At 73.2% G+C, this 165,346-nt stretch carries 160 protein-coding genes, 2 tRNA genes, 1 pseudogene and 2 riboswitches (1 of these 165 only partly in view); of the genes and pseudogenes, 83 read left to right on the top strand and 80 right to left on the bottom strand.

Translation table 11 applies throughout. The annotated features are described in order from the left end of the window. Positions 1-218 precede the first annotated feature (218 nt). The 16 genes from CCO04_RS11325 to recF all read right to left on the bottom strand — a co-directional run bounded on the left by CCO04_RS11325 (position 219) and on the right by recF (position 18,856). A tRNA-Ala gene (locus CCO04_RS11325) sits at positions 219-294 on the bottom strand. Between the two features lie 31 nt (positions 295-325). Continuing rightward, complete coding sequence (locus tag CCO04_RS29750; RefSeq protein WP_235319082.1) at positions 326-451, bottom strand: DLW-39 family protein; 126 nt, start codon at positions 449-451, stop codon at positions 326-328. 81 nt (positions 452-532) lie between these two features. Next, a tRNA-Ile gene (locus CCO04_RS11315) sits at positions 533-606 on the bottom strand. A gap of 95 nt (positions 607-701) precedes the next feature. Then, positions 702-1,223: a DUF3566 domain-containing protein gene (locus CCO04_RS11310; protein WP_215814241.1), complete on the bottom strand. Its 522-nt coding sequence runs from the start codon at positions 1,221-1,223 to the stop codon at positions 702-704. After that, on the bottom strand, positions 1,223-3,835 hold the full coding sequence (gene gyrA / locus CCO04_RS11305) for a DNA gyrase subunit A (RefSeq protein WP_252373147.1): 2,613 nt from the start codon (positions 3,833-3,835) through the stop codon (positions 1,223-1,225). Before gyrA ends, CCO04_RS11310 begins: the two co-directional genes overlap by 1 nt. Before the next feature lie 126 nt (positions 3,836-3,961). Continuing rightward, a complete protein-coding gene (gene gyrB / locus CCO04_RS11300) occupies positions 3,962-6,046 on the bottom strand; it encodes a DNA topoisomerase (ATP-hydrolyzing) subunit B (RefSeq protein WP_308281180.1) in 2,085 nt (694 codons plus the stop codon). A gap of 256 nt (positions 6,047-6,302) precedes the next feature. Beyond that, entirely contained in the window at positions 6,303-7,451 is a 1,149-nt protein-coding gene (locus CCO04_RS11295; protein ID WP_215814239.1) for a Dyp-type peroxidase, read from the bottom strand. Beyond that, the gene (locus CCO04_RS11290) at positions 7,448-8,041 is read right to left on the bottom strand and encodes a class F sortase (RefSeq protein ID WP_215814238.1); all 594 of its coding nucleotides are present in this window, start codon (positions 8,039-8,041) and stop codon (positions 7,448-7,450) included. Before CCO04_RS11290 ends, CCO04_RS11295 begins: the two co-directional genes overlap by 4 nt. Next, entirely contained in the window at positions 8,038-9,378 is a 1,341-nt protein-coding gene (locus CCO04_RS11285; RefSeq protein WP_215814237.1) for a right-handed parallel beta-helix repeat-containing protein, read from the bottom strand. Before CCO04_RS11285 ends, CCO04_RS11290 begins: the two co-directional genes overlap by 4 nt. Further along, entirely contained in the window at positions 9,375-10,121 is a 747-nt protein-coding gene (locus CCO04_RS11280) for a hypothetical protein (protein WP_215814236.1), read from the bottom strand. Before CCO04_RS11280 ends, CCO04_RS11285 begins: the two co-directional genes overlap by 4 nt. A gap of 3 nt (positions 10,122-10,124) precedes the next feature. Next, positions 10,125-13,331 (bottom strand): SdrD B-like domain-containing protein, encoded by a 3,207-nt coding sequence (locus CCO04_RS29745; protein WP_215814235.1) that lies wholly within the window; start codon positions 13,329-13,331, stop codon positions 10,125-10,127. Between the two features lie 47 nt (positions 13,332-13,378). Next, on the bottom strand, positions 13,379-13,837 hold the full coding sequence (locus CCO04_RS11270; protein ID WP_215814234.1) for a hypothetical protein: 459 nt from the start codon (positions 13,835-13,837) through the stop codon (positions 13,379-13,381). Between the two features lie 147 nt (positions 13,838-13,984). Next, positions 13,985-14,671, bottom strand: coding sequence for a hypothetical protein (locus CCO04_RS11265; protein ID WP_215814233.1), 687 nt, complete (start codon positions 14,669-14,671; stop codon positions 13,985-13,987). Next, the gene (locus CCO04_RS11260) at positions 14,668-17,019 is read right to left on the bottom strand and encodes an ATP-binding protein (RefSeq protein WP_215814232.1); all 2,352 of its coding nucleotides are present in this window, start codon (positions 17,017-17,019) and stop codon (positions 14,668-14,670) included. Before CCO04_RS11260 ends, CCO04_RS11265 begins: the two co-directional genes overlap by 4 nt. A 120-nt stretch (positions 17,020-17,139) precedes the next feature. After that, positions 17,140-17,742 carry a DciA family protein gene (locus tag CCO04_RS29740; RefSeq protein ID WP_308281179.1) on the bottom strand — a complete coding sequence of 201 codons (603 nt, stop codon included), beginning with the start codon at positions 17,740-17,742 and terminating at the stop codon, positions 17,140-17,142. Next, positions 17,735-18,856 (bottom strand): DNA replication/repair protein RecF, encoded by a 1,122-nt coding sequence (gene recF, locus CCO04_RS11250; RefSeq protein ID WP_215814231.1) that lies wholly within the window; start codon positions 18,854-18,856, stop codon positions 17,735-17,737. Before recF ends, CCO04_RS29740 begins: the two co-directional genes overlap by 8 nt. Before the next feature lie 87 nt (positions 18,857-18,943). Here recF and CCO04_RS11245 point away from each other — a divergent pair, with 87 nt between their 5' ends. Together CCO04_RS11245 and CCO04_RS11240 are read left to right on the top strand one after the other, a co-directional pair. Further along, positions 18,944-19,375: an NINE protein gene (locus tag CCO04_RS11245; RefSeq protein WP_215814230.1), complete on the top strand. Its 432-nt coding sequence runs from the start codon at positions 18,944-18,946 to the stop codon at positions 19,373-19,375. 11 nt (positions 19,376-19,386) lie between these two features. Further along, positions 19,387-19,800, top strand: a complete 414-nt coding sequence (locus CCO04_RS11240) for a DUF2752 domain-containing protein (RefSeq protein WP_215814229.1) — start codon at positions 19,387-19,389, stop codon at positions 19,798-19,800. Between the two features lie 4 nt (positions 19,801-19,804). On the opposite strand, the gene gnd is transcribed toward CCO04_RS11240, so the two are convergent. The 3 genes from gnd to dnaA all read right to left on the bottom strand — a co-directional run bounded on the left by gnd (position 19,805) and on the right by dnaA (position 23,806). After that, on the bottom strand, positions 19,805-20,686 hold the full coding sequence (gnd, locus tag CCO04_RS11235) for a phosphogluconate dehydrogenase (NAD(+)-dependent, decarboxylating) (RefSeq protein WP_215814228.1): 882 nt from the start codon (positions 20,684-20,686) through the stop codon (positions 19,805-19,807). A gap of 51 nt (positions 20,687-20,737) precedes the next feature. Then, positions 20,738-21,880, bottom strand: coding sequence for a DNA polymerase III subunit beta (gene dnaN, locus CCO04_RS11230; RefSeq protein ID WP_215814227.1), 1,143 nt, complete (start codon positions 21,878-21,880; stop codon positions 20,738-20,740). Between the two features lie 366 nt (positions 21,881-22,246). Further along, the gene (dnaA, locus tag CCO04_RS11225) at positions 22,247-23,806 is read right to left on the bottom strand and encodes a chromosomal replication initiator protein DnaA (RefSeq protein WP_374197005.1); all 1,560 of its coding nucleotides are present in this window, start codon (positions 23,804-23,806) and stop codon (positions 22,247-22,249) included. Positions 23,807-24,390: 584 nt separating this feature from the next. Here dnaA and rpmH point away from each other — a divergent pair. From rpmH to CCO04_RS11185, 8 genes are all read left to right on the top strand, one after another. Further along, a complete protein-coding gene (gene rpmH / locus CCO04_RS11220; protein WP_075018668.1) occupies positions 24,391-24,528 on the top strand; it encodes a 50S ribosomal protein L34 in 138 nt (45 codons plus the stop codon). A 44-nt stretch (positions 24,529-24,572) separates the two neighbouring features. Further along, positions 24,573-24,959 (top strand): ribonuclease P protein component, encoded by a 387-nt coding sequence (gene rnpA, locus CCO04_RS11215; protein WP_215814226.1) that lies wholly within the window; start codon positions 24,573-24,575, stop codon positions 24,957-24,959. Next, positions 24,956-25,282: a membrane protein insertion efficiency factor YidD gene (yidD, locus tag CCO04_RS11210; protein WP_215814225.1), complete on the top strand. Its 327-nt coding sequence runs from the start codon at positions 24,956-24,958 to the stop codon at positions 25,280-25,282. The genes rnpA and yidD overlap by 4 nt, the downstream gene beginning before the upstream one ends. A 4-nt stretch (positions 25,283-25,286) precedes the next feature. Beyond that, the gene (yidC, locus tag CCO04_RS11205; RefSeq protein ID WP_215814224.1) at positions 25,287-26,369 is read left to right on the top strand and encodes a membrane protein insertase YidC; all 1,083 of its coding nucleotides are present in this window, start codon (positions 25,287-25,289) and stop codon (positions 26,367-26,369) included. 74 nt (positions 26,370-26,443) lie between these two features. Further along, positions 26,444-26,947: a R3H domain-containing nucleic acid-binding protein gene (locus tag CCO04_RS11200; RefSeq protein ID WP_257754412.1), complete on the top strand. Its 504-nt coding sequence runs from the start codon at positions 26,444-26,446 to the stop codon at positions 26,945-26,947. Between the two features lie 100 nt (positions 26,948-27,047). Beyond that, a complete protein-coding gene (gene rsmG / locus CCO04_RS11195) occupies positions 27,048-27,776 on the top strand; it encodes a 16S rRNA (guanine(527)-N(7))-methyltransferase RsmG (protein WP_308281178.1) in 729 nt (242 codons plus the stop codon). Between the two features lie 161 nt (positions 27,777-27,937). Continuing rightward, positions 27,938-28,894: a ParA family protein gene (locus tag CCO04_RS11190; protein WP_308220342.1), complete on the top strand. Its 957-nt coding sequence runs from the start codon at positions 27,938-27,940 to the stop codon at positions 28,892-28,894. After that, on the top strand, positions 28,891-29,931 hold the full coding sequence (locus CCO04_RS11185) for a ParB/RepB/Spo0J family partition protein (protein ID WP_215814222.1): 1,041 nt from the start codon (positions 28,891-28,893) through the stop codon (positions 29,929-29,931). Before CCO04_RS11190 ends, CCO04_RS11185 begins: the two co-directional genes overlap by 4 nt. A gap of 163 nt (positions 29,932-30,094) precedes the next feature. On the opposite strand, the gene CCO04_RS11180 is transcribed toward CCO04_RS11185, so the two are convergent. Beyond that, positions 30,095-30,871 (bottom strand): 1-acyl-sn-glycerol-3-phosphate acyltransferase, encoded by a 777-nt coding sequence (locus CCO04_RS11180; protein ID WP_215814221.1) that lies wholly within the window; start codon positions 30,869-30,871, stop codon positions 30,095-30,097. A 40-nt stretch (positions 30,872-30,911) separates the two neighbouring features. Further along, complete coding sequence (locus tag CCO04_RS11175; RefSeq protein WP_215814220.1) at positions 30,912-32,126, bottom strand: pyridoxal phosphate-dependent aminotransferase; 1,215 nt, start codon at positions 32,124-32,126, stop codon at positions 30,912-30,914. A gap of 64 nt (positions 32,127-32,190) precedes the next feature. Between CCO04_RS11175 and CCO04_RS11170 the strand changes: the two genes are divergently transcribed. After that, on the top strand, positions 32,191-32,850 hold the full coding sequence (locus CCO04_RS11170; RefSeq protein WP_215814219.1) for a GNAT family N-acetyltransferase: 660 nt from the start codon (positions 32,191-32,193) through the stop codon (positions 32,848-32,850). Between the two features lie 30 nt (positions 32,851-32,880). Here the strand turns inward: CCO04_RS11170 and trxA are convergent, their stop codons facing one another. The 7 genes from trxA to CCO04_RS11135 form a co-directional block, all read right to left on the bottom strand. Then, entirely contained in the window at positions 32,881-33,213 is a 333-nt protein-coding gene (gene trxA / locus CCO04_RS11165) for a thioredoxin (RefSeq protein WP_151580386.1), read from the bottom strand. A 48-nt stretch (positions 33,214-33,261) separates the two neighbouring features. Beyond that, on the bottom strand, positions 33,262-34,251 hold the full coding sequence (trxB, locus tag CCO04_RS11160; protein ID WP_215814218.1) for a thioredoxin-disulfide reductase: 990 nt from the start codon (positions 34,249-34,251) through the stop codon (positions 33,262-33,264). A 78-nt stretch (positions 34,252-34,329) separates the two neighbouring features. Next, entirely contained in the window at positions 34,330-35,163 is an 834-nt protein-coding gene (locus CCO04_RS11155) for a hypothetical protein (protein WP_215814217.1), read from the bottom strand. Positions 35,164-35,205: 42 nt separating this feature from the next. After that, a complete protein-coding gene (sigM, locus tag CCO04_RS11150; RefSeq protein WP_308281177.1) occupies positions 35,206-35,889 on the bottom strand; it encodes an RNA polymerase sigma factor SigM in 684 nt (227 codons plus the stop codon). Further along, positions 35,879-37,795 carry a protein kinase family protein gene (locus CCO04_RS11145; RefSeq protein WP_215814216.1) on the bottom strand — a complete coding sequence of 639 codons (1,917 nt, stop codon included), beginning with the start codon at positions 37,793-37,795 and terminating at the stop codon, positions 35,879-35,881. The genes sigM and CCO04_RS11145 overlap by 11 nt, the downstream gene beginning before the upstream one ends. Before the next feature lie 45 nt (positions 37,796-37,840). Next, the gene (gene murJ, locus CCO04_RS11140) at positions 37,841-39,532 is read right to left on the bottom strand and encodes a murein biosynthesis integral membrane protein MurJ (RefSeq protein ID WP_215814215.1); all 1,692 of its coding nucleotides are present in this window, start codon (positions 39,530-39,532) and stop codon (positions 37,841-37,843) included. Beyond that, positions 39,529-41,772 carry a DUF6049 family protein gene (locus CCO04_RS11135; RefSeq protein ID WP_215814214.1) on the bottom strand — a complete coding sequence of 748 codons (2,244 nt, stop codon included), beginning with the start codon at positions 41,770-41,772 and terminating at the stop codon, positions 39,529-39,531. The genes murJ and CCO04_RS11135 overlap by 4 nt, the downstream gene beginning before the upstream one ends. Before the next feature lie 298 nt (positions 41,773-42,070). Here CCO04_RS11135 and CCO04_RS11130 point away from each other — a divergent pair, with 298 nt between their 5' ends. The 3 genes from CCO04_RS11130 to CCO04_RS11120 are packed head-to-tail and all read left to right on the top strand — an operon-like array spanning position 42,071 to position 45,153. Further along, the gene (locus CCO04_RS11130) at positions 42,071-43,513 is read left to right on the top strand and encodes a CCA tRNA nucleotidyltransferase (protein WP_252373133.1); all 1,443 of its coding nucleotides are present in this window, start codon (positions 42,071-42,073) and stop codon (positions 43,511-43,513) included. 54 nt (positions 43,514-43,567) lie between these two features. Continuing rightward, a complete protein-coding gene (locus CCO04_RS11125; protein ID WP_215814212.1) occupies positions 43,568-44,050 on the top strand; it encodes an SRPBCC family protein in 483 nt (160 codons plus the stop codon). A 35-nt stretch (positions 44,051-44,085) separates the two neighbouring features. Next, entirely contained in the window at positions 44,086-45,153 is a 1,068-nt protein-coding gene (locus CCO04_RS11120) for an endonuclease/exonuclease/phosphatase family protein (protein WP_215814211.1), read from the top strand. Positions 45,154-45,185: 32 nt separating this feature from the next. On the opposite strand, the gene CCO04_RS11115 is transcribed toward CCO04_RS11120, so the two are convergent. Both CCO04_RS11115 and CCO04_RS11110 read right to left on the bottom strand, forming a co-directional pair. Beyond that, complete coding sequence (locus CCO04_RS11115) at positions 45,186-46,394, bottom strand: acetamidase/formamidase family protein (protein WP_215814210.1); 1,209 nt, start codon at positions 46,392-46,394, stop codon at positions 45,186-45,188. A gap of 61 nt (positions 46,395-46,455) precedes the next feature. After that, positions 46,456-46,869 (bottom strand): MarR family winged helix-turn-helix transcriptional regulator, encoded by a 414-nt coding sequence (locus tag CCO04_RS11110; RefSeq protein WP_215814209.1) that lies wholly within the window; start codon positions 46,867-46,869, stop codon positions 46,456-46,458. A gap of 105 nt (positions 46,870-46,974) precedes the next feature. On the opposite strand from CCO04_RS11110, the gene CCO04_RS11105 reads away from it, so the two are divergent. Then, a complete protein-coding gene (locus CCO04_RS11105) occupies positions 46,975-48,036 on the top strand; it encodes a substrate-binding domain-containing protein (protein WP_215814208.1) in 1,062 nt (353 codons plus the stop codon). Positions 48,037-48,093: 57 nt separating this feature from the next. On the opposite strand, the gene CCO04_RS11100 is transcribed toward CCO04_RS11105, so the two are convergent. Together CCO04_RS11100 and CCO04_RS11095 are read right to left on the bottom strand one after the other, a co-directional pair. Further along, on the bottom strand, positions 48,094-49,179 hold the full coding sequence (locus tag CCO04_RS11100) for an inositol-3-phosphate synthase (RefSeq protein ID WP_215814207.1): 1,086 nt from the start codon (positions 49,177-49,179) through the stop codon (positions 48,094-48,096). 63 nt (positions 49,180-49,242) lie between these two features. Next, on the bottom strand, positions 49,243-49,830 hold the full coding sequence (locus CCO04_RS11095; RefSeq protein WP_215814206.1) for a PadR family transcriptional regulator: 588 nt from the start codon (positions 49,828-49,830) through the stop codon (positions 49,243-49,245). A 116-nt stretch (positions 49,831-49,946) separates the two neighbouring features. Here CCO04_RS11095 and CCO04_RS11090 point away from each other — a divergent pair, with 116 nt between their 5' ends. From CCO04_RS11090 to CCO04_RS11070, 5 genes are read left to right on the top strand one after another with little or no spacing between them, the layout of a single operon-like run. Next, a complete protein-coding gene (locus tag CCO04_RS11090; protein ID WP_215814205.1) occupies positions 49,947-50,831 on the top strand; it encodes a hypothetical protein in 885 nt (294 codons plus the stop codon). Beyond that, a complete protein-coding gene (locus CCO04_RS11085; protein WP_215814204.1) occupies positions 50,828-51,316 on the top strand; it encodes a SigE family RNA polymerase sigma factor in 489 nt (162 codons plus the stop codon). The genes CCO04_RS11090 and CCO04_RS11085 overlap by 4 nt, the downstream gene beginning before the upstream one ends. A 24-nt stretch (positions 51,317-51,340) precedes the next feature. After that, the gene (locus tag CCO04_RS11080; RefSeq protein WP_308281176.1) at positions 51,341-53,650 is read left to right on the top strand and encodes a transglycosylase domain-containing protein; all 2,310 of its coding nucleotides are present in this window, start codon (positions 51,341-51,343) and stop codon (positions 53,648-53,650) included. A 3-nt stretch (positions 53,651-53,653) separates the two neighbouring features. Beyond that, complete coding sequence (locus tag CCO04_RS11075) at positions 53,654-55,078, top strand: glycosyltransferase family 87 protein (protein ID WP_215814203.1); 1,425 nt, start codon at positions 53,654-53,656, stop codon at positions 55,076-55,078. Continuing rightward, positions 55,075-55,545, top strand: a complete 471-nt coding sequence (locus tag CCO04_RS11070) for a hypothetical protein (protein ID WP_215814202.1) — start codon at positions 55,075-55,077, stop codon at positions 55,543-55,545. Before CCO04_RS11075 ends, CCO04_RS11070 begins: the two co-directional genes overlap by 4 nt. A 13-nt stretch (positions 55,546-55,558) precedes the next feature. Here CCO04_RS11070 and CCO04_RS11065 read toward each other — a convergent pair whose 3' ends face one another. From CCO04_RS11065 to CCO04_RS11050, 4 genes are read right to left on the bottom strand one after another with little or no spacing between them, the layout of a single operon-like run. Next, the gene (locus CCO04_RS11065) at positions 55,559-56,635 is read right to left on the bottom strand and encodes an alanine racemase (RefSeq protein ID WP_215814201.1); all 1,077 of its coding nucleotides are present in this window, start codon (positions 56,633-56,635) and stop codon (positions 55,559-55,561) included. A 2-nt stretch (positions 56,636-56,637) separates the two neighbouring features. After that, entirely contained in the window at positions 56,638-57,768 is a 1,131-nt protein-coding gene (locus CCO04_RS11060; RefSeq protein WP_215814200.1) for a peptidoglycan bridge formation glycyltransferase FemA/FemB family protein, read from the bottom strand. Positions 57,769-57,791: 23 nt separating this feature from the next. Beyond that, the gene (locus CCO04_RS11055) at positions 57,792-58,316 is read right to left on the bottom strand and encodes a hypothetical protein (RefSeq protein ID WP_215814199.1); all 525 of its coding nucleotides are present in this window, start codon (positions 58,314-58,316) and stop codon (positions 57,792-57,794) included. A gap of 39 nt (positions 58,317-58,355) precedes the next feature. Further along, positions 58,356-59,153, bottom strand: coding sequence for a deoxyribonuclease IV (locus CCO04_RS11050; RefSeq protein WP_215814198.1), 798 nt, complete (start codon positions 59,151-59,153; stop codon positions 58,356-58,358). A gap of 87 nt (positions 59,154-59,240) precedes the next feature. On the opposite strand from CCO04_RS11050, the gene CCO04_RS11045 reads away from it, so the two are divergent. Beyond that, complete coding sequence (locus CCO04_RS11045) at positions 59,241-61,244, top strand: FHA domain-containing protein (protein WP_215814197.1); 2,004 nt, start codon at positions 59,241-59,243, stop codon at positions 61,242-61,244. A 12-nt stretch (positions 61,245-61,256) separates the two neighbouring features. Here the strand turns inward: CCO04_RS11045 and CCO04_RS11040 are convergent, their stop codons facing one another. Next, on the bottom strand, positions 61,257-61,886 hold the full coding sequence (locus CCO04_RS11040; protein ID WP_215814196.1) for a TetR/AcrR family transcriptional regulator: 630 nt from the start codon (positions 61,884-61,886) through the stop codon (positions 61,257-61,259). A gap of 84 nt (positions 61,887-61,970) precedes the next feature. On the opposite strand from CCO04_RS11040, the gene CCO04_RS11035 reads away from it, so the two are divergent. The 6 genes from CCO04_RS11035 to CCO04_RS11010 all read left to right on the top strand — a co-directional run bounded on the left by CCO04_RS11035 (position 61,971) and on the right by CCO04_RS11010 (position 64,995). Then, a complete protein-coding gene (locus CCO04_RS11035; protein WP_215814195.1) occupies positions 61,971-62,354 on the top strand; it encodes a hypothetical protein in 384 nt (127 codons plus the stop codon). 122 nt (positions 62,355-62,476) lie between these two features. Next, positions 62,477-62,764 (top strand): 30S ribosomal protein S6, encoded by a 288-nt coding sequence (rpsF, locus tag CCO04_RS11030; protein ID WP_056897082.1) that lies wholly within the window; start codon positions 62,477-62,479, stop codon positions 62,762-62,764. Positions 62,765-62,892: 128 nt separating this feature from the next. Then, positions 62,893-63,459 carry a single-stranded DNA-binding protein gene (locus CCO04_RS11025; RefSeq protein ID WP_215814194.1) on the top strand — a complete coding sequence of 189 codons (567 nt, stop codon included), beginning with the start codon at positions 62,893-62,895 and terminating at the stop codon, positions 63,457-63,459. A 68-nt stretch (positions 63,460-63,527) separates the two neighbouring features. Then, positions 63,528-63,764 (top strand): 30S ribosomal protein S18, encoded by a 237-nt coding sequence (gene rpsR / locus CCO04_RS11020; protein WP_036543922.1) that lies wholly within the window; start codon positions 63,528-63,530, stop codon positions 63,762-63,764. A gap of 30 nt (positions 63,765-63,794) precedes the next feature. Then, positions 63,795-64,241 carry a 50S ribosomal protein L9 gene (gene rplI, locus CCO04_RS11015; protein WP_215814193.1) on the top strand — a complete coding sequence of 149 codons (447 nt, stop codon included), beginning with the start codon at positions 63,795-63,797 and terminating at the stop codon, positions 64,239-64,241. A 94-nt stretch (positions 64,242-64,335) separates the two neighbouring features. After that, positions 64,336-64,995, top strand: coding sequence for a hypothetical protein (locus tag CCO04_RS11010; protein ID WP_215814192.1), 660 nt, complete (start codon positions 64,336-64,338; stop codon positions 64,993-64,995). Here the strand turns inward: CCO04_RS11010 and CCO04_RS11005 are convergent. Both CCO04_RS11005 and CCO04_RS11000 read right to left on the bottom strand, forming a co-directional pair. Next, positions 64,992-65,561: a hypothetical protein gene (locus tag CCO04_RS11005; RefSeq protein ID WP_215814191.1), complete on the bottom strand. Its 570-nt coding sequence runs from the start codon at positions 65,559-65,561 to the stop codon at positions 64,992-64,994. The genes CCO04_RS11010 and CCO04_RS11005 overlap by 4 nt on opposite strands. Next, on the bottom strand, positions 65,558-66,925 hold the full coding sequence (locus CCO04_RS11000) for an MATE family efflux transporter (RefSeq protein ID WP_215814190.1): 1,368 nt from the start codon (positions 66,923-66,925) through the stop codon (positions 65,558-65,560). The genes CCO04_RS11005 and CCO04_RS11000 overlap by 4 nt, the downstream gene beginning before the upstream one ends. Positions 66,926-67,497: 572 nt before the next feature. On the opposite strand from CCO04_RS11000, the gene dnaB reads away from it, so the two are divergent. Further along, positions 67,498-68,787 (top strand): replicative DNA helicase, encoded by a 1,290-nt coding sequence (dnaB, locus tag CCO04_RS10995; protein WP_252373128.1) that lies wholly within the window; start codon positions 67,498-67,500, stop codon positions 68,785-68,787. 67 nt (positions 68,788-68,854) lie between these two features. On the opposite strand, the gene CCO04_RS10990 is transcribed toward dnaB, so the two are convergent. Continuing rightward, entirely contained in the window at positions 68,855-69,502 is a 648-nt protein-coding gene (locus CCO04_RS10990; protein ID WP_215814189.1) for a TetR/AcrR family transcriptional regulator, read from the bottom strand. A gap of 94 nt (positions 69,503-69,596) precedes the next feature. Here CCO04_RS10990 and CCO04_RS10985 point away from each other — a divergent pair, with 94 nt between their 5' ends. From CCO04_RS10985 to CCO04_RS10960, 6 genes are read left to right on the top strand one after another with little or no spacing between them, the layout of a single operon-like run. Further along, the gene (locus CCO04_RS10985) at positions 69,597-70,460 is read left to right on the top strand and encodes an alpha/beta fold hydrolase (RefSeq protein WP_308281175.1); all 864 of its coding nucleotides are present in this window, start codon (positions 69,597-69,599) and stop codon (positions 70,458-70,460) included. Beyond that, positions 70,457-71,494: a VOC family protein gene (locus CCO04_RS10980; protein WP_215814188.1), complete on the top strand. Its 1,038-nt coding sequence runs from the start codon at positions 70,457-70,459 to the stop codon at positions 71,492-71,494. Before CCO04_RS10985 ends, CCO04_RS10980 begins: the two co-directional genes overlap by 4 nt. Beyond that, the gene (locus tag CCO04_RS10975) at positions 71,491-73,152 is read left to right on the top strand and encodes a bifunctional 3-(3-hydroxy-phenyl)propionate/3-hydroxycinnamic acid hydroxylase (protein WP_215814187.1); all 1,662 of its coding nucleotides are present in this window, start codon (positions 71,491-71,493) and stop codon (positions 73,150-73,152) included. Before CCO04_RS10980 ends, CCO04_RS10975 begins: the two co-directional genes overlap by 4 nt. 13 nt (positions 73,153-73,165) lie before the next feature. Continuing rightward, a complete protein-coding gene (locus CCO04_RS10970; protein ID WP_215814186.1) occupies positions 73,166-74,152 on the top strand; it encodes an amidohydrolase family protein in 987 nt (328 codons plus the stop codon). Continuing rightward, on the top strand, positions 74,149-75,261 hold the full coding sequence (locus CCO04_RS10965) for an amidohydrolase family protein (protein ID WP_215814185.1): 1,113 nt from the start codon (positions 74,149-74,151) through the stop codon (positions 75,259-75,261). Before CCO04_RS10970 ends, CCO04_RS10965 begins: the two co-directional genes overlap by 4 nt. Then, positions 75,258-75,983 carry a 1-acyl-sn-glycerol-3-phosphate acyltransferase gene (locus CCO04_RS10960; protein ID WP_215814184.1) on the top strand — a complete coding sequence of 242 codons (726 nt, stop codon included), beginning with the start codon at positions 75,258-75,260 and terminating at the stop codon, positions 75,981-75,983. The genes CCO04_RS10965 and CCO04_RS10960 overlap by 4 nt, the downstream gene beginning before the upstream one ends. On the opposite strand, the gene CCO04_RS10955 is transcribed toward CCO04_RS10960, so the two are convergent. Next, a complete protein-coding gene (locus CCO04_RS10955; protein ID WP_215814183.1) occupies positions 75,976-76,947 on the bottom strand; it encodes a YafY family protein in 972 nt (323 codons plus the stop codon). The genes CCO04_RS10960 and CCO04_RS10955 overlap by 8 nt on opposite strands. Before the next feature lie 114 nt (positions 76,948-77,061). On the opposite strand from CCO04_RS10955, the gene CCO04_RS10950 reads away from it, so the two are divergent. After that, positions 77,062-78,024, top strand: coding sequence for an alpha/beta fold hydrolase (locus CCO04_RS10950; protein ID WP_215814182.1), 963 nt, complete (start codon positions 77,062-77,064; stop codon positions 78,022-78,024). On the opposite strand, the gene CCO04_RS10945 is transcribed toward CCO04_RS10950, so the two are convergent. Together CCO04_RS10945 and CCO04_RS10940 are read right to left on the bottom strand one after the other, a co-directional pair. After that, positions 78,017-78,823, bottom strand: coding sequence for an ABC transporter permease subunit (locus CCO04_RS10945; protein ID WP_215814181.1), 807 nt, complete (start codon positions 78,821-78,823; stop codon positions 78,017-78,019). The two genes, CCO04_RS10950 and CCO04_RS10945, sit on opposite strands and share 8 nt — an antisense overlap. Next, positions 78,820-79,737, bottom strand: coding sequence for an ABC transporter ATP-binding protein (locus CCO04_RS10940; RefSeq protein WP_215814180.1), 918 nt, complete (start codon positions 79,735-79,737; stop codon positions 78,820-78,822). Before CCO04_RS10940 ends, CCO04_RS10945 begins: the two co-directional genes overlap by 4 nt. A gap of 109 nt (positions 79,738-79,846) precedes the next feature. On the opposite strand from CCO04_RS10940, the gene CCO04_RS10935 reads away from it, so the two are divergent. Both CCO04_RS10935 and CCO04_RS10930 read left to right on the top strand, forming a co-directional pair. After that, a complete protein-coding gene (locus tag CCO04_RS10935; RefSeq protein ID WP_215814179.1) occupies positions 79,847-80,989 on the top strand; it encodes a sensor histidine kinase in 1,143 nt (380 codons plus the stop codon). Continuing rightward, positions 80,986-81,648: a response regulator transcription factor gene (locus tag CCO04_RS10930; RefSeq protein WP_215814178.1), complete on the top strand. Its 663-nt coding sequence runs from the start codon at positions 80,986-80,988 to the stop codon at positions 81,646-81,648. Before CCO04_RS10935 ends, CCO04_RS10930 begins: the two co-directional genes overlap by 4 nt. A 22-nt stretch (positions 81,649-81,670) precedes the next feature. Here CCO04_RS10930 and CCO04_RS10925 read toward each other — a convergent pair whose 3' ends face one another. Together CCO04_RS10925 and CCO04_RS10920 are read right to left on the bottom strand one after the other, a co-directional pair. Beyond that, positions 81,671-84,379, bottom strand: a complete 2,709-nt coding sequence (locus tag CCO04_RS10925; RefSeq protein ID WP_215814177.1) for an integrin alpha — start codon at positions 84,377-84,379, stop codon at positions 81,671-81,673. A gap of 34 nt (positions 84,380-84,413) precedes the next feature. After that, a complete protein-coding gene (locus CCO04_RS10920) occupies positions 84,414-86,669 on the bottom strand; it encodes a hypothetical protein (protein ID WP_215814176.1) in 2,256 nt (751 codons plus the stop codon). A 116-nt stretch (positions 86,670-86,785) separates the two neighbouring features. On the opposite strand from CCO04_RS10920, the gene CCO04_RS10915 reads away from it, so the two are divergent. The 3 genes from CCO04_RS10915 (at position 86,786) to CCO04_RS10905 (ending at position 94,402) form a co-directional block, all read left to right on the top strand. Next, entirely contained in the window at positions 86,786-87,628 is an 843-nt protein-coding gene (locus tag CCO04_RS10915) for an alpha/beta fold hydrolase (RefSeq protein WP_215814175.1), read from the top strand. A 25-nt stretch (positions 87,629-87,653) separates the two neighbouring features. Continuing rightward, the gene (locus CCO04_RS10910; protein ID WP_215814174.1) at positions 87,654-90,545 is read left to right on the top strand and encodes an AAA family ATPase; all 2,892 of its coding nucleotides are present in this window, start codon (positions 87,654-87,656) and stop codon (positions 90,543-90,545) included. Between the two features lie 131 nt (positions 90,546-90,676). Continuing rightward, positions 90,677-94,402 (top strand): hypothetical protein, encoded by a 3,726-nt coding sequence (locus tag CCO04_RS10905; protein ID WP_215814173.1) that lies wholly within the window; start codon positions 90,677-90,679, stop codon positions 94,400-94,402. A 17-nt stretch (positions 94,403-94,419) separates the two neighbouring features. Here CCO04_RS10905 and CCO04_RS10900 read toward each other — a convergent pair whose 3' ends face one another. Then, positions 94,420-95,736, bottom strand: coding sequence for an MFS transporter (locus tag CCO04_RS10900; RefSeq protein ID WP_215814172.1), 1,317 nt, complete (start codon positions 95,734-95,736; stop codon positions 94,420-94,422). A gap of 125 nt (positions 95,737-95,861) precedes the next feature. Between CCO04_RS10900 and CCO04_RS10895 the strand changes: the two genes are divergently transcribed. From CCO04_RS10895 to CCO04_RS10875, 5 genes are all read left to right on the top strand, one after another. Further along, entirely contained in the window at positions 95,862-97,319 is a 1,458-nt protein-coding gene (locus CCO04_RS10895; RefSeq protein WP_215814171.1) for a PucR family transcriptional regulator, read from the top strand. A 104-nt stretch (positions 97,320-97,423) separates the two neighbouring features. Beyond that, the gene (gene gabT, locus CCO04_RS10890) at positions 97,424-98,758 is read left to right on the top strand and encodes a 4-aminobutyrate--2-oxoglutarate transaminase (RefSeq protein ID WP_215814170.1); all 1,335 of its coding nucleotides are present in this window, start codon (positions 97,424-97,426) and stop codon (positions 98,756-98,758) included. Beyond that, positions 98,755-100,239, top strand: a complete 1,485-nt coding sequence (locus CCO04_RS10885) for an aldehyde dehydrogenase family protein (RefSeq protein WP_215814169.1) — start codon at positions 98,755-98,757, stop codon at positions 100,237-100,239. Before gabT ends, CCO04_RS10885 begins: the two co-directional genes overlap by 4 nt. Then, a complete protein-coding gene (locus CCO04_RS10880; protein ID WP_215814168.1) occupies positions 100,236-101,378 on the top strand; it encodes a CaiB/BaiF CoA-transferase family protein in 1,143 nt (380 codons plus the stop codon). Before CCO04_RS10885 ends, CCO04_RS10880 begins: the two co-directional genes overlap by 4 nt. After that, on the top strand, positions 101,375-102,574 hold the full coding sequence (locus tag CCO04_RS10875; RefSeq protein WP_215814167.1) for an acyl-CoA dehydrogenase family protein: 1,200 nt from the start codon (positions 101,375-101,377) through the stop codon (positions 102,572-102,574). The genes CCO04_RS10880 and CCO04_RS10875 overlap by 4 nt, the downstream gene beginning before the upstream one ends. 13 nt (positions 102,575-102,587) lie before the next feature. On the opposite strand, the gene CCO04_RS10870 is transcribed toward CCO04_RS10875, so the two are convergent. Then, positions 102,588-103,307 (bottom strand): MIP/aquaporin family protein, encoded by a 720-nt coding sequence (locus CCO04_RS10870; protein ID WP_215814166.1) that lies wholly within the window; start codon positions 103,305-103,307, stop codon positions 102,588-102,590. A gap of 37 nt (positions 103,308-103,344) precedes the next feature. Between CCO04_RS10870 and CCO04_RS10865 the strand changes: the two genes are divergently transcribed. Continuing rightward, positions 103,345-104,040: a metalloregulator ArsR/SmtB family transcription factor gene (locus CCO04_RS10865; protein ID WP_215814165.1), complete on the top strand. Its 696-nt coding sequence runs from the start codon at positions 103,345-103,347 to the stop codon at positions 104,038-104,040. Continuing rightward, positions 104,037-104,501 carry an arsenate reductase ArsC gene (locus CCO04_RS10860; protein WP_215814164.1) on the top strand — a complete coding sequence of 155 codons (465 nt, stop codon included), beginning with the start codon at positions 104,037-104,039 and terminating at the stop codon, positions 104,499-104,501. Before CCO04_RS10865 ends, CCO04_RS10860 begins: the two co-directional genes overlap by 4 nt. A gap of 197 nt (positions 104,502-104,698) precedes the next feature. On the opposite strand, the pseudogene CCO04_RS28485 reads toward CCO04_RS10860, so the two are convergent. After that, positions 104,699-105,526 (bottom strand): annotated as a pseudogene (locus CCO04_RS28485) (MFS transporter); the annotation flags it as partial. A gap of 37 nt (positions 105,527-105,563) precedes the next feature. Next, positions 105,564-106,883, bottom strand: coding sequence for an NAD(P)-binding domain-containing protein (locus CCO04_RS10855; protein WP_215814163.1), 1,320 nt, complete (start codon positions 106,881-106,883; stop codon positions 105,564-105,566). Positions 106,884-106,984: 101 nt separating this feature from the next. Here CCO04_RS10855 and CCO04_RS10850 point away from each other — a divergent pair, with 101 nt between their 5' ends. Together CCO04_RS10850 and CCO04_RS10845 are read left to right on the top strand one after the other, a co-directional pair. Further along, on the top strand, positions 106,985-107,350 hold the full coding sequence (locus tag CCO04_RS10850; protein WP_215814162.1) for a metalloregulator ArsR/SmtB family transcription factor: 366 nt from the start codon (positions 106,985-106,987) through the stop codon (positions 107,348-107,350). Next, complete coding sequence (locus CCO04_RS10845) at positions 107,347-108,141, top strand: GNAT family N-acetyltransferase (protein ID WP_215814161.1); 795 nt, start codon at positions 107,347-107,349, stop codon at positions 108,139-108,141. The genes CCO04_RS10850 and CCO04_RS10845 overlap by 4 nt, the downstream gene beginning before the upstream one ends. 104 nt (positions 108,142-108,245) lie before the next feature. Here CCO04_RS10845 and CCO04_RS10840 read toward each other — a convergent pair whose 3' ends face one another. The 9 genes from CCO04_RS10840 to CCO04_RS10800 all read right to left on the bottom strand — a co-directional run bounded on the left by CCO04_RS10840 (position 108,246) and on the right by CCO04_RS10800 (position 115,335). Further along, a complete protein-coding gene (locus tag CCO04_RS10840) occupies positions 108,246-108,386 on the bottom strand; it encodes a hypothetical protein (RefSeq protein ID WP_215814160.1) in 141 nt (46 codons plus the stop codon). Positions 108,387-108,481: 95 nt separating this feature from the next. Then, positions 108,482-109,492, bottom strand: coding sequence for a triacylglycerol lipase (locus CCO04_RS10835; protein WP_215814159.1), 1,011 nt, complete (start codon positions 109,490-109,492; stop codon positions 108,482-108,484). Between the two features lie 135 nt (positions 109,493-109,627). Beyond that, positions 109,628-110,953 (bottom strand): DUF2252 domain-containing protein, encoded by a 1,326-nt coding sequence (locus tag CCO04_RS10830; protein ID WP_215814158.1) that lies wholly within the window; start codon positions 110,951-110,953, stop codon positions 109,628-109,630. 14 nt (positions 110,954-110,967) lie between these two features. Next, positions 110,968-111,468, bottom strand: a complete 501-nt coding sequence (locus CCO04_RS10825; protein WP_215814157.1) for a hypothetical protein — start codon at positions 111,466-111,468, stop codon at positions 110,968-110,970. A gap of 23 nt (positions 111,469-111,491) precedes the next feature. Further along, positions 111,492-111,857 (bottom strand): MmcQ/YjbR family DNA-binding protein, encoded by a 366-nt coding sequence (locus CCO04_RS10820; RefSeq protein ID WP_215814156.1) that lies wholly within the window; start codon positions 111,855-111,857, stop codon positions 111,492-111,494. A gap of 40 nt (positions 111,858-111,897) precedes the next feature. Next, entirely contained in the window at positions 111,898-112,563 is a 666-nt protein-coding gene (locus tag CCO04_RS10815; RefSeq protein ID WP_215814155.1) for a nitroreductase family protein, read from the bottom strand. Continuing rightward, on the bottom strand, positions 112,560-113,345 hold the full coding sequence (locus CCO04_RS10810; RefSeq protein WP_215814154.1) for an ABC transporter ATP-binding protein: 786 nt from the start codon (positions 113,343-113,345) through the stop codon (positions 112,560-112,562). The genes CCO04_RS10815 and CCO04_RS10810 overlap by 4 nt, the downstream gene beginning before the upstream one ends. Next, positions 113,342-114,334: an iron ABC transporter permease gene (locus CCO04_RS10805; RefSeq protein ID WP_215814153.1), complete on the bottom strand. Its 993-nt coding sequence runs from the start codon at positions 114,332-114,334 to the stop codon at positions 113,342-113,344. The genes CCO04_RS10810 and CCO04_RS10805 overlap by 4 nt, the downstream gene beginning before the upstream one ends. Beyond that, positions 114,331-115,335 (bottom strand): iron ABC transporter permease, encoded by a 1,005-nt coding sequence (locus tag CCO04_RS10800; RefSeq protein WP_215814152.1) that lies wholly within the window; start codon positions 115,333-115,335, stop codon positions 114,331-114,333. Before CCO04_RS10800 ends, CCO04_RS10805 begins: the two co-directional genes overlap by 4 nt. A 31-nt stretch (positions 115,336-115,366) precedes the next feature. Here CCO04_RS10800 and CCO04_RS10795 point away from each other — a divergent pair, with 31 nt between their 5' ends. The 6 genes from CCO04_RS10795 to CCO04_RS10775 all read left to right on the top strand — a co-directional run bounded on the left by CCO04_RS10795 (position 115,367) and on the right by CCO04_RS10775 (position 120,919). Then, on the top strand, positions 115,367-116,299 hold the full coding sequence (locus CCO04_RS10795) for an ABC transporter substrate-binding protein (protein ID WP_215814151.1): 933 nt from the start codon (positions 115,367-115,369) through the stop codon (positions 116,297-116,299). Between the two features lie 83 nt (positions 116,300-116,382). Further along, positions 116,383-116,502 carry a streptamidine family RiPP gene (gene amiA / locus CCO04_RS28480; RefSeq protein ID WP_240532646.1) on the top strand — a complete coding sequence of 40 codons (120 nt, stop codon included), beginning with the start codon at positions 116,383-116,385 and terminating at the stop codon, positions 116,500-116,502. Between the two features lie 79 nt (positions 116,503-116,581). Next, the gene (locus CCO04_RS10790) at positions 116,582-117,289 is read left to right on the top strand and encodes a hypothetical protein (RefSeq protein ID WP_215814150.1); all 708 of its coding nucleotides are present in this window, start codon (positions 116,582-116,584) and stop codon (positions 117,287-117,289) included. After that, complete coding sequence (locus CCO04_RS10785) at positions 117,286-118,314, top strand: CocE/NonD family hydrolase (RefSeq protein ID WP_215814149.1); 1,029 nt, start codon at positions 117,286-117,288, stop codon at positions 118,312-118,314. The genes CCO04_RS10790 and CCO04_RS10785 overlap by 4 nt, the downstream gene beginning before the upstream one ends. Next, positions 118,311-119,654 (top strand): YcaO-like family protein, encoded by a 1,344-nt coding sequence (locus CCO04_RS10780; RefSeq protein ID WP_215814148.1) that lies wholly within the window; start codon positions 118,311-118,313, stop codon positions 119,652-119,654. The genes CCO04_RS10785 and CCO04_RS10780 overlap by 4 nt, the downstream gene beginning before the upstream one ends. Further along, positions 119,651-120,919: an MFS transporter gene (locus CCO04_RS10775; RefSeq protein ID WP_215814147.1), complete on the top strand. Its 1,269-nt coding sequence runs from the start codon at positions 119,651-119,653 to the stop codon at positions 120,917-120,919. Before CCO04_RS10780 ends, CCO04_RS10775 begins: the two co-directional genes overlap by 4 nt. Here CCO04_RS10775 and CCO04_RS10770 read toward each other — a convergent pair. After that, positions 120,910-122,088: a serine hydrolase gene (locus tag CCO04_RS10770; RefSeq protein WP_215814146.1), complete on the bottom strand. Its 1,179-nt coding sequence runs from the start codon at positions 122,086-122,088 to the stop codon at positions 120,910-120,912. The genes CCO04_RS10775 and CCO04_RS10770 overlap by 10 nt on opposite strands. A 165-nt stretch (positions 122,089-122,253) precedes the next feature. Here CCO04_RS10770 and CCO04_RS10765 point away from each other — a divergent pair, with 165 nt between their 5' ends. Together CCO04_RS10765 and CCO04_RS10760 are read left to right on the top strand one after the other, a co-directional pair. After that, complete coding sequence (locus tag CCO04_RS10765; protein ID WP_215814145.1) at positions 122,254-123,060, top strand: D-alanyl-D-alanine carboxypeptidase family protein; 807 nt, start codon at positions 122,254-122,256, stop codon at positions 123,058-123,060. A 30-nt stretch (positions 123,061-123,090) separates the two neighbouring features. Next, positions 123,091-124,254, top strand: a complete 1,164-nt coding sequence (locus CCO04_RS10760) for a DUF4185 domain-containing protein (RefSeq protein ID WP_215814144.1) — start codon at positions 123,091-123,093, stop codon at positions 124,252-124,254. Here CCO04_RS10760 and CCO04_RS10755 read toward each other — a convergent pair. Next, positions 124,240-125,463 (bottom strand): low temperature requirement protein A, encoded by a 1,224-nt coding sequence (locus tag CCO04_RS10755; RefSeq protein WP_215814143.1) that lies wholly within the window; start codon positions 125,461-125,463, stop codon positions 124,240-124,242. The genes CCO04_RS10760 and CCO04_RS10755 overlap by 15 nt on opposite strands. Before the next feature lie 89 nt (positions 125,464-125,552). Between CCO04_RS10755 and CCO04_RS10750 the strand changes: the two genes are divergently transcribed. The 5 genes from CCO04_RS10750 to CCO04_RS10730 are packed head-to-tail and all read left to right on the top strand — an operon-like array spanning position 125,553 to position 129,612. Next, positions 125,553-126,356, top strand: a complete 804-nt coding sequence (locus CCO04_RS10750) for an ABC transporter ATP-binding protein (protein WP_215814142.1) — start codon at positions 125,553-125,555, stop codon at positions 126,354-126,356. After that, a complete protein-coding gene (locus CCO04_RS10745) occupies positions 126,353-127,141 on the top strand; it encodes an ABC transporter permease (RefSeq protein ID WP_215814141.1) in 789 nt (262 codons plus the stop codon). Before CCO04_RS10750 ends, CCO04_RS10745 begins: the two co-directional genes overlap by 4 nt. A gap of 5 nt (positions 127,142-127,146) precedes the next feature. Further along, positions 127,147-127,914 carry a MerR family transcriptional regulator gene (locus CCO04_RS10740; protein ID WP_215814140.1) on the top strand — a complete coding sequence of 256 codons (768 nt, stop codon included), beginning with the start codon at positions 127,147-127,149 and terminating at the stop codon, positions 127,912-127,914. A 43-nt stretch (positions 127,915-127,957) separates the two neighbouring features. Next, the gene (locus CCO04_RS10735; RefSeq protein ID WP_215814139.1) at positions 127,958-128,206 is read left to right on the top strand and encodes a hypothetical protein; all 249 of its coding nucleotides are present in this window, start codon (positions 127,958-127,960) and stop codon (positions 128,204-128,206) included. Further along, on the top strand, positions 128,203-129,612 hold the full coding sequence (locus CCO04_RS10730) for a 3-hydroxyisobutyryl-CoA hydrolase (protein WP_215814138.1): 1,410 nt from the start codon (positions 128,203-128,205) through the stop codon (positions 129,610-129,612). The genes CCO04_RS10735 and CCO04_RS10730 overlap by 4 nt, the downstream gene beginning before the upstream one ends. On the opposite strand, the gene CCO04_RS10725 is transcribed toward CCO04_RS10730, so the two are convergent. Together CCO04_RS10725 and CCO04_RS29735 are read right to left on the bottom strand one after the other, a co-directional pair. After that, positions 129,609-130,247 carry a hypothetical protein gene (locus CCO04_RS10725; RefSeq protein ID WP_215814137.1) on the bottom strand — a complete coding sequence of 213 codons (639 nt, stop codon included), beginning with the start codon at positions 130,245-130,247 and terminating at the stop codon, positions 129,609-129,611. The genes CCO04_RS10730 and CCO04_RS10725 overlap by 4 nt on opposite strands. 30 nt (positions 130,248-130,277) lie before the next feature. Next, positions 130,278-131,051, bottom strand: a complete 774-nt coding sequence (locus CCO04_RS29735) for an IclR family transcriptional regulator (RefSeq protein WP_215814136.1) — start codon at positions 131,049-131,051, stop codon at positions 130,278-130,280. Positions 131,052-131,182: 131 nt separating this feature from the next. Between CCO04_RS29735 and CCO04_RS10715 the strand changes: the two genes are divergently transcribed. Together CCO04_RS10715 and CCO04_RS10710 are read left to right on the top strand one after the other, a co-directional pair. After that, complete coding sequence (locus CCO04_RS10715) at positions 131,183-131,947, top strand: CoA transferase subunit A (RefSeq protein ID WP_215814135.1); 765 nt, start codon at positions 131,183-131,185, stop codon at positions 131,945-131,947. A 1-nt stretch (position 131,948) separates the two neighbouring features. Then, a complete protein-coding gene (locus CCO04_RS10710) occupies positions 131,949-132,578 on the top strand; it encodes a 3-oxoacid CoA-transferase subunit B (RefSeq protein ID WP_215814134.1) in 630 nt (209 codons plus the stop codon). Here CCO04_RS10710 and CCO04_RS10705 read toward each other — a convergent pair. From CCO04_RS10705 to CCO04_RS10690, 4 genes are read right to left on the bottom strand one after another with little or no spacing between them, the layout of a single operon-like run. Continuing rightward, positions 132,529-133,209, bottom strand: a complete 681-nt coding sequence (locus CCO04_RS10705; RefSeq protein ID WP_215814133.1) for a ferredoxin — start codon at positions 133,207-133,209, stop codon at positions 132,529-132,531. The genes CCO04_RS10710 and CCO04_RS10705 overlap by 50 nt on opposite strands. After that, the gene (locus CCO04_RS10700; protein WP_215814132.1) at positions 133,202-133,978 is read right to left on the bottom strand and encodes an ABC transporter ATP-binding protein; all 777 of its coding nucleotides are present in this window, start codon (positions 133,976-133,978) and stop codon (positions 133,202-133,204) included. Before CCO04_RS10700 ends, CCO04_RS10705 begins: the two co-directional genes overlap by 8 nt. Then, on the bottom strand, positions 133,975-135,045 hold the full coding sequence (locus tag CCO04_RS10695) for an iron chelate uptake ABC transporter family permease subunit (RefSeq protein WP_215814131.1): 1,071 nt from the start codon (positions 135,043-135,045) through the stop codon (positions 133,975-133,977). The genes CCO04_RS10700 and CCO04_RS10695 overlap by 4 nt, the downstream gene beginning before the upstream one ends. Further along, positions 135,045-136,049 (bottom strand): ABC transporter substrate-binding protein, encoded by a 1,005-nt coding sequence (locus CCO04_RS10690; protein WP_215814130.1) that lies wholly within the window; start codon positions 136,047-136,049, stop codon positions 135,045-135,047. Before CCO04_RS10690 ends, CCO04_RS10695 begins: the two co-directional genes overlap by 1 nt. Positions 136,050-136,103: 54 nt before the next feature. Continuing rightward, positions 136,104-136,313, bottom strand: a riboswitch (cobalamin riboswitch). 99 nt (positions 136,314-136,412) lie between these two features. Further along, positions 136,413-136,631, top strand: a riboswitch (cobalamin riboswitch). A gap of 116 nt (positions 136,632-136,747) precedes the next feature. Here CCO04_RS10690 and CCO04_RS10685 point away from each other — a divergent pair. Both CCO04_RS10685 and CCO04_RS10680 read left to right on the top strand, forming a co-directional pair. Beyond that, positions 136,748-139,114: a ribonucleoside-diphosphate reductase subunit alpha gene (locus tag CCO04_RS10685; protein WP_215814129.1), complete on the top strand. Its 2,367-nt coding sequence runs from the start codon at positions 136,748-136,750 to the stop codon at positions 139,112-139,114. Further along, positions 139,111-140,142 carry a ribonucleotide-diphosphate reductase subunit beta gene (locus tag CCO04_RS10680; RefSeq protein ID WP_215814128.1) on the top strand — a complete coding sequence of 344 codons (1,032 nt, stop codon included), beginning with the start codon at positions 139,111-139,113 and terminating at the stop codon, positions 140,140-140,142. Before CCO04_RS10685 ends, CCO04_RS10680 begins: the two co-directional genes overlap by 4 nt. Here CCO04_RS10680 and CCO04_RS10675 read toward each other — a convergent pair. Then, positions 140,097-140,501 carry a hypothetical protein gene (locus CCO04_RS10675; protein ID WP_215814127.1) on the bottom strand — a complete coding sequence of 135 codons (405 nt, stop codon included), beginning with the start codon at positions 140,499-140,501 and terminating at the stop codon, positions 140,097-140,099. The two genes, CCO04_RS10680 and CCO04_RS10675, sit on opposite strands and share 46 nt — an antisense overlap. A gap of 48 nt (positions 140,502-140,549) precedes the next feature. Beyond that, positions 140,550-140,927, bottom strand: coding sequence for a glyoxalase/bleomycin resistance/extradiol dioxygenase family protein (locus CCO04_RS10670; protein WP_215814126.1), 378 nt, complete (start codon positions 140,925-140,927; stop codon positions 140,550-140,552). A 104-nt stretch (positions 140,928-141,031) separates the two neighbouring features. Between CCO04_RS10670 and CCO04_RS10665 the strand changes: the two genes are divergently transcribed. After that, positions 141,032-141,763 carry a TetR/AcrR family transcriptional regulator C-terminal domain-containing protein gene (locus CCO04_RS10665; protein ID WP_215814125.1) on the top strand — a complete coding sequence of 244 codons (732 nt, stop codon included), beginning with the start codon at positions 141,032-141,034 and terminating at the stop codon, positions 141,761-141,763. On the opposite strand, the gene CCO04_RS10660 is transcribed toward CCO04_RS10665, so the two are convergent. From CCO04_RS10660 to CCO04_RS10640, 5 genes are read right to left on the bottom strand one after another with little or no spacing between them, the layout of a single operon-like run. Further along, positions 141,754-143,208 carry a HAMP domain-containing sensor histidine kinase gene (locus tag CCO04_RS10660; RefSeq protein WP_215814124.1) on the bottom strand — a complete coding sequence of 485 codons (1,455 nt, stop codon included), beginning with the start codon at positions 143,206-143,208 and terminating at the stop codon, positions 141,754-141,756. The two genes, CCO04_RS10665 and CCO04_RS10660, sit on opposite strands and share 10 nt — an antisense overlap. After that, on the bottom strand, positions 143,205-143,891 hold the full coding sequence (locus CCO04_RS10655) for a response regulator transcription factor (RefSeq protein ID WP_215814249.1): 687 nt from the start codon (positions 143,889-143,891) through the stop codon (positions 143,205-143,207). Before CCO04_RS10655 ends, CCO04_RS10660 begins: the two co-directional genes overlap by 4 nt. After that, entirely contained in the window at positions 143,891-144,502 is a 612-nt protein-coding gene (locus tag CCO04_RS10650; protein ID WP_215814123.1) for a DedA family protein, read from the bottom strand. Before CCO04_RS10650 ends, CCO04_RS10655 begins: the two co-directional genes overlap by 1 nt. Positions 144,503-144,544: 42 nt before the next feature. Beyond that, complete coding sequence (locus CCO04_RS10645; RefSeq protein WP_215814122.1) at positions 144,545-144,868, bottom strand: branched-chain amino acid transporter permease; 324 nt, start codon at positions 144,866-144,868, stop codon at positions 144,545-144,547. After that, positions 144,861-145,544, bottom strand: a complete 684-nt coding sequence (locus tag CCO04_RS10640) for an AzlC family ABC transporter permease (protein WP_215814121.1) — start codon at positions 145,542-145,544, stop codon at positions 144,861-144,863. Before CCO04_RS10640 ends, CCO04_RS10645 begins: the two co-directional genes overlap by 8 nt. 80 nt (positions 145,545-145,624) lie before the next feature. On the opposite strand from CCO04_RS10640, the gene CCO04_RS10635 reads away from it, so the two are divergent. Next, the gene (locus CCO04_RS10635) at positions 145,625-146,065 is read left to right on the top strand and encodes an Lrp/AsnC family transcriptional regulator (RefSeq protein ID WP_215814120.1); all 441 of its coding nucleotides are present in this window, start codon (positions 145,625-145,627) and stop codon (positions 146,063-146,065) included. 7 nt (positions 146,066-146,072) lie between these two features. Here the strand turns inward: CCO04_RS10635 and CCO04_RS10630 are convergent, their stop codons facing one another. Next, entirely contained in the window at positions 146,073-146,450 is a 378-nt protein-coding gene (locus tag CCO04_RS10630) for a DoxX family protein (RefSeq protein ID WP_215814119.1), read from the bottom strand. An 84-nt stretch (positions 146,451-146,534) separates the two neighbouring features. Here CCO04_RS10630 and CCO04_RS28475 point away from each other — a divergent pair, with 84 nt between their 5' ends. Both CCO04_RS28475 and CCO04_RS10620 read left to right on the top strand, forming a co-directional pair. Further along, positions 146,535-146,999: a MarR family winged helix-turn-helix transcriptional regulator gene (locus CCO04_RS28475; RefSeq protein WP_215814118.1), complete on the top strand. Its 465-nt coding sequence runs from the start codon at positions 146,535-146,537 to the stop codon at positions 146,997-146,999. A 26-nt stretch (positions 147,000-147,025) separates the two neighbouring features. Then, complete coding sequence (locus CCO04_RS10620; protein WP_215814117.1) at positions 147,026-147,517, top strand: GNAT family N-acetyltransferase; 492 nt, start codon at positions 147,026-147,028, stop codon at positions 147,515-147,517. A 15-nt stretch (positions 147,518-147,532) separates the two neighbouring features. Here CCO04_RS10620 and CCO04_RS10615 read toward each other — a convergent pair whose 3' ends face one another. Then, positions 147,533-148,204, bottom strand: a complete 672-nt coding sequence (locus tag CCO04_RS10615; protein ID WP_215814116.1) for a hypothetical protein — start codon at positions 148,202-148,204, stop codon at positions 147,533-147,535. Between the two features lie 143 nt (positions 148,205-148,347). Here CCO04_RS10615 and CCO04_RS10610 point away from each other — a divergent pair, with 143 nt between their 5' ends. The 12 genes from CCO04_RS10610 to CCO04_RS10555 all read left to right on the top strand — a co-directional run bounded on the left by CCO04_RS10610 (position 148,348) and on the right by CCO04_RS10555 (position 160,916). Continuing rightward, a complete protein-coding gene (locus tag CCO04_RS10610; protein WP_215814115.1) occupies positions 148,348-149,823 on the top strand; it encodes a polysaccharide deacetylase family protein in 1,476 nt (491 codons plus the stop codon). Between the two features lie 18 nt (positions 149,824-149,841). Continuing rightward, entirely contained in the window at positions 149,842-150,990 is a 1,149-nt protein-coding gene (locus CCO04_RS10605; protein WP_308281174.1) for a DUF418 domain-containing protein, read from the top strand. An 80-nt stretch (positions 150,991-151,070) separates the two neighbouring features. Further along, a complete protein-coding gene (locus CCO04_RS10600; RefSeq protein WP_215814114.1) occupies positions 151,071-151,769 on the top strand; it encodes a response regulator transcription factor in 699 nt (232 codons plus the stop codon). Further along, positions 151,766-154,333 carry a DUF4153 domain-containing protein gene (locus tag CCO04_RS10595; protein WP_215814113.1) on the top strand — a complete coding sequence of 856 codons (2,568 nt, stop codon included), beginning with the start codon at positions 151,766-151,768 and terminating at the stop codon, positions 154,331-154,333. The genes CCO04_RS10600 and CCO04_RS10595 overlap by 4 nt, the downstream gene beginning before the upstream one ends. A gap of 77 nt (positions 154,334-154,410) precedes the next feature. Beyond that, the gene (locus tag CCO04_RS10590; RefSeq protein ID WP_215814112.1) at positions 154,411-155,034 is read left to right on the top strand and encodes a M15 family metallopeptidase; all 624 of its coding nucleotides are present in this window, start codon (positions 154,411-154,413) and stop codon (positions 155,032-155,034) included. Continuing rightward, a complete protein-coding gene (alr, locus tag CCO04_RS10585; protein WP_215814111.1) occupies positions 155,031-156,191 on the top strand; it encodes an alanine racemase in 1,161 nt (386 codons plus the stop codon). Before CCO04_RS10590 ends, alr begins: the two co-directional genes overlap by 4 nt. After that, positions 156,188-157,132, top strand: a complete 945-nt coding sequence (locus CCO04_RS10580) for a D-alanine--D-alanine ligase family protein (RefSeq protein ID WP_215814110.1) — start codon at positions 156,188-156,190, stop codon at positions 157,130-157,132. Before alr ends, CCO04_RS10580 begins: the two co-directional genes overlap by 4 nt. After that, positions 157,129-158,088, top strand: a complete 960-nt coding sequence (locus tag CCO04_RS10575) for an acyltransferase (RefSeq protein ID WP_215814109.1) — start codon at positions 157,129-157,131, stop codon at positions 158,086-158,088. The genes CCO04_RS10580 and CCO04_RS10575 overlap by 4 nt, the downstream gene beginning before the upstream one ends. Beyond that, complete coding sequence (locus tag CCO04_RS10570) at positions 158,085-159,344, top strand: histidine kinase (RefSeq protein ID WP_215814108.1); 1,260 nt, start codon at positions 158,085-158,087, stop codon at positions 159,342-159,344. Before CCO04_RS10575 ends, CCO04_RS10570 begins: the two co-directional genes overlap by 4 nt. Positions 159,345-159,368: 24 nt before the next feature. Further along, complete coding sequence (locus CCO04_RS10565) at positions 159,369-160,034, top strand: response regulator transcription factor (RefSeq protein ID WP_215814107.1); 666 nt, start codon at positions 159,369-159,371, stop codon at positions 160,032-160,034. Between the two features lie 4 nt (positions 160,035-160,038). Next, positions 160,039-160,692, top strand: coding sequence for a GrpB family protein (locus CCO04_RS10560; RefSeq protein ID WP_215814106.1), 654 nt, complete (start codon positions 160,039-160,041; stop codon positions 160,690-160,692). Continuing rightward, entirely contained in the window at positions 160,689-160,916 is a 228-nt protein-coding gene (locus CCO04_RS10555) for a DUF4287 domain-containing protein (protein WP_215814105.1), read from the top strand. Before CCO04_RS10560 ends, CCO04_RS10555 begins: the two co-directional genes overlap by 4 nt. An 8-nt stretch (positions 160,917-160,924) precedes the next feature. Here the strand turns inward: CCO04_RS10555 and CCO04_RS10550 are convergent, their stop codons facing one another. Genes CCO04_RS10550 through CCO04_RS10540 form a run of 3 tightly spaced genes read right to left on the bottom strand, consistent with a single transcriptional unit; the run spans position 160,925 to position 162,527 of the window. Next, the gene (locus CCO04_RS10550) at positions 160,925-161,434 is read right to left on the bottom strand and encodes a hypothetical protein (protein ID WP_215814104.1); all 510 of its coding nucleotides are present in this window, start codon (positions 161,432-161,434) and stop codon (positions 160,925-160,927) included. 30 nt (positions 161,435-161,464) lie between these two features. Next, positions 161,465-161,920, bottom strand: coding sequence for a DUF5990 family protein (locus CCO04_RS10545; RefSeq protein WP_215814103.1), 456 nt, complete (start codon positions 161,918-161,920; stop codon positions 161,465-161,467). Between the two features lie 31 nt (positions 161,921-161,951). Next, positions 161,952-162,527: a TetR/AcrR family transcriptional regulator gene (locus CCO04_RS10540; protein ID WP_215814102.1), complete on the bottom strand. Its 576-nt coding sequence runs from the start codon at positions 162,525-162,527 to the stop codon at positions 161,952-161,954. A 114-nt stretch (positions 162,528-162,641) separates the two neighbouring features. Between CCO04_RS10540 and CCO04_RS10535 the strand changes: the two genes are divergently transcribed. After that, complete coding sequence (locus CCO04_RS10535) at positions 162,642-164,318, top strand: 3-ketosteroid-delta-1-dehydrogenase (protein ID WP_215814101.1); 1,677 nt, start codon at positions 162,642-162,644, stop codon at positions 164,316-164,318. A 55-nt stretch (positions 164,319-164,373) separates the two neighbouring features. Here the strand turns inward: CCO04_RS10535 and CCO04_RS10530 are convergent, their stop codons facing one another. Both CCO04_RS10530 and CCO04_RS10525 read right to left on the bottom strand, forming a co-directional pair. Then, positions 164,374-164,745, bottom strand: a complete 372-nt coding sequence (locus tag CCO04_RS10530) for a nuclear transport factor 2 family protein (RefSeq protein WP_215814100.1) — start codon at positions 164,743-164,745, stop codon at positions 164,374-164,376. Beyond that, positions 164,742-165,346, bottom strand: the 3' portion of a protein-coding gene (locus tag CCO04_RS10525) for an FAD-binding protein (RefSeq protein WP_215814099.1). Its footprint extends 949 nt past the window's final position; 605 of the gene's 1,554 nt are visible here — the last part of the coding sequence; its start codon lies beyond the right edge, outside the window; its stop codon occupies positions 164,742-164,744. Before CCO04_RS10525 ends, CCO04_RS10530 begins: the two co-directional genes overlap by 4 nt.

The raw sequence follows: 165,346 nt of genomic DNA, 5'->3' as shown, positions 1-165,346 counted from the left end.
CCATCACCCCAGGTCAGCGACCTGCGACCCGAGAAGTCACGAGGGTGTGTCCGAAGTCAGGCGGCGGCGTCGAGACAGCGGTTTGGCGACGGATCGATGGATCCTCTCGACTGCCTCGCTGAATACCTTTCCCCCTACAGTCCCCCTCGCGCCCGATTTGGAATCAAAACAGAGCACTATAGAAATGAAAGAAACCGCAGGATGACCTGCGGTTTCTCTGGTGGAGCCTACGAGACTCGAACTCGCAACCCCCTGCTTGCAAAGCAGGTGCGCTACCAATTGCGCCAAGGCCCCCACCCCAGCCGTACGACGGCCGGGCGGTGTGTCAGTTCTTCGGAAGCGTGTCGGTGGCCTCGGCCCACAGGGCCTGCTCGGCCTTGCTCTCCTGGAGCTTCTTGCCGGCGATGACGACGCCTGCGGCGGCCAGGACGGCGAGGAGGATCTTCTTCACTGTGCACTCTCCCTTCGACGGGATGGTCCCGTCATTCGAAAGAAGCCCCGGTCCGCGGGATGCGCGGCCGGGGCTTTTCCGTGGGCCTAAGAGGACTTGAACCTCTGACCCCCACATTATCAGTGTGGTGCTCTAACCGTCTGAGCTATAGGCCCGGGTGGCTAGCCGCTCTGGGTGGAAGCCCCTCGGCAGCAAGCCGAGGACAGACACTACCGGAGGCGGTGAGCCGGGGACAAAACGGGGCGGGTGGTCAGTTGCCGTCCTCGGCGAGGGTGATCTCGACGCCGCCGAGGAGGGCGGCCGACATGTTGTAGAGGAAGGCCGTGAGGGTGGCGGCGGCGGTGATGAGGACGACGTCGATGGCGGCCACGAGCATGGTGAAGCCGAGGACGCGGCTGGTGCCGAGGTAGTCCTCGATGCGGAAGGACTGGACGTCCTTGCCGCCGATGCCCTCCTGGATCGTGGAGTTGATCGAGTCCCAGACGCCGGCGGCGCCGAGGACCTGCCAGACCATCGCGACGGCGACCACGGTGACGACCGCGAAGGCGATGGAGAGCAGGAAGGACGTCTTCATCACCGACCAGGGGTCGACCCGGGTGAGGCGGAGCCGGGCCCGGCGGGGCGCCCGGCCGCGGGCGGCGGCCGGGGCGTCGGTGGCGCCGGGGACCGGGGGCGGGCCGCTGGGGGCCGGGTGGGTCGGGGACGGTGCGCCCGCCGGGCGGCCGCCATCGGCCGTCGGTCGGATCACGGTGTCCTCGACGCGCTCGGTCATCAGCTCTCACTCTCTCCGGACTCGTCCACGGACGTCCCGGTCTCGCCCGTGCCCGGGTCGTCCGATTCAACGATTGTGGCATCCGAACCCTGAACCGGCGATTCCGTCGCCTCGGCACCCGGCTCGGCACCCGGCTCGGTGGCGCCCTCGGCGCCCTCCTCCTCGTCGGCGTCCTTGGCCTCGACGGAGCGGGCCACGACGGCGACGGCGTCGCCCTTCTTGGGGCTGACGAACTTCACGCCCTGGGTGGAGCGGCCGGTCGGGCGGAAGTCGTCGTTGATGGGGCTGCGGACGACCTGGCCGGACTGGGTGATGGAGAGGATCTCGTCGCCGTCGACGACGATGAAGGCGCCGACCAGGACGCCGCGGTCCTCGTTGGCCAGGGCCATCGCCTTGATGCCGATGCCGCCGCGCGACTGGAGGCGGTACTCGGAGATGCGGGTGCGCTTGGCGAAGCCGCCGTCGGTGATGGTGAAGACGTACTGGACGTCGGCGTCGGACTCCTCGTGCGCGACGTCGGCCGCGCGGATGACCGACATCGAGAGCAGGGCGTCGCCGTCGCGGAACTTCATGCCGGTGACGCCGGACGTCGCCCGGCCCATCGGGCGCAGCTGGCTGTCGTCGGCGGGGAAGCGGATCGCCTGGCCCTTGCGGGAGACGAGCAGGATGTGGTCGTCGCCGTCGACCAGCTCGGCGCCGATCAGCTCGTCGTCGTCCTCGCGGAAGTTGATCGCGATGACGCCGGCCTGGCGCGGGCTGTTGTAGTCGCCCAGGCGGGTCTTCTTGATCAGGCCGCTGCGCGTGGCGAGCACCAGGTACGGCGCCTGCTCGTAGTCGCGGATGGCGAGCACCTGGGCGATCGACTCGTCCGGCTGGAACGACAGCAGGCCGGCGACGTGGCCGCCCTTGGCGTCGCGCGAGGCCTCGGGCAGGTTGTAGACCTTGGTCCGGTAGACCCGGCCGGCCGTGGTGAAGAACAGCAGCCAGTGGTGCGAGGTGGTCGAGATGAAGTGGTCGACCACGTCGTCGCCGCGCAGCGAGGCGCCGCGGACGCCCTTGCCGCCGCGCTTCTGGGTGCGGTACTGGTCGGCGCGGGTGCGCTTGGCGTAGCCGCCGCGGGTGATCGAGACGACCTGGTCCTCGTCGGGGATCAGGTCCTCCATCGACATGTCGCCGGCCGCCGCGATGATCTGGGTACGACGGTCGTCGCCGTACTTCGCGACGATCTCGCCGAGCTCGTCGATCACGATCTGCCGCTGGCGGCTGACGTTGGCGAGGATGTCCTTGAGGTCGGCGATGACGATCTCGAGCTCGGCCAACCGGTCGATGATCTTCTGCCGCTCGAGGGCGGCCAGGCGCCGCAGCTGCATGTCGAGGATCGCGTTGGCCTGGACCTCGTCGATGTCGAGCAGCTCGATCAGGCCGCGGCGGGCGTCCTCGACCTCGGGCGAGCGCCGGATGAGGGCGATGACGTCGTCGAGCATGTCGAGCGCCTTGACCAGACCGCGCCAGATGTGGGCGTCGGCCTCGGCCTTGCGCAGCCGGAACTCGGTACGACGCCGGATGACGTCGATCTGGTGCTCGACCCAGTTGCTGATGAACTGGTCGATGGTCAGGGTCCGCGGGACGCCGTCGACGAGCGCCAGCATGTTGGCGCTGAAGTTGGTCTGCAGCTCGGTGTGCTTGAGCAGGTTGTTGAGGACGACGCGCGCCACGGCGTCGCGCTTGAGCACGACGACGATGCGCTGGCCCACGCGCGAGGACGTCTCGTTGCGGACGTCGCTGATCCCCTGGACCTTGCCGGCGTCGGCGAGCTCGGCGATCTTCACGAGCAGGTTGTCGGGGTTGACCATGTAGGGCAGGTCCGTGATCACCAGGACCGTGCGGCCCGACTTCTCCTCGTCGACCTCGATGACCGCGCGCTGGGTGATCGAGCCGCGACCGGTGCGGTAGGCCTGCTCGATGCCCTCGCGGCCCACGATCATGGCGCCGTTGGGGAAGTCGGGGCCCTTGATCCGCTCGAGCAGCGCCTCCTGGAGCTCGACCCGGGTGGCGTCGGGGTGCTCGAGGGCCCAGGTGGCGCCCTCGGCGACCTCGCGCAGGTTGTGCGGCGGGATGTTGGTCGCCATGCCGACCGCGATGCCGGCCGAGCCGTTGACGAGCAGGTTGGGGAACCGGGCCGGAAGGATGGTCGGCTCTTCGGTCTTGCCGTCGTAGTTCGGGGTCATGTCGACGGTGTCCTCGTCGATGTCCCGGACCATCTCCATGGCCAGCGGCGCCATTCGGCACTCGGTGTACCGCATCGCAGCGGCCGGGTCGTTGCCCGGAGAGCCGAAGTTGCCCTGGCCGTTGACCAGCGGGTTGCGCATCACCCACGGCTGCGCGAGGCGCACCAGGGTGTCGTAGATCGCCGAGTCGCCGTGGGGGTGGTAGTTACCCATCACGTCGCCGACGACGCGGGCGCACTTGTTGAAGCCGCGGTCGGGGCGGTAGCCGCCGTCGTACATGGCGTAGAGGACCCGGCGGTGGACCGGCTTGAGCCCGTCGCGTACGTCGGGAAGCGCGCGGCCGACGATGACGGCCATCGCGTAGTCGATGTAGGAGCGCTTCATCGACTCCTGCAGGTCGATGGGCTCGATCCGCCCGCCGCCGGCGCCGTCGCCGAGGTTGCTCTGCGTCTCAGTCACGATTGCTCTCTCTGGTGTCGTCTATCGATATCTAGGAAAGGTGTTAGAGACCTAGATATCGAGGAAGCGAACGTCCTTGGCGTTGCGCTGGATGAACGAGCGCCGCTGCTCGACGTCCTCGCCCATGAGGATCGAGAAGATCTCGTCGGCCTGGGCCGCGTCCTCGAGGTTGACCTGCAGCAGGACGCGCTGGTCGGGGTCGAGCGTGGTCTCCCACAGCTCGTCGGCGTTCATCTCGCCCAGACCCTTGTAGCGCTGGATCGGTGCTTCCTTGGGCAGCTTCTTGCCCTGCTCGAGGCCGTCGCGCATGACCGCGTCGCGCTCGGCGTCGGAGTAGACGTACTCGTGCTCGGCCGGCTTGTTCCACTTGATCCGGTAGAGCGGCGGCTGGGCGAGGTAGACGTGGCCGGCCTCGATCAGCGGACGCATGAAGCGGAACAGCAGCGTCAGCAGGAGCGTGTTGATGTGGTGGCCGTCGACATCGGCGTCGGCCATCAGCACGATCTTGTGGTAGCGCAGCTTGTCGAGGTCGAACTCCTCGTGCACGCCCGTGCCGAGCGCGGAGATGATCGCCTGGACCTCCTGGTTGGCCAGGACCTTGTCGATGCGCGCCTTCTCGACGTTGAGGATCTTTCCGCGGATCGGGAGGATCGCCTGGATCCGGTTCTCCCGGCCCATGACGGCCGAGCCGCCGGCCGAGTCACCCTCGACGATGAAGACCTCGCACTCCTCGGGGTTGCGCGAGCTGCAGTCGCGCAGCTTGCCCGGGAGACCGCCGCCGCCGAGCAGGCCCTTGCGGTTGCGGGCCAGGTCGCGCGCCTTGCGCGCGGCGATGCGCGCGGTGGCCGCGGCCTGGGCCTTGCGGATGATCTCCTTGCCCTCGTTGGGGTTCTGCTCCAACCAGGCGCCGAGCTCGTCGTTGACGGCCGACTGCACGAAGCCCTTGGCCTCGGTGTTGCCGAGCTTGGCCTTGGTCTGGCCCTCGAACTGCGGCTCGGAGATCTTGAGGCTGATGATCGCGGTGAGACCCTCGCGGATGTCGTCACCGGTCAGCCGGTCCTCCTTCTTCTTGATCAGGCCCCACTCCTCGCCCCACCGGTTGACCAGCGAGGTGAGCGCGGCGCGGAAGCCCTCTTCGTGGGTGCCGCCCTCGGGGGTGTTGATCGTGTTGGCGAAGGTGTGCACCGACTCGTTGTACGACGACGCCTGCCACTGCATGGCGATCTCGAGGCTCATCGGGTTGGCCGCGTCGTCCGCGGTCTGGTCCTCGAAGGCGATGATCGAGCTGATCGGGGTCTTGCTGCGGTTGAGGAAGTCGACGTAGTCGGCCAGGCCGCGCTCGTACTGGAAGACCTGCTCGAGCGCCTTGTGCCCGTCGACGTCGACCGCGTGGACGGCAGACGCCGCCGCCGCGACGCCGGCCGACTCGTCGACGGTGCCGTCCTCGACCGCGTCGGCGAGGTCCTCGGCCTTGGGCCGGGCGTCGCGCAGCTCGATCCGCAGGCCCTTGTTGAGGAAGGCCATCTCGCGGAACCGGGTCGAGATCGTCTCGAGGGTGTAGTCGGTGGTCTCGAAGATGTCGTCCGAGGCGAACCAGGTGACCGTCGTACCGGTGCGCTCGCCCTCCTCGAGGGGGCGCACCTGGCGCAGGTCGAAGTCGGGCACGCCGAGGGAGAAGTCCTGCTCCCAGAGGTAGCCGCGGTTCTTGATCTCCAGCCGCAGTCGGGTCGAGAGCGCGTTGACCACCGACGAGCCGACGCCGTGCAGACCGCCGGAGACCTTGTAGCCGCCGCCGCCGAACTTGCCGCCCGCGTGGAGCACGGTCAGCGCCAGCGTCGCGGCGGGCAGCTCCTGCCCGGGCGCGGTGTCGGTCGGGATGCCACGGCCGTTGTCGGCCACGCTCACCGAGCCGTCGGGGTTGAGGGTCACCTTGATCGTGTCGCAGTAGCCGGCGAGCGCCTCGTCCACCGCGTTGTCGACGATCTCCCAGATCAGGTGGTGCAGGCCCCGCTCACCGGTCGAGCCGATGTACATGCCGGGTCGCTTGCGGACCGCCTCGAGACCCTCGAGGACCTGGATGGCGGACGCGTCGTACTCCGGGGACTCCGGCTCGAGGGACTGGTCGTCAGTGGACACGCGGGACCTCTTCACTTCGATCGTTCGTGAGCGCCTGCCGGGAGCATGGCGAAGGCCGAGTCAGACGTCCCGAAACGCGTTCCCGGCCCAGTTGCCCATTCTAGCCTTCTGAGGGCCTGCAGACACGTCTTGCGGGCGCGCAAACAGGGGTCGGTCTGCGAAAAAGGGCCCTGGACGGCCCATAAACGGGGTTCGGAGGCCCGAGCAGGGGTGTCGACAGGTCCCCGTACGTCGAAGCGGCTCCCGGCGCGCCCTGTCAGCCGGCCGTGCCGAAGAGCCCCGCGCCCAGCGGGCGGTCCTCCGCGTGACCGGGCAGCACCAGGAAGGTCCCGGTCGCGGTCGTGGTCGCGAAGTCGAGCATCCGGTCGCTCTCCTCGAGGCGCTGCATCGTCGCGGTGAACGCCCGAAGGGTGCTCTGGAAGCTCACGAACAGCAGCCCGGGGTCCGGGTCGTCGATGGAGTACGAGCGCCGCAGCATCAACGGCACCCCGGCGTCGCGGGCGTGGGCCCGGCGCACGTGCGCGTCGGCCGGGACCAGGTACTGCCCGTCGGGCGTCTTGGCGCCCAGGTCGATGTCGGCACCGCCGGAGAGCGCGAGCGACGAGCCCCGGCGCCGGCCCACCGCGGCCTCTTGGCCGTCGACGCCGAGGCGCCGCCACCCGGCGACGTCGATCCGGAACCGGCGCAGCACGGCGATGGTGCCGCCGGCCACCGGTACGGGCCCGGCCAGCCACACGCCCTCGGCGAGCTCGTCGGCCGAGCGCGGCGCGACGATGCCGTCCTGGAAGCCCTGGACGTTGCGGGTCGCCTGGTGGTCCCCCGGCGTCGCGGCGTAGGCACCCCGCCAGCCGCGCTGGGCCCACCGCAGCCGCGCGGAGCCGCGCAGCTGCTCCTCCAGGGTCGCCACGGCGAGCGCCACGACGAGCGGATCGGAGGCGCAGACCTGGAGCCACAGGTCGCCGCCGCGCTCGCGCTCCCCCATCTCCTCGCGCCGGTACGACGGCAGGTCGGTCGCGCCGGGCAGGTCGGCCCCGGCCCGGCGGACCAGCGCCGGCCCGACGCCCACGGTGACGGTCAGGTCACCGGGGTCCACCCCGTCGGTGGCCTCGGTGGTGAGCGTGCGGATCGTGGTCCCCAGCGCCGCGAGCAGCGGCCCGGGCGGGACGTCGAGGTCGAGGACCAGCGAGGTCAGGTGGGTCTGCGGGAGCACGGGGCGGTCGATGCCCGCCTGGGCGGTGCCGTCGGCCGCGACCGGGCCACCGGCCTCCCCCGCGGCGCCGGCGCCCCCCGGCACCGGCGCCGCGGAAGGACCCGGCGTCCGGTCCGCACCGCAGCCCGCGACACCCATCGCGGTCACGGCGGATCCGAACGCGAGCAGGCCCCGCCGGCTCGTGCGGGCGGTCATCGGGGCACCACGGCGAGCGGCACGGCGTACCAGACCGTCCGCCGGGTCCACTTGCCCGGCCCGAGCCGGCGACCCGAGCACACCACGATCACGGCCTGTTCCGACCCCCAGTCGCGGAACGCCTTGGCGCGGGGCACCCGGGCCGCCGGGTAGCTGCGCCGCGCGTGCACCCGGTAGCAGACGGTCCGTCCGTCGGCAGCGCGCAGCGAGAAGGTGTGCCCGGCACGCAGCGTGCGGAGCAGGGAGTTGCCCAGCGCCGAGCCGTCGGGCCAGGTGTGGGCGTCGAGGATGACCGAGCCGACCCCGGCGCCGGGGCGGACCTGGCGGTCCCAGCCGACCATCTTCTTGCCGGCCTTGGTGACCGGCGGGGTCCCGATCGCACCGCTCGCCGTACGGCGCACGCGGACGACCCGGAACTCTCGGCCGAGCACGTCGAAGCGGGCGCCCACGGGACGGATCCCGGACGACGCGGTCGTCGCGCAGGTGGTGGTGCGGGCGGCCGGGTCGGCCGCAGCCGCAGCGGGAGCGGCGGACGCCGGTCCGGGCAGCAGCGCGGCCACCGTGGCCAGCGCGAGCACGAGATACCTCATCGGACCATCACCCACGCGCTCAGCAGCGATCGGCCGGGCACCTTCACGGACGCGAGGTCGGGCATCGTGGGGCCTTCCGGTAGCGGCTGCGGGGCGGTCGTGACGTCGGTGAGCCCGGGCAGGGCGGTCGGCAGCGGCACCTCGAGGAAGCTCATCCCCGGCGGTGCGGCGGCGAGGCGCGCGACCTGCTCCGGCGCGACCGCGCGCCCGGCGGTCTGCGCGGTGCAGCCGGCGCCCGCGATGGGCAGCCCGGCGGGCAGGGTCGACGTCCCGGGCTCGGGGCAGTTGCCCGTGCCGAGCACCCGCGCGGAGGAGATGTCGGCGAAGTCGATCGCGTTGCCGGCGTACGCGTTGCCGGTCAGGGTGTTGCGCAGGGCCGGCAGGTCGCTGGAGCTCGCGATGCTGATCCCGGCCCGGCGGTGCCCCTCGACGCGGTTGCGGACGAAGCGGTTGTCGGTGCCGCCACTGATCCCGATGCCGATGCCGAAGCCGCCGTCGGCCTGGGCCGGGCTGGTCGCCTCGTTGTTGTCCACGACCAGGTTGCCGGCGATGACGTCGCCGGTCTGGGGGATGAACGCCTCCTGGTAGTCCGACAGGAAGGTCATCCCGACCCGGTTCGAGCTGAACCGGTTGCCGACGACCATGAGCGGGGTCGACGCGTTGGCGTTCTCGAAGCCGACCGCGTTGCGCTCGGCCACGTTGCCGGTGACGAGGATGTCGCAGGCGTGGCACTGCCCGACGTAGAAGCCGCTGTCGGCGGAGCCGCTGGCGTAGTTGTCGCGGATGACGCCGTGCTGGGCGTTGAAGGCGTAGATGCCGTAGAGCCCGTTGTTCGCCGCGGTCACGTGGTCGACCTGGAAGCGCTGCAGCGGCGGGAACTTCTCGGGGTCGAAGTTCTCGTAGCCCGAGCCGTCGGTGTTGGCGCGCGGCCCGTCGCCGTCGTGCAGGCCGGTGACGAGGACCCCGTAGAAGGTGGTGCGCTGGACCGTGAGGTTCTGGATCCGGACCCCGTCGGCGATCCCGACGACGCCGTGCGGCCGGATCCCGTCGCCGTCGATGATCACACCCGCGCGGTCGGTGCCGCGCACGGTGACGTCCTCGGTCGCGACCACCACGCTCTCGTGGTAGGTCCCCGGCGAGACGAGCACCATCCCGCCGGGAGCCACGCGGTCGACGGCCTCCTGGATCGTCGGGGCGTCCTGGGGGACCTCGACGAGCGGGGAGCCTGCGGGCGAAGGAGCGCCGGGATGAGGGGGGGCGTCGTCCTTCGCGCCGCAGGCGGTCAGCAGGGCCGGCACCAGGGCCAGCGCGGCGACGAGTCCGCGAATGCGGCTCACGAGGTCCTCCTGAGGAAGCGCAGCACCTTGCCGGGGATCGCGGCCGGCTCGCCGTCGCCGACCGTGAAGGTCGCGGGGTCGCCGCCGCCGATCTGGGCCTCGAAGCGGACGAGGTGGCCGGTCCGGTCGACCCAGTACGTCGTCCGCGAGGACGCCGCCGCACCCGGGCTGCCGTCCGCGGCCGCTCGGCCCGGACCGCTCATCACGTACACCGTGTCGTCTCCCTTGCCCTCGACCCGGAGCAGCCGGGCCCCGCTCTGCTGGAGGAGCACCGGGTTCTCCGGCCGGTCCGCGCCCAACTGGAGCGCGAGCGCCAGCGCCACGTCGGTCGGCTGGCTCGCGTCCATCGGGCGCTGCGTCCAGGCGGTCGCCGCCGGGACGGCGCCGTCGGCCGTGCCGCTCGCCGTACCGACCTGGTCGGTGCTCCAGGCGATGACACCCGAGGTCAGCGACTCGCTGCTCCCGGGCTCGCTCGTCGTGTAGTCGCCGTAGGCGGCACCGGCACGGAAGTCCACGACCACGCTCGCGCGCAGCGTGACGGCGCCGTGCGCCTCGATCGTCAGCGGGACGCGTCCCGCCGAGAAGTTGTTGAACCGGAGCACCGCCAAGGCCTGGGCCTGCTCGGTGGTGAGCCGCTTCGGCGGCTCCGCGTCCGGTGAGTTCTGCTGCTGCCCGCACCCGGTCAGGCAGGCAGCAGCGGCTACGGCCGAGAGGATCAGCCGTAGCCGCCGCTGGTTGCTCACTACTTACCGGATCCCGGGCAGCACCCGAGCACCCGTCGCCGGAACACCGGCGAGCTGGCTCGTGGTCGCGTAGAAGCGGTTCTTCGAGGTGAGGCGGGTGCCCTTCGGGTCGGAACCGGTGAGCGTGACCTTGTCACCGTGGAGACGCGCTCCCGGCTTCATGGTCAGCTTCGCGGTGCACTTGAAGGTGACGCCCGGCTTCCAGGTCTTCGGGTTCGCCCCGAAGCTGGCGGCCCAGCGGACCACACCCTTGCGGTTGGCCTTGACCGTCTTGCCGTCGGGGAAGGTGCACCGGAAGTCGGTGACCTTCGCGCCGCTCAGCGTGCGGTCGCTGACCTGGACCCGGCGGATCGGCGAGGTGCCGAGGTTGGTCGCCGGCATCACGATCTTCCGCGTCTGGCCGGGGCGGAACCGCAGGGCGGTGCCCTTGGTGTCGGCCTCGGCGCCCGTCGCCTTGTCCTTCTTGGTGATGACGATCTTCGACGTGTACCCGGTCTTGGCGTAGTACTTGTCGGCGTCCGTCACCGGGGCGACGCCCGCGACCGGCTGGTTGGTGAGCGGGTTGAACTGCTCACCGACGACCTTGATCCGGTCGGCGTGCACCTCACCGGCCTCCAGGTCGATCGTGCCCGTGCAGGGGAACGAGTCACCCGGCAGGAACATCCCGGCCCAGGTCGTACCGGTGGCGGGGCCACCGAGCGCCGAGAAGTCGCAGGTGAGGCCCTTCATCGCGGGCTTCGAGAGCGTCTCGTCGGTGACCTTCACGTTGCCCAGGGCCGCGTTGCCGTCGTTGGTGACGATCATCGCGACCGGCTGCGCACCGGTCATGCCGTTCGGGCCGGCCTGGTAGACCGTCGGCGACGCCTCGTTGTTGGCGTGCGACAGCGGTCCACCGACGGGGCCCTCGAGGCGGCCGTCGTACTTGACGATGTGGATGCTCGGCTTCGGGGTGAACCCGAAGTCGAGGTCGTGGTTGTTCTCGCCCGGCTTGCCGGTCTTGAGCGAGATCGCCGGGTACCCGTCGCCACCCGCGGTCGCCTTGTTGCCCTCAGGACCAGTCGCGGTCTTGGAGAGCGCCCAGTCGGCACGGTCGAGCGGACCGCCCGGCTGGTAGTCGGCGGGGTTGTCCATCTTGACCACGTAGTCGGTCTCGTAGTCGAGGCCCTCGGTGGTGAGCGAGTCGAAGTAGTACTCGCCGCGGTCGTTGGTCGTCGTGGTGGCGACCAGGTTGCCCTGCTTGTCGTACAGGTTCACCGTGGCACCGACCACCGGGTTCTCCCCGGCGCTCTGCTTGCCGTCGGCCGCGTCGTTGTACCAGACCCGGTTGCCGATCTGGATCGGCGCGAGGTCGCACAGGACGTCCATGTCGGCCAGGCCCTGGCCCTTGCCGAACTTGAGGCCGAGACCGCTGGCCTCGCCGATCGTCTGACCCGCGGTGTTGTTGCCCGTGCCGCGGTTCTTGGCGACGATCGCCTGGGTGTGGAACGCGCCGCCGCCGTCCATCTCGTCGATGATCAGGCCGGGCTCGGCGCGGCTCATCGTCATGCCGGCGAAGACGCCGTTCGGGTGGACGACCTGGGTGTCGTAGAAGCGGTTGACCGGGCTGCCGGCCGCGACCGGAGCGATCCCGCAGCCGCCGTTGCTGTCGAGGACGTAGGTCCCCGAGCCGCCCAGGCACGCCTTGTTGAGGTCGCCGCCGACCTGGTAGTACGGGTAGACCGTGCCACCGGCGTCGGTGCGGGCCTCGAGGTTCACGCCGACCTGGTCACCGGTGCGGTCGCGGAAGGCGAGGTTGAGGTCGCCGTTCGCCTCGACCACGATCTTGCCGAGCCACGGCGTCGGGACGCTGACCTGGCCGTTGTTGCCGCACCACATGTCGTCGTTCCAGCCGAACCAGCCGGCGTCGCCCATGCAGGCGTAGCCGTCGCCGGCACGCTTGTAGGAGATCGACTGGTCGAGGACCGTGGCGATGCTCGCGTAGGTGGTCTCGTTGAAGGTCTGGACGACCGCACGCATCGTGGTCGCGCGGGCGGTGCCCTCGCTCTCACCGCTGCAGACGCCGCCGGCGTACAGCACGCCGTCGGCCTCGCCGAGACCGCCCGGACGCCAGTCACCGGCGTTGGCGCAGCCCGGGTCCGGGATGGCGAAGGAGGTCAGCGGCGTCGCGGCACCCGAGGTGTCGGTGACGTCGTAGACGTAGACCTTCTTGTCGTTGAGGTTGGCGACGAAGAGCTTGGTGTAGTCGTCGCTCATGACGATCGCGCCGAGGGACTCCTTGCCGACCACCGTGCGGAAGTCGAAGTCCTCGTTGCCGCCGTTGGCGACACCCGTCGAGTCGTGCAGCGTGGTGCCCGCGTTGGGGACCGTCGCGAAGGCGCGGGTCAGACCCGTGGCCGGGTCGGTCACGTAGAGACCGCCGGGGCCGAGCGGACCGTAGTCCACGTTGCGCTTGGCGAAGGCCGCGGAGAAGACGTTCTTGCGGATCCGGTCGTACGCGATGCCGTAGACCGCACCGGTGCCGATGTCGCTGCCCGTGGTCTTCGACTGCGCGAGCTCCTGGTAGGCGCTCGTGTTGTAGTTGGTGAGGAAGACCGTGTCCTTCGACTCGGTGCTGGCGTCAGCGCCCGCACCGTCGTGGACGAACATGCCCGGCTGGCAGGCGTTGGCGACCTGCGGGTTCGACTGGCAGTAGTCCCGCGCGCGCCAGAAGCCGGTGGTCACGGTCTTGTCCGAGCCCGACGACAGGTCGACGAACTCCTGGTTCGACGAGAGCCGCGTGGCCGAGGGCGTGTCGGCCGGGTCGGCGGACGACGCGAAGGCCGGCGTGTAGTAGGTCGCGTCGGGGTTGGCGACGTTGACGCGGTACTTGCCGCCCGTCAGCCGGGGGTCACCCGCCGGCAGCGTCGCGACACCAGTCGCGTCCGTCGTCAGCGACACGGTGTGCCCGAAGGCATCGGTCACCGTGACCGCCACTCCCGGCAGGGCCAGGTCGATGACCGGGTCCCAGGCGCCGTTCGCCCCCATGTCGCGGATCACCCGCACGGTCAGTCCGCCATCGCCACTCGCTGCTTGCGCCGCCGGCGGCGTCGGCACGCCGACACCGAAGGCGAGCGTTCCGGCGCCGAGCGCCAGCGCCGCGATGCGAGCGGTACGACGGCCGGGCCGACGCCCGATCCGATCAGCACCTGTGTGCACCTTGAACTCCTTCACGTCCCCACTCAGAAAAACTCGGTCGGGCGCGATTCAAGGGGAAGGACTCAGGTCCGGTGGTCCGAAAAGCCCTTCCCGGCGCCAGATGACCCCCCTTCCGGGGTCCCCTCCCGGGACCGCACGACACCCGTCCGCAGGGGGCGGGCCTCGGCACCCAGTCCGAGCTGGTCCAGCCCGATGCGGCGCCCGCGGCTCAGCTCCGACCAGATGGCCGCGATGAGCTCGTCGTCCGGTCCGACGAGGACCCGGAGGCCGGCGAGCACACCGTCCTGCTGCTGGGCGAGCGGCGCGTCAGCGACCAGGAGCACCGGGTGCTCGGACGGCGCCGCCTCGGCCAGCCAGGCCGCCAGCTCGCCGGCGGTGCTCCCCGACCACACCAGGTCGAGACCGGGCTGCTCACCGATCAGCTCCTCGCTGCGCCTGCGGTGGCGGGGGTCCCGGTCGGCCAGCGCGACGCGCCACCGGTACCGCCGCGCACGGGGGCCGAACTCCCGATCTCTCGTCATCTCTGTTCCGCGGTCGAGGGGCGCTCGATCGCGCCCGCTGGCTGCTGCACCGGCACACAGCCAGGTCGCGCCGAAATGCTAGGGACGACGGGCGGTTCCGGGACCGGAGCGGCGGATTTGACCTCCGTTCAGGGGGCCGCCGGGAGGTCAGGAACGCGACGGCGGATCGAGGTAGCCGTCCTGCTGGGCGACCGTGTTGAGCTCGAGCTTGGTGCCCACCGGGCGCCCGGCGGTGGCGTACTTGGCCTTCACCCGGCTGAGGTACTTCTTGGCGGTGTCCTTCTTGACGCCGAGGGCGGCGGCGACCGCCTCGAGCGTGAGCCCGGAGGCGTAGAGGACGAGCGCCCGCTCTTCCTGGTCGCTGAGCTGGGGGCGTTCGGCGTCCCCGGCGATCACGCTGGCGAGCTCGGGGGTCAGCCACTGACCGCGGCCGAGCACCGTCCAGATCGCGGCGACGATGTCCTCCTCGGAGTCGCGCTTGCCCGCGATGCCGCCGATGCCGGCGCGCAGGATCTTGCGGACCAGCTCGGGCGAGGCCATCGCCGACAGCACGAGCACCTTGAGCCCGGAGCGGGTGAGCTCGCGGACGACGGCCGGGTCGGCGCTCGCCCCGCGCTCGACCATCAGGTCGAGGATCAGCAGCTGCGGGCGCCGGGGCTCGGGCACGGTGTCGAGCCAGGCGGTGAAGTCGCGGAGGGTCTCCCCGCTCCACACCACGCGCAGGCCCGGCTGGGCGGCCACCAGCTCCTCGGTGCGCTTGCGCTGGAGCATGTGGTCCTCGACCAGCGCCACGCGCCACTCGTAGCGCCGGGCGCCCTGGGAAGGAACGTTCACGAGTCCTCATCTCCGATCCTCACGGTTTCCGGCGCTGCCACCGGGACCACCACCTCGACCAGGTCCTGCGGGCCGAAGCTCTGCACCGACATCTCCACGCCGTCCGGCAGCCGCCAGGCCCGCGCCACCGTCGCCAGGTACGGCGCCGGGCCGACCAGCGTGAAGCGCAGGCTCCGGGGAGCCGGGAACAGCGTCGTCGTCATCTGCTCACCCGCAGGTACGGCGCCCACCGCGGTCAGCAGCAGCTCGCCCAGCGCCGGCGCCACCTCGGCACCCGCATCCACCGGGCCCGAACGGACCGCGAGCGCGGCCTTGCCGGTGCGCGCCTCGGCGAGCGCCCGGGCGAACCAGTCGCCCATCCACACCAGCTCGGGGTTGAGCTGGGTGAGCTGGCGCAGGTAGGCCTCCTCCTCGACGCAGACCTGCCGCAGCGGCTCCGCCGTGGGATCGACCTCCCCGTCGGCCACCCGGCGCAGGATCGCCACGGACTCGGCGAGCCCCGCGGCCGCCCAGCGCCGGCGGGATCGGCTCGCGGCCTCCCGGGTCTCGACCTCGGTCCGCAGCCGGGCCGCGGCCTGCTGGTCGGCGACCACCTGACGGCCGATGGTGATGACCATCCGCTGGAAGGCGGCCCAGGCCGCGACGAGGCCCACGCACGCCGCACCGGCGACGAGGACGGAGACCGCGCCCCGGCCGCTCGACGGCGCCACCAGCGCAGCGACCGTCGCGATCGTCAGCAGCAGCATGCCGACCGGCCACCAGGCCATCCGGCGCCAGTACCGGTCGCCGAGCACGAGCAGGAGCGGCCCGCTGGGGCAGATCGCCTGCCACAGTACGATCTCCGAGCGCCCGAAGTCGACCGCCGCCGCGGACAGCACGAACGCCGCCGACGAGCCGACGCCGAGCAGCAGGGGCAGCAGCACCCGGCGTGGCCGGGTGTCCCCCCGCAACCACCAGGCCAGGGCCCAGACGGCCGCGACGACGGCGACCATCGGGTACTCCTCGGTCGCCTGCCCGCGGTGGTTGGTGAAGGCCAGGTAGACGCCGACCACGACGAGGGCGAGGGCGAAGAGCCCCGACGCCCGTCGCTGGAGCCCGTCGACCACCGCGCCCATCATCGCGTCGGTGGCGGCGCTCCGGTCGGCCTCGGCCGGAGCGGCCGGACTGCCGGCCATGGTCCAGGTGAGCGTGACCCGGGTGCCGAAGCCGGGGGTGGAGACCAGCTCGACGTCGACCCCGGTGTCGCTCAGCCGGCCCAGCACCGACTCGGCGAGACCGCGCCCGGACGGCGCGACGCCGTCGAAGCCGACGCCGTCGTCGCTGACCGTGACGACCAGCCCGCTCGGCCGGACCTGGACGTCGACGCGCACCTCGGCCGCACGGGAGTGCTTCTCGGCGTTGCGCACCAGCTCACCGGTGGCCCGGGCCAGCGCGTCGAGCACCGCCGGGGGCACGAGCGCCTCGCGCCGGGCGAGCTCCTCGTCGGAGACGCCGGTGTGGACGATCCGGATGCCGCTCGCGTACAGCCCGTGCCGGATGCCGTGCCCGGCCAGGGGCAGCTCGGCGTCGTCGGTGATCGCCTCGAGCGTGGCGACGTCGCGGGCGCACCGGGCGCGGACCGCGTCCAGGTCGGTGGTCGCGCCACCGCCGTTGGCCAGCGCGCCGAGGGTGTTGATGACCGTGTCGTGCAGCAGCCGGGCGTCCTCGGCGGCGCGGCTGCTGGCCGCTCGGCGTACCTCGACGGTGTGGCGCTCCGCGTCGGCGAGCTCGTGCTCGGCGTCAGCACGACGGACGAAGTCGAGCAGGAAGGTGACCCCGAACCGGCTCGCCACCATGATCGCCAGGGCCGTCCCCGCGACGGACGCCGGCAGGCCGCTGCCCGAGTCCGGCACGGTGAGCACCATGAGCACCGGGACCACCAGGGCCGCGCCGACCGGCCAGGCGATCGCGGTGCGCCCCCGCATGAGGAAGGCGGGGAGGATCGCGGCGAGGTTCGCCATCCAGCAGGCGGCCAGGAGCAGCGGGCTGTCGGGCGAGGTGACCGTCGTCCAGTCGACCAGGAAGGCGGCGTACGCCAGCAGCATCACGTTCCACACCGGGAGCCGGCCGGACGCGACGAGGAGCGCGCAGCCGGCCAGGGCCAGGTGCGCCGCGAGCAGCGCGACGCGCAGCGCCGGCGCGACCGGCTCGATCACGACCGTCAGCACCATGACCGCCTGCCACAGCGCCATGCCGCGCAGGAAGGTCCGGCTGATCGACGCCGTGACCGTCCGCATCGTCCAGCCGGCCTGGCCCTCGTCGCCGAAGGGGTCGTCCAGAAGCCGCCGGCGGACGCTTGCCCACCCCACCACCGTTTGCTCTCCCCGCTTCCCACCCTGGTCGCCGATCGCAACCGGAGACGGGAGGAACGCTAGTGGACGCGGCCACCGTCGAGCACCGAACCCCGACCCACGACCCCCGTTCGGGGGTCAGCCGTAGGTGTCGCGCGGACCGCGGCTGCCGGGCGCCTTGCGGCGTCCGTGCTTCCAGCTCGGTGCGTGCGGGCCGAGCACCTCGACCACGGTCACCGTGCCGTGGCCGAGCTCCTCGTTGAGCCGCTTGACCACCGTCGCGGCGAGCAGCTTGAGCTGGGTGGCCCAGGCGGTCGAGTCGGTGCGGACCACGAGCGTCCCGTCGACCAGCGACTCCGGCGTCGAGTGGGCGCCGATCTCGGCACCCACGATCTCGGCCCAGCGGGCGAAGACGCCGCGTACCTGGAGGTCGAGCGCCCAGCCCCGGCCGTCGATGAGCCGGCCGAGCTCGGAGCCGAGACCCTGGGGGTCGCGACCGTCGGGATAGGCACTGCTCAGCTGGGCCTCGCCGCGCACCCGACGTCCGCGCGGCGTCCAGGTGGACTTGCTGCCGGAGGACGACCCGGAGCCTCGGCGCGGACGCCGGCCCGCGGGCGTGGTGCTCGCCCCGGCCGTGCCGAGCATCTGGGCGCGGGCCAGGTCGAGGCCGTCGGCCCGGTGCTCCTCGGGGACCTCGGCACCCTCGGGCCCCTCGGTCTGCTCCTCGTCGGGCTCAGGCACGGGTCACCTCCCCCGCGGCGACGTGGAAGGTGGTGCCGGCCAGCTGCTCAGGCACGTCCGCGGCGACCGCGGCCGTCACCAGCACCTGCTCCGCACCGGCGACGAGACCGGCGAGCTGGACCCGCCGCTCGGCGTCGAGCTCGGCGAAGACGTCGTCCAGGACCAGGATCGGGTCGTCGCCGTCGGCCCGCAGCAGGTCGTACGACGCCAGCCGCAGCGCCAGCGCGAAGGACCACGACTCCCCGTGGCTGGCGTAGCCGCGCACCGGCAGCCGCTGCTCATCGCCGGGCCCCAGGGTGAGCAGCACGTCGTCGCGGTGCGGCCCGACGAGCGTGAGCCCGCGGCCGATCTCGTCGGACTGGCGGCGCTCCAGCTCGGCCCGGAAGGCCTCGGGCGTCGCCTCGGGCACGCTCGCCTGGTACTCGACCCGGGCGTCATCGCGCGAGGCACCACGGGCCACCGCCTCGTACGCCTTGCCGACGTACGGCGCCAGGTCGGTCGTCAGCGCCTGGCGCGCCGCGAGCAGCTCGCTGCCGGTCGCGACCAGGTGGTCGTCCCACACCGCCAGGGTGGCGAGCGCCGCGTCGCGCGCGGAGCCGCGCGCGGCGTAGAGCGTCTTGAGCAGGGTGTTGCGCTGCTTGAGCACCCGGTCGTAGTCGGAGAGGACCCCGGCGTAGCGCGGGGTGCGCAGCACCAGCAGGTCGTCGAGGAAGCGCCGGCGCTGACCCGGGTCGCCCTTGACCAGCGCGAGGTCCTCGGGACTGAAGACCACCGTGCGCACGATGCCGGCCAGGTCGCGCGCCCGGGAGAGCGGCGAGCGGTTGATCCGGGCCCGGTTGGCACGCCCCGGGTTGAGCTCGACCTCGAGGATCGCCGTACGCCCGTCGCGCACCACCGCGGCGCGCACGATCGCCTGGTCGGCGCCCGCCCGGATCAGCGGAGCGTCGGTGGCGACCCGGTGCGAGGAGAGCCGCGAGAGGTAGTCGACCGCCTCGACCAGGTTGGTCTTGCCCTGGCCGTTGCTGCCGACGAAAGCGGTGACGCCGGGCTCCAGCGCGACGTCGATGTCGGCGTACGAACGGAAGTCGTGCAGCGTCAGGTGCGCCACGTGCACCGGTCCACCTCCTCCCGTGATCCGATTCTCCCCGATTCTCACCGCGATCGGGTTTGGACCGGGCTGGATCACCCTAGGCTGACCGGCATGACGCAACCACCCACCCCTCCCCCGCCGTACGGCGGGCCCGGCGCCCCGGGCGGCTACGGCGCCCCGGCCGGGCCGTTCTTCATCAACTACCTCGGCCAGGAGCAGGGCCCGATCGACTTCGGTCAGCTCGCCCAGATGGCCGTCAGCGGCCAGCTCAAGGCCGACACCGCCGTTCGCACCGCGGAGAGCCAGCAGTACGTCCTCGCCAAGGACGTGCCCGGCCTGTTCTCCGACAAGGAGTGGGTGATGACGCTGATCTTCACCTGGCTCCTCGGCAGCCTCGGCATCGACCGCTTCTACCTCGGCTACACCGGTCTGGGCATCGCCAAGCTGCTCACCTGCGGTGGCCTCGGCATCTGGTCGCTCATCGACGCGATCCTGGTCACCCTGCGCAAGATCCCCGACGCCCAGGGCCGTCCGCTCCGCTGACCTGGTGTGCCATGACCACCACGCAGCAACCGACGACCTCCCGGCGGATCGCGAGCACCGAGGTGCTCGCGGCCGCCGGGATCGTCGCGCTCGGGGCGAGCTTCGTGTTCTCGCCCGAGCACGTCGAGGACGGGCCGGTCATCTGCCCGTTCCGCAACCTCACCGGGCTCCCGTGCCCGGGCTGCGGTCTGACCCGGTCCTGGGTCTACCTCGCCCACGGGTGGTGGCGCGAGGGTCTCGCGGCCAACCCGTTCGGCATCGTCCTGGCGCTGGTGGTGCTCGGCCTGGCCCTCGCCGTGGTCCGCGCGCGGGTACGCCGTACCGCGGCGCCGTCGCTCGACCGGCTGGTGCGCACGCCCCTCGCGGTGGTCGTCCTGACCGCGTGGCTCGGCTTCGCCGTGGTCCGCGCGGTGCTCTCGGTCTAGACCGCTACTCCTTGCGCACGGCGTGCCCGCCGAACCCGTTGCGCATCGCGGCGATCGCCTTCATCGCCGGGCTGTCCTCCTGGCGCGAGACGAAGCGTGCGAAGAGGCTGGCCGAGATCGCCGGCATCGGTACGGCGTTCTCGATCGAGGCCTCGACGGTCCACCGGCCCTCGCCGGAGTCCTCGGCGTAGCCCTGGAGGGCGTCGAGGTGCTCGTCGGCGCGGATCTGGTCGACGAGCAGGTCGAGCAGCCACGAGCGGACGACGGTCCCGGTGCGCCAGGAGGCGAAGATCTCGGGGACGTTGTCGACGATGTCGACCTTCTCGAGCAGCTCCCAGCCCTCGGCGTAGGCCTGCATCATGGCGTACTCGATGCCGTTGTGGACCATCTTGGCGAAGTGCCCGGCGCCGGGCGTCGGGCCGCAGTGGACCAGGCCGTCGTCGGTGTCGGCGGGCTTGAGCGCCTCGAAGGCGGGCATCACCTTGGCCGCGTCCTCGGGGGCGCCGCCGTACATGAGGGCGTAGCCGTTCTCGAGGCCCCACACACCGCCGGAGACACCGCAGTCGACGAAGCCGATGCCGTTCTCGGCGAGCGAGGCGGCGTTGACCGCGTCGTCGGTGTACTTGGAGTTGCCGCCGTCGACGACCAGGTCGCCCGCGCCCAGCAGGTCCTTGAGCTCGGCGATCGTGGAGCGGGTCGGGTCACCGGCCGGCACCATCACCCAGACCACCTTGGGTGCGGGCAGCGCCTCGACCATGGCGGCCAGGCTGGGGACGTCGGCCAGGTCCGGGTTGCGGTCGTAGCCGACCACCGTGTGGCCGGCGTTGCGCAACCGGGTGCGCATGTTGCCACCCATCTTTCCGAGTCCTACGAGTCCGATGTGCATGGCGCATCTCCCTCTGGTCGCGGGGTGGGTGGCGGTGGTGCGTGGCCCGGGTCAGCTCAGCAGGCGCCGCGGCATGAGCAGGTAGCGGAAGCTCCCGCCCTGGTCGGCGGCCTCGTCGCCGGTGCCGCTGATGACGACCGGCTTGGAGGCCTGGGTGAAGGCCAGCTCGACGACGGCCTCGTCGATCGCGCCGAGCCCGTCGAGCAGGAAGTTCGGGTTGAAGCCGGTGACCAGGTCGTCGCCCTCGATCTCGGCGGCCACCGACTCCGAGGCCTGGGCGTCGTCGCCCGAGCCCGCGTCGAGGATGAGCGCACCGTCGCGGAAGCTCAGCTGGACCGCGGTGTTGCGGTCGGCGACGAGCGAGACGCGCTTGACCGACTCGATGAGCTCCTGGCGGTCGATCTTGGCGATCGTGAGCTTCTCGGACGGGAACAGGCTGCGGACCTTGGGGAACTCGCCGTCGAGGAGCCGGGTCGTGGTCCGGCGTACGCCGCCGGGGCCGGTGCCCTCGAAGCCGATGATGCCGTCGCCGGCACCGGAGGCCGACAGCGCGATGGTCACCTCGGGGCCGGCGGTGAGCGACTTGGCGGTGTCGCCGAGCACCTTGGCCGGGACCAGCGCGGCGACGGTGGCGTCGGGGGTGCCCGGGTTCCAGGTGAGCTCACGCTGGGAGAGCCGGAAGCGGTCGGTGGCGAGCAGCGCGATGGTGTCGCCCTCGATCTCGAGGCGGACACCGGTGAGCACCGGCAGCATGTCGTCGCGACCGGCGGCGGTGACCGCCTGGGCCACGGCGTGCGCGAAGGCGTCGCTGGGCACGGTGCCGGTGGCGGCCGGCATCTCGGGGATCGTCGGGTAGTCCTCGACCGGCATCGTCTGCAGCGAGAACCGCGAGGAGCCGCAGGTCAGCGAGACCCGGGCGCCGTCGAGCGTCAGCTCGACGGGCTTGTTGGGCAGGCTGCGGCAGATGTCGGCGAGCAGCCGGCCGCTGACCAGCGCCTTGCCCTCGTCGTTGACCTCGGCGGTCAGCGTGGCCCGAGCGGAGGTCTCGTAGTCGAACGTCGAGAGCACCAGGCCGTCGCGACCGGCCTCGATGAGCAGGCCGGCGAGCACGGGCGCGCTCGGTCGGACGGGCAGGCTGCGCGCTGCCCAGGCGACGGCGTCAGCGAGCACATCGCGTTCGACACGGAACTTCACGTCGTCCTACCTCTTCACGAGTTGGGTGGGAGTTGCATCCTGCCACGTCGCCGGTGAGGGATGCACCGGGAGGGATCGATCCACAGGAAGGGGGCTCGGAGGAGTTCCGGCGATCGAGGGCAGCATGTCGTCAGGGAGTGGTCATAGCGGCGGTGGAAACTGTGGAGAACCGGCGTTTGCCCAGGTGAGCGGCGGTTTTGCCGGTGGATGACGGCTGTGGACGAAAACCGAATGACAAGGCCCGGGTGTGGACGACGGGGGCGCTGTGGAGCGCGCGCCTGGCGGCTCCACGGAATCCTCCCCGTGTAGTTCTCACAATTCCGCCGGTTTTCTCCACAGGTTCTTGTCGTTCGCCGCGGCCGTGCGTCAGCTCTGGCGGGCCTGCATCTTGACCCGGTTGGTGAGCTCGCTGACCTGGTTGAAGACCGCGCGGCGCTCGCCGAGGAGCTGGTTGATCTTGCGCTCGGCGTACATCACGGTCGTGTGGTCGCGGTTGCCGAACTGGGCGCCGATCTTGGGCAGCGAGAGCCCGGTGAGCTCGCGGCACAGGTACATGGCGATCTGCCGGGCCATCACCAGGTGCCGGCCGCGGCTGGGTCCGGTGAGCTCGTCGATCGAGAGCCCGAAGTAGGCCGCGGTCTGGGCGATGATGAGCGACGCGGTGATCTCGGGCTCGCCGCCCTCGGGGATCAGGTCCTTGAGCACGATCTCGGCGAGCGTCATGTCGACGTCCTGCCGGTTGAGGTTGGCGAAGGCGGTGACCCGGATCAGGGCGCCCTCGAGCTCGCGGATGTTGGTCTGGATCTTCGAGGCGATGAACTCGAGGACGTCGGAGGGCGCGGTGAGCCGGTCCATCGCGGCCTTCTTGCGCAGGATCGCGATGCGGGTCTCGAGGTCGGGCGGCTGGACGTCGGTGATCAGGCCCCACTCGAACCGGTTGCGCAGCCGGTCCTCGAGCGCCTCGAGCCGCTTGGGCGGGCGGTCGGAGGTCAGCACGATCTGCTTGTTCGCGTTGTGGAGCGTGTTGAAGGTGTGGAAGAACTCTTCCTGGGTCTGCGTCTTGCCCTCGAGGAACTGGATGTCGTCGATGAGCAGCACGTCGATGTCGCGGTACTTGCGCTTGAACCGGTCCTGGCGGTCGTCGCGGATCGCGTTGATGAACTCGTTGGTGAACTCCTCGCTGGAGACGTAGCGCACCTTGGAGCCGGCATAGATGGTCCGGACGTAGTGGCCGATCGCGTGGAGCAGGTGGGTCTTGCCGAGGCCGGACTCGCCGTAGACCAAGAGCGGGTTGTAGCTGCGCCCCGGCGCCTCGCTCACCGCGACCGCGGCCGCGTGCGGGAAGCGGTTGGAGGAGCCGATGACGAAGGTCTCGAACGTGTACTTGGGGTTGAGCCGCGACTCACCGCCCGTCGCTGCGGCCGAGGGACCGGAGCCGCTGGCGGCGCCGAGGTCGGGCATCGACGGGCCGGGGCCGGTCGGGAGCGGGGTGTCCGGCGTACCGGAGGTCGACATGTCGACAGGTGGACTTGTCGACAAATCGACATGTCGATCCACGCTGGGGGCTTCGACGGGCGCGTCGTAGCTGGGGCTCTCGTACGCCGGCCCGTCGTCGTACGACGCGGACTCGGCGCCGAGCTCGTGGCGCAGCGAGCTGTCCACGGTCACCGCGAGCTGGACCTCGTGACCGAAGCGCTCGGTGAGGGCGTCCTCGAGCTCGCCGCGCAGCCGGCCCTCGAGGCGCTTGCGGGTGAAGTCGTCGGGCACGGCCACGATCGCGGTCGTGCCGTGGAGGGTGACCGGTCGGCTGGCCTGGAGCCAGGCGCGCTGGTGGGTCTGCAGGTCGCCGACGACCGCGGACCACTCGTGGACCAGGCGCGCGGTGGCCGGGTCGACGGGAGGGGTGTCCGGGGCGGGGGTGTCGATCTCGTCCTGGGGCTGATCCGGGTTGCCGGTCACGCCTGTCCCTCTCGTTCGTGGTGGGTGCTGCAGCGCCGTCGGCGGGCGGTGGCCCGACCTGGCTCCACAAGTTTGTCCACAGGTTGTGAACATTTGCATCATCGGGCTCTCGATGCGGTCGGGAGACCGTTCGATCGCCGACCGCAACCAGTGTTTCCGCAGGTCAGCGGCAGGATCCCGAGATGTGGTGGGAGCCTGCCCCGCGGTGGCCGAGGGGGCGAGCCGACACCGGCGGGGAAACCCGGATCGGTCGAACCTAACCGCCGCGGGGCCTGTGGATCAACCTGTCATCCACAGGTTGTGGTCCGGGGTGGAGATGGATCACAGAACCCGCTGCCGAGGGGCCGCCGGTTTGACCCCTGATCCGGCCTCCGCGTACCGTTGATCGGTCAGCCGGTGTCGACCGGTGCCGCATGTCCACGACCTTCTCGCTCCCCGCGGGGTCGTCGTGGCTGCGCGGTGCCGGCCGACGTGCTGAGCGGACTCCCGACCGGAGTGCGCTGGAGGCTGCCGGCAAGACCCTTCCCGTACATGCATTGAGAGGCCGATTCGTGAGCAAGCGGACGTACCAGCCCAACAACCGTCGCCGTCACAAGGTGCACGGTTTCCGACTGCGGATGCGCACCCGCGCCGGTCGCGCCATCCTGGCGAACCGTCGCCGGAAGGGCCGCTCGAGCCTGTCCGTCTGACGGACGGACCAGCGTGTCCGCCCAGCGGTTCCCGTGGGGCTGACGTGCTCGCTGCAGGCCACCGGCTGACCGACCCGGATCTCTTCCGGGCGGCCGGCCGTCGCGGCCGTCGTGCGGGATCGCGCACCCTCGTCGCCCACCTGCTGCTCCTCGAGGAGCAGCAGGTTTCCGGCATGTCCGGGGGCACGCAGGATCCGGCCGTCCAGGTCGGCTTCGTCGTCAGCAAGGCGGTCGGCGGTGCCGTGGTCCGCAACCGGGTCAAGCGCCGGCTGCGGCACGCGATGCGCGAGCGCGTCGCGGCCCTGCCGCTGCGGTCGGTGCTCGTCGTCCGGGCGCAACCGCCGGCGGCCGAGGCGTCGTACCCGGAACTGCTGGCCGATCTCGACCGTTGTCTGGACCGCGTGAGCGCGGAGCAGCGGGAGGCTCGATGAAGTGGCTCTTGATCGGTCTGGTGCGCGGCTACCAGCTGGTGGTCAGCCCGTTCCTCGGACCGTCGTGCCGCTACTACCCCTCCTGCTCGGCGTACGCCGTCGAGGCGCTGCGCGTGCACGGCGCGATCAAGGGCACCTGGCTCGCGATCCGGCGGCTGCTGCGCTGCCACCCGTGGGCACCCGGCGGCGTCGACCACGTCCCGCCGCGCCGCTCCGCGGGCTCCTCCCCCGAGCTCGAGACCGAGCCCGACGCGCGCGCTGAGCGCGCCTCCGACTTCCGCCCGGCGACCGTCGCCGGCGGCCACTCCCAGCAAGGAGCCTGATTCCGTGGGATTCATCGGCGACATCGGCCACTTCATCATGGTGCCGCTGTACTACATCATCTCGGCAGTGCTCATCGGCTGGCACGAGCTGCTCAGCCTGGTGCTCGACCCCAAGGGCGGTCTGTCCTGGGCCCTGTCGATCATCGGCCTGACGCTGGTGATCCGGGCGGCGCTCATCCCGCTGTTCGTGAAGCAGATCAAGTCCAGCCGCAACATGCAGCTGCTGCAGCCCAAGGTGAAGGAGCTGCAGAAGAAGTACGGCCACGACCGGCAGAAGCTGGCCGAGGAGACGATGAAGCTCTACCGCGAGGCGGGCACCAACCCGTTCGCGTCGTGTCTGCCGATCCTGCTGCAGATGCCCATCTTCTTCGCGCTCTTCCGGCTCCTCGACCAGGCCGCCAAGACCGGCAAGCCGCACGGCTTCCTCGACGCCGAGCGAGCGCGTGAGTTCGGCCAGTCCGACATCTTCGGCAAGATCCCGCTGGCCGACTCGTTCTGGGGCTCGCGCACCTGGGGCGACGACCCCAACAGCCTGGTCATGATCGTCGCGCTGATCCTGGTGCTGGCGATGACCGCGACCACGTTCACCACGCAGCGTCAGCTGATGGCCAAGAACATGCCCGCCGAGGCGATGAGCGGCCCCTACGCCCAGCAGCAGAAGATGCTGCTCTACATCCTCCCGGTGGCCTTCGGTCTCGGTGGTGTGGCGTTCCCGGTCGGTGTCCTCCTCTACTGGACCACCTCGAACCTGTGGACCATGTGCCAGCAGTTCTACGTCATCCGCAACAACCCGGCCCCCGGTACGCCGGCCTTCCAGGCCAAGGTCGACCGGGACAAGGCCAAGGCGGCCCGGCACGGCCACGCGACGACCGAGACCGCGGTCGAGGAGCGTCCCGAGGTCGAGGTGCGTCCCTCGACGCGCCAGCAGCCCAAGCGGCAGAGCCGCTCCCAGCGCAAGGGCGGTCCGCGGACCCCGGCGTCGGGTGCGGGCGCCGGCGGCACCCCGAACAACCCCGACGGTCAGGCGAGCAGCTCGCCGACCGAGGGGACCGACGAGACCACGAACGAGCAGGGAGACAGCAAGTGAGCGCCGAGACCGAGACCGAGACCGAGGTCGTGACCGAGGTCCTGGAGGCCCCTGAGGCCCCCGAGGACGCCGCTGTGGAGGCCGACGAGGCCGACGAGGCGGGGGAGGGTGACCACGTCTCCCGGCTGGAGCAGGAAGGCGATATCGCCGCCGACTACCTCGAGGAGCTCCTCGACATCGCCGACCTGGACGGCGACCTGGACATCGACGTCGAGGCGGACCGCGCGGCGGTCTCCATCGTCGGCGCCGAGCTGAGCCAGCTGGTCGGTCAGGACGGCAAGGTGCTCGAGGCGCTGCAGGAGCTCACCCGGCTCGCGGTCTACCGCGAGACCGGCGAGCGTTCCCGGCTCATGCTCGACATCTCCGGCTACCGCGCGGACAAGCGCTCGCGGCTGACCCAGCTGGGCAGCGAGACCGCGGCCGCCGTCGCCGCCTCGGGCGAGCCGGTGTCGCTCGACCCGATGTCGCCCTTCGAGCGCAAGATCGTGCACGACGCCGTGGCGGCCGCCGGTCTCCGCTCGGAGTCCGCCGGCGTCGAGCCGCGTCGGTATGTCGTCGTGCTGCCCGCGGACGCCTGAGCGTCCCGGTCCGTACGAGTCGACGTTTCACGTGAAACACGACGACACTGCACCCCCGGTGTCCCCCGGTCCTGAGGATGAGGACCGTGCGGGCCCGGGGGTGCTGCCTGCTCCCCCGGCGGTCCTGGCGGAGGTCTTCCCCGCCGACCGCCTCACGCTCGTGCAGGCGTACGCCGAGCTGCTCGCGACCGACGGGGTCGTGCGCGGTCTGATCGGCCCCCGCGAGACGCCCCGGCTCTGGGAGCGCCACCTGATCAACTGCGGCCTGCTGGCCGCCGCCCTGCCCGCCGACGCGACGGTTGCCGACGTCGGGTCCGGAGCGGGCCTGCCCGGCCTGGTTCTCGCGATCGCGCGCCCCGACGTGCGCGTGACGCTGATCGAGCCCCTGCTGCGCCGGACCACCTTCTTGGACGAGGTCGTGGACCGCCTCGACCTGACCAACGTGACCGTGATCCGCGGTCGCGCCGATGCCGTGCACGGCACGGCCACCTTCGACGTCGTCACCGCACGCGCGGTCGCCGCTCTCGACAAGCTCGCCACCTGGTGCCTGCCGCTGGTCGCCCCGGAGGGGGCGCTGCTGGCGATGAAGGGCACGAGTGCCGAGGACGAGGTGGCCGCCGCGCAGCCGGTACTGGACCGCCTGGGCTGTGCGCCGGCGGTCATCGAAGAACTGGGTGCGGAGCTCGCCGCCGATGGCGCAGTGGAGCCGATTCGCATCGTCCGTCTGTCGTGGGCCGATCCGGCCCGCGTATCGTTGCCGCTTCGTGGTCAGCGCGATCCTCGGGGTTCGCGGCGTGGTTCCACGAAGAAGAAGAGGAGGAAGTCGTGAGCGACTCATTGGGTCCCGGTCCTGGGTTTTCCACCGGTCCAGAGGGCAGTGCTGAGCGTGAGTCTCCACAGACCGGCGGTGGTTATCCACAGGTCGGGTCGGCGACGGTGACGGCGTCCGAGAGCGACGTTTCACGTGAAACGGACGCCACCCCTCCCCTGGTGGCCGCTGCTTCGGCGGCGCCCCTGACGGCCGCTCAGCTCGCCGAGCGCGCGGCCAACGAGGACAACGACCTGACCCCGCTCGCGCGGGCCGCCCAGGCGACGGTGATGGTCCGGGCGGGGATTCCCCAGGAGCAGCTCAGCCGTCCCGGCGAGACCCGGGTGTTCGTCGTCGCGAACCAGAAGGGTGGCGTCGGCAAGACCACCTCGACGGTCAACCTCGCGGCCGCGCTCACCCAGCTCGGCCAGCGCGTCCTGGTCATCGACCTGGACCCGCAGGGCAATGCCTCCACCGCGCTCAACATCGAGCACCGCCAGGGCACGCCGTCGTCGTACGAGCTGCTGGTCGACGGCGTCGCGATTGCCGATCTGGTCCAGCCCTGCCCCGACGCCACCGGCCTCTGGGTGGTCCCGGCGACCATCGACCTGGCCGGCGCCGAGATCGAGCTGGTCAGCGTCGTCGCCCGCGAGCAGCGGCTGAAGAAGGCGCTCGACGCCCACCCCCGCATCGGTACGGCGGACGCGGTCGGCGAGGAGCGCTTCGACTACGTCTTCATCGACTGCCCGCCCTCGCTCGGCCTGCTCACCCTCAACGCCCTCGTCGCGGGCGCGGAGATGCTGATCCCGATCCAGGCGGAGTACTACGCGCTCGAGGGTCTCGGTCAGCTGCTCTCCACCGTCGACATGGTGCGGGCCCACCTGAACCCCGACCTGGCGGTGTCCACCATCGTGCTCACCATGTACGACGCCCGCACCCGGCTCGCGTCCGGCGTGGCCAGCGAGGTGCGCGAGCACTTCGGAGACCAGGTCCTCAAGACCGCCATCCCGCGCTCGGTGCGGGTCTCCGAGGCGCCGTCGTACGGTCAGACCGTGATGACCTACGACCCGGGCTCCCCCGGCGCCCTCAGCTACCTCGAAGCGGCCCGCGAGATCGTCGTCCGCGGGAGCCTCTCGTGAACGCCGGGGCTCCCCGTCGCGGTCTCGGCCGGGGTCTGGGCTCGCTGATCCCGACCGGTCCCCCGGCCCCCGCTCCGGCCGGGACGAATGGCGCCGGTGTCAACTCCGACGCCCAGCATGCGGACCTTTCCGCAGGAGCGCCTCCCAGCCCTCCGGCGGACCAGGGGCCCACCGGCACCGCGAACGGCGCTCAGATCGAAGATTCGGGTCTGCGGGCCGTCGACGGGGCCTACTTCGCCGAGCTGCCTGTCGACGAGATCCGGCCCAATGCGGTGAACCCGCGGACCGTCTTCGACGAGGAGGCGATGGCCGAGCTGGTCCACTCGATCAAGGAGATCGGGCTCCTCCAGCCGGTCGTGGTCCGCAAGACGGGCCCGGCGTCGTACGAGCTGGTGATGGGTGAGCGCCGGTGGCGCGCGACCCAGGAGGCCGGCCTCGCCACGATCCCCGCGATCGTCCGCGAGACCGACGACACCGACATGCTGCGCGACGCGCTGCTCGAGAACCTGCACCGCAGCAACCTCAACCCGCTCGAGGAGGCGGCCGCCTACCAGCAGCTGCTCGAGGACTTCGCCTGCACCCACGACGTGCTGGCCCAGCGGATCGGTCGCTCGCGGCCCCAGATCAGCAACACCCTGCGGCTGCTCAAGCTCTCCCCCGCGGTCCAGCGCCGGGTCGCCGCGGGCGTCCTGTCCGCCGGCCACGCGCGGGCCCTCCTGGGGGTCGGGGACGCCGAGCAGCAGGACCGGCTCGCGCAGCGCGTCGTCGCCGAGGGCATCTCGGTGCGCGGCCTCGAGGAGATCGTCGCGGTCGGCGAGGGCGGCGGTGAGGCGCCCGTGCGGACCAAGCGGGCCCGGCCCAAGGCCCCCGGCCTGGGCGAGCTCTCCGAGCGGCTGGGCGACCGGCTGGAGACCCGGGTCAAGATCGACCTCGGCAAGGCCAAGGGCCGGATCTCCATCGAGTTCGCCAACACCGGCGACCTCCAGCGCATCGTCGACCTGATCGACCCGCGCAACCGGGCCGACCGCCCGATCTGAGCGAGGCCCGTCCTCCCCGGAGAGACAGCAGCGCCCCGGTACGCACGGCGTACCGGGGCGCTTCGCTCTTGTCGACAAAGCGACTTGTCTCCTTGTCGCTAGAGCGACAGATCGACCGTGCGTGGTTTCCCGTGAAACAACGCGGGTGAGACGTGCGGGCGGATCAGCCCTGCTTCTTCTCGGCCGCCTTGGCGGCACGCTTGGCGGCGCGGGCGCGTAGCTCCTCGCGGTCGAGCCGGTCGGCCTCCTCGGGCGTGGGGGCGCCACCGCCGAAGCGGGCGGGGGTCCACCAGGAGCCGGGCTGCTTCTCGTCCTCGGGGTACTCCGCGATGACCTGGTCGAGCATCTCCTGCATCGCGGTGCGCAGGGTCGCCGTGTCGGCGGCGATGTCGCCGGTGGGGGTGATCGGCTCGCCGACCTTGACCACGATCGTCTTGGGCGAGCGCGAGAAGTCGCGGGGGTGGTCCTTGGTCATCAGCCGGTGCGCGCCCCAGACGATGACCGGGAGGAGCGGTACGCCGGCGTCGGTCGCGATCCGGGCAGCCCCCGACTTGAGCTCCTTGATCTCGAAGGAGCGCGAGATGGTCGCCTCGGGGTAGATGCCCACGACCTCGCCGGCCTCGAGGTAGGCCAGGGCGTCCTTCATCGACTGCACGCCGGAGCCGCGGTCGACGCGGATGTGGTGGAACGAGCGCAGCAGGTGGCCGACACCCGGCGCGTCCATCATCTCCTTCTTGATCATGAACCGGACCAGGCGCTTGCGCGGCTCGGCGCCGGCACCGGCGTAGATGAAGTCGACGTAGCCGGTGTGGTTGATCGCGAGCAGCGCGCCGCCCTTGCGCGGCACCGACTCCGAGCCGGTCACCACGACCCGCTGGCGCATCAGCTTGAAGAGCACCTTGGCGGTGACGATGACGGGCGGGTAGGTGATGTCGAGCATCGATGGGCCTCTCGGACGGGAAGTCGGTGGGCCCAGTGTGTCAGCGCCGCGTAGCGAGGAAGTCGGCGATCCGGCCGATGGCCTCTTCGAGGACGTCGACGTCGGGCAGCGTCACGAGACGGAAGTGATCGGTGTGGAACCAGTTGAACCCTGTGCCGTGGGTGACCAGGATCTTCTTGGCGCGCAGCAGCTCGATGACGAAGCTCTCGTCGTCGTCGATGGGGTACATCTCGGGGTCCAGCCGCGGGAAGCAGTAGAGCGCACCGCGCGGCCGCACCGAGGAGACGCCGGGGATCTCGTTGAGGAGCCGGTCGGCGAGCATCGCCTGCTCGTAGAAGCGCCCGCCGGGCACGATGAGCTCGTTGATCGACTGGTAGCCGCCGAGCGCCGTCTGGATGGCGTGCTGCGCCGGGACGTTGGCGCACATGCGCATGTTGGAGAGCGTGGTCAGGCCCTCGAGGAAGTCCTCGGCGAGCTCCTGGGGCCCCGAGACCATCACCCAGCCGGCCCGGTAGCCGCAGACCCGGTAGGCCTTGGACAGGCCGCTGAAGGTGAGGCAGAGGACGTCGTTGCCGGCCGCGGCCGCCGCGTGGTGGTGCACCGCGTCGTCGAAGAGGATCTTCTCGTAGATCTCGTCGGAGAAGACGACGAGGTCGTGGCGCCGGGCGATGTCGACCAGCGCGGCCACCATCTCCTTGCTGTAGACGGCACCCGTGGGGTTGTTGGGGTTGATGATGACGATGCCGTGGGTGTTCTCGGTGATCTTGGACTCGATGTCCTCGAGGTCCGGCATCCAGCCGTTCTCCTCGTCGCACCGGTAGTGCACGGGCGTCCCGCCGGACAGCGAGACGGCGCCGGTCCACAGCGGGTAGTCGGGCGCGGGCACCAGGATCTCGTTGCCGTCGTCGAGGAAGGCCTGGAGCACCATCGAGATCATCTCGGAGACGCCGTTGCCGATGAAGACGTCCTCGACGGCGACGTCCTTGAGCCCGCGCGATTGGTAGTACTGCGCCACGGCGGTGCGCGCGGAGTAGATGCCGCGCGAGTCGGAGTAGCCCTGCGCGTCGGGCAGGTTGTGCACCATGTCGGCGACGATCGCCTCGGGTGCCTCGAAGCCGAAGGGTGCGGGATTGCCGATGTTGAGCTTGAGGATCTTGTGACCCTCTGCCTCCAGGCGCTGGGCCTCGACGAGGATCGGTCCCCGGACGTCGTAGCGGACGTTGCGGAGCTTCTTGCTCTGGCGGATCTTGCGCACGAAGTCCATCCTCTCAGGTCGGCGCCACCTGTTTTGTCCCGTCTTCGCGGACGTAGCATCAGGTGTGGCTCGGACCACGGTCCCCCTGACGCTCGATCTCCTCGACGCGCTCGACGCGCCGTGCCGCACTTGCCTGTTCTGGGAGCGCGATCCGGTGCACCGCGAGCAGCTCGACCGCGAGGCCCGGGCCGGCGAGAAGGAGGCGTGGGTCTCCGAGGTGCTGCGCGAGTGGGGCTCGTGCGGCCGCGTGGTGCTGGTGGAGGGCCGGCCGGTCGGCTACCTGACGTACGCCCCGGCCGCCTTCGTGCCGGGGGTCGCGGCGTTCCCGACCGCGCCGGTGTCGAGCGACGCCGTGCTGCTGACCACGGCCTGGATCCACCCCGAGCACACCGGCGGCGGGCTGGGCCGGCTGCTGGTGCAGGGCATGGCGCGCGACCTGGTCGGGCGCGAGGGCCTGCGCGCGGTCGAGGCGTTCGCCCGGACCGGCCGCTCCCGCACCGGTACGACGACCGAGTGCGTCGTCCCCGCCGCCTTCCTGGCCCGCGTGGGCTTCAAGACCCACCGCGCGCACCCGGTCACCCCGCGGATGCGGATGGAGCTGCGCTCGCTCGTCACCTGGCGCGGGGAGGTGGAGGCCGCGTGGGAGCGCCTCGTCGGCGTCGTACGACGGCCGCAGCGCAAGCCCACGCCGGCCTCCCGGGAAGCACGCAACCCCCGGCCCTGACGGACCGGGGGTTGCGCAGAAGAGCGAGGCTCAGGCGTTGATGAACTCGTCGAGCTCCTTGAGGATCGCGGCCTTGGGGCGGGCGCCGACGATGGTCTTGACGACCTCGCCGCCCTGGTAGACGTTGATCGTCGGGATGCCGGTGACGCGGTAGGACGCCGGGGTGACCGGGTTCTCGTCGACGTTGAGCTTGTAGAAGCTGATCTTGTCGCCGTGGGCGCCGGCGATCTCGTCGAGGATCGGGGCGACCTGGCGGCACGGGCCGCACCACTCGGCCCAGAAGTCCACGAGGACGGGCTTGTCGGACTTGAGGACCTGCGCGTCGAACTCGGCGTCGGTCACGGCGGAGATGTTGTCGGCCACTGGGGGCACCCCTTCGGATCTGGTGAACGTGAAGTCTGGTGGTAGAACCTACGCGTCGGCCGGGACATTCCCCGCCGTCGCGGCGACGTGGGCGACCTCGGCGAGGTAGCGCTCCGCGTCGAGGGCGGCCGAGCAGCCGGTGCCGGCGGCCGTGATGGCCTGGCGGTAGGTGTGGTCGACGAGGTCGCCGGCCGCGAAGACGCCGGGGATGTTGGTCGCCGTCGAGCCCGGCTGGACCAGCACGTAGCCGTTGTCGTCGAGGTCGACCTGGCCCACGAGCAGCTCGGAGCGCGGGATGTGGCCGATGGCCACGAAGAGTCCGGTGGCGGGCAGCTCGGACTTCTCGCCGGTGACGGTGTCGCGCAGCGTCAGCGAGGCGAGGGAGTCCTCGCCGTTGATGGTGTCGACGACCGAGTTCCACACGATCTCGAGCTTGGGGTCGGCGAAGGCGCGCTCCTGCATGATCTTGGAGGCGCGCAGCTCGTCGCGGCGCACGATCAGCGAGACCTTGGAGCCGAAGCGGGTCAGGAAGGTGGCCTCCTCGACGGCGGAGTCGCCGCCGCCGACCACGGCGATGTGCTGCTCGCGGAAGAAGAAGCCGTCGCAGGTCGCGCAGTAGGAGACACCGCGGCCCGAGAGGCGCTCCTCGTTGGGCAGGTCGAGCTTGCGGTAGCCCGAGCCGGTCGCCAGGATCACGGCGCGGGCGGTGTAGGTGTCGGTGGCGGTCTTGACGACCTTGATCTCACCGGTCAGGTCGACCTCGACGATGTCGTCAGCGATCAGCTCGGCGCCGAAGCGCTCGGCCTGGGCCCGCATCTCGTCCATCAGGGCCGGGCCCTGGATGCCGTCGCGGAAGCCGGGGAAGTTCTCGACCTCGGTGGTGTTCATCAGCGCACCGCCGGCGGTCACCGAGCCCTCGAAGACGAGGGGGTTCAGCTGCGCCCGCGCGGCGTAGATCGCGGCGGTGTAGCCGGAGGGGCCGGACCCGACGACGATGACGTTGCGGGTCTCGGAGGTGGTCACAGCGGACTCGGACATGGGACTCCCAGGCAGAGGAAAGACGGCTCTTGAGCAAACCCGATGGTAGGCGCCGGCATTCCCGCGCTCCAGCGGGGCTCAGTCCGTGGTGGCCAGCGTCGTGGAGCGCAGGACGTCGCCGGTGCCGCAGGAGAGCACGTCGGCCTCCTGGGTCGAGCCCATCGGCTCGCGGAAGGCGACCACCGCGGGCTTGTCGTCGTACAGGACGCCGACGAGGTAGCCCTGCCCGTAGGACGCCTCGGCGCAGCGGAAGTCCGCGGGCGCGGTGAGCGTGGCGCCGGTGTAGTCGGCGGTCGCGGCGTGGGGCAGCGTGGTCCGCTGGAGGGCCATCAGGTCCTCCTGGAGCCGGTCGATCCGGACCATGCGCAGCGGCTCGTCGGTCGCGACCCGGCGCGGGGCGGGAGTGGCGCTCTTCTCGAGGTCGCCGTCGGCATCCTCCTGCTGGGAGGTCAGGTCGCCGGCGCCGGGCGAGGGGCTCGCCGCCTTCGCTCCGCTGTCGGCGGCGTAGGCGTGGGGAGCGTCGTCGGACCGGGCGGGGTCGCGCTCGGAGAGCTGGTCGGCGGTCGCGGCCGAGTCGCCGCCGGCGCCGTCGTCGTTGGCGATGCCGACCCCCACCGCGACGACCGCGACGGCCGCGGCGGCGCCGAGCACGATCCGGGCCCGGGTACGGCGCCGGCGCGCGGCCGGGTCGAGCGGGACGACCGCGGGCGCCTCGGGGTGGTTCTCGGGTACTCCCCCGGGCGGCAGCGCGCTCCCGGTGCGCTCGGCGGAGAGCCCGGCGATCACCGTGTCGAGCCGGTCGACGACCTCGTGCGGCATCGGCGCGGGGCCACCGGCCTCGGCCAGCGCACGCCGGACCGCGGCCTCCTGAGCGGGGCTCAGCGGCGGGTCGTGCTCGGGGGTGTCGTTCATGGGGACTTCGTTCCTGGTGGGTACCGGTGGGGCCGGTGCGGGTCAGTCGACGGCGGCGGTGCCGGCGGGTGGTCCGCGTGGGGTCATCGGTCCGACGTCCGGCGTGCCGGGAGGGTTCCCGGGGGCCCGGGTGGGCGTGGTCACGTCGTCCTCGCCGAGGATCCCCGCGAGCAGGACGGCGAGCCGGGCCCGGCCCCGCGAGCAGCGGCTCTTGACCGTGCCCTCGGCGCACTCGAGGATCTGGGCCACCTCGGCGACCGAGTAGCCCTCCATGTCGACCAGGACGACGGCCGCGCGCTGGCCGGCCGGCAGCGTGGCGAGCGCGTCGAGCACCTGGCGGCGGCGCTCGGCGGCCAGACCCTGCTGGGCCGGGTCGAGCTCGGTACCGACGGTCGCGCGCGGTGCCCGGTCGGGCTCGTCGAGGTCGTCGGGCAGCGGGTCGGCGCGGCGTACCTTCTCGGCCCGGAGGCGGTCGAGGCAGGCGTTGACCACGATCCGGTGCAGCCAGGTGGTGACGGCGGCCTCGCCGCGGAAGGAGTCCGCCCGGCGGAAGGCGGCGACGACGCCCTCCTGGAGTCCGTCGGCGGCCACCTCGGGGTGACCGCAGGTACGCAGGGCGACCGCCCAGAGCCGGTCGCGGTGCCGGGCGAAGAGCAGGCCGAAGGCATCGGGATCGCCCGTGACGTGGGCGGAGAGGAGGTCGGCGTCCGACAGCTCACTCGCCACGGACCACCACCTCAGCTATCTCTGCCCGGAAGCCCCCGTCGACCGCGGGCAACGCCGTCCACCAGAGCACAAGGTAGCGGCCCCGGGTCGGGCTGGTCGCCGGGGTCAGGGTGAGCCGGCCCGATCCTGTGGTGGTCGCCACGGGCTCGCCGGTGGGCGCCTGGACCGGCGCCTGGTCGTAGGCGTAGAGCGAGACGGTGGCCTCACCCGGTGCGGCGCGGACCTCGACGGAGCGCAGGTCGCGGACCTTGCCGAGGTCGAGCAGCAGCCCGACGCCGGACTTGAGGGCCGGCAGCTTCGGGCCCAGCTGGTCGACGTAGGTGGCCGTGCGCCAGGTGGTCGCGGGGTCGCCGTCGATGGTGTTGCCGACGGTGTCGGGGTTCTCCTCGCCGCCGTCGGTGCCGAGCGGGTCGAAGTCGCGGACCTTGATCCCGGACAGGACGGCGCCCGGCGAGGTCGTGGCGCTCGTCGTCTCGCGCGGGGTGCTCTCGGCGTCGGGGTCGCCGCCGAGCGCGGTACGGCCGCGGCCGAGGTTGAACGCGATCGCGACGGCCACCAGGAGCAGCACGGCCAGGCCGACCGCCATCGCGAGCCGGAGCCAGGTCCGGCCGGGGACCCGGGCGTCCTCGGCGGTGTCGTCGTCGTTGCCGGTGCCGCCGGCCCCACCGCCGCCACCGGTCTCCCACGGCCAGTAGTCGGTGGCGCCGGGGGGCACGGGGGCCTCGGAGGGGACGGGCGCGATCCGCGGCCGGCGTACGCCGCCGGGCGGGTCGGGGGCGAACAGGGGACGCTCCGGCGGCTCCTCGAACGGGGGCGGCGGGGGCGGGGGCGTGCTGCGGGTGCGCAGCCAGGAGACGTCGTCGTCGTCGAAGACGGGCATGCCGGCCTCGGTCGGCAGCTCGGTGACCAGCGGGATGGGCGGGCCGTCGTCCACGTCGGCGATGGGGGGCTCGACCGGGCCGCGCTCCGGGGCGGGCTCGGGCTCCGGCTCGTCGTCGGCGGGGACGACGGGGAGGTCGTCGCGCGAGGAGTCGTGGGGCAGCGGGTCGGCGACCGCGGGCAGCCAGACCGGCCGCAGCTCGTTGATCGCGGGCACGGCGCGGGCCAGGGCCTCGGGCATCCCGGTGGGGTCGCCGACGAAGGCGAGCAGCTCGGCCGCGATCGCCTCGGCCGAGCTCACGTCGGGGTGCTCGGCGCCGAGCAGCCGGCGGCCGTGGATGCTGCGGCAGTCGAACTCGCGCCAGAGCAGGTCGAGCGGCTTGGGTACGCCGGCCACCACCTGGCGCGGGCTGAGGAAGACGCCGCTCTCGCGGGGCGCGGCCGGCACGATCGAGCCGGAGGGTCCCGGCCAGGTGCCGGTCAGCGCGCAGTAGAGCAGCCCACCGAGGTCCTCGAGGTCGCTGCGGACGTCGCCGGGCGAGAGCCCGTGGAGCGCGGCGTCGACGCACATGCCGATGATCCGCACCGAGCCGTAGCGGTCGATGAGGACGTTCTCGGGGTTGAGCCGGCCGTGGGTGACCCCGGCGGCGTGGGCCTTGGCCAGCGCCCCGGCGACGTCGGCGACGAGCCAGGCCGCGCGGCGCGGGTCGAGCGGGCCGGCGTGGGTGACCAGGATGTCGAGGGAGATGCCGGTCCCCCACTCGTTGACCACGAAGCAGCGGCCCTGCTCCTCCTCGGCGTCGAGGACGCGGAGGATGCGCGCGTCGAGGACCCGTGCGGAGATCCGGGCCGCCTCGACGAGGCCGCCGGCGCGGTCGTCGTCCTCGGCGATGACGTGGAGCGCGACGAACCGCTCGAGGACGTTGTCGTGGGCACGCCAGAAGCGCCCGCCGCCGCTCTCACTCAGCAGGTCGATCAACCGGTAGCGGCCGGCGAGGACATCCCCCGACCGCGTCGACGTCGCCACTCGATCCCCCTCGTGATCGCTCCTCGTGAGAGGACACTAGTCACCCTAGCCCCGCCGCAGCCGCCCCAGGACCGTGCCGGCCACGGACGTCACCTCGTCGAGGTGCAGCAGCCGGGCGGCGGCCAGGAGCGTGCCGCCGCCGCCGATGCTGACCACGGCCACCTCGAGGGCCGCGAACGCCCAGTGCGGATCGTTCCCGACGAGCTCGACGACGGTGTCGGTGATGACGATGTCGAAGAAGCGGGCGACGAACCAGACCAGCACGGCGACGCCGAGCAGCCGGCCGACGTACCCGAGCCAGGACCGGACGTGGGACGGCGCTCCGCCGCGGCGCAGGCGCCGGACGAGCACGACCGTGGAGACCGCGGCACCGACGGTGTAGGCGCCGCCGTAGGCGAGGACGAGCACGGGCGCGGTGTCCCACGGGTCGACCCGGGCGACGAAGAGCAGCGCGAGCGTGATGTTGGTCGCCGCGACGGCGCACTGCACGAAGAAGACGAGCCGGTTGAGCTCGAGGGCGTAGAACCCGCGCAGCACGAGGTAGTGGACCGTGAAGGCGACGACGGCGAAGCCGAAGAGCACCATCGGCGCCTCGAAGCGGTAGTACGTCGACGCGCTCGCGCCGTGGCCCCACACGACCTGGGCCAGGGGCAGCGCGATCGAGGGCAGCAGCGCCGCGAACGGGACGACGACCGCCAGCGCCGTGCGCAGCGTGCTGCCCAGCGTGGTGGCGAGCCGCCCCATGTCGCCGACGGCGGCCGCGGCCGAGAGCCGCGGCAGGATCGCGGTCGCCAGCGAGACCGTGATCACCGAGTGCGGGACCATCACGAGCAGCATCACGTTGGAGTAGACGGTGATACCGGTGCCGTCCTCGGCGCCCGCGCTGCCGCCCGAGGCCAGCCGGACGACCACGACGTAGGCGAGCTGGTTGGCGACGACGAAGAGCACCGTCCACACGCCCAGGTGCAGCGTGTGGCCCAGGCCGACGCCACGGAAGTCGAAGCGCGGCCGGTAGCGCACCCCCGCGGCCCGCAGGTAGGGGACCAGGATGAGGAGCTGGGCGGCGATGCCGACGGTCGAGCCGATGCCGAGCAGCAGCTCCTGGTCGGTGCTGAACGCGCCGCGCTGCTGGGCCGCCGTGGCGGGGCCGTAGATCCACAGGTAGGCGCCGATGACCGCCACCGAGATGACGTTGTTGGCGATCGGCGCCCACATCATCGGGCCGAACCGGTTGCGGGCGTTGAGCACCTGGCCGACCAGGACGAACATGCCGTAGAAGAAGACCTGCGGCAGGCAGTAGCGCGCGAAGTCGATCGCCGACTGGCGCTGCGCGGCCAGCTCGGGCTCGTTGTAGTCGCTGTTGAGCATCAACCGCATCACCAGCGGCGCGGCGATGACGAGGACCACCGTGATCACGGCGAGGAACAGCCCGGCGAGGGTGATCACCCGGTTGACGTACGCCGCTCCCCCGTCGGGGTCGTTCTTCATCGAGCGCACCAGCTGGGGCACGAGCACGGCGTTGAAGACGCCGCCGGCCAGCAGGATGTAGAGCATGTTGGGCACGGTGTTGGCCACCGTGAAGATGTCCGCGTGCAGGCCGACCCCGAGGGCGGCGGCGAGCAGGGTGAGCCGGACGAAGCCGCTCAGGCGCGAGACGACCGTGCCGGCCGCCATCACGGCGGTGTTGGCGAGGATCTTGCGCTGCTCGCCGGCGTCGGCGGTGCTCTCGCCGCTCATCCGGCGGGCTCGGGTTCGGGCTCGGACTCCGAGGTGGGCTCGGCGTCCGGCTCGCCGCGGCGGCGGAAGCGGCGGACCAGGCGGATGCCGATGGCGAGGAACAGGATGCCCGCGCCGGTGCCCATGATCACCCAGATGACCACGCCGACCTGGCCGGAGCGGATCGGGAGCTCGTCCTCGGTGCCGATCGGGTTGCCGTCGGCATCGGTGAGCCGGAGCCGGACGTTGTGGACGCCCGGGCCCTTCATGTCCGCGCTGATCGGGATGGAGGCGCGGCTGTTGGCCGGCAGCACGATCGGGTTGGCCGCCTTGATGGTGGCCTTGCGGTCGGTGCTCGCCTCGATCCGCACGGTGACCGGCTGGTCGAGGGTGTTGCGCACGGCGATGTTGAAGCTGCCGGAGGTGCTCGACAGGGTGACCCCCTGCGGGGCGTCGAGGCTGACCCCGCCGAGCCGCTCGTCGACCCACGCGCGGGAGCGGGCCAGGCGCGGTCCGGCGTCGGCGTCGTCGCGCACGTCGTACGACGTCCCGGCGAGCGCCTCGCCGACCAGGGTGTCGCCGATCGAGAAGTCCTTGCCGAGGATGCTCTGGAGCGTCCGCGCGGAGCGGATCAGCGCGCCGGCCTCGGCGAACACCGTCGGGGGGACCTCGGCCTCGCGCTGGCCGTCGGGGTAGGAGAGGTCGTCGGGGTCGACCTGCCGGTCGCGCGCCGTACCGGCGTCGATGCCGCCGGAGGTGACCAGGCTGGGGAGGTCGACCAGGCGCAGCCACGAGATGCCCTCGAGGCCGGTCCAGAAGGCGCGGGCGCCGGCGGCGTCGATGGTGTCGGGGATGACGACGGTCAGCGGCTCGGGGCGCTCGTCCCCGCGCGCGGCGAGGATCCGGACGACGGCCTCGCTGAGCAGGCGCTGGCGCAGCGCGACGGGCGCCTGGGCCGGGTCCGGGCCGGGACCGCCGCGGGCGACGCCCGAGCTGGTCACCACGACCGGCCGGTTGCCGACCAGGCCGCCCACGGGCGCCTGGGGGGAGAAGGTCTCCTCGGGGAACATCTGGTCGCCGAGCAGCAGCACCGCGCCGTCGTCGACCCGGCGGATCGCGGTGGCGTCGAGGTAGCCGTTGGGCGAGCCCACCACGGGGGTCCCCTCGACCTCCCAGGCGGCGAGCGTGGTCGAGCTGTGCTCGCGGGCGGTCGCGTAGAGGTCGGGCAGGGTGGTCGCCGCGCCGGAGAGGTCCGGGTCGCCGTAGGGCAGCAGGGCGACGCTGCCGCCGCTGAGCGCCGCCCGGGCCTGGCGCAGCCAGCTCTCGGCCGCGCCGACCACGGGGCTGTCGGGGTCGAGCGTCGCGCTGCCCACGTCGGCCGCGTCGTCGCCGCCCTCCCCGGCGTCGCCGGAGGGGGACTCGCCGGACGAGGGGTCCTCGCTGCTCGACGGCTCGTCGTCGGGCTTGACCGGGGCGATCTCGCGGGTCGGGTTGCCCTGGGCGAGCTGGGTGACGGCGTCGGGCAGGGCCGGGTCGAGCAGCCAGGTGACGGGAGCGCTGCCGCGGGCGCCCCCGAAGCTCAGCGGCCCGCCGAGCGTCCCGGCCGTGGACAGCGCCTGCTCCCAGGCGACGGTGCGCCCGAGCTCGCCGTCGGCGGCGTGCGCGATCCGGGCGCGCAGGGGGACGACGACCGCGGCGTCGACGCTCGCGTCGGTCGAGGCCGGCAGGTAGGGCAGGAAGGTGCGGGCCCGGCCGTCGGCGTTCTGGTCGTCGCCGGCCGAGGGGCTCGCCCCGAGGGCGTGGACGCCGAACCAGTAGACCCCGGCCTGGGGCGAGGGCACCGCCTCGCGCAGCGCGGCCTGCGGGATCGTGAAGGAGTAGGACACCGTCTCGCCCGGTCCCAGGTCCTGCGGGACGTCGTAGCGGGCGGTGCTGCTCTGGGTGTAGCGCTCGCCGACGAACGTCTCGGGGTCGGTCTTGGTGGCCGCGGACAGCTCGGCCTCGGTCGTCATCGGCGGCGCGCAGGTCGAGCAGACGCCGAACATCGGGTAGAGCCGGACGTGGGTCCAGGTCTCCAGGTCGACGTTGGTCACCGTGCCGCGCACCGTGATCGGGCCCTTGGCGGGCAGCACCCCCGGGGTCAGGTCGTCGATGGTGACCTCGAGCGGGGCGTCGTACGCCTTGTTGCCGGGGGTGGCCGACGCGCTCGGGGCGGGGGCCGCGGTGAGGCCTGCCGTGGCGAGCAGGAGCAGGGTCGCCACACCTCGGAGCAGGCGTGAGGAAGGGCGGACCACGAACCCGAGGGTAGTGGGGGCACCTGTGGGCCTCCGCCAAGGGCGTGTCTCCCCGGTCCGCGTCTGCTGCGCGGCGTCGGCGACTCGATCTGGCCGCGTTGTCGGGCACTCGACGGGCCTCCGGCCCGCCTTCGGCCCTCCGCCTTGCCAGATCGGCCGCCAACGCCGCTCGCGACGGCGCGGACCGGGGAGGCACGCCCTAGACTCTCCGCCCGTGACCGACGCCCCGACTGACCCCCCGCTGCTCGCCGCCTCGGGGGCGCCCCTGCGGCTGGTCGACGTGCAGGCCGCGGTCGGCGCCGAGCTCGACCGGATCGCGCCCGTCATCGACGAGCTGGGCGCGCGGTTCGCCGCGGCGGGCCACGAGCTGGCCCTGGTCGGCGGACCTGTGCGCGACGCGATGCTCGGCCGCCGCTCCAACGATCTCGACTTCACCACGTCGGCGCTTCCCGAGGAGACCGACAAGATCCTCCGGTCCTGGGGCGACGCCTGGTGGGACATGGGCCGCGACTTCGGCACCATCGGCTGCCGCAAGGACGACTGGATCGTCGAGGTGACGACGTACCGGTCCGAGGCCTACGACCCCGACAGCCGCAAGCCCCAGGTCCAGTACGGCGACACGCTGGCCGGCGACCTCGGCCGGCGCGACTTCACGGTCAACGCGATGGCCGTGCGCCTGCCCGGGCGCGAGATCGAGGACCCCTTCGGTGGCGTGATGGACCTGGCGCACCGGGTGCTGCGCACGCCGGGCACCCCCGAGCAGTCCTTCTCCGACGACCCGCTGCGGATGATGCGGGCCGCGCGGTTCGCCGCCCAGCTCGGTTTCACGGTCGACCCCGACGTCGTCCGGGCGATGACCGAGATGGCCGAGCGGATCGAGATCATCTCGGCCGAGCGGGTCCGCGACGAGCTGGTCAAACTCATCTGCGCCCCCCAGCCGCGGCTCGGCCTGGCCCTCCTCGTCGAGACCGGGCTCGCCGAGCGGGTGCTGCCCGAGCTGCCCGCGCTCAAGCTCGAGCGCGACGAGCACCACCGCCACAAGGACGTCTACGAGCACACCCTCACCGTCCTCGAGCAGGCCATCGACCTCGAGCCGCGCCTGGCCGAGCGGTCCGGGCTGCCCGAGGGCCCCGACTTCGTCTCGCGCTTCGCCGCGCTCATGCACGACGTCGGCAAGCCGCGCACCCGCCGCTTCCAGGACGACGGCGCGGTCACCTTCCACCACCACGACGTGGTCGGCGCCAAGCTCACCCGCAAGCGGATGAAGGCGCTGCGCTTCTCCAACGACCAGATCCAGGCCGTCGGCGACCTGGTCGAGCTGCACCTGCGCTTCCACGGCTACGGCTCGGGCGAGTGGACCGACTCCGCGGTGCGCCGCTACGTCCGCGACGCCGGCGACCAGCTCGAGCGCCTGCACGTGCTCACCCGCGCCGACTGCACGACCCGCAACCAGCGCAAGGCCGACCGGCTCCGTCGTACCTATGACGACCTGGAGGCCCGGATCGACCGGCTGGCCGCCGAGGAGGAGCTCGCCGCGCTGCGCCCCGACCTCGACGGCAACCAGATCATGGAGATCCTCGGCATCGGCCCGGGCCGCGAGGTGGGCCAGGCCTACCAGTTCCTGCTCGACCTGCGTCTCGACCACGGGCCGATGGCGCCCGAGGACGCCGCGACCGCCCTCCGGGAGTGGTGGGCCGCCCGCTCCTGACGTGTGGCGCGGCTCACATACCGCCGGTCTGCTACTTGCGGGTAGCGTCCGGACATGGCCGACACGTACGAGAAGCTGATCGAGGACTCGATCGAGATCGCCGCTCCCACCGACAAGGTGTGGACCCTGGTCACCGACATCCCCGCGATGTCCAAGTGGAGCCCGCAGGTCGTGAAGTCGTCCGTCAAGGGCGGCGTCGTCAAGCTCGGCGCGACCTTCAGCAACCTCAACAAGCAGGGCATCAAGCGCTGGCCGACCGGTGGCAAGGTGGTCCGCTTCCAGCCGCCGACCGCGAGCACGCCCGGCGACTTCGCGTTCCGGATCAAGGAGAACCGCACCGTGTGGTCCTTCGAGCTCGAGCCCACCGCCGACGGCGGCACCCGGCTCACCGAGCGCCGCGAGACCCCTGACGGCGTCTCCGGTCTCTCGATGGTGCTCACCAAGATCGTGCTCGGCGGCCAGGAGGGCTTCACCGACGAGCTGCGCCGCGGCATCCGCCAGACGCTCGAGCGGATCAAGGTCGAGGCGGAGGCCTGAGCCGGCGGTGACCGCCGGCCCGGTTGAATAGCCCCGTGAACGACGAGGGGCCGCCGGAGCCGGACGACGACGCGCCCGAGGCGGAGCCCGCTCCCAAGCCGGACCCGCCCAAGGCCGTCACCGCCCCCGGCGCGAGCCCGGCGGTGCAGGTGGCGACCGTGGCGGCGGCGATCGTGGTGCTGCTCGTGGTCGGCATCGTGTTCGTCGTCCAGGGCGCCAAGGACCCGGCGAAGCCGCCGGCCGCAGGTGGGAGCGACCAGACCACGGTCCCCGCTCCCCCGACGTCGGGCTACGAGCCGACCCGGGGCGAGCCGCTGCCGCCGCTGCCGAGCATCCCCGCCTCGCTGTGCCCGTCGGCGCCGCTGAAGCGGCCGCTGACGGTGCTGTCGTTCAACATCCACCACGGCGCGACGCCCGACGAGCGGCTCGACCTGGGCGCGATCGGCCGGGAGATCACCTCCTGGAAGCCGGACGTCGTCCTGCTCCAGGAGGTCGACGACGGCCGTTCGCGCACCGGCGGCATCCGCCAGGCCGAGGCGCTCGGCAAGGCCACCGGGCTCAACTGGGTCTACGGCGGCAACCAGGGCGGGGGCGGCTCGAGCGCGATCGGCAACGCGATCCTGTCCCGGTTCCCGGTGACGACCTGGCGCAACACCCACCTGCCGGTCGCCGGGGGCCGCGAGCTGCGCGGCCTGCTGCACGCCGCGATCAACGTCGACGGGACGATGATCAGCGTCTACTCCACGCACTTCGACCACGGTGCCGGCACCGCCCGGATGGCCCAGGCCCGGGCCAGTGCCCAGATCATGGCGGCCGACCCGAACCCCAAGATCTTCGGCGGCGACCTCAACGCCGGCCCCGGTACGGCGCCCCTGCAGGTGCTGCGCGCGGCCGGCCTCGGCGACGTCTGGGCGGTCGGCGAGGGCGCGGGCAACACGGTCCCGGCGCGCAGCCCGCGCAACCGGATCGACTACGTCCTGCACGACGGCTGGTTCACGCCGCTGCAGTCGGCGGTGCTGCGCTCGGCGATCTCCGACCACCGCGCGGTGTGGACCCGGGTCGAGTTCCGCAAGGAGCTCGGCTGCTTCAAGATCGGCGAGTAGCCCGACCCGGGTCCGTGTCCGCCCGCCGTCGGCTACTTCGGCTGCGGGAGGATGTCCTGGTCGAAGATGTCGAGCGGGATCTTCAGCACCACCGCGGCGTTCGGGATGTCCACGACCCCGCCCACGTGCATCTCGCACGGCGCGACCGAGATGATCGTGTACGCCTGCTCGGGGCTGTAGCCGAACTTCCCGAGGTACTCGATCGCCTGCTCCACCACCTGGGTGACCGCCATCGTGGTGTCGAGGTAGCGCTGCTCCTTGCCGCCGGCGGAGAGGCCGGTGAAGGACAGGTAGCGGGTGCCGAACTGCGGGTCGACCGGTGAGGGCCGGAACATCGGCGTCCGTACGCCGTAGCGCGCCATGCCGTCCTTGATCACGCCGAAGCGGTACCAGCCGACGCCGTCCATCTCGATGGCGTTCCAGGTGATCTCGCCGTCGCCCTCGGCGAAGTGGAAGTCACCGCTGGAGAACAGCGCCCCGTCGACGAAGACCGGGAAGTAGACCCGGGAGCCGCGGGAGAGGTTCTTGATGTCCATGTTGCCGCCGTTCTCGCGCGGCGGGATGGTGCGTGCGGCGGTCTCGGCGACCCGGGCCCACTCGTCTCCCTCCAGGTCGCGCAGCACGGCGGTGTCGCGGGCATCGGCGCGCGGCGCGGCGAGGCCGTCGGCGATGAACGGGTCCTCGCGCTCGTTCCAGGTGCGCAGCAGGTCGTGCGACGGGGCGACGCCGATGATCCCGGGGTGGCTGATCGCGGGGATCTCGACGCCGGGGATCTGCCGGCTGGTGGCGAACAGACCGTGCAGGTCCCAGACCGTCTTGTAGCCGTCGGGGAAGTCCGCCGCGAGCGGGCCGCCCATGCCGGGCAGGATGTTGGAGTAGCCGATGCCCGAGAGCGGCTGGACGTCGAGGATGTCGACGACCAGCAGGTCGCCGGCCTTGACCCCGTCGACCTTGACCGGGCCGGTCAGCGGGTGGGTCCGGGTCAGGTCGAAGGAGTGGATGTCCTGGTCGTCGTCGACGTCGCGGAGCTGGTAGTCGTCGTAGCCGCCGCTCTCGAGGATGAGCTCGTCGCCGAGGCCGACCTCGATGAGCGGCGGGATGTCGGGGTGCCAGCGGTTGTGGCCCAGGTGCTTCTGCTCGGCCAACGGCACGCCCACCTCGCAGCGGAAGCGCGGGACGCCGAGGTCGCGGTCGGGGAAGCGGGAGACGCCGGACCGGGTGAAGTCGGTGCTGTCGGACATGGTGGGAAGACTCCGTTCGTCGGGGGTGACGCGGAGCACATTACTTCCATTTGGAATTAATTCAAGAGGTGCGAGTCAGCAGTCCCCGCAGCGCCTCGCGCTCCCAGTCGGCGAAGGCGTCGAGCTCGGCGGCGAGGGCCGCGTCGACGGCGGCCCGGTGCTCGTCGTACGTCGTGCGGCCGCGGTCGGTGAGTCCGACCAGGACCCGCCGGCGGTCGGCGCCGTCGAGCGTGCGGTGCACGAGCGCGTGGTCGACCAGCCGGTCGACGCTCCGCGTCAATGTCGCTGCCGGCAGGCTGACGAGCTGGGCGACATCGCTCATCGTGCGCCCGTCGGGCTGGGTGTGGAGCGCGGTCAGCACCAGCCAGTGGGGTGCGCCGAGCGGGGTTCCGGCGAGCGCCGCGCCGATCGCCCGCTCCAGCCGCGAGGCGCGGCCGATGAGCAGGGTGGCGAGCTCTCCGAGTCCGGCTGCCATCAGTGCGATCCCTCTCCCTTGACCCGTGCGGTGCGACGCTCCATACTGCCAAACTATTCCATTCGGTGCTATTGGAGCGGGCAGACCGGACGAGGGGGTGGCGCCGTGGAACCGTTCCGCGTCGGGCTGGCCATCCCGCTGCAGGGGCCGGGCGGCATCTTCGGGCCCTCGTGCGAGAAGGTCGCCGACCTCGCGATCGCCCAGCTCAACGAGGGCTCCGGCATCCTCGGGCGCCCGGTCGACGTCGAGGTGCTCGACGCCGGCGCGCCCCTGGAGCAGTTCTGCGACACCACCGCCGGGCTAGCCGCGGCGGGCCGAATCCACGCCGTCGTCGGCTGGCACATCTCCTCGGTGCGCCAGCACATGGCGCCGGTGCTCGCCGGGCTCGGCGTCCCCTACGTCTACACCTCGCTGCACGAGGGTGCCGGCGGCGAGGCGGTGCTGTGCCCCGGCGAGACGCCGTCCTTCCAGGTCGCGCCCGGGCTGCGCTGGCTGCGCGAGCAGCGCGGCATCCGGCGCTGGGCGATCGTCGGCTCCGACTACGTCTGGCCGCGCCGTACGGTGCGGGTGATCCGCGACTACGCCCGGGCCACCGGGCTCGACATCGTGCAGGAGGAGTTCGTCCGCTACGGCTGCCGCGACTTCCGCGGCGTGCTGCACGACGTGCGGCGCAGCAGCGCCGAGGGCGTGATCATGCTGCTCGTCGGCCGTGACGCCGTCCTCTTCAACCGCCAGTTCGCCGCCGGCGGCCTGCAGGACCGCCTGGTCCGGTTCAGCCCGCTGATGGAGGAGAACATGCTGCTCGCCTCCGGGGCGGGCGCCACCCGCGACCTCTACGTCGCCGCGGCGTACTTCAACAGCCTGGTCACCGCCTCGGCGATGGACTTCACCGGCTCCTACGCCGACCGCTTCGGGCCCGGCGCCCCGGCGCTCAACAACGCCGCCGAGTCCTGCTACGAGGGCATCCTGGCGCTCGCCGCGGCGGCCGCGGCCGTGGGCAGCGCCGACCCGGCCCGGATGCTGGCCGCGATCGCCGAGCGCGGCGTCACCTACGACGGGCCACGCGGCACGGTGCGCCTGGGCGCCGGCTCCTCGGCCCAGCAGGTGCACATCGCCCGCGCCGAGGACTACGAGTTCGACGTCCTCGCCTCGCTGGCGCCGGCCTGAGGAAAACGCCACGACCCCGCGCCCGGAAGGGCACGGGGTCGTGGGACGAGCAGGAGCTCAGACGCCCTTGATGAAGGCCTCGAGCTGCAGGCGACCCTCGGTGTCCTCGATCTGCACCGGCGGGCTCTTCATGAGGTACGCCGACGCGGGGATGATCGGGCCGCCGACGCCACGGTCCTTGGCGATCTTGGCGGCGCGGACGGCGTCGATGATGATGCCGGCCGAGTTCGGGGAGTCCCAGACCTCGAGCTTGTACTCCAGGTTGAGCGGGACGTCACCGAAGGCGCGACCCTCGAGGCGCACGTAGGCCCACTTGCGGTCGTCGAGCCACGCGACGTAGTCGGACGGACCGATGTGCACGTTGCGGTCGTCGGCACCCACGTTGGCCAGCGGGCCGTTGAGGTTGGACGTGACGGCCTGGGTCTTGGAGATCTTCTTGGACTCCAGGCGCTCGCGCTCGAGCATGTTCTTGAAGTCCATGTTGCCGCCGACGTTGAGCTGGTAGGTGCGGTCCAGCGTCACGCCGCGGTCCTCGAACAGCTTGGCCATCACGCGGTGCGTGATGGTCGCGCCGACCTGGGACTTGATGTCGTCGCCGACGATCGGGACGCCGGCGTCCTCGAACTTCTTGGCCCAGACCGGGTCGGAGGCGATGAAGACGGGGAGGGCGTTGACGAAGGCCACGCCGGCGTCGATCGCGCACTGGGCGTAGAACTTGTCGGCCTCCTCGGAGCCCACCGGGAGGTAGGAGACGAGCACGTCGACCTCGGCGTCCTTGAGCGCCTGGACGACGTCGACCGCCTCGGCGGCCGACTCCTCGATCGTCATCCGGTAGTACTTGCCGAGACCGTCGAGCGTCGGGCCGCGCTGGACCTCGACACCCAGGGTCGGGACGTCGGTGATCTGGATCGTGTTGTTCTCCGAGGCGTTGATGGCCTCGGACAGGTCCTTGCCGACCTTCTTGTCGTCGACGTCGAACGCGGCGACGAACTGGACGTCACCCACGTGGTAGTCGCCGAACTGGACGTGCATGAGCCCCGGGACGGTGCTCGAGGCATCGGCGTCCCGGTAGTACTGCACGCCCTGGATGAGGGACGTGGCGCAGTTGCCCACGCCCGCGATTGCTACTCGAACCGAACCCATTGGGGGTGTTCCTTCCTTGGTACTCATGACTGCTGACTGCTCAGGTGGGTGTTCAGGTGTCCGTCAGGCGGAGGGCGCCGAGGTCGGCGCCTCGGGCGCGGCGCTGCTGTTGCCCTGCACGCCCCGCTCCGCGTTGATGAGGTCCGAGAGCCACCGGACCTCGCGCTCGACCGACTCGACACCGTGCCGCTGCAGCTCGGTGGCGTACCGGTCGACCTCCTTCTGGGTCATCGAGAGCTCGCGCTGCACCCGGTCCAGCCGCTCCTGGAGGCGCGAGCGACGTCCTTCGAGGACGCGCAGGCGGATCTCCATGTCGGTGGAGGAGAAGAACCGGAACCGGATGTCGAAGTTGTCGTCCTCCCACGCGGCAGGACCCACCTCCGACATCAGGCGCGAGAACTCGGCGGTGCCCAGCTCGGTCACCTCGTAGACGATCCGCTGCCGGCGGGTCTGCGGACCCGACGGGACGACTTCCTCGATGAGGTTGCCGCGGAGCATCTTCTTCAGCGCCGGGTAGAGCGAGCCGTACGACAGCAGGCGGCCCCATCCGAGCATCAGGTTGAGCCGCTTGCGCAGCTCGTAGCCGTGCATGGGTCCCTCGTGCAGCAGTCCGAGGACTGCGAGCTCGATGGTGTCCCCGCGCCGTGCCATGCGACCTATCGTAGCGATATATCCGCGAAACGTGAACATTCGATGGATCGGGGGTGTCGATCGGATCGTCAGGTCGGCGCCGGCAACCGATCGCCGACTCGTTACGTAGAGGAGTCATGAGCACGGACCTGACCGACCAGATCGCCACCGACCTCGCGACCGGGTACGCCGACGAGCCGGCTCCGCGTCCCGCGGCCGGCTACCTCGCGCTCGGCCGGCGCCGGCAGCGGCGCCGCCGGGTGGGCGTGGGGCTCGCCGCGGCGGGTGCGGTCGGCGCGATCGCGCTGGTCGGGGGGCTGCTCACGGGCGGGTCCGGGCCGGGCGCCGAGCCGGACCGGGTGCCGGTGGTGGACGCGCCGACGCCCACGCCGACCCCGCCGACCGTGGCGCCGGTGCCGGACGCGGCGCCGTCCCAGCCGATCAACGAGGTCCTCTCCCCCGGCCAGCACGTCGGGTACGACGGCCGCGGCACCGTCGTGCTCCGGCCCGGCTGGCGGGTGGTGCGCCAGGTCGCCAACCCCCTGCGGCGGGTCGCGCCGGCGGCGTCGCTGGGGGTGGTCGTCACCAACGGCCGCGCCACCTACTGGTACCTGCTCGACCACACCCCCGAGGGCGGTGGGGCGTCCTGGGACCCCGCGGGGACGTCGTACACGCGGTTCGAGCAGTGGCTCGACGACCAGGTCGACCTGCAGACCGGGTCGGAGCCGGCGGCGTTCGTCACGTTCGCAGGCGCCGGGTCCGTGCTCGAGCCCGGCCGGGGCGTGCGCATCCTGCGGCAGTGGGCCGACCCGGACCTCCCGGGCTTCGCGGCGCCGGGCGAGACCACCGCGGTGGCGAAGGTCGAGGTCGACGGGGTGACCTACTTCGTGCTCGCCCGGCGCGCACCCGGCGGCCCGACCGACGACCTCCCGGTCGACGCGGGCCTGCTCGACGCACCCACGCTGGCGGCCTTCCTGTCCTACGCCCGCGACCGCTACGCCTCGGGGCAGGGGCTGCGGTGAGCCGCGACACCGAGTTCACCGCGTTCGTCGAGGAGCACCAGGTCCGGCTGCGCCGGATCGCCTACGCCGTGTGCGGCGACTGGAACCGGGCCGAGGACGTGCTCCAGACGGCGCTGGCCAAGCTCTACGTGAGCTGGCCCCGGCTGCACCGGGCGGGCAACGAGGTCGCCTACGTGCGCCGGATCATCGTCAACGCCGACGTCGACGACCGGCGGCGCCCCTGGCGCCGGGAGCGGCCGGGGCTCGACGGGCACGACCCCGCCGCCCGCACCGGGATGGCACCCGAGGAGCGCACGGACCTGCTCGCCGCGGTCCGTGCGCTGCCGCCGCTCCAGCGCCGGGTGGTGGTGCTGCGGCACTGGCTCGGGCTGTCCGTCGCCGAGACCGCCGCGGAGCTCCGGATCGCCGAGGGAACGGTCAAGAGCCAGTCGTCGCGGGCGCTCGCGACGCTGCGTGAGCAGATCACCGGAAATCGGGTCGGCTGACACCCGCGCCGTACTCTGTCGTGCGTGGTGAAGGGAAAACGCAAGTCCGCCGGTGCCTCCGGGCCGTCGTCGCGGTCGGCCAAGGGACGCAAGGGACGCAAGGACCGCGCGCCGCGCACCTGGAAGCAGCGGCTCAAGAGGTTCACGCTGTGGACCCTGGTCACCGGTCTCGTGCTCGCGCTGCTCGGCGTGGGCGCGTTCGTCGTCGCCTACAAGTCGATCGACATCCCGCGGCCGAACGAGGAGTTCCTGACCCAGACCACCCAGGTCTACTACGCCGACGGCAAGTCCCAGCTGGGCCAGTTCGCGGTGCAGAAGCGTGACTCGATCGGCTACGACGAGATGCCGCAGTCGGTCAAGGACGCCGTGGTCGCCTCGGAGAACCAGACCTTCTGGACCGACAACGGGCTCGACCCCAAGGGCATCCTGCGCGCGGCGTTCAGCAACGCCCAGGGCAACTCGACCCAGGGTGCCTCCACCATCACGCAGCAGTACGTGAAGATCCTCTACCTGACCCAGGAGCGCACCTGGAAGCGCAAGGTCAAGGAAGCGATCCTCTCGCTCAAGATCAAGAACCAGCTGAGCAAGAAGGAGATCCTCGAGGGCTACCTCAACACGATCTACTTCGGCCGCGGCGCCTACGGCGTCCAGGCGGCGGCGCAGGCCTACTTCGACCGCGACGCCAAGGACCTCAACCTGCGTCAGTCGGTCGTGCTGGCCGCCGTGCTCAACAACCCGACGCTCTACGACCCGGCCAACGGCGAGAACGCCACGGCGCGCCTGGCGGCGCGCTTCGACCGGATCGTCAAGAACATGGCCGAGATGGACACCATCACCGCGGCCGAGTCCGACAAGGCGCTCGCGGCGGGGCTCCCGAAGTTCCCCAAGATCCGCCAGACCACCCAGTACGGCGGCCAGCGCGGCCACGTGCTCACCATGGTCCGCAAGGAGCTGCTCCGCCTCGGGCTCAGCGAGCAGGAGATCAACGGCGGCGGACTCCAGGTGACCACCACCTTCACCCGCAAGGCGATGAACGCCGCGGCCGAGGGCGTCGCCGAGCAGCGGCCCGAGGGCTTCGGTCCCAAGCAGCTGCACGTCGCGGTCGCCTCGGTGCAGCCGGGCACCGGCGCGGTGCGGGGCATCTACGCGGGTCAGGACTACCTGCAGTCCCAGCTCAACTGGGCCGTGGCCGGCGGCCAGGCCGGCTCGACGTTCAAGCCGTTCGCGCTCGCGGCCGGGCTCAAGGCCGGCTTCGAGCTCAAGGACACCTTCGACGGCAACTCGCCCTACAGCCTTCCCGGCGGCGGACGCCCGTTCGAGAACCAGGGCAACCGGTCGTACGGCCGGGTCAACCTGATCAAGGCGACCCAGGACTCGATCAACACCGCCTACATCGACCTCACGCTGGGCATCCCGGACGGGCCGAAGAAGATCATCGAGACCGCCAACGACATGGGCATCCCGCCGGAGAAGCCGGCGGCCAAGCCCTACGGCTTCCCGACCTCCAGCGCCGGCCTCCAGCCCAACACCGGCGTCTCGCTCGGCTCCCAGACGGTGAGCCCGATCAACATGGCCAACGGCTACGCGACCATCGCCAACCGCGGCATGGCTGCCGACCCGTACATCATCGAGAAGGTCGTCGACGCCAAGGGCGTGGTCCGCTACGACCACAAGGTGACCGAGCACCGCGCCCTCGACGAGGGCATCTCCGACGACGTGGGCTACGCCCTCCAGCAGGTCGTCAAGGCCGGCTCCGGCACGTCGACCCTCGGCCTGGGTCGCCCGGCGGGTGGCAAGACCGGCACCGCGACCAACGGCAACGGTGAGGTCTCCTCGGCCTGGTTCGTCGGCTACACCCCGCAGCTCTCGACCGCGGTCATGTACGTGCGCGGCAAGGGCAACGAGCAGCTCAAGGACTGGCTGCCGTCCTACTTCGGTGGTGCCTACCCGGCGGCCACCTGGACCGCGGTGATGGAGAAGGCGCTCGAGGGCGAGGACGTCGAGTCCCTGCCGCCGGCCGCCTACGTGACCGGCGAGGCGCCGAGCACCGGGCACGCCCCGGCTCCGCCGCCGCCGACCAAGCCGACGCGCAAGCCGAAGCCGGACAAGCCGACCCAGAAGCCGACCGACACCCCGACCACGCCGACGGTGCCGACGACTCCCCCGTCGAGCGAGCCGCCGACCGAGGTGCCGACCGAGACGCCGACGGACCCGACCACCAACCCCGGCGGCATCCTCAAGCCCCGGCCGAGCACCCCCGCGGGCAACCAGCGGGCGACTCGGCAGGGACGTCGCGCGGGGCGCCGGCGCCGTCGTACGGCTGCTGCCGGCTGAGCCATGACCCACGTCCACCCCACCCGGGACGACCGCGTCGTCACCGCGCTCAGCGAGGTCGTCGGCGGCCCGATGGGCGAGCGGGCGCGCCCGCACCGGTGGTGGACGCCGACGCGGGTGCTGCTCCTGCTCACCGCCGTGGTGTTCGCGCTCGGCATGGTGCAGAAGGCGCCGTGCTCGATCGCGGAGGGCAAGGACCAGAAGTGGGTCTACTCCCACATGTGCTACACCGACCTGCGCCCGCTCTACGTCTCGCGCGGGCTGGCCGAGGTGGCCTGGCCCTACTCCGGTGACGCGGAGACCCGGGCGCGCTACCCCCAGGTGATGGAGTACCCCGTCGGGATCTCCTACTGGGCGTGGGGCACCGCCTGGGTGACCCACTGGCTCAACGGATCGCCCGACCTCGACGAGCGCGACAGCACCCCGGTCAGCGACCTGTACGGCGACCCGAAGGTCGACGACGAGGAGACCATCTTCCTGCTGGTCAACGCCGTCGGCTTCGGCGCGCTGGCGCTGCTCTCGGTGTGGCTCATCGCGGGGGTCCATCCGCGCCGGCCCTGGGACGCCGCCGCGTTCGCGCTCTCCCCCGCGCTGCTGCTGACCGGCCTCATCAACTGGGACCTGATCCCGGTGGCGCTCGTCGCCGCCGCACTGTGGGCGTGGTCGCGCGACCGGCCCGTGCTGACCGGCGTCCTGATCGGGCTCGGGACGGCCGCCAAGCTCTACCCACTCTTCCTCCTGGGCGCGCTCCTCGTGGTCTGTCTGCGCCGGCGCGAGGTCGGCCGGTTCGTGACCGCCACGGTGTGGGCGGTCGCCGCGTGGGCGGTGGCCAACGCGCCGGCGTACCTGACCGGGGCCGAGCAGTGGAAGGTCTTCTGGAAGTTCAACTCCGACCGGACCGCCGACCTCGGCTCGCTGTGGCTGCTCATCGACCAGGCCGCCGACGCGGGCTTCTCCTCGCACACCATCAACGTCTGGTCGTGGGGCCTGTTCGGCGCCTGGTGCGTGGGGGTGTTCGCGATCGGGATGACCGCCGGGCGCCGCGCCCTCCCCGGTCGTGAGGACGTCGTGCCGCGGGTGGCCCAGCTGGGCTACCTGATCGTGGTGGGCTTCCTGCTGGTCAACAAGGTCTACTCGCCGCAGTACGTCCTCTGGCTGCTGCCCCTGGCGGTCCTGGCCCGCCCGCGCTGGCGCGACCAGATCATCTGGCAGGCCAGCGAGGTCGTCTACTTCTGCATGGTCTGGTGGTACCTCGGCGACTACCTCCAGCCCGCCGGCGGCGGTGACGCCGGGTTCTACTGGGTCGGCATCGCGGTGCGCGTGCTGGGCGAGCTCTACCTCGCCGCCGTCATCGTGCGCGACATGTACCGGCCGCGGCACGACCCGGTCGGCGTCGTCGAGCCGCGCCGCGTGCTCGTCACGTCATGAGGCCGACCGTGGCCGTACGCCGCCGGGCGCTCCTCGCGACGCTGGCCGCCGCGGTCGTCGGCCTGTCCGGGTGCGGCGCGCTCCAGGCCGAGCTGGACCAGAAGCGCGGCAAGCCGATCAGCTTCGGGGACGTCGAGAACGCCGTACCGGCCGCGGTGCCGCGCGTGGTCCGGGTCGAGGATTCCTCGCGCTGGACCAACGGCTTCGGCAACGCGGCCGGCTTCACCCTCGTCACCGACTCGGCCGACCCGTTCACCGCCGAGGAGCTCGACGACGTCGTACGCACCATCTGGACCGAGGTGCTCTGGGACATCAGCTCGCTCCAGCTCATCGCCGTCACCGACGACCCCGCGGCTCCGGCCGGCGTCGACCTGCGGGCGGCGGCCGCCGGACTCGCGCCGCTCGGCACCACCCAGGCCGGCCAGAACGGCGTGACGCTCACCGGGCTGGACGCGCGCTACGGCTGACCGCCGGGATCCGTCAGCCGGCGATGTCGACCCGGTCGAACGCCGTCGCGGTGTAGCGGACCCGGACGTCGACGTCCTCGCCCACCTCGGGCACCCGGGCGCCGTGCGGGAGGAAGAGCATCGAGGCCTGCATGTGCGGCGGCTCGGCGAAGAGGCGCTGCTTGCCGTCGATCGAGTACGGCGAGCGCACGAACCCGACCGCGTCCATGCCCCCGCGGGCGAGGGTCGCCGCGCGCGCCTTGATCGACTGCTCGCCGGTGGGCGCCTCGAGGCCGATGCCGTGGGCCGTGCCGCCGCTGACGACGAGCACGTGGCCCGACTTGGGGGCGGTGCGGCCGCGGTAGCCGAAGGCGTCGCCGCGCTCGACGGGGTGGACGTCGAGGACCGTCGCGGTGACCCGGAGCGCGGCGCGCTCGCCGAGCCAGAGGCCGGTGCCGATCCGCGGGCGGAAGGTGAAGTCGCCGTACTGGGCGCGCAGGGTGGTGAGCTCGGCGTCGGTGAGGTGGCTGACCCAGACCGACGGGGCGTGGTGCGAGGGGATCTCGGCGCCGACGTAGTCGTTGACCAGCCGGGTGACCTCGCCGACGTGGCCGCCCTGGCCGAGCGGCAGGTGCAGGGCCAGGCCCTCGATCCGGGCGCCGGGGTGCTTGCGGAGCAGGTCGCCGGCCTCCCACAGCTCGCGCGCGGCCATGCCGTGGCGGCGCATCGAGGTCATCCGCTCGAGCACGATGCGGGCGGTGGGGTCGAGGTGGAGCAGGTCGCGCAGGTCGGCGACCCGGCTGACGGTGTGCACCAGGCGCCGGGCGAGGGCCGGCTCGGGCAGCGGCACCCACGGCCGCCACGGGGTGAGCACGAGCAGGTCGCCGTCCCAGCGCTGGGCGACCTCGGGCAGCTCGTCGTACGTGCCGACGGCGAGGGTGCGGACGTCGTGGCCGCGCTCGGCCAGCCACTGCGTCTTGCGGGCCAGGCGGCCGAGCGTGAACCCGTAGCCGTTGCCCTTGGCGACCGGGACCAGGCCGGGGTGGGCCGCGGCGACGGACTCGAGGTGGGCCCGCCAGCGCGGGCCCTCGACGGTGAGCGTGAGGGTCATGGTCAGCTCCTGCGCTTCAGGTAGAGCTGGAATGCCTGGTACAACGGCCGGTTGATCGGGAGGTCCCACTCGCCGGCGTACTCGACCGCCTCTCCGCCGGTACCCACCTTGAACTGGATCAGCCCGACGTGGGAGTCCTCGGCGTCGAGGGTCTCGGTGATGCCGCGCAGGTCGTAGACGGCCGCGCCCGCGGCGATCGCGTCGCGGATCATCGCCCACTGGACGGCGTTGGAGCCGCGGACCTCGCGCTTCTCGGTGGAGGAGGCGCCGTAGGAGTACCAGGCGTGCTCGCCGACCCGGATCGCGATCGTGGACGCGACCAGGTCGCCGTCGTGGCGGGCCAGCCAGAGCGTGAACCGCTCGGGGGCGTCGGCGCTGAGGGCGTCGTACATGGTCTCGAAGTAGCGCAGCGGCCGCGGTGTGAAGTGGTCGCGCTGCGCGGTGTGGACGTAGAGCTCGTGGAACGCCGGCAGGTCCTCGCGGTTGCCGCGGACGACCTCGACACCCTCCTTGGCGGCCTTCTTGATGTTGCGGCGCCAGAGCTGGTTCATGCCCTTGAGGACCTCGTCCTCGGTGCGCTGGGTGCCGTCGGCGTGCCGCAGCGGGATCTGGAAGACGAACTGCGGCTGCCCGGCCGCGAAGCCGCCCTCGACCCCCTGGTGCCGCCAGCCGAGCTCGTGGAGCTGGGCCACGACGCGCGCGCCGCCGGGCGTGCGCTCCGCCGGCGGGATCTGGCCGAGCAGGCGGACGCCGGGGTCGGCGATGCCGTCCTTGACCTGCGCCGTCGTCCAGCGCCGGGTGACCACCGGAGGCCCGATCCGTACGGCGAACGCGCCCTGCTTCCTCAGGTGGCGCACCATCGGGTCGAGCCAGTCGGCCAGCGCGTCGCCGCTCCAGTCGATGACCGGTCCCTCGGGCAGGTAGGCCAGCGAGCGCTTGAGCTTGGGCAGCTGGCGGTAGAGCACCAGCGCGGCACCCACCTGCTGTCCCGCGTCGTCGAACCAGCCGAGCGACTCGCTGCGCCACTCGCTCTTGACCTTCGCCCAGCCGGGCGTCTGCAGGAAGCTCGCGGAGGGCAGCGAGGCGAGGTGGTCGCGGTGCTCGGTCGGGGTGATCGGGCGCACGCTGGGCATGGGGGCAGGCTATCGACCCCGCACTACCCCCGGTCCGGACCCTCCGCGCGGACGCGCTGGACGTGCTCCAGGGAGTCGGCCAGGTCGGTGAGCCACTCGCCGGCGTGCTGCTCGACCAGCCGGACGCACCAGGCGAGCGCCTCGCTGCGGCTGCGGGCGACGCCGCCCGCGATCAGCGTGTCGAGGACCGCGCGCTCGGGCTGGCGCAGCCGGGTCATGACGGGGGCGGCGACGTGGGTGAACAGGGCTCGGGTGGAGCCGCACTCGACGCCCCACGAGACCTTCTTGTCGTACGTGCGCTCGGCCTCGCGGGCGATGGCGACCCGCGCGTCGCGGGTGCGCTCGCGGAACTCCTGGATCCGGCCCTGGACGGCGCCCTCGCGCTCGGCGTCGGAGGCGGACGCGTCGAGCCGGGGCTCAGGGATCCGGCCGATCACGGTGATCTCCTCGCGATCGACCGCGACCTCGACGAGGGACTCGAAGAGGTCGTCGGGCAGGCGACCCGCGAACCAGCCGCGGATCTGGTCGTGCTGGTCGGTTGTAATCATGTAATCGAGATTACGCCCGATCGGCACGAAGGCAAGGGCTCAGAGGCGCTCGCGCAGCCAGGCGAAGTCGGCGACGTGCTCGTCGGCCCCGCCAGGCGTCTCGCACACGACCGGGGCACCGGCGTCGCGGATCACCTGGGCCAGCAGGTCGGGGTCGATCCGGCCGGCGCCGAAGTTGGCGTGCCGGTCGGCGCCGGAGTCGAACTCGTCGCGGCTGTCGTTGGCGTGGACCAGGTCGATCCGGCCGGTGATCGCGCGGACGTCGTCGACGATCGTCTCGAGCACGTTGCCGCCGGCGTGGGCGTGGCAGGTGTCGAGGCAGAAGCCGACCATGTCGGCGCCCTCGGCCGCGGCGATGGCGTCCCAGGTGCCCTTGATCCGGTCGAGGTAGCGGGTCATCGCGTTGGTGCCGCCCGCGGTGTTCTCGATGAGCAGCGGGATCTTGAGGTCGGTCGCCTCGATGGCCTTGCGCCAGTTGTCGAAGCCCTTGGCCGGGTCGTCCTCGTCGGTGACGTGGCCGCCGTGGACGATCAGCCCCTTGGCGCCGAGCTCGGCGGCGGCGTCCATGTGCTGCTGGAGCAGCTTGCGGCTGGGGATGCGCTGGCGGTTGTTGGTCGTCGCCACGTTGATCAGGTAGGGCGCGTGCACGTAGAGGTCGACGCCGGCCGCCTCGGCCGCGCCGCGCAGGGCCTCCGCGCCGCCCTCGTAGGACAGGACGGGGCCCTTGTAGGACTGCGGGTTGCCGAGGAAGAACTGCACGAGCGGGGCGTTGCGGGCGGCCGCCTCGGCGATCGGGTCGGTCTGGTCGACGTGGGCACCGATACGCAGCTCGCTCATGGCGTCATCGTAAAGAGCGGCACCGACGGTGCCCCTCTTGGGTAAAACGCACGGCGACCGCCCCTGACGGCGACTAGCGTCCCGGTGGTGACCACCCTCAACGTCTCCGGCGGCGGCCAGCACTGGTCGTTCGAGGAGCCGCGTGTCGTCGTGATCGGCCGCGAGCTCAGCTCCGACATCGTCCTGTCCACGCCGACCGCCTCGCGCCGGCACGCCGAGCTGCGCTCCGACGGCACGGGCTGGGTGCTGGTCGACACCGGGTCGAGCAGTGGCACCTGGCTCAACGGTGCCCGGGTCAGCGAGGTCCGGATCACCACGCGCACCGCCGTCCGGTTCGGCTCCGCGGACGGCGAGGAGCTGGTCCTCGCCCCGGCCGGCGCCGACCCGCGGCCGACCCCGACCATCGACGTCGCCGGCATCCCGGGTGGCCTCGCCCAGACCGTGCTGCCCGGCACCGGCCCGGTCGGTCCGGGCTACGTCAGCGGCCCCGGTGTGCTCGTGCGTGCGGGCGGCGAGGCGAAGAGGTTCCCGCCCGGCAGCGTGGTCCGGATCGGTCGCGACCCGGGCAACGAGGTGGTCGTCGACGACCCGTCGGTCTCGCGCCTGCACGGCGTGGTCGAGGGCCGCCCCGACGGCTGGTGGTACGTCGACCGCTCGTCGGCCGGCACCTTCCTCGAGGAGGACCGGGTCACCCAGCGCAAGCTCGAGGACCCGACCACGCTCATGCTCGGACACCCCACCGCGGGCGCCGAGATCGAGGTGGTCCCGATCGTCGCGGCCGGTGCCGCGCAGAAGTCGATCGCCAAGAAGAAGCGCAAGCGCACCGCCGCCCTGGTCGGCGGGATCGTCGCCGCGCTCGTCCTGGTCGGCGGCGGCGTGACCGCGGCCGTCCTCCTCGGGGGCGGGGACGACGAGCCGGCCGCCAAGGACGACCCGCCGCAGGCCGCCGGGCTCACCACCGCCGAGCTCGACCGGGCCAAGCTGGCCAGCGTCCTCATCATCGCCGTCGACGCGACCGGCCAGCCGCTCTACACCGGCTCCGGCACGATCATCAGCGAGGACGGCCTGATCCTCACCAACGCCCACGTCGGCAAGCCCAGCTCACCCGGCCAGGTCCCGCCCGGCGAGGACCCCGCAGGCCTGCTCGTCGCGCTGACCTCGGCCGAGGACGACAAGCCCGCGGCGCCGTCGTTCTCGGCGGAGCCGGTCGTCTCCGACGGCGTCCTCGACCTCGCCGTCCTCAAGATCACCGCGGACGCCGAGGGCGACAAGGTCGACGACAAGGACCTCGCCGCGCTCCCCGACCCGCTCCCCCTCGGTGACAGCGACGACCTGCGCACCGGCGACGAGCTGACCGCCCTCGGCTTCCCGGCCGTCGCTCACGTCGCCTCCGACGACGGCCTCGACCGCGCGCTGACCGTGACCCGCGGCGTCGTGTCGACCTTCCTCAAGGAGACCGCCGTGCCCGGCGACCGGGCCTGGATCGACAGCGACATCCGGATCGGCTCCGGCAACTCCGGCGGCGCCTCGATCAACACCGACGGCGAGCTGGTCGGCGTCAACAGCGCCGTGGTCACCGAGTCCACCGTCGGCGACAGCGGCGAGGGCGGCGCCTTCACCGGCGGCTCGGCCCGGATCCGGCCGGTCAACCTGACCATGGACATCATCGAGCTCGCGAAGAAGGGCGGCGACCCGGAGTACGTCTCGCCGTACCTGAAGGACGTGCCGGAGCCCCCGGCCGACCCGATGGGCCAGGCCTCGGCCGCCCCCGCCGGCTGGTCGGTCGACGGCAACAGCGACTGCTCCACCCCCAGCACCCTCGAGGACCCGCAGGTGCTCGAGGGCGTGACCCTGCCGGCCACGCTCTACGCGCACTTCGCGGTGACCGGGCTGCCGGACGGCACGCCGTTCACCATCGAGCTGCACAACCCCGAGGGCGAGCTGCTCGGCTCGCTCGACGGCGCGTGGAGCCTGGGCGACGGCGAGGTCTGCGCCGCCGTCTCGCTCGACCTGCCCGAGGGTCTGGTCGGTGCCGTCGCCGTGCTCGTGATCGACGAGTCCTCGATCCAGAACCCGGTGCTCTTCCAGTAGCGGGAGCCTGCCTCAGCGAGCGGTCCGGCGCAGCCTGCGCCGGACCGCTGCGCGTTCGAGGGGGCTGAGGTCCTCGACCAGGGAGAGGACGGCGGCGAGCTGCTCCAGCGCCCCGAAGGCCTGCTCGGTGCCCGGGGCGTCGACGCCGTCGTACAGGCCCAGGCCGACGAAGGACGCACTGATCGCCCGCGCCAGCCCCGGTACGTCGACCACGTCGGCCAGCACCGTCGCCTCGGTCAGCCGGCGCAGCACCGCCTCGACCTCGACCACCCACAGGTCCAGACCCTCCCGGGTCGGCCCCGCGAGCGCCGGGTGCGACGACGTCCCCGCGAGCAGCTGCCCCAGCAGCGCCACATTGCCCGCCTCCCGCTCGGCCCGGTGGATCGCCCGCGCCGCCGTCACCAGATCACCGAACCCGCTGATCCCCCGCAGCGTCTCCCGGTGCGCCGCCACCCGCTGCGCGGCACCGTGCGCGCACGCCGCCGCGAGCAGCTCGTCGACCGACCCGAAGTGGTAGAAGACCAGCGCCTGGTTGACCCCCGCCTCCGTCGCGATCGTGCGGGCCGAGGCCTTCGCGATCCCCTGGTCGGTGACCACGCGCAGGGTCGCGTCGAGCAGCTTGTCGCGGGTGGGGGCGCTCATGGGGTGATCCTGCCTGGTCTTGAGCGTTCGCTCAATCCGTGGCAGGTTTGAGCGAACGCTCAAGACCGCCGGAAGGGGAACGCCGTGCCGAACACACCGGGTGCCGGGGGTTACCTGCTTGCCTGGGTGGCGAGCGTGCTCGCCTTCTCGGCCGCCCTCGGCACGCTCGCGGGCGGGCTCGGGATGACGCTCCTCGTCGCGGTGTACGCGTCGGTCTGCTCGGTTCCCTTCGCTGTCGTGGGCATCCTGCTGGTCCACTTCGGCTGCCGTGGGGTTCGGTCCCAGGCGGCGCACGTCGCTGCTGCCGGGCTGGCCGGGGCGGTCTCCGCGATCGTGCTGGTCGGCCCGTACCCAGAGGCGCTCGGCCTCGCGCTGGTCCTTGGGTCGGCGACCGCGTTCGGGCGCCTGGTCGTGGTGCCGCTGGTGTGGCGGCGCCGCGATTCGGCCGCCTCCGCCGCGCGCTGTTAACCTCTCCTGTCCGGTGCCGCACGGCGCCGTACTTCCGGACGGGCCGAACCGTCCGGAGAAGCAGAGCCCTCCTGCCACGGAAAGTCCGCGGCCGCCTGAGTCCAGAGGAGGTGGAGACCGCTTTGCGCAACTACGAAGTCGTGGTCATCCTCGACCCGAGCCTCGACGAGCGGACGGTTCAGCCGTCGCTCGACAAGTACCTGAACGTCGTCCGCAATGACGGCGGCACCGTCGACAACGTCGACGTGTGGGGCAAGCGTCGCCTGGCGTACGAGATCAAGAAGAACGCCGAAGGCATCTACGCGATCATCAAGCTGACCGCCGCTCCGGCGACCGTCGACGAGCTCGACCGTCAGCTGACCCTCAACGAGTCCGTGCTGCGGACGAAGGTCCTGCGACCCACCGTCTGAGGTACCCGAAGGATCCGTGCCTGTGGATTGCCGCTTCCCGAAGTCGGTGGTCCAGGACACGATGGGGGCCGTCGTCCGGGGCTGACCCGGGCTAGGCCGTTCGTTCCCACCCTCACCAGGAGATCACCATGGCAGGCGAGACCGTCATCACCGTCGTCGGGAACCTCGTCGACGACCCGGAGCTGCGCTTCACCCCGTCGGGTGCGGCCGTGGCGAACTTCCGGATCGCGTCGACGCCGCGCACCTTCGACCGGCAGACCAACGAGTGGAAGGACGGCGACGCGCTGTTCCTCTCCTGCGCGGTCTGGCGGCAGTACGCCGAGAACGTCGCCGAGTCCCTCACCAAGGGGATGCGCGTGATCGTGACCGGCCGGCTGAAGTCGCGGCAGTACGAGACCCGCGAGGGCGAGAAGCGCACCGCCATGGAGATCGACGTCGAAGAGGTCGGCCCCGCGCTGCGGTACGCCACGGCCAAGGTCAACCGCGCGGCGCGCGGTGGGGCCGGCGGCGGTGGTGGCTACGGCGGCGGCGCTCCCCAGGGTGGTGGCGGTGCTCCCGCGGCCGACCCGTGGGGCGCTCCGGCCGGCGGTGGCGGCGGCAACCAGGGTGGCGGATCCAACTACGGGGGCGGCGCTCCGGCCAACGACCCGTGGGCCGCGCCGGGCGTCTCGTCCAACGACGAGCCCCCGTTCTGAGCAACAACACACCAACCATTCCGGCCGTCGTTGACTGACGCGGCCGGGCTCTGAGGAGGAGCACCACAATGGCGAAGGCAGTCGTCCGCAAGCCGAAGAAGAAGGTTTGCCAGTTCTGCAAGGAGAAGGCCACCGGTGTCGACTACAAGGACACCGCCCTTCTGAAGAAGTTCATCTCCGACCGCGGCAAGATCCGCGCCCGTCGGGTGACCGGCAACTGCGTCCAGCACCAGCGTGACATCGCCATCGCGGTGAAGAACGCCCGCGAGGTCGCGCTGCTGCCCTACACCTCCAGCGGCCGCTGATCCGGTTCGGTAGAGAAGGAGACTGAACTCATGAAGATCATCCTGACCCAGGAGGTCGAGAACCTCGGCGCCGCTGGTGACGTGGTGGAGGTCAAGGACGGCTACGGCCGCAACTACCTCATCCCCCGTGGCTTCGCGATCCGCTGGACGCGCGGCGCCCAGGCGCAGGCCGACTCGATCAAGGCCGCCCGCTCCGCGCGCGCGGTCCGCGACGAGGCCCACGCGGCCGAGATCAAGGCCAAGCTCGAGGGCAGCCCGGTCGACGTCAAGGTGAAGGCGGGCCAGGGCGGCCGTCTGTTCGGCGCGGTCACCGCTGCCGACATCGCGGCGGCGCTCGGCGAGGCGGCCGGCGAGGCGATCGACAAGCGGACCATCGTCCTCGGCAACCCGATCAAGGCGCTGGGCAACCACGCCGTGTCGGTCAAGCTGCACGACGAGGTCTCGGCGGCGGTCGCGCTCAACGTGATCCCTGCCTGATTCCAGGCTTCACCCGCGTGGCCGGTCCCTTCGGGGCCGGCCACGCGGCTATTTTCAGGGTGCTCCACCTTCCCCGACCCAGGAGTTCACCCCCATGCATGTACGACGGACGCTGCCCGCCGCCCTCCTGCTGCTCGCGCCGGTGCTCGCCGCCTGCGGTGACGGCGACGAGGCCCCCGACGCCGACGCGACGTCGTCCCCGACCACGCCGACGAGCGACGCGCCGACCACCCCCAGCGCGACCACCCCGAGCGCGACGCCCACGACGGTGACCTCCGCTCCCTCCTCGGCCCCGCCGGCCGCGACCCTGCCGGCGGCCTGCGACCTCGCGACCTCCGAGTCGGTGGCCAAGAACTTCGGCGTCACCGTCGGCCCGGCCGAGGCCGGTACCGACACCACGCGCGAGGGCGGCCGGGCCTGGAAGAGCAACGACTGCTCCTTCGAGGCCAAGGACCTGGTCGAGATCACGGTCAAGGTGACCGGCCCGGGCGACTTCACCAAGGGCGCCTTCGGCTGCCCCCAGCCCGCCGAGACCGGCGCGATCGTCGACCCGGCCGATGACATCGCCGGGGCCACCGACGGCTGGTGGAAGGTCAGCGACGCGCCGCCGCTCGAGGCGACGCTGCGCGCGTGCACGGCCGGCGTCCTGCTGGACGTGGAGCTGGACTACGAGGACGGCGTCGACTACCAGGGCGACCCGCGCAACGACTCGATCGCGTTCGCCGAGCGGATCCTGGCCGACCTGCAGGGCTAGGCCTCGGCCGGGTTCGGGTCGGGGTCCGGCTCGACCGGCGCCCCGGCCCAGGTACGGCCGGCGAAGACGAAGCAGAGCACGACCAGCGCGATCTGGGTGACCTGCGCGGCCACCTCGCCGGCCGGTCCGACGTCCGTCCACCCGGCGCCGAACGCCAGCGGCGGTGCGGCCAGCACGAACAGCAGCGCCAGCGTGGCCATGCTGAACGAGCTCGCCCCGCCGGTGCTGCGCGCCCGCAGCGCGGCCTGGCTGAGCTGGTGGCACAGCAGCGCGAAGAAGGCGAACCGCGGCACGTCCGCGGCCCAGCCCAGCGACGGGTCGGTCTCGACCCAGCGGGCGGCGGCGGGGACGACGAGCGCGATGGAGACGCCCAGCGCCAGGATGCCGAGGAAGCGCAGCACCGGGAGCCGTCGTACGTCGAGCGCGGCGGCCATCCCGTGCAGCCCGATCAGCACCAGCATCCAGCCGAGCGGGTCGGGCAGGGGGTCGAAGACGCCGGGCTGGGGGTCGGTCGGCCCGAGCGCGAGCAGCACGAGGCCGAGCGCGACCGCCTGGAGCGGCTTCACGCGGCGGCTCCGGTGACCAGCCAGCGGTCGCCGGCGGCGCGGTGCACGAGGGTGATCATCCGCCCGCCCATGAAGAGCACGGCGAACACGACCCACAGCCAGGGCAGGCCCCCGCCCAGCGCACTCGTCAGCAGCACGAGCGGAGCGTATCCGGCCAGGACGAGCACGCCGGCGTACGCCAGGTAGCGGCCGTCGCCGGCGCCGATGAGGACGCCGTCGAGGACGAACACGATCCCGGCCACGGGCTGCGCTGCCGCGGCGACCAGGAGGACCGGGACGAGCGCGTCGCGCACGCCCTGGTCGGGAGTGAACAGCGCGCCCAGCCAGGGGCTCGCCACAGCGAGCAGGACGCCGGTGACGATGCCGCCGACCACGCCCCACCACAGCATCCGCCGGGTGACCGCCCGGGTGGCGGCGACGTCCCCGGCGCCGAGGTGACGCCCGGTGATCGCCTGGGCGGCGATGGCGATCGCGTCGAGGACGTAGGCGAGGAAGCCCCACAGCGTCATCGCGAGCTGGTGGGTCGCGATCGGGATCGCGCTGCTGGACGTGTCGGTCGCGGTGAGCACGACCGCGTAGGTGGTGACGAGCAGGGACGCGCGCAGGGTCAGCGTGCGGATGATGAGCGGTACGCCGGCCCGCGCCGCCGCCCGCACCCCCGGCAGGTGCGGGCGCAGGGTCGCCCCCTCGCGGCGCGCGGCCCGCACCACGACCAGGGTGAGCGCGAGCGCCATGCCGCTCTGGGCGAGCACCGAGCCGAGCGCGGAGCCGGCGATGCCCATCCGCGGGACCGGGCCGGCGCCGAAGACGAGCAGCACGTTGAGGACCAGGTTGGCCAGGTTGCCGGCGACGGCCACGACGAGCGGCGTGCGGGTGTCCTGGAGGCCGCGCAGCACCCCGGTGCCGGCCAGGATGAGCAGCAGCGGGGTCAGGCCCACCGCGGCGACCCGCAGGTACGTCGTGGCGGGGTCGGCGACGTCGGGGGAGGCGCCGAACAGGGCGACCAGCGGATCGGCGAGCAGCACCGTGGCCAGCGTGACCGGGACGCCGATCGCCGCGGCCAGCCAGAGGCCGTCGAGACCTTGGGCCAGGGCCGCCGTACGGTGGCCGGCGCCGAGCTGGCGGGCGACCCCGGCGGTGGTGCCGTAGGCGAGGAAGATGCAGAGCCCGACGACCGTCATCACGATCGTCCCCGCGATGCCGAGCCCGGCCAGCTCTGGGGTGCCGAGGTGGCCGACGACCGCCGCGTCGCCGAGCAGGAAGAGCGGTTCGGCGACCAGTGCGAGGAAGGCGGGGACCGCCAACCGGGCGATCTCGCGGTCGAGCGCGCGCCGTGCGGACGGCGTCCGGGTGGGGGTGCTCACGGGTGTCCCGCGGGCGCCGGTGGATAACTAGGGCCAACTTGTGGAAACCGGGCTGCTGAGGTAGGCGCCGGTCGGGGCCGGAGGGCGGACCCCCTGCAACGCCGAGATGGCTGAAAGGTGAACGGGATCACACCGCTGTTTTTCGCCGTCCACAGGTGTGCAACAGCGTTTTCGCAGGTCAGACGCTGTTTCAACAGCCGCACACCCCGCCTCTCCACAAGTTCCTCCCCAGCCCGTGCACACCGTTTCCGCGTGTCGTCCACGGTCGGCCGCGAGTTATCCCCAACCCTTGTGCATAGCCCGCTTTCGCCGGGCCGTCCGCGGGCCGTAGGTTGCCGGTTCGGAGCCATCGGCGCACGGCGGCGGGACCGGCACTCGCCATTGTGTCGGACCCCCTGGGCAAGGTGGGCACCGACCGAACCACGCCGGCCGACCACGAGGGGGACCAGACCGTGAGCCTCACGGACGACGCGCCGTCCTGGACCGCGGAGCCACCCCAGGACTGGGGCGACGGCCCGGCGTCGTACGCCCCGGGTGAGGCGCCCTCGGGCGGGCGCACCCCGCCGCAGGACCTGGCCGCCGAGCAGTCCGTGCTGGGCGCGATGCTGATCTCCAAGGACGCGATCGCCGACGTCGTCGAGGTCATCCGCGGCACCGACTACTACCGCCCCGCGCACGAGTCGATCCACGAGGCGATCCTCGACCTCTACAGCCGCGGTGAGCCGGCCGACATGGTGACCGTCGCGGGCGAGCTCCAGCGGCGCGGCGAGCTGCAGAAGATCGGCGGGGCGCCGTACCTGCACACGCTGGCGGCCAACGTCCCCATCGCCGCCAACGCCGGCTTCTACGCCGAGATCGTCTACGAGAAGGCGATCCTGCGGCGCCTCGTCAACGCGGGCACCAAGATCGTCCAGATCAGCTACGCCGGCGAGGGCGAGGTCGAGGGCATCGTCAACGAGGCCCAGTCCGAGATCTACAAGGTCACCGACCGCAACAAGTCCGAGGACTACGCCCCGCTGTCCGACATCATGGACGGCGTCCTCGACGAGATCGAGGCGATGGAGAACCGTGAGTCCGGCATCTACGGCGTACCGACCGGGTTCGCGGACTTCGACGAGCTCACCAACGGCTTCCACGCCGGCCAGATGATCGTCGTCGCGGCCCGTCCCGCCATGGGCAAGTCCACCCTCGCGCTCGACTTCTGCCGCGCGGCCGCCATCCACAACAACCTGACCGCCTGCTTCTTCAGCCTGGAGATGACGCGCGGCGAGATCGTGATGCGCCTGCTCTCCGCCGAGGCCCGCATCCCGCTCAACCACATCCGCAACGGCAAGATGTCCCCCGAGGAGTGGGACCGTCTCGCCCGCCACGTCGCCAAGGTCTCGGCCGCGCCGATGTTCATCGACGACTCGCCCAACATGACGATGACCGAGATCCGCGCCAAGGCCCGCCGGCTCAAGCAGAAGCACGACCTCAAGCTCATGGTCATCGACTACCTTCAGCTGATGAGCTCGGGCAAGAAGGTCGAGTCCCGCCAGCTCGAGGTCTCCGAGTTCTCCCGCCAGATCAAGCTGATCGCCAAGGAGCTCGAGATCCCCGTCATCGCGCTCTCCCAGCTCAACCGTGGCCCCGAGCAGCGCGCCGACAAGCGCCCCGCCGTCAGCGACCTGCGCGAGTCCGGCTCCATCGAGCAGGACGCCGACATGGTCGTCCTGCTCCACCGCGACGACGTCTACGAGAAGGAGTCGACCCGCCCCGGCGAGGCCGACCTGATCGTCGCCAAGCACCGTAACGGCGCCACCCGCGACATCGTCGTGGCCTTCCAGGGTCACTACAGCCGGTTCGTCGACATGGCGCACTGACCCCGCCGCGGGCTCGGGCGGTGCGGCCGGACGCGGTCTCCTCAGCGGGGAGCCCGCGGTGCCGCGGCTACAGCTCGGGCTGGGCCGGGAGCGGCCGTGAGCAGAGCTCGTCGGCCTCGGCCTTGGCCATGCCGAACCCGCGCAGGACCCGTGCGGTCATCAGGTCCGAGACCTCGCCCGCGTCGAGGTCGGGGTCGGCGTCGAGCAGCTGCAGGAGGCCGAGCAGTGCTCCGCCGGCGGCCATCAGGCCCAGGCGCGGCGACTCGATGTCGAAGCGACCGGCGGCGACCGCGACCTCGATGTCGTGGAGGGCGCGGGGGGCCAGGCCCTGGTCCTGGACGAGGACGCGGGTGCCCTCGTTGAGCATCACCCGCACCAGCTCGGGGATCTGGCGCTGGAGGCGCCCCGTCATGCGGAAGCTGACGGCGAAGACCTCGGCGGGGTCGTCGTACCCGGCCACGGCCTGGTCGCGGAAGGCGACGTAGACGTCCATCACGGACTGCACGGCGGCCTCGAACAGCGCTTCCTTGCTGTCGAAGTGGTTGTAGAAGCTCCCGAAGCCGACGTCGGCGGCGTCGGTGATCTGCTGGATGCTCACCGCCGTCCGGCCCTCGGCGAGGAAGGCGCAGCCGGCCTGCACGAGTGCCGCGCGGGTGCGCTCCTTGCGGCGGTCGAGTCGGGTCGGGCCGCGCTCCGCGGTGGCCTCGGTGTTCACGTCGTCACCCTATCTGATGACTTCATCAGAAGTGCTTGACAGATCATATTCGCAGAACTGATGATTTCATCATCACTACTCCGAGGAGGTCCGCGTGAGCACCGTGAGGACGCGAGAAGAGCGGATGGTTCCGGTCGGCCGGCGCAGCCTGTTCGTGACCGAGGCGGGTGCGGGGCGCCCGGTCGTGCTGCTGCACGGCGGCGGCCCCGGCGCCACCGGTACGTCGAACTACGCGCGCAACATCAACGCGTTGGCCGAGCACTTCCGGGTGATCGTGCCGGACCTGCCGGGCTACGGGCGCTCGTCGAAGGATCTCGACCAGTCGGACCCGTTCGGCGACCTCGCCCTCGCGGTGCGCGGCCTGCTCGACGCCCTCGACATCGACCGCGCCCACCTCGTCGGCAACTCGTACGGCGGCGCGGCCGCCCTCCGCCTGGCGCTGGACCGCCCCGACCGGGTGGACCGGATGATCCTGATGGGTCCCGGCGGGATCGGGACCACGCGCGCCCTGCCCACGAAGGGGCTCAACCACCTGCTGAGCTACTACGGCGGCGACGGGCCCTCGCGGGACAAGGTGGCCACCTTCATCCGGGACTACCTCGTGCACGACGCGGGTGCGGTGCCCGACGAGCTGATCGACCTGCGCTACGAGGCCAGCATCCAGCCCGACGTCGTGGCGTCTCCTCCGCTGCGGCGCCCGTCCGGTCCGGGCGCGCCCCGGACGCTGTGGCGGATGGACCTGACCCGCGACCGGCGGCTGAGCCGGTGCGAGGTGCCGACGCTGGTGGTCTGGGGGCAGGACGACAAGGTCAACCGTCCCTCCGGCGGCCCGGTCCTGGCGCGCACGATGCGCCGGTGCGACCTGCTGTCCCTGGCGCGCACCGGGCACTGGGCCCAGTGGGAGCGCGCCGAGCTCTTCAACACCACCGCGGTCGCCTTCCTGGAGGGGGAGCGATGACGAGCGTGCTGGAGCGCCCGTTCACGGGCACCCTCGCCGCCAGTGTCTTCGGCGCGGTCCACCTCGGCTACCTCGTGGTGGAGTCCCAGCGGCTGACCGCGTGGCACCGCTTCGGTGCCGACGCGATCGGCCTGCACGTCGACGAGCTCGACGCCGACACTCTCCGCTTCCGGCTCGACCACCACCGGTGCCGCTTCCTCGTCCGCCGTGGCCCGGCCGAGGACCTGATGGCCATCGGCTGGCAGGTCGACGACCACGCGACCTTCGAGCGCATCCTCGCCCGGTTGGTCGAGCGCGGCGTCCCGATCGCCGAAGGTACGGCGGACGAGGCCCGCCGTCGCGGCGTCGAGCAGGTGTGGCGCTTCCCCGGCCCGAAGGGCATCGTGCAGGAGATCTTCACCCGCCCGCTGACGACGGATGCCCCGCTGCGGATGATCAGCTCGGGCTTCGTCACGGGCGAGGCGGGGATGGGCCACGTGGCGATCACCTCGCGCGACCCGCTCGGCATCCACCGCTACTACGACGCCCTCCTCGACTCCCGGCTCACGGACTACATCGACGAGAACGTCGGCGGCCTCACCCTCAAGATCCGCTTCCTGCGCGTCAACGAGCGGCACCACTCGATCGCGGTCGCCAACGTCCGCGGCCTGCCCGTGGACCCGATCCGCACCCGTGCCCAGCACGTCAACATCCAGGCCGCGACGCTGGAGGACATGCTCAGCGCCTACCAGCGCGTGCGCGACCTGGGGTTCCGGATGGCGTGGTCGGTCGGGCAGCACACCAACGACAAGGAGCTGTCCTTCTACTGCGTGACGCCCTCCGGCTTCGAGCTGGAGGTCGGCTGGAACCCGGTCGTCCTGACGCCCGAGCTCGAGCGGGCCTGGCAGGTCGCGACGTACGAGGGCATCAGCACCTGGGGCCACCAGCCGGTCCACGCCGGCCTGCTCGACCGGCTCGGGCAGCTGCGCCAAGCGGCGCTCAACGCCCGCCGTCCCGAGATCACCGTCCCGCAGCTGTCCGGAGCGTCCGCATGAGCACGAACCAGTACGACGTCGTCGTGGTCGGCCTCGGCCCGACCGGCCTGACCCTGGCCACCCTGCTCGGTCGCCGGGGCCTCAGCGTCCTGGTCCTCGAGCGCGAGCCCGAGTTCTACGGCATGGCGCGGGCGGTCTACACCGACGACGAGGCGCTCCGGGTCTTCCAGACCGCCGGTGTCGCCGACGAGATCCACGCCGACATGAACGTCGACAGCGCGGTGCAGTGGGTCCGCGCCGACGGGTCCCTGCTCGTGCAGTTCCGCGAGTCGCAGCGCCCGCTGTCCTGGCCGGTCACCAACTTCCTGTACCAGCCCTACCTGGAGAACCGGCTCGAGGAGCTGCTCGCCCGCTACCCGCACGTCGAGGTCCGCCGCGGCCGCGAGGTCGTGTCGTTCGCCCAGGACGACGACGGCGTGACCGTCGTGCACGCCGGCTCGACCGGCTCCGGCTACGGCCGGCGCGAAGCGGTCGTCGACGAGGCCACCGCGTCGGTCCGGGCCTCCTTCCTGGTCGGTGCCGACGGCGGCCGCAGCGTCGTGCGCACCTCGCTCGGCATCGACATGACCGGCAAGAGCTATCCCGAGCGGTGGCTGGTGATCGACCTCGAGGCCAAGGACGGCGTGGACGCCTTCCGGCACCTGCCGTACTTCGACTTCGTCTGCGACCCCGACCTGCCGACGGTCAGCTGCCCCCAGCCCGGTGGTCACCACCGCTTCGAGTTCGCGCTCAAGGACGAGGACGACAAGGACGAGTTCGAGTCCGACGCGACCGTCCGCCGCCTGATGACCCGGTACGTCGACCCCGACGAGGTCGTCGTGATCCGCCAGCTCGTCTACACCTTCAATGCCGTCGTCGCCGACCGGTGGCGTGAGGGCCGGGTGCTGCTCGCCGGCGACGCCGCGCACATGACCCCCCAGTTCATCGGTCAGGGCATGAACGCCGGCGTCCGCGACTCCGACAACCTGTCCTGGAAGCTGGAGGCGATCCTGCGCCACGGCGCCGACCCGGCGATCCTCGACTCCTACGAGTCCGAGCGCCGCCCGCACGCCAAGGCGATGATCGATCTCTCGGTGTTCAACAAGTCCCTGGTGTCGGTCAAGAACCCGGCCACGGCGCGAGCCCGCGACGTCGCGCTCTGGACCGCGCTGCGCACGCCCGGTGTCGGCGGCTGGTTGCGCCGCGCCGGGATGAAGCCCAAGCCCCGCTACCGGCGGGGCTCCTACCTCGGCCTGCCCCGCGGCGTGCGTGGCGTCGAGGGCACCCTGTCGCCCCAGCCCCTCGTCCGCCGGTACGACGGCCGGCCGGTCCGGCTCGACGACGCCCTCGGCATCGGCTGGTCCGTGATCGGCGTCGGCGTGGATCCGCGGGAGGTGCTCGGCGCGGACCTCGCCACGTGGGCCCGGGTGGCGCCGTCGTACGCCACGATCTATCCCTTCGGGACCCGGCCGCAGGGCGCCGTGGGCGACGGCCGCCGGCGGGCCGGCCTGGTGGACCTCGAGGACACCTCGGGCGACTTCGTGCGCTGGCTGCGTCGCCACGGCGTGCGCGAGGGGGCGGTCGTGGTGCTGCGCCCGGACAAGTTCGTGTTCGGGACCGCGCAGGGCGACCCGGCGTCCCTCACCCGGGCGCTGGTCGACCAGCTGGGTCTCCTCTGATGGGCCCGCGCTGATGGGCAGGAGCCCGGCCCGGATCGACGTCCACCACCACGTCGTACCGCGGGCCTATGCCGCCTTCCTGAAGGAGAAGGGGATCCGGCCGGGTGGCGTGGACGTGCCGGCGTGGACACCGGAGCGCGCCCTGCGCCTGATGGACCGCAACGGCATCGCGACCAGCATCCTGTCGCTGTCCACGCCGGGCGCGTGGTTCGGGGACGACGACCACGCGCGCCGCCTCGCGCGGGAGGTCAACGAGTACGCCGCCGGCGTCGTGCGGGACCACCCGCGCCGGTTCGGCTTCTTCGCCACCCTGACGGTCCCCGACCTGGCCGGCTCGATCGCCGAGGCCGCGTACGCCCTCGACACCCTGGGTGCCGACGGCATCGTGCTGCTGAGCAACACGGCCGGGTGCTACCCCTACGAGCAGGGCATCGAGCCGCTCCTGGCCTACCTGCACGAGCGTCGCGCGGTCGTGTTCCTGCACCCCGGCGAGCTCCCGGCGGACCCGGCGCCGGGCATCCCGTCGTTCACGGCCGACTTCCTGCTCGACACGGTCCGGGCGGCCACCGGGCTGGTCCTGTCCGGCGCGCTCGAGAAGTACGACGGCATCCGCTGGATCCTCGCGCACGCGGGCGGGTTCCTGCCCTACATCGCCCACCGCGTCCTGCTCACGATGATCCGCGAGGAGCCGAGGGCGGCGCAGGCCAAGGCGATGGTCCTGCGCAAGCGGGAGCGCGAGCGCCGTCTCGACGTGCTGCGCCGCTTCTACTTCGACGTGGCGCTGTCCTCGGCTCCGCACGCCCTGCCCAGCCTGCTCTCCTTCGCCGACCCGACCCACGTCCTCTACGGCAGCGACTACCCGTTCGCTCCGGCCCCTGCGGTGCGCTTCCTGCGCCAGGAGTACGAGGACGTCGCCCTGAAGTCCCACCAGCGCGCCGCCATCGACCGCACCAACGCCCTGGCCCTGTTCCCCCGTCTCGCCGGAAGGACCGCCCCATGACCGCACCGATCAGTCGCCGCAGGATCCTCGGAGCAGCTGCCACGGGCCCCGTCGCCGCTCTCGGTGCCGGGCTGCCCGAGCCTGCGTCCGCCGTACCCCTCGTGCCGCCGCGGCGGACCCGGATCGACGTGCACTGCCACCACCTCCCGGACTTCTACCGGGCCTCCCTGGCCGAGCACGGCATCACCGAGGCCGGGGGGAAGAAGCTGCCCGCCTGGTCCCCGCAGCGGGCCGTGACCTTCATGAACAGCTTCGGCATCGCCGCCCAGGTCGTCTCCATCTCCGAGCCCGGAGTCACCTACCTGCCGACCGCCGCCGAGCGCAACGCGATGGCCCGCCAGATCAACGACTACACCTACGAGACCCTGATCAAGGGCAGCGGCACCCTCGCGAAGAGGTTCGGCGGGTTCGCCGTCCTCCCCCTCGGCGACATCGACGATCCGGCCGACCTGGCCAATGCCCGCGCCGAGGCGACCCGGGCGATCAAGGTGCTCGGCTTCGACGGCGTCGGCCTCTTCAGCCAGTACGACGGCGTCTACCTCGGCGATCCGCGCCTCAAGCCGTTGATGGCCACGCTCAACCAGCTCGGCGCCATGGTCTTCGTGCACCCGGTCACCCCGGTGATGCCGGACCTCGGCCTGCCGGCGTTCCTGTTCGAGTACCCCTTCGACACCACCCGCGCCGCGGTCAACCTGAGCTACCACCGGACCTTCACGACCTACCCGTTCGTGCGCTGGCTGCTCGCCCACGCCGGGGGGACCCTGCCGTTCCTGGCCTACCGGACCTCGCTGCTGCAGTACGTCACGCCGATCATGCAGAACCTCGGCGTGGTTCTGCTCGACGAGCAGAACCTCGACTACGGGCGGCTCTTCTACGACACCGCACTGTCGCCGGCGCCGTCGGCGATGATGGCCGTGAAGGAGGTGGCCCCGGTGTCCCACATCATGTTCGCGACCGACTGGCCGTTCTCCGCGGAGGTCTTCACCATCCCCGGCGATCCCGCACCCCAGCTCCCGCGATCGTTCGACAGCACCGAGCTGCCGAAGGTCCTGCGCACCAATGCGCTCGCCCAGCTCCCGAGGCTGAGATCGCGCCTGGCGGCGCCGTGATCGAGAGCGCGCGGGCGCTGGCCGTCGCGGCCGTACGCCGCTACCACCGCCTGGAGGTGGAGCTGCCCGCCGAGGTCCCGGGCGGTCCGGTCCTGTTCGTCGCCCACCACGGGTTCGGCAGCCTCTTCGACCTCAACGTGCTCGCGACCCTGGCCGCGCTCGACGACCTCGCGCTCGACCGCCCGGTGACGACGCTGGTGCACCAGGTCGCCTGGACGGTCGGCCTCGGGCCGGCGCTCGAGCGGCTGGGGTGCCGTCCCGCCAGCCGTACGGCGGCTCGCGAGGCGCTGGCGGACGGCCGGCACGTGCTGGTCTTCCCGGGTGGGGACGTGGATGCCTTCAAGAGCCGCCGCGACAAGGACCGGATCGTCTTCGGCGGGCGGGTCGGCTTCGCGCGGATGGCGATCGAGCAGGCCGTCCCGGTGGTGCCGGTGGTCACCGCCGGGGCCGGTGACACGCTGCTCGTGCTCAGCGACGGCCAGGCCATCGCGCAGCGACTGCGACTCGACCGGCTCCTGCGGCTCAAGGCCCTGCCGGTCTCGGTGACCTTCCCGTGGGGACTCAACCTCGGGGTCGCCGGCTTCCTGCCCTACCTCCCCGTCCCGGTGACCCTGCGCACCCGGGTGCTGCCCGACCTGACGGCACAGCCGGACGAGGCGGCCGCCGCCTTCGCCGCGCGGATCGAGCAGACCATGCAGGCCGCGCTCGACGAGCTCACCTGACGCCGGTACGACGCGCCAGGTGGCTGCCGAGCCGCTCGACGGCGTGCCTGAGGTCGTCAGGTTCCACCACCTCGACGGGGGTGGTGAAGGCGATCCGGGCGACCGTCATGGCCAGCCGCCCGACGTCCTCGCCCCGGATCCGGACGATCGTGGCTCCCGTCGTGGTCTCGACCACCACGTGGTCCACCCAGCGGAGCACCTCCCGCAGGTCGTCGGGCCCCGCGCCCAGGGCGAGGGTCGCGACCCGGTCGCGGGGGACCGAGCCGGTGGCGCGGGCGACGTACGCCGCCGGGTCGCCGCCGGGGACCTCGCGGGGGGTGAAGCGGACCCCGGTCGCCCTGGGGGAGGTGAGTCGGTCGAGCCGGAAGGTGCGCCAGTCGTCGCGGTCCCGGTCCCACGCGAGCAGGTACCACCGGCGGCCGGCGGTCACGAGCCGGTGCGGCTCGACCTGGCGTCGCGTGGCACTGCCCTCGCCGGCGCGGTAGTCGAAGCGGGCGATCTCGTGGTCGCGGCACGCCGCCGCGAGCAGGCTGAGTGACTCCGGGTCGACCAGGTTCCAGCCGGTGGGCGGCACCGACGTCACTGTGGAGTGGAGAGCCGCCACGCGTCGGCGAAGCCGGTGCGGCAGCAGGTTCTCGATCTTGGTGAAGGCGCGCAGCGCCGTCTCCTCCATGCCGTCGATGGCGGCGACCGCGGCGTAGCGAAGGCCCACCGCGAGGGCGACGGCCTCGTCGTCGTCGACGACCAGCGGCGGCAGGTGCGCTCCGGCTTCGAGGCGATAGCCGCCGTACCTGCCCGAGGTGGCGGCGACGGGGTAGCCGAGCTCCCGGAGCCGGTCGATGTCGCGGCGCACCGTCCGCTCGGTCACGTCGAGGCGCTCGGCGAGCTCCGTGCTGCGCCAGAACCGGTGGGTCTGGAGCAGCGAGAGCAGCGCGAGCGCGCGCCCGGTGGGGTCAGCCGACATGTGCCGAGTCTGCCCGTCATCGCGGACAGCTCCTGTCCGCGATTGCTTCTACGGTCACTCGACCGATCGCCCTAGCGCGCATCGGCACCCGTCCGTCACTGAGAGGAACACCCCATGTCACACCCCGACGCCTTCCCCCGACCGAGCATGGTCGCCGTCAACGGCATCGAGCTCGAGGTCTTCGAGATGGGCCGGGAGAACGCCGGCAAGCCCCTCGTCCTGTGCCACGGCTGGCCGGAGCTGGCCTTCTCGTGGCGCCACCAGATGGGTGCGCTCGCGGCCGCCGGCTACCACGTCATCGCGCCCAACCAGCGTGGCTACGGCGGCTCGTCCCGACCGGCCGAGGTCACCGACTACGACATCGTGCACCTCGCGGGCGACCTCGTCGGTCTCCTGGATCACTTCGGCTACGACGACGCGACGTTCGTCGGTCACGACTGGGGCGCGAACGTCGTGTGGAGCACCGCCGTGCTGCATCCCACCCGGGTGAGCAAGGTGATCGCGCTCAGCGTGCCCTACCTGGAGCGCGGCGACGTCCCGCCGCTCGCGTTCATCGAGGCGGTCGTGGGCAGCGACTCCTACTTCGTCCACTTCAACCGGCAGCCGGGGGTGGCCGACGCCGTGTTCGACGCCCACGCCGCACGGTTCCTGCGCAACCTCTACCGCAAGAACGAGCCCCCGGCCGAGCCGGAGCCGGGCATGGCGTTCATCCACCTCGCCCACGCCGAGACGCCGCGCGGCGAGCCGGTGATGAGCGACGGCGAGCTGGCGGTGTTCGTCGACGCCTTCGAGGCATCGGGCTTCACCTCCAGCGTGAACTGGTATCGCAACGTGGACCGCAACTGGGAGCTGATGGCGGACGTCGACCCGATCGTCCGCCAGGAGGCGCTGATGATCTACGGCGCACGAGACACGGTCATGAGGGCACCGAACCTCGAAGCGTTCGTCCCCCGCGTCGAGGTCGCGGACCTGGACTGCGGCCACTGGATCCAGCAGGAGCTGCCGGACGAGACCACCCGCCTGATCCTCGACTGGCTCCGGAGGCACGAGGTCGTCGAGACGTCGCCGGCTACTTGACCTCGGACCGCCGCACCAGCACCAGCCCCACCACCAGCGGTACGACGATCCACAACGTCGTCGTCGCCCCGAGCTGGGCCCACTCCTGCGCCGACGAGGTCCCGCCCTCGAACAGGACGACCTGCGACTGGTTCCAGTCGAGCCAGGGCTGGAGGTCGGTGAAGCCCTCGCGCACCTGGGCCAGCAGCAGGAGGATGCCGGAGAGCACGAACGACAGCACGAAGTAGCCGACGATCGCGGCCGCGGAGCTGCGCAGCGTCACGCCGAGGGTGAAGCCGATGGCCATCCCCATCAGGTTGCCCAGGACGATCTGGGCGGCGTACGACGGGCTGACGTTCCACACGGTGTCGACGCCGGCGAGGGCGGAGCCGACCACGTTGCCGACGGCACCGATGGTGAGCGCCACGAGCATGGAGACGATCCCGACGAGGGTGGCGGCGAGGGCCTTGGCGCCGATGACGCGGCCGCGGCTGGGGACGAGCGTGAACGTGGTCAGGCCGCTGCGCTGGCTCCACTCGCTGGTGACGGCGAGGATCGCGATCATGGGCAGGATCAGCGTCATCGGGAAGCCGAGGGCGCGGGAGAAGGTCTCGTAGGTGAGCGTGCTGTCGGGGGCGAAGACGATCGCGGCCACGGTCGCGACGACCGACAGGACGCCGATGCTGATGAGCAGCCAGAAGCCGGAGCGGGTGTCGAACATCTTGCGCAGCTCGACGGCGACGATCCGGTGGGTCGGGATCGGCGGGGGTACGGCGCGCCGGGTGGTGGTCACGGTGGGTGAGGTGGTCTGGGTGGTCATGCTGCTGCCCCTCCTTCGGGAACGGTGCTCTCGCGCTGGGAGTCCGCGGTGAGCTCGAGGAACATCTCCTCCAGGCCGGCGCTGTCCGCGGCGCGCAGCTCGGTCAGGGCGATGCCGGCCGCGAGGGCGACCTGGCCGACGCGGTGCGGGTCGGCGGGGGTGTGGAGCGCGCCTCCGGCCGAGGGGGAGGCGTCGATGCCGGCGTCCGCGAGGGCGGCGGCGAGGCGGGCGTCGTCCGCGGACGCGACGACGGTCCCGGCGGTCGACAGGAGCTCTTGCTTGGTGCCCTGCGCGACGATCCGGCCGTTGCCGATGACGACCAGGTCGTCGGCGATGACCTCGATCTCGTGCAGGAGGTGCGAGGAGAGCAGCACGGTGCCGCCCTGGTCGGCGAAGTCGCGCAGCAGGTCGCGCATCCAGCGGATGCCGGCCGGGTCGAGTCCGTTGGCGGGCTCGTCGAGGACCAGGACGGCGGGGTCGCCGAGGAGGGCGGTCGCGATGCCGAGGCGCTGGCGCATGCCGAGGGAGTAGTTGCGGATCCGGCCGTCGCCCTCCCGCTCCGTCAGCGACACCCGGCGCAGCATCGCGGGCACCCGGTCGGCCGGTAGGCCCATCGTGCGGGCCGCGATCGTGAGCACCTCGCGGCCGGTCCGGCCGGCGTGCTGGGCGGAGGCGTCGAGCAGGACGCCGATCTCGCGGCCCGGGTTCGGCAGGTCGGCGTACCGGCCGCCGAGGACCTCCACGTGACCGGAGGTCGCGGGGCTCAGCCCGACCATGATCCGCATGGTGGTGGACTTGCCGGCTCCGTTGGGGCCGAGGAAGCCCGTCACGCGGCCCGGGCGGGCGGTGAACGAGATGTCGTCCACGGCGGTGGCGCCGCGATACCTCTTGGTCAGGTGGTCGACGGTGATCATGACCGGAAGCCTCGCCGTGACCGGCCGGGCGTCACATCGGCATCGAGGCCGGACCTTCCTCGTTCTTTCGGCCGATCCCCGACCCCGCGGCGATCCCTAGGCTGGGCGGATGATCACGACCGCCCTGCGCTCGCTCTGGGACGAGCCTCCCGCCGCGGACCCGCCCCCGCCGGCGCGGCGCGACCGGGTGCTGGTCGGCGTGGTGATGGTGGTGGCGCTGCTCGAGGGGACCTTCGTCGAGGACGTCACCTGGCGCCCGCTCGTGACGATCGTGGCGGTCGCGTTGGCGCCGGTGCTGCTGTGGCGGCGTACCCACCCGTTGGTCTGCGTCGTAGTGGGCCTCGGTACCGGCCTGGCCCTGGGCGTGGCGGCCCAGCTGGCCGGGCTCTCGGGGGTGGGCCTGGCCACGATGGTGTACGTCCTGGTGCTCGTCTATGCCCTGGTCCGTTGGGGATCGGGGCGTCAGATCGCGATCGGGCTGGTCGTGGTCGCAGTGGTGGCGGGGTTCAGCGCGGTGAGCGACTACACCGGTCCGGCCGAGCTCTTCGGCGGACTCGCTGTCCTGGCGGCGGCGGTGGCGGGCGGCGCGGCGTTCCGCTACCGCGCGGAGAGCCGGCGCCGGGCGTTCGACCAGGTCCGCAGCCAGGAGCGGGTCGGTCTCGCCCGCGAGCTGCACGACTCGGTCGCCCACCACGTCTCGGCGATCGCGGTGCAGGCGCAGACCGGCCGGACGCTGGCCCGGAGGCGACCCGAGGCGGCGGTGGAGGCACTTGTCGCCATCGAGGGAGAGGCCTCGCGGACCCTCGCGGAGATGCGGGCGATGGTCCGGGTGCTGCGCGACGGAGCGCCCGCGGACTACGCGCCCCAGCCCGGCGTCGCCGACCTGGTGTCGCTGGCCCGCCGCGAACCGGTCCCGGTCGTCGACGTCGAGCTCGCCGGCGACCTGGCCGGGATCGGGCCCCAGGTCGACGCGGCCGGCTACCGGATCGCGCAGGAGGCGCTGACCAACGCGCTGCGGCACGCCCGCAACGCGTCCCGGGTGCAGATCAGGGTCGTCGAGGGCGCCGGGAGCCTGCGCTTGCGCGTCACCGACGACGGCCAGGCCGATCCGGCGCGGTCGGCCAGCCACGGCTTCGGGCTGCTGGGGATGACCGAGCGCGCACACCTGCTCGGCGGTACGCTGCGCGCCGGCCCGCTGCCCGGGGGTGGGTGGGCGGTCGACGCCGAGCTGCCGATGGAGGTGCCACGATGACGATCCGCGTGCTGGTGGCCGACGACCAGGACCTGGTCCGCACCGGCCTCGCGATGATCCTCGACGACCAGCCCGACATCGAGGTCGTCGGCCAGGCTGCCGACGGCACCACCGCCGTCGCGCTGGCCCAGCGACTCCGGCCCGACGTCTGCCTGGTCGACATCCGGATGCCCGGGCTGGACGGCATCGAGGTGACCGAGGTCCTCGCCGGACGGGACGTCGCGGACCCGATCGCCGTCGTGGTGATCACGACCTTCGACCTGGACGAGTACGTGCACGGCGCGCTCCGGGCCGGCGCCCGGGGCTTCCTCCTCAAGGACGCCGGCCCCGAGCTGCTGGTGCAGGCCGTCCACGCCGCGGCCGCCGGCGACGCGCTGATCGCGCCCAACGTCACCCGGCGGCTGCTGGAGACCGTCGCGGCAGCGGCCCCGGCCCGGCGCCGTACGCCACCGGTGGAGCGGCTGACCCAGCGCGAGGAGGAGGTGCTCCGGCTGGTCGCCGTCGGGCGGACCAACGCCGAGATCGCCGGGGAGCTGTTCATCAGCCTCACGACCGCCAAGACCCATGTCGCGAGCCTGCTGACCAAGCTCGGCGTCCGGAACCGGGTCGAGGTCGCGATGTGGGCCTACGAGACCGGCCGGGTCCCGACCCGCGGCTGAGCGCGCGCCGGGACCCGGTCCGTCAGCGAGCCACCCGCTTCGTGCGGGCCGAGGCCTTGGCCGTGACCGTGACGTAGCCGGTGAGCCGGCCGGTCACCTTGACGACGACGCGCTTGCGGGCCTGGGCGGAGGTCAGCGTGAGCTTGCGTCCGGTCGCGCCCTTGATCTTCACTCCGTCGGCGAACCACTGGTAGGTGAAGCGTGTCCCGGGAGTCCAGCCCTTCGTGGTGGCGGTCAGCTTGCGGCCGACCCGGGCGGTGCCGGTGATGGCCGGGGCCGGGCTGGTCAGGGTGCCGGCCGCGACGGTGAAGGTCGTCGTGGTCGTCACCGGGGCGTGGCCGACCTTGGTGCCGGTCACCTTCAAGGTGAGCGTCCGGTGGTAGGTGGCCGCGGGCAGGCGGTAGCTGGGCGCGGTCGAGAGGCGCGTGGCGCCGTCGTACCAGGCGTAGGTGAGGGACGTGCCGGCCGGCCAGGCGCCCGGGACGGCGCTCACCGTGGTGCCCACCTTCTTGCTGCCCCCGACCGTGGGTGCGGGCCCGGTCAGGCTCGCCGCTGCCACCGCGGTGGTCGGCTCGCTGGTCTCGGCGGCATCGTCGTAGCCGGGCAGGGAGCCGGAGACGCGCACCGCCACCCGGTGACCGATCCAGGCCGCGTCGTCGACGGTGAAGGTGCTCGTCGTGCGTCCGGTCACGGCTGCGCCGTCCACCAGCCACTGGAAGGCCAGGTCGGCGCCCGCGGTCCACGTCCCCGGGTCGGCCGTGAGGGTCTGGCCGAAGGACGGCGTCGTGTCGTCGACGACGGGCACGCTCGTGGCGAGGGTGGCGCCGGCGACCGCGGCGGTGGCGGCGGACTCGACCACGGCGTCGTCGTACCAGGTCTTGGTGCCGGTCACCTCGACACTGATCCGCGCGCCGACGAGGTCGGGGTCGGTCAAGGTCAGGGTGGTGCCGGTGGCGCCGGGGATGGCGGTGCCGTCCTGCTTCCACTGGTAGCCGAGGGCGGCGCCGTCGGTCCAGGTACCCGCGGCCACGCTCAGCGTCTGCCCGTACGTCGGCGTCGGGTCGTCGATGGTCGGGGTCGACGTCGCCAGCTCCGCGCCGCCGAGCAGGAACACCGAGGCGTAGCTGAGCGGGTTGCTGGTCGCACCCTGAGCGCCGACGAGGAGGTCCGGGCGGCCGTTGCCGTCGAAGTCGCCGGCACTGCCGACCGAGCGGCCGAGCTTGGCGTTGGCGGCGTAGCCGTCGACCCGGAAGCCGTCGGCGGTGCCCTGCGGCGTGATCGCGGTGGCGTCGTAGGTGCCGTGGCCCTGGGCCTTGCCGTAGACGACATAGGCGGAGCCGGAGTTCGTCAGCGCGTTGAAGTCGGCGTTGTAGGCACCGATCAGCAGCTCGGGGACCGCGTCGCCGTCGATGTCGGGCACGCCGGCCGTGGCCCAGCCGAAGTTGGTGCCGGCCGGGCCGTTGACCCAGTAGCCGCGCTCGACCGGGGCCGCGGCGTCCGCGCAGGCTCCGTCGCCGGCGGGGGAGGTGCTGCCGGCGCAGGCGTACACGGCGGCGTCCGCGGCGCCGGGCCGGGTGTAGACGGTCCCGGTGGAGGCGGAGCCGAGGACGACGGCGGCGCCGCTGCCGTTGTCCGCGCCGAGGAGGAGGTCGTCCTTGCCGTCGCCGTTGACGTCGCCGAGCTTGGCGATCGAGACGCCGAGGCGGTCGCCGCCGCGGATCGGCCCGCGGATGGTGAAGCCGTGCTCGCCGAGCGCCGAGGCCCGTACGGTCAGCGGCTGCGCCGAGCCGAAGACGACGAAGGCCGCGCCCACGGCGGTCGGGCTCGGGCCCCACGGCGTGGCGGTGTAGGAGCCGGCGGCGAAGTCGTCGATGCCGTCGCCGTTGACGTCCCCCGCGTCCTCGGCGGACAGGATCTGGCCGCCGGTGTCGAAGCCGTCGATGGTGGCGACCACCCGGGTGCCGCCGGTCGGCGTGTCGATGTCCACGTCGGCGACCGAGTCGGAGCCGGAGATCACGTAGACGCGGCCGATGTTGTCGGCGCTCGGACCGTCGTAGAGGTTGTCGGTGACGGCGAAGTCGTTGAACCCGTCGTGGTTGACGTCGCCCAGGCCGGAGACCCAGTAGCCGAAGTTGCGGCTGACGACCGGGTTCGCCGTGTTCTGCGCGGCCGCGACGCTGCTGGTCACCAGGAAGCCCCGGGTGCCGAGGCTGCCGAGGTCGACGGAGGTGAAGTCCTCCGCGCCGAGCACGACCCAGACCTTCTGCACGCGGTTGGAGCCGATCGCGATGTCGTCGAGGCCGTCGCCGTTGATGTCGCCGAGGCAGGAGACGCTCATCCCGGCGAAGGTGTTGTTGGCGCCGGTCGGGCCGTCGATCCGGACGATGCCCGCGTCGGCACCGCTGCCGGCCGGGCCGCCGGCCGGGTCTGCCTTGCCGAGCAGGACGTACGCCGCGCCCACGTTGCTGTTGGGCGACTTGTCCCAGAACCAGTCGCCGGAGACGGTGTCGGCGTACTCGTCGCCGTTGACGTCGCAGGACGTGCGCGAGGACGCGTAGCCGAGGTTGCCCCCGGACTCGGAGGTCCAGCGGGTCTCGGTGACGACCGGTCCGGTCGGCGCGACCTCGGGGTCGGCGGAGGCCGGGCCGGCGCCCAGCGGGCCGAGCGGGCCGAGCGTGGTGACGCCCAGCGCGGCGACGGCGACCAGCGCCGCCTTGGCAGATTGCTTCATCGGTGTGTGCTCTTTCGGGGTTCGGGGGGCTCGGTCAGTTCGGCGCGTGGACGCCGTTGTTCTTGCCCCAGTCCGCGTTCGTGTCGAACTTCTGGGTGGCGAGCCGGACGGTGCCGAGCACACCGCCGGGGTGGACGTACTGCGGGATCGATCCCTCGAACCGCGTGGCCGAGGCCTGGTCGCCGTACGGCGTGGTGAAGACGACGTCGCCCGGCGTACCGGGATCGGTGAGCTGGAGCTGGTTGAGGTAGAAGTCGCGCTTGGCACCGTTGAACGGCGAGTCCGGCGAGACCCAGTCGTGGGCGCCGGCCGTGATCGCCTCGCTCCACGGGAAGGTGGTGGCCGGGGAGGTCGTACGCCACGCGAGGTCGATCGGGCGGGAGATGCCGTTGGCGGTCGCGGTGCTCTTCGCCGGGTCGTAGTAGCGACTGGGGTCGCGCACGCCGAACCACGGGTCGAACGAGGCCAGCTGCGCGCCGTCCGAGGTGGTGATGGTGTTGTGCCCCTCCCACACCTCGTAGAGGGCCCACTCCTGGGCGTTGCTGCCGGTGGCCCAGGCCTCGATGCACGCGGCCGTGGGGATCAGCCGCCGTCCGCCCTGGCCGGGGGGCAGCGTCGAGCCCACGGTCGCGACCGTCTGGGTGGGATCGCAGTTCGGGTTGAGCTCGTTGGAGTTGCCGAACTTGCCGAGGGTGGAGGTGATCATCGCGGTGCCGTCGTTGCACTTGACCGCGAAGAGCAGCTCGTGGGCGTTGTTGGCGGTGGCGTCCGCGGACCAGGAGCCCTGGTGGGCCTTGATCAGGTAGTCGCACTCGACCTTCGTCGTCGTACCCGGCAGGTAGAGCCAGTTCTTGTCCGCGTCGATCATCTTGACGTTGTTGGCGACGAAGACCTTGTGGCCGGCGTTGTCCTCGTGGCGCATCGAGTGGCCCTCGCCGCCGTGCATGATCCAGTGGTCGAGCTGCTCGCTGACGTAGCCGAACGGCAGACCCCGCGGCTCGCTCGGGCGCAGGTCGGCGGGTGCGTACCAGTCGGCGACCCAGCCGTAGATGTCCGACGTCGTCGGGTCCGCGCCGTGCTCGTGGCCGAAGGTGCAGAGCTGGCCGGTGGCCGGGTCGACGACGCGCGCGGGGTGCCAGGTCGGGTAGACCTTGCCGTCCGGGCCGACCGTCTCGTACGACGCGTGCAGCGTCGCCGGGCAGGTGTCGTAGTCGCCACCCTGGGAGTTCGGCACCCAGTTGCGCTGGGCGTAGGCGACCGAGAGCGCCCGCTCGCTCAGCCGCAGGGCGAGCGGCCGGGTGGTGCGGAACGGGTGCGGGGCCGACTCGGAGACGAGCAGCGCGAAGCCGGTGTCCCACGCCGTGGTGAGGTTCATCGCCACCGCGTGCGGCACCTCGAACGTCACCGAGCCGGGACCACGGCTCAGCGTGTAGCCCGCGGTGATCTTGGGCGTCCCGCTGGCCAGGAGGGTGAGCGTGCCGGCGCAACCCGTCGCGCTGGCACAGGTCAGCGGCACGGTCAGGAGGTGGTCCGCGCCGATCTCGGCGCGTTCCAGGTCCGTGCTGACCTGGGCCGACGGCGTGCGGAGCGTCCCGCTCCGGGTGACGGTGACCCGGTGCGGCCGGAGCGTGGTGACCCGGGCGGTCAGGGTCAGGCCGCCCTCGGCGGCCTCGAGCGCGGCGTGCTGGGCCGGCGTCAGCGTCCACGTGTACGACGTCGTCCGCTGCGCCGCGACGTCGACGGCCAGGCGCGTGGTGCCCACCCCGGCCAGCGTGAGGACGGCGCTCCCCGAGCAGGTCGTGCGCGCGACGCACGCGACGGACACGCCCACCCGACGGTTCGCGTCGACCGTCGTCGGCAGCGACACCTGGACCGGAGCCGCCGCCTTGCGGAGCGTGACCCGCTTCGTCACGGTGACGGTGCCCGGCCGGGTGGTCCGCACCGTGGCGGTGAGGCGCGCGCCGGAGGTCCGGGCCGCGAAGGTCCGGTACTGCGCCGGCGTCAGCACCCAGCGCAGCGTCCGGGACTTCTTGGCGGCGACCTTCCAGCGGAGCCGCTCGGACCCGACTCCCGCGAGCGACAGTGCCGTCGTACCGGAGCAGGCGGACCGGGCCGAGCAGCGGACCGTCACCGTGACGGCCCGGCCCTCGTCGACCACCGGTGTCACCGCCACCGTGACCGGAGCCGCGGCCTCGACGGGACCGGCCAGGCCGGTCAGCGCCACGGCGAGGACGACGAGAAGGACAGCCCGAGGGGTGCGGTGCCGCCAGCGGCGCGCGAGGTGCGACATGTGCTCTCTTCTGTTGGCAGGGCGCGGGCCCTGGAGGGAGTACTTAGGCTAGGGTAACCTAACTTTCTTGGTCAATCCGTGGATCCGGGGGACTCCCGGCCGCGATGAGGAGACCCGTGAGCCAGACCCCGCAGGGCGAGTCGACCTGGGCGCCCACCCGCGACGGCCGGACCCTGCACGCGGTGGTCCTCCCGGCCCGGTCGCCGACCGCCGCGGACCGGCGCCCGGTCACGGTGGTGTTCGAGGCGGGCGCGGCGGCCCGCTGGTCGTGGGCCGCGGTGCAGCCGCCGGTCGCGGACTTCGCGACCGCGGTCGCCTACGACCGGTCCGGACTGGGCCGCAGCGCGCCTGACCCGGCCGGCCGGACCTTGAGCCGGATGGCCGACGACCTCAACGACCTGCTCGATCACCTCGAGGACGGAACGGCCGGCCGCCGCTTCGTCCTGGTCGGTCACAGCGCCGGTGGCCCCCTGGTGCGCCTGGCCGCGGCGCGGCGTCCGGCCCGGGTCGGAGGACTCGTGCTGGTGGACCCGACCGACGAGGCGGCGGCGGTCCTGTTCGGTCCGGGCTTCCGGCGCCTGGAGCGCACGGCCCTCACCGTGGGCGGCGCGTTGGCGAGGGTGGGCCTGCTGCGCCTCCTCTACCGCGGGCTGGTGCGATCAGCCCCGGACGACGTGCGGCCCGCGCTGCTGGCCGAGGCCTTCACCGTCCGGGTGATGGCGACCAGCCGGGAGATCCCGGTGACCGTCGTCTCGGGCGCCCGCACGGGGGACGGGATGAGCGCGGCGATCCGGGCCGAGGCCAACGCCGCGCACGCCGTCCGTGCGGCGCGGTCGCCGTACGGGCGGCACGTGCTCGCGGAGCGCTCGGGGCACTACGTCCCGCTCACCGACCCGGAGCTGATCGTGGACGAGGTGCGCAGGCTCGTCCACCGGACGGAGGGGCTCGCACCTGACTAGGCTGCGCCCCGAGAGGTGGTGCGCCATGACAGCCCCGTCGTCGCGACGTCTGGCGGCGTTCGCGGTCGTGCTGCGCGGCTGGCGGGAGTCCGCCGGGTTGACCCAGGCCGAGCTGGCGGAGCGCTCGGGGGTCGGGGTGCGGACGGTCAGCAATCTCGAGCGCGGGATCAACACCTCGCCGTACGCCAGCACGGTGCGGCTGCTGGCCGATGCCCTGGGGCTGACCGAGGACCAGCGCACCGAGCTGCTGCGGGCGGCGCGCCGGGGCGTGGATCCGGCTGACCCGGCTGACCCGGGTGGGGAGGGGGCGCTGCCGACCGGCGGGTACCTCGGGGCCGTTCCGGTGGCGCGGCTGGTGGCCCGGGAGCGGGAGTGGGCGGCGCTCGCCGAGGCGGTGGGTGCGGTCGGTGCGGTGCCCGGGGGGCGGGGGCAGGTGGTGCTGCTGGCCGGCGAGCCCGGGATCGGCAAGACCCGGTTGGCCCAGGAGCTGGCGCTCCACGCCGCTCGGGAGGGCTTCCTGGTGGCGACCGGTCGGTGCTACGAGCCGCAGCGGGAGATGCCGTTCGCGCCGATGCTCGACGTGGCGGCCGCCCTCCAGGCGGGTGCCCGGGCTCCGGAGCGCGATGGTGTGGTCGATCGCTGGCCGCCGCTGGTGACCCTGCTGCCGCACCGGCTGCCGCCGGTCGCGGCGGCGGCGACGGCGCCGGACGCCGCGCAGCGGCTGCACCGGGCGGTGGCCGGCTTCGTGCGCGAGCTCGCCGCCGAGCAGCCGGTCGCGATCCTGGTCGACGACCTGCACTGGGCCGATGTCGCCACGGTGGAGCTGCTGACCCACCTGGCCCGGCACACCCCCGGTGACCGGGTGCTGCTGGTGGGCACCTATCGCGACACCGAGGTCGGCCTCACCCATCCCGTACGACGCCTCGGCCGCGCGCTGCAGCGCGAGGGACTGGTCCGCGTGGTGCCCGTACGCCGGCTCGAGCCCGCGGACACCGCCCGGCTGATCACCGACCGGCTCGACGAGGCGGAGGTCGCCGGCGAGCTCAGCGCCCTGGTCCACCGCCAGACCGACGGCAACCCGTTCTTCGTGGTCGAGACCCTGGCGGCGCTCGCCGAGCGGGGCGACCTGGCCCGCGTGGACGGCGCCTGGGTGGGGCGGGGGATCGACGAGCTCGTGGTGCCGGCGAGCGTGAGCGAGGCGATCGTCGAGCGGGTCCAGCGCCTGACGCCGGCGACGCAGCGGGTGCTCGAGGCGGGCAGCGTGCTCGGCGAGGTGTTCGATCCGGCCGACCTGGCCGAGGAGCCGGGCCTCGAGCAGGCGCTCGACGAGGCGGTCGCGGCGGGGCTGCTCACGGTCGAGGGCGGCCGCTACGCCTTCGACCACAGCCTGACCCGGCAGACCCTCTCGGCCGGGCTGTCCCCGATCGCCCGCCGCCGCCTGCACGGGGAGGTCGGCGCGCGTCTCGCCGACCGGCCCGCCGCCGTACGACGGCGCCGGTCGACGGAGATCGCCCGCCACCTCGAGGCCGGGGGTGAGCCGGGCCGTGCGGTGCCGTTCCTGCTCCTCGCGGGCAACGTGGCGGCGGGGCTGCACTCGCCGGGCGACGCCCTGCGGCACTACGGCCACGCGCTGGAGCTCGCCGCCGAGGTCGGGGACGAGGCGGCGACGGCCGCGGCTCGCGAGGGGCTGGGGCAGGTGCAGCTCACCACGGCCGGGTACGACGAGGCGGTCGACCACCTCAGCCGGGCCGCGGACGAGCACCGCCGGCTCGGCGACCTCGGCGCCCGGCTGCGTGCCGAGGGGCTGCTGGCCCAGGCCCAGTACCGGCGGGGTCAGGGCGAGGCGGGCGCCGTCCGGCTCGCGGAGGTGCTGGCGGGCCTGGAGCAGGAGAGCGGCCCGGACGAGCACGTCCCGGGGCTGTCGGCGCTCACCGTCGGTCTGGCCCGGGTCCGGCTCGCGCTGGGCCAGCGCCGGCCGAGCCTGGAGGCGGGCACCCGGGCGGCCGCGCTGGCCCGGCAGGAGCAGGCGGTCGCGAGCGAGGCGGACGCCGAGGCGCTGCGCGGCACCAGCCTGCTGTTCCTCGACGAGCCCGACGAGGCGGTCGCGGTGCTCACCCGGTCGATGACCCTCGCCCGGAGCGTGGACGCCCCCAACGTCGAGAGCGGCGCGATCCTCGCGCTGCAGTGGACTCTCACCATGCGCGGCGAGCTCGACCGGGCGCGGGCGATGGCCGTGCGGGGACTGGAGGTGACGCGCCGATCGGGTGACACCGATGCCGAGGCGCTGCACCTGGCCAATGCGGGGCTGACCGCGTTCTACCGGGGTGACTGGGACGAGGCGCAGCGCCACCTCGAGACCGCCATGGACCTGGCCCGGGCCCACGCCCGCACCCTCTTCTCGGGGATCCCGCCCGCCTACCTCGGCGTCCTGCGCGCGGCCCAGGGCGATGTCGCCGGCGCCGCGATCTGCTTCGACGACGCGGCGTCGGCGCCCAACCTGCTCACCTTCGAGTTCGAGGCGTACGTCGAGGCGCGGCGCGCGGCCCTGGAGCTGGAGGCCGGCAACCCGCGCACGGCGCTGGCCCGGCTCGAGCCGTGGCTCACCGTCGAGGCCCCGACCCAGATCCACGACGTGATGCTGCTCGGCACCGCGGCCGAGGCCTGTCTCGCGCTCGGCGGTGCCGCCGACCTCGACCGGGCAGAGGTCCTCGTGGCCCGGGCCCAGCGCCGGGCCGCGGCCACCCGCAACGTGATCGACGGGCTCGACGCCGACCGGGTGCAGGCGCGCTGTCTGGCGGTCCGCGGTCACCGCGAGGCGGCGGCGCGGATCCTGGAGGAGACGGCGTCCCGGGCGCGGGCCGTGCCGTGCCCGGCGGCCGAGGCCCGGGTCCACGACGACCTCGCGCGTCTCGGCTGAGCGCTGCACCGACCCACCGACTGCCCACCGACTCGTCCGAGCGCGGTGTCCGGGGCCGCCGGGACTCCTAGCCTCGACGCGCGGACCGACCGGCAGACCGGGCGGCGCACGGATGAGCGAGGAGCTGCATCGTGGGGATCCAGCACAGGTACCAGCCACGTCGGACCGGGCTGTTCGTGCTCGCCGCCGCACTCGTCCTCTCCGCGACCCAGGCGGCCGCCCCGGCCACGGCCCGGGTGACGAGCGAGGCTCCGCCGGACGACGACACGATCCTGATCCAGACCAACCCGCTGGTCGCGAGCACGAGCGTCCCGCCGCTGACGGTCAACGAGAACATCGGCACCGGGTCGATCACGGTCACCAACCCCGGTGGCACCGCGCCGACCACCCAGCAATGCATCCAGGGCAGGACCGACGCGGCCTTCTGCCTCGGCACCTCCGACCAGCTCGTCTACCCCGACGACACCCAGCTCGGTCCGATCACCATCACCGACGCCCCCACCCAGGAGAGCGGCCTGCCCGGCTCGGACCTCGACTGGATCATCGACGACGCGGTGAGCAGCGTGGCGCGCACGCACGGCGTCCGGGCCGACGACCTGGTGCGCAGCTACGCGCGCCCGGAGATCCGCGCGTTCGTGGCGATGCGGATCAACAGCATCCTCGACAAGAAGCTGTATGGCGAGCCGATGTCGCCCCAGGAGGACCGGGCCTACGTCGCGCTGGAGGAGATCTACAAGGCCAAGCTGGTCGCGAAGTCCAAGCGCGCCCTGCGCGAGTACGACCTGTGGTCCGCGAACCCCTGCGGCTACCCCGTGCCGGCCCCGCCGCCGGGCCTGCCGTACGTCGCGAACGACGTCGCGGCGAGCCAGGCCTGCCTGCCCAACCAGCTCGTGCAGGCCTTCAAGCTGATCAACAACACGCCCCCGGTCGAGGTCTTCGACGCGTGGGCGAGCTACCGCAACCCCTCGCCGCTGGTGGCCCACGGCAGCGACCCCGAGGTCGTGCGGATGCTCGGCGACACGATGGACAACTACGTCACGCTCGGCAGCCTGGGCGCCGCCCTGGCCGTCGGCGGCGCGACGGGCACCGCGATCACCGCGCTCAACCTGGCGCTGATCCACATCTGGTACTGCGAGGCGAGCACCAACGGCGTCATCACCTGGACCCTGGCCAGTGGTGGTGTCGCCTCGGTGGTCGCCGCCGTCGTGATCGCGGCGCTCGTCGCGGCCATCGCGATCTGGAAGATCGTCGAGGACGCCAAGCCGGGCATCGAGCTGCGCCGCCGGGTGACCGGTGCCGTCGCCAACGACGACCCGTTCGGGATCGAGGCCAGCCAGGCCGACTACGCCGGTCTGGACTACGCCAGTGACGACGGCCCGCAGGACCCGGCCGACCCGGCGAAGAAGGCGCTGATCCACCAGGAGGACTTCAACCGGCAGCTCGCCTCCAACACCTACGAGTGGATGATGTTCGACGGCGACGGGGAGCTCGTGCCCGACCCGCTGACCGGGTGGAACGAGGCCGGGACGACCACGGAGGGCGACCTCAAGCTCACCGACGACGGCAACGGCACCGTCTACGACCCGCTGGTCGTGCTGGCCCCCGACGGCACCCGCGACCGCACCGGCAAGCAGGTCTCCGGCTACCGGGTCAAGGTCGCCCGCGGCTGGCTCCTCGTCGCGACGCAGTACCTCGGCGAGCCTCCCACGAACGTCTACGAGCCGCGGACGAGCCTGCGGTACCGGACCCCGTCCGGCGGCTCGGCGATGGTCTCGCTGTGGCGCGACCTCAACCCCGGCGGCTCCGCGAAGACCCGGTTCGTGCACACCCGTCCGCTCGCCGCGGGCGAGGAGCCGATCGTCGAGGGCGCGAACTTCGAGCCGACGGTCAGCGACACCTGGACCCTCTCGTCGATCGGCTTCGCGACCCGCACCGTCCGGCTCGACGCGGCTGCTGCCGAGCCGGTGCTCCCGCCGATCTCGGTCGTGCCCAGCGCGCAGGGCTCGATGGTCGCCGGAACCGACGTCCGGCTGAAGGCCAACCTGTCCGACACCGCCGACGGATCGGGCACCTTCGCCTGGACCCTCCAGCGCCTCGACGAGTCGGGCGCGGTCGCGCAGACCATCCCGATGCCGGCCGGCGTACCGGCCAACTCGCCCGGCTTCCCGGTCAAGCTCAGCGCTCCCGGTCGCTACCGCGCGATCGTCGACTATGCCGACACCTCGCCGGTCCAGCACGCCGCCGGCCGGGTCGAGTTCACCGTGCTGCCGCCCGAGCCGGAGATCACCGGCACCAGTGCCAGCGACCCGCCCACGGTGCGCGACGACCGGGTCCTCGACGGCTCGCTGTCGCTCGACCTGCGGATGAAGCAGAACACCCCGACCGACACGTTCGACGTCCAGGTGGAGTGGGCCGACGACGCCCGCGGCAACAAGGTCGTGCGGAACTACACGGTCCAGTGCGTCAACGTCGGCGCGGACACCTGTGACACCGGACCGCTCCCGGTCCCGGCGCCGGGGGCGCCACCGGTCAACCCGCAGTGGAGCGGGTCCCCGACGTACCGGATCCCGGACGACCAGGACTTCCTGCCCCAGGTGACGGTGCGGATCAGCAACGGCTACGGGAACGCGGTCACCCGGGTGTTCCCGATCACCGGCGACCACCGGCCCTCCTACGACGACCTGACGCCGTCCGCGGTGATGCCGGCCGGCACCTTCTCCCGGGTCGACCTCGTCGAGGTGTTCCCCTCACCGCTGCTCACCGAGAGCCAGAAGCTGACGATCCTGCCGTACGTCTCCGCGATCGCCGACCAGCTGCCGGCCGGCGTGCACGCCGACATCGAGAAGCGCGCCGGGCGCTGGTACCTCCAGCTCGCCGGGACGCCGCAGGCGGACGCGATCGGGGCGTACACGTTCTACTTCCCCTTCGAGCAGGAGCCGCTCGGCAAGGCGCTCCGGCCGGCGCCCGCGCTGGCGACCCTGGAGGTCAAGGCCGCCAAGGAGCCGGGCTACCGGGCGGTGCTGCGGGGCACGCCGTCGGAGTTCCTCGACCGCCAGTACCGCAACACCTATCCCGACTACCGGGTGCAGGTCACGCAGGTGCTGGCCGACGAGGGCGCCGCCTACGGCACGTTCACCGGGACCGTGAAGTGCCGGCTGACGGCCGGGCCCCGGGTGATCTTCGACAAGCCCTGTGCCGCGAACGCGCGGTTCCCGTGGCCGGCCGAGCGCTACAGCGACGTGCTGGTGGCGTCGACCTACCTGCAGTCGGCGACCCAGCCGCTGTCGGACGACGGCGCCTACGCGGTCGAGCTGGGCACCCGGTTCGTCGACCCGACGCTCACCCGGATCGACGCCCCGGCGGGCATGATCCGCTACCGCCTGGCCCTGCGCGACCGCGACGCCGTGCAGCCGCCGTACAGCGGGTACCAGGTGCGGTGCTCGGTCGACGGTGCGGCCGCGGTCCCCTGCTTCGGCAACGGGACGCTGACCCTGCCGCTGAAGAAGGGCAACCACGGACTCGAGGTCCGGGTGGTGGCACCCGACCAGGCGGTCGGGACGGCGCGCGCCGTCTGGCGGGCCGAGGCCGCCGCCGGCGGCGTGAAGGTCACCGTGCCGGGCAAGCCCAAGGCGCGCGGCGCCAAGGTGCTGGTGGCGGCGAAGGGCCTCGTCCCGGGCGAGCGGTACGTCCTCCGGATCGGCGGTACGAAGGTCGCGACCGGCAAGGTGGCCACGAACGGGACGGTGCGGGTCACGGTCCGCATCCCGCGCAAGGCCCGCCTCGGCAAGGTCAAGGTCGTGGTCCGGGGGATGACCTCGGCGGCCAGCGGCAAGGCCACGCTCCGGGTGACCCGCTGACCTGACCCGGACCCGGCTCAGACCGGCCGGACGCAGCTGCACTGCGCCGCGGCGAGGGTGCCCGCACCGACCAGGTCGGGCACCGGCACCGGCGCCGGCGCCGGCTCGCCCGGGACCGCGACCGGCACCGACACCGGGACCGCGGCGCCGCGCGGCCACAGCACCAGCGCCGCGACCGCGCCGGCCGCCGCGAGCACCGCGAGGATCGACCAGGCGGGGGTGAGGCCGGCGTTCGTGCCGACCCAGCCCGCGATGGGGTAGGTGACCAGCCAGGCCAGGTGGGACAGCGAGAACTGGGCGGCGAACACCTCGGGGAGGGCGTCGGGCTCGACGGCGCCGCGCAGCACGCGTCCGGTGGGGGTGACGATGAGGGCCATGCCGCCGCCGATCAGGACCCAGACGACGGCGGTGGCGGCCCAGGAGGTGGCGTCGGTCGCGGTCAGGGTCACCGCGCCGACGACCCCGGCCACGAGGACGCCCGCGCCGGCCATCATCACGGCGCGGTCGGCGACCCGGTCGAGGACGCGGGGGAGGGCGAGGGCGACGAGGAGGGTGCCGGTCCCGGAGGCGGCGAGCATCCAGGCGACGGCGGCCTGGCTGCCGCCGAGGACGTCGCGCACGTAGTTGACCGTGCTGACCACGACGATCGCGCCGGCCGCGGCGACGACGAGGTTCAGGGCGAGGATGCCGCGCAGGCGGGGGATGCGGGCGAAGAGGCGGGTGCCGGAGGCGACCCGGTCCCAGGCGTTGGTGTGGGTGCTGGGGCGGGCGTTCGGGATCCGGGTCGAGAGCACGAGCCAGGCGGAGGCCGCGAAGCCGATCGAGGTGCCGACGAAGAGCCAGTTGAACGTCAGGAACGTCAGGGCGACGGCGGCGAGGACCGGGCTGAGCAGGCTCTCCATCGTGTACGCCACCTGGGACGCCGAGAGGGCGCGGGTGTAGTCGGCCTCGTCGGTGACCAGGTCCGGGATGACGGCCTGGAAGGTCGGGGTGAACGCCGCCGACGCCGACTGGAGCACGGCGATCAGCACGTAGATGTGCCACACCTCGCTGATGAACGGCAGCGCGAGCACCACGCCGGCGCGGACCACGTCGAGGGCGACCAGGAACAGGCGCCGGGGCAGCCGGTCGACGTACGCCGCGGCGAGGGGGGCGATGACGACGTACACGACCATCTTGATGGTCAGCGCCGTCCCGAGGACCGCGCCGGCGTCGGGGCCGGCGAGCTCGTAGGCGAGCAGCCCGAGCGCGACGGTGGCCAGCCCGGTGCCGAACAGCGCGATGATCTGGGCGCTGAACAGCCGGCGGTAGTCGCGGATCTGGAACACGCTCACGGCGCTCCCCTTCCTGGTCGAATGGCCCGAGCATATACCCCTAGGGGGTATGTGTCGAGATGAGCGCGACCGACCGGGGCGGATAGCCTGCGGGCACGTCCCGGTCCCCTCGCCGAAGGTCCGCCATGCCCGTCCCCACCGTCGCGTCGCTGTGCGCCACGCTGGGCCACCACCTGGTGCCCGCGGCGGGCTTCGAGGCGCCGGCCACCGAGGTGACGGCGGTCCACATCAGCGAGCTGCTGGAGCCGGGGGCCTACCTGTCGGGGGGCGAGCTGCTGCTGACGACGGGACTGGCGCTGCCCGCGGACGACGCCGGCTGCACCGCGTACGTCGAGCGGGTGCGGGCCGCGGGGGTCTCGGCCCTCGCGCTGGGCCTGGGCCCCGTGCACCGCACGGCGCCCGCGAGCCTGGTCCACGCCTGCCGGGCGCTCGGCGTCCCCCTGCTCGTGGTCCCGGCCGCGACGCCCTTCCTCGTCGTCTCCCGCGCCTACTGGACCGCCCGCTCCCGGACGACGGAGCGCCGCCTCCACGACGTCGTCACCGCGCACCGGTCGCTGGTCGAGGCCGCCACCGCGCCCGACCCGGCGACCGCCGTGCTGGGCCGGTTGGCGCGGTGGCTGGACGGGTGGGCGGTGCTGCTCGATGCCGACGGCGAGGTGGCGCTGGCGCAGCCGGACGTCGCGGCCGACGAGCTGCAGGTCCTCGCCGCGGAGGTCGCGCGGCTGGAGATCGCGGGCGTGCACTCCTCGGCGTCGTTCGTGGTGGGCGAGCGGGTGGTGGTCGTCTTCCCCCTCGCCGTCGGCAGCCAGGTGGTGGGCTTCCTGGCGGCCGGTGGCCGGCGCCAGATGGACGCGGTGCAGCGCCAGGTGGTGCACACCGCGGTGGCGCTGCTCAGCCTCGACGCCGTGCGCCGACGGCAGGTCGCGTCGGCGACGGCGGCGACCCGGCGCTGCGTGGCGCTGCTCCTCGACCTCGGGCTGGTCGACGCGGCCCGCCGTCTCGCGGCGGTGAGCGAGTGCCCGCCGCCCGCGCGTGAGGTCGCGGTGCTCGTGGTCCGCGGGCGCGACACGGAGGTGCTGCTCGAGGTCGTCGAGCGGTGGTGCCCCGGCGGGCTCGGCGTCCTGGAGGACCGGACGTCGGCGTGGTTCTTCCTGCCGGCCGGGCACGGTCCGGTCGCCGACCTGCGCCGCCGGCTCGACGCGGTCGACCCGTCGGCGGTGCTGGTGCTCTCGGACCTGGTCGCGGTCGAGGGCGCCGGGGTGGTGCGGGCGCGGCTGGTCCAGGAGGCTCAGGCGCTCGAGCCCGGCGCGAGCGTCGACCTGCGCCGCGACGCCGCCCGGACGGTGGCCGCGGCGGTCGACCGCTTCGTCGCGGAGGCGGGCGCCGAGCAGGCCGCGGCGCTGGTCGCCTTCCTGCGGCACCGCGGGCACTGGGGTGCCGCCGCAGACGCGCTCGGGCTGCACCGCAACACGCTGCGCTACCGGGTGGACCGCGCGGTCGAGGTGCTGGGCCTCGACCTCGACGACCCCGACGTCGCCGCCGAGACCTGGTTGGCGCTGCGGGACCGCGGCCTGACCCGCTGATCTTCGGCATTCCGACAGAACCGTCGTCGATTTCGTCAGGATCGCCCAAGACGCTGCGCCGCGCGCGCCCTACGGTCGCTCTCGTCCACCACGGAGGGAGCACCATGTCGATGCCGCAGCAGCGCCGGATCCTGGCGACGGCCATCCCCGGCCCCCGCTCGCGCGAGCGCCAGACCCGACGCCAGGCCGAGCTCGCCGACGGCCTCGGTACGACGATGCCGGTCTTCGTCGACCGCGCCGGCGGCGGGATCATCGTCGACGTCGACGACAACCACATCATCGACCTGGCCTCCGGCATCGCGGTGACCAGCGTGGGCGCCGCGCACCCCGAGGTCGCGCACCGGATCGCCGAGCAGGCCGAGCGGTTCACGCACACCTGCTTCCTCGTCACCCAGTACGACGGCTTCGTCGACGTCGCCGCGGCCCTCAACCGGCTCACGCCGGGCGAGCACGCGAAGAAGACCGCGCTGTTCAGCACCGGCGCCGAGGCGGTCGAGAACGCGATCAAGATCGCCCGCGTCGCGACCGGGCGCAGCGCGGTCGTCGTCCTCGGCCACGCCTACCACGGGCGGACCAGCCTGACGATGGCGATGACGGCGAAGAACGTCCCGTACAAGCAGGGTTTCGGGCCGCTCGCGCCGGAGGTCTACCGGGTGCCGTCGCCGTACCCGTACCGCTGGCCGTCGGGTCCCGAGCGCGCCGCGGACGAGGCGTTCGCCGCACTGCGCGAGATCGTCACGACCCAGATCGGCGCCACCAACGTGGCGGCGATCGTGGCCGAGCCGATCCAGGGCGAGGGCGGGTTCATCGTGCCGCCGCCGGGCTACCTCGCAGCGGTCCGGGAGTTCGCGACCGAGCACGGCATCGTGTTCGTCGCCGACGAGATCCAGACCGGGCTCGCCCGGACGGGCGCGATGTTCGCGTGCGAGCACGAGGGCGTCGTCCCGGACCTGATCACCACGGCCAAGGCGCTCGCCGGTGGCATGCCGCTCGCCGCGGTCACCGGCCGCGCCGAGCTGATGGACGCGGTCCCGGCCGGCGGCCTCGGCGGCACGTACGCCGGCAACCCGGTCGCGTGCGCTGCCGCGCTCGCGGCCCTCGACGTGATCGAGTCCGAGGACCTCGTCGCCCGGGCTCGGGCCATCGAGGACCGGGTGCGGCCCCGGCTGGAGCAGCTCGTCGCGCCGGGCAGCGTCGTCGGCGAGGTGCGCGGCCGTGGCGCGATGCTCGCGATCGAGCTCGTGAAGCCGGGCACCACCGAGCCGGCCCCCGAGCTGGCCAAGGCGATCGCCGAGCGCTGCCACCAGGAGGGCGTGCTGACGCTGGTCTGCGGCACGTTCGGCAACGTCATCCGGCTGCTGCCGCCGCTGGTGATCCCGTTCGACCTGCTCGACGAGGCGCTCGACGTGCTGGTCGACGCGGTGCGGAGCCTGGCATGAGCGTCACCTCCTTCGACCCACGCACGGGTGCCGTCGTCGCGACGGTCGCCGACACGAAGGACGCCGAGCTGCGGGCGGTCCTCGCCGCCGCGACGGCCGCGGCGCCGGTGCTGGCGGCGACGAGCCCGGCGCAGCGCCGTACCTGGCTGCACGCGGTGGCGGACGCCCTCGAGTCCCATCGCGACGAGCTCGCCCGGCTGGCCGACCTGGAGACGGCGCTCGGCTCGGAGCGGCTCACCGGCGAGGTGACGCGCGCGGCCGGACAGCTGCGCTTCTACGCCGAGGTCGCCGCCGAGGGCTCGTACGTCGACGTCACCGTCGACGAGCCGACCGCGACCACGCCCGGGCTGGTGCGGGTCAACCGGCCGCTCGGTCCGGTCGCGGTCTTCGGGGCGAGCAACTTCCCGTTCGCGTTCAGCGTGCTCGGCAACGACACGGCGATGGCGCTCGCGGCCGGGTGTCCGGTCGTCGCCAAGGCGCACCCGGCCCACGCCGGTCTCTCGGTGCGCCAGGCCGAGATCGCGCGCGAGGCCCTCGCCGCGGCCGGTGCCCCGCGCGGCACGTTCGCCGTGGTCAGCGGCCACCAGGTGGGTGTCGACCTCGTCCGGGCGCCGGAGATCACCGCGGTCGGCTTCACCGGCTCGCAGGCGGGCGGGATGGCGCTGTGGCGGATCGCCCACGAGCGCGACGTCGTCATCCCCGTGTACGCCGAGATGGGCACGGTCAACCCGGTCGTCGTCACGGCGGCCGGCGCCCGGGACTTCGAGGCCGTCGCGAAGGGTCTCGTCGGCTCGTTCACGCTCGGCAGCGGGCAGTTCTGCACCAAGCCCGGACTCCTCCTCGCCCCGGCCGGCGCGGGCGCGGCGCAGGCAGTCGCGGACGCGCTGCGGTCCGCTGCTCCGGAGCCCGTGATGCTGACCAGCGCGATCGCGGACGGCGTCCGCACCGGCCTCGCCGCGATGGTGGCGGCGGGTGCCGAGGTGATCGCCGAAGTGCCGGCCGCGGGGGCCGGGTGGTCCGCACCGGCTGCCGTCCTCGCCGCCCCGGCGGCCGCGCTGGCACCGGGGAGCCGGCTGCTGGAGGAGACCTTCGGTGCGGTCGTCCTCGTCGTCGAGTACGCCGACACCGCGGACCTCGCCGCCGTCCTCGGCCGGCTCCAGCCGTCGCTCGCCGCGAGCGTGTTCACCGGCGGTGCCGAGGACGACCAGGCCGGGCAGGTCGTCGGCCTGCTCAGCGGCCAGGTCGGCCGGGTCGCCGTCGACGCGTGGCCCACGGGCGTCGCGTTCACCTGGGCGCAGCAGCACGGCGGCCCGTGGCCGGCGACCTCCGCGCCGGCCGTGACCTCGGTCGGAGCCGCGGGACTCGCCCGGTTCGTGCGCCCGGTCGCCTACCAGTCCGCGCCCGACGCCTGGCTCCCGCCGGAGGCGCAGGCCGCCAACCCGTGGGGCCTCCCGCGCCGCGTCGACGGGAAGCGGCCGTGACCGGCCCCCTCGACGGCGTCCTCGTCGCCGACTTCAGCCGGGTGCTCGCCGGCCCCCTCGCCGCGTCCACCCTGGCCGATCTCGGCGCGGAGGTGATCAAGGTCGAGCGACCCGGCGTCGGCGACGACACCCGGCACTGGGGGCCGCCCTGGACCGAGACGTCCAGCTCGTACTTCGCGTGCGCCAACCGCTCCAAGAAGTCGGTCGAGCTCGACCTCGCCGACCCGGCCGACCTCGCCGTCGCCCGGGAGCTCGCCGCGCGCTGCGACGTCCTCATCGAGAACTTCAAGGCGGGGACGCTCGAGCGCCACGGCCTCGGGTACGCCGCGGTCGCGGCCGCCAACCCGGGCGTGGTCTACGCGTCCATCACCGGCTTCGGCAGCGGCGGCGGGGCCGAGCTCGCGGGCTACGACTTCCTGGTCCAGGCCGTCGGCGGGCTGATGAGCGTGACCGGGCCGCCGGGGGAGCCGACCAAGGCGGGCGTCGCGCTGGTCGACGTATTGACGTCGAAGGACGCGGTCACCGGCATCCTCGCCGCCCTGCACGCCCGGACCGCGACCGGACGCGGGCAGCGCGTGGAGGTGAACCTCCTGTCGAGCCTGCTCGGCTCGCTCGCGAACCAGGCGTCGGCGTACCTGACGACGGGGGAGGCGCCGCGCGCGATGGGCAACCAGCACCCCTCGATCGCGCCCTACGAGACGCTGGCCGCGGCCGACGGAGCGCTCGCGGTCTGCTGCGGCAATGACGCCCAATTCGCCCGTCTGGTGGGGGTTCTGGGCATCCCGGGGCTCGCCGAGGACGCCCGCTTCCGGACCAACGCCGACCGGGTCGCCCACCGCGCCGACCTCGTCGCCGCCCTGGAGACTGCGCTCGCCACGGACACCGTCGACGCGTGGGCGGAGCGCCTGGCCGGAGCCGGCCTTCCGGCCGGCAAGGTCGGCACCGTCGCCGACGGCTTCGCGCTCGCCGAGCGGCTCGGCCTGGAGCCGACCGTGGACGTGGGCGCCGGCGTACCTCGCCAGGTGCGCAGCCCGATCACGTTCTCGCAGACGCCCGTGACCACCTACTCCGCTCCGCCTCGGCTGGGGGAGCACAACGACGACATCCGCAGCATGCTGAGCAAGGAGAACTCCCGATGAGCACCTCGACCACCCTGCCTCCCTTCGAGCCCCTCGACCCGGCCGGCATCGACGACCTGCTGAGCGACGACGAGAAGGCCGTGCGTTCGTCGGTCCGCCAGCTCTGCGCCGAGCGGATCGACCCCCACGTCGCCGACTGGTTCGAGCGCGGCACCATCGACGACCTGCGCGGCCTGGCCAAGGAGCTCGGCTCGCTCGGCCTGCTCGGCATGCACCTGGAGGGCTACGGCTGCGCCGGCATGTCGGCCACCGACTACGGCCTGGCCTGCCTCGAGCTGGAGGCCAGCGACTCCGGCATCCGCTCGCTCGTTTCCGTGCAGGGCTCGCTCGCGATGTACGCGATCTGGCGCTGGGGCTCGGAGGAGCACAAGACCGAGTGGCTGCCCCGGATGGCCGCCGGCGACGCGATCGGCTGCTTCGGCCTGACCGAGCCCGACGCTGGCTCCGACCCGGGCAGCATGCGCACTCGGGCCCGCCGGGTTGCCGGAGCCGGCTCCGACTGGGTGCTCGACGGCCGGAAGATGTGGATCACCAACTCCTCGGTCGCCGACGTCGCCGTGGTCTGGGCGCAGACGGACGAGGGGGTGCGCGGGTTCGTCGTACCGACGACGACGCCGGGGTTCTCCGCCCCCGAGATCAAGCACAAGCAGTCGCTGCGCGCATCGGTCACCGGCGAGATCGTGCTCGACGGCGTCCGGCTGCCCGACGCGGCAGCCTTCCCGGAGGTCCGCGGCCTCAAGGGACCGCTGTCGTGCCTCAACGAGGCGCGCTACGGCATCGTCTGGGGCGCGATGGGCGCGGCCCGCTCGTCGCTGGAGGCGGCGCTGTCGTACGCCAACGAGCGGGTCCAGTTCGGCAGGCCGATCTCGGCCTTCCAGCTGACCCAGCAGAAGCTCGTCGACATGAACCTCGAGTACACCAAGGGCGTGCTCCTGGCCCTGCACCTCGGCCGCCGCAAGGACGCCGGCACGCTGCGCCCCGAGCAGGTCAGCCTCGGCAAGCTCAACAACGTCCGCGAGGCGCTGGAGATCTGCCGGACCGCGCGCACGGTGCTCGGCGCCAACGGGATCTCGCTGGAGTACCCGGTGATCCGGCACGCCAACAACCTGGAGTCGGTGCTCACCTACGAGGGCACGGTCGAGATGCACACGCTGGTGGTCGGTCAGGCGATGACCGGGCACGCGGCCTTCCGCTGACGGTCAGCGCGGGTCAGCCCTGGATGGTCGGGTCCTGGGGTCGTGGGTAGAGCGCGAGGGTGAGCGCGACCCCGACCGCGAGGCCGGCGAGCTGCAGGGCGACGAAGGCCGGGACGGAGCCGGGCGCGATGCCGGCGAAGGTGTCGGTGAACATCCGGCCGAGGGTGACGGCGGGGTTGGCGAACGAGGTCGAGCTGGTGAACCAGTAGGCCGCGCCGATGTAGGCGCCGACGGCTGGTGCCGCGAGCGTGGTGCGGCCGGTGCGGACCAGCGCGAAGACGAGCGCGACCAGTCCGGCGGTGGCGACGACCTCGCCGACGAGGTGGCCGCTGCTGACCCGGTCCTGGGTGGCGAGGCCTTGGTCGACCTCGAACATGACGTTGGCGAGCACGGCGCCCGCGATGCCGCCGACGACCTGGGCGACGGTGTACGCGCCGACGTGGGGGAGGGACAGCCCGGTGCGGTCGCGGCGGCCGAGGAACCAGTCGGCCAGGGAGACCACGGGGTTGAGGTGGGCGCCGGAGACCGGGCCGAGCCACACGATGAGCACGCCCAGCCCGAGCGCGGTCGCCAGGGAGTTCTCCAGGAGCTGCAGGCCGATGTCATCCGGCGACAGGTTCTGCGCGGCGATGCCGGAGCCGACGACCACGGTGACCAGGAGGCCGGTGCCGACGAGCTCGGCCAGGAGGCGCCGGGGCAGCGGTGCGGGTGGGGGAGTGCTCACGGCGCCCATCTTGACGATCAGAGATTGCTCAGTCAATCTTGAGGCAATGAACACTGAGCAAGATGCCGAGCTGGCCCGCCGGGTCGAGGTCCACGCCGCGCTCGCCGATCCGACGCGGCTGCGAGTGGTCGACCTGCTGGGCGCGGGTGATGCCGCGTCGTCCGAGCTGAGCGCCCGGCTCGGTACGCCGTCCAACCTGCTGGCCCACCACCTCAAGATCCTCGAGGCGGCGGGCGTGATCCGGCGCCGGCGCTCCGAGGGGGACGGGCGGCGCAGCTACTGGCGGCTGGTGCCCGACGTGGTCGCGCCCGCGGCGGACCCCGGGGCCGTGGCGGTGCCGCACCTGCGGACGCCGGCCCGTCTCGTGTTCGTGTGCACCGCCAACACCGCGCGCTCCCACCTCGCCGCCGCCCTCTGGCGCCAGGCGAGCCGGGTCCCGGCGGACTCCGCGGGCACCCATCCGGCCGAGCGCATCGACCGGCGGGCGGTCGCGGCAGCGCGCCGGCACCACCTCGACCTGCCCGACGTACGGCCGCAGCGGGTCGAGGACCTCGCTCCGGCGCTGACCGAGGACGACCTGGTCGTCACGGTCTGCGACCGCGCGCACGAGGAGCTGGGCGATGCCGCCCAGCTGCACTGGTCGGTACCGGACCCGGTCGCGGCCGGGGGCGCGGCCGCCTTCGACCGGGCCCACGACGAGATCGCCGGCCGGGTGCGGGTTCTGGCGGGGGGCCTGCGATGAGCGCCCCGGTCGTGCTGTTCCTGTGCGTGCACAACGCCGGTCGCTCGCAGATGGCGCTCGGGTTCTTCAACCACCACGCCAAGGGGCGGGCGATCGCGCGCTCCGGTGGGTCCGAGCCGGCCGACCAGGTCAATCCGGCCGCGGTGGCGGCGATGGCCGAGCGCGGTATCGACATCGCCCGTGAGTTCCCCAAGCCGTGGACCGACGAGATCGTGCGCGCTGCCGACGTCGTCGTCACGATGGGCTGCGGTGACGCCTGCCCCTACTTCCCGGGCAAGCGCTACGAGGACTGGAAGCTCGACGACCCCGCAGGCCTGGACGTCGACGGCGTCCGCCCGGTCCGCGACGAGATCGAGCGCCGGGTGCTGGTGCTGCTCGACGAGCTGGGCGTGCCGGCGACCGACGCCAGCAGGGCGGCGACCAGTCCCAGCAGTCCGAGGACGACGAACAGCGCCGAGTGACTGCCGGTCGCTGCCGCGACGGCGGCGCCGAACGCCGGTGCCAGCGCGGCCGCGACGCCGAGGGGTGCGTTGTAGACGCCGTTGAGCGCGGCGTAGCGCTCCGGGCCCCAGTGCTCGCTGACCACGGTCGCGCCGACGAGGGTGAACAGCCCCCGCGCGGCACCGGCGACGATCGCGATCGTGAGCAGCACCGCCACCGGCCCCGGTACGACGCCCAGCGCGAGCACCATCGCCGACAGCACGACGATCGCCAGCACCGCACGGGGGTTCGGGGGCATCCGGCGGACGAGCGCGGGGTAGAGCAGCCGCCCGACGACCTGGCCCGCGCCGCTCAGGCCGACGGCCCACGCGGCGAGCTGGACGCTGGTGCCGCGGCTCTGGAGCAGCGGGACCAGGTGCACCAGCGAGGCGTACATGACCAGTGAGGTCAGGGCTCCCGAGGTGGCGAGCAGCAGGAACGTACGGCTGGTCAGGACGTCGCGGTCGGAGGTCGTGCGGGGGCCCGCCGGGCCGCCGTACGGCGTGGGGTGCCAGGGCAGCCGCAGGGCCAGCGCGTGGGCGGGCGCCGTCGCGCCGAGCATCAGCGCGCCGAGGACGAGGTAGGTCGCGCGCCAGCCGATCCGGTCGTCGAGGAGCGCGGTGAGCGGCGCGAAGACGGTGGAGGAGAAGCCGGCGACCAGCGTGAGCGTCGTGATCGCCTGCACCCGGCGGTTGCCGAACCAGTGGGTCAGCGCGGCGAACGCGGGCGGGTAGAAGGTGCCCGCGCTCGCCGCCCCCGCCAGCAGCCAGCCGGCGCCGGCGCCGAGGATGCTCCCGGCGGTCATGACGAGACGGGGGCCGCGGCGCTGCAGGATCCGCCCGGCCAGGACGCCGGCCAGCGCCCCGAAGAGGCTGCCGGCCGAGAACGCCGCCGTGACCGCCGTCGCCGACCAGCCGGTCTCGTCGGTGATCGCCGGGGCGAGCACCGTGAACGAGTAGTAGAGGACGCCGTAGGCGATGGTCACCGTCGCGCAGAGCGCGACCAGCGCCGCCCGCGCCCGGCGTCCGGTCGGGTCGACGGGCTCAGGCGTCGACAGGGGCTCGGCCGATCTCGAGGGGCGCCGGCGCGCAGCAGCCGCTGCCCGCGCCGGCGGCGCTGTCGGGGTCGTCGAAGACGCCGGCCCCTCCGCACACGCCGGTGTCCGGCAGCTCCAGCTCGACGCGGGCGGCGGCCTCGTGGTCGCCGGCCAGCGCGGCGACGACGCTGCGGACCTGCTCGTAGCCGGTCAGCGCGAGGAAGGTCGGCGCGCGGCCGTAGGACTTCATGCCGACCAGGTAGAGGTCCGGCTCGGGCTGGGCGAGGTCGGCAGCGCCGGTGGCCCGGACCGAGCCGCAGGAGTGGAGGTTCGGGTCGATCTCGGCGGCGATCCGGCGCGGCGCCTCCAGGGTCGGGTCGAGGTCCAGGCGCAGCTCGGAAAGGAACGACAGGTCGGGGCGGAAGCCGGTCAGCACCACGATGTTGTCCGCCACGGCGAGTGCGCGCCCGTCCTCGCCGACGAGGGTCGCGCCCTCGTCGGCGTGGCGGACCTCGGCGGTGCGGAACCCGGTGACGAGCTCGACGACGCCGGCCTCGACGACCTTCTTGGCCCGCTGGCCCAGCGCGCCCCGCTCGGGCAGCTCGTCGGCCGCGCCGCCGCCGAAGGTGCCGGCGCTGACGACGCGGCGGAGGGCCCAGGTGATCCGGGTGCCGGGGTGCTGCTCGGCGATCTGGACGAGCTCGTGGACCGCGTTGAACGCCGAGTCGCCCGCGCCGACGACGACGGTGTGCCGTCCGGCGTACCGCTCGGGGGTCGCGCGGTCGGGGACCTGGTAGGAGATCCGGTCGGCGGCAGCCCGCTCACCGAGCGCCGGTACGCCGTCGGCGCCGGCGGGGCCCGGGCGGCGCCAGGTGCCGGAGGCGTCGATCACCGCCCGCGCCTCGAGCCGCGACTCGTGGCCCGCGGCGTCGACGACGTGGACCGTGAACGGCTGGGCCGCGCGGTCGGCGTCGACCAGGCGGTCGCGGCCCTTGCGCGAGACGGCGACCACCCGGGCGTCGTACCGGACGTGGGGGGCGAGCGCCCGGGCCAGCGGGGCGAGGTAGTCGGCGATCCACCGGGCGCCGGTCGGGTAGCCGGAGGCCGGCGCGGTCCAGCCGGTCGGCTCCAGCAGCCGGACCGCCGCGGCGTCGACCAGCTCGGGCCAGGCCGAGAACAGGCGTACGTGGCCCCACTCGGCGACGGCCGCACCGGGACCGCTGCCCGACTCCAGCACCAACGGCTCCAGGCCGCGCTCGCGCAGGTGGGCCGCGGCGGCCAACCCCTGCGGGCCGGCGCCGATCACCACGACAGGCAGGTCACTCATCACGTGCTCCTCAGCTCGGGGACATCATGCATCGACGGTTGTCGATGCGACAACCCTAGGGACGCATCGACAAATGTCAATGCATCGGGCAGACTCGGTGCGTGCCCACTCCGCTTCCGGTGATCCAGCCCGACGACCTGGCCGCCTGCTGCTCGCCGCTGACCGGCGGTCTGGTCAGTGACGAGACCGCGGCGACCCTGGCCCGGATGTTCAAGGCCCTCGGCGACCCCACCCGGGTCAAGCTGCTCTCGCTCATCGCGGCCTCGCCCGAGGGCGAGGCCTGCATCTGCGACCTGACCGAGCCGGTCGGGCTCAGCCAGCCCACCGTCTCGCACCACATGAAGCTGCTCGTCGACGCCGGCCTCGCGACTCGGGAGCAGCGCGGCAAGTGGGCCTACTACCGCGTCGCGCCCGCCGTGCTCGCCTCGCTGGCGACGGCGCTGGCGCCCGCGGGAGCCGGCGCATGAGCGAGGCCGCCCGCCTCCTCGCCGCGTACGACGACCAGCTGCGCACCGACGCCGAGGCCGCCGGCGCGCTGGCGGTGCGCGTGCTCGGGCCCCTGCGCCTGGTCACGTTCGCCCAGGGCCGGGGCTTCGTGACCTACCGCGACCTGGGCGGCGCCGACGCCGCGGCGATCGACGAGCTCGTCGGGCAGGCGCGGGCGCACTTCGCCGCCGACCCCGCGACCACCGAGGTCGAGTGGAAGACCCGGGCCCACGACCTCGCGCCCGGGTTGACCGAGAGCCTGGCGCGGCACGGCTTCGTCGCCGAGGAGACCGAGTCGATCATGATCGGCGAGGCGGCGAGCCTCGCGGTCGACGTACCGCTGCCGGAGGGGGTGACGATCCGCCAGGTCAGCACCGAGGCGGACGTCCGCGCGATGTGCGCCATGAGCGCACGGGCGTTCGATGACCCGCCCTCCGACGGCGAGGCGATCGCGGTCGACCTGGTGGGCCGGCTCTCCGCCGGCGACGACCTCGAGCTCTGGGTCGCCGAGGCGGACGGCGCCATGGTCTCCGCCGGCCGGCTCGAGCCGGTGCCGGGCACCGAGTTCGCCGGGATCTGGGGCGGCTCGACCCTCCCGGCGTGGCGGCGGCACGGGATCTACCGCGCCCTCACCTCCGCCCGGGCCCGCTCCGCGCTGCGCCGCGGCCGGACGCTGATCCACAGCGACTCGACGGAGTACTCGCGCCCGATCCTGGAGCGCTACGGCTTCGTCCGGGTGTCCACGACGACGCCCTACACCTGGCGGCCCTAGGACGTCCGTCCGGATCTGCGCCCGGTCACCGCTCCGTCCGTTGACAGCCCTGGTCCGTGGTCCCGAAGGTGGTCCGGCCCGGTCCTGGCGACCCAACCGAAACCTCACGCCGTCGTCGTGTCGTCGGGACCGGGCCTCCGGACGCCCGTACGGATCTCGGGCGCCCGGCCACCGGGTGCGTTGACGTCGCGTCCGGTGTCGCCGAGGGTGGACTCGGCCGGCCACTGCGGCGCGATACCTCCCATTTGTCGCGCGCGGGTGGCCGGCCTCGTCCTTCGTCGGCGCGCCTAGGGCGCGTCTGCCAAGTCCGCGCAGTAGGCGCGGACTTGGGAGACACGCCCTAGCCGAACAGCTGGGTGTTGCCGAAGACCGGCGCCTGGGCGTAGCAGAACAGCGGGTAGGTGTCGCTGGGGTCGAGCTTGTTGAGCACGATCTGGGCGACGTTCTTGCTGTAGACGATGCTCAGGTGCTCGGACTGGTCGAGCCCGCACTTGTCCTGGAGCACGATGTTGTCGACCGTGGCGCCCGGCCCGGCGGTGATGAAGCCCGCCCGGTACGGCGTGACGACCTCGTCGTTGCGCGTGACGATGTTGGTGTAGCGCTCGCCCGCGACGGTCTCGCCGTTGTCGTTGAGCTGCTGGTAGAACGGCGCCTGCGGGTTCGGTGACTGGTCGGCTTGCTGCTTCAGCGCCGGCAGTTGCAGGATGTCGAACAGCCCCATCGCCAGGCCGAAGAGCCGGAACATCTTGCCGAGCTCGGTGATGCCGGCCAGCGTGGTCGGGTGGTTGGACGGCGCGAGCGCGATCACCTGGTTCACCTTGGGGGCGCCGCCCAGGACGTTGGTGTAGTACCGCGCCAGGGCGCCGCCCTGGGAGTGGCCGATCAGGTCGACCTGGGTGGCACCGGTGGCGGCGAGCACGCGGTCGACGTACGCGGCGACCTCGCGGGCGTTGTCGATCAGGTCGCCGGTGGCGTTGACGAACGGGATCCCTGTCGTGTTGCCGTAGTTGAGCGCGAAGACGCAGTAGCCCTCGTGCTTGATCATCGGCGAGAGGCCGTTCCAGTTGGCGTAGGGGTTGGCGAGCGTCCCCTGGACGAGGACGACGGGCCGCGGGTGCTTCGCCGACGGCCGGCAGGACCAGTCGTTGGCGCCGAGGGGGTTGCGGTTCGGCTGGAGGATCGAGGTCGCGAACGCGGCCGGGATGGAGTTGTCGTCCCCGAGCTGCCCGTAGCGGAGGGCGCGGGGGAACAGGTGGCCGGCGGCCACGTCGGCCGCGGCCGGAGGGGTCGACGGCGCGATCAGGATGAGGGAGATGAGGCCGCCGAAGGCGGCGAGGGCAAGGCGTCTCATGGGCGTCTCCTGTGGGTTCCGAGAGTGAGAAGCGCGCGCTGCTCTCGCAGGGTCGGACGCGTCTTCGCGGCGCGTCAACCGCCGGGGGTCCGCGGGGCGGAGATCCCGTACGGGCGTCCGGGCGGGGCCCCGCGATCAGCGGCCGAGCGCCCCGTGGTCCGCCTCGGTCCGGTCGGCGTAGCGCTGCCCGAACGCGGCCAGGGCCTGGTCGGCGACCCGGGACTTGCCGAGGTAGGCGCCGATCGTCGCGGCGGCGCCGAGCTGGGAGTGGGCCCGCGCCAAGGTGCTCGCGCAGAGCTCGCCGTACCGGGCCAGGCCGCCGGCGTCGAGCAGGCCGAGGTCGAGCGAGCCCTTCATGTCGCGGAACTGGCGCACGTAGTACGAGCGGCCGTCCGGCGCCGTGAACCAGCCGAGGAAGGGGTCGGACGACGCCTGCATGATCAGCTGCCCGGCGACCACGCGCTCGGCGGGAGTGCTCAGGGGGTTGGCGCCGACGTGGCGCTCCAGCACTGAGGCGGTCGCCTCCTTGAGCTGGAGGAAGAGCGGGTCGCCGGTCGGATCGGTCATCAGCACCAGCAGGCAGCGGGTCCCGACGCTGCCGACGCCGACGACCTTGAGCGCCGCGTCCTGGAAGCGGAAGAGCTGGAGGACGCCCGCGACATCCGGGGGGACCGAGCGCAGGTAGGCCTCGGCGAGCGAGCGCGCGACCTCCTGGTCGAGCTCGGGCAGCCGGGTGACCAGGGGCGGCTGGTCGACGATCCGCGGTACGCCGGACCGGTCGGTGACGGTGAGCTTCTTCAGCGCCCGCTCGGAGGTGTTGCGGCGGGCCTTGGCGATGCCCTGCTCGGCGACGCGGCGCTGCCGCTCGTCCAGGGACGTCCCCCACGCGCGGAGGGTCGCGGCGTCGATGCGCTCGTAGTAGCGCGCCATCGCGGGCTTCTTGGCCAGGGTCCGCACGGCCAGCCGGTAGGCCCGCGCGGTCGCCTCGGCCGCCGCGTCGACGTCCGGGCCGGTGATCTGCTGCTGCCGCCCGGCCAGCACGACGCTGGTGACGAGCCGCTTGACGTCCCACTCCCACGGACCCGGCGTGGTCTCGTCGAAGTCGTTCACGTCGAAGACCAGCGACCGGTCCCGGGCCGCGAAGACGCCGAAGTTCGACAGGTGCGCGTCGCCGCAGGCCTGCACGTGGACCCCGGTGCTCGGGGTGGTGGCGAGGTCCGCGGCCATCACCGCGGCGGCGCCGCGGAAGTAGGCGAACGGCGACTCCGCCATCCGCTCGTGGCGCACCGGCACCAGCGCGGACAGCCGGCCCCGGTCCTGCTCGGCCAGGACGGCGACCGGGTCGCGGTCCGCGGCCGGCTCCAGCTCGGCGAGCCGCTCGCGGCCGACCACGCTCCGCAGCTCGCGCCCCCGCGCCCGCTGCTCAGCAGGCGGCGCCGCGTGGACGGGGCTGGGGGTCATCGGCCGGAGCGCCCTCAGTCCTCGCGGGAGATGTGGTCGAGCAGGTCGTCCATGGTGTCGAACGTGACGGTCTCGGTGCCGTCCTCGATCTGCACCTCGATGTCCTCGAACGCCAGGTCCGCGTCGAGCTGGACCCGGACGATGCCGTCGGGCAGCTGCAGCGGCGCGATGAACGAGAGCAGCACGGCGTCGATGAAGACGACGACCGAGGTGAGGTCGAGGTCCTCCCGCAGCGCCACCGGTACGGCGACCTCGCCGGCCGCCTCCTCGATCTCGGTGACGGTGCGGGTGACGAGCGCGTCCCACTGCTCGGGGGACAGCGCCAGGAAGGCGGCGACCCGGTCGACGAGGGCGGGCACCTCGACGTCGGAGCGGTCCTCGAGCTCGGGGTCGACGTTGATCATCACGTCGGTCCCGGTGGCCGGGAAGGCGGCCAGTCCGTAGACGAAGTCCTCCTCGGCCGCGGGCTCGCGAAGAAGGGGGGCCACGGCGTCGACGAGGTGCTGGATCTCCACGTCGGCGATCCTACGGCGTGACCTCAGGGGGCTCCTGGTCCGTCGGGGTGGGTGAGGTCGTAGGCGCGGGTGAGCTTCTGGGGGACCACCATCCGCCAGGCGTCGACGACGAGCTCGCGCGCCTCGACGGGGTCGAGCGCGGCGAGGGTGGCGTGCACCCAGTGGAAGCGGAGGTCGGACTCGGAGGGCAGCTGGAAGCGGTCGGGGTCGCCGGCGACGAGGGCGTCACGCTCCTCCTTGGGGAAGGCGAAGCCCATCACCTGCTCGTCGAGCGAGAAGGCGACGTAGACGATCTGGCCGACCCGGAACTTCAGCCGGCGCCGGACGTGGACCGGGTACGAGCGCTCGAGCTCGCTGCCCAGCGCGAGCACGTCGTCGATCGTCGCCATGGGTCCATCGTGGGGGTGGCCACCGACATCGCCGAGGTGCTCAGCCGACGGCGACCAGTCCCGCGACCAGGACGTCGTCCGGCAGGTCGAGCAGCCGGGCCCAGGCGCGGTCGTCGTAGCCCATCACGGGACAGGTGGCGAGGCCGAGCGCGGTGCCGACGAGGAGCAGGTTCTGCAGCGCGGCGCCGGCGTCGAGGTGCAGGGTCCGGTAGTGACGGGCGGGGTAGCGGCCGAGGGTGGCGCCCAGGTCGATGCCGAGCGCGATCCAGAGCGGGACCCGGGTCGCGAACGGCGGCTGGTCGAGGCTCGCTGCGAGATAGGGGGTCGGGTCGCCGGTGCGCACGGTGACCAGGCCGGGCAGCGGGAGCCGGAGGTCGGCGCGGTGGACGCCGGGGGCGAGCGGCCCGGTGCCGCGCACCACGAGCGAGGCGACGACGGAGGGCAGGCCGCCGGCGCGGGGCGCGGTGCCGATCCCGTGCCGGAGCAGGCCCGCGAGGTCGGCGAGCGGCGGCTGGACGGCGCCGAACGCGTACCGCGAGCGGCGCGCGTGCAGCACCGCCTGCAGGCTGCCGCCGGGCGTGCGGGGCGCGGGCAGCGCGCGGGTGGTGGGGGCGCACGGGCGGGGCGGGAGCAGGTCCGGGTCCGGCGTCCGGCGTACGGCGGTCGCGTTGAGGGCGTCGTGGACCGCGTGGACGAGCGCCCTCATCGCGCCACGAACAGCGGTCGTCCGCTGACCGGGTCGTCGAGGACGACGGCGTCGACGTCGAAGGCCGCCTGCAGGGTGGCGCTGGTGAGCACCTCGGCCGGCGGGCCGTCGGCGAGGATCCGGCCGTCGCGGAGGGCGACGATGCGGTCGGCGTACCGGGCGGCCTGGTTGAGGTCGTGGAGCACCATCACGACGGTGATGTCGTGGTCGTCGCGGAGGTGCTCGACCAGGCGCATGAGGTCGATCTGGTGGCGTACGTCGAGGTAGGTCGTCGGCTCGTCGAGGAGCAGCACGCCGGTCTCCTGGGCCAGGGTCATCGCGATCCAGGCGCGCTGGCGCTCGCCGCCGGACAGCGTGTCGAGGCGGCGTCCGGCGAGCGCGGAGAGGCCGGTCAGCTCGAGGGCGCGGTGCAGCGGGGCATCGTCCTGGGGGCGGAGCATCGCCCACGGTCCGCGCTGGGGATAGCGGCCCTGCTCGACGAGCTCGCGCACCGTCGCCCCCACCGGTACGACGGCCGTCTGCGGCAGCACCCCGAGCCGCCGCGCGATCTCGCGTGAGGAGTGCCGCCCCATCGGCCGGCCGTCGAGGAGCACCTCGCCACCGTGGCGCGGCAGCACCCGGGCCAGCGTCATCAGCAGCGTCGACTTGCCCGACCCGTTGGGGCCGACGAGGGCGGTGACGGTGCGGGGGGCGACGTCCAGCGTCAGCGCCGGTACGACGGTGCGCCGGCCGTGCCCGGCGGCGAGGTCGCGCGCGGCGAGCACCGGTGGGGTGGGGGTCATCGGCGGTTCTCCTTGCGGACGAGGCTGATCAGGACGGGGGCGCCGAGCAGCGCGGTGACGGCGCCGACGGGGACGCCGGCCACGTCGGTGTCGAGCCCGGGCAGCCGGATCGAGACGGAGAAGGCGGCGAGGTCGGCGAGGCTGAGCAGGACCGCGCCCAGCGTCGCCGCCACCGGGAGGAGCAGCCGGTGGTCGGCGCCGACCACGAGCCGGGCGACGTGGGGCGCGACCAGGCCGACGAAGGCGACGGCTCCGGCGGCGGCGATCGCCGCGGCCGCCGCGGCGACCGCGGCCAGCAGGACCACCGCGAGGAAGGGGGCGGTCCGCAGACCGAGCCCGACCGCGGCCGGCTCGCCGAGCGCCCAGACGTTGAGCCGGGAGGCCAGCAGCCAGGCCAGGGGCAGCAGCACGGCGAGCCACGGCCACAGCTGAGCCCAGTCCTGCGGGGTCCGCGCGTTGAGCGAGCCGACGAGCCAGCGGAGCACGACCGCGATCGGCGCGGAGTCGACGACGAGCACCAGCGAGGTCGCGGCGGAGAGGACGGCGCCCAGCAGCACGCCGGCCACGGCGAGGGAGCGCCGGCCGGCGGCGTACAGCACGGCGCCGGTGGCGAGGGCGCCCGCCATCGCTGCGGGATAGGCCAGGCCGTGCTCGGGCCAGAGGACGAGGGATCCGGTGACCGCGAGGGCCGCTCCGGCGCCGACGCCGGTGGTCGCGGGCTCGGCGAGCGGGTTGCGGACCACGGCCTGGACGAGCACGCCGGACACGGCGAGCAGGGCGCCCGCACCGAGGCCGACGAGCACGCGGGGCAGGCGGTACTGCAGCACGATCACCTCGTGCACCGGCAGTCGTGGGCGTCCGGTGAGCGCCCGGACGATGTCGCCCGGCGGCAGCTCGGAGCGGCCGAGGAACAGGTGCGCGAGGACCAGCACGAGCGCGGCCACCGCGCCGGCGGCCACGACCGTGATCGCGCGTTGGGGCCGGCTCACGGGCGCGCCCGGGGGCGGAGCAGGAGCAGTGCCGGGACGCCGACGAGCGTGGTCGCGATGCCCACCGGCACCTCGACCGGGTAGAGCAGCCGGCGCGCGGCGAGGTCCGCGAGCGCGAGCAGCAGGCCGCCGGTGAGCACCACGAGCGGCAGCACCCGGCGGGTGCTCGTCGTACCGAGGGCGCGGCGGGCGACGTGGGGCGCGAGCAGCGCGACGAACGCGACCGGCCCGCAGGCCGCGGCGACGGTGGCGGCGAGCAGGGCGGCGACGCCGACGGCCAGTACCCGGGTCCGGGTGACCGGTACGCCGAGCCCGGACGCGACCTCGTCGCCGAGGGTGAGCGCCTCGACCCGGCGGCGCAGCAGCCAGGCCACCGCGATCCCGGCGAGGACGAGCGGCACGACCGTGGTCAGGTGCGGCCAGCCGCGGGCCGCGAGGCTGCCGAGCAGGTAGCGGAAGAGCACGACCACGTTGCCCTGGGTGCCGAGGCCGACCACGGCGACCACGAGCCCGCCGCACGCCGCGGACATGGCCGCACCGACCAGGACCACGTGGTCCGGGTCGCGGGTGCGCCCGATCGTGAGCAGCACGACGGCGCCCGCGGCGAGCGCGCCGGCGAGCGCCAGCCAGGGCTGGAGCGCGAGCGGCACGGCGAGGCCGAGCACGACGATCGTGGCGACCACGACGGCCGCGCCGGAGGAGACGCCGAGCAGCTCGGGACCGGCGACCGGGTTGCGCAGGGCGTCCTGGAGCAGCAGCCCGGAGACGCCGAGCCCGGCGCCGGCGACCAGCCCGAGCAGCGCGCGGGGGAGGCGGACGTCGGCGACGGCGACGTGGAGCGGGTGCGCCGGGTCGAGGAGCGCGGCGAGCGCCGTCCCGGGGGCGGCCATCGGCTCCCCGATGCACAGCGCCGCCAGCAGGCAGCAGCCGGTCGCGAGGCCGGCCACGGCGAGGGCGGCGGTGGGGCGCACCCGGCTCGTCGAGTTAAGAATGATTATCATTTCCAACTCATCGTTCACCACAGGAGGATCCATGCGCAAACCCACCCCCCTCGCCGCCCTCGTGCCGGCGGCCCTGCTGACCGCCTCGCTGCTCGCCGCGTGCGGCGGGACGTCCGAGGCCGACGAGCCCGCCGGTGGCGCCGAGCCGATCACGCTCACCGACGACACCGGCGCCGAGATCCGGCTGTCCGGTCCGGCCGAGCGGATCGCCTGCCTGACGATGATCTGCGTCGACGCGCTGACCGAGGTCGGGATCACGCCGGTCGCCTACCGTGAGCCGCTCGCCCTCGACGAGCGCTATGCCGGACCCGATGCCGACATGCGCGAGATCACCGGTGGCTTCGGCGAGGAGAACGTCGAGGACATCGCGCTCGCCACGCCCGACCTCGTCATCGGTCTGGCCGGCGCCCAGGACGGCCTGCGCACGGCGGTCGAGGCGCACGCCCCGCTCTACCTCGTCGACCCGCACTCGTGGCGCGACTCGGTGGAGTTCCTGCGCACCATCGGCCGGATCACCGGCACCGAGCAGGCCGCGACGGACAAGGCCGACGCCTTCGTCGCGCGGGTCGAGGCCGCCGCGCAGGAGCCGAGCGAGCTGACCACCCTGTCGATGTACGGCGAGCCGGGCAGCCTCGGCGTGGACTCGGTCGAGACGCCGGTCGGCTCGCTGCTCGCCGAGGTCAGCGACTACCCGTGGCCGGCCGGCGACGACCCGTTCGCCAGCGTGGCCGTCGAGCAGATCGCCAAGGTCGACCCGGACCTGGTGTTCGCCCAGGCCTTCTCGGCCTCCAAGGACGCCGAGCCGCTCAGCGACCGGCTGGCCTCGGACCCGGTCTGGGCCGGGCTCTCCGCCGTCCGGGCCGATCGGGTCGTCGAGGTCGAGGCGCCGGTGTGGGCCACCGGCCGCGGCACCATCTCGCTCGGCCTGGTGCTCGACACCGTCGAGGAGAATCTCCGCAAATAGTATTGAGAATCATTCTCATTCTCGATACGGTCCGTGGCGCGGCCCCGATCCGTGGGTCGCGCCACCTGACGAAGGAGACACCCATGAACGAGTTCTTCACCCCCGTGAGCCACCGCGCCCAGCTCTCGACGCACAGCGCCGGCCACAGCAACGCGCTGGTCGAGAACCCCTTCGACGAGGTCGAGGGCACCGAGGGCGACTGACCGCCTGCTCGACGTGACCCACCGGTCGGTCCCCGCGCGGCGTCGCTGCGCGGGGACCGACCCCGGACCCGAAGGCCCCATGGACCTCCCGCTCTCCGCCCGCCTGCGCCCCGACGTCGCGCTGTACGCCGTCACCGGCGGCCACGTGCTGCGCACCGGCGACACCCACCACCACGTCCACCTCGACCCGCCCGAGCTGGACGCCCTGGTCGACGCCCTGGTCGCCGGCCGCGAGCCGCACCCGCCCCGCGCGCGAGCCGCACTCGCGTCGCTGGTCGCGGCCGGCCTGGCCGATCCGCGGCCGGGGCGCGTGCGCGTGACGGGGACGGGGGTCCTGGCCGGCGCGCTGCGCGCGGCGCTGGTCCGGATGGGGGCCGACACCTCGCCCGACGCCGCGCCCGACACCTCGCCCGGCGGGACGCCGGTGCTCGCGCTGGACCACGACGACCTTCCCGACGGCGGTGACCTCGGGGCGACCGCCTGCTGGGTGAGCGGGCACCGGGTGCTGCTCGCACCGCCCGCCGTCCCGGCCGGTCAGGTCGCCGCCCGGCACCACGCGGCGACGCTCCACCGCGACACCGACCGGCGGGTCGCGCGCCGGTCCGGTGCCGGCGTCCGCTCGGGGATGCCGGCCCTGGCCGGGGCCGGGCTCGAGCTCGCCGCGGTGCAGGTGGCGGCCGAGCTGCTGCGGGCCGAGCGTCCGGCGTACGAGGTGGTCGTCGTCGACCTCGTCGCGCTGACGACGTCGCGGCACCCGGTGCTGCCGGTACCGCCGGCGCCGCGATGAGGTCGTGGCACGGCGCCGTCGCCGGGCTCGCCACCTGGACCTGGCTGCCGAATGCCTCTCCGCGGGCCGTGCTCGTCGCCCGCACGCCCTACGGCGCGGCGTCCCACGCGGCTGAGGCGCGGGGCTGGACCGGCCACGGCATCGGCCTCGTCGTCCAGGACGTCCGGGGTCGGCACGCCTCACCCGGCGCCTTCCACCCCTACGCCGAGCCCGGCACCGGGGACGGGCCGGCGCTGCTGGACTGGGTCCGCGGCTGGGCGGAGGCGCCCGTCGTCCTGCTGGGCACCTCGTACGGCGCGCACGCCGCGCTGGCCACGCTCGCCGAGACCGCCGCACCGGACGGGGTGGTCCTCGCCGTCCCCGCGCTCGGTCTCGGCGAGACGGCGCGCACCCGGGGCGGCGTCCTCCAGCTGGCCTCCCGGCTGGGGTGGTGGCTCGCCCAGGACGTCCGCCGGCCCTGGGCCGACGTCCTCGCCGCCCGCCGCCAGGACGCCGAGCGGGCGGCGCTCGTCGCGGGTCTCACCTGCCCGCTGTTGGCGATCGGCGGCACCGACGACTACTTCGCGCACGACACCGTCGACCTGTGGTCGGCCTGGGGCGGGCCGGCCCGGCTGGTCCTCGGGCCGTGGGACCACGGGCTCGCCGGAGCGCGCCGGGCGGCGCGCATCCTGGACTGGCTCGACGGCCTGCTCGCCGGGCGGCCCGCGACGGGCGCGCTCACCCTCGACCGGGCCGGCACCACCCGGACCGCAGCGCCCGCACTGGCGAGCGTCCGGCTGGCCGAGGTCGCCGCGGACGAGCAGTGGTGCGCGTCGCTCGTCGTCCGCGCCCCGGACGGCGGCGCGCGCGAGATCGCGCACGGCGCCGCGCGCGGTGACCGGATCACCCTCGGCCCGGTCGTGCTGGCCGACGGCGAGCGTCCCGGCCTGGCGCTGCGGCTGAGCCCCGACGACTTCCCCCGCTACGCCCGGTCGCACCGCCGACCGGGCGCCGTCCCCGACCACCACCTGGAGCTCACCGCATGACCGAACCGGCCACCCTGACCGTCGACAGCCTGGTCGACCCGCACTTCGGCCTGGTGACCGGGCTGCACCCGGTCGAGCGACTGCCCGGCCTGCCGCCGGCGTACGTCGGCATCACCGCCGAGGTCGCCGACTCCCGGGTGCACGGCAACTGGCCCAGCGACCGGGTCTCGCTGGGCACCACCTTCGGCGACCCCGCGGGCGCCCGGATCGCCGCGATCGGCGAGGCGGTCGAGCGCTACTGCGGCAACTACGTGCCCGACGGGCTGCTGCGCGCCTCGGCCCGGGACCTGGCCGCGGCGGGGCACCGGCTGCTCGGGCCGGAGGACCTGCGGTTCTTCGCGGACTGGCAGCACGCCCGGCCCGGCTTCCCCTTCGCGCGGTTCACCGACGACCTGGAGATCGCCTGGGTCGAGGGCCGCGGGGAGGACGGCCCGGTGCTGGTCCCGGCGTCCTGGGCCCACCTCAACTGGCGCACGGGCGCCCGCCGGGGCGAGCCCTTCCTGCACCCGGTCAACTACGCGGGCATCGCCACCGGTCAGGACGTCGCCGACGCGACCCGCCGCGGCCTGCTCGAGCTCGTCGAGCGCGACGCGCTGTCGCTGTGGTGGCACCTCGGGCTGTCCGCGCCGCGGATCGACCCGGCGAGCGTGCCGGGTCTGCGCGAGCACCTGGCGGGCTCCCGGCTGGAGGTGCACCTGGTCGCGCTGCCCGCGTGGTTCGGCGTACCGGTGGTCGCGGCGCTGGTCCACGACCCCCTCACCGGGATCGCGGCCGGCGGCTTCTCGGCCAAGCTCGACCCCGCCGAGACGGCGCTCAAGGCGGTCCTGGAGGCGATCCACAGCTGGGTCTTCACCCAGGGACTCCTCGACGCCGACGGCTGGGTCTTCGCGGCGATCGGGGCCGGCATCCTCTCCGAGGGCCTCTACCTGCCGCACCGGCCCGAGCGCGACTACCTCGCCGTCGCGGGTGGTGCCCAGCAGGCCGCCGTGCGCGACCTCGGCGCCCAGGCCCAGGTCTGGCTCGACCCGGAGGTCCAGCGCACGCTGATGCCCCGCTTCACCGCCCCCGGTACGACGGTCGGGCTCGACGCGCTCCCCACCGGCACCGAGGCCGGACTGCGCGCCGCCCTCGCCGCCGCGGGCCACGAGGTCGTCGTCTGCGACCTCACCACCCCGGACATCGCGCTCACCCCGCTGCGGGTGGTGCGCGTCTGCGCGCGCGGTCTGGTCCCCAACGCGCCGGCGGCCTTCCCCTACTACGGGCTGCCGCGCTGGACCGAGCTCGCCGGCCGGGCGCCGACCCCGGAGTCCCTCGTCCTGCTGCCCCCGCCCAGCCTGTGAGCGCCCTCGCGGACCCGACCTACCGGCGCTTCCTCGCGGCCCGGACGGTCGCGATGGCGGGCAACGCGCTGACCATGGTCGCGCTGCCGGTGCTCGTCTACCGGCTCACCGGCAGCGCGACGCTCACCGCGCTGGTCGCGGCGGCCGAGACCGCGCCGTACCTGGTGGTGGGGCTGCCCGCCGGCGCGCTCGTCGACCGCTGGAACCGGCGCCGGGTGCTCGTCGTGACCGGTGCGGCGAGCGGGCTCGCGCTGCTCACCGTGCCGCTCGCCGACGTCCTGGGCGTGCTGGGCTTCGGGCAGGTGCTGGCGGTGGCGACCCTGGTCTCGACGCTCTTCGTGTTCGCCGACGCCGCGTCGTTCGGGGTGGTGCCGCAGATGGTCGGGCGGGAGCGGGTCGCCTCGGCGACCTCGACCCTCGTCACCGTCGGTACGGCGATCGGCCTGGTCGGTCCGCTCGTCGCGGGCCTGCTCGTCACCACCACCTCGCCGGCCCTCGCGATCGGCATCGACGGGGCGGCGTACCTGGTGGTGGCGGGGGTCGTCGCCCGGCTCCGCTGGCCCGGCAGCGAGGACCGCACCGGGCCCGCCCCGGGACGCCGGCTGCGCGGCGAGGTCGCCGACGGCCTGCGCTTCATCTGGGCCACGCCCGTCGTGCGCTGGCTGACCGTGCTCGGCACCGGCGCGAGCCTGGCCGGCGGCGCGGCGTCCGGCCTGCTCGTCGTGGTCGGCGTCGAGCAGCTCGGTCTCGCCGCGGACTCACCCGCGCTCGGCTGGCTGTTCGCGGCCGGGGCGCTCGGCACGTTCGTCGCCAGCCTCGCGCTGCCCCGGGTGCAGGCCCGCCTGGGCGTCGGCATCATCTCCGTCACCGGGTACGCCGTCGGGCTGGTCGCCCTGCTCGCCCTCGCGGCCACCTCGACGCTGGTCCTCGCCCTGCCGCTGCTCGTGGTGCTCAACTTCGCGATGACCTCGCTCATCGTCAACGGCATCGTCACCCGCCAGGTGGTCACCCCCGACCACCTCCAGTCGCGGGTCAACACGACCGCCCGGCTCATCGCCTGGGGCGGCAGCCCCCTCGGCGCCGCCCTGGCCGGCGTCATCGCCGGCGCGGCCGGCACCCCCTGGGCACTGCGCGCCGCCTCGCTCGGCCTGCTCGCCAGCCTGGTGGTCGCGCTGGTCGTCGGGGTGGTCCGGTTCGCCCGGCTCGACGTGCTGCGCGAGCAGGCGTTCGGCCCGGCGCCCGAGGGCGCGGCCGGTCAGCGGTAGACGTGGTCCGGCGTGAGCAGCGCCGTGATCGGGCTGACCACCGACCCGGCGAGGTTGTGCTTCTCGTCCTCGGCGTCGGTGTTGGTCATCGCGACGAGGGTCAGGTCCGCCTCGGGCAGGTAGACGACGACCGTCTTGTAGCCGGGCAGGCTGCCGTTGTGCCCGATCCAGCCGTTGACGTCGAACAGGCCGAGGCCGTACCCGGCACCGTCGGCGTCCTCCGCGAGCGGCCGGGTCCGCAGCCGCTCGGCCTGGAGGGCGGGCGAGAGCAGCGTGCCCTTCGCCAGGGCGGGTGCCCAGATCCGCAGGTCCTCCATCGTCGAGGTCATCGCGCCGGCGGCCCACGCCCACGACGGGTTCCAGTCGGTCACGTCCTGCAGCGAGCCGTCGGCCGTCTGGTTGGTGGTCCCCCGGGCGTGCGGGTCGGGAATCTCGGTGCCGGTCGGCAGCACGGTGTCGCCCAGGCCGAGCGGGGCGGTGACGAGTTCGGCGATCACTTCGGCGAGCTCCTGGCCGGTGACCTTCTCGATCACCATGCCCAGCAGGACGGTGTTCGTGTTGGAGTAGGCGACCTCGCTCCCCGGCGCGAACCGCGGCGCGGTGCCCTTGATCCGGGCGACGAGCGAGGCGGGCTCCATCCCGGCCGCGGGATCGGCCAGGTAGTCCGGCACGAAGTCCGGCGTGAACGTGTAGTCGTCGAGCCCCGAGGTCATCCCCGCGAGCTGGCGCAACGTGATCCGGTCCCCGGCGGGGACGCCGTCGACGTACCGGTCGACGGGGTCGTCGAGGTCCACCCGGCCCTGGTCGACCAGGACGAGCAGCGCGGTGACCGTGAAGGTCTTGGTGACGCTCCCGATCCGGTGGAAGAGGTCGGTCCGCATCGGGGCGCCGGTGGCGCGGTCGGCGACCCCGGCCGCGGCGACGTACTCGCCGTCCTTGCCCCAGACGCCGACGGCGACACCGGGCAGGTCGCCGCTGCGGACCGCGCGGGCCAGGATCTTGTCGAGGCGGGCGGTCACGCCGGCGGGGAGCGGTTGCCCGGCGGGGGCGCCGGTGCTCGCGCCCGCGCTGGGGCTCGAGGTGGGGCTGGTGTCGGGGTCGTCGGACCCGCACGCGGTGAGGGTCGTGGTGGTCAGCAGGGCGGCGAGGGCGAGTCCGGTGAGGCGCACGTCGTCCAGCCTGTCGACCCGCGCGCCGGCGCGCGCCGGGCGACGGGATGGAGCGGGGGAGACTCGCGGCCCCGGCCGTCCCCTACTTCGGTAGGAGCGGCCGCCTTGGGTGGATCTACTATCTTCTCTAGTACTTCGTCGTCGCGGTGCCAAGGAGATTCACGGGTGGGTTCGGATCCGCGGCACCGCGCCCCCGCGTGCGAGCGGCGCCCCCGCCCCGTCGCGGGCCGGCGCAAGGCCGAGCGGACGTCGACCCGGTCCGGTACGGCGTCCGGTCGCCCCCACCTCGCCGGCGCGATCGTCGCCGGCGTCGCCACGGTGGGCGCGGTGGTCCTCGGCACCTTGTCGACCACCGGTGCCTCCGCGCCGCCGACCGCCGCGATCGACCCGGTCCGCCCGGCCGCGGCCGCCGACGGCGGCACCGGGGCGCGGGAGAGCGAGCGCGCGCGGGAACGGGCCGTCGACGAGCGCCTGCTCTCCGGCACCCTGAGCCGCAGCGCGACCCGCGCCACCAGCGGGACCACCAACCGCGTCCCCGGCTGGCTCGAGGGCTGCCGTCGCACGCCGCAGACGCTGGACAGCCCCAACGGCCAGATCCCGGAGGAGGACCTCTGCGAGCTGCCCGACGGCTTCCTGCTCCGCGGGGACGCCGCGGCCGCGTGGTCGCGCCTCGCCTCGTCGTACGAGCGGCGGTTCGGGAGCGAGGTCTGCATGACCGACGCCTACCGCGACCTCGGCTCGCAGCAGCGCCTCGCCGCGATCAAGCCCGGGCTCGCCGCGCGTCCCGGCACCAGCAACCACGGCTGGGGCGTCGCGGTCGACCTGTGCGGTGGGGTCGAGCGGTTCGACAGCGAGCAGCACCGGTGGTTCAGCGAGAACGCCGGCGGCTTCGGCTGGGTCAACCCGGGCTGGGCACGTGAGCACGGGTCACGGCCGGAGCCGTGGCACTGGGAGTACATCGGGACGCCCTAGGGCATGGCTCCGCGGTGCAGGATGGCTCCCATGGGCAGACGGGCCGTCGCGGCGCTGGTGACCGGCGGGCTGCTGCTCGCCGGGTGCACCGGTCCCGACGCCGATACCGACCCCGACCGGCTCACCCTCACGCCCGCCGCGTCGACCACGGTCCTCGAGCCGTGCGTCCCGACGGGTGGGCTCGACACCATCGACGAGCTCAACCGGTTCGTCACCCGCACCCGGGGCGACGTCGCGTTCGCGGGCGGGGACGTCGGCGCGAGCGTCCGGCTCCAGGACGGCCGCGGCATGTTCGTCTTCGGTGACACCCTGCGCGGGCCGGACTTCGACGGGCAGCAGTTCGTGCACAACTCGATGCTGCTCTTCTCGCCCGGGTGCGGTCAGGTGGTGCTGCCGCGCGACCGGGGCGCCGTCGTACCGGACCGGGCGGACGGGGTGGGGTACTGGCCGATGTCGATCGCCGCGGTCTCCCGCGACGGCTACGACCTGGTCGGCGTCGGCGTGCAGCGGGTCCGCCCCAAGCCGGGCTCCGGCGTGTTCGGCTTCGACATCCTCGGTCCGGCGGTCGCCCTCTTCCGGGTCCCGCCCGGCGAGGCGCCCGACCTCGTCTCGGTCCGCGACGTCGGCCCGGACGCCGTCGACCCGAGCCGTCCGATGTGGGGCGCCGCCGCGGTGGTGGACGACGGGTGGGCCTATCTCTACGCGACCTCGCGCGATCGCGACGCCCTCGCCACCGGCTTCGACCTGCGGGTCGCCCGGAGCCGCCCCGAGTCGGTCGGCGACCCGAGGGCGTGGGAGTACTGGGACGGCACCGCCTGGACGCCGGACGCGGACCGCGCCGCCGTCCTGATCCCGCGCCAGGGTGGGGTCTCGCAGACGCTGAGCGTCTTCCGTGACGGCGACCGCTGGTACGCGATCAGCAAGCGCGACGAGGTGCTCGGCCGCGACCTCGTCGTCTGGGAGGCCCCGGCCCCGACCGGCCCGTTCGTCGCCGCCCCGCCGGTCGCCGAGATCCCGTCGGACGCCGCGACCGGAACCCTGCGCTACCTGCCCCTGGCCCACCCGGACCTGCTGCCCGAGCCGGGCACCGTGGTGGTGAGCTACAGCGAGAACAACACCGACTTCGCCGTCGTGCGCGACGACCCGCGGCGCTACCGGCCGCGCTTCCTGCGGGTGCGGCTACCCGGCGGCTGAGCGCTGCCGCCGCCGTTCGACGAGCAGGTGCGCGCCGACGACGGCGACGAGGTACCAGAGCACGGCCGAGCTGCGCAGGTCCGCGCCGCGCGCCGCGATCACCAGCGGTACGGCGACGCCCGTGACCAGCCAGAAGAACGGCTGGACCACGTGGAGACCGCGCGAGCACAGGCTCGCGACCAGGCCCAGCGTGAACCAGACCGCGACCGCCCCGCACAGCAGCCAGCGCTGCGGCTCGTCGAGCGGCTCACCGCCGTGGCCGACGGCGGCGCCGATGGCCGCTGCCGCGGCGGCGAGGGACGCCGTCGTACCGGCGTGGAGGGCGAGGGCCAGCCGCTGCGGCACGGTGCCCGGCCGCAGGTGCGGGACGCCGGCGTGCCCGTGGACGACGGACAGCCCCCACATCCCGGCGAGCAGCAGGAAGGCGGCCAGCCCGGTGCCGAGCAGGGCGCCGTCCCAGACCGCGCCGGACGCCGCCCGCACGCTCTGGATCACGCCCTCGCCGAGCACGATGATCACGAACAGGCCGAGGCGCTCGGCGAGGTGCTCGGCTTCGAAGCGCACCGGCACGAGCCCGTCGAACCGGCTCATCCGCTCGGGGTCGCGGCGCGACATCGCGTCGATGCGCTGCTGCGCGCCCTCCATCATGTCGTCGCCGGAGACGACGACGAGGAGGAAGAGGTCGATCGCGATCCCCAGCCCCCACAGGACGAACTTCCACGGCTCGTCGACCCACACCGAGACCAGGAACGGGATCGCACCGGTGATCTGCTGGGCGAGCGGCCAGTCGACGACGACCGCACCCCGGCGCCAGGAGCCCGCGCCGATCACCCGGGTGACGACATAGGCGACCGCGAAGGCGTTGGTCATCGTGATCCCGGCGCCCTCGGCACCGTCGGCGCCGTGGTGCAGCACCTCCTCGGCGACCCCGGGCGTCGCCGCGGCCATCACCGCGAGGCCGAACATGCCGGCCAGCAGCCGCACGGTCCGGGTCTGCGCGCCGCTGGCGTTGCCGTAGAGCATGAACGTGGTCCAGCTCAGCCAGAACGTCAGGAAGAGCGCGGCGTACAGCAGCAGTCCGCGTCCGCCCACGTCCTCGTGGACGACGTGCGCGAGGGTCCCGACGCCCGCCACGACGACGAGGTCGAAGAACAGCTCGGCCCAGCTCGCGTGGCGCTCCTCGGTCACCGTCCGGTCCTCGGTGGTCATGCGCGGAGTCAACCACGCCGGAGCGACCCAGGAATCGTCGAGAATCGGGGCTTGACCTTGACGCAGCGTCAACCTTCCACGCTGTTCTCATGAACCTCACGACACCCGCCATCGAGGTCGCCGCCCTCCGCAAGACGTACGGCGACCAGGTCGTCCTCGACGGCCTCGACCTCACCGTGCCGGCGGGCACGGTCTATGCGCTCCTCGGCCCCAACGGGGCCGGCAAGACCACCACGGTCAACATCTGCTCGACCCTGCTGGCGCCCGACGCGGGCACCGTCGCCGTCGCCGGGCACGACGTCCGCACCCAGGCCGACGCGGTCCGCCGCTCGATCGGCCTGACCGGTCAGTTCTCGGCGATCGACGAGCTGCTCACCGGGCGCGAGAACCTGCGGCTGATGGCCGATCTCGCGCACCTGCCCAAGCCGGACGCCCGGGCCCGGGTCGACGAGCAGCTCGCCCGGTTCGGCCTGACCGATGCGGCGGACCGGCGCGCGGCGACGTACTCGGGCGGGATGAAGCGGCGCCTGGACCTGGCGATGACCCTGGTCAGCCGCCCGCAGGTGATCTTCCTCGACGAGCCCACGACCGGCCTCGACCCGCGCAGCCGCCGCGACCTGTGGCAGATCGTGCGCGAGCTCGTCGCCGACGGCGTCACGATCCTGCTCACCACCCAGTACCTCGAGGAGGCCGACCAGCTCGCCCACACCGTGGGCCTCCTGGACGGCGGCCGCCTGGTCGCCGAGGGCACTCCGGCGCAGCTCAAGGAGCAGGCCGGCGGCGAGACCCTCGACGACGTCTTCCTCGCCCTCACCGGGCACCCGGCCCGCACCGACCAGACCGACGACGAGAACGACGACGAGAACGAGAACGAGAAGGAGGCGGTCCGATGACCACCCTCGCCCACACCGTGCGCGACTCGCGCACCATGCTGCGCCGCAACCTCAAGCACATGCTGCGCTACCCGTCGCTGACGATCATGCTCATCGCCCAGCCGGTGCTGTTCCTGCTGCTCTTCGTCTACGTCTTCGGCGGCACCATGGGCGCCGGCCTGCCGGGCGGCGGCGGCCGCGACGCCTACCTGGCGTACGTCGCTCCCGCGATCCTCATCATCACCGTCTCCTCGGTCGCGCTCAGCATCGCGATCTACGCCGCCAAGGACGCCACCGAGGGCATCATCGACCGGTTCCGGACCATGCCGATCGCGAAGTCCTCGGTCCTCACCGGGCTCGTCGGGGCGGCCGTCCTCCAGACCGCGTTCGCGGTCGCCGTGGTGCTCGGCCTCGCCGTGGCCCTGGGCTACCGCCCCGACGCGGGGATCGCCGGCTGGCTCGGCGCGATCGGCATCCTGACCCTGCTGGCGATCGCGCTCACCTGGCTCTGCGTGGCCCTCGGCCTGGCCGCCGGCAGCGTGGAGACGGCGAGCAACACCCCCATGTTCCTGATGCTCCTGCCCTTCCTGTCCAGCGCCTTCGTGCCCACCGACTCGATGTCGACCGGCCTGGCCTGGGTGGCCGAGCACCAGCCGTTCACGCCGATCATCGACACCCTGCGCGCCTTCCTCGCCGGGGGCGACCCGGGCTCGGACGCGGTGTGGGCGATCGGGTGGTGCGTGCTCGTCACGGTGCTGTGCTTCGCGTGGGCACGTCGCCTGTTCAGCCGGGTTCGGGCAGGCTGACCCCTGTGCTGACCATCGGCGAGCTGGCGTCGTACGCCGGCGTGACCATCCGCGCCGTCCGGCACTACCACGCCAAGGGGCTGCTGCCGGAGCCCGAGCGGGACCACTCCGGCTACCGCCGCTACGACGCCCGCGCGGTGGCCGAGCTGATCAAGATCCGCACGCTGGCCGAGGCCGGCGTACCGCTCGCCCGGGTGGCGGAGCTGCTCGACGCGGACGCCGACGAGTTCGCCGCCGCGGTCGCCGACATCGACCGGCGGCTGCGGGCGGAGATCCGGGAGCGGCAGCGGCACCGGGAGCGGATCGCCCAGCTCGCGGCGGGCGACAACCTGGCGCTGCCGCCCGAGGCGGTCGCCTACCTCGACCGGATGCGCGCGCTCGGGTTCTCCGACCTGCTCATCGCCGGTGAGCGCGACGCGTGGATCCTCGTCGCGGCACAGATGCCCGAGCACATGCCGCTGTTCATGGCGCTCAAGGAGGCCCAGCTCGACGACGCCGCGACCGACGAGCTGCTGCGCGACCTCGGCGACGCGATCGGGTGGGCGCCCGACGACCCGCGGCTGCCGGGGCTGGCCGACCGGCTGGTGGGGACGCTGGAGACGGCCGAGGAGGTGGACCAGGCGACCTGGGACGACGTCCCGATCCCCGACAGCCTGGTCGCGCTGCTCGACTCGGTGTTCGTCGACCTGGTCCCGATGGCGCCGCGCCTGATGGCCCTGCTCGAGGAGCGCGGCTGGACCGGCTGGACCAAGCTGGAGCGGATCACCTCCTGACCACCGCTGCCCCTGGCGGCGGGCGGGGCGTAACGTGGCACCCGTGACTCGGGATCTTGCACACGCCTCGCGGACCTACCCGGTACGACAGCTCGTCGCCTACCGCCGGCTGATCGTCAACGGCGAGCGCGTCGACCCCGACCGGGTCGTCGCCGAGTACGCCCGGGCCAACCCGGGTGTCGACCTCGACGCCCGCTCGACGGTCAGCGACTGGCAGGCCGGCACCCTCCCCGGCGGCGGTACCCGCGTCGGCGACACCGCCGAGCGGCTGCAGGGCCTGCCCATCAGGTGAGCCACGACGAAGGAGTCCGGATCGAGCGGCTCGGCCGCGTCGGCCGGATCGTGCTCGACCGCCCCCGGGCGCTCAACGCGCTGACCCTCACCATGGTCGAGCGGATCCACGCCGCGCTCGACGAGTGGCGCCACGACCCGGACCTGCGCGCGGTCACCGTCGAGAGCGCCTCGGAGCGCGCGTTCTGCGCGGGCGGCGACATCCGCCGGGTCCGCGAGAACACGCTGGCCGGGCGGCACGACGAGAGCCTGCGCTTCTTCACCACCGAGTACGCCGTCAACGCGCTCCTCGGCGCCTACCCGGTCCCCGTCGTGGCGCTCGTCGGCGGCCTCTGCCTCGGCGGCGGGATGGGCCTGAGCGTGCACGGACCCTTCCGCGTGGTCGGGCCGGACGCGTCCTTCGCCATGCCGGAGACCAAGATCGGCTTCTTCCCCGACGTCGGCGCCACGCACGTCCTGCCCCGGCTGCCCGGTGCGGTCGGGCGCTACCTCGGGTTGACCGGCGCCCGGGTCGGTGCGGCCGACGCCCTCGCGCTCGGCCTGGCCACCCACGCCTGCTCCGCGGCCGACCTGGCCCGGCTGCCCGGGCTCATCGACGCCCACGACGGCCCGCTCGAGACGCTGCTGCGCTCGCTCGCCCCGGCCGACGCCCTCGACCAGCCGGGGCCGCTCAGCGCCGTCCGGGCGGACATCGACCGGGTGTTCGGCGCGGCCGACCTGGCCGGCGTACGGGATCGGCTCGGCGCGCTCGACAGCGACTGGGCCAAGGAGACCCGGGCGGCCCTCGACGCCGCCTCCCCGGCCAGCCTCGCGCTCACCGACCGGCTGCTCGCCGAGGGTCGCGAGCGCGACCTGCCCGGCTGCCTGGCCGCCGAGCTCGACGCCGCCCGGACGACGATCGCGAGCCCCGACTTCGTCGAGGGCGTCCGCGCGGTGCTGGTCGACAAGGACCACGCGCCCCGCTGGGCGCCCATGCCGACGGTCCGGCCGGCCACGACCGCCGACCTCGACGCGATCTTCGCGATCCGCACGAGCGTCACCGAGAACCACCTCTCCCGCGACCAGCTCACCGAGCTCGGCATCACCGCCGACGCGCTGGGCGCCGCGATCGCCGACGGCCCGGAGTGCCTCTGGGTCGCCGAGGTGGCCGGCGTACCGGCCGGCTTCGCGATGGTCGACACCGACGACGCGTGCGTGTTCGCCTGCTTCGTCGGCCCCGAGCACGAGGGCCTCGGCCTCGGCCGGCTGCTCATGGAGCGTGCCGAGAGCGCCCTGCTCGCCGACCACCCGGTGATCTGGCTGACCACCGACGGCGCCAGCCGCGCGGCCGGCTTCTACCGCCGGCTCGGGTGGACGGCGGTCGCCGACCTGCCCGACGGCGACCTCCGGTTCGAGAAGCGCCGCTAGGCGCCGGCCCGCTCCGCGAGCCGCACCGCCGCGTGCCGGACGACGTCCACCTCGTCGGCGTCGCGGGCCAGCTCGTGCGGGACGTCGCCCCCGAGCAGTCCCGCGGGCTGGGTGAGCCAGGACCACACCTGCCACGGATCCGTCCCCGCCGCCAGCAGCGGCTCCAGGATCGCGCCCAGCTCGGGCCGCAGCTCACCGGCGTCGGTGAGCTGGAAGGCGGGCACCAGCACCCCACCGTCGTGCGGTACGACGAGCAGCGCGTGCCGCTCGGCCGCCTTGTGCACCGCGAACCGGGTCGCGTTCTCCGTCGCGCCGCGGACCGCGGCCAGGCTGGCGTAGGTGTGCGCCGGGCTGGCCAGCAGCGCGGCCCGGACCCGGGCCCGGCGGCGCAGCTGCACCAACGCCAGCGGTACGGCGTGGGCCGGGTCCTCGCCGTCCTGGTGCAGGACCCGGTCGAGGTCGGTGAGCTGCTCCGCGCTCAGCGGCATCCCGGTGCCGGGGTCGCGCCAGCGGACCACGCCGCCGAGGTCGCGCTCGAAGGTCGGCAGCCCGGCGTCCGCCAGGTGGTCGCCCAGGCCGAGGCCCTCGAGCCAGGTCGCGAGCCGCTCACCGGTCGTCGCGGAGTCGTCGTGCATGCGTCCAGCCTGCCACCGTCCCGGACCGGCTCAGCGGTGCCCCCGTCGCGGCGCCAGTCGCCCGGTGAGCGCGTGCGCCTCGCGCAGCAGCAGCTCGCCGAGCTCCTGCTGGCGCGGGGGTGCGAGCCGGGCCTCGATGCCGGTCAGGCTCAGCGCCCAGCGCGCCTCGCCGTGCGCGTCGAAGACCGCCGCGCCCAGGCCCCAGCTGCCGGGCACGATGAGGCCGGGGTTCACGGCGTACCCGGTGGCCCGGGTGTCGGCGATCCGCGCCGCGAGCCGGGCGGGGGCGTGCTCGGCGCCGTACGGCGTCTCCAGGTGGGCGTCGGCCAGGTAGGCCGTCCGCTCCCGCTCGCCCAGGAAGGCCAGCAGCACCAGCCCTGCCGAGGCGACGCCGAGCGGGAACCGGATGCCCTCGTGCAGCACGTGCGAGCGGATGGGGAAGCTGCCGTCCTCGCGCAGCAGGCACACCGTCTCGTCGCCGCGGCGCACCGAGAAGAACGCGCTCTCCCCGGTCTCGCGGGCCAGCCGGCGCACGGTCTCGCGGGCGATCGGGGTGATGTCGTGGCGGCTCGTCGCGGCGGCGCCGAGCAGGAAGCACTCGGGCCCCAGGTGCCAGGCGCCGGTGCTCTCGTCGCGCTCGACCAGGCCCTCCTCGCGCAGCGCGCTGAGCAGTCGGTGCGCGGTCGGGCGGGGCAGCGCGGTCGCGGCGGCCAGCGCGGTGGTGCTGACGCCGTCGGGCTCGCGCCCGGCCAGCGCGCGGAGCAGGTGCGCGACCCGGCCGACGACGCTGGGTCCGGTGTCCACGGCGCCAGGCTAGCCGACCGGCGTTCACTGAGTGGACGCAACTCACGAGTAGCGCTCGGCGTGCGAGAGATCCGCCGCCGAACCGCGCTCGCTCATTGACCGTGGGACGTCCGGCCCGTTGACTGGCGGGCATGGACAAGGTGATCGGTTCGGCGGCCGAGGCGGTCGCTGACATCCCGGACGGATCGACCCTCACGGTCGGCGGCTTCGGGCTCTGCGGCATTCCGTCGGTGCTCATCCAGGCCCTCCTCGACGCGGGCGTCAAGGACCTCGAGGTGGTCTCGAACAACGCCGGCGTCGACGACTGGGGCCTGGGCATGCTGCTCACGGCCGGTCGGCTCCGGCGCGTGGTCGCGTCGTACGTCGGCGAGAACAAGGAGTTCGCGCGCCAGTACCTCTCCGGCGAGCTCGAGGTCGAGCTCACGCCGCAGGGCACGCTCGCCGAGCGGATGCGGGCCGGCGGCTCGGGCATCGCGGCGTTCTACACGCGCACCGGCGTCGGCACCCAGGTCGCCGACGGCGGCCTGCCCTGGAAGTACGACGACCAGGGCAAGGTCATCAAGACGTCCCCCCAGAAGCCCGTGATGACCTTCGACACCCGCGACGGCGAGCAGGAGTTCGTCCTCGAGGAGGCGATCGTCGGCGACTTCGGCCTGATCCGCGCGTGGAAGGGCGACCGGCACGGCAACCTCGTGTTCCGCGACTCCGCCCGCAACTTCAACCCGCTGGCCGCGATGGCCGGCCGGATCACGGTCGCCGAGGTCGAGGAGCTCGTCGAGCCCGGCGACATCGACCCCAACCAGGTGCACCTGCCCGGTGTCTACGTGCACCGCGTCGTCCCGCTCACCCCCGAGCAGGCGGCGGACAAGCGCATCGAGAAGAGGACGGTCCGCTGACATGGCATGGTCACGTGAGGAGATGGCGGCCCGTGCCGCCGCCGAGCTGGTCGACGGCGACTACGTCAACCTCGGCATCGGGCTGCCGACGCTGGTGCCCAACTACGTCCCCGACGACGTCGAGCTCGTGCTCCAGAGCGAGAACGGCATCCTCGGCGTCGGCCCCTACCCGGCCGACGAGGACGTCGACGCGGACCTCATCAACGCCGGCAAGGAGACCGTGACGGTCCGTCCGGGCGCGAGCTTCTTCGACTCCGCGCTGAGCTTCGGCATGATCCGCGGCGGCAAGATCGACGCCGCGATCCTCGGCGCCATGCAGGTCTCGGTCCGCGGCGACATCGCCAACTGGATGATCCCCGGCAAGATGGTCAAGGGCATGGGCGGCGCGATGGACCTGGTCCACGGCGCCAAGAAGGTCGTCGTCCTCATGGAGCACGTCGCCCGCGACGGCTCCTACAAGATCGTCGAGGAGTGCGGCCTGCCCTACACCGGCAAGGGCGTCGTGCAGCGGATCATCACCGACCTGTGCGTCCTCGACATCACGCCCGAGGGGCTGCGGCTCGTCGAGCTCGCCCCCGGGGTCACCGAGGACGAGGTGCGGGAGAAGACCGAGCCGCCGGTTCTCGTCTGAGCCGCACCGGCTCCGCCGGACCAGCAGGACCAGCGGGTCCCGGGCGGTCAACGACGATCGCCCGGGCCTGCTCGGCGGTCACGCCGCCGTACCAGGCGTCGTCGGGGTGGACCACCACGACGGGCGCCTGGTTGCACGGGAACAGGCACCCGGTCTGGGTGACGAGCACGTCGTCGTCGCCCAGGCCCTGACGGCGCAGCTCGTCGTCCACCGCGGCCAGCACGGCTCCCGAGCCGCGCGCCGAGCAGCGCGGTCCCCGGCACACCAGCAGGTGGCGCGCGTGGCCCGGCACCTCCTCCCACGCCGGGGACGTCAACGCCGCCTCGGTGCCGGTGACCGCGCGTTTGTCGATCACGACCTCCACCTCGGGGTGGGTACGCCGCCAGTGCCCGGCCACCCGGCGCAGCCACGACCGGGCGGTCGCCGCGCCGAGCGCGATCCCGACCAGCTCGACCCGGGTGACGCCGTCGGCGTGGAGCCGGTCGAGCTCCTCGGCGAGGCTGGGCGAACCCTGCTGGAGGTAGGCGAGCGACGCACCGGTCGCCGCGGCGACCGCGGCGAGCTCGGGTGCGTGCCGGGCGCCCTCGGCGCCCATCACGACGAGCACGACGGCGGACCCCTGCTCAGGCACGGACCCTCCCGTCGTGCCACACGACGTGCAGCCGGCCGGAGTGGTCGTGGCGCCCGACCGTCGCCTCGACGCCGTAGACGTCGCGGACCAGGTCCGCGGTCAGCACCTCGTCGGGCGAGCCCGCCGCGACCACCCGGCCCGCCCGCAGCACGACGAGCCGGTCGCAGAAGGCGGCGGCCAGGTCGAGGTCGTGCAGCGCGGCGACCGTGGTCCGGCCGAGGGCGCGGACCGTGGCCAGCAGGTCGAGCTGGTGGGCCAGGTCGAGGTGGTTGGTCGGCTCGTCGAGCATGAGGACGTCGGGCTCCTGGCTGAGCGCGCGGGCCAGCTGCACGCGTTGCCGCTCGCCGCCGGACAGGGTGCTCCAGTCCTGGTCGGCGAGGTGGTCGACGCCGCTGCGCCGCATCGCCTCGGCGACCTCGCCGGCGCCCTCGTCGCGCGCCGCGGGCCAGCGGCCGCGGTGCGGGATCCGGCCCAGCTCGACGACCTGGCGCGCGGTGAGCGGCAGCGAGGTCGACGTGTGCTGCTCCAGGACGGCGATCCGTCGCGCGCGCACCCGGGCGGGCAGGCGGTGCACGTCGTCGTCCCCGAGCCGGACCGTGCCGGAGGCCGGCCGGCGCAGCCCGGACATCACGTGCAGCAGCGTGGTCTTGCCCGAGCCGTTGGGGCCGAGCAGGCCGGTGATGGTGCCGGCCGGGCAGTCGAGCGTGATGTCGTGGACGATCGTGCGGCTGCGCACGCCCCAGGTGACGCCCTCGGCGTGGATCCTCATCGCGCCCTCGACTCGCGCCGCAGCAGGTAGGCGAACAGCGGCGCCCCGAGCACCGCGGTCACCACGCCGATCGGGATCTCCTGGCCGTCGACCAGCGAGCGGGCGACGGTGTCGGCCCAGATCATGAGCACCGCGCCGGCCAGTGCGCTCAGCGGCAGCAGCCGCCGGTGCAGCGGCCCGCACACCAGCCGGACGACGTGCGGCACGACGAGCCCGACGAACCCGATCGCCCCGGTGTAGGCGACCAGGCACGCGGTGAGCAGCGCGGTGCCGATCAGCAGCACCCAGCGGGTACGCCGGATCGAGACGCCGAGCGAGGCCGCCGAGGAGTCCCCGAACGCGAAGGCGTCGAGGTCGGCGGCGTACAGCAGGATCGCGACGAGGGCGACGAGCGCGACGGCGACGAGCACCCCGGCGCTGTGCCAGCGCACCCCGGCGAGCGAGCCCATGGTCCAGGCCAGCACCCGCCGGGCGGCGTCGTGGTCGCCGCTCATCATCACCGCGAACGAGGTGTACGCCGCGCAGAGCTGGCCCACCGCGACCCCGGCCAGCACGGTCCGGGCCGGCGGCAGGTCGCCGGTGCGGCCCGTGGCCAGGCCGAGCACCAGCGCCAGGGCGAGCAGGGCGCTGACGAACGCGGCCAGCCCGAGCGCGGCGCTGCCGGCCAGCCCGGCGACGCTGACGCCGAGCACGATCACCGTCACCGCCCCGACGGTCGCGCCGCCGGAGATGCCGAGCAGGTACGGATCCGCCAGGTCGTTGCGGGTCAGCGACTGCAGCACCGCGCCGGCCAGCGCCAGCCCGGCGCCGGTGGCCGCGGCGCCCACCACGCGGGGCATCCGGAGCTGCCAGACGATCCGGTCGTCGATGAGGGTCACGCCGTCGACCGGCAGGCCGATCCGGCGCAGCACCACGTCGACCACGTCGCCGGCGGGCACGTGCACCGAGCCGATCCCCACCGCCACCACGACGGTGGCGACGAGGGCGACGGTGAGCGCGGCGCCCGCGACGAGGCCCGTTCCCGACCGGGTGCGCGCCGGCCGGGACGGCCGGGCCGCCTGCAGCATCAGCCCAGCGGGGGCAGGTCGGCGAGCTGGGCGCCGACGGAGACGGCTCCGTCGGCCAGCCGCACGCCGGGCGTGGACTCCGAGAACGGGATCACGACGTACCGCTTCGCCTTGACCGCGCGCAGGTTCTTGAGCACCGGGTCCTTCTCGAGCATCGCGATCTTGTCGTCGGCCGTGGACCAGCTCGCGTCGGCCAGCACGATCACGTCGGGGTCGGTCTTGACGACCCGCTCCCAGCTCACGTCGGCCCAGCCGCCCTCGACGTCGCCGAAGACGTTGGTCGCGCCCACGGCGTCGAGGATCAGCTGCGGGCCGCCCTCGCCGGCACCGGCGAACGCGGTCTTGTCGCCGGAGTCGAACCAGAAGACGTCCAGGCCCTCGCCCGGCTTGTCCGCGGCGAGGGTGTCGAGCTGGCCCTGCTGCTCCTTCTCCAGCGCGTCGGCGCGCTCGGGGACGCCGAAGACGTCGGCGACGACCTCGATCTCGTCCCACACCGAGTCGAACGAGACATCGGCGCTGGGCTTGTTCTCGCCGCAGCCGAAGAGCGAGAGGAACGAGCCGATGCCGAGCTTGGTCAGCTCGTCCTGGGCGCCGGCGTTGTCGGCGTCGAAGGCGCTGGCGTACGACGCGTAGACGAAGTCCGGCTTCGCGGCGAGCAGGGTCTCGTTGTCGGGGTACTCCTTGGCGAGCACCTTCACCTCGTCGTACGCCGGCTGCCACTTCTGCGGCACCGCGTCGTCGAGGTACGCCGTGCCGGCCATCCGGTCGGACAGGTCGAGCGCGAGCATGACCTCGGTCGCGCCCTGGTTCATGGTCACCGCGCGCTCGGGCGGCGCGGTGATGGTCGAGGTGAAGCCGCAGCTGCTGGCCTCCACCGGGAAGCCGGCGGTGGTGGCAGGGCCCTTGTCCTCGGCCTCGGGAGCGCCGGCGCACCCGGCGAGGAGGAGCGGCACGGCGGCCAGGGCAGGCAGGAAGCGGGTACGACGGGACGACGTCACGGTCACTCTTTTCGGGTCCGAGGCTCTTGCGCGAAGCCTGTGGTGCGGGTGTGTCGCGGACCCTCGAGATCCACGGCCAGCAGGTCTTCGGACTCGGGATCGACCGGACGGAGCGCCTTCCCGGAGTCGGTCAGCCGAGTGTCTGCTGCCCGCCACCAGTGGCGTGTTGCCCCGCCCGTCACCCTCACCGCTGCGCGTCAGTCCCGGACTCTCACCGGGTTCCCTGACTCACGTTGCATCGTGAGCACGACTGGCGATGCGGACGCTAGCACGCGCCGCCCGGGCGCTCTTGGTGGGATATCTCACCTCCGGGGCACCCGACACGCCGACACCAGATCTAGGTCCCACGGATCTGAGCAACCCCTACATATGGTGGTTCTCGTAGCTGGTTCCTCGCCCCACCCAGGGGCGCGGAGGCAAGAGGGAACCCGGTGGAAGTCCGGGACTGCCCCGCAGCGGTGAGTGGGAACGACCGCCGTCACACAAGCACTGGGTCGCGACGTGCGACCTGGGAAGCGACGGCCAGTAGGACTCCTTTCGAGGAGACGCCCGCGAGTCCGAAGACCTGCCAGCGCACCGCACCCGCCGGGTGCGGTGGTCCGAGGCCTCGTGGGAAGGCCGACGGCTGAGCAGGCGCCTGCCGACGACGGGGCGCCTCCCCTGCTGTCGTCCCCTCGCGAGCCAGACTCCGAGGGGAGAAGCCAGTGACCGTCACCGAGTCACCCACCCGCACCACCATGACGGTGCGCAAGCGCAACGGCGAGACCGAGAGCGTCGACGTCACCAAGATCGTCCGCGCCGTCGACCGGGTCAGTGCCGACCTGCCCGACGTCGACCCGATGCGGGTCGCCACGCGCACCATCAGCGGCCTGTACGACGGCGCGACCACCGCCGAGCTCGACCGGCTCTCGATCCAGACCGCGGCCGAGCTGATCGGCGAGGAGCCGGCGTACTCGCGGCTGGCGGCCCGGCTGCTCGCCGGGTACGTCGACAAGGAAGTCCGCAACCAGGGCGTGGCCTCGTTCAGCCAGTCCGTCGCGCTGGGCCACGCCGAGGGCGTGATCGGCGACGAGACCGCCGCCTTCGTCAAGGACAACGCCCGCAAGCTCGACTTCGCGATCGACGAGGACGCCGACCGCCGCTTCGAGTACTTCGGCCTGCGCACGGTCTACGACCGCTACCTGCTGCGGCACCCGACGACCCGGCTGGTGCTGGAGACGCCGCAGTACTTCCTGCTGCGCGTGGCCTGCGGCCTGTCCCGCACCCCGCAGGAGGCGATCGGCTTCTACCGGCTGATGTCGAGCCTGGCCTACCTGCCGAGCAGCCCGACGCTCTTCAACTCCGGCACCCGGCACACCCAGATGTCGTCGTGCTACCTCGTCGACAGCCCGCGCGACGAGCTCGACTCGATCTACGCGCGCTACCTCCAGGTCGCCCAGCTCTCGAAGTTCGCCGGCGGGATCGGCATCGGCTTCTCCCGGGTCCGCTCGCGCGGCGCGCTGATCCGCGGCACCAACGGCCAGTCCAACGGGATCGTGCCGTTCCTGCGCACGCTGGACGCCTCGGTCGCCGCGGTCAACCAGGGCGGGCGCCGCAAGGGCGCGGCATGCGTCTACCTGGAGCCGTGGCACCCCGACGTCGAGGAGTTCCTCGAGCTGCGCGACAACACCGGCGAGGACGCCCGGCGGACCCACAACCTCAACCTGGCGCACTGGATCCCCGACGAGTTCATGCGCCGGGTCGAGGCCGACGAGACGTGGTCGCTCATCGACCCGAACGAGGCGCCGGAGCTGCCGGACCTGTGGGGCACCGCGTTCGACGAGGCCTACCGCCGGATCGAGGCCGAGGGCCGGTACGTGCGCCAGGTCAAGGCCCGCGACCTCTACGCCAAGATGATGCGCACCCTCGCCCAGACCGGCAACGGCTGGATGACCTTCAAGGACGCCGCCAACCGGTTCTGCAACCAGACCACCGACACCCCGGGGCCGCGGCAGCCGGTCGTGCACCTGTCGAACCTGTGCACCGAGATCATCGAGGTCTCCTCCGACGGCGAGACCGCCGTGTGCAACCTCGGCTCGGTCAACCTCGGCCAGCACCTCGCCGACGGCGACCTCGACTGGGACAAGCTCCGCGCGACCGTGCGCACCGCGGTGCCCTTCCTGGACCGGGTCATCGACATCAACTACTACCCGAGCCCCGAGGCGGCGGCGTCCAACCCGCGCTGGCGTCCGGTCGGCTTGGGCCTGATGGGGCTGCAGGACGTCTTCTTCGCGCTCGGCCTGCCCTTCGACTCCCCGGAGGCCCGCGCGCTGTCGACCCGGATCTCCGAGGAGATCTACCTGACCGCGCTCGAGGTCTCCTGCGAGCTCGCCGCCGTGCACGGCGCGCACCCGGCGTACGACGCCACCCGGGCCGCCCGTGGCGACCTGCACCCCGACCTGTGGGGCGCCACCGTCACCCAGCCCGAGCGCTGGGCCGCCCTCAAGGAGCGCGTCGCCGAGCACGGCCTGCGCAACTCGCTGCTCATCGCGATCGCGCCGACGGCGACGATCGCCTCGATCGCCGGCTGCTACGAGTGCATCGAGCCGCAGGTCTCCAACCTGTTCAAGCGCGAGACGCTGTCGGGGGAGTTCCTCCAGGTGAACTCCGCGCTCGTCCGCGAGCTCAAGGCGCGCGGCCTGTGGACCGCCGAGGTCCGCGAGGAGATCAAGCGCGCCGAGGGCTCGATCCAGGGGATCGCGGCGATCCCGGCCGACGTACGGCTGCTCTACCGCACCGCCTGGGAGCTCCCGCAGAAGGCGCTCGTCGAGATGGCCGCCGAGCGGCAGGGCTTCATCGACCAGTCGCAGTCGCTCAACCTCTTCATGGCCGCACCGACGATCGGCAAGCTGTCGTCGATGTACGCCTTCGCCTGGAAGAGCGGGCTGAAGACGACGTACTACCTGCGCTCGCGACCCGCCTCGCGCATCCAGCAGGCGACCGTCGCCGTGCTGCCCACCCCCACGACCGCCGACGAGGAAGCGATCGCCTGCTCCCTCGAGAACCCCGAGAGCTGCGAGGCCTGCCAGTGACCGCCACCGACCACACCGCCACCACCACCCGGATGCTGCTCGACCCGGGGATGAACCTCACCCTGCGGCCGATGCGCTACCCGCACTTCTACGAGCGCTACCGCGACGCCATCAAGAACACCTGGACCGTCGAGGAGGTCGACCTCCACTCCGACCTCAAGGACCTGAGCCGGCTCACCGACGCCGAGCGGCACCTGGTCTCGCGGTTGGTGGCCTTCTTCGCGACCGGCGACACGATCGTGGCGAACAACCTGGTGCTCAACCTCTACCAGCACATCAACTCCCCGGAGGGGCGGCTCTACCTGAGCCGGCAGCTCTTCGAGGAGGCCGTGCACGTGCAGTTCTACCTGACCCTGCTCGACACCTACGTGCCCGACGAGACCGAGCGGCACGAGGCGTTCGCGGCGGTCGACAACATCCCGTCGATCAAGCACAAGGCGGACTTCTGCTTCAAGTGGATCGACAAGGTCTTCGAGCTCGACCAGCTCGAGACCCGTGAGCACCGGCGGGCGTTCTTGCTCAACCTGATCTGCTTCGCGGCGGTGATCGAGGGGCTCTTCTTCTACGGGGCCTTCGCCTACGTGTACTTCCTGCGCTCGCGCGGGCTGCTCAACGGCCTCGCCTCGGGGACCAACTGGGTGTTCCGCGACGAGTCGATGCACATGGCGTTCGCGTTCGACGTCGTCGACACGGTGCGCGAGGAGGAGCCGGAGCTCTTCGACGACGAGATGGCCGCCGAGATCCGGCAGATGCTCATCGAGGGCGTGGACGCCGAGGCGCAGTTCGCGGACGACCTGCTCGGCCAGGGGGTGGCCGGGCTGTCGACCGCCGACATGCGCGCCTACCTGGAGCACGTCGCCGACCGGCGGATGCAGCGGCTGGGCCTGGAGCCGATCTACGGATCGGCCAACCCGCTGGCGTTCATGGAGCTGCAGGACGTGCAGGAGCTGTCGAACTTCTTCGAGCGCCGGGTCTCGGCCTATCAGGTCGGGGTGACCGGGTCCGTGGGGTTCGACGAGGACTTCTGAGGGCCGGAGCCCAGGCCGAGCGTGATCGCGCCGACGACGAGCGCGATCACGCCGAGGAAGAGGATGCCGACCCCGGCGAGCGGGATGTCGGCGCCGTCGGCCGGGAGGCTGTGGAGATACATCTCCGCGCCGGCGACCGCGAGGCCGCCGACCGCGGTGACCACGGCGGGCGCCGTACCGACCCGGCGGCTGAGGTGGCCGGCGACGAGGAGGCCCGTCAGGGCCAGGGCGAGCAGCCCGGTGGCGGCGATCGCGACGCCGTCCCCGCCCCGGGGAAGGGCGAGGACGACGCCGAAGAGGGCGATGATCGCGACGGCGAGGAGCCGGGCGGCGAGGATCAGGGGGGTGGGGGGACGCATGGGTCCACCGTGCCCCCCCTGGTCAACCCTCCGGCACCGTACGGATACTCAGGACACCCACTCCACGAGCTGCCAGACGATCCCGTTGTCGTCGGAGAACTGGCAGAACCGCTCGCCCCACGGCTCGGTCTCTGGCGGGGTGACCACGGTGGCGCCCGCCGCGGAGATCCGCTCGAACTCGGCGTCGAGCCCGTCGACGACGAACGCGAGGAGCGTGCCCTGACCGGCGTCCCCGGCGATCCGGGCAGGCTTGAACGACGCCAGCCCGGTGCGCAGGAAGATCACGTTGAGGCCGGCGCTCGGGTGGCCGAGCGAGATGAAGCCGTCGGCGGACATCTCCTCGGTGAAGCCGAGGTGGGCCGCGAACCGGGCGGAGGCCGCCGGGTCGGGGACGTTGAGGGAGATCGCGCTGCTGGTGATCTTCATGAGGAGTCCTCTCGTTAAACTATGTACGGCGTACATCGTGCGGTGTACGGAGTGAGAACGCCTACGATGGCCGGGAGGTTCCCGAGTTCCGGAGGAAGTTGCTGATGCCGCGCGAGCTGATCGACCTGCTGTGGCGCGACCACCCCGGCGCTCCGCCCGCGGGACGCCGCGGACCCAAGGCCCGGGTGAGCACGTCCGAGGTGGTCGACGCGGCGATCGCCCTCGCCGACGCGGACGCCGAGGGCCTGGCCGCGGTCACCGTGCGCACCCTCGCGGCGGAGCTGGGCCTGTCGACGATGTCGGTCTACACCCACGTCAACAGCCGCGACGACCTGCTGGTGATGATGGCCGACACCGTGCACGCGCGGATGCCGCTGCCCGCCTACGGCCGGACCGGCTGGCGCACCCGCGTGCGCCGGGTGGCCGAGGCCAACCACGCCCTCCTCGTCCGGCACCCCTGGCTGCTCGACGTCACCGACCAGCGCACCGCCCTCGGGCCGGGCACCATCGCGAAGTACGACCACGAGCTCGCCGCCCTGACCCCGCTGGGCCTCGACGACGTGGCCTGCGACGCGGCCCTGACCTTCGTGCTCGACCTGGTCCGCGGCGCCGCCCGGTCGGCCCGGCCCGACCCGCGCGCGGGCGAGCTGGCCGCGCACTGGCCCGCGTGGGGCGCCCGGCTGGCGACGTACGTCGGGGAGGACTTCGCGCTCGCCCAGCGGGTCGGCGCGGCGGCGGGCGCCGCGATGGGCGATGTCGCCGATCCGGCCGCGGCGTGGGAGTTCGCGCTGGAGCGGGCGCTCGACGGGCTGGCCGTGCTGGCCGGTCAGGCCTGAGCGGGGCCTGCGGGCAGCAGCACCGTCACGGTCAGCTCCGGACCGTGGTCGCAGTCGGGAGTGCCGGGCGCGGGGGAGGGATGGTGCCGCCCGTCGTGGCACAGCCGCAGCTCGCCGCCGGCCCGCTCGACCAGGGCGGCCACGAGCGCGAGTCCGAGGCCGGCGCCCGGCCGGGTCCGCGCCTCCGCGGCCCGGGTGAAGCGCTGGGTGGCGGTGGCGAGTAGGTCGGGCGCCATCCCCGGCCCGGCGTCGGCGACCCGGAGCCGGGCCCACCCCGGCGCCGGCCGGTCGACGGTGACCTGGACGGGCGCAGCGCCGTGGTGGAGCGCGTTGTCGAGGAGGTTGCCGAGGATCCGCTCGGCCTCGACGTCGGCCAGCGCGACGGGGACCGTGGTGGCGAGCTGGTCGAGCACGATGTCCCCGGCCCGGCCGGGGTCGGCCAGCCGGCGTTGGCTGACCATCCGGGCCGCGACGGCGGCGAGGTCGCTGTGCTCGGTCTCGCGCGGAGCGCTCGTCGCCGCGGTGCTGCCCAGCGTGAGGAGCTGGTCGGCGAGCCGGGCCAGCCGGGCGACGTCGATCTCGAGCTCGTTCAGGACGTGCTCGTGCTCGTCGGGCGTACGCCGCCGGCGACGGGCGAGCTGGATCCGCCCGGCGAGCAGCGTGATCGGCGTCCGCAGCTCGTGGCTGGCCTCGTTGACGAAGTGCCGCTCCCGGTCGAGCGCCCGCTCCAGCGCGGCCAGCATGTCGTTGAACGTGTGCCCGAGCCGGGTCACCTCGTCGTCGCGCCCCGGCGGTACGTCGAGGCGCAGGTCTGTCGCGCCGGCCGCGATCGCCGCCGCCTGCTGGCGGTAGCGCTCGACGGGCCGCAGCGCCGCCCGGGCCAGCCGGTCACCCACGAACGCCGTGATGAGCAGCGTCCCGATGCCGGCGACGACGAGCTGGAGCAGCAGCTCGCGCAGCGCCTCGTCGCGGTGGTCGCGGCGGACCGCCACCAACAGGTGGTACGACGGCGTGGTCGGCGTCCCGGTGACCTGGACCCGGTAGGGCTCGCGCGCCGCCTCGGGCAGGATGTCGAAGTCGCCGACGTTGAAGGTGCGGGTCTGCGTGCCGGCCTCGGCGAGCTGGCTGCGCGACAGCATCGGGGTGGTGCCCGCGGGTCCACCGCGGTCGAGCAGGAGGCCGTCGCCGTCGACGACCTGCCAGGCGACGCCGGTCGCCGCGGCGGCGTCCCGGTTGGTCACCTCGCCGGTCGCAGCGACCAGCGGCGTGAGCGTGGACGCGGCCTGCTCGAGCTCGGCGTCGAGGTTGCGGTCGAGGGCGTAGTCGACGCGCCAGTAGACGAGCGCGCCCGCGGCGAGCAGCACCACGAAGGTCGCCGCCGAGAAGCCCGCGACCAGCCGGACGCGCAGCGGGAGCCGGGAGAGCCGGGCGCGGACCGGGGTCATCCGGCCGCCGGGGTGGGGTCGAGCCGGTAGCCGACCCCGCGCAGGGTGGTGATCGTCTGGGTGTCGAACGGCCGGTCGATCTTGGCCCGGATCGCGGCCAGGTGGACGTCGATGACATTGCTGCGCAGGTCGGTCTCGCCGTCCCACACCTCGTCGAGGATGGTCAGCCGGGTGACGACCTGACCGGCCCGTGAGGCCATCAGGTAGAGGATGTCGAACTCCCGCGCGGACAGCGTGATCTCCTGGCCGCGCCGGACGACGCGACGCGCGACCGGGTCGACGACGAGGTCGCCGACCTGGACGGGCGCGGCGCCGGTCACGCTGTTGCGGCGGTAGAGCGCACGCAGCCGGGCGAGCAGCTCGTCGAGGTCGAACGGCTTCGGCAGGTAGTCGTCGGCACCCGCGTCGAGCCCCTCGATCCGGTCCCGGACGTCGCCGCGCGCGGTGAGCATGAGGATCGGCGTGGTCAGGCCGAGGCTCCGCAGCTGGCGCGCGACGCTGACCCCGTCGCGGCCGGGGAGCATCCAGTCGAGCAGCGCGACGTCGTACCCGGTGTCGGTGAGGAGCCGGTCGTAGGCCGAGCGCCCGTCGTGCACGACGTCGACCTGCCAGCCGGCCTCGGCCAGCGACTCGGCGAGGAGGTCCGCGAGCCGGGTGTCGTCCTCGGCGACCAGTGCCCGCATCACAGCCCCACGGTAGTGCGCCGCCGCCGCAGGTGGCGGACCACGAGCACGAGGACGACCGCGCCGGTGGCGGCGAGTCCCGCGACGGTGACCAGGTGCTGGGCGTGCTGCCAGCTCGCGCCCGCGAGGTAGCCGGCCGCGACCATGAGGCTGCCCCACAGCAGGGCGCCGAGGACGTTGAAGAGCGCGAAGCGGCGGTACGGCATCCGGCCCATCCCGGCCAGGCCCGGGACCAGCACCCGCAGGGCGACGGTGAACCGGCCGAGCAGGACGGTCCAGCCACCGCGCCGGGCCAGCGCGTGCTCGGCGCGGTCGAGGTGCTCGGCACGGACGAAGCGGCCCAGGGTGCCGTCGAGGATCCGCCGACCCCACCGCCGGCCGACGACATAGCCGACGGCGTCGCCGGCGACCGCGCCCGTGACCCCCGCGGCGAGCACGGCGCCGAGCGCCAGGTGCCCCTGCCCGGCGACCACACCGCCGAGCAGCAGCGCGAGCTCGCCGGGGATCACGAAGCCGAGGAAGACCGACGACTCCAGGGCGGGCAGCAGGAACACGGCCAGCAGCGCCAGCCAGGCCGGCAGGGCCAGCAGGTGCTCCATCAGCGCGGTCATGGTCCGACCGTAGGTCCGGGCGGATGAAGCGCGGGTGAAGGCTCAGAGCAGGGAGCTGACCGCCACGCACACCGTCGTCCCGGCGACGATGCTGAGCAGGAGGTTGTGCCGCCACAGGTGCACCGCGATGGTGACCGCGACGCCGAGCAGCCCGCCGGCGCCGCGGTCGGGGCCGGTCAGGTCGATCCGGCTGACGCCGTAGACGGCGAGCACGGTGACCGCGCCGAGCGGCATCCAGCGACCGAGGTCGGCGAGCAGGGGAGAGTCCTTGACCGCGGCCTTGGCGACGAACGGCAGCGCGCGCAGGGCGACGGTGACCGCGACCGCGGCGGCCAGGGCCCCGGCGACGTACCCGGGCTCAGGCATGCTCGACCGCCCGCGGTGCGCACCAGTGCCGGACGACGAGCACGGCGGTGTAGCCGCTGAGGGCGACCAGGAGCATCGAGCCGGGGGCGATCGCCCAGGCGAGCCCGGCGGCGCCGAGCGCCGTACCGAGGGCGAGGCGGTCGGGGTCGGCCCGGTAGGCGTCGAGGGCGAGGACGACGAAGAGCGCGGTGAGCACGAAGTCCACGCCCTGCAGGCCGTGCAGGAAGGCCGACCCGGCCAGGGCGCCGGCGGCCGCGCCGCTCACCCACGACAGGTGGATGCCGAGCTGGGTGGCCACGGCCCGGCCCGCGGTCAGCTCGCGGCCCCCGCGTGCGGTGAGGATCGCGAACGCCTCGTCGCAGAGGGCGAAGACGCTGTAGGCCCTGGCCGCGCGCCCCTCGATCCGGTCCAGCGGGTAGGAGAGGCCGTAGAACAGGTGCCGGCTGTTGACCAGGAACGTGGTCAGGGCGACCGTGGCGATGGGGGCGGCGACGGCGATCAGGCCGACGAGCACGAACTCCGCGGAGCCCGCGAACACCACCCCCGAGATGACCGGCGCCAGCCACCACGGCAGGCCGTGCTCGGTGACCAGGACGCCGAAGCCGATGCCCAGCGCGAAGAGCCCGGCCCACACGCCGCCGGCGTCGCGGGCCGCCGTCCGGAGGTGCTGGATCATGGCGTCGACGCTAGGCGAATTGCCGCGCACTTTGATTGCGAAGATTGCTCAGCGGGTGCCCGGTGGCGCAAGATAGTTTCGTGGATTCGCTGGATCGCGCCATCATCGATCTTCTCGAGCGCGAGGGGCGCCTGAGCAACCAGGAGCTGGCCGACCGGGTCGGCCTCACCCCGGCCCCCTGCCTGCGCCGGGTCCGCCGGCTCGAGGCCGAGGGGATCATCACCGGCTACACGGCGACCGTCGACCACGTGGCGCTGGGCCGGGGCTTCGAGGTGATCATCCACGCCGAGATCGTGGCCAAGGACCGGGTCACCGTGGAGGCCTTCGAGGAGCGCACCGCGGCGATGGACGAGGTCGTCGAGTTCCGCCGGATGTTCGGCCTGCCCGACTACTTCATCCGGGTGCGCACCCGCGACCTGGAGTCGTACGAGCAGTGGCTCAGCACCCGGCTCATGGGCGACCCCGCGATCAGCCGCGTCGACTCGCGGCTGACCATGAAGTCGATCAAGAGCCGGCGCTGAGCACGGCTCAGAAGGCCTGCGGCCCGATCCGCTCGACGGCGACGAAGACGGCGAGCGCGAGCAGGACGACGTTCATCACGACGCTCTGCATCTCGCCACGGCGCAGGTGGGTGAGCACCGCGCCGACCATGATCACGGCGAGGCCGATCGCGGCGGCGGGGACCAGTCCGGTGGCGATCCCGAGCGCGCCGGGCAGGACCAGGCCGAGCGCGCCGAGGACCTCGGCACCGCCGATGACCTTGAGCATCGCGGGCGAGTAGGCCTCGGCCCAGCCCATCCGCGGGTCGGCGAGGACCTGCTCCTTGGACTTGGCCAGCTTCATCGTGCCGGCCATGAGGAAGAGGGCGGCGAGGAGGCCGGTGACGACCCAGACGACGACGTTCACGAGGTTCTCCTGGTGATGACTTGAATGTTCATGAGAAGCCTAGACCCGATTGGCTTGAACATTCAAGTCGCCTAGACTGCGCCCGTGCCCGACGAGCCGCGCTGGCTGACTCCCGACGAGCTGGAGACCTGGCAGACCCTGCATCTGGTGCTCAGCACCCTGCCCGGCGCGCTCGGTGGACAGCTCCAGGCCGACGCCGACCTCAGCTTCCTGGAGTACTACGTCCTGGCCGGCCTCTCCGACCAGCCCGGGCACACCATGCGGATGAGCCACCTCGCCCTGCTCGCCGGCTCCGAGCTCTCCCGCCTCTCGCACCTCATGAGACGCCTCGAGAAGCGCGGTCTGGTCCGCCGCGAGCCCGACCCCAGCGACGGCCGGTTCACCCACGCGATCCTCACCCCCGCCGGGTACGACGTCCTGGTCGCCGCCGCCCCCGGGCACGTCGCCCACGTCCGCAAGCTCGTCCTCGACGTCCTCGACGACGAGGAGCAGCAGGTGCTGCGCCGCGCCCTGCGCAAGGTCGTCGGCCAGGTCGTCGGCGGCTGCTGATCCGGCCCCGTGCCACGATCGTCGGCATGGAGATCCGGCTGGAACCCGTCACCGAGGCCGACCTGCCCCTGCTCGCGGGCGGCGACTCGCCCTTCGACGACTTCGGACCGCGACCCCGGCGATCGGGCCCACCGCCGGCGGTGCTGCGCGAGCCGGGGGCGTTCGCCGTACGGGATGGGGGCGGGGTGCTGCTCGGCGACGTCACCTGGATCTGGCAGCAGTGGGGCCCCATGCCCGACTCCCGCAACCCCATGATCGGCATCTGGCTGCGCCCCGAGGCCCGCGGCCGCGGCGCCGGCACCGCCGCCCAGGTCGCCCTCGTCGACCTCTTCTTCCGGCACACCTCGGTGCACCGCGTCGAGGCCGCGACCGACGTCGCCAACCACGCCGAGCAGCGCTCGCTGGAGAAGGCCGGCTTCACCCGCGAGGGCACCGCGCGCGGCTCGCAGTGGCGCGACGGCGCCTTCCGCGACCTCTACCTCTACAGCGTGCTGCGGCCGGAGTGGTCGGGCGCCTGAACGGTCCGGTCGTGGTCAGGTGATGGTCAGCGGGAGGGTTGCGGTGTTGGTCCAGTAGCCGCCGACCGCGAACGGGTCGCCCGCGACGATGTCGGCGTTCACGCACGGGAGCGTGGGCGGGGGCGAGCTCGCGACGACGAGCCCGGAGGCGCCGGCGTTGGGGGTGAACCGCTGGGCCCCGGTGCCGGTGGGGTTCGCGTTGAACTTGCCGTTGATGTCGCCGACCAGGGCGAAGACGCAGTCCCCGCAGGTCACCACCTGGTTCACGCCGGTCACCTTGGCCGGCCACAGACCGCCGGAGATCGGCCCGGTGATCGCGAACCCCCAGCTCACCGTGGAGGACACCGAGCACAAGGTGGCCCCGGCCGTGGGGTTGGTGCAGCCGCTGATGCTCACCGAGGTCACGGTCGCGGCGTTGGCTCCCCAGACACGGATCGTGCCGGGGCTGGCCACCGATCCCGACAGGTCCGCCGTCGAGCAAGCGACGGAGGTGCTGCTGATCACGTCGGTGAACGTGACGCCGGTGCCGACGAAGGTCACGCTCGGGCCGCCGTAGGGGGTGTAATTGGTCGCCCAGGCGGACGTGGTCGTGGCGGCGAGCATCGCGACGACAGCGACCAGCGTGGCCACGCCTGTCGCAAGTCCCGCCTTGATGGCTCTCGCGAACGGCTTCCGGGCGAGCGTCATGCCGGCCAGTCTCGGCACGCGCTCCAGCCCGGTCAACGGCGCGCGTGCCTGCTCGGCGAGATTCCGGACGTCCGTCCGGAGAATGTGGCGTCACGCACGTCAGGTCGGGGCAACCACTTCGCCTCGCCGTGCGTCTCACCTGTGTGCGCCTCTCCCCCCACCGTCGCCGGTACGCCGGCCTGCTCGTCCCCTGGTTGCTCGTCTGCGTCGCGGCCCTCGCCGCGTGCAACGCCGATGCGACCAGTCCCGAACCGCGGGGCAAGCACGCCGAGCCCGAGGTGCAGACGCGATCGCTGAGTTCGAACGACCCGCGCTTCCACGCGACCTGGCCGCACGTGCGGGACGCGCAGCGGCTGAGCAAGGCGCTCGACCGCTACGTGAAGGCGACGGTCGACCAGTTCACCCACGAGTACGGCGAGACCGACGGCGGCACGTCCGCGCCCGAGCTCAACATCGCGTGGCGCCTGGTCGCGGACGACGACGAGGTCGTCGGCGTGCGGCTGGAGAGCTACCTGTTCGCCGGGGCCAACGGCGAGACCGCCGGGCGCACCTGGTGGTACGACCGGGCCTCCGGCCGGCTGCGGGCGAACGCCGGGCTGGTCCGCAGTCCTGCGGCGCTCGAGACCGCGGTGCTCGCGGCGATCGACGACCCCGACATCGACCGGTCGCTCGTCTCGTCGAGCCTGGAGCAGGGGGCGCCCGACGTCGACTTCACCGACGACGGACGGCTCCGCGTCCGCTTCGCCCAGTACGACGTCGCGCCCGGCAGTGCCGGGGTGGTCGCGGTCGTGCTCGACGAGGCCGCCACGGCGGCGCTGCTCTCGCCCTTCGGTGAGCGGGCGCGCCAGGCGGCCATCGACCAGCCGCCGCTGGGGGACGACCTGCCGAGCGTCCCGCCGTCCCCCGAGACCACGGCGCCCACGGACCCGACGGACCCGGCCACCCCGCCGGCCACCGACGGCGCCACCGACGGCGCCACCGGTGGCGCGACCGGCGGCACGGACAAGCCCCGCGTCAACTGCCGCAAGGTCAAGTGCGTGGCGCTGACCTTCGACGACGGCCCGGTCACCGACACCAACCGGCTGCTGCGCGTGCTGCGCCGCGCGGACGCCCCGGCGACGTTCTTCGTGCTCGGCCAGCAGGTGCAGACCTATCCCGAGACGCTCGCCCGGGTCGCCCGGCAGGGCCACGAGATCGGCATCCACACCTGGGACCACCGCCAGCTCACGACGCTGCGCCCGCGGGCGATCCGCGGCGAGCTGGTCCGGGCCCAGCTCCTGGTCGAGCAGGTCACCGGGCACAAGCCCACCCTGTTCCGCCCGCCGTACGGCGCCAGCGACGCCCGCGTCCTGCGGATCGCGCGCAGCCTCGGGCTCGCCCAGGTGCTGTGGAGCGTCGACACCCTCGACTGGAAGAACCGTGCGGTCCCGCCGATCGTGGCCAAGGTCCGCGGCGGTGCCCGGCCGGGGCGGATCATCCTGATGCACGACATCCACCGGACCTCGGTCGACGCGGTGCCCAAGGTGATCAAGCTGCTGCGCCGCCAGGGCTACCACCTGGTCACCGTGAGCGAGCTGCTCGGCGCGCCGCAGCCCGGGCGGTCGTACTCCCAGCGCTGAGCAGGGTTGACTGGGCCCGTGACCAGCACGTCCACGGGCCCGATCGCGCTGTCGGCACGGGCGCTCGGGCCGGACCTGGCGCGGGGCTGGATGCTGCTGTTCATCGCGCTGGCCAACACGCACTACTTCCTCGGGGCCGGTGAAGCGGTCCGCGGCGGGTTCCCCGTCGCGGGCTCCGCGCTCGACCACGCGGTCACCTGGGTGATCTCGACCTTCGTGGACGGCCGGGCGTTCCCGATGTTCGGCTTCCTCTTCGGGTACGGCGTCGCGCACATCGTCCGCCGCCAGGGCGACCGACCCCGGCGCGAGGTCCGGCACCTGCTCTGGCGCCGCGCGGGGGTGCTCATCGCCGTCGGCCTCGTCGACGGCCTGTTCTTCTACGTCGGCGACATCCTCGCGATGTACGGCGTGCTGCTCCTCGTGGGCGCCTGGGTCGTGTTCTGGCACGACCGGTGGCTGCTGGTGACCGCGGCGCTGTTCTTCGTCCTCAACGCGCTGCCCTCCGAGGGCTCGTCGTCGGTGAGCACCGACCGGCCCGACTCCTCGATGCTGCCGCCGGACCTCGCCGCGCTGTTCACCGACCGCCCGATCGGCCTCGCGATCGTGGCGCTGCTGGGTCCGCTCGGCTTCGCCTGCCCGGCACTGCTCGGGCTGTGGGCGGGACGTCGCCGGCTGCTCGAGCGGCCCACGGAGACCCGGCGGGCGCTGGTGGCGATCGCCGCGGTCGGCGTACCGGTCGCGGTGCTGGGGGCCCAGCCGGTCGCGCTGGTCCTGGCCGGAGTCAGGGAGGTGCCCGGCGCGGACGTGCTCGACCTGATCGGGCCACTGCACGCCGCGACCGGGGTCCTCGGCGGCCTGGGGTACGCCGCACTCGTCACGCTCGTGGCCCAGCGGCTCGAGAGGCGGGGCCGGTCGCCGGGTCGGGTGGTCGGCGCGCTGGCGGCGGCCGGGCAGCGCTCGATGACCTGCTACCTGCTGCAGTCGGTGGCGTGGGCGCTCGTGTTCACGCCCTTCCTGCTCGACCTCTCCGGGCGGCTCACCGTCGCCACGACGGCGCTGCTGGCGACTGCGGTCTGGGCGGGCTCCGTGGTGCTCGCCGACGGGCTGGCCCGGCGGGGGCGGCGCGGGCCGTTCGAGGTGCTGGTGCGCCGCGTGACCTACCGCTGACGCGGCGCCGTCGGCGATCTGCACAGAACCTCCACACGTCGTCCCCGCATCCCGGCCCGCCACGCTCGTAGCCTCGGAGCATGGAGAGCGCGCGCCGGCGGACGGTCCTCGTCGTCGAGGACGACCCGGTCATCAACCAGGCGCTGGCCGACCGCCTCGACGCCGAGGGGTACGACGTCGTCCGCGCCTGGGACGGGCCGGGTGCCGTCGCCGCGCACACCGAGCACGCGCCCGACGTGGTGCTGCTCGACGTCATGCTCCCCGGGTACGACGGCCACGAGGTGTGCCGGCGGATCCAGGCCGAGCGTCCGGTGCCGGTGCTCATGCTCACCGCCCGCGCCGACGAGGCCGACGTGCTGGTCGGGCTCGGGGTCGGCGCCGACGACTACCTGACCAAGCCCTTCCGGATGCGCGAGGTGGTCGCCCGGGTGTCCGCCCTGCTGCGCCGGGTGGACCGCGCGGCCGAGCTGGCCGGGCGGCGCGCGCTCGAGCTCGGTGACCTGCGGGTCGACGCGCCGGCCCGGCGGGTGTGGCGCGGCGAGGACGAGGTGCGGCTGACGCCCACCGAGTTCGACCTGCTGCTGTGCCTGGCCGCGACCCCGGGCGCGGTGGTGACCCGGGAGAAGCTGCTCGCCGAGGTCTGGGGCTGGGACGGCGCGACCGGGACCCGCACCGTCGACAGCCACGTCAAGGGCCTGCGGGCCAAGGTCGGTGCCGACCTGGTCCGCACCGCGCACGGGGTCGGCTACGCGCTGGAGATCGGCGGCGACCGGTCGTGAGCGCCCAGCCGCTCGTCGGCGTCCGCTCGATCAAGGTCAAGCTCGGCCTCCTCGTCGCGGCCAGCGCCACGCTCGCCGCCGCCGTCGGCGCGATCGGCACCGCGGGCGGCGTACCGGCCTGGCTGAGCATCCCGGTCACCATCGGGCTCGCGCTCGCCCTCACCCAGCTGCTCGCCGTCGGGATGACCTCGCCGCTGCGCCAGATGACCGCGGCCGCGCGGCGGATGGCGACCGGCGACTACGACGTCCGGGTCACCGACACCTCGCGCGACGAGGTCGGCGAGCTGGCCCGCGCCTTCAACACGATGGCCCGCGACCTGGCCGGCGTCGACAAGCAGCGCCGGGACCTCGTCGCCAACGTCAGTCACGAGCTGCGCACGCCGCTGGCCGGGCTGCGCGCCGTCCTCGAGAACGTCATCGACGGCGTCGGTCCGCGCGACCTGGACGCGCTCGGCACCGCGCTCGCCCAGGCGGAGCGGATGAGCGGTCTCGTCGAGGACCTCCTCGACCTCGCCCGGGTGGACGCCGGCCGCGCGCCCCTCGCCGCCCGGCCGGTCCCGCTCGCCGTGCTGCTGGCGGACGCGGTCGCCGAGGCCGAGGCGCTCGGCCGCGGCGTCCAGTACGACGTCCGGGTGACCCCGCCCGACCTGGTGGTCGTCGCCGACCCGGCCCGGCTGCACCAGCTCGTCGCGAACCTGCTCGACAACGCCTCCCGGCACAGCCCGGCCGACGGCACCGTCCTGGTCACCGCGCGACCGCAGGGCGAGCGCTACCTGCTGGAGGTCCGCGACTCCGGGCCCGGCGTCCCCGCGGCCGAGCGGGAGCGCGTGTTCGCGCCGTTCGGCACCCACCCCGAGTCGGCCGCGACCGGCGGCACCGGGCTCGGTCTCGCCATCGCCCGCTGGGTCACCGACCTGCACGGCGGCTCCATCGGCTTCGTCGACCCCGTCCCCGGCACCACCGGTGCCCGGGTGCGCGTCGACCTCCCGCTCGCCCCCACCCCTCGACCCCAGGAGGTCGCGATGCCCGCGCCGACGCCCCCTGTCCCGGCCCCCGCGCCTGCCCCGGCCCCGGCCCCCGCCCCCGTGGCCGGGGTTCCGGTGACCGACGACCTGCTCGGCACGTTCTGGCCCGAGCGCGGCGTACCGGCCCGGGTCGGCCTGCTCCTCGGCGCGCTCGGCGCCGGCCTGCTCGGCGGCCTCGTGCTGCCCGAGCGCGCCCTCGGCATCGGCACCTTCCTGGTGCTGCTCGGCGCGGGGGCTGTCGTCCTCGTCGCCAGCCCGCGGCGGCGCGACCCGTTCACGCTGACCTGCGCGGCGCTGTGCGTGCTGCTCGCCGGCACGGCCGTCGTCCGCGACGCGGAGTGGATCGTCGTGCTGTGCCTCCTGACCGGCGCCGGTGTGTGCGTCGTCGGCGTGACCCGCGGCCGGACCCTCGGCGGCTTCCTCCTGGCCGGCGTGATGTGGCCGGCCGCGGGTCTGCGCGGACTGCCCTGGTTGGGCCGCACCCTCGGCGCCCTGCCCGGCCTCGGCCACGGCGCGGCCCTGGTCCGCACGCTGGTCTGGTCGGCCCTCGGCCTCGTCGTCTTCGGGGCGCTCTTCGCCTCGGCCGACGCCCTCGTCGCCGAGTGGCTGGGCGCGGTCGTCCCCGACCTCAGCGCCGAGAACGTCGTCCTGCGCGGCTTCGTCACCGTCGCCGTCGGCGGCACCGTGCTCGCCGCGGCGTACCTTGCGCTCAACCCGCCGCGACTCGAGCGCGAGCGCACGGGCGCGGGCGCGACACCCGGCGCGCGGCCGGTCGCCCGGCGCTACGAGTGGCTCGCCCCGGTGCTCGTGGTGGTCGCGATGTTCGCGGTCTTCCTCGTCGCCCAGGCCACGGTGGTCTTCGGCGGCCACGCCTACCTGCGCCGGACGACGGGCCTGACCTACGCCGAGTACGTCCACCAGGGCTTCGCCCAGCTCACCGTCGCCACCGTGCTGACCCTGCTCGTCATCGCCGTCGCCGCGCGCAAGGCGCCCCGCGCGACAGCGTCCGACCGGCTCTGGCTGCGCGGCGCGCTCGGCGCGCTGTGCGTCGAGACGCTCGTGGTCGTCGCGTCCGCGCTGTACCGGATGGACGTCTACCAGGAGGCCTACGGGTTCACCCGGCTCCGCCTGCTGGTCGACGTCTTCGAGGCCTGGCTCGGCCTGCTCGTGCTCGCCGTGATGGCCGCGGGTCTCGTGCTCAAGGCGGGCTGGCTGCCCCGCTTCGCCCTGATCAGCGGCACCGTCGCCCTGCTCGGCCTGGCCGCCGCCAACCCCGATGCGTGGATCGCCCGGCACAACGTCGACCGCTACGAGCAGACCGGACGCGTCGACTGGGCCTACCTGGACGGTCTCTCCGACGACGCCGTCCCGGTCCTCTCCGAGCTGCCGGCCGCCGAGCGGGCGTGCGCGCTGTCGGGCTGGAGCCGCTCGGACGACGACTGGCTGGAGTGGAACCTCGGCCGCGCCCGGGCGTCCAGCGCGATGGGCGAGGTGCGCGCCGTGCCGGTCCCGACGGAGGGCTGTCGTCCCACCGACTGACGGGCCCGGCACCTGAGGACCGCCGCCGGCACCTCAGGCTGAGGTGGTGAACCCTCCCCGCTTCCTAGCGTGGAGCCATGACGATCCTCCTGTCCGATCCCCGCGTGCGGGCCGTGCCCGTGGTCGAGAACGGCGAGCCGCTGGTGCGGCTCCCGCACGAGCTGTCCCCGGCCGGTGCACTGGTGCGTGCCGGGCTGGCCGAGCGGCTGGTCGCGGCGGACCGGCGGCTGCCGGCCGGGGTCCGGCTCCGGGTGGTCGAGGGGTTCCGCCCGGTCGCGGAGCAGCGCGCCATCATCGCCCGGTACGACGGCGAGCTGCGCGCCCTGCACCCCGAGATCGACGCGGTCGAGCTCGCCCGGCTGAGCAGCCGGTTCGTGGCGCCGGTCGAGGTCGCGCCGCACGTGGCCGGTGCCGCGGTCGACCTGACGCTGGTCGACGTGCTCGGCGACGAGCTCGACCTCGGTACGGCGATCGACGCGACGCCCGAGCAGAGCGACGGCCGCTGCTGGTTCGCCGCGGCCGGGATCGGCCCGGACGCCCGCGCGCACCGCGCGCTGCTGGCCGACGTGCTGGAGGAGCAGGAGCTGGTCAACTACCCGACCGAGTGGTGGCACTGGAGCTACGGCGACCGCTACTGGGCGCTGACCATCGGAGCCCCGCAGGCGCTCTACGGGCCGCTGTCCGCGGCGGTGGCGGCATGAGCGGCGGACTGGCCGTGCAGACCCGGACGAGCGGGCCGGCCGTGGTGGCGGGTCCGGAGCTGAGCGTCGACCTGACCGCCGTCGCCCGCAACACCGAGCGGCTCGCTGCGAGCACCCACGGCGAGCTGATGGCCGTGGTCAAGGCGGACGGCTTCGGGCACGGTGCTCTCGACGTCGCCCGGACCGCGCTCGCCCACGGTGCCACCCGGCTCGGCGTCACCAGCCTCGCCGAGGCGTGGCCGCTGCGCGAGGCGGGACTGGTCGCGCCGGTGCTGAGCTGGCTCAACCCGGTCGACGCCGACTTCGCCGCCGCCACCGCGCAGGACGTCGAGGTCGCGGTCCCGAGCGCGGCCCACCTGGGTGCGGTCGTCGCGGCGCCGGGCCGGACCCGGATCCACCTGCACGTCGACGCGGGCATGGCCCGCGACGGCGCCGAGCCCGCCGCGTGGCCCGAGCTGTGCCGGATCGCCCGTCGCGCCGAGCTGTGCGGCGCGGTCGAGGTGGTGGGAGTGATGGGCCACCTGGGCTGCGCCGACGACCCGGCCGACGCGTGCAACGCGCTGGGCCGCAACCGCTTCGCGTGGGCCGTCGAGGTCGCCCGTGCCGCCGGCCTGCGCCCGCGGCAGCGCCACCTCGCCGCGACCGCCGCGACGCTCACCGACCCGCGCACGCACCACACGATGAGCCGGGTCGGCGCCGGGCTGGTCGGGATCGACCCGTCCCGGAGCACCGCGCTGGCGCCGGCGATGACGCTGACCGCCCCCCTCGTCCAGGTACGACGCGTGCGCGGCGGGACGAGCGTCGGCTACGGCCACGCGCACCGCACCGGCGGGTCGACGTACCTGGGGCTGGTGCCGCTGGGCTACGCCGACGGCCTGCCCCGGGTCGCGTCCGACCGGGCCGAGGTGCTGGTCCGCGGCGCCCGGCGCCCGGTCGTCGGCCGGATCTCGATGGACCAGGTCGTCGTCGACCTCGGCGCCTGCGGCGCCGACGCGGGCGAGCCGGTCACCGTCTTCGGCCCCGGCACGCACGGCGAGCCGACCGTCGCCGAGTGGGCCGGCTGGGCCGGGACCATCGAGCACGAGATCGTCACCGGGCTGGGCGCGCGGGTCGCGCGCCGGACCGCCGCGGTGCCCCACCTGAGGAGCCTGGCATGAGGACCCGCACCCGGGTCGCCGTCATCGGCGGCGGCCACAACTGCGAGCACGACGTCTCCCTGGCCTCCGCGGCCTCGGTCGTGACGGCTCTCGACCCCGCGCTGTACGACGTCGTCCCGCTCACCATCGGCCGCGACGGCACCTGGCACGACCGGGGCGGGCGACCGATCGGGCTCAGCGGTGCCGCGCAGGTGCTGCGCGGGTGCGACGTGGTCTTCCCCGTCGTGCACGGTCCGCGCGGTGAGGACGGCGCGCTCGCCGCCCTCTGCGAGCTGGCCGGCCTGCCGTACGTCGGCTCCGGGATCCGTCCCGGCGCGCTCGCGATGGACAAGTGGGCGACCAAGCTCGTCGCCCAGGCGGTCGGCCTGGCCACCGCATCCGGCCGCCTGGTCACCGCCGCCACCGCCGCGCACCTGGAGTGGTCGCACCCGGTCGTGGTCAAGCCCGTCGCCGCCGGGTCGAGCCAGGGCGTCACGCTGGTCGACCGGCCCGCGGGGCTGCGGCCCGCGCTCGACGCCGCCTTCGCGCTCGACGACCGGGTCCTGGTCGAGGACGTCGTCACCGGCCGCGAGATCGACGTCGCCGTGCTGCGCCGCGCCGACGGCAGCCTGCTGGTGCCGCCCGCGCTGGAGATCGTCGTCGACGGGCTCTTCGACTACGACGCCAAGTACGGCGGCCACGCCGACTTCCGGATCCCCGCCGCGATCGACGAGGCCGACGCCAAGGCGCTCGAGGACGCCGCCGTGACGGCCTACGAGGCGCTGGGCTGCGCCGGCCTGGCCCGGATCGACTTCTTCCTCACCGACGCCGGACCGGTCCTCAACGAGGTCAACACCGTGCCCGGGATGACCGAGCACTCGCAGGCCCCGCGGATGTTCGCCGCCGCCGGCCTCTCCTACCCGGACCTGCTCGACGAGCTCGTCCGGGCCGCGCACCGGTGAGGATCGACGGGCTCGACCTGCTCCGCGGGATCGCGGTCGGGCTGGTGATCCTGCGCCACGCGCTGCCCGACCTCGCGCCCGGCGCGGGCGTGGTCGGCGTGGTGATGTTCTTCGCGCTGTCGGGCTACCTGATCACCGGCGTGCTGGAGAAGGGCCCGCGGCTGCGGGACTTCTACGCCCGCCGCGCGCTGCGGCTCGTGCCGCCGCTGGTGGTGCTCGTCGCCGGCGTGGTCGTCGTGACGCTCGCGCTCGACCCGCTCGGCGACCGCGGCGAGCTCGGCTGGACCGTGCTCTGGGCGCTGACCTGGACCGGCAACCTGCCGTTCGGCCACGCCAGCGACGCGACCTTCCACCTGTGGACGCTCGCGACCGAGGAGCAGTTCTACCTCGTCTGGCCGGCCACCTTGATGCTGCTCGGCCGCCGCCGCGCCCTCGTCGTGGCCGGACTGCTCACCACGCTGGCCTGCCTGGCGACCACCTGGTGGCTCGCCGAGGACCCCGACCTGGCGTACTCGCTGCCGACCAGCTGGGCGCTGTGCTTCGTGGTCGGCGCCGCCGTCCGGCTGTACGGCGACCGGCTCGCCGTCCCGTCCTGGGCGGCACCCGCCGCCCTCGCCGTGCTGCTCGTGCTGAGTGTGGTTCCCTTGCGGGGACATGTCCTCACGTACCTGGCAGGAGGTCCGGCCATCGCCGTGCTCACCGGTGTGCTGATCCTCGCCTGGCGGCAGTGGACCACGGTGACCGGTCCGCTGCGCGTCCTGGTCGCGCTCGGGACCGTGTCCTACGCGGCGTACCTGTGGAACTACCCGCTCGCGCAGTGGCTGCCCGCGCTCCCCGCGGCGCTGCTGACCCTGGTCGCGGCCGCCCTGTCGTGGCGGTACGTCGAGCAGCCGGTCCAGCGCTGGTCCGCGCGGCGGCGGGCGGTGGGTCCGGCCACGGCGGAGGTGACGGCGTGAAGCAGGTGACGCGCTGGCTGCCGGACGCCGCCGCGGCCCTGGCGACGTTCGTCCTCGGGATGGCGGAGGTCAACCGCTACGCCTACGACGACCCGTGGGTCGCGGTCCTGGTCGTCGCCGGCATCGCGCTCGCCGTCGGCCTCTCCCGCGCCCTGCCCGGCGTGGCGCTGGCCGCCGCCTGGGTGACCGCCGGGGTGCAGGTGCAGTCGGGCACCCACCCGCTGCTGACCCAGGTGCTGCTCGCCACGGTCGCGTTCGGCTGCGCCCGCTGGGGCCGGATCCCGACCGTGTGGCTGAGCGGGCTCTCGATCCCGCTCGCCGCCGTGGTCGCGGTCGTGTGGCTGAGTCCCTACGAGTTCTACGAGGCGCTCCAGATCATCGGCATCGACGGCATCGCCGCCGACGCCTACCGGACCGGCCGCTTCGACTGGCGGCTCATCGGCGCCGTCGTCGGCATCGCCCTGCTCGCCACGCCCTGGCTGCTCGGGCTCGCGCTCCGCTTCGCCGCCCGATCCGAGCTCTCCCGGCGCTCCCAGGTCGCGGCCGAGGCGCAGCGCGACCAGGCCGAGGAGATCGCCCAGCTCCGCGAGGAGCAGGCCCAGCTCGCCCGCGACGTCCACGACGTCGTCGGGCACTCGCTGGCGGTGATCCTGGCCCAGGCCGAGTCGGCGCAGTACCTCGAGGACGCCGACACCCAGGGCCTCAAGATCACGATGTCCAACATCGCCACGTCGGCACGCTCCTCGCTCGACGACGTCCGCCAGGTGCTCTCCTCGACCGCCAGCCAGAACCAGGGCCAGACCCCGCCGGCCACCCGGCACGCCGACCTCGACAGCCTCGTCGACGGGGTCCGGGCCAGCGGGCACGAGGTGGTCACCACCGAGGTCGGGACGCCGCAGCCGCTGCCGCCCGAGCTCGGCGTGGTCGCCTTCCGGGTGCTCCAGGAGATGCTCACCAACGCCATCAAGCACGGTCGCCGAGACCGGCCGGTCCTGGTCGAGCGGCATTGGGAGGGCGACCTGCGCATCGAGGTGCAGAACGCCGTCCCCGAGGACCTCCCGCACCTCGCGGAGACCCAGCCGATCGCCCTCGCCGCCTCCGCGCCCCCGACCCTGCCGGCCCCGACCGGCGGTGGCCAGGGCCTCGACGGCATGCGGCGCCGGCTCGAGGCGGTCGGCGGCCACCTCGACGTACGCCGTCGTACCGACCCGCCGACGTTCACCGCCACGGCCTGGGTGCCGATGCGCTCGCGCTGACCCGTCGCCCGCCATGATGGGGCGGTGAGCGAACCGATCCGCGTCCTGCTCGTCGACGACCAGGAGCTCTTCCGCGAGGGCGTCCGGGTGATCGTCAACGCCCAGGAGGGCATGACGGTCGTCGGCACCGCCGGCGACGGGGTCGAGGCGGTCCGGTTGGTCGACGAGCTGGTGCCCGACGTGGTGCTCATGGACATCCGGATGCCCGAGATGGACGGCGTCGAGGCGACCCGCCAGATCTTCCTGCCCGACCGCGCGGCCCGCCGCGAGCGCCCGGTCCGGGTGGTCGTGCTCACCACGTTCAACCTCGACGACCGCGCCGCCGCCGCGATCCGCTACGGCGCCAGCGGCTTCCTGCTCAAGGGCACCACGCCGGTGATGCTGCGCGACGCGATCCGCACCGTCCACGCCGGCAACGCCGTGCTGGCGCCGGCCGACCTCTCGACGCTGCTCGACAGCCAGTTCCAGGCGACGGTGAACCCGCCGGCGTCGTACCTGTCGCTGACGGACAAGGAGCGCGAGGTCTTCGCGGCCGTCGCCAAGGGCCTGTCGAACCAGGAGATCGCCGGACGGGTCTTCCTCAGCGAGTCGACGGTCAAGACCCACGTCGGCGCGGTGCTGCGCAAGCTGGGGCTGCGCGACCGGGTCCAGATCGTCGTGTTCGCGCACGAGCACGGGCTGGTCGGGTGATCGGGTGCCCAGCCGCCACGACATCGTCACCTTCCACGACCCGCCGGTACCGCCGGGCGCCTCGCCCTGGGTGGCCGGCGCCGGGCCGAGCCCGGACGTGCGCGTCGTCGACCCGGACCCCACCTGGCCCGACCAGTTCGCCCACCTCGCCGATGTCGTACGACGCGCGCTCGGCTGGCGGGCGCTGGTGATCGAGCACGTCGGTTCGACCGCGGTGCCCGGGCTCCCGGCCAAGCCGGTGATCGACGTCGACCTGGTGGTGGCCGACGCGGGGGACGAGTCGTCGTACGTGGGGGCGTTGGAGGAGGCCGGCTTCGAGCTGCGCGTGCGCGAGCCCTGGTGGCACGAGCACCGGCTGCTGCGCCCGCGACCCGACGCGGGTCTGCCGGCCTGCCACCTCCACGTCTTCGGCCCCGACAGCCCCGAGGTGGTCAAGCACCGGCTGTTCCGCGACTGGCTGCGCGGCAACCCCGACGAGTGCGCGCGCTATGCGGACGCCAAGCGGGGCGCCTCGGCGGCGGCGACGGCGGCCGGCGAGCACGGGATGCAGTACAACGCCCGCAAGGAGCGGGTGGTCCGCGAGATCTATGCCCGGATGTTCGCCGCGACCGGCCTCACCGATGAGTTTCCGGACGCCGGCGGGTCGGTAGGGCCATGAGCGAGACCGCCAAGGCAGCCCCCGGCCCCGCGTCGTACTTCCCCTCGATCGAGAAGAAGTACGGCCGCCCCATCGCCGCGTGGCAGGAGACCCTCCGCGCCCACCCCGACTACGCGAGCGCCAAGCACGGCGACCTCGTCGCCTTCCTCAAGGCCGAGCACGGCCTGGGGCACGGGCACGCCAACGCGCTCGTCGTGCACACCCTGCGCGAGGACCGCGGCTAGCGCGAGGTCTAGCGGAGCCGACCGCGCCAGGCGCCGGCCAGCCCGGCCCCGACGAGCAGCGTGCCGACGAGCGGGAACAGGTAGCTCGGCGCGGTGAACCAGAAGTGCGTCGACGGCAGGTCCTGCGCGAACTCGTAGAAGCCCGGCAGATCCGCGACGAACCACACGAACGGGATCCCGCCCCACACCAGCCCCGCGAGCACCGGGCCCAGCCCGGAGATCCGGGCGGTGACGGCGACGGCCAGCAGGATCAGCGCGCCGAGGACCAGCAGCACGAGCTCGCCCGCGGCGTTGGAGTTGTCGAAGGTCCGGGCGCGCTCCTGGAGGTACTTGCCCGAGCCGTAGTCGAACACCATGATCCCGATCGGGGTCAGCACCAGCGCGACCACGGCGCTGATCAGGTGGCGCAGCACCATCGGGCTCCGGCTCCGGCTCCCCGGTCCGGGGTAGCCCGGCGCGGGGAACGACGGCGACGGAGACGGAGACGGCGGGGGCGGGACGGCACCGGGAGCGCTCATGTCGCCGAGCCTGCCCCGCGTCCCGGGTGCTCAACCCCGGGCGAGCGTGAGGGTCAGTGCGGGGGGCTCGAGCCGGGCGCAGCGCGGTCCGCCGCGTTCGTCGGTGAGGTCGACGGTGGCGACGACGTGGTCGTCAGGGCCGAGCCCCGGGTCGGTGCCCGCACCGAGCGCGAGGACGTCGGCCAGCATCAGCTTGGCGCGGCGGAACATCGCGAAGCCCCCGTCGGCTCCGAGGTCGCCCCAGGTGAGGTAGACGAAGCGTTCCCCGCGCCGGCCCTGGACCGCCGGCCCACGGACGTCGGTGGTGCCGTCGGGCAGGTCGACCAGGCGCAGCTCGGTGGTCCAGGTGGCGCGGTCGGCGTCCCCGGGGACCAGCTCGGCGGGTTCGCGCCCGACCTGGAGGCCGACGTGGACGTCGTCGTGGGCGACGGTGTCGCCGGCCCAGGTCCGGCCGGGCAGGTGGTGTCCGCGGATCTCGAGCAGCACGGTGCGGGTCCTCCGGTCTCGGGGCTCGGCCTCAGGCCGGGGGCTCGTCGAGCAGCAGGAGCCGGCGCCCGGCCTGGACGATGCCGGCCCGCAATGCGTCGTCGTCGATGTCGGCGCAGCTCGGGTCCTGGGCCGGCCCGAGCAGGCCGGACAGGAAGATCGCGACCTGGAGCCGGGTGGCCGGCGCGGGGTCGGGTCCGGTGAGGAGCGCGCGCAGCCGGGTGAAGAGCTCGTCGTGGTCGGGGTGGTTGCGGACGTACTCCTCGACGGCGGCGTCCTGGAGCAGCACGGCCCAGCGGCCGCGGTGGGTGACGGCCTGGTCGGCGAGCCCGATGATCGCCGCCTCGGTGATCGCCCGCGAGCCCTCGTGGGCGCCGGCGGTGCGCACGATGGCGTCGATGGCCTCGAGCGCGGGGGCGAGGACGGCGGCGACGACCTGCTCCTTGGTGGGGAAGTGGTGGTAGACGGCGGCCTTGGTGATCCCGGCGGCGTCGGCGATCTGCTGCAGCGACGTGCCGGAGACGCCCTGCGCCGCGAACAGCCGGGTGGCGGCGTCGAGGATGCCGCTGCGGCCGGGGCGGGTGCGTTCGGCGGTGCTGCTGCTCATGACCGCATCATCGCCCATGGACGGTGAGGTCGAGGGCCTGGGCTTTCCCTGTCATGCGGTCTAGAATAACTAGCCGAACGGCTAGTTGGCCGTGTACTGCGAAAGGACCCCGTCATGTCCGACACCACCGTGGACCTCCTCGTCATCGGCTCGGGCACCGGGCTCGCCGCCGCCCTGAGCGCACGCGAGCAGGGGCTCGACGTCCTCGTCGTCGAGAAGACCGAGTACGTCGGCGGCTCGACGGCCCGCTCGGGCGGCGCCTTCTGGATCCCGGCGAACCCGGCGCTGGTCGAGGCCGGCTCGCGCGACACGCTCGAGCGCGGCGAGACCTACCTCGACGCCGTCGTGGGCGACAACGCCCCCAAGGCGCGCTGGCAGGCCTTCTTGAAGCACGGCCCGGACACGATCAAGATGCTGCGCCGCACGACCGCGCTCCAGCTGATGTGGGCCCGGGGCTACTCCGACTACCACCCCGAGCTGCCCGGCGGCGACGCCGCGGGCCGCAGCATCGAGAGCAAGCCCTTCGACGCCTCCGTGCTGGGCGAGGCCCGCCCGCTGCTGCGCCCCGGCGTGGTCGAGGCGCCGGTCCCGATGCCGGTCACCGGCGCGGACTACAAGTGGATGAACCTGGTCGCCCGCAAGCCCGGCAAGGGCCTGCCGCGCATCCTGCGCCGGGCTGCCCAGGGCATCGGCGGCATGGCCCTGGGCCGGGACTACCTGGCCGGCGGCCAGGCGCTCGCGGCCGGGCTGTTCGACGGCGCGCTGCGCGCGGGCATCCCGATCTGGCGCGAGACCACGCTGGTCGAGCTGGTCACCGACGGCGACCGGGTGGTCGGCGCGGTGCTGGAGCGCGACGGCGGCCGGGTCACGGTGACCGCGCGCCGCGGCGTCGTCCTCGCGGCGGGCGGGTTCGACCACGACATGGAGATGAGGCACCGCTACCAGGCGGAGTTCCTCGACGACTGGAGCCTCGGCAACGACGGCAACACCGGCGACGCGATCAAGCTCGCCGCCGAGGTCGGCGCCGACCTGACGCTCATGGACCAGACCTGGTGGTTCCCGGCCGTCGCCCCGCTCCCCGGCGGTACGCCGCAGGTGCTGCTCGCCGAGCGCTCGCTGCCCGGCTCGATCATCGTCGACGGTCAGGGCCGCCGGTTCATCAACGAGTCGACCGACTACATGACCTTCGGCCAGACCGTGCTCGGCCGCGACCGCGCCGGCGACCCGGTCGGCACGATGTGGCTGGTCTTCGACCAGGCCTACCGCAACAGCTACGTCCTCGCCGGCTCGCTGTTCCCACGGATGGCCCTCCCCCAGCAGTGGTACGACGCGGGCATCGCGCACAAGGCCGGCTCGGCCGCCGAGCTGGCCCGGGCGACCGGACTGCCCGAGGACGCGCTCGTCGCCACCCTGCGCCGCTTCGACACCATGGCGGCCGCCGGGATCGACGACGACTTCCACCGGGGCAACAGCGCCTACGACCGCTACTACGGCGACCCGACGGTCACCCCGAACCCGAACCTGCGCCCCCTCGACCGCGGCGACCTCTACGCCGTCCAGGTGGTGCTGAGCGACCTCGGCACCTGCGGCGGCATCCGCGCCGACGAGCTCGGCCGCCCGCTGCGCGCCGACGGCAGCGTGATCGACGGGCTCTACGCGATCGGCAACACCGCGGGCAACGTCTTCGGGCGCAGCTACCCGGGTGCCGGCGCGACCATCGGCCAGGGCCTGGTGTTCGGTCACATCGTGGCCACCCACGCGGCTAGCCACGCGCCCGTCCAGGTCGGCTGAGAAGCCTCCGGGCCCGGCGCCGCCCGAGAGCGGCGCCGGGCCCGGAGCACCACCGTCAGACCGGGGTGACGACCATGTCCTCGGGCGCCCAGAAGGCCCGCATCGACGTGATCTGCCCGTCGGCGTCGAACGTCATCACGTCGATCGGCTCGATGACGTACTGCTGGTCGCCGCCGTCGGTGGTGACCCGGAACGAGAACGCCGCCTGCCCGGCGACCGCGCGGACGGCGAGCAGCTCGGTGCGCACGCGCGCGCCGGCCAGCGCGCCGTAGAACTCCTCGATCGCCGCGCGCCCGCGGACCGGGTCGGAGCCGACCGGGTCCTCGAGCGTCGCCTCGGGGGCATAGAGGGCCGCGATGGCGGCCGGGGAGCCGCTCGCGACGGCGTCGAGGTACCGGGCGACGGCGGCCTTGGTCGCGGCGCTCACCGGGCCTCCTCCCCGGCCCCGGCCAGGTGGCGTACCGCGAGGTGGCTGAACAGCATGCTCGTGCCGATCGGGTTGCCGCCGCCCGGGTAGGTGGTGCCGCTCGGCGCCGCCATCGTGTTGCCCGCGGCGTAGAGCCCGGGGATGGGCGTCCCGTCGGCGGTGAGCACGCGCGCGGACGTGTCCGTGCGCAGCCCGCCCTTGGTGCCGAGGTCGGAGATGCCGAAGGCGGCCGCGTGGAACGGGCCCTCGTCGATGCTCGTCAGCGGCGGCTCCCCGCCGGAGAAGAACCGGTCGTAGGCCTCGCCGCCGCGGCCGAAGTCCGCGTCGAAGCCGTCGGCGACCAGGCCGTTGAAGCGCTCGACCGTCGCGACCAGCGCGTCGGCCGGGACGCCGATGAGCGCGGCCAGCTCGGGCAGCGTGTCGGCGGTGTGCCACAGGCCCGCGGCGACGTAGTGCTCCTCGTCGACCATCGAGACGTTGGTGGCGCGCACCGGCGGGACCGAGCCCTCCTTGTGGTCGTAGACCATCCAGTAGGGCCGGGTCACCCCGCCCTCGGTGAGGTGGTCGATGATCGCCCGGCCGAGCCGGTCGTAGGGGGCCG

The sequence above is a fragment of the Pimelobacter sp. 30-1 genome (assembly GCF_018831735.1).
In the GTDB taxonomy this organism is placed as follows: Bacteria; Actinomycetota; Actinomycetes; order Propionibacteriales; family Nocardioidaceae; genus Nocardioides.
Note: the sequence above shows the minus strand (reverse complement) of the source record. Positions and strands in the feature narration are given on the sequence as shown.

Bases quoted from the DNA above. Each gene is read 5' to 3' on its own strand.
- CCO04_RS11310 (WP_215814241.1), bottom strand. From the start codon at position 1,223: ATGACCGAGCGCGTCGAGGACACCGTGATCCGACCGACGGCCGATGGC.
- gyrA (WP_252373147.1), bottom strand. From the start codon at position 3,835: ATGAAGCGCTCCTACATCGACTACGCGATGGCCGTCATCGTCGGCCGC.
- CCO04_RS11295 (WP_215814239.1), bottom strand. From the start codon at position 7,451: ATGACCGCCCGCACGAGCCGGCGGGGCCTGCTCGCGTTCGGATCCGCC.
- CCO04_RS11290 (WP_215814238.1), bottom strand. From the start codon at position 8,041: ATGAGGTATCTCGTGCTCGCGCTGGCCACGGTGGCCGCGCTGCTGCCC.
- CCO04_RS11270 (WP_215814234.1), bottom strand. From the start codon at position 13,837: ATGACGAGAGATCGGGAGTTCGGCCCCCGTGCGCGGCGGTACCGGTGG.
- CCO04_RS11245 (WP_215814230.1), top strand. From the start codon at position 18,944: ATGACGCAACCACCCACCCCTCCCCCGCCGTACGGCGGGCCCGGCGCC.
- CCO04_RS11240 (WP_215814229.1), top strand. From the start codon at position 19,387: ATGACCACCACGCAGCAACCGACGACCTCCCGGCGGATCGCGAGCACC.
- gnd (WP_215814228.1), bottom strand. From the start codon at position 20,686: ATGCACATCGGACTCGTAGGACTCGGAAAGATGGGTGGCAACATGCGC.
- yidD (WP_215814225.1), top strand. From the start codon at position 24,956: ATGAAGTGGCTCTTGATCGGTCTGGTGCGCGGCTACCAGCTGGTGGTC.
- CCO04_RS11180 (WP_215814221.1), bottom strand. From the start codon at position 30,871: ATGCTCGACATCACCTACCCGCCCGTCATCGTCACCGCCAAGGTGCTC.
- trxB (WP_215814218.1), bottom strand. From the start codon at position 34,251: ATGTCCGAGTCCGCTGTGACCACCTCCGAGACCCGCAACGTCATCGTC.
- CCO04_RS11155 (WP_215814217.1), bottom strand. From the start codon at position 35,163: ATGAACGACACCCCCGAGCACGACCCGCCGCTGAGCCCCGCTCAGGAG.
- murJ (WP_215814215.1), bottom strand. From the start codon at position 39,532: ATGAGCGGCGAGAGCACCGCCGACGCCGGCGAGCAGCGCAAGATCCTC.
- CCO04_RS11125 (WP_215814212.1), top strand. From the start codon at position 43,568: ATGGCCGACACGTACGAGAAGCTGATCGAGGACTCGATCGAGATCGCC.
- CCO04_RS11115 (WP_215814210.1), bottom strand. From the start codon at position 46,394: ATGTCCGACAGCACCGACTTCACCCGGTCCGGCGTCTCCCGCTTCCCC.
- CCO04_RS11110 (WP_215814209.1), bottom strand. From the start codon at position 46,869: ATGGCAGCCGGACTCGGAGAGCTCGCCACCCTGCTCATCGGCCGCGCC.
- CCO04_RS11100 (WP_215814207.1), bottom strand. From the start codon at position 49,179: ATGGGTTCGGTTCGAGTAGCAATCGCGGGCGTGGGCAACTGCGCCACG.
- CCO04_RS11095 (WP_215814206.1), bottom strand. From the start codon at position 49,830: ATGGCACGGCGCGGGGACACCATCGAGCTCGCAGTCCTCGGACTGCTG.
- CCO04_RS11090 (WP_215814205.1), top strand. From the start codon at position 49,947: ATGAGCACGGACCTGACCGACCAGATCGCCACCGACCTCGCGACCGGG.
- CCO04_RS11075 (WP_215814203.1), top strand. From the start codon at position 53,654: ATGACCCACGTCCACCCCACCCGGGACGACCGCGTCGTCACCGCGCTC.
- CCO04_RS11070 (WP_215814202.1), top strand. From the start codon at position 55,075: ATGAGGCCGACCGTGGCCGTACGCCGCCGGGCGCTCCTCGCGACGCTG.
- CCO04_RS11065 (WP_215814201.1), bottom strand. From the start codon at position 56,635: ATGACCCTCACGCTCACCGTCGAGGGCCCGCGCTGGCGGGCCCACCTC.
- CCO04_RS11060 (WP_215814200.1), bottom strand. From the start codon at position 57,768: ATGCCCAGCGTGCGCCCGATCACCCCGACCGAGCACCGCGACCACCTC.
- CCO04_RS11055 (WP_215814199.1), bottom strand. From the start codon at position 58,316: ATGATTACAACCGACCAGCACGACCAGATCCGCGGCTGGTTCGCGGGT.
- CCO04_RS11050 (WP_215814198.1), bottom strand. From the start codon at position 59,153: ATGAGCGAGCTGCGTATCGGTGCCCACGTCGACCAGACCGACCCGATC.
- CCO04_RS11040 (WP_215814196.1), bottom strand. From the start codon at position 61,886: ATGAGCGCCCCCACCCGCGACAAGCTGCTCGACGCGACCCTGCGCGTG.
- CCO04_RS11025 (WP_215814194.1), top strand. From the start codon at position 62,893: ATGGCAGGCGAGACCGTCATCACCGTCGTCGGGAACCTCGTCGACGAC.
- rpsR (WP_036543922.1), top strand. From the start codon at position 63,528: ATGGCGAAGGCAGTCGTCCGCAAGCCGAAGAAGAAGGTTTGCCAGTTC.
- rplI (WP_215814193.1), top strand. From the start codon at position 63,795: ATGAAGATCATCCTGACCCAGGAGGTCGAGAACCTCGGCGCCGCTGGT.
- CCO04_RS11010 (WP_215814192.1), top strand. From the start codon at position 64,336: ATGCATGTACGACGGACGCTGCCCGCCGCCCTCCTGCTGCTCGCGCCG.
- CCO04_RS10980 (WP_215814188.1), top strand. From the start codon at position 70,457: ATGACGAGCGTGCTGGAGCGCCCGTTCACGGGCACCCTCGCCGCCAGT.
- CCO04_RS10975 (WP_215814187.1), top strand. From the start codon at position 71,491: ATGAGCACGAACCAGTACGACGTCGTCGTGGTCGGCCTCGGCCCGACC.
- CCO04_RS10970 (WP_215814186.1), top strand. From the start codon at position 73,166: ATGGGCAGGAGCCCGGCCCGGATCGACGTCCACCACCACGTCGTACCG.
- CCO04_RS10965 (WP_215814185.1), top strand. From the start codon at position 74,149: ATGACCGCACCGATCAGTCGCCGCAGGATCCTCGGAGCAGCTGCCACG.
- CCO04_RS10955 (WP_215814183.1), bottom strand. From the start codon at position 76,947: ATGTCGGCTGACCCCACCGGGCGCGCGCTCGCGCTGCTCTCGCTGCTC.
- CCO04_RS10950 (WP_215814182.1), top strand. From the start codon at position 77,062: ATGTCACACCCCGACGCCTTCCCCCGACCGAGCATGGTCGCCGTCAAC.
- CCO04_RS10945 (WP_215814181.1), bottom strand. From the start codon at position 78,823: ATGACCACCCAGACCACCTCACCCACCGTGACCACCACCCGGCGCGCC.
- CCO04_RS10940 (WP_215814180.1), bottom strand. From the start codon at position 79,737: ATGATCACCGTCGACCACCTGACCAAGAGGTATCGCGGCGCCACCGCC.
- CCO04_RS10935 (WP_215814179.1), top strand. From the start codon at position 79,847: ATGATCACGACCGCCCTGCGCTCGCTCTGGGACGAGCCTCCCGCCGCG.
- CCO04_RS10930 (WP_215814178.1), top strand. From the start codon at position 80,986: ATGACGATCCGCGTGCTGGTGGCCGACGACCAGGACCTGGTCCGCACC.
- CCO04_RS10925 (WP_215814177.1), bottom strand. From the start codon at position 84,379: ATGAAGCAATCTGCCAAGGCGGCGCTGGTCGCCGTCGCCGCGCTGGGC.
- CCO04_RS10920 (WP_215814176.1), bottom strand. From the start codon at position 86,669: ATGTCGCACCTCGCGCGCCGCTGGCGGCACCGCACCCCTCGGGCTGTC.
- CCO04_RS10910 (WP_215814174.1), top strand. From the start codon at position 87,654: ATGACAGCCCCGTCGTCGCGACGTCTGGCGGCGTTCGCGGTCGTGCTG.
- CCO04_RS10895 (WP_215814171.1), top strand. From the start codon at position 95,862: ATGCCCGTCCCCACCGTCGCGTCGCTGTGCGCCACGCTGGGCCACCAC.
- gabT (WP_215814170.1), top strand. From the start codon at position 97,424: ATGTCGATGCCGCAGCAGCGCCGGATCCTGGCGACGGCCATCCCCGGC.
- CCO04_RS10885 (WP_215814169.1), top strand. From the start codon at position 98,755: ATGAGCGTCACCTCCTTCGACCCACGCACGGGTGCCGTCGTCGCGACG.
- CCO04_RS10875 (WP_215814167.1), top strand. From the start codon at position 101,375: ATGAGCACCTCGACCACCCTGCCTCCCTTCGAGCCCCTCGACCCGGCC.
- CCO04_RS10870 (WP_215814166.1), bottom strand. From the start codon at position 103,307: ATGGGCGCCGTGAGCACTCCCCCACCCGCACCGCTGCCCCGGCGCCTC.
- CCO04_RS10865 (WP_215814165.1), top strand. From the start codon at position 103,345: ATGAACACTGAGCAAGATGCCGAGCTGGCCCGCCGGGTCGAGGTCCAC.
- CCO04_RS10860 (WP_215814164.1), top strand. From the start codon at position 104,037: ATGAGCGCCCCGGTCGTGCTGTTCCTGTGCGTGCACAACGCCGGTCGC.
- CCO04_RS10855 (WP_215814163.1), bottom strand. From the start codon at position 106,883: ATGAGTGACCTGCCTGTCGTGGTGATCGGCGCCGGCCCGCAGGGGTTG.
- CCO04_RS10845 (WP_215814161.1), top strand. From the start codon at position 107,347: ATGAGCGAGGCCGCCCGCCTCCTCGCCGCGTACGACGACCAGCTGCGC.
- CCO04_RS10840 (WP_215814160.1), bottom strand. From the start codon at position 108,386: ATGGGAGGTATCGCGCCGCAGTGGCCGGCCGAGTCCACCCTCGGCGAC.
- CCO04_RS10835 (WP_215814159.1), bottom strand. From the start codon at position 109,492: ATGAGACGCCTTGCCCTCGCCGCCTTCGGCGGCCTCATCTCCCTCATC.
- CCO04_RS10830 (WP_215814158.1), bottom strand. From the start codon at position 110,953: ATGACCCCCAGCCCCGTCCACGCGGCGCCGCCTGCTGAGCAGCGGGCG.
- CCO04_RS10820 (WP_215814156.1), bottom strand. From the start codon at position 111,857: ATGGCGACGATCGACGACGTGCTCGCGCTGGGCAGCGAGCTCGAGCGC.
- CCO04_RS10815 (WP_215814155.1), bottom strand. From the start codon at position 112,563: ATGAGGGCGCTCGTCCACGCGGTCCACGACGCCCTCAACGCGACCGCC.
- CCO04_RS10810 (WP_215814154.1), bottom strand. From the start codon at position 113,345: ATGACCCCCACCCCACCGGTGCTCGCCGCGCGCGACCTCGCCGCCGGG.
- CCO04_RS10800 (WP_215814152.1), bottom strand. From the start codon at position 115,335: ATGATAATCATTCTTAACTCGACGAGCCGGGTGCGCCCCACCGCCGCC.
- CCO04_RS10795 (WP_215814151.1), top strand. From the start codon at position 115,367: ATGCGCAAACCCACCCCCCTCGCCGCCCTCGTGCCGGCGGCCCTGCTG.
- amiA (WP_240532646.1), top strand. From the start codon at position 116,383: ATGAACGAGTTCTTCACCCCCGTGAGCCACCGCGCCCAGCTCTCGACG.
- CCO04_RS10790 (WP_215814150.1), top strand. From the start codon at position 116,582: ATGGACCTCCCGCTCTCCGCCCGCCTGCGCCCCGACGTCGCGCTGTAC.
- CCO04_RS10785 (WP_215814149.1), top strand. From the start codon at position 117,286: ATGAGGTCGTGGCACGGCGCCGTCGCCGGGCTCGCCACCTGGACCTGG.
- CCO04_RS10780 (WP_215814148.1), top strand. From the start codon at position 118,311: ATGACCGAACCGGCCACCCTGACCGTCGACAGCCTGGTCGACCCGCAC.
- CCO04_RS10760 (WP_215814144.1), top strand. From the start codon at position 123,091: ATGGGCAGACGGGCCGTCGCGGCGCTGGTGACCGGCGGGCTGCTGCTC.
- CCO04_RS10755 (WP_215814143.1), bottom strand. From the start codon at position 125,463: ATGACCACCGAGGACCGGACGGTGACCGAGGAGCGCCACGCGAGCTGG.
- CCO04_RS10750 (WP_215814142.1), top strand. From the start codon at position 125,553: ATGAACCTCACGACACCCGCCATCGAGGTCGCCGCCCTCCGCAAGACG.
- CCO04_RS10745 (WP_215814141.1), top strand. From the start codon at position 126,353: ATGACCACCCTCGCCCACACCGTGCGCGACTCGCGCACCATGCTGCGC.
- CCO04_RS10725 (WP_215814137.1), bottom strand. From the start codon at position 130,247: ATGCACGACGACTCCGCGACGACCGGTGAGCGGCTCGCGACCTGGCTC.
- CCO04_RS10715 (WP_215814135.1), top strand. From the start codon at position 131,183: ATGGACAAGGTGATCGGTTCGGCGGCCGAGGCGGTCGCTGACATCCCG.
- CCO04_RS10710 (WP_215814134.1), top strand. From the start codon at position 131,949: ATGGCATGGTCACGTGAGGAGATGGCGGCCCGTGCCGCCGCCGAGCTG.
- CCO04_RS10700 (WP_215814132.1), bottom strand. From the start codon at position 133,978: ATGAGGATCCACGCCGAGGGCGTCACCTGGGGCGTGCGCAGCCGCACG.
- CCO04_RS10695 (WP_215814131.1), bottom strand. From the start codon at position 135,045: ATGCTGCAGGCGGCCCGGCCGTCCCGGCCGGCGCGCACCCGGTCGGGA.
- CCO04_RS10675 (WP_215814127.1), bottom strand. From the start codon at position 140,501: ATGCGTCCCCCCACCCCCCTGATCCTCGCCGCCCGGCTCCTCGCCGTC.
- CCO04_RS10670 (WP_215814126.1), bottom strand. From the start codon at position 140,927: ATGAAGATCACCAGCAGCGCGATCTCCCTCAACGTCCCCGACCCGGCG.
- CCO04_RS10665 (WP_215814125.1), top strand. From the start codon at position 141,032: ATGCCGCGCGAGCTGATCGACCTGCTGTGGCGCGACCACCCCGGCGCT.
- CCO04_RS10660 (WP_215814124.1), bottom strand. From the start codon at position 143,208: ATGACCCCGGTCCGCGCCCGGCTCTCCCGGCTCCCGCTGCGCGTCCGG.
- CCO04_RS10655 (WP_215814249.1), bottom strand. From the start codon at position 143,891: ATGCGGGCACTGGTCGCCGAGGACGACACCCGGCTCGCGGACCTCCTC.
- CCO04_RS10650 (WP_215814123.1), bottom strand. From the start codon at position 144,502: ATGACCGCGCTGATGGAGCACCTGCTGGCCCTGCCGGCCTGGCTGGCG.
- CCO04_RS10645 (WP_215814122.1), bottom strand. From the start codon at position 144,868: ATGCCTGAGCCCGGGTACGTCGCCGGGGCCCTGGCCGCCGCGGTCGCG.
- CCO04_RS10640 (WP_215814121.1), bottom strand. From the start codon at position 145,544: ATGATCCAGCACCTCCGGACGGCGGCCCGCGACGCCGGCGGCGTGTGG.
- CCO04_RS10620 (WP_215814117.1), top strand. From the start codon at position 147,026: ATGGAGATCCGGCTGGAACCCGTCACCGAGGCCGACCTGCCCCTGCTC.
- CCO04_RS10615 (WP_215814116.1), bottom strand. From the start codon at position 148,204: ATGACGCTCGCCCGGAAGCCGTTCGCGAGAGCCATCAAGGCGGGACTT.
- CCO04_RS10600 (WP_215814114.1), top strand. From the start codon at position 151,071: ATGGAGAGCGCGCGCCGGCGGACGGTCCTCGTCGTCGAGGACGACCCG.
- CCO04_RS10590 (WP_215814112.1), top strand. From the start codon at position 154,411: ATGACGATCCTCCTGTCCGATCCCCGCGTGCGGGCCGTGCCCGTGGTC.
- alr (WP_215814111.1), top strand. From the start codon at position 155,031: ATGAGCGGCGGACTGGCCGTGCAGACCCGGACGAGCGGGCCGGCCGTG.
- CCO04_RS10580 (WP_215814110.1), top strand. From the start codon at position 156,188: ATGAGGACCCGCACCCGGGTCGCCGTCATCGGCGGCGGCCACAACTGC.
- CCO04_RS10555 (WP_215814105.1), top strand. From the start codon at position 160,689: ATGAGCGAGACCGCCAAGGCAGCCCCCGGCCCCGCGTCGTACTTCCCC.
- CCO04_RS10550 (WP_215814104.1), bottom strand. From the start codon at position 161,434: ATGAGCGCTCCCGGTGCCGTCCCGCCCCCGCCGTCTCCGTCTCCGTCG.
- CCO04_RS10540 (WP_215814102.1), bottom strand. From the start codon at position 162,527: ATGAGCAGCAGCACCGCCGAACGCACCCGCCCCGGCCGCAGCGGCATC.
- CCO04_RS10535 (WP_215814101.1), top strand. From the start codon at position 162,642: ATGTCCGACACCACCGTGGACCTCCTCGTCATCGGCTCGGGCACCGGG.